We start from the raw sequence: 230,686 nt of genomic DNA on the forward strand, positions 1-230,686 counted from the left end.
CGAAAGCATTTTGTGATACAATAAAATAACTTGTGGAACGGCACCAACAGCCTTCTAAGCTGTAGGTCGTAGGTTCGAATCCTACTTGGGACGCTTAATTAAACGCTGAATCCTTTGTCAGACAAGGGGGTCAGCGTTTTTTAATAATGGGATCTTTCTAGGAATAGAAGATTGTGCGTTTTTCTCAATTCGAAATAGATGTTTGATATAATGAAAAACGGGCATACTTAAATAAATATGAACGCTTGGGAAGGGTGTAATATGGAAAACAACAAAGGAGAAGTCGTGCTGTTTCCGAAATTGAAGGAAAAATTGAGACACGAAGGACTGGAAGCTGTCAGGCATCACAAGTATGAAGAAGCGATCCAGTCGCTCGAGACACTGCTTCAGCATGAAGAAGCCGATGATGAAGTGACGACCGGCCTTCTCATTGCCTGGGTCGGTGTAGGCGAGTATCAGAAAGCCGAAGAGGTTTGTCTCGATCGGATGAAGTTTTCCGAGGGGAATTATTTTCAGTATCTACATATATACATAACGATTTTGTTCCATGATGGAAAGTATAAGGAATTGATGAGTCTCGTTGAAGAAGTGCTGGACCGTGAGGATGTACCGCATGATGTAAGGACGCAACTGTGGCAGATGTATAAAGTGAGCAAGGATATCGAAGACAATCATAAGAAGGAAGAAGAACGTTCTCTTTTTCAGGAATTACAGGAGGCTCTCGAGCAGGGGAACTTACATAGCCAGTGGAATCTCATAAAGAAACTGGAGTCTCATGCTTTAGACGGAAAGCAGGATTTCCTCGAAGATCAGCTGACTAACGAAGAACTTCATCCCGTCATCAAGACGGCGGTGCTGGAATGGTTCCGGCATCAGGAAGTGAAAGGGGAGCTTAAAGTACATAAATTCGGCAAAACGATGACTTTCAAGCCGGAAGAGAATAATGCGCCGGGGAACCACTACATTCTGAAACATATAGAATTCCGTTTATCTTCCATAGAACAGAACCATCCGTCTATGTATGAGTTGATTGCGGTTATGCTTTATCGTTACATATATGTCCGTTACCCATTTCTTCCGACAGAGAAAGAAGTGCCACTGATCATCCAGGCACTCAAAGCGATCGGTTATGAGTATTTGCAATTGGAGCAGGCACCTAATAAAATAGAAGCGGAAATCGAGTCATACAAACAGGACATTGAAGTCGCAAATCAGCAATACCGGGCGATTACAGGCGAATGAGAGATTTGTGGCCGCTATTGTTGAAACGCGGTAACTTTATGTTATAATGTAATGGTTGTAAATTAGATTCGTATACATGTATATCCAAGAATCATGTAAATAATGAAAACAAGACGTTGGAGGGACTTTCTATGTCAGCGAAATGGGAAAAGAAAGAAGGCAATCAGGGGACTCTTACAGTAGAAGTATCTGCTGAAGAATTCGATAAGGCGCTAGATCAAGCGTTCAAAAAAGTGGTAAAGCAGGTGCAGGTACCTGGTTTCCGTAAAGGGAAAGTACCACGTAAAATCTTCGAAGGCCGCTTCGGTGTAGAAGCACTTTATCAGGATGCTCTTGATATCATCCTTCCGGAAAAATACACAGAAGCTGTCCAGGAAACAGGCATCGAACCTGTAGATCAGCCTGATGTAGACGTGGATCAGATCGAAAAAGGCCAGCCACTTATCTTCACAGCGGACGTTACAGTCAAGCCGGAAGTAGAGCTTGGCGAGTACAAAGGTCTTGAAGTAGAAGACGCGGACACGAACGTTACAGACGAAGATGTCGAAGAAGAGCTTAAGCGTCAGCAGGAGAACCAGGCGGAGCTTGTCGTCAAAGAAGAAGGCGAAATCGAAAATGGCGATACAGTCGTCATGGATTTCGAAGGCTTCGTTGATGGAGAAGCGTTCGAAGGTGGACAAGCAGATAACTATTCTCTGGAAATCGGATCCGGTACATTCATTCCAGGTTTCGAAGAACAGCTTCTAGGCAAAAAAGCCGGTGACGAAACGCAGGTGACGGTAACATTCCCTGAAGATTATCATGCAGAAGAGCTTGCCGGTAAAGAAGCGACATTCGAAGTGAAGATCCATGAAGTGAAAGGAAAAGAACTTCCTGAGCTTGATGATGAATTCGCGAAAGATGTCGACGAAGAAGTGGAATCTCTTGATGAACTCAAGAAGAAGACACGCGAGAACCTCGAGCAGCAGAAGCAACAGGAAGCTGAAAACCAGAAGCGTGAAACACTTGTAAACAAAGCGAGCGATAACGCATCTGTAGAAATCCCTGACGCAATGGTAGATTCCGAGCTTGATCGTATGATCAGCGAATTCGAACAGCGTCTGCAAATGCAGGGGATGACAAAAGAGATGTACTTCCAGTTCACAGGGCAGGACGATAACCAGCTTCGCGAGCAAATGAAGGAAGATGCACAGAAGCGAGTGAAAACGAACATGACGCTTGAAGCGATCGCCCAAGCGGAAAATGTCGAAATCACGGAAGAAGATGTCGACAAAGAACTTGAGAACATGGCTTCCATGTATCAGACAGACATTGCCAACCTGAAACAGATGCTTGGTGGAAACACAGACATGGTCAAAGATGATCTGAAAATCCAAAAAGCGATTGACGTTCTGGAGCAGAACAGCAAAACGGTATAACTTATAATAAACAAGGTGGGGGCTCTCCCACCTTGTTTTCTCATATCGTTTGCAATTTCAGAAAGAAACGTCATACTATAAATACAGTGCGCTACCCGAACATACATATAAGATATACAGCTTAGCGTTTGACTTATTTTCCTGCTCTCTACATAATAATAAGTGATGCAAGGTAAGAAATAATTGCCTATTACTTTTTTATTCTCGAGTTATTTGGTATGATAAGCGAAAGAAAGTGCGGATAGCCTTGGCATCATTTCGGAAAGGGTGACAGTAATGTTTAAATTTAATGAAGAGAAAGGCCAGCTTAAGTGCTCGTTTTGTGGCAAGAGCCAGGATCAGGTACGTAAGCTTGTAGCCGGACCTGGTGTATATATTTGTGACGAGTGTATTGAACTTTGTACAGAAATCGTAGAAGAGGAACTCGGAAACGAAGAGGAAACGGAATTCAAAGAAGTTCCTAAGCCTCAGGAAATCCGTACGATTCTCAATGATTACGTAATTGGTCAGGAGCAGGCGAAGAAGAACTTGTCGGTTGCTGTATATAACCATTATAAACGTATCAATACGACAACTTCGAAGAATGATGAAGTGGAACTCGCGAAGAGTAACATCCTTATGCTCGGACCGACCGGTAGCGGTAAGACGCTTCTTGCACAGACTCTGGCAAGAATACTGAACGTTCCTTTCGCTATCGCTGATGCTACTTCCCTTACGGAAGCCGGTTATGTCGGTGAAGACGTAGAGAATATCATCCTTAAGCTTATTCAAGCTGCGGATTATGATGTAGAAAAAGCGGAGAAAGGTATCATTTATATCGATGAGATCGATAAAGTGGCCCGTAAATCCGAGAACCCGTCCATTACCCGGGACGTCTCCGGAGAAGGTGTCCAGCAGGCGCTTCTCAAGATTCTTGAAGGAACTCAGGCTAGCGTACCTCCACAAGGTGGACGTAAGCATCCTCATCAAGAATTCATCCAGATCGATACGACGAACATCCTGTTCATCGTAGGTGGAGCGTTTGATGGTATCGATCAGATCATCAAACGTCGTCTGGGACGTAAAGTCATCGGTTTCGGCTCGGAACAGTCCAAGTCTGATGCGGAGAAGCAGGAACTTCTTACAAAAGTGCTTCCTGAAGACTTGCTCAGCTACGGGTTGATTCCTGAATTCATCGGACGTCTTCCGGTCATCGGAAGTCTCGAGCAGCTGGATGAAGATGCGCTCGTAGATATCCTTACACAGCCGAAGAACGCGCTTGTGAAGCAATATCAGAAGCTTCTTGATATCGATAATGTGGAGCTTGAATTCGAAGATGAGGCGCTACGTGAAATTTCCCGTCTCGCTATCGAACGTAAGACCGGTGCCCGTGGTCTTCGTTCCATCATCGAAGGCATCATGCTCGATGTCATGTTCGATCTTCCTTCAAGAGATGATATCGAGAAATGTGTCATAACAAAAGAAACGGTACAGATGGAAGGCGGCCGTCCTCGTCTCATCTTGACGGATGGTACGGTGGAAGAACCGAAAAGTCCAAAAAGTGCCTGAGTCCTCAGGTGATAAAGAGCTTAGCCGCGCTAGAGTAAGCGCGGCTTCTCTTTTACCTTTTTTTCTGGAAATAGCTACATCACGGATACATAATCTTAGAAACGATTAATAACAATAGGAAGAGAAAGTCGGAGGTGCACGTAATGGCAGATAAACAGTTGATAACCTATCCTCTTTTGCCGCTCAGAGGATTGCTTGTCTATCCTTCCATGGTCCTTCACCTGGATGTGGGACGGGAGAAATCCGTAAGAGCTCTTGAAGAAGCGATGCTTGACGATAATCATGTTATGTTAATTGCACAAAAAGAAACGAATATTGATGAACCCCAAAGTGAAGATTTGTTCGACATCGGTACCATAGCTCTTGTAAAACAAATGGTCAAACTTCCGAATGGTACCCACCGCGTGCTCGTGGAAGGTGTAGACAGAGCAGAAGTGGAAGGTATCAAAGAAAATGACGAGTTCTTCGAAGCGGTCGTTGCCAAGTTGGAGGACGTACATGGGGATCAGAATGAAGAAGAGGCACTTATGCGTACGCTATTGGAACAATTCGAGAAGTACGTGAAAATCTCGAAGAAAGTGACTCAGGAAACGTATAACACCCTTTCAGATATCGATGATCCTTCCCATCTTGCTGACATGGTCGCTTCCCATCTGCCCATCAAAGTAAAAGAGAAGCAGGAAATCCTCGAGATCTATGAAGTGAAGCAGCGTCTTCAGCGGATTATCGACATCATCGGTAATGAAAGAGAAGTATTGCAGATCGAACAGAAAATCGGCCAGCGAGTGAAGAAGTCGATGGAACGGACCCAGAAGGAATACTATCTTCGTGAACAGATGAAGGCTATTCAGAATGAGCTCGGAGATAAAGACGGAAAATCCGGGGAAGTGGCTGAACTCAAAGAAAAGATCGAGAATGCGAATATGCCGGAAAGAGTGGAGCTCGTCGCTCTCAAAGAACTGAGAAGGTACGAAAAGATACCTCAAAGCTCAGCCGAGAGCTCCGTCATCCGTAACTACATCGAATGGCTCGTCGTACTGCCGTGGACGACGGAAACGGAAGATAACCTGGACGTCCCTCATGCGGAAAAGATTCTGGATGAAGACCACTACGGTCTTGAACAGGTGAAGGAACGCGTCCTTGAATACCTGGCTGTGCAGCAGTTGACTCAGTCCATCAAGGGGCCGATTCTTTGTCTGGTCGGCCCACCAGGGGTCGGGAAAACGTCTCTGGCGAAATCCATTGCTAGAGCAGTCAACCGGAACTTCGTGCGTATTTCTTTGGGTGGTGTACGGGATGAAGCGGAAATCCGCGGTCATAGACGTACATACATCGGAGCGATGCCGGGACGGATCATTCAGGGAATGAAGCGTGGGGAGACGATCAATCCCGTATTTCTTCTGGATGAAATAGATAAGATGGCAAGCGACTTCAGAGGAGACCCTTCCTCTGCGATGCTTGAAGTCCTCGATCCTGAACAGAACTCTACGTTCAGCGACCATTTCATCGAAGAAACGTATGACCTGTCCAATGTGCTATTCATAGCGACGGCCAATACCATGTCGACGATACCCGGGCCGCTGATGGACCGTATGGAAGTCATACAGATTGCAGGATATACCGAGGTCGAGAAGCTGCATATCGCGAAGGAGCACCTCCTGAACAAACAGATCAAGGAGAACGGACTGAAGAAGAGTCAGATCCAGGTCCGCGATGATGCGCTGTTGAAACTGATCCGCCGTTATACGAAAGAAGCAGGTGTGCGTGGCCTGGAGAGAGAGATCGCTAATATCTGTCGTAAGGCTGCTAAAGTCATCGTTTCCGGAGAGAAGAAGCGGGTGATTGTAACCGAGAAGATGGTGGAAGAACTGATCGGTCGTCCTAAGTTCCGCTATGGTCAGGCAGAGCTTGAAGATCAGGTCGGAGCCGCTACAGGTCTCGCTTATACAGCCGCCGGCGGTGACACCCTATCCATCGAAGTTTCCATTTCCCCTGGTAAAGGGAATCTGACGCTTACCGGGAAACTTGGAGACGTGATGAAAGAGTCGGCTCAGGCAGCATTCAGTTACATCCGCTCTCGGGCAGATGAGCTGAAGATCGATCATGATTTCGTCGAGAAGAACGATATCCATATCCACGTTCCGGCAGGGGCTACGCCGAAAGATGGACCTTCCGCAGGTATTACGATGGCGACGGCTCTCGTTTCTGCGTTGACAGGCAGAGCTGTATCCCGGGAAGTGGGGATGACGGGAGAAATCACGCTTCGTGGACGTGTGTTGCCGATCGGTGGCCTGAAGCAGAAAGCATTGAGTGCCCACCGTGCCGGATTGACTAAGATCATCATCCCTGCAGAAAACAACAAAGACCTTGAGGATATTCCTGATAGTGTAAGGGAAGGGCTGACCTTCATTCCTGTCAAACACTTGGATGAAGTCCTGGAGGTAGCATTGATAGGTGAGACGAATGAGAGTTCATAGTGCAGATATCGTGATAAGTGCCGTAAGTAAAAAGCAGTATCCGACGGATCAGATTCCTGAGATCGCTCTAGCGGGGCGATCCAATGTCGGAAAATCGTCGTTCATCAATAATATGATTCAGCGTAAGAATCTGGCTCGTACCTCCCAGAAGCCTGGAAAAACGCAGACGCTCAACTTCTATATCATCAATGATGCGTTTCATTTCGTGGACGTTCCTGGTTACGGCTATGCGAAAGTATCCAAGAAGGAGCGTGCCAAGTGGGGGAAGATGATGGATGAGTACTTCGGGGAGCGGGAGCAGCTTGTTTCCGCTGTGCTCGTCGTAGATCTGAGACATGAACCGACAGACGAAGACTGTATGATGTACGATTACTTCAAATATTACGATCTGCCGGTGACCATCATCGCGACGAAGATGGACAAGGTGAAAAAAGGGAAACGACCGGCTCAGGAAAAGCTGATCCGGGAAGTGCTCGAAGTGGAAGAGGAAGATCCGCTCATCCTTTTCTCTGCGGAAACCGGAGAAGGTAAAGATGAAGCTTGGAAGTCCCTACGCTCGCATTTGAAAATGTAGCAGAAACTCCTCTCTCTACGGGAGGGGTTTTCTCTTTATTTGGAAAGGAGAGGAAAGCGTGTCACAAATCATCAACGTCGAAAAGTTGAACAAGTCGTTCGGAGACTTACACGTATTGAAAGACATCGACTTCGAAGTCCAGGAAGGGGAAGTGGTCGTTCTGATCGGCGCCAGCGGGTCAGGGAAGAGTACGCTACTGCGCTGCCTGAACTTCCTCGAGATGAAAGACAGTGGGGATATTTCTCTCCATGGAAGCCTGGTGGATAGCAGAAAAGATAAATTGAATGAAGTAAGACAGAATATAGGGATGGTGTTTCAGCATTTTCATCTGTTTCCGCATAAAACGGTGCTGGAGAACATCATGGAAGCGCCTGTGCAGGTAAAGAAGCTGAATAAAAAGCAGGCGAAAGAAACGGCGGAAGATCTCTTGAATAAAGTGGGACTTGAAGACAAAGGGAATGTCTTCCCGAGTCGTTTGTCAGGAGGACAGAAGCAGCGCGTGGCTATCGCAAGAGCACTGGCGATGAATCCTTCCATCATGCTCTTTGACGAACCGACATCAGCGCTTGACCCTGAACTCGTAGGTGAAGTGCTTCATACAATGAAGACGCTCGCGAAGGAGGGGATGACGATGGTCGTCGTCACCCATGAGATGCGTTTCGCAAAAGAAGTGGCAGATCGTGTCGTTTACATGCATGACGGCAGAGTCGTGGAAGAGGGAACTCCAGAGGAAATATTCGAGAACCCGAAAGAAGAACGCACGAAACAATTCCTGCAATCCATGTACGTTTAGACAGCCGACTCACGGCTGTCTTATTTTTGTTGATAGAAGTAGTAGCCTGCTAGCAGCAGGAATAGAATGCTGTAATAGGTTTCTATGTACCGGATGATCGTGGGAACGAAAAAGAACAACGATTCAATCGCAGGAATGAATAGAATGCCCAGGCCGATCGCTATAGGAATGATTGCGATCTTCTGTTTTCTTGCAAGAGCCAGAGCAACCCCGATGTAGATGATATACACCCCCCAGTGCGTGGGCCATATCCCTATGTTTGCTTCCGTATAGTTCTGCCATAAAACGAGAAGAAGGAAAGAGGAGAAAAATGCCAGGATTTCATCTCTTGCCCGTCTCGCGTGAATGAATAATCCAATAAAAAGAAAGAGTAGCAAAGACCCGTTGATTCCCCAATTCTGTATGACCGGAATGGGGATCTGCTCCAGGAAAAAATGGAGCCCGACTGCAGATAATATGATGGCCAGTAGAAAATAATACCGTTTCATGAGAAGAACCTCTCTTCCTGAAGTGTAATTTTCTTGTGAAATGGGAATGCTTTTGATATATTACATACAGAGCTTATTTAAATTAATTCTAATCTGATAGTGAATTTTTTGAATCTTCCCTACCATCGTATCATAACACCTTCATATTCTGTTCAAAAAATTGGTCTAACAACGACGAATATTCGTGTTATAATAGTAGGGATGAACTTGTGATAAGGTACGGGAAACATGATGGGGGTATATGTTATGCATATGTTAGCTGTAAGTATAAACTACCGCACCGCCCCTCTTGCTGTCCGGGAAAAATTAACGTTTTCTGAAGCGGATCATGCTGAAGCGATGAAAGCTTTGAATAACCAGAAAAGCATTCTGGAAAACGTCATATTATCCACCTGTAACCGCACAGAAATCTATGTAGTGGCGGACCAGTTACATACGGGACGTTATTACATCAAAGACTTTCTGGAGCAGTGGTTCGGGCTAGAGAAGCAGGAGTTCTCGCCGCATCTGATTGTATATGAAGCAGACGGCGCAATGGAACATTTGATGAGGGTTACGGCAGGCCTGGATTCTATGGTTTTGGGGGAAACCCAGATTCTCGGGCAAGTGAAGCAGGCTTTTCAATCATCTCAAGACTCCGGGACAACCGGTACAGTCTTCAATCAATTGTTCAAGCAGGCGATCACTATGGCCAAGAGAGGTCATAAGGACACGGGAATCGGGGAAAATGCCGTTTCCGTAAGTTATGCAGCGGTTGAACTATCGAAGAAAATCTTCGGTGAATTAAAAGATAAGCACGTAGCGATCATCGGTGCTGGGAAAATGGGTGAACTGGCTGCGAAGAACCTTCACGGTTTCGGCGTAGGTGAGGTTACGGTACTGAACCGCACGCTTGAAAAAGCAGAGACAGTAGCCGAACAGTTTTCCGGCAAAGCAGGGACGATGGCTTCTCTCGATGAGCTTCTTCAGCGCGCGGATATCGTGATCAGTTCTACAGGTTCTGATCAGTACGTCGTCACCAAAGAGATGGTGGACAGAGCGCATAAGAGAAGAAAGGGGAAACCTTTATTCTTTGTGGATATTGCTGTGCCGCGCGATCTGGATCCTGCCATTGCAGATCTTGAAAGCATGTTTCTTTATGATATCGATGACCTGCAGGGAATCGTGGATGAGAACCTCGCCGAAAGGAAAAAGGCTGCTGAAGCGATCGAACTGATCATCGAACAGGAAATCGTCGAATTCAAAGAATGGTTGCAGACCCTCGGCGTTGTTCCGGTAATTTCCGCTCTTCGCCAAAAAGCACTCGGCATTCAGGCAGAAACGATGGAAAGCATCGAACGCAAGCTTCCTGAATTGACTGACCGTGAAAAAAAAGTTTTGAACAAACACACGAAGAGTATCGTGAACCAGCTTCTCAAAGAACCGATTACGCAGGCGAAAGAGCTTGCCAATGAACCTGGAGCAGAAGAATCTCTCCAATTGCTCACACAAATCTTCGGTATCGAGGAAGAAGTGGAACAGCAAATAAAAAAGCAGGAAGAGAAAAATAACCACGCCGCAAAGGTCGATGAGGAAGGGACGTTGTCCTTTCCCGCGTTACAACAGATGACACAGGCATAAAAGGTGGACAACCTATGACACTGGACCTTAAGTGGATTTATGAACTTATCATTTTACTGTATGGCCTGAGTCTGACCGGCTATTTCATAGATTTTATCCAGGGAGACCGGAGAGCGAATAGAATCGCTTTCTGGTTGCTTGGAATCGTCTGGATTTTACAGACATTCTTTTTGTTATCGCAGATTTTTATCAGGGATGATTTTCCTGTCATGACCGTTTATGACGGTCTTTATTTTTATGCCTGGATTCTTGTCACCTTTTCTCTCGTACTTAACAAACTGTTCCGTATCGATTTCATCATATTCTTCACGAATGTGATCGGATTTTCGGTCATGATCATCCATCTGATGAGCAGGGCGTCGAATAGTATGGGACGCGGAGGGGTCGAACTCGTCAATGAAATGCTGGTCGTACACATTTCGCTTGCTATCATTTCATACGGATTCTTCACCCTTTCTTTTATTTTCTCTGTTCTTTATCTATTGCAGTACCGCTGGTTGAAAAGCAAGAAATGGCGGAATCGCTTAGTGCGCTTAGGGGATTTGGCGAAGCTTGAAAAGTTATCGTACTTATTCATCGTGCTCGCGGTCCCGCTTCTGCTGATCGCTATTGTACTGGGCGTCGTCTGGGGATACGTCTCCGAAGATGTCTTTTACTGGATGGATTTCAAAACAGTCGGCTCGATAATCGTCTTCATCGTTTATATGATCTGGCTGTTTCTGAAAGTGGTGCAGGGATACCAGGGAAGACTTATTTCCATTTTCAACGTAGGAGCGTTCATGCTTCTATTGATCAACTTTTTTCTATTCAGTTCGTTATCGAACTTTCATTTTTAACTTTTTAGGAGGACTATTATGCGTAAAATCGTTATCGGATCAAGAAAGAGTCAATTAGCTATCAAACAGACGGAATGGGTGATTGATCAACTCAAGCGTATAGATCCTTCTTATGAATTCGAAATCAAACGTATCTCTACGAGAGGCGATGAAATTCTGAACGTGACGCTATCGAAAGTCGGCGGCAAAGGGCTTTTCATCAAAGAGATCGAAAATGCTATGTTCGATAAGGATATCGATATGGCGGTTCATAGTATGAAGGATATGCCCGCTGTCGTGACAGAAGGGTTGTCGCTTGCATCTGTGCCGCTCCGTGAAGATCATAGAGATGCGTTCGTTTCGAATGATCACGTCACCTTGAAAGATCTGCCGGAGGGTGCCATCGTCGGTACCAGCAGTTTGAGACGTTCCGCGCAGATCAAAGCCGTACGCCCGGACGTTGAGGTGAAATGGATTCGCGGAAACATCGATACCCGCTCGCGCAAACTGAGAGAAGAGGACTTCGACGCGATCGTTCTCGCTGCTGCCGGCTTGAAACGTATGGGCTGGACCGAAGAAGTCGTTACTGAATTCCTCGAACCGGATGTATGCGTGCCGGCTGTAGGCCAGGGAGCGCTCGCTATCCAGTGTCGTGATGAGGATGAAGAACTGAGAAACCTAGTGGCTCAGCTGAATCATGAGTATACAGAAGCGACCGTTGCTGCTGAACGTAAGTTTCTTCATGACCTGAACGGTGGGTGTCAGGTACCGATCGGAGGCTATGCGTACCGTGAAGGGGACGAATTTACTCTCTCGGCACTCGTCGGAACGCCGGACGGGGAAACCATTCTGCATGAAATCGTTTCAGGCAAGGATGCGATCGAGGTCGGTAAAGTTGCAGCGGATCTTCTGAGAGAGCGGGGAGCTGCGAAAATCATCGAAGATGCGAAAGAGGAGTATGACCAGTAATGTCCATGCTGCTCGGCAAAAGAGTGCTGATTACCCGGGCGGAGGAACAGTCGGGTAGCTTGAAGGAACGACTGGAAAGCAGAGGGGCAAAGACGCTGGTCGTCCCTCTGCTTACTTTTGTTAAAAGAAGAGATGCTCGCAATGCTCAAATTTTGAGCCAGCTTGATCAGTATGATTGGGTGATCATCACCAGTACAAACGGCGTGAGGTTCTATAAAGAATTAGTTGAGGAGTACATAGGCTACTTTCCGCCTCATTTAACCTATGCCGCAGTCGGGAAGAAAACGGAACATGCGTTGAAGAAGGAAGGGCTCCATGTAGCGTTTGTGCCTTCTGAATTTACAGCGGAGGCACTGGTGGAAGAATGGTTGCCGAAACTGCATGAGGGCGAAAGGGTGCTGCACATCCGGGGAAATCGCTCAAGAGTTACCTTGCCTGAAGGAATGAAGAAGCAGCGTATTTCTTTCGATTCCATGACTGCGTATGATACGTTAATAGTTGAAGAGAATGGAAGCCGTTTGAGAGAAGTGTTCGAACATGGGGGAGTTGATGCTCTTACCTTTTTCAGTCCATCTCAAGTAGAAGCTTTCCTTGAACTGATCGGAAATCATTTCGAAGAAGCACTTCGAATCCCTTGTTTCTGTATCGGACCGACGACAGAAAAACGTGCATCAGAAGCGGGGTTCCAAGAAGTCTACACCCCTTCGATTTATACAGCAGAAGCTCTTGTCGACAAAATGGAAGAGCATTTCAAAGAGAGAGGATGACCCTGACATGACCAATGATTTCAAGAGACACAGAAGGCTCAGACAGACGCCTTCGATACGTTCTATGATAAGAGAGACCCATCTGAATCCTGAAGATTTCATTTTCCCTCTATTCGTCATAGAGGGGGCGAAAGACAACAATGACGTCCGGTCGATGCCAGGCGTGTACCAGGTGGCCTACGACAATCTGAAAGAAGAGATTGATGAAATCGTTGGACTCGGACTTACCTCGGTTATCGTATTCGGTGTACCGGAAGAGAAAGACCCATACGGAAAAGAAGCGTACCATGATCACGGCATCGTCCAGGAGTCGATCCGTTTCATCAAAGAGTACGCTCCGGAATTGACGGTCGTCGCGGACACCTGTCTTTGTCAATACACAGACCATGGTCACTGCGGCGTGATAAGAGATGGCGTCATCGAAAATGATATGTCTCTGGAACTTCTCGCTAAGACGGCCGTCACTCAGGCAAAAGCTGGTGCAGACATCATCGCACCATCGAACATGATGGATGGCTTCGTCGCGTACATCAGAAAAGCACTCGATGAAGAAGGATATCCGAACATTCCTATCATGTCTTATGCCGTCAAATATGCCTCTGCGTTTTACGGACCATTCCGGGATGCTGCTCACAGTGCCCCGCAATTCGGAGATCGCAAAGCGTATCAGATGGATCCTGCGAATCGTCTTGAGGCGAAAAGAGAAGTCGCATCGGACCTTGAGGAGGGTGCGGACTTCCTTATCGTGAAGCCGGCGCTCAGTTACCTTGATATCATGCGGGAGACGAGAGATAATTCAAACGTTCCGATCGTCGCTTATAACGTAAGCGGAGAATATTCGATGATCAAAGCGGCGGCCAAGGAAGGTTGGGTGGATGAGAAAGCGATCGTGACAGAGAAACTTCTCTCCATGAAGCGTGCCGGTGCAGATTTGATCGTAACGTATCATGCCAAAGATATGGCAAGATGGCTGAAAGAATCCTGATGAAGGTGGTGGCACAATGAAGAATTTCGATAAATCCATTGAACAATTCAAAACAGCAGAACAAGTGATGCCGGGCGGGGTGAATTCTCCGGTCCGTGCTTTCAATTCCGTGAAGATGGATCCGATTTTCATGGAAAAGGGAAAAGGATCGAAAATTACGGATATCGATGGCAATGAATATGTCGATTACGTCCTGAGCTGGGGGCCGCTCATCTTGGGGCATGCGAATGAACAGGTTGTCCAGTCATTGCAGGAAACGACGGCGAACGGGACAAGCTTCGGCACACCTACCGTGATGGAAAACAAACTTGCAGAGCTCGTCATCGACCGCGTCCCATCGATTGAAATGGTGCGCATGGTGAACTCCGGGACGGAAGCTACGATGAGTGCATTGCGTGCGGCACGTGGCTATACCGGAAGAAACAAAATCCTTAAATTCGTAGGGAACTACCACGGTCACGGTGATTCTCTATTGATCAAAGCCGGTTCCGGCGTTGCGACCCTAGGTCTGCCTGACTCTCCAGGCGTACCGGCATCTACGGCTGAAACGACGATCACCGTTCCTTATAACGACATGGAAAGCGTACGTTACGCATTTGAACAGTACGGAGACGATCTGGCTGCCGTCATCGTAGAGCCTGTTTCCGGGAACATGGGTGTCGTACCTCCGAGAAATGAATTTCTTCAGGAACTCAGAAATATCACATCCGAGCATGGCACCGTCCTCATTTTCGACGAAGTGATGACCGGCTTCCGCGTCGGCTACAACAGTGCGCAAGGCCATTTCGGTGTGACCCCTGATATGACTTGCCTAGGAAAAGTCATCGGTGGTGGTCTTCCGGTAGGCGCTTACGGCGGCAAACGTGAAATCATGGAAACTGTCGCTCCGACCGGCGATGTGTATCAAGCCGGTACTCTATCCGGAAACCCGCTTGCTATGACAGCCGGGTATGAAACGTTGAAGCAGATGACCGAAGAAGAATACATTGCGATCGAGAAGAAGGTCGACCGCCTAATTGAAGGATATAAGGAAGCGGCAGAAGAGAACGACATCCCGCTTGCCGTCAATCGTGCAGGATCGATGGTCGGTGTCTTCTTCAACGAAAACGACGTCATCGATTTCGAAACGGCTTCGAACTCTGATACGGACCGCTTCGCTGCTTACTATCAGGGAATGATCGAGGAAGGGATTTTCTTGCCTCCATCCCAATTCGAAGGGTTGTTCCTATCTACAGCTCATACCGATGAAGATATCGAGAAGACGATCGAAGCTGCGAAAAAAGTATTCGCCAAACTGAAATAAAGTGTCAGCCGGGGTTCCTTAGATAAGGAATCCCGGCTTTTTTCGTGGCGAGCTCCTTTATGTTTCATATCTTCCTTTTTACTTTCATAGAATATAAAGACTATGAATGTTCTATCCGGTATGTGATGGAACGAAAACAGGGAGGAAAAAACTTGGCTAACAACTATCACATTTTTATCGATGAATCTTTGGCATTTCCATCAGGTACAGGAGCAGAAGAGCTGGTGGCCATCTCTATTCAGCCGGAAGTGAGCGTGGACTATAGTGAAGAGCGTTGTAAGATTGAGGGAAAAGTAGTGTTGCAGGGGGAGTTCGTTCCTGTTTCTTTGGAAGAAGACTACGAGAGGCGAGCGCTTCCGGAGTTATCCTTCGTCGAAGGCAGTCACTTCGAACACCATATTCCTTTGGAGATTGATATACCTATGGAGAAAGTGGAAGAACGTGAAGAAGTGAATGTAGATATCCACGCGTTCGACTATGAATTGCCGGAGCCAGGCAGAATCGTTTTCCATTCCGATTTCGAAGTGAGCGGCGTCAAAGCAGAAGAGAAACAGGAACCGCCACAAGAGACGATAGAAAACTGGAGTACTCCTACTTACTACGAGCGTAGTCTTCAAAAGGAAGAAGTTTTGGACGAGGAAGTGGAAGAGGAAACGGAAGAAGAGATTCCCTGGGAAGAGACGACCATTCTTGAAGCGGATGAACCTGAAGAGAAAGCTATGCCTGTCCGGGTAGAAAAGAAAGAACCCGTAGAGGAACTGGAACCTGAACCGGAGGATGTAGAAGTGAATGCACCACCCCGGGATGAAAACGCAATGGAGATGGAAGAGGGCGAGGTCCCGGTAATGGAAGAGACTGATGAAAAGGATGAAAATGAAGAAAAAGAAGGGAAGTGGCAGGATATTTTCACGACGGTTTTTCAGAAGCGGGAAACAAGTTATTCGAAAATGAAGTTATATATTGTACAGGGCGAGGAAACACTGGAAACCATTGCCGAAGATTACGAAGTACCTGTCAAAGATCTGAAAAAGTGGAACAAGCAAAAAGAAACGCTTGAAGCAGGAGATATCATCTATATTTTTTCGTGACTTAGATCCATTTGAAATAAAAAGCGAGATAGAGACAGACGAATACACCCGTCAGGAAAACATCAAGGGTAGTAGGGACGATGAGCGTGCGGATGATCTGATAGATCGTGATCGGCAAGAGGGCTTTTTCCAACTTGAATAAGCCGTGGCGGCACCAGGGAGGAAGACGGTACCTATACATTCTGCTCATAATTAGGCTCCTTTCAACTTTTCGTTGACTAGACCTGCCATGTTTCTATACAATATGTAATATAACGTGAATATGTGAACTGCAAAGATGGAGAAGAGTATGTCTATATGTTTCTTAGAGAGGAAAACGGATGCTGGAAGTTTTCTAAACCCCTGTAGACAGAAGGTAGCTCTATTAGCAGCTTTTCTGAACGAGTAGTAGGAAAAGCCGGCCCCGGACCGTTATGACCGAATGAAGTGTACAGAGTCATTCTGTAAATTAAGGTGGTACCACGGAATCGAACCCTTTCGTCCTTAGCTGGAGGAAAGGGTTTTTTGTATGGAAAAAGAGGAGGGTGTCTGAATGAAAGATATAGAAATGTCTACGAAATACGATCCGAATGAAGTCGAGAAGGATCGTTATCAGTTCTGGATCGACGGAAAATACTTCGAAGCAGAAGGCGCAGGCGAGAAGGAGCCGTATACGGTTGTCATCCCGCCGCCGAACGTAACAGGGAAGCTCCACCTGGGGCATGCCTGGGATACGACACTTCAGGATATCATTACGCGCGTGAAGCGTATGCAGGGCTATGATGTGCTGTGGCTTCCGGGTATGGACCACGCCGGAATCGCTACGCAGGCGAAAGTGGAAGCGAAATTGAAGGAGCAGGGCACGTCCCGCTACGACCTCGGCCGGGAACAGTTCCTCGAGAAGTCGTGGGAATGGAAAGAGGAGTATGCCGACTTCATCCGTTCCCAGTGGGAAAAGCTCGGACTCGGTCTTGATTACTCCAGAGAACGGTTCACGCTCGATAGCGGCTTGTCGGATGCAGTGAAAGAAGTGTTCGTCCGCCTTTATGAAAAGGATCTCATTTACAGAGGCCAATATATCATCAACTGGGACCCTGATACGCAGACGGCTCTGTCTGATATCGAAGTGGAATATAAAGACGTGCAGGGTGCTTTCTATCATATGAAATATCCGTTGAAGGATGAGGAAGGTACGATTGCGATTGCAACGACCCGACCGGAAACGATGCTAGGAGATACGGCAATCGCTGTGCATCCGGAAGATGAGCGCTACAAGCATTTGATCGGTAAAAAAGCCGTCCTTCCGGTCATCGGCAGAGAACTCGACATCGTCGCTGATGACTATGTGGATCAGGAGTTCGGTTCCGGTGCTGTGAAGATCACACCGGCTCACGATCCGAATGACTTCGAAATCGGAAACCGTCATGATCTGGAGCGTGTCCTCGTCATGAACGAAGATGGCACGATGAATGAGAATGCCGGTAAGTATCAGGGCATGGATCGTTTCGCTTGCCGTAAGCAGCTCGTGAAAGATCTTCAGGAAGAAGGCGTGCTGTTCGAGATCGAAGAACATATGCATTCCGTCGGTCACTCAGAACGCAGCGGTGCTGTCGTGGAGCCGTACTTGTCTACACAGTGGTTCGTCAACATGGAGCCGCTCGCAAAGACGGCGGTCGACCAGCAGAAAACAGACGACAAGGTGAATTTCGTTCCTGACCGTTTCGAGAAGACATACTTGAACTGGATGGAGAATATCCGTGACTGGTGTATTTCGAGACAGCTATGGTGGGGACATCGTATTCCTGCCTGGTATCACAAAGAGACCGGCGAAGTATATGTCGGAAAAGAGGCGCCGGAAGACGTAGAGAACTGGAAACAGGATGAAGATGTGCTCGATACGTGGTTCTCTTCCGCGCTGTGGCCTTTCTCCACAATGGGATGGCCCGACGAGGACAATGAAGATTTCAAACGTTACTTCCCGACCAACGCTCTTGTTACGGGATATGACATCATCTTCTTCTGGGTCAGCCGCATGATTTTCCAATCGATCGAATTCACCGACCGCCGTCCGTTTGAGGATGTATTGATCCATGGACTCGTTCGTGACGGTGAAGGTCGGAAGATGAGTAAATCCCTCGGTAACGGTGTGGATCCGATGGATGTCATCGATAAATACGGAGCAGATTCTCTTCGTTACCTGCTTTCTACAAGCTCCGCTCCAGGTCAGGATATGCGTTTTACCTGGGAGAAAGTAGAGGCTACGTGGAACTTCGCCAATAAAATCTGGAACGCTTCCCGTTTCGCATTGATGAATATGGGAGAGCTCCGTTATGAAGATATCGATATAACGAAGAATAGATCGGTCGCCGATGACTGGATTCTGACCAGATTGAACGAAACCATCGAGAAAGTGACGAAGAACGTCGATCATTATGACTTCGGGGAAGCAGGACGTCACCTTTATAACTTCATCTGGGATGACTTCTGTGATTGGTATATCGAAATGGCGAAGCTTCCTTTATACAGCGAAGATGAAGAGCGGATCCATACGACGCGTTCGGTTCTAGCTTACACGCTCGACCGTACGATGCGCATGCTACATCCGTTCATGCCGTTCCTTACAGAAGAAATCTGGCAGCACCTTCCTCATAAGGGAGAGTCGATTACGGTAAGCGAATGGCCGGTAGCTGATGCCACGCTCGACAATAAGCAGGCGGTTACAGAGATGGAGCGTCTTGTATCCATCATCCGCTCTGTACGTAACATTCGAGCTGAAGTGGATACGCCGATGTCCAAGCAGATCAAGCTGATTATCCAGGCAGAAAGCGAAGATGTCGTGAAAGAACTCGAAGGGAACCGCAACTACCTCGAGAAGTTCTGTAACCCGAGTGAACTTACGATCGCTACTGAGGTCGATGTTCCAGATAAAGCGATGTCCTCTGTGGTCACTGGTGCGTCCCTCTACTTGCCTCTGGAAGGGTTGATGAACCTTGAGGATGAAATCGCACGCCTGGAGAAAGAGCGCGAGAAATGGGACAAAGAAGTGAAGCTTGTCCAGGGCAAACTGTCGAATGAAAGGTTCGTCGAAAAAGCTCCTGCCCATATTGTCGATGCCGAGAAAGAAAAAGAAGCGGATTATCTAGACAAACGGGCGAAAGTGGAAGCACGAATCGAAGAACTGAAGGCGTAAGGAAAGTAGTATAGATGTTAGTCAAAAAGGGCACCGGCTTTAGAGGTGCTCTTTTTAATAGGAAGGGGTAGACGATGAATAAGACGGATGCGCTCGACTGGATTCACAGCCGGAGCAAATTCAAGATCAAACCGGGACTGGAACGGATGGAGTGGATGGCCGACAAACTGGGGCATCCGGAAAAGAAAGTACCGGCTATACACGTGGCAGGCACGAATGGGAAAGGGTCGACTACATCTTTTTTGCGGAACCTGCTCCAAAAGCAAGGCTACGTGACAGGGACCTTCACTTCCCCTTATATTACGCATTTCAATGAGCGGATCAGTATAAACGGGGGTCCGATTTCTGATGAAGACCTTATACATATGGTCGAGAAAGTGAAACCGCTGGTGGAAGAAGCGACAGAACTTCCGATCGGAGAACCGACGGAATTCGAAGTAATCACGATGATGAGCTTTCTGTACTTTGAGGAGCAAGCGGTGGACGTCATGGTGATTGAAACAGGCCTCGGAGGGCTGTACGATTCGACGAACATCATTACTCCCGCTCTTTCAATCATTACGAATATAGGACTCGACCATCAGGATATTCTCGGGGAAAGTTACTCTGAGATTGCCACGCAGAAAGCCGGAATCATTAAAGAGGGTGTGCCTGTCGTAAGCGGAGTGGAACAACCAGAAGCTAGAGCGGTGATAGTAGAGACAGCAGAAAAATTTTTGGCATCCCTTTATCAATTAAATGAAGACTTTTTTGTGAAGAGTGAAGAAGCTGCTACTTTTGTGTATCAGTTTCAAACAGAGGAGCACTATGAGCTCACGATGATCGGGGAGCATCAAAAGAAGAACGCTTCTCTTGCTGTTACAGCCATCGAGCTTCTGAAAAAGCAAGGATGGAACATGGATCGGACGCTTTACGCCCAAGCACTCTTTGAAACGAAATGGCCGGGGAGGATGGAAGTGATCCGGGAAGAACCACTTACGCTGCTCGATGGGGCGCATAACTTTGAAGGTACGATCGCTCTTGTGGAAACGTTGAAAAAACAATACGCAGACAAGCGGATCCTTGTCATTTATGGTGCCATTCACGGAAAACCGGTCAAGGAAATGATCGGATTGATACGTGAAGTGGCAGAAGAAATTGCTGTCGTTTCTTTCGAATTTCCGAAAGCACTTCAGAAACAAGATTATCATTTCATAGATGCTTCTCTCACGTATTATACGAGGGGAAAAGACGCTTATGAGGCGTTTCGACAATCGTATAGGAAAAACGACATCATCCTATGTACCGGGTCTCTTTATTTTATTTCCGAAATAAGGAAATATATTGAACCCTATGATGGATTATGATAGATTATAATTATCTGACAAATTCAAAAATGAGAGAGGGAGCGTTGAACGATGGAACGGAAAAAGCAGATCTTCATCTGGATCACCTGGGTAGTCGTTTGGCCTGCCTCTTTTTTGTTTATTTATAACTACACAGATCCCGTATTTAATCCTGATGTGATATGGTTTGCGGTTCTTGCTTCAGCGGTAGCTTTTTTTCCGATTATCATCGGGGATAGACCCATCTTTTTTACATACGGTATATCTTTTGCGGTTTTCTTAAGTGAAGGGTTGTTCTATGAGATCATCCTGACACAGCTCGGACTGTTCATGCTGATGTGGAAGATACGTGTGCCGAAAGAACAATTGTACCGTCTGCCGTTGAATATGCTGATGTTCCTGTTCGTGTCTACCGGAGCCGCTTTCGTCTATTATCAGCTTGGCGGTGTCCATGGAGCGGCAGTGCTCGAAACGCCTCAGGCAGTCGGTGCGGTTCTTGGATATGCCTTAGTGCAGATTGGATTGAACCAGGGATCTATAAAAATGATAAGCAAGTGGCTGTACGGTAAAAGAGAGCCGTGGGTGACCCTCGGCGACATTTGGGAGTATTTCACAAGCCTGGCGATTCTCCCGCTCGGCTTCCTGCTTTTTGTACTATACGTTGATATCGGGGTCCAGGCTTTAGGACTTCTCGGTGTACCGCTTCTGATCGTATCTGCCATATTGAGATATCTGCACCATAGCCGTCTCATGAATGGGTATTTGAGGAAATCCGGTGAAATCGGACAGGAACTTGCCTCTTTTCAAAGAGTCGAAGAGGTGCTCGATATATTCACAGAGCGGGTGAAACCGCTATTTGATGCGGATCAGGTGTACATATTGGATATACCTGAAAAAGGAAAGATGACTCTTATCCGGGAAGTCGGTAACACAGGAATTACGAACAAATCCAGTCGTGACGTTACAGGTATACCGAGCATCAGCAGGGAAACGTGGCGAAGCCGGAAAGGGACCATTTTCCCTGATCACCGCTCCTGGAAGAACTACGCTGATATTTATAAAAAGTCTGAAATGGAGAGCGTCATGACTGTACCGATGTTCCGTTTCGGTCAGATTGTCGGCGTGATTACGTTATTCTCTTCAAGGAAACGGAAGTACAGCCAGGCGCAATTCCAACTTTTGAAAATCCTCAGCAATTTTCTTGCGGTAGCCATTGAGAATGCACGTGTCTATGAACGTCTCAAAAATAAGGAAGAACGATGTGGTCTGACGGGTGCGTTCAATTATCGCTACCTGGAAAAATTGATGAACAGTTATCAGGAGTCTTCGGTATTTTCGTTCATTATGATAGACATCGATTATTTCAAATGGGTGAATGATACGTATGGGCATGAAAGTGGCAATGAAATCCTGGTGCAGTTCGCCAGGCGCCTCGAAGACTCTCTTGATAAATCTTCGACCGTCGCAAGGTATGGCGGGGAAGAGTTCGTCGTCGTTTTGGAGAACATCTCCAAAGAAGAAGCGGAAGAAAAAGCAGAGTTCATTCGAAGAGTTATCACGGACGAACCTTTCGTCGTGTACAAACATATAAAAGCTGAGAAAGAACCGCTGGAAGTGGATCTCACGGCAAGCATCGGAGTAGCGACGTATCCAATTCACGGAGATCATCCTGCAGATGTTATGCAGAAAGCGGATCAGGCTATGTATACAGGAGCGAAGCAGCAGGGCCGGGATAGGGTGGCTGTTGTGGAAGCATAAAAGACTCGTGCAAAATTTGCGCGAGCCTTTTATTTATTCGCCAACTTATAACTAAGTGTGTTACTTACAGCCATTAAAGTTGTTTCGATTATCTTTAATTTTAACCTGTTGACCAACAGCTCCTATAGTAGAAATATTACCAGTGGCGCATATAGTTCCACTTCCGCTTACAGATCCATAAATAGAAATGTCACCTTCAGAAGTGATTGTTCCGTCTACTAAAAAGGATCCATCCAAGTCGATGCTATCCTCTGCGTAGAGTGTGGAATTCGAACGAAGAGTCATAGATCCACTTCCATTCATCACACCACCACTTGTAAGGGAAGCATTATTCTGTAATGTGAATCCTCCGTCCAGGTTCATAGTACCCCCGGATTGAATTGATGCCCCATTCAAGGTGCCTCCACTGTTCAAATAAATATCTTCTACAGCCTCAATCCGGTTCGTATTATTGCTTAAATTCACACTCCCGTTGGCGAAGAAGTAGCCGTTTGTCTTTAACTTTGCCTGAGATCTTAATATTGTTTTTCCATCAACTCGTATGCTACCTCTTGTATCAATGATTCCGGAGTTCGGAACACTTATATTTCCCCGGAAATAAGTGTTGAAAGCATCGAAAGAAGACTGGGTTCTAATGGTGACATCATCTCTGAATAGAGCATTCCCGCCTGCTTTTACTGAGTTATTATTGTTCCATATTGATTCGTGGTTAACATACATACTTTCTTCAATCGTTACGTTGTGGTTGTTCAAATACATATTATCGTACTTTGCCCAGAAATTTTCTTCGAAAGTATTTTGTCCTTGATAGTTCCTGGGGAAACGGGAATCGAGAATTGTATTTTCAGTAAGTGTGTATTCGTTGTTGCTGTCAGGATGTCCTTCTACCCATCCATTAATATTTGCAGGATCAAGAGCTTCAAATTCCTCCTGTGTTGTGAATATTTCATAAGCAGGTGGCTCAGGAGAAGGGTCTTCGTCATCTCCACCACTCCCTGGGCTATTGGGGTCATCTTCCTCAGGGGTTTCTATCGTATAATTTCTATTTGGGTCTGCGAGCCCCGGAATTACGCTAGAAATTTCATAAATAGATGTTCCTTCTTTTGTTGTGATAGACATAGAAACAACCAACGTTTCAGAAACTTCTGAGGTGAAACTCGAACCACTATTTGAAGGGAATAACGATTTTTCGACAGTTTCCTCACTATCAGAACGGTTTTCTGCATGAAATTCAGTTATAATAATATCATCTTTTGTTAGAACGTCCTTCCCGTTTACAAGTAGGGATTCTTCCTCAGGAACCTGTAACTCCACGTCTTCCACTTGTGCCTTTTCTCTTATAGAGGTTAAGATGATATTAGCTTCCTGTTTTAAAGAAATGTCATTTTCAGCTATGAGATTCGCACTGAACATTCCAGTCAAAAGCCGGAAAGAGATGACGCCGATAATACCTATTAGTGCAATGGCGGCGAGTAACTCGACCAGAGTAATGCCTTTATCGTTAGATAATCGATACATATATATAAATCTCCTCTATAGCAAAGGTAGTGATGCGATGTGAAAAATGACAAAGGACTGACATTGATTGAAATATTGGCAGCTATCACGCTTTTTGGGGTGATCATTTCTGTATTTCTCTCTTTATTCAGTGATCAACTCGTTCTTTCCAATCGAGTGGAAAATGAATTGGATGCTATACACGTAGCAGAGCTTGCTTCTGATACAGTGTTGGCTAACTCTGATATAAGGCAGGATATTAGAAATAATGCTGAGTCCTGTAAAGTGAGGGAAGAAGCTGGAATAGTTCCATTAGATGCTATAACGGTTGATTCCCCTGATTACGAAACAGGACCTGAGTCTTACGTGAATTATACCACGTCTGGGGGACAGGCGTATAATCTTCTACTGAAATCTCATTGTTTAGAGGATCATGAGTCTGAACTATACCCTGTATCTATTGAGGTGTATCGTTTATCCGGTGACAACTATCAATTTTTGACTGAAACCTACCGATATATTAAGGGGGAGAGTGCTTATGAATAATGAGAAAGGAATAGCACTCGTCACGGTATTATTGACTATTGTAGTAACCATGTTGCTACTAGGTACTCTTGCGTCAATTATCCTATCTACTGGAGCACAGACCCAACGTTCCCAAGAAAGTATTCAGGCAGATAGTCTTGCAATGATGGGGCAGGAATATATCACATCAAGCTTCGAATCTGTGAAAGATGAAGCTTCTTCTCAGATTAATGAAAATCAAACAGTCAGTACGATTATCCAGCAGTGGGCTGGCAACCATTCGATTACCGAGAGAAGTCTCGGTGAAGGAGAATACATTGTTACTCTCGAGAATACTTCAGGAGCCCCTTTGACTTATCAATATGAAGCTAAGGGAATCGTAGATGGCCAGGAAGAGATAATTGCGGGAGTCCTTTCCATTTCTGAAAAAATAGTAGAAAGTAATTGGGAAGATAACATAATAGACGAAAAAGAAAATCTTGAAAATGTATTGAATTCTGAAGATGCAACAAACATTTGTGAAAAGCGAGGGAAAGGACGAGGGAATGGTAATTCGAATGGTGGTAAAATCGAAACCTTCGAACCCGGGGATTACAGAATTAAAGCAGAATCATGTAATGGGAGCTCCAGTATAAAAGACCCTATATTCGAAGAGAGAAGTAGAGTTTGGTTAGAAGATACCTTTATTATGAATGGAAGTAATACAATAACTATTAATGGATTTGCGTTTTTCGATCTAACGAGTTTGTCCATGAATGGTGGAAACATCATAAAAGTAAACGGAGACGTGTTTGTTGGCACAGATAAATTCATTGTCGATAAAAAGACGGCTAAAGCAACGATAGCCATTGACGGGAACGCATATTTTGATAACCCGGAGGCATCTGTTATCGGAGATCTGAATATATGTGTGACTGGTAATACAAACGCAGATAATATACCAAGTTGTCAGGGGGGATAGGTCAATGGGCAGTCTAATCGGATTCATAATCGGAGCTATGATCGTGACCGTACTTTTATTTTTCATTGATTTCGGGTTCACTATTATGAACAAAATTATATTGCTGGTTGCGGCTGTCGCGATTACCGGTTTCACCCTTTTGGCATCTGTAACCTTTCCTGTGCTGATTGCTTTATTATTTGCAGCCGTCATGATATTTGCTGTTTACACATTGGTCCTCAGAAAAATGATGGAGGGTGACTATCAGGAGCAGGAAGATATACACTTTCCATCAGAGAAACCAGTGGATTACGAAAACGACGCTTCCCTGGTTAAAGTAGAAGAACCGGAGGAAGTTGTCGATGTACCTCCCGCACCTGAACCCTTCGAAAAACCATTGAAAGAAGATACTTATGAGGAACCTGAGGAAGTAATTCTCGATGAACTTGAATACGAAATGGAAGATATCCAGTTTGAAAAGCACGAACCGGAAACTCCTCCAACTATCGAAGACATAGATTTGGAAGAAGAACTTTTGGCCGCCAGAGGGAAACAGAAACAAGACCGAGAATTTTCCTCACAGGAAGAAGAACCGGAAAGCAGCTCGAGAAATATAGAAGACGCGTTCGAACTTGAAGATATCAAGCCGGTAGAGGAGCAGGAGGTGGATCGATGAGTAATGAAAAAATCCTTGGATTGTTCAGTGGCATGGTTGCTATCTTACTGGTTTTCAGCTATGGGGGAAATCTCGCCTGGTCAGCTGCCGTTGAAAACACTGGTGAGTTGCCGTCTTCTGTATCAGTAGGAGGGACGGATGTCAGTGGTATGAACTCGGAAAAAGCTTCAGAGCTTCTTGAAGCGGAAGTAGCCGGTTGGTCGGATCGTTCTTATATCCGGCTGAACACAGGGAGTGGATCTTTGGAGATTCCTATTTCGATGATTGATTTTCAGATCGAAGAAACGGTAGAACAAATCTCTTCAAGTGGCCAATATGAGTGGAAAGTTGCTCTTAGCAACGACTTCGAAAGCAGTATACAAGAAAAGCTTCCGGAAACATTGACCCCTCACTTCCAGATGGAGCAATTTAAAGATCAGGTGAAATTCGAGGCGTCCCGTTTGCCGGAAGAAGCTCTTGAATATAATGCTTATTCTTTTGTTCCGGAGAACACAGAGGAGCTTTTTGAAGAGGTGGCGTCCTACTCGATTTCCCTGAGTGAAACAGAAGATGTGGAAAGTCTCATCAATCGTATCGGGGATTGGCGGGTCCCTGGAAAATCGACCGTATCTCTACTGGAACAGGTAGGGGATATCGCGGAATCCATGGAAGAGAAAGCTTTAAGTCAGACAGCCACAGCCATTTATGGATCCTTACTTGAGACGCCGTTTCTTACAGAAGAAAGGCATATCAGTTTGCGTCTCCCGGACTATGCAGAGCTTGGAAAAGAAGCTGCGGTCGACTGGAAAGGAAAAGAGGATCTACAGTTTACGAATACGACTTCCATGGGATATTACGTTCATCTAGAGCTTGATGGGGCAAACCTTCAAGCAGTATGGACAGGCTATCCATTCACGGAAAATATAAGGACAGTAGTATCTCAGGCAGGAGAAGTCGAACCGAGGAAGACGATCCGCTACTCGACCTCTGTCACTCCAGGAGATGAAGTTCTTATCGAAGAAGGAAAAGACGGAAGAGTCGTCGAGGTTTATAAGGAACAGGCAGGAGAAGAGGAACGACAATTGCTAACGGAGGACTATTACCCTCCGGTAGATACGGTTGTCGAAAGATATCCTGTTTCGTTGCTGAGTTCCGATGAAAACTCGAGCGGAACTGGTGTAGACGGAGGAGAGGGAGATGTAGGTTCTTCAACACCAGCGATCAATGATGAGGATAGTGAAGATCAGGGGCAAGATGAATCAGAAGCTGATTCGCAAAATGGACAAGGTAGCAATAACGATTCGGGAGAAAGTGAGGAGAATGAAGAAGAAGGCCCCGACACTGATGGTAATGATGGGTCTTCCCCTCCATCTCTTTGGGAACCAGGCAATGATAAAAAATAACCAGTAATTAACGAGCGGGCGTGTTTTTGAAGGAAGAGGTGATTGGGTGGTAGAACGAAGAAGACTCGGGGATATACTGAAACAATCGGGGCTGATCACGGAAGAGCAGATCAAGGAAGCACTGGAGTTGAAAAGGCAGGATCAGAAACTCGGAGACGTTCTTCTTGAGCGTGGACTGATCACCGAGCAGCAGCTGATTCAGGTGTTGGAAATCCAGCTCGGGGTACCTAGAATTTCTTTGTATCAGTATCCGATTGATGATTCCCTGCTTAACCTGGTATCGAAAGAGTTTGCGATCAGAAACCTTGTGATGCCGCTGAAACAACAGGGTGAGAAGCTGATCCTCGCTATGAATGATCCGATGGACTATTATACAATTGAAGATTTGCAGATGGCTACAGGCTTCCAGATCGATCCGGTCATCGCAACGAGAGATGAAATTGTTCAGACCATCAACAAACAGTACAACCTGAAAGAGTCAGAGGAAGAACCGGAAGCGGATCCCGACAGTGCTCCTGCGATCAAGACGGTGGACCAGCTTCTGCAGGCCGGGGTACAGTTGAAGGCCAGTGACATTCACGTAGATCCTCAGGAAGGGAAAGTGCTGGTACGCTACCGGATCGATGGAATGCTGCGTACGGAACGGTCGCTTCCGAAACGTATCCAGAATTCCCTGATTGCCAGGGTGAAAATCATGGCCAACTTGAACATAACGGAGAATCGTCTTCCTCAGGATGGTCGTATCAAAACGAGTGTGGGATCGACACCTGTCGATTTGCGTATATCCATTATGCCTACTGTGTACGGGGAGAAAATCGTTATCCGTATTCTTGACCTGGGTAGCGTATTGAATCGTCTGACAGAACTCGGGTTCAATAAAATCAACTACCGTCGTTATCTGGATTTAGTGGAAAGAAGTTCCGGGTTGATTTTGCTGACGGGTCCTACCGGCTCAGGTAAATCGTCTACGTTATATGCTTCCTTGAATCATCTGAACACGGATGAGAAGAATATCGTTACGATTGAAGACCCGGTCGAATATCAGCTCGAAGGGATCAACCAGGTCCAGGTGAACAATCGTGTCGGATTGACGTTTTCCCATGGATTGAGGTCGATTCTGCGTCAGGACCCTGATATTGTCATGGTCGGGGAAATCCGTGATTCCGAAACGGCAGAAATAGCGGTACGTGCGTCTTTGACCGGTCACCTTGTATTTTCAACCCTGCATACGAATAGTGCGATCGATTCCATCCCCCGTTTGATCGACATGGATATCGAACCGTATCTCGTTGTATCCTCTCTTGCCGGAATCGTTGCCCAACGGCTTGTGCGCAGAATCTGCAACGACTGTAAAGAGAAGCAGGCACCGACGGAAATGGAAGCGGAACAATTTGAGAAGCGCGGCCTTAGCATCGATCACGTTTATCGTGGAAAAGGTTGCGAAACGTGTCACTACAGTGGATATCGCGGGCGAATGGCGATCCAGGAAGTTCTCGTGGTGGATGATGAAATACGCACGCTTATGATGAACAACCGTTCCACAACAGAGATAAGGAAATATGCCTGGGACCGGGACATGATTTTCCTCCTTGATGATGGGTTACTTAAAGTAAAGCAGGGTGCGACGACGATCGAAGAAATATTAAGAGTAGCGTTGAGTGAATAGGAGGGATGACCTTGAAGGAAAAAATAGAACAGTTGATGAAGGCGGCCCACCAGTTAGAAGCCTCTGACATCCACCTAACTGTGGGTGTTCCTCCCATTTTCCGGTTGCACGGAAAGCTGAAGCAATATGGAAAAGAGTCGTTGAAACCGGAAGATACGGAAGGCATGGTGCGTGCGATTCTTCCTGAGGGGCTTCAGGAAAAGATGGACAGAGAAGGCGAAATCGATTTTTCATACGGCATCCCCGGAGTATCTAGATTCCGTGTGAATGCTTATAAGCAGCGAGGCTGTATTTCTATGGCCGTTCGTATCATCCCGACGCGTATCCCTTCGATCGATGAATTGAACATGCCTTCGATCCTGAAAGATATTGCGGAAAAAGATCAGGGGCTGGTGCTGGTCACAGGACCGACCGGAAGCGGGAAAAGCACGACGCTCGCAAGCATGATCGATTATATGAATCAACAGTTTCCGAGACATATCATCACCCTGGAAGACCCGATAGAATATTTACATAAACATCGCTATTCCATTATCGATCAGCGCGAGGTAGGCTTTGATACGAGCAATTTCGCGAATGGTCTCAGGGCCTGTTTGCGTCAGGACCCCGACGTCATTCTCGTAGGGGAAATGCGGGACCTCGAAACGATTTCCACAGCGATCACCGCTGCGGAGACCGGTCACTTAGTGCTGGGGACGCTTCATACGAGAGATGCGGCACAGACGATCGATCGTATTATTGATGTATTCCCCCCTTCCCAGCAGTCCCAGATCAGAGTGCAGGTTGCAGGGATACTCGAAGCGGTAATATCTCAGCGACTGTTCGTTACGAAAGATGGAAAGGGACGAAGAGCGGCTACGGAAATCCTGAATAACACTTCAGCGGTCAAGAACCTAATTCGTAATGATAAGATCCATCAGCTGCAGAACGTGATGCAGACGTCGAAAAAAGACGGGATGCACACCCTTCAGATGTCGATTCAGGACCTCGTTCAAGAAGGGGTCATCGACGAATCGAAGATGAGCGAAGAAAGCCAGGAATCTTAGATGGCCTACTTCAAATATCAGGGACGAAATAGAACAGGGAAGATTGTCCGGGGAAGAAAGAAAGCGGAGAGTGAGCGGGAAGTCCGCGAGAAATTAGGGAACGAAGGTATCTATATCAGGCAACTCGAGAAACTCGATAGCCTTCTATACAAAGAGATCAATCTCGGGAAACGGGTGAAGAATCAGCATTTCGTGCTTTACTTACGTCAGTTTTCCACCCTGATCCAGGCTGGAGTCTCTCTGGTAGAAGCTACAGAGATCCTGATCGAACAGACTTCCAACCGTACATTGAAAGACACGTTGCAGATGATTCAGCGGGATATCGAAGGTGGTATGCCATTCTCAGATGCAGCTGCAAAACATGATAAGGTCTTCCCGCCGATGTTCATTCAAATGATGAGAGCCGGGGAATTGAGCGGTAACCTGGATGAAGCGCTGGAACGGATGGCCAATTATTACGAGAAGCAGTATGAGTTGAGGCAGAAAATCTATTCAGCCCTTACGTACCCTGCCGTAGTCGGAGTGATTGCGTTTGCAATTGTCGTGTTCATGCTGACGTTCATCGTGCCAAGATTCGCATCAATGTTTCAGTCGTTCGGCAGTGAGGTTCCTCCGCTCACACAGTTCATTCTCTCGGTCGGTGATCTATTCGGCTCCATCTGGTGGCTGATCATCTTTCTTCCGCTTCTGGTGATGCTCGCTCTGAAGCTGTTGGAGAGGAATGTGACAGCTGCCTATTACATGGATTATGCGAAAATGAAAATGCCGATTTTCGGCCCGATTGTCCAGAAAGCGGTTCATGCCCGGATGGCGCGGACCCTCAGTTCTCTGTTCCAAAGTTCTGTACCGGTGCTCCAGTCTGTGGAAATGGTGCAGCGTGTCGTACAGAATAAAGTGATCGAGGAGAAATTGAAAGAGGTGTATACGTCCCTGGAACGGGGAGAATCTATGGCGACGCCACTAAAGAATCACTGGGCATTTCCGGTACTTGTGACTCAGATGATAACCGTAGGGGAGAAAACAGGGACCCTGGATCAAATGTTCGAGAAAGTAGCCATTTTTTATGAAAATGAAATCGATCACGTGACCGATCGGATCAAGACGTTGATCGAACCAGTGATGATTGTGGTACTCTCCGTCATCGTCGGGGTCATCATTCTCGCGATTGCTGTGCCGATGTTCAGCCTTTTCGAGGAGATACAGTAGTAGACACAGGTGAAATTGTTCATTATAATGGGTTTAGGACTAAAGGAATCGTGGAAACTTCTCTCTAGGAGGCAGCGATGGGACTTCCGTACGTGGGCACTTGGAAGTTCAGGAGCCAGTAGTGCAACCGGCCAGGGAACCTTGACTGGTTTTCTGGTTTTTTTAGTGACAATGATCGGATATGGACATTGTCAAAATAAAGGAGAAAAGGGGATAGCAACATGAAGAAGTTCAGAAAGATTTTGAAGGACGCTAAAGGATTTACGCTGGTAGAATTGCTTGCCGTTATCGTTATTTTGGGAATTATAGCAGCGATTGCTGTACCGAGTATCACAGGACTGATTGATAGATCGGAAAGAGATGCTACCGTAGCTAATGCTGAACAGATGATTGAAGCTGCTAGACTAATGGTCACACAAGAGAATGTACCTGCTGGAACTACCATTAACTTGAGTGGTACTCACGACCCTGAGAATGGTGACTATGCATTAATAGAAGGCGGTTTTATTGAAGAGGGTTTAGAAGACACTGAAGGGAACTCTTACAATGAAGGGGCAGTAAGATACGCTCCAAATGCATCAGGCTCTTCTCCTTATTATGTGTATTTGGATGGAACATCATTCTCTATAGGCTCTAGTAGTAGTACTGCTGATATGGTGAATGCTGCCAATTTAGATAGGTCATCAGTAAATGAATAAAGTAGATCGTCCCTCTTATCTTGGAGGGGCTTTTCTATACATAACGAAAAGACGGTGAACACATGACGGCAATCTTCTTTCTATTCGGATTAATCTTCGGATCTTTTTTCAACGTAGTAGGCTTACGGGTTCCTGATCGTTCCCTCTTCTCAGAAGAACGATCCTATTGCCCCAACTGCCACAAAAAACTTCAATGGTACGAGCTCATTCCGGTGCTTTCCTGGCTGTTTCTTCGAGGTCGATGTTCCGGGTGCAAAGCTGCCATTTCCCCGATGTATCCACTGATGGAGCTGTTTTCCGGTGGTTTTTTCGCTTTCTCTTTCTGGTACCACGGCTGGTCGCTACCTCTTATCTATGCTCTTTTGCTCGGATCCCTCACACATATCCTCATCGTCTCCGATATAAAATACATGGTACTTCCTACACCTATCATTCTTTTCTTCCTTGCTTTGTTTGCCGTTTATTTTCTGTTCGACTATCCGGAACCTTTATGGTCACCACTTGTCGGCGGGCTACTCGGAGCAGGGATGACGGCGCTTGTCATTCTGATCAGTAAGGGCGGCATGGGCGGAGGAGATATGAAGTTATTCGGGCTGCTGGGATTCGTGATGGGTGTGAAAGCGTTGTTGCTGACGTTTTTCCTGTCCGCCTTTTTCGGTGCGATTGTCGGGGGAGGGCTGCTGGTGACGAAAGTGATTTCCCGGAAGCAGCCGATTCCGTTTGGACCTTTTATTTTAATCAGTGCCTGTATCACTCATTTTTCTGGTACGATGATAATAGATTGGTATCTTGGAAGCTTTTGAGGAGAGAGACCTATGTTCCGAAATAAAAAAGTATTATATCTCAGTATCAAAAACCATGTGATCCGCTACGGTACGGGCGGAGAAGGGACAATCGACCATTACGGGGAAGTTCGTCTTCCATCGTCCGTCTTAGAAGAGGGAGTCGTTTATGACCCGAGGCGCCTCCAGTTATTCTTCGAAGACATCATCGACGAGCATGGGCTTAAGCGAGCGACGACGATTGTCCAGCTGCTTGATCAGCATGTGCTTGTCCGCACGGTAGACATCCCGGATTTTGTGCCTGCCGAAGAGACAAAGGGATACATATACAGCCAGCTTGGCGAGACGATTCATTTGCCCTACGAAGATCCGGTCATTGATGTTGCTCCCATCGAGGGGACTTCCTCCGTTCTTCTGTTCGCTTACCCTTCACCCAACGTCAATCAGTTGGAAGAAGTGCTGAAAAAAGCGAAACTGAAAGTAGCAGCGGCGGATGTCTCTTTCCTTTCCCTTTATCGGTGTTATGAGCATACCAGGGTGCCGGAAAAAGAAGAGCATCTTCTCTTTGTGGACTGGAACGTGGATGGTGTTTCTGTGACCGCCTATCATCAGGATACTCCGAGGTTCTCCCGATTCATGAAATCCGATTTACCTACTTCTCTCTGGGAGGTGCACGAGCGGAAGGGGCAAGTAGTGTTTGAGCCCAAACATGACGAGCGGGTATTCGTAGATGATTACATCCAGACGCAGATCGCCGAGCTGAACAAACTGATGAACTTTTACAGATATTCCGTCAGTAAGAATCAGCAACCAGTAACAGGGGTTGTACTGAGTGGAGACTTTCCCGAACTCGGGAACGTGCGGGAGGAAGCGGACAAACAGCTGGCCGTCCCCGTCGAGTACTTGTCCGGTGACGTGCTCGAGAATGGTGCTCCTTTCAAATACGCGGATGTGACAGGACTTTCTTACAGATATAGAAGATAAGGGGGGAGACGATGGCAGCTGTTCAGATCAATCTATTAGAAGAGAGAGAACAAAAAAACGGAACCCCCTACCTTCTGGTTGTGGGCGCTGTAGTGCTCGTTCTCCTTTTATGTCTGGTTTTCTGGTGGCAAGCACAGGGAGTGCAGGAAGAAACGAGTCAGTTAGAGGCGGAACTCGCCGAGCTTTCGGAAACGGAAACAGAACTTTCCACTTCGACCGATCAGATCGGTACAGAGAGACAACAGCTCCAGGAAGCCGTGAATCAACTTCAAGGGGAGTACTCCTCCGTAACAGAATTGGTGCGGGAAATGGTCGCTTTACTGCCGGAGAGAGGGTACATAGAATACTTTGCGCTTGAAGAAAGCAATGTCATCACCATGGACGTAAGACTTGATAACCTTCAGGAGACAGCTGCCTATCTCGATCTTCTCGATGAATATGAGAGAACCTCGGAAGTTCAGCTGCTTGGAGTAACGGGGGAAGAGGCTGACGCGGCGGTCGATCCTTTCGACTACCGAGCCCCGTATCTAGCTTCCTATAGTATTGAACTGCCTGGAGCAGTGGATGTCGATGCGGAAGAGGAGGAAGTCCAGGATGACATTTTATTGGAACCGTAATCAGTCGATGCTGCTCGGAGTACTGGTGGCAGTGGTTGTTGTGGTAGGCTTTCTTCTTTATACGATGTGGCTTTCTCCCTTGACTGAAGAAAAAGAATCCCTGGATAATCAGGTCGCTACCAAAGAGAATGCCGTCGAGATTTTACGGGAAGATTCCGGTAGCGATGCCATTTCGGAGCTGGAATCGAAACAGTTGCAGAATATCCTTCCCGTGGAGAAACAAGAGGATCAGTTCCTCTTGATGCTTGAGAGAGCGGAAGCTGCTTCGCGGACGTCTATACAGTCGATCGCCCGTGTGGATGGATCCGCTCCTGCGGAAGAGACGGAAGATCCTGGTGTGCAGCCGTTGACCTACGAACTGGAGATGGTATCAGAGACGTTCGGAGATCTTATGCAGTTCTTATCCAATCTTGAGGGTATGGAACGTTATTCATTGATCCAATCGATCACTTTTGACAGTTCCGCTGTAGAAGAGGGGAGCGGGGAAGTTCTGTATTATTTTGTGCGTGTTTCCACCTACCATTACCCGACGCTTGAAGCACTGGAACCGGAAGCTCCGAGTTATAACTACGGAGATCCCTCAGGAAAAGTGACACCTTTTGAAACAGAATGATTTGTCGAAACTCTCTATCATAATTCGATCTATTTTTTTCTCGCCCTGTGCTAGTTTTATAGCATGGGGTGATTTCATATGAAGAAAAAGCATAAGATTTTCTCGAAGAAAAGATCGCGTCCCTTCTCCTGGAAATCCACGCTCGTCTCCGTCGGTGCGGCGTTTCTTCTCAGTCTCGGTATGGGGCTTTTATTGATGAGGTTGTTCGTAAGCGTCGACCCATCTTCATCGGGGGTTGAGAATGATGATAAGGAAGTGTCGATGGCTCAAGAGAAAAAGGCAGAAACGGTGAAGGTGGAGGCGGACGTATTTGTCATACAAACTGGCGCTTTCAGTACGGAAGAAGAAGCGAACGGATGGAAAGACAAACTTGTATCAGCCGGTACTCCTGCTCTTGTGTGGAATCGCGGGGAGTATTATTACCTGTTCATCGGACAGGCTCCATCCAAAGAGGAAGCCCAGGCGATAGCTGCCGGAATTGATAAGGAGACGTATGTGAAAGAATGGAACGTAACCGGGGAAATGAAGACGGATCAGCCGGAGAAAGCGAAAGAACTGGTCAGGCAAGTGGAAAACGGAAAAATCCCGGGTAGCGAAGATGCAGAAGCTGTATGGGGAGAGGACTATGATATTCCGCAGCCAGCAGACGAACTTGGGATTTTAGCATGGCTGCATTTTTTTGAAAAACAGCTCTTTTCCTGAGTTCATGAAAGGGAAACTCGTGAAAAATACAAACATGTACAGTAAGGGTTCAAAAATCAGGCGAAGAAAGAGAAGAAATTCTCTATTTTCGGCATTTGGAGAAAGGGAAGAGCTCGGGTACAATGACGGTACTTCGACGTGCACGGAGGAGAATAGGAATAAAGGAGAACGGTCTTGAATAAAGTTACTCATATAAGAGGAGAAGGTCCGAGAGAAAAGCTGGTGACGTACGGAGCAGACCGATTGACGATGAATGAACTGCTGGCGGTGCTTTTATCCAAAGGAACGAAAGGGATGCCCATCGACCGCCTCTCGCATGAGATTCTCGTATACTTGCAGGGGACCGAAGGGTTGAGAGAAGCGACGGTTGATGATCTGACGACGATAGAGGGGGTAGGCCCGGCGAAAGCAGTCCAACTCATAGCGGCTATGGAGCTTGGCAGACGGGTCCATTATGAAAAACGGGAGGAAGGGTTCCTCATCCGGAGTCCTGAAGACGGGGCGGAATACGTCATGGAAGAAATGAGGCACCTGAAGCAGGAGCATTTCGTAGCTTTGTTCCTGGACGTCAAAAATAGAGTGATCTCGAAACGTACCGTTTTTGTAGGTAGTTTGAATAGCTCAATAGTACATCCCAGGGAATTATTTAAAGAAGCGGTGAAACGTTCAGCAGCTTCTATCGTATGTGTGCATAACCACCCTTCCGGAGATCCTTCTCCTTCCCAGGAAGACATACAAGTTACGAAACGGTTGTCCGAATGCGGAAAGTTGCTTGGTATTGAATTATTGGACCATTTGGTCATCGGAGACAGTACGTTCATTTCACTGAAAGAAAAAGGATATCTCTGAACTTGTACCACTATCTATTTTAATTATTTTCTCGTATAATTAAATAAGCGTGATTTCAAGCGCCATATTATAAGGGTTTCCTTATGATTGGCGCTTGTTCTTATCGAGTCGTTTTACAGAAAGGGAGATATGAATTGGGTTTGTTTGGATTATCACAAGATCTCGGGATTGATCTGGGAACAGCGAATACATTGGTTTTCATGAAAAATAAAGGCGTCATCGTACGTGAACCATCTGTGGTTGCGAGAAATGCAAATAACGGGAACATTGAAGCGGTAGGGCAGGATGCCTATCATATGATCGGCAGAACACCTGGGAATATCCGGGTCGTACGTCCTATGAAAGACGGAGTCATCGCTGATTATGAAACGACAGCTGAAATGATCAAATACTATATGCAGAAGGCTTTGAAGACCGGTTCTTCCTTCAGCAGTAAGCCGAATGTGATCGTATGCGTTCCGTCCGGTATTACGATGGTGGAAGAAAGAGCGGTCATCGATGCTACGAAGCAGGCTGGAGCGAAAGAAGCGTATCCGATTGCAGAACCTTTCGCAGCAGCGGTAGGAGCCGGTCTTCCAGTATGGGAGCCGACCGGAAGTATGATCGTCGATGTCGGTGGCGGAACGACAGAGGTCGCTATCATCTCGCTTGGCGGGATTGTTACCAGCCAGTCGATCCGGGTAGCCGGAGATGAAATGGATGAATCGATTTCGAACCATATCCGTAAGAAATATAATTTGATGATCGGGGAAAGAACAGCGGAAGAAATCAAGTTTACGATCGGCAGAGCCCAACCTTTAGAGAAGGTGGATGAGATGGAAATACGGGGAAGGGACCTGTTGACCGGGTTGCCGAAGACGATCACCATCTATTCTGATGAGATCATCGAAGCCCTTTCCGATACGGTGGAATCGATCGTGGAGACGGTGAAACTTACGCTTGAGACGACACCTCCGGAATTATCTGCGGATATCATGGAGCGGGGAATCGTCCTTGCCGGCGGTGGAGCGTTGCTGAAAGATTTGGATAAAGTCATCAGTGAAGAGACGAACATGCCCGTCTTCATAGCCGATGAGCCGCTTGATTGTGTCGCCAACGGTACCGGCAAGTCTCTTGAGTACATGAATCATTTCAAATCCCAGCCGAACGTAGCCAGCCGAAGTCAAAGGGAATAGGGAAAAGAAACCATGCCTTCTTTTTTCAGAAGAAAAATACTTATATCTATACTCGTAGCATTCATCGTTATCGTGACACTGATCGGTTTTTCCATGCGGGACAGGGAAGAAGTGACAGTGCCGGAACAATTCATACTGGATACGGCAGGCTGGGTACAAACGATTTTCAATACACCGATCCAGTGGGTGAATGATTCGATCGAAACGTTCCAGGATGTGTTTCGGGTGTATGAACAGAATGAAGTACTGAAAGGAAGATTGGCTGAGTATGAAGGGCTGATCGTAGAGAATCAGGAACTGGAGAAAGAGAATGAAGAGCTCAGAGGTACGATCGGGAAGTCCGAGGGGCTGTCCGAATATTCTCCTGTGCAGGCGACGGTGATAGCCAGGAGTTCGGAGCGGTGGTTCGAACAGGTGACGGTGAACCGCGGTGCAGAGCATGGCGTGGAGAAAGATATGGCCGTTATTACGAAAGACGGTCTGATCGGGAAAGTCCAGTCCACGGCCGCTTTCCATTCGACGGTGAAGCTTCTGAGCGGCTTTGATATATCCAATAAGATTTCATCATGGGTCGTACGGGAAGAAGGGGACAACGTCTTCGGTCTTATCGAAGGATATGATGAAGAATCGGGACGTCTCGTTCTCGGAGGGATCAACCTTGAAGCACAGCTCAATGAAGGAGATCAGGTGATTTCTTCCGGGCTCGGAGGCGTTTTCCCGAGTCGACTTCAGATCGGAAGTGTGGATGAAGTGCGGAATGACGAATACGGGCTGACGAAGACGGCTCTGATTGAACCTGCAGCAAACCTTTATGAAATCAATCATGTCATTATCGCCCGCCGTAGTGAACAGACGGTCGATACAGGGAGAGCGGGAGACGAAGAATCATGAAACACGTATGGCTCTGTCTCCTCGCTTTGTTATTGATTGCACTTGAAGGAATGGCGATGAATCTGCTTCCGTCTTCGTTATTGTACGGGGAATGGCAGATTGTTCCGCACTGGACGCTTCTTTTCGTGCTGCTGTTGTCCATTTATTATGACTCGAATGAAACCTATCAATCTTTGTGGTATGCCCTCGGTACCGGTTTGTTCGTGGATATTGTATATACGGATGTCATCGGCATCCATATGATGGTGTATGTGTTGGTGGTCTATATCGTACATGGGCTGAATAAGCTGCTTCAGTCCAATGTCCTTGTCGTGACGCTCCTCGTCTTATTCGGGGTCGTAACAGGAGATACGCTTCTATATATAATCTATTCATTTTTGAATATAGCGGAAATGGACTGGGGTACTTATGCGATGCAACGATTGCTACCCACTATGATCGGGAATGTCGTATTTTTCCTCTTCACTTTTGTATTCCTGAAATACTTGATGCAGAAGTTGGCTGATGACAACTAGTATACGGGGTAAGGAGAGAATCATCATGGACCATAAACAAAAAGTAATGATTAAAGGGACCCGGGATGGTCTGACTTTACAACTCGATGATCAGTGCACCTTCGAAGATCTCATCGAAGAATTGGAGGGGAAACTCTCTGAAAATCTCGTTTCTGAAGAAGAGCCGCTCATTCGCGTGTCCATCCAGCTCGGATATCGGTATATAACTCCCGACCAGGAAGAGGTGCTGAAGGAAATGATCCGGGAGAAACAGCACCTCGTCGTCGAAGAAATAGATTCGAAAGTCATGACGAAAGAGGCGGCGATGGAGTGGGAACAGGACCGTTCGGTGAATCCTGTGAGCCAGACGATTCGTTCCGGTCAGGTCATCGACGTCAAAGGGGATCTGTTACTTATAGGAGACGTGAACCCTGGAGGTACTGTCCGCGCCACTGGCAATATATTTATTCTGGGTAAATTGTTCGGGGTGGCTCATGCCGGATCGAGCGGGTGGAAAGGCGCTGTCATTGCAGCTTCTTATATGGAGCCCACCCAACTCCGCATTTCCGATAAAATCAGCCGCTCTCCGGATCAGGAGGAAGTTGAAGGCGTTTATATGGAATGTGGATTTATCGATGAAAAAGAGGAAAATATCCGAATAGATCGAATACAGAAAGTAGTGAAGTGGCGTCCGGAACTCGTAAGTTTGGAAAGGAGAATGAATCATGGGTGAAGCAATTGTCATTACTTCCGGTAAGGGAGGCGTAGGTAAAACGACGACGACCGCCAATCTTGGAACGGCTCTTGCTCTTCAGGGGAAGAATGTCTGTCTGGTGGACACGGACATCGGACTTAGAAACCTCGATGTGGTGATGGGCCTTGAGAACAGAATCATTTACGACATAGTCGATGTGATTCAGGAAAGGTGTCGGACAAAGCAGGCGCTGATCACAGATAAACGCTTTGATTGTCTACACGTGTTGCCGGCAGCACAGACATCCGACAAGTCAGAAGTCACTCAGGAAGGCATGAAGCAGATCGTTTCAGAATTGAAACAGGATTACGATTACATACTGATTGATTGTCCCGCCGGGATCGAGCAAGGATATAAGAATGCTGTGGCCGGAGCGGACCGTGCCATCGTGGTGACTACTCCTGAGAAGTCAAGCGTACGCGATGCAGATAGAATCATCGGGCTTCTTGAAAAAGAAGAAATCGAACCGCCGTCCCTCATTATTAACAGGATCCGCTCCCACATGATGGAGAACGGGGATATGATGGACGTAGAGGACATCATTTCGATTCTGGCCATCGACCTTCTCGGCATCGTCGTGGATGATGAAGCGGTGATCACCGGGTCAAACCGTGGGGAACCGGTAGCATTGAAACCTGACACGAAAGCGGCAATCGGATACCGGAACATCGCCAGAAGGATACTCGGGGAATCGGTACCGCTTATGAATTTAGAAGAAGAGAAAGTGACGTTTATGACCAAAATCAAGCGTTTGTTAGGAATGGGGAGCTGACCGTTATCTTTAAGATAGCGGTCTTTTTTATGGAAAAATCAGGGGTGGAACTGCATTTGTTCTACTTCCTGCGGCCCGTACATAAAATGAAAAAAACGGTTCTGTGATCTGCCCACTTCAGGAAAAGTCATGGAACTCGGAATGCGGGTGGTGAAGTAATGAAGGATCTCGAAAGAATCAGGAATAATATAAGAAGAAGAAAAGGAAAGAACACGGGGAAAATCCAATCTCCTGAACCGCTGCCGGATGAAGAACGATATGGTCTGCCCGGACAACCTCCTGTACGGAATATACAGGAAGGGGAGCAGGCTCCATTGAAGCGGTGGGTACTGCAAATAACGGTTTCCGCTGTCATTTTTTCCGGTGTCACCTTCATGTATCATGGTCCCCTGGAACCTCCAAAAACGATGGAGGCCTTTATGACGAAGCAGTTAAAGGACGAGTTCCCTTTTGCGAAAGTTACAGCCGTCTATCAGAATCGACTCGGTAAGGTTTTCCCTTCCGTCGAAGAAGAGGAAGTTACTTCTTCCCCTTTCCCTCTTAATGGAAGTGTCGAGGTAAGCGGGAATGGAGTGGAAATCACCCCGCAACAAGGAGGAAGCGTGACTGCCGTGAAGGAAGGGACGGTAGTGTTTGCCGGAAAGAAACCGGAGACGGGGCCGACGGTGATCGTTCAGCACGCAGACGGAACGAACAGCGTTTATGGGAACCTCGAGAAGGTTCAGGCTCATCTTTACCAATATGTAGAACAGGGAGAAGCGATTGCTGAAGTGGAGGAGGGGCTGTTTTTCGCCAGGAAAAGAGGAGAGGTTTTCCTGAATCCCTACGAAGTCATAGAAGTCAATGAAGACTATTAAAGGAAAAGTGGCGCTGCATCCGCTTTTTTTCCTTCTCACTTTCACGGCGTTTGTCACCGGTCATTTTCTCTTTTTCATTTCTGTTCTTCTCATCATTATTATTCATGAGCTGGGTCATGTAGCGGTAGCCCGGCTTTTTGAGTGGAAGATCGAGAAAGTGGAGTTGTGGTTGTTCGGGGCTACGATGGTAAGTGATGATTTCTTTTTCCGGCCGTGGCATGAGAAGGTGCTGGTCACTATTGCCGGTCCCCTTCAGCACCTCTGGATCGGCATGCTTATCCCCCATCTTGGTCTTGGGGGAGCATGGGAAGAGACGCTTCTCTTTTATAACACGTGGCTAGCTGTGTTCAATCTGCTTCCGATCTGGCCTCTCGACGGTGGAAAACTTATGTGGATTCTCCTCAGCAGTCTGCTCTCTTTCTGGACAAGTTTTCGCACGGTTCTCCTTGGGACGGGGGTGGTGATGGTGCTATTCCTCATCTGTTTTCCATTCTTCTTCACCATCGCTTTGTTCTTCGTTTTTCTCGGGAAAGAAATCTATGAGCAGTGGAAACACCAGTATTATCTGCACGTGAGGTTTCTTTTCTATTGTTTGAAACGAGAGACGGCCAAAGAGAAATGGATGGATATCCCCCCTGATACAAAAGTGAAGGAAGGACTCAAGAAGCTGAGACTGGGAAGAGGGATGGTATTCAAGAGCGGTTCGGAAGTTATTCGGGAGAAAGAATGCATACGAAGCTATTTCGATCATCCTACGTTACGTTTTCTCGATTTACACAATCGGTGATTTTTTATTGCTTTTTATTATGCAATTTAGTAGAATTTTCAACGGGCTTGAAAAGAGGTCTCAAGCGGTCTTACCGTCGTTCAGTTGTTTATTGACAACATGTTTCTGGTTATGATAACATTAGTTTGTTATTCTTGTAGCACTCCACTGCTACAACCGCTCAGGACAGGTCATAAACCATGTAAATGGTACCTGGATGGCGAGTCTTAGTTTAATGAGGAGGTGCACGTATGTACGCAATTATCGAAACTGGTGGAAAACAGGTCAAAGTAGAGCAAGGCCAAGAAGTTTACGTTGAAAAACTTGACGCGGCTGATGGCGAAACAGTAACTTTCGACAAAGTATTGTTCGTCGGCGGAGACGACACGAAAGTGGGCGCTCCTTACGTTGATGGTGCTTCTGTAACGGCAAAAGTTGACAAACATGGTCGTCAGAAGAAGATCACTGTTTTCAAATACAAGCCGAAGAAGAACTACAAGCGTAAGCAAGGTCATCGTCAACCTTATACAAAAGTCGTCATTGATAAAATCGACGCGTAAGGTGTTGACCTATGATTACAGCTAATTTCTTTTCCTCGGGAGAGCGAATCCTTGGGTATGAAATTTCCGGACATGCTGAGAGTGGCCCTTATGGCCAGGATCTAGTATGCGCAGCGGTCTCAGGTGTTACCTTCGGTGCAACGAATGCGCTGATGGAAGTGGCGGACTGTGATCCGGAAATCGAACAAGGAGGAGAGGGAGGCTATTTGAAAGTCACCCTGACCGGGGAAGACAGAACAAAGGAACAAGCACAAACTCTTCTGGAGGGACTGCTGATATCCTTACGAACCATTGAACAGGATAATTCCCAATATATAACAATCAAAACTTGAAGGAGGTGGAAGCCATGCTACGTCTAGATCTACAGTTTTTCTCTCAGAAAAAAGGTCAAGGAAGCTCTAAAAACGGACGTGACTCTGAGTCTAAGCGTCTGGGAGCGAAGCGTGCTGATGGTCAATCAGTAACTAGCGGTTCCATTCTTTACCGTCAACGCGGCACTAAGATTTACCCAGGTACAAACGTGGGAATCGGTGGCGATGACACACTTTTCGCGAAAGCTGATGGGGTTGTTAAATTCGAACGTTACGGTCGTAACCGTAAAAAAGTCAGTGTTTACCCTGCAGCACAAGAAGCGTAAACGATAATAGAAAGATAAAGCCACGCCGTGCTTGCCGCATGGACGTGGCTTTTCTTCATATTGAAGCAAAAAAAGCTTCCTTCTTTTTTCCTGAATTAGAACCACTGTCCATTTTTTGCTATACTTTTCTTATCACAGGAAAAGGGTGGATGTGTTGTGAGAGATGAAGAATGGATAGAACTATTGAGTGGGAGGCGCCATGATTGGATGAATCAAGTTCAACTTCTGAAAGGGTACGTGGCGATGGGGAAGACGGATAAACTGAAAGCGGTCTTGAAGAACGTGGAGACGACGGCGATAGAGGAACGCAAGCTTTTCGCCAGTGGAGCGCAGGCTTTCGCTTTCTGGCTTTTGTCTTTCAATTCGACCTACGACTCTTTTCGTTTGCAGTACCGTTTGGAAGCTGAGGTTGATTTATCGAATGATGACGAGTGGTTAGTCTCGCATGCGCATGATATAATGGACTATCTGTCAGTAAGAACAGAAGAGTGGGAACTATATGAGGGAGAGCTCCTCATAAAGGAAAATAGCCTGAGGTGGACATGGAAAGGCGTGTTCAAGCCCGGGAGAACAGAAGAAGACATCGGTACCGTATCCGAGTCAGAGAATGAAGTAACGATTACGAAGGATTGGAATAAATGAGGTGAAGATATGTTCGTAGATCAGGTAACGATATACGTAAAAGCGGGCGACGGAGGAAATGGTCTTGTCGCTTATCGCAGAGAGAAATATGTCCCGAGAGGCGGACCTGCCGGAGGAGACGGTGGAAAAGGCGGAGACGTCGTTTTTGAAGTCGACGAAGGACTGAATACGTTGATGGATTTCCGTTATCAGCGTCATTTCAAGGCTAAGCGCGGGGAAAACGGAATGAACCAGAAGAAACACGGAAAGAATTCGGAAGACCTGGTCGTACCGGTACCTCCTGGAACGACCGTTCGGAACGCGGAAACCGGAGATTTGATTGCAGACTTGCTGGAACATAAACAGCGGGCTGTCATAGCTGCCGGTGGCCGAGGCGGTCGTGGAAACGCCAAATTTGCGACGGCGAGAAACCGGGCTCCGGAGATTTCCGAAAATGGAACGCTAGGCGAGGAGCTGGACGTTCAGCTTGAGCTGAAACTTCTTGCTGATGTCGGCCTTGTAGGGTTTCCTAGTGTCGGAAAGTCGACGTTCTTGTCCACGGTGACTGCTGCGAAACCGAAAGTGGCGGATTACCATTTTACGACGCTTAATCCGAATTTGGGTGTCGTGGAAACGAAAGATGGGCGTAGCTTTGTCATGGCGGATCTTCCCGGTCTGATTGAAGGAGCGCATGAAGGTGTAGGTCTGGGCCACCAGTTCCTGCGTCACGTAGAGAGGACACGGGTGCTGTTGCACGTCATCGATATGTCCGGTATGGAAGGCCGTGATCCTTACGAAGATTACGTAGCCATCAATCATGAGCTGGCTTCTTATGACGAGCGTTTGCAGCACAAGCCCCAGATTATCGTAGCGAATAAAATGGACTTGCCGGGAGCCGAAGAGAATCTCGAGTCATTCCGAGAGAAGACGGAAGAAGAGGATCTTGTGATTTATCCGCTCTCTACCATAACGAGAGCGGGAATCGACGAAATCCTTTATGCCGTGGCGGACGAATTGGACCGCATTCCGAAACAGGTGGAAGACGAAGAGCCGACAGAGGACCGTGTCCTTTACAAGTATGAAAAAGAAGCACCTGCGTTCCATATAACAAGAGCAGACGACGGAGCCTATGTGCTATACGGAGAGAAGATCGAATCCGTGTTCCGTCGGACGAATTTCGATCACGACCAGGCTGTGAACCGCTTCGCTCAACAAATGCGTAGCATGGGTGTCGACGATGCTCTCCGGAAGCGGGGAGCAGAGAACGGAGATACGATCCGCCTGCTCGATTTCGAGTTTGAATTCGTAGACGGGTAAGAGGGGGCAGACAGCATGGCAGACTATAGTGAAAAATTTTATCTAGTACGCAGTGATATTCTCCCGGAAGCGATGAAGAAGACTCTGGACGCCAAACGAATGCTCGACCGGGGGAAAGCTGCCTCTGTCTACGAAGCCGTTAACCAGGTCGGTTTGTCACGAAGTGCTTTTTATAAATACAAAGATGCCGTGTACCCGTTCCAGCAAATGGTGAAAGAGCAGATCGTCACGCTCTTTTTCCATCTGGAGGATCAGAAGGGGAGTCTCTCGCAACTTCTTTCCGTCGCTGCAGAATTCGGGTGTAATGTTCTGACCATTCACCAGACGATTCCGATCCAGGGAAAGGCGAACGTAACCCTGTCGCTGAACACTACGGGAATGAACGCGGGAATGAACCGTTTACTGCAACAATTGCAGGATCTTGAATTTTTTGATAATGTAGAAGTATTAAGTTCTGGTGCGTAAGACGGAGGGATCAATGATGACAACACAAAGAATAGGCTATTTAGGACCCAAAGGTACATTCACGAAGATGGCGGTGGATTCATTATTCGAAGGCGGGGAATTCGTCAGTTACGAGACCATTCCCGCTTGTCTGGACGCTGTCGAGAATGGAGAAATCGATACGGGCGTCGTTCCGCTAGAGAATGCGATCGAAGGCTCGGTCCACTTGACCATCGATTATCTGATTCACCAGGTCAATCAGGCGATTATCGCGGAACTGACCGTGCCGATCCGCCAGCACCTGCTGACGCATCCGGATTACCACGGAGAAGAGATCACCGAAATCCATTCGCATAGCCACGCGATTGCACAGTGCCATCAGTTTCTGCATAAGCATTATCCGAACGCGGAAATTTTTTATACGGCTTCTACAGGGCGTGCTGCGGAAGTTGTGAAAGAGAAAGGCCCTCACGCAGCGGCCATCGGGAATCACCTGGCTGCTGAGATGAACGGTCTTGATATCAAGGAAAGCAACATCCATGATTACGATAACAACCATACGCGGTTCGCCGTTGTACAGAAAGAGCCGAAAACTCTTCAAGTAAAGGATCATCCGGTCGAGAAGCACAAAACGACTGTCATGGTGACCTTGCCTCAGGACTACGTAGGGGCTTTGCATCAGGTGTTGGCGGCTTTCGCCTGGAGAAAGATGAACCTTTCGAAAATCGAATCGAGACCGATGAAAACCGGACTCGGGAATTATTTCTTCCTCGTGGATGTGGACCAGCCCTATGATCAGATATTGTTCCCCGGGGTACAGCAGGAGCTTGAAGCTCTTGGCTGTAAGCTCAAGGTGCTCGGGACGTATCCTAGTTATGAAATAGATGTTCCGGCCCCGGTCACGAAGTAACGCAGGCGCACCTTGAACGGGTGCGTCTTTTCTGTGCGTTTTCATCAATTTTTCTTTCTTCGGTGCATACAGTAGTAATGTATGTTAGGAAGAGAGGAGCTGTTTTAGTGAGGATCCACATCGTCCAGAAGGGTGATACGTTGTGGCAGATCGCGAACAAATACAACGTAGACCTCGAAGTGCTGAAGCAGATGAACGCACATTTGTCTGATCCGGATGTACTCATGCCGGGAATGAAGATTCAGTTGCCGGCAGAAATGCAGAAGAAAGAACAGTGGAAACAGGCCCCGAAAGAACACATGAAGAAAGATATGGACTATCCTGAGATGGGGAAAAAGAAAGAAGATATCCCGCCACCTCCCGAGATGCCCATGCCGACCATCGATCAGCAGATGCAGGACTATTATAAAAAACACCACTGTCCTCCACCGGTGAAAGGGGAGCCACAAGCATTCATTTGTTATCCTATCCCTCTCCCGAAAGAACATAAACATTATCCTGATAAACCACCCTGTTACCCATACCCGCGCCCGAGAAGATAATGGCTCTGGTCTCCGGATCGCTACAAAAGCGGTTCGGACTTTTTTTGTGCTGCTTCCTGCCGTTCTGACTTTTCGAATGGTTCCGGGGTATGCTAATATTAATTACTATATGAATGGAGGGAAGAGTATGAAGCAAGAAATAGAAAAACTGACGACTTGGCTCCAGCAGAAAGTGGAGGAAGCAGGAGCGGGCGGATTACTTGTCGGACTCAGTGGTGGCATTGATTCTGCAGTAGTCGCCAACCTTATCAAAAGGGCATGCCCGGATGATTCCCTCGGAGTGATCATGCCTTGCAAAAGTGAAGGGGAAGATGAACGTCATGCGAAGGAGGCGGCTGAGGCCTGTGGATTGAAAACGGTCAAGATCGACCTTACAGAGACGCATGAAACTCTGTTCCCTACTATCCAAAACCAGTTGCAGGAAGCCGGGTTGTATGAAGAGGAGGCTCAGCAGCTTGCTGATGCAAACTTGCGGGCGCGTCTCAGAATGAGTACTCTTTATACTGTCGGAACCAATCAGAAATATCTGGTTACCGGGACGGATAACGCTGCTGAATGGCATACAGGTTATTTCACGAAGCACGGCGATGGCGGAGTCGATCTCGTTCCTCTCGTCCATTACACAAAAGGGGAAGTGCGTGAAATGGCTGAATACCTCGGCGTTCCTGATTCCATCATCAACAAACAGCCGAGTGCCGGGCTCTGGCAAGGTCAGACGGATGAAAATGAGATGGGCACCTCGTATGAAATGATCGATCGTTATCTGAAAGGGGAAACGATTCCGGAGAAGGATAAGAACATTATCGATTCTCTACATAATCGTTCGCATCACAAACGTCAGATGCCCGCGTCTCCTCCTGAAGAATAATCGAATAGAAAGGCCTTCTTTTTCAAAAACTTAGGAAAAGGAGGTCTTTCTTTATGAAAAAATATTTTACGATACTGGTGCTCCTCATTATCGCTGGGTGCGGGGCCGAGGACGGGGCTAATCCTCAAGATATCGATGTTTCTCCTACGAAGCAGAAGACTATAGAGGAAAGAAAGAAAAATCATACGGAGAAAAGCAGCGACAATCGATTCCAGAACAAGGAAGCATTAGCGATCGCTGAAGAAGTGAACCGGATGAAAGAGGTTGCCACTGCCCAGGTATTTTTCAGTGATGATTTCGTACATGTCGCTGTAGCGTTGAATGTAAGGGACGTACGCGACCAGGATGTAGCAGATAAAGTGAGAGCGGTCGTAGAACCATCCACCACCCTGCCTGTGAAAGTGTACACCAATCGCAGCTATAAAGAACGAATGGATAACTTAGCGGAACGTCAGAGACCTGGGCAAATCGGACACGCAATCGAACAATTTTTCCGGTCCCTCGGGGAGTGAACGATTTTGACACAGATTCGAACTTTGGTATAGTGATAAAAGGAAAAACTTGCTTTGGAGAGGAGAATGTCCGATGGCAGGCCATTCAAAATGGAGTAACATCAAACACCGTAAGGGCGCACAGGATGCCAAGCGTGGAAAACTGTTCCAAAAACTGGCGCGTCAGATTTTCGTTGCTGCAAAACAAGGGGATCCGGATCCTGAAATGAACCCGGACCTGCGTCTTGCTATTGAGAAAGCCAGATCCAACAACATGCCGAAAGATAATATCGATCGCGCTGTGAAAAAAGCGACCGGGGATCTCGAAGGCGAAAGCTATGAAGAGATCGTTTATGAAGGTTATGGACCTGGCGGCGTTGCCGTAATGGTGAACGTTCTTACCGATAACAAAAACAGAACGGCTCCTGAGGTTCGCCATGCTTTCAGTAAACACGGAGGAAACCTTGGGGAGAACGGATGCGTTTCCTTCATGTTCGATAGAAAAGGATTTATTACGATTGACCGCTCTCAGACAGAGGTAGAAGAAGATGATATCATGCTTGAAGCGATCGAAGCAGGAGCGGATGAACTGGAGACGACCGATGATTTCTTTGAAATCTATACAGAGCCTGAGAACTTCCAGGACGTAAAGAAAGCATTGGGGGAGTATCCGCTTCAGACTGCTGAAGTGACGATGATTCCACAGACGTATACGCCTCTTGATGAGGAAGGTGTCGAAAAGATGTTGAAGTTGATCGATATGCTCGAAGACAACGACGACGTGCAGGATATTTATCACAATCTCGATGCTGATCAAGAAGTGTTGGAAAAGTTATCCTGATTGAGAAGCCCGCAGAGATGCGGGTTTTTTTATGGCTTTGGCTTGTTTGATCGGTTTTGAACCGTACAGGACACGTTTCGCTTGATGAGTGTACCGCAATTAACCGTTTAGGTACGTTCAGAACTGTTAGCACGTTGTGAACGGTTCGTTTTGTCATTAATGAACCGTTCAGAGAAAAGTTTAACGGACGAATGTACCGGAAAAGTCTGAAGACGCATTTTTTCGATTGGTCTTTCTAACGGGCTTCTCCGCATTTCACCGTGATCCAGTTGCACCTCGTAGCCCTTAGCGACATAAGCAAAAACCATCTGAAAGAAGAAAGGGCACTTCTTTAAGGTGGTTTTTGCTTACGCGAGAAGGGCTGAACACGAGGCTCCACATTTCACTCCGATCTAGCTGTGAAGCCCAGAAGTCCATAATATAAGTAGCCAACCCTGTTTCGGGTAAGATCGCCCGAAGCCAGGCTCGTCTACTTATATTAGAACTTCTGAACGGGCTTCTCCGCTTTTCACTAATACGAACAGGTGTATGTATGTTACAATAACTTAGAGTAAGATAGGAATGGAGAGAAGTGAATGATTGCTTATATAAACGGATTGTTGACATCGATCGAAGAAGAATCCATTATTGTAGAGGTTCAAGGTATTGGCTATGAAATTTTCTGTGCCAACCCTTTTTATTTTGAGCCCAGCATGAATAAAGAATTAAAAGTTCATACATACCATCACGTGAGAGAAGATGCCCAGATTCTTTTCGGATTCGCTAAGAAAGAAGACAAGTACTTGTTCTCGAAGCTCTTGAATGTCTCGGGTATTGGTCCGAAAGGGGCGCTCGCCATTCTAGCGGGTGTCAGTGTGGCCGATTTCGTTGGAGCCATCGAACGCGAAGATGATAAGTACTTGACGAAGTTCCCGGGTGTCGGGAAGAAGACAGCCAGACAGATGATTCTCGATCTGAAAGGGAAACTGGTCGACTGGATTCCGGATGAAGAGAATGAAGCTACGATTTTCTATACAGAAGCGAGAGCGGATCAATCCCTTGTCGCAGAAGCGTTAGAGGCGCTAGAAGCTCTTGGCTATTCAGACAAAGAGCTGCAAGTTATCAAACCGGAGCTGCACAAAGTAGAGGCGGATAAAGTCGATGACTACGTCCGGCATGGGCTTCAGCTACTTTTGAAAGCATAGAAAGGAGGGATAAGGATGGAAGAGAGGATCATCTCAGGAGAACAACAGGGAAGAGAAGAGGATATGGAACAGAGTCTCAGGCCGGAGTTTATATCCCAGTACATCGGACAGGAAAAGACGAAGCAGAACCTGAGGATTTTCATCGAGGCTGCAAAGATGCGCGAAGAGCCGCTTGACCATACGTTGTTATACGGGCCTCCGGGGCTCGGAAAGACGACGCTTGCCTCGATCATCGCTAATGAAATGGGCGTGCAATTCCGGACGACTTCAGGTCCTGCCGTGGAGAGAGCCGGTGATCTTGCGGCTATCCTATCTTCCCTCGAAGCAGGAGATGTGCTTTTCATTGATGAGATTCATCGTCTGCCGCGTTCGGTGGAAGAAGTGCTGTATCCGGCAATGGAAGACTTCTGTCTGGACATTGTGGTAGGGTCGGGTCCAAGTGCCCGGTCGGTACGTCTTGATCTCCCTCCGTTCACGCTTGTCGGTGCGACGACAAGAGCCGGGTTGCTATCTGCTCCGCTAAGAGACAGGTTCGGAGTCCATGGACGTCTCGAATTCTACGAAACAGAGGCGCTCGCGGAAATCATCAGAAGGACCGCAGAGATCTTCGGGGTCTCCATCGATCAGGAAGCTTCCGAAGAAGTGGCCAGTCGTTCCCGAGGGACACCGCGTATCGCCAACCGTCTCTTGAAAAGGGTGAGGGATATCGCCCAGGTGAAGGGAGAAGCCGAAATCTCTCTTGCTACCACGCAGGAAGCCCTCGGAATGCTCCAGGTCGATGAAGACGGTCTGGACCATATCGACCATAAGCTGCTGCTTGCCTTGATCGACTCATTCCGGGGAGGCCCGGTCGGAGTGGATACGATGGCAGCGACGATCGGGGAGGAATCCCAGACCATTGAAGATGTGTATGAACCTTTCCTGTTACAAAAAGGGTTCATTCAGCGTACGCCAAGAGGTCGTGTAGCCACTCCGAAAACATATAGTCATTTTGACCGGGAGGTACCGGGACTGTGACTGAATTCAGTAAACTTTTTATCGTAATCGGCATCATTTTCCTGCTGATCGGACTGATAGGGACGTTCATCGGCAAACTTCCTGGAGATATCAGCTTCAAGAAGGGGAATGTAAGCTTTTACTTTCCGATTATGACCTCGATTGTTGTAAGTATTGTGTTATCCCTGATTTTTTATATAGTAAGCAGATTGAAGTGAGGATGAAGAATAATGACGATGGATATCAATCACTACGATTTTGACCTGCCGGAAGAACTGATTGCCCAGACTCCATTGAAAAACCGGGATGCTTCCAGGCTGATGGTCATGGATACGAAAAAGAGAGAAATCGAACATCGGGTGTTCTCGGATATCAGAGAATACATCCACCCCGGTGACTGCCTCGTGTTGAATGACACGAAAGTTCTCCCTGCACGTCTGTATGGAGTCAAAGAAGAGACGGGCGGTAAGGTGGAAGTTCTACTTCTCCATCAGCATGAAGGAGATACATGGGAAGTGCTGATGAAGCCGGCGAAAAAAGTGAAAGAGGGAACGGTTCTGACATTCGGCGACGGACGTCTGAAAGCCGTTTGTACAAAAGAGCTGGAGCACGGAGGTAGACTCGTCGAATTCTCGTATGAAGGCATTTTTCTCGAGGTGTTGGAGTCTTTAGGAGAGATGCCACTTCCTCCGTACATCACAGAGCAGTTGGAAGACCGCGACCGGTATCAGACGGTGTATGCAAAAGAAGAGGGTTCTGCAGCTGCTCCCACCGCAGGTCTCCACTTTACGGAAGACCTTATGCAAGAACTGCAGGATAATGGTGTCGAGCTGATTTATTTGACGCTTCATGTCGGGCTTGGGACATTCCGTCCGGTAAGTGTGGATAACGTTGAAGACCATGATATGCATGCGGAATTCTACACCCTGAGTGAAGAGTCTGCGGACCGATTGAATAAGGTGAAGGAAAAAGGAGGCAGAATCATATCTGTCGGAACTACTTCCACACGTACGCTTGAGACGATTTACCGTGGTAATGATCGATTCGTCGCAGAGAGAGGATGGACCGATATTTTCATTTATCCTCCTCAAGAGGTGGAATCGATTGATGGGCTGATTACTAATTTTCATCTGCCGAAATCTACGCTGATCATGCTGGTCAGCGCCATAGCCGGCAGAGACTTTATCCTCGAAGCGTACAATCGTGCCGTGACGGAACGGTACCGCTTTTTCAGCTTCGGAGATGCAATGTTAATTTTAAAGTAGGAGTGGAAGATATAAATGGCAATTACGTATGAACATATAAAAACTTGTAGACAGACAGGAGCGAGGCTCGGGAAGGTCCATACTCCTCACGGGACGTTCGATACTCCTGCCTTTATGCCGGTCGGAACGCTGGCAACGGTGAAAACGATGAGCCCGGAAGAACTGGAGTCGATGGGCGCCGGTATGATCCTTTCGAATACGTATCACCTCTGGTTACGTCCGGGATCCGATATCGTGGAAGAAGCCGGTGGACTGCATAAATTCATGAACTGGAACGGTTCGATTCTGACGGATTCCGGAGGTTTTCAGGTATTCAGCCTGAGTGATCTTCGTAAGATTAAAGAAGAAGGGGTCCATTTCCGTAACCATATCAGTGGAGAGAAGTTATTTCTTTCTCCGGAGAAAGCGATGCACATTCAGAACCAGCTTGGTGCCGATATTATGATGGCTTTTGATGAGTGTCCTCCATACCCTGCTGAACACAAGTATATGAAGGATTCGGTGGAACGGACGAGCCGCTGGGCGGAGCGTTGCCTCACCGCACATAAACGGCCCCATGATCAGGGTCTTTTCGGTATTGTGCAGGGCGGAGAATACGAAGACCTTCGAAAGCAAAGTGCCAGAGATCTTACATCCCTCGATTTCCCCGGTTATGCAATCGGTGGACTTTCCGTAGGGGAGCCGAAAGACGTCATGAACCGCGTTCTTGAATACACGACGCCTCTACTTCCGACGGACAAACCTCGCTACCTTATGGGAGTCGGATCGCCTGACTCACTGGTTGACGGTGCCCTGCGGGGAGTAGACATGTTTGATTGTGTGTTGCCGACACGAATCGCCAGGAATGGCACGTGTATGACTTCGAATGGCCGTCTCGTTGTCAGAAATGCAAAATTTGCCCGTGATTTCCGACCACTCGATGAAAATTGTGATTGTCACACGTGCCGGAATTACTCCAGGGCCTACATTCGTCACCTCGTGAAGGCGAATGAAACGTTCGGGATCAGACTTACTACTTATCATAATCTTTATTTTCTGTTAAACTTGATGGGGCAAGTGCGAGAAGCCATTAAAGAGGACAGGCTCGGAGATTTCCGGGAAGAATTCTTTGAACAATATGGTTTCAACAAGCCAGACGCGAAAAACTTTTAGAGGGGGAAGATTCGAGGATGGAAACACTAGTAGGGCTTTTACCTATCATCCTGATGTTTGTCATCTTTTACTTCTTGCTGATTCGTCCACAACAGAAGAAGCAGAAGCAGGTACAACAGATGCAATCAGAACTGCAGAAAGGTGATGAAATCATCACTATCGGTGGGATGCATGGTACGATTCATGCCATCGACGAAGGAACTGTCGTAATCACGGTGAACGACGGAACGAGCATGAAATTCGACCGTTCTTCCGTACGCGAAAAAAAGAATGACTAAGTAATAAATGACAGTAGAAGTCTGTAGAAAAACGGTATGTTTTTCTGCAGGCTTTTTCTATTGCATTAGGAAAACTGCGCAAGGTCTGTATGAAAGGCTGAACGGTTGAATATAGTGAAGCAAAAGGACAAACAGGGGGATAACCATGGAATCACTATTTACCATCCTAATATTTGCTGCCGTTTATGCTTTTGTAATTATGGAAATGTGGAACCGTGCGGCTGTCGCTTTGACAGGTGCACTTCTTCTGATCATCGTTCAGATCATGAGTTGGGAAGAAGCCATGGACATGGTGGAGTGGGAAACGATCATATTATTATTCTCCATGATGGTCCTTGTCGGTGTGGTGAAGCATACGGGGGTTTTCGACTACTTCGCTGTCCGCCTTGCGGAACTTGTAGGAGGCAAGGCTATCCCTCTTTTGATGGTGTCAGGGTTATTTACAGCTGTAGGTTCTGCCTTCCTCGATAATGTGACTACTGTCCTTTTGTACACCCCGATTTTACTGACGTTGACCAGACGCCTCGATCTTCCCGCATTCCCTTTCCTTGTTACGACGATCTTATCTGCGAATATCGGAGGAGCTGCGACGCTTGTCGGAGATCCACCCAATATCATGATCGGGCAGGCAGTGGAGCGATTTTCCTTCATTAGCTTCCTTTCGCATCTTGCTCCAGTTGTAATTGTCATTCTATTGATTGTCTTTTTCCTTTTGTATATGATGTTCCGTTCTTCGCTCAGTGGCAAAGAATCGGAGAAATTATACCGATCCATGGACTCTCCCGGAGAGTATTTGGCAGACCATGCCTTTGTAGTAAAGGCGTCCGGCACCCTGCTTCTTACTATATGTTCCTTTCTTCTTCATCCTTTTCTCCCCATCGACCTGACCTCCCTTGCTATGGCCGGCGCTCTGCTTATGCTTCTCGTCTCTCATCCATATATGGAGACAGGAAAGGTGTTCGAGAAAATAGAATGGGAAACGCTGTTCTTCTTCCTCGGTCTATTCGTGCTGGTCGGAGGACTTGAAAAAACGGGGCTCCTCGATCGACTGGCGCTGACAGTCATGGAAACCTCGAAGGAAGATGTAGCTCTTACGTCCATGGCGGTATTATGGTCCTCCGGAATCCTCTCCGGGTTGATCGATAATATCCCTTTCGTGGCAGCAATGATTCCGGTGGTTCAGGAAATGGCCGATCTCGGGTTTGACCAGATCGATGTTGTGTGGTGGTCTCTGGCGCTCGGTGCCTGTCTTGGAGGTAATGCAACGCTTATCGGTTCTTCCTGTAATATGGTCGTGGCAGGAATCGCGGCCAATTACCGGACGCCGTTACCATTTCTCCGTTATATGAAGTATGGGATGCTTTTTACGCTTCTTTCGCTCATTATAGCGACCGTTTACGTATTTTTCCGCTATCTCCAGGGGTAATTTTACCGGTTCAGGAAAAGAATAAGCGTAACGTCGTTGATGGAGGAGAGCGTGTATGATTATACAACTGGTGAGCGCCACTTTTTTGACATATGTATTCGTCCTTCTGGTCTTTCGTCTGATGGGAAAGAGAGAGATAGGGGAGCTCAGTGTAATGGACCTCGTAGTATTCATTATGATTGCAGAAATCGCTATTATTCTTATTGAAGAACCTGCGGAGTCGATGGTGAAGGCCATCGTACCAATGATCACTTTACTGCTTATCCAAAGAGGGAGCGCTCTTCTGTCTCTGAAAAGCGAGAAATTCCGTCAGTGGTTTGACGGGAAGCCGGCGTTCATTATCGAAGACGGTAAAGTGAACGAGAAGGTCATGAGAGAGCAGCGCTACAATTTCAACGATTTGTTCGTTCAATTAAGAGAAAAAGGAGTCCAGCACCTGGCGGATGTTTCCTTCGCCGTGCTGGAACCTTCAGGGAAGCTTTCTGTTTTCGAAAAAGATGAACAAGGGAATTCGGGTTTTGCTTATCTATTGATATGTGACGGGAAGATCCTTAAAGATGGATTGAAAAAAGCAAGCGTCACAAAAGAGTGGCTGATGAACCAACTAAGAGATCGCGGTATAATGAGCGAAGAGGACGTATCGATTTGTACAATCGCGGAAGACAAGGAGTTGTATATCGACAGGAAGTGAAGGGTCACTTTTTGACAAAGAGACGCCATTCATCTTTCTTTACTAATCCAAGCATTACAGAAAGAGGGATGTAAATAAGACTCACGGTTGCAATGGACAGGAAAAGAGCAATGGGAGAACCAGGGAGAGCATTCGTTGTGACGTACCCGACCGCAAAAGAAAGGGACAGGAGGACAAGGAATGCCCCTGCTTGTTTGCCTGTCATGATGTGATAACGGTGCCTGTACATAGTGAGCATGTGGAGACCGGTGACCAGCACGACGCCGAGTACCATCGCAATAACGACACCTGAAAAGCCGATGGACGTAGTAAGGAGTAGAAGGATGCTGTACTTCAAGAGATTCCCGAATAATGAGTTCATCATCGCTTCCTTAGCAAAATCGAGTGCCTGGAGAGCTGCCTGTAGTGGACTCTGCATGTAATGCAGCAGAAAGAAAGGAGCCATCAACTTAAGCATCTCATCTCCTGAAGTCGTGTTATAAAGAAGAGATAGAATAGATGTCGGGTGAATGAGGAGAAGGATCGTCGCAAATCCTCCGGATAGCAGAGACAGACGGATCGCTTGTTGAACCCGATGATTGACAAGCCCCCGGTCCCCTGATGCATGAGCCTCACTCAAAGCCGGTATGAGAGCGGTGGACAGCCCGTGTGTAAAGAAGGCCGGCATCATGAGAAGAGGCAGAATGAATCCTGTCAGCTGTCCGTATAACTGTGAGACTTCGATAGTCGTGTATCCGAAAAGCGTCAGGCCTTGAGCTACGACAATCGGTTCCAAAAAGTAAGTGGAAGAACCGATCGCCCGGTTCCCGGAAGCGGGAAGAGCTATATTCAACAAAGGCCTTGCAATACTTTGAGTTTTCTCGTCTGCCACAGCGGGATTATAATCTTTTCGGAAATAATAGATCATACATACTAATGAGACGATTTCTCCGATCACTGCCCCGATCATGACACCTGCTGCTGCTGTAACAAGCCCGTAAGCAAGAAGGGGGGGAGTAAAGATGAAAATGAAACCGATACGAACAACCTGCTCGAGTACTTGGGTGTAGGCTTGCGGTTTCATATTCTGTCTTCCCTGGAAATATCCTTTGATGACAGAACTTACCGCAATTACAGGGATAGCTGGAATAATGGCGCGGAGAACCATAGTCACCCGCCCGTCCTGAAGCAGGACATCTGCGATGAACGGCGAAATAAACCATAACCCTACTCCTGTCACAATGCTCATGACTCCTGTCACCCACAGGGAGAATACCAGCGTAGGTTTGATGAGTTCCTCTTTTCCCGAGGTTTCCAGTTCGGATATTCGTTTCGCTATAGCGATCGGGAGTCCGACCTGGGTGATGGTAAAGACGAGCACCAGGGTAGGAAGAGCCATCATATAGATGCCTACCCCTTCTTCACCGAGGATGCGCGCAGTGACAATTCTGTTAACAAAGCCGAAAATCCGGGTAATAAGCCCCGCTATGATAAGGAGGAGTGCCCCTTTCAGGAAAGTTTGTTTTGACATTATCGTCCATTCACCTTCTCAAAGAAATAAAATTCCGCTACAATGGATTATATGCTTGTACATAAATAAACAATGACTCTTCATTAGAAAAGGAGTTCGGTTTTTATGGAAGAAAAGCACGTGCAGGAATGGAGGAGTTATATCGATCCTGCTTTAGAGAGTAAAAAGCAGGAATTTTTACTGCTTGGTTATTCCACTGCCACGAAAGAAGAGATATGGAATTGCCTGAACAAAAAAGTATGGAAGAAAAATAAACAGAAACGTCTTCATGCTGTCGTCCAGGACGTGTTCCGGCTCCAGCCACATACGTATCTAAGTTACGTAGCCAACCAGATTTATCAGAATGATGACTTGAAAGCGAGCCTTGAGGCAGTGACGAAAGGTTTCTAGGCGCAGGTACAACAAGGGGGAACGAACGGAATGAAAAAAAGAGGTCGAATAGTCGCCTTTTTTCTAATAGTAGCGCTTCTGGCTTCTATGATTGGGACGACCGTCACAGGAATTGCGAAAGATATCAAACTCGGATTGGATCTGCAGGGAGGATTCGAGATCCTCTATGAAGTGGATCCGATCAATGAAGAACAGGAAGTGAACAGACAGGTACTCGAGGCTACGGTCCAGTCTCTGACCCAGCGTGTAGACTCGCTAGGTATCAGTGAGGCGAACATCAATATCGAAGAGCCGGACCGGATCAGAGTGCAACTCGCTGGTGTCGAGAATCAGCAGGAAGCAAGGGAACTGCTGTCGACGACGGCTGAATTGTCGTTCCGCGACGTAGAGGGGGAAGAGTATCTCGATGGTAGTGATATTGTCGAAGGTAGCGCTCAACAGTCCTTTGATGCGAACACGAACCAGCCTGTCGTCACTGTGAAGATGGAAAGTGCACAGGAATTCTATGAGGTTTCGGATACGATTACAAGCATGGAACAGGATCCGAACACCCCTTACAATGATCGGATGATGGTCATCTGGCTCGACTATGCAGAGCTTGATACGACGTTCCCGGAGGAATACGGGAAAGAAGATCCCGCTTATATTTCTGCTCTCGGGTTCAATAATGACGAACCGATCCGAAGTACAGACGTACAGATTGACGGGAACTTCACCGTCGAGTCTGCGAAACAACTAGCAGATATGCTTAACTCCGGTTCTTTGCCGGTGAACCTTGAAGAAATGTATTCGACATCCGTCGGAGCCCAGTTCGGGGAGCAGGCGATGAACAAAACGATCATCGCCGGAGCTATCGGTATAGCACTCATCTTCCTTTATATGATTGCGTATTACCGCTTCCCGGGAATCATCGCAACCGTCACATTGACGGTGTACATTTATCTCATCCTTCTTGTGTTCGAATTGTTGAATGGTGTGCTTACCCTTCCGGGGATCGCTGCCCTTATTCTGGGTGTGGGTATGGCGGTGGACGCCAATATCATCACCTATGAACGGATCAAAGAAGAACTGAAGGCTGGAAAGACGGTCATGTCCGCCTTCAAAGCCGGTAATAAAAGGTCTCTCGCAACGATTCTGGATGCGAACATCACTACGATGATCGCGGCCGCTGTTCTGTTCATATTCGGAACGAGTTCAGTCAAAGGGTTTGCGACGATGCTGATCATAAGTATTCTCGTCAGCTTCATCACGGCCGTATTCGGTTCGCGTTTATTCTTGAGTCTTTGGGTGAAGAGCCGTTTCCTTAATAAGCGACCGAAGTGGTTCGGTGTGAAACCGGAAGATATCCAGGACATCGATGATACGACGCCTGTCAACACGACGTGGAAGGGAAGAACTTTCAATTTTGCAGCGATGCGTAAACGTTTCTTCGCCGTTTCCATCGTACTGATCGGTGCCGGGGCCATCGCTCTGATGATTTTCAAGTTGAATCTAGGTATCGACTTTACGAGTGGTTCGAGAGTATCTATTCTCTCCGATGGGAACATCCAGGCGTCACAGGTAGAAGAAACGCTCGAAGAAGATTTCGGTGTAACCGCCAAACAGGTGGTCATATCCGGAGATAATGATGAGATTGCCGTCGCCCGATTCGAGACGGTACTATCGAAGGACAAGGTCGCTGAAATCCAGAACTATTACGAAGAAGAGTATGGGAACACGCCTAACGTCAGTACGGTTTCGCCGATCGTCGGTCAGGAGCTTGCGAAAAACGCGGCGCTTGCTGTGTTGTATGCGTCGATCGGAATCATCATTTATGTGACGATCCGCTTCGAGTTCTATTTTGCACTTACGGCGATCCTTGCACTGCTGCACGATGCGTTCTTCATCATTGCATTGTTCAGCATTACAAGACTTGAGTTCGATATCACAATCATTGCCGCTATACTGACGATTGTCGGGTATTCGGTCAATGATACGATCGTAACCTTTGACCGGATCCGTGAGAACCTGCGTCTGAAACGGAAGGTCAAATCGTTCGGTGAACTCGCAGAAGTCGTCAACTCCAGTCTGATGCAGACACTCGCCCGAAGTTTCAATACAGTCATAACGGTTGTGTTTGCGGCATTGATGCTTTTCTTATTCGGTGCCTCCTCGATAACGAACTTCGGTTTCGCACTTGTCGTAGGGCTTGCTGCAGGTACGTATTCGTCCCTGTTCATCGCTTCCCAGATATGGCTTGTCATGAGAGGGCGCTCCATCAATGAAAAACCGATTGAGTATTCTACGAAGAAGAAAACCGGAGGCCCGCAAGTATAATTCAACAGTCGCTCTCTTTCAGGGGGCGGCTTTTATTTTTGCTTCCTTTCGTTCCGGATGGCAAAAACTGTGTTCATAGATTGAAGGGCACGTTGGTCGGGTATATATAAGTAAAAGGAGGCTGTGCAGATGAAAGGGCAATCTTATATTATTTTAGCGATCGTCTTTGCATTACTTGTGGCAATCTTTGCAGTTATTAACGTAGATCCGGTGCAGGTCAATTATCTATTCGGCTCCGGAGAAGCGCCTCTGATTCTTGTCATACTCATTTCTGTTCTGATGGGCGGAGTCATCACTGCTTCTGTTGGAGCACTTCGATATTTTCGTCTGAAGCGGGATTATAAGAATCTGGAGAAGAAACAGGACACGAACCAGTCTGCTGTGGCAGAAGGGAAACAGAACGAAGAGGAAAACTCTGCAGAACGACAAACAGTGGAATAAGGTTGTTTGCACCCCATGGCCTTTAGTATAATAAATAGGTCAGGGGTGTCGTTTATGTTAAAAAGTAAAATGAAATGGGACTTTACATATAGTTCTGGTCATACAGATGATGACCTTATCCATGAGTTGCTCCGTCAGCGGGGGATCCACACGGAGGAAGAGCAGGAGAAATTTTTGAACCCTTCTCTCTCTGAGCTTCATGATCCTTTCCTGATCAATGGAATGCGGAAAGCTGTGAACCGGGTGAAGGAAGCCATTCATCTGGGCGAATCGATCCTCGTTTTCGGCGACTATGATGCGGACGGGGTCAGTTCTACCGCGCTGATGATGGAATGTCTTACATCCATGGGAGCAAACTGTGACTTTTATATACCGAATCGTTTCACGGAAGGGTATGGGCCGAATGAACAAGCGTTTCGCCTGGCTCATCAGCAGGGGTATTCGATCATAATTACGGTGGATACCGGAATCGCTGCTGTTCACGAAGCGGAAGTGGCAAGAGAACTTGGGATCGATCTGATCATCACCGATCACCATGAAATACAGAAGGAACTGCCGGATGCTTATACGATTCTTCATCCGAAGACGTCGGTGCAGTATCCGTTTCATGAACTGGCGGGAGTCGGGGTGGCTTTCAAATTCGCTCATGCTCTTCAAGGCGAATATCCGGAACATTTGCTCGATCTCGTAGCACTCGGTACCGTAGCCGATCTCGTTCCCTTGCAGGAAGAGAACCGGGTTCTCGTCACCTATGGACTGGAAGCTTTGTCCAGGACGAAACGACCGGGCCTTCAGGCAATGAAAAAGCTGAATAATATCGAAGGATACGTGGACGAAGAAGCTGTAGGTTTTATGATCGGGCCGCGTATGAATGCCGTCGGTCGCCTTCAGGATGCATCGCCTGCGGTGGATCTCCTGATTACCGAAGACCAGACAGAAGCGGAAGAACTTGCTGAATTTGTGCAGGAATTGAATAAAGAACGTCAGAAAATCGTACAGGATATCGCTGCAGAAGCTGAATCTATGTTGGATGCTTCATCCGAAGACGAAGTGATTATAGTAGCTAAAGAAGGCTGGAACCCGGGGGTCCTTGGTATTGTAGCTTCGAAGCTTGTACGGAAATTCGATAGACCTGCAATCGTCCTGGCTATTGATGAAGAGAAGCAGGAAGCGAAAGGCTCTGCAAGAAGTATCGATGCTTACGATATGTTCGAAAATTGCATGCAAGTAAGAGACCTGTTCCTGCATTTCGGTGGACACGCGCAGGCGGCCGGGATGACTCTGTCGTTAGAAAATGTGGATACGTTGAGAGAGGAATTGTGCCGCTTGGCGAGAGAGAAACTATCCGACGACGATTATCAGCAGTCGCTCGGCGTGACGATGAGTCTTTCTCTCGAAGAAGTGACCATCAAACAGATAGAATTAATCAATCAGCTGAGACCGTTCGGGATGGCCAATCCGAAACCATATTTCCACCTGAAGTCGAAAGCTAAAGAAGTACGTCTGATCGGCAGTAAGAAGAATCATCTCAAGTTCACGCTCGAAGATGAGGGGACCCGTCTTGATGCGATTGCTTTCGGTCAGGGAGAGGCGTATCCACTGATCGCCCCGCAATCTCCGATAGAATTTGTGGGACAGCTCAGTATCAATGAATGGAATGGAATGAGGAAGCCCCAGCTGATGGTCGAGGACCTGGCAGTGAATAAATGGCAAATGTTTGATATAAGAGGGTCCAAACACCTGAATAAACATTTTCAGAAGCCAGCGGATGATATTGCCTGCGTGACATTCAGCGAAGCGGTGAACGATCCGGACGGTTTGCCGGTATTTTCATTCATGGATGAAGAGGTGAAAGGTTATCCATCGCTCGTTGTGCTCGACCTGCCGGAGAGTCTGGAGCAGATGAAAGAGTTGCTATCTTCTGCAGATGTAGAACGATTGTACATGGCTTATTCATTGAAAGAGGATGCGTTCATGCAGACGCTTCCGACGAGGGATCACTTCAAATACTTCTACGGCATGCTGAAGAAGAAGGGAACGTTCGACCTTGAGAAAGATGCTGTTCTGCTTTCCAGGCATAAGGGTTGGCGGGTAGAATCGATTAAATTCATTTGTAACGTGTTTTTTGACCTCGATTTTGTTACAATGAAAGATGGTTATTTGCGCGTCAATGAGCAACCTGAGCAAAAAGATCTGACGGAATCCCGTACTTTTCAGAAGCGCCAGGAACAGATTGAAGTGGAAAAAACGCTATATTATTCGACATATAGAGAATTGAGAGAGTGGATAGAGACCCAGATGGAAAACACAGGGTCTCCAGTCAAGGAGGAAATAGGACATGGATTATAAAGAGCATATAGCAATAGTTGAAGATTGGCCGAAAGAAGGGGTGCAGTTCAAGGATATCACCCCTCTTATGGATAACGGTCCGGCATTCAAATCAGCCGTGGATGACATCGTAGAGTATGCCAAAAAACGCGATATCGATATCGTCGTCGGGCCTGAAGCCCGCGGTTTCATCGTAGGTTGCCCGGTCTCCTACGCTCTAGAAATCGGATTTGCTCCTGTGCGTAAAGAAGGGAAACTACCAAGGGAAACGATCAAAGTCGATTACGGTCTCGAGTACGGGGATGACGTTCTGACGATCCATAAAGATGCCATCAAACCAGGCCAACGAGTACTGATCATCGACGATCTTCTTGCTACGGGTGGTACTATTGAAGCCACAATCGACCTTGTGGAACAACTGGGCGGAGAAGTTGCCGGTTGTGCTTTCCTTATCGAACTGAAGTACTTGAATGGCCGGGATAAGCTAGAGGATTATGATATTCTGACACTGATGGAGTATGAATAAAAGAGTGCCCGAAAAGGGCGCTCTTTTCCTATAATATCTTTACAGCGTACGGGTTATTTGGAACAGGAAGATAGCATATAGAAATCAGGGTGATTGTTATGGCGAAAGACAATGTATTAACTGCCGAAGAAGTGATCGACGGGGCACGACATTATTTGAATGGGGACGACTTGGACTTTATCCGTAAAGCTTATGAATACGCGGCCTGGGCACACCGTGATCAATACAGGAAATCAGGCGAACCGTATATCATACATCCGGTACAGGTAGCGGGTATTCTGGTCAACCTTGAACTGGACCCGGAAACGATTGCTAGTGGGTTTCTCCATGATACGGTAGAAGATACGGATGTCACAGTTGAGGACTTGAAAAAAGCATTCAATGAAGAAGTTGCTATGCTTGTCGATGGAGTTACCAAACTCGGGAAAATCAAATATAAATCCAAAGAAGAACAGCAGGCCGAGAACCACAGGAAGATGTTTGTAGCTATGGCGAAGGACATCCGGGTCATCCTTATCAAATTGGCTGATCGTCTGCATAATATGCGAACGCTGAAACATCTCCCTGCGGAGAAGCAGCGGCGTATTTCAAATGAAACGCTTGAAATTTTCGCTCCGCTTGCTCACAGACTCGGAATCTCCACCATCAAATGGGAATTGGAGGATACTGCTCTTCGTTACTTGAACCCTCAACAATACTACCGGATCGTTCATCTGATGAAACAGAAGAGGAATGAGCGGGAGCATTACGTTGATGAGGTCATTAATGAAATACGCTCGGAGCTCGATCAGGTGAATATCGGTGCAGATCTGCACGGAAGACCGAAACACCTTTACAGCATATATAAGAAGATGGTGCTTCAGAACAAACAATTCAATGAAATATATGACTTGCTGGCTGTCCGCATTCTCGTAAATAGTATCAAAGATTGTTATGCAGTGCTTGGTATTATTCATACGTGCTGGAAGCCTATGCCGGGTCGCTTCAAAGATTATATCGCTATGCCGAAGCCGAACCTTTATCAATCCCTTCATACAACGGTCATCGGTCCGAAAGGGGATCCCCTGGAAGTGCAGATCAGAACCCATGAAATGCATGAGATCGCCGAGTACGGGATAGCTGCGCATTGGGCGTATAAAGAAGGGAAACAGGCGAGCGGTACCCAGACCTTCGAAGAGAAGCTATCCTGGTTCCGGGAGATTATGGAGTGGCAGAGCGAGACGCATGATGCAGAAGAATTCATGGAGTCTCTGAAGATGGATCTTTTCTCCGACATGGTTTATGTCTTCACTCCTAAAGGAGACGTCATTGAACTTCCGTCCGGTTCCAATCCTTTGGATTTCGCTTACCGGATCCACACGGAAATCGGAAATCAGACAATCGGAGCTAAGGTGAACGGAAAGATGGAGCCGCTCGATTACGTCATGAAGACAGGTGATATCGTCGAAGTGATGACATCGAAGCATTCATATGGCCCATCAGAGGACTGGGTGAATATCGCTCAGACCTCCCAGGCGAAGAATAAAATCAAGCAATTCTTCAAGAAACAGCGCAAAGACGAGAATGTCTCGAAAGGTAGAGAGGCCGTGGATCGCGAAATCAAAAATCTCGATCTGTCACCGAAAGAAGTGCTGACGCCTGATAACATCCAACGCGTGCTGGATAAGTTCAACTTCTCATCCGTCGAAGATATGTACGCAGCGGTCGGTTATCAGGGAATCACCGCTATTCAGGTGGCCAATCGTCTGACGGAAAAGATACGTAGACAGAAAGAGAAACAGGAAGCTCTCGAGGACACCGTCGCTAATGTGAATAAGAAAGATGTCAAGAAGCAGCCGAACGTCAAGAAGGACTCAGGTGTCGTCGTCGAAGGAATCGATAACCTGCTCGTCCGACTGGCCAAATGCTGCAGCCCTGTTCCTGGAGACGATATCATCGGGTATATCACGAAAGGGAGAGGCGTCTCCGTACACAGAACCGATTGTCCGAATGTGAACACGGAAGAGGCTCAAGACCGTCTTCTTCCGGTGAAATGGGAAACGGATGAACAGAACAGCAAGCAGTATCACGTAGACCTCGAGATATGGGGGTACGACAGAAGAGGCCTCTTGAACGAAGTGTTGCAGGCCGTGAATGAAACGAAGACAAACATTACAGCAGTTTCGGGCAAGTCCGATCGGAATAAGATGGCTACCATCCACATTACGATTCTGATCCAAAACACCGATCACTTACGAAAAATCGTCGATCGTATCAAACAGATCCAGGAAGTTTATACGGTCCGTCGAGTCATGCAGTAGGAGGGATGAGGGATGCGAGCAGTCGTACAACGTACAACCGGTGCATCAGTGACGGTAGAAAGTGGCACCACAGGAAGTGTGAAAAAGGGCCTCGTCGTTCTGCTTGGTGTGACTCATGATGACACCGAAGAAGATGCCGCTTATCTGGCAAAAAAAATTCCTCACCTGCGAATTTTTGAAGATGAAGAAGGGAAAATGAACCTTTCAGCAGTGGATGTAGGCGGAGAAGTGCTTTCTATCTCTCAATTCACGCTGTACGGAGACTGCCGGAAAGGGCGTAGACCCAATTTCATGCAGGCGGCTAAGCCTGATTACGCCAATGAGCTTTACGAAACGTTCAATGATCACGTTCGCCGTCAGGGAATTGATGTAGCTACAGGAGCTTTCGGAGAAATGATGACCGTCGATTTGATCAATGACGGGCCGGTCACGCTCATTCTTGATAGCAAAGAACGATGATTTCTTGACATAATCCGCATGCGGCTATATGATAGTAATCAATTCATTCAAGGAAAAACCTTCGAGGAAAAAAGTAGTCGATCCCCACATAGACAGAGAGGAAGTGCCATGGCTGGAAGCACTTTTGTATGATGCATCGATGAAAGACGTTTCCTAGGTGCCGTGTCGAACCTTAAGTAGTAGGCATGGACGTACGTCTGCGTTAAAGACTTGTGAGTGGAAGTGTAAACTTTAACAAGGGTGGCACCGCGGGAAATCCCGTCCCTTTTTCTGTAAGAATACGGAAAAAGAGACGGGGTTTTTTATGTCGATTTTCAAAAAGAAGCTTCATTCAACAGAAATAAAGGAGGAATTGATATGGCAATGAACGCGCCACGAGGCACGCAGGATATCCTGCCTGGTACCGTTGAAAAATGGCAATATATCGAAGAGACACTGAGAGATTTATCTCATCGTTTCCATTATAAAGAGATTCGGACGCCAATATTCGAACATACAGAACTGTTTCAGCGAGGAGTAGGGGATTCTACGGATATTGTACAAAAAGAAATGTATACATTCGAAGACCGGGGAGGACGCAGTATTACTCTGAGACCCGAGGGTACGGCTTCAGTTGTCCGGTCCTTTGTTCAAAATAAACTTTATGGCCTTGCGAATCAGCCGACGAAACTGTTTTATTTCGGACCGATGTTCCGCTATGAACGCCCGCAACAGGGAAGGTATCGTCAATTCATCCAATTCGGCATGGAAGCGCTTGGAAGTGAAGACCCTGCTGTAGATGCGGAAGTGCTTTCTTTCGCAATGAAAGCCTATGAAGAACTCGGATTGAAATCGCTCAAACTCGTATTGAATAGCCTGGGAGATCAGGTAAGTCGGGAAGCGCATCGTCAGGCTCTCGTCGATCACTTCTCTCCACATAAGGAAGAATTATGCGGAGATTGCCAATTGCGTCTCGAGCAGAACCCGCTCCGAGTACTCGACTGTAAGAAAGACAAAGATCACCCTGCGATGGAAACGGCTCCTTCGATTTTAGAGTACCTGAACGAATTTTCTGAAACGTACTTTGATCAAGTGAAGCGTTACCTCGATGCTATGGGGATTGATTATGAAGTGGATCCGAATCTCGTGCGTGGTCTTGATTATTACAACCACACCGCATTTGAAATCATGAGTGAAGCGGAAGGGTTCGGCGCTATCACTACATTAAGCGGAGGCGGTCGTTACAATGGCCTTGTCGAGGATATCGGCGGACCGGATACTCCGGGGATAGGATTCGCACTGAGTATCGAACGCCTGCTTATGGCCCTTGAAGCGGAAGGAGTGGAACTTCCTGCTGAGGATGCTCTTGATTGCTACGTAATTGCTATGGGGGAGAAAGCTGAACTCGAAGCAGTGAAACTTGTGGATCAGCTGCGCTCGAACGGCTTACAGGTGGATAAAGATTACCTGCAGAAGAAAATGAAGGCACAGTTCAAAGCTGCAGATCGTTTGAAAGCGAAGAAGGTCGTCATTCTCGGAGACCGTGAAATAGAAGAAGGTGTAGGAAACGTCAAAGATATGACTAGCGGAGAACAGAAGGAAGTCAAGCTTGAGGAAATCGTTAATGAACTGAAAGTGGAGAAGGAGGAGTAAGGAATGGAACGAACGGCTTGTGGAACATTAAGAGAGACGCATAAAGGCGAAAAAGTGTTACTGAAAGGATGGGTACAGAAACGAAGAGACCTCGGAGGATTGATCTTCATCGACTTCCGCGATCGCTCGGGGATTGTACAGGTGGTATTCAACCCGGAAGTTTCCAAAGAAGCGCTGGCTATCGCTGAATCGGTTCGAACGGAATATGTATTGGAAGTCGAAGGGGAAGTCGTTGCTCGCGAAGCAGGGACAGTCAATGAACAGCTTGCAACAGGGGAGATCGAGGTTCTGGCTTCTGACGTCCGCGTCCTTAATAAAGCGAAGACTCCCCCATTCATGATCGAGGATGAAACGGACGTAGCGGAAGATGCCCGTCTGAAACACAGGTATATCGACCTGAGAAGGAAGGAAATGCAGGATACCTTCTATATCCGTCACCAGGCGACGCAAGTGATCCGTAACTTCCTGAACCAGGACGGGTTCCTGGAAATGGAAACGCCTATCCTTACAAAGAGTACACCGGAAGGAGCAAGAGACTATCTCGTCCCGAGCCGCGTTCACGATGGAGGATTCTATGCTCTTCCGCAATCTCCTCAGCTGTTCAAGCAGTTGATCATGATGAGCGGATTTGAAAAGTACTATCAGATCGCACGCTGCTTCCGTGATGAAGACTTGCGGGCCGATCGTCAGCCGGAGTTCACCCAGGTGGATATCGAAGCATCTTTCGTTACAAAAGAAGACATCATGACGATGACCGAACGCATGATGACAGCAGTGATGAAAGAAGTGAAAGGAATCGACATCGAGACACCTTTCCCTCGCCTGTCCTATGAAGAAGCGATGGAGCGTTACGGCTCTGATAAACCGGATACCCGTTTCGGTCTGGAACTTGTAAATATTTCCTCTATTGTTGAAAATAGCGGCTTCCAGGTATTCAAAAATGCTGTAACTTCCGGCGGTCAAGTCAGTGCCATCAACGTAGAAGGCCAAGCGGAGGACTTCTCCCGTAAGGACATCGATAAGCTGACGGAAGATGTGAAAGTCTACGGAGCAAAAGGCCTTGCCTGGCTCAAAGTGAAAGACGGAGAACTCACAGGACCGATCGCGAAATTCTTCGAAGGAGAAGAAGCTTCTTCCTTGAAAGAGGCACTGAATGCGAAGGATGGCGATTTGCTATTGTTCGTGGCGGACAAGACAAGCGTTGTCCACGACAGTCTCGGAGCGTTGAGGCAAAAACTCGCAGATCGTCTCGATCTGATCGATCATTCCACATTCAATTTCCTATGGGTCATCGACTGGCCGCTTTTCGAATATAATGAAGATGACGGTCGTTACTATGCCGCGCACCATCCGTTCACAATGCCGGCTGCAGAAGATGAACAGCACCTTCTGGATCGTCCGGAAACGGTTCAGGCAGAAGCCTATGATATCGTTCTGAACGGGTATGAATTAGGTGGAGGATCTCTTCGTATCCATAAACGTGACCTGCAGGAGAAGATGTTCGAAGCGTTAGGATTCTCTAAAGAAGAAGCGGAAGAGCAGTTCGGATTTCTTATGGAGGCACTGGATTCAGGTGCACCTCCGCATGGAGGCATCGCTTTCGGTCTGGATCGTCTGATCATGATTTTGGCGAATCGAACGAATTTACGGGATACGATTTTATTCCCGAAAACGGCTTCTGCTTCCGACCTCATGACCAACGCACCGGGTGGAGTGGACGAATCACAGCTGGAAGAATTGAGCCTCAAGCTTCAGAAAAAGAAATGATTTGGCTTGATAACCTGACGTATATATGCTATGATTTGGTTACAAAATAAAAGAGATCAATCCTGATGTGTTCGTTGTAAAACTGTACGTTTTGACCGAACATTTATGAGAAGGGAGTCCGGCGTTTCTGCATGGAATGAAAGCCTCGTTGTATTTCATACTTAGAGGACTCAGGAAGTGCAGAACAGGACACCCACCTGCCAGGAGCGGGTTCAAAACTCATGACACAACGGCACAATTGGGATTGATTTTTTATTTGCTGAAACCCGACTTTTTAAGTCGGGTTTTTAGTATGGGATTATTTTTGAAATCTTTTTTTGGGCTAAGTCTGGCAATCAGTTATCACACATTTTCTTAGCGAATAAGTGGAAATAATGGGGCGTATATTTCCCTATGCGACATGTTAAGGGAGTAGTGGTGTGATAAGTATTCCATTCGTTGATTTTTCATACAGATTTCTTCACAAGTGGCTCCGTTTTTGTCTTATACCCCCTGATTTCCTTTGGGATGAAAGAGTTTCCGGATGTATTTCTATGCTGGAAGGTTCCGCCTTTTTCATTATGAATCCAGTTGCGAAGACCAGAAGTCCGTAACATAAGTGGCCGCCTCTGTTTCGGGGAAGAACACCCGAAGCCAGAGCCGGCCACTTATGTTAGAACTTCTAAACGGTCTTCTTCACTTTTTACATAATCTAGTTGCATCACCCAGAAACCCGAGCCATAAGCAAAACAGATCAGAAAAAGGAAAGAGCGTCTTTGTCTGACTGTTTTGCTTATGACTGAGGTTTCTAAACAGTGTGATTCCGCTTTTTTTCATTACATAGGCTGAGCGTTCCCTTCTTCATCTAATCGGAAGAAGGGAGGGTCTTCCTGATCCTCTTCTGTGAAGCGTTCTTTGGCCTGGTCGAGCGCTTTGACGAAGGAACGGTATTCTTCCCGCAATGCTTCCAGGTCTTTCTTCAGTTTTTTATTCTCTTCATGAAGCTTCCTTCCCTCTTCTTCTGAAAAAGTCTTCTGGTCTTTGTTCCAATTCTCTAAAGCTTCTATGATTTCTTGCAGGGAAAGTGCCTCTTTCTCCTGTGTCCTGTTTTCGGTTGGAGTGACAGGGACGAGAGAAGATGCTTTCGCTTCTTTTCTCTTTTTCTCTTTTCTCTGTTTCTTTGCGTTTTCTACCGCTTTGTCATAAAAAGGGCGTACCTCTGCATTCCAACGGAACCCGCATGCCGCAGAGGTACGGTTCAATAAATCCCCCACTTCTTCGAACGCATTCAGTTGAGTACTTCCTTCTCTGATATGTCTTAACACAGTTTCTGCAAGTAATAAATCGTCTTCATGGCTCCAGGCATCCTGTCTTACTTTAGTCATAATAAAACCCCTTTCCACGGAAATAGTTTGAAAGATTTGCTTATAGCATTTCCGTAAGAGAGGGGAACTATACTAGTTATTCTTCTGTTGATTTATTTTTTCGTAGACCTTTTGCAGGGCCTGCTCGTATTTTCCGTTCGTTTTCGGTTCGTAATAAGAACGATGTTTGATCGCATCGGGAAGATACTGTTGATCCACCCACCCCGATGGATAGTTGTGCGGATACTGGTAATCGATACCGCGACCAAGCTTTTCCGCTCCTTTGTAATGGGAGTCTTTCAGATGAGCAGGGACATCCCCACTGGTCCCTTTCTTCACATCGCTGATGGCAGCATCGAGGGCTTTGTAGGCACTGTTGGATTTCGGCGAAAGAGCCAATTCCGTTACAGCTACAGAGAGAGGAATCCGTGCTTCAGGAAAACCGAGGCGCTCTGCCGCTTCTACGGCATGAAGGGCTCGAGGTCCTGCCTGCGGATTGGCGACACCTATATCCTCGTAAGCGATGACGACGAGTCGCCTTGCGATGCTTTCCAGATCTCCTGCTTCTATCAGCCTCGCCAGGTAGTGAAGGGAGGCGTTCACATCACTGCCTCTGATCGATTTCTGAAAAGCGGAGAGGACATCGTAATGGGCATCGCCGTCTTTATCATGCGAAAAGCTTTTCTTCTGCATGCACTCTTCCGCGACTTCCAAATCGATGACAATCACACCATCTTCATTTTCTTTTGTGGAAAAGGCTGCAAGCTCAAGGCCATTCAATGCGCCGCGAAGGTCCCCGTTGGATGAATAGGCGAAGTGATCAAGGGCTTCTGGAGTGATGTCTATCGATAAATGAGCAAGTCCTTCTTCGTGATGGATAGCTCTATGAATTGCCTCTTTTACGTCATCCGGTGTCAGCTTCTCCAGCTCAAAGAGATGAACCCGGCTCCTGATAGCAGGGTTGATGGAATGATAGGGGTTACTAGTCGTACACCCGATCAATGTGAGGGTGTTTTTCTCTACGTGAGGCAGCAGGAAATCCTGTTTCGCTTTGTCTAGCCTGTGCACTTCATCCAGGATGAGTACCATCCCTCCATGCATTTTCGCTTCTTCTACGGCGATTTCCATATCTTTTTTCTTATCTGTGACGGCGTTCAATATCTTATAGGGAAGAGATAAACTTTTTGCGAGTGCTATCGCAAGGGAAGTCTTTCCCGTGCCGGGTGGGCCGAAAAGGATCATGGAAGCCAAACGGTTCGCCTCGATCATCCGATGTAAGGTCTTTCCCTCGCGTGCGAGATGAGTTTGTCCTATAATGTCATTTATGTGTGTGGGTCGCATTCGGAATGCTAACGGTTGCTGGCTCATTGAGACGGCCTCCTAGAAGTCATTTTATACGGTAATCGTAGGGTGTTTCTACAAAAAATGCAAGCACCCCCATCTTCGTGATATAATATCGTGTGGTAAAATAGGAAGAAGGTATACGTATGAAAAATAATCAACGAACAGTAAGAATACAATGGGCGTTCTTCATGATCGGTCTGGTCGTGCTCGCCTTTGGTATTTCCCTTACGATTCAAGGGAAGGCTCTCGGAATCGGACCATGGGACGTTTTCCATTATGGTCTATTCAAGCAGCTAGGTCTAACAATAGGTACATGGTCGATCATCGCCGGCATTCTGATTGTACTCATGACATCCATTTTTTATCGGCAGTGGCCTAAAATAGGGACCATCCTGAACATGGTGCTGATAGGCGTCTTTATAGATATATTCAATTTTCTGCTTGTGGAGCCGGAGACACTGATGATGCAGATCACTGTCTTCGTTACCGGAACGATTATCATGGCGCTTGGTATTGGTATCTATGTAGCGCCGGATCTCGGTGCAGGACCTAGGGACAGCCTCATGCTCATGCTCTCCGATGTACTCGGTTGGAAGGTTTCCACTTCGAGAAATGTCATGGAAGTAACGGTGGCTGTTCTCGGTTGGTTGCTGCAGGGACCTGTAGGGGTCGGAACGGTTTTCATTGCGTTCATGCTCGGAACGATGGTAGGGTACACACTGCCGTTAGCGAAACGTATGCTGAAGTTTTTCATAAAAAAGGGTGATTCAGATGAAAATATCAACCAAAGGCCGCTATGGTCTTACGATAATGATTGAACTGGCGCGGAAATACGGGGAAGGTCCCATTTCTCTGAAACAGATCGCAAGGGATAACGACCTTTCCGAGCATTATCTGGAGCAATTGATCGCTCCTCTTCGTAATGCGAGTCTCGTAAAGAGCGTCCGCGGGGCGTACGGAGGATATATGCTGAAACAGGAACCGGGAAGCATAACCGCCGGTGATGTCATAAGAGTGCTCGAAGGACCGATCACACCGGTAGAAGGAATCGAAGATGAAGAACCTGCCAAGCAGGCCCTCTGGTTACGTATAAGAGATGCAGTGAAAGACGTACTTGATACGACGACACTCGAAGATTTGAAGAACCATTCAGGTGATCAGACTCAGGACGAGTTCATGTTCTATATTTAAGAGGGGGAGGAAGTTACTATGGAAGGCATTTATTTGGATCATGCCGCCACGACGCCCGTGCATGAAGATGTAATCCAGGCGATGATTCCTGCCTACAGAGAGGTTTATGGAAACCCTTCGAGTATTCATCAGTTCGGCCGGAAAGCAAGGAAGATCCTTGATGAAGCGAGAAGGACGATAGCATCTTCCCTCGGTGCCGGTGAGAAAGAGATCATCTTTACAAGTGGTGGTACAGAGGCTGATAATCTCGCAATTTTCGGAGTGACGGAAGCTTCGGAAGGCAGGCACGTCATTACCACATCCATTGAACATCATGCTGTGTTGCATGCGGTACAATCTCTGGAGCAGAAGGGGTACGATATCACGTATATCGATCCGGAACCAGGAGGCGAGATCGATCCTGAAAAAGTGAGAGAGTCCCTGCGCGATGATACGGTGCTCGTTTCTGTGATGACGGTGAATAATGAGACGGGGGTTCGGCAGCCTGTGGAACGGATAGGAGAAATCCTTGAAGACCATGAAGCTCATTTCCACTCGGATGGAGTTCAGGTGCTTGGAATCGAAAATGTCGACGTCAAAGAGATGAATATTGATCTGATGGCCTTTTCTGGACACAAGATCAATGGACCTAAAGGAATCGGCTTCCTGTATGTAAAAGAGGGCGTGCCACTCACTTCCCGTTTATATGGAGGCGAACAGGAAAGAAAACGTCGTGCCGGAACGGAAAATGTGCAGGCGATCAAAGGGCTGGAGACAGCTGTGAAGCTTAAAGATGATACAGGAGAAGATACGGTGCGCCAGTACAGGAAGTTTAAAAGCTTGTTTCTGGATACGTTGCGGAAGGAAGAGGTTTCCTTTGACGTGAATGGGGAAAATGCAGTTCCTTCTATTGTGAACATCAGTTTCACCGGTATGAACGTTGAGACGTTACTTACGAACTTCGACCTTGAAAAAGTAGCGGCTTCGAGTGGTAGTGCCTGTACGGCGGGATCCGTGGAACCTTCTCACGTATTGAGTGCTATGTTTCCGGACGAACCGGAGCGGACGACGAACTCGATTCGCTTCAGTTTCGGTCTGCAAAATACTGAACAGAATGTAGAAGAAGCGGCGAGACGGATTGCCGCAGTCTGCAAACGACTAACGAAGTAGGAGGAAAGAACAATGAAAGAACCGAAAGATACCCGTGTCGTCGTTGGGATGAGTGGCGGTGTCGACTCCTCTGTTGCAGCTCTGCTCCTTAAAGAACAGGGATATGACGTCGTCGGTATTTTCATGAAGAACTGGGATGACACGGACGAAAATGGGGTGTGCACAGCTACGGAGGACTACGAAGATGTCATCCGCGTGTGCAATCAGCTGGACATCCCTTACTATGCGGTGAATTTCGAGAAACAATACTGGGATAAAGTTTTCACGTATTTCCTGGATGAATATAAAGCTGGTCGTACACCGAATCCGGATGTAATGTGCAATAAAGAAATCAAATTCAAAGCTTTTCTCGACCATGCGATGTCTCTCGGAGCGGATTACCTTGCGACGGGGCACTATGCTCAAGTAAGAGACAATGACGGAACTTATGAAATGCTTCGCGGAGTGGATGACAACAAGGATCAGACGTATTTCCTTAATCAATTGGACCAGGATGTCCTGTCTAAAGTCATGTTCCCGCTCGGACATCTTCCTAAGCCGAAAGTGAGAGAGATTGCTCTTGAGAACGGATTGGCGACAGCGAAGAAGAAAGATTCTACGGGGATCTGCTTCATCGGGGAGCGGAACTTCAAGGAATTCCTGAGCGAATATCTTCCCGCCCAACCGGGTGAAATGCAGACGCTTTCAGGAGAAGTGAAAGGGAAGCATGACGGTCTGATGTATTACACATTGGGACAGCGTCAAGGCCTCGGTATCGGTGGAGCCGGTGACCCATGGTTCGTCGTAGGGAAAAACGTCCGCGATAACATTCTTTACGTGGGGCAAGGATTTGAACACGAAGCACTTTATTCTGATGCTTTGGTCGCTTCCGAAGTGAATTGGACGAAAGGGGAAGCGCCGACAGAAGCGTTCTCCTGCACAGCGAAGTTCCGCTATCGCCAGAGTGATTCCAAAGTTACGGTACAGCCTCTCTCTGAAGATAAGATCAGAGTCGTATTTGATGAGCAGGAGCGTGCCGTCACGCCGGGGCAGGCCGTTGTACTATACGACGGAGAAGTGTGCCTCGGAGGAGGAACGATCGACGAAGTGGAGAAGAATGAAAAGCCGATGACCCACGTCGATTGAATCTTATGAACAAGCCATGCGCTATCTATGAGCCATGGCTTGTTTCCTACATACACAGAAATAAAGGAGAGAGAGAGCGATGGATAAGTTACAGCAGGGCATCGATCGGATGCAGGAACAGGAATTTGAAGAAGCGGCTAAATTATTTACAGAAGCGATCGAAGAACAGCCGGAAGAACCGCTCGGATATATCAATTTCGGGAACTTGCTTCTTCACATGCAGGAATATGAACGGGCGGAACGTTTCTTTGAGCGCGCTCTTTCCCTTGATGAGAAAGCAGCGACCGCCTATTACGGTCTCGGGAACGTCTATTACGATCAGGAGAAATTCACGAAAGCCCAGGAGCAGTTTCTTCATGCGATTGAGAACGGGCTGGATGAGGCGGACGTTTATTTCCTTCTTGGGATGACGTTTGTCCAGCAGGATTATCACAAACTGGCTCTTCCTTACCTGGCTCGCGCAGCGGAACTGGCTGTGGAAGATGTAGATATTCAGTTCCAATATGGTCTTTGTCTTGCTCAGAACCACCAGTTCAGAGAAGCAAAGAAAGTGTTGGAGGGTGTACTTCAATTGGCCCCCGAGCATGGAGATGCTTTGTACAACCTTGGAGTCGTAGCTATTTATGAAGAGGACCCACAAACAGCACTTGAGCATTTCAACAAAGCGCTCGAGGTACAGAGTGATCACATGCTAGCCAGTCATGCAAAAGCGGAAGTGGAAAAAGCACTGAATCAGGAATAAGGAGCAGGGCGGATGGATAACGAAAATGTAACGATGGAACCGGAAGAGAAGCCTTATGTGAAAGTGGAATTGAAGCGGATGATTTTCCACAAAGAAGAGGAATCTTTTTCTATCGCCTCCGTAAAAGTGCTTGAAACAACGGAAGATCTCAAAGAGAAAGAACTGGTCGTCAAAGGTTATTTTTCTCCTCTTGAAGAAGGGGAAGCCTATATTCTTTACGGGTATTTCGAAACGCATAAGAAATTCGGGGAACAGTATGTGGTCGAGGGGTATCGACGCGTTATGCCGGAGACCAAAGATGGACTTATAACCTATCTATCCAGCGACTTATTCGAGGGAGTAGGGAAGAAGACCGCTCGACGCATCGTAGATACACTTGGAGAAGGAGCGGTTTCCAGGATTCTGTCAGATAAAAAAGTGCTGGATGAGGTGCCGAAGATGTCCCGCACCATCAAGGATAAGTTATACCAGACACTTCAGGAACATCAAGGGTTCGAACAGGTCATGGTAGAACTTACGAAACACGGGCTCGGACTGAAAACGATTCAGAAAATCTACGGCGCCTTTGGAGATAAGACGCTTGAGATCCTTGAAGAAGACCCCTATCAGTTCGTGTTTACAGTGGAAGGATTCGGCTTCCATCGTGCGGACGAACTGGCGAAGCAGCAAGATCTTACAGATGATCACCCTACGAGGATCCGGGCGGGATGCCTGTATTCTCTGCACCAGAATCTCCAGGCCGGGCATGTCTATCTGCCGCTCGAGACGTGTATCTTAGAGATGGAACAACTATTACAGACATCCGGAAAAGAGACACTGACTTATGAGAAATTGGCAGAAGAAATCACCCATCTTGGAGAAGAAAAGTTCGTATTCATAGAAGAAGATAGAATTTATCTACCTTCGCTATATTTTGCAGAGAATGGATTCACCTCGCAGGTGGATAGAATCATATCGGAAGAAGTGGAAGTCGAATTCACTCAGGCAGACCTTTTGAAGGTTATCGGTGCTATCGAGGAAGAAGAGACGATGAGTTACGGCAAAGAGCAGTTCGAAGCTATCGAAACGGCTCTTAAGCAAAAGATGATGATTATCACCGGTGGCCCGGGCACGGGTAAGACGACAGTCATCAAAGGGCTGTTGCATGCTTATTCCAAATTGATGGATTATTCGCTCGACCCGAAAGACTACACGAAAGATTTCGCTTTTCCTTTTGTGCTTGCTGCTCCGACAGGTCGGGCGGCGAAACGTATGACAGAATCGACGGGTCTTCCGGCGAGCACGATTCACCGTCTTCTTGGGTGGGATGGTCATCAGACCTTCGAGAAAAACCATACGAACCAGCTCGAAGGGAAGTTATTGATCATCGATGAGTTTTCGATGGTGGACATGTGGCTGTCCAATCAGTTGTTCCGTGCGATTCCGTCTGATATGCAAGTGGTTGTGGTCGGAGACGAAGACCAGCTTCCATCGGTCGGTCCCGGTCAGGTGCTCGCGGATCTGTTGGCCTCCAATGTCCTTCCATCGATTCAGCTGAGCGAAGTGTACCGGCAAAAAGAGGGGTCGAAAATCATTCATTTGGCGCACGCCATCAAAAATGATACCTGTACAGCGGAGATGCTTACGAAAGAAAAAGATTTCAACTTCATCCAGGCCCCGGATATGCAACTGAAAGATGTAGTGACGGATATTGTAGCGAAAGCCCACGAGAAGTCCATCGATTTGAGGGACATCCAGGTGCTCGCTCCTATGTACCGTACGGAAACCGGTATCCATGAACTGAATAGGTCCCTCCAGAGCAGGGTCAACCCGAAAAAGAAGAACAAGCGGGAGATGGAATGGAAAGGGAATGTCTTCCGTAAAGGGGATAAGGTGATCCAACTGGTCAATCAGCCGGAAGAGAATGTCTTTAACGGAGATATAGGAGAAGTGGTGGCTATCTTCCGCGCTGAAGAGAATGTGGATCAGGTAGAACAGGTGGTCGTAGAATTCGATGGAAAAGAAGTGACCTATCCGAAGAAAGAACTAGGAAATATCATGCTCGCTTACTGTACCTCCATCCATAAATCGCAGGGTAGCGAATTCTCGATCGTCGTTCTTCCCGTGACTTATCAGTACAACCGCATGTTGAAGAAGAATCTTTTGTATACGGCCGTCACACGAGCGAAGCAGTCACTTATTCTTTGTGGAACTCCACAAGCTTTTCTGAAAGGGATCTCGACAAAGGATACCAATCAGCGTTTCACTTATCTTCAGGAAAAGCTGAGGAAAGAGACGCCGGTCACTTATGATGAGGAAGAGGAAGAAGATGCCATATCCCCGTATGATTTCATGTAAGCTTGCCTATACTGCTTCCTAAAAAGGTTTAGATACCTTTTTCGTGAAGGAGGAACGCACGTGAGCTGTCCGAACTGCATGAGCAGGGAAATCGGCAGAATCGGGGTGAACCGTTTCTATTGCTGGAATTGCTGCATCGAAATCTTTCAGGCCGGAGGAAGATGGAACGTCGCTGAGATCGACTGGGACGGGTCTCTCTGTTCTTTGAACGACTTATTCGACCCGTTGCCTGTACTCAGAAATCGTTGACATGAAGCCTGTTGTTGCTTATAATAACGCTTAGTTCATATGGAAACATGAAGATGGGAAACAGTACATGAAGATCGGCATGAAGAGAGGTGCTTCCGTCAGGCTGGAAGGAGCGCTATGCACAGAGTCATGGAAAGCTATCCCGGAATGCGGGCTAACCCCCGCCGGTCGTAAGGACGCCGTTATACGTCCGATAAGCGATGGTTTTTTCCCATAACCAGGGTGGTACCGCGGTCACGTCCGTCCCTCAGATAGTTAGCTGAGGGGCGTTTTTTATTGTCGATTATGCGGCCGCCTGTTCAATTAGTGATAAGGAGGAGAAAGGGTATGACTTTAACATCAGCAGAAGTGAGACAATTATTTCTCGATTTTTTCAAAGAAAAGAATCACGGGGTAGAGCCGAGTGCTTCCCTTATCCCGCATGAAGATCCTACGTTGCTATGGATCAACAGTGGTGTAGCTACGCTTAAGAAATATTTCGATGGACGAGTCGTCCCGGAGAACCCGAGGATTGTGAATGTCCAGAAATCGATCCGTACCAATGATATAGAGAATGTCGGTTTCACAGCGCGTCACCATACGTTTTTTGAAATGCTCGGAAACTTTTCGATCGGAGACTACTTCAAAGAGGAAGCGATTGAATGGGCCTGGGAGTTCCTTTCCGGTAAAAAATGGATCGGTTTCGATCAGGAGCGATTGTCCGTCACAGTCCACCCACAGGACGATGAAGCATTTGATATCTGGAAGAATAAGATAGGGCTTCCTGAAGAAAGAATTATCCGGATTGAAGAGAACTTCTGGGATATCGGGGAAGGTCCGAGTGGTCCGAACACAGAAATCTTCTATGACCGGGGAGAGGCATACGGTAACGATCCTAAGGATCCTGAAATGTACCCGGGAGGAGAGAACGAACGGTATCTGGAAATCTGGAACCTCGTGTTCTCCCAGTTCAACCACAACCCGGATGATACTTACACGCCTCTACCGAAGAAGAATATAGATACGGGTATGGGACTTGAAAGGATCGTCTCCGTCATTCAGGATACAAGAACGAATTTCGAAACGGATCTGTTTCTTCCCATCATTCGTCAAACGGAAGAAATCTCAGGAAAATCCTATGAAGAAAGTGCCGAGACAAGTGCCGCTTTCAAAGTTATCGCCGATCATATACGCACGGTTGCTTTCTCTATCGGAGACGGTGCACTCCCTTCGAACGAAGGAAGAGGATATGTACTCAGACGACTTCTGCGCCGAGCGGTACGTTTCGCTAAACAGCTCGGAATAGATGAGCCATTCATGTACAAGCTTGTCCCTACGGTCGGAGAGATCATGGGCGATTTCTACCCGGAAGTCGGAAAGAAAAAAGACTTCATTCAGACAGTCATCCAATCCGAAGAAGAACGCTTCCATGAAACATTGAATGATGGGCTTGAGATCCTATCTTCCATCATGAAACGTGAACGGGAGAAAGGCAGCACCGTTTTCCCTGGAGAAGATGTGTTCCGCCTTTACGACACGTACGGATTCCCGAAAGAATTGACCGTAGAATATGTAGAGCATGAAGGATTCACCGTAGACGAGGAAGGTTTCCAAAAAGAGATGCAAGCACAAAGAGAACGTGCGAGAAGTGCCCGTCAAAAGACGGATTCTATGCAAATCCAGGATAGCGTCCTTGGTGATGTTCATACAGAAAGCGAATTTGTCGGTTATGACACGCTTGAAACGAACAGCGTCATCACCGAGATGTTGAAAGAGAAAGAAATGACAGAGGCCGCCCAAAAAGGAGAAACGGTATATATTCTTATGGATCGCACACCCTTCTATGCGGAAAGCGGTGGACAGATAGCTGATAGAGGCTTCATTTCCACGGATAAGGCGACCTTGGAAGTGAGGAATGTCCAGGCTGCTCCGAATGGTCAGAATCTCCATGAAGTCCTCGTGAAAGAAGGAGAAATTGAAAAGGGAGAAGAGGTTACAGCGACGGTGGACCGTCATGCACGGTCATTTATCGTCAAAAACCACACGGCCACGCACCTTCTGCATCAGGCTCTGAAGGATGTGCTCGGGGAGCACGTAAACCAGGCCGGATCTCTTGTGGCAACGGATCGTCTGCGTTTCGACTTTTCCCATTTCGGCAGTGTGACCGAAGATGAATTGAAAGAAATCGAAAAACTTGTAAACGAGAAAGTATGGGAGGCTCTTCCTGTATCGATCGATTATAAGACGCTTGAAGAAGCGAAAGAGCAGGGGGCTATGGCTCTGTTCGGGGAAAAATACAGTGATGAAGTGCGAGTGGTAGGAATCGGCAGCTACAGCCTTGAGCTCTGTGGAGGATGTCACGTCGCGAATACATCTGAAATCGGGTTGTTTAAGGTCCAGTCGGAAACGGGAATAGGGGCAGGAACGCGTCGTATTGAAGCGGTGACTTCTAAATCGGCTTATGAGTTGATGAATGAACGTGAAGCCATTCTCAGAACTGCCGGAGATCTTGTGAAATCCCGTATGGAACAGGTTCCGGAACGTGTACAGGCCCTTCACGCGGAAATCAGAGAGTTGAAAAAAGAGAATGAGTCCCTTACATCGAAATTGTCGAATCTCGAAGCTTCTTCGATTCTTGATGAAGTGAAAGATGTTGGTGGTATATCCGTCCTGTCCAAGCAGGTCGATGCAAAGGATATGAATGCTCTCCGCGCAATGATGGACGACCTTAAGCAACAGATCTCCTCAGGCGTCATTCTTCTCGCTACACCAAACGGAGAAAAAGTTCAGCTCATTGCCGGTGTATCGAAGGATCTTGTGGAGAAAGGCTTCCACGCAGGAAATCTTGTCAAAGGAGCCGCATCCCGTTGCGGTGGCGGCGGTGGCGGACGCCCTGATATGGCACAGGCCGGTGGTAAGGATGTAAACAAGATCGGTGAAGCGCTCGAATATGCTTACGAGTATGTATCCGAGAATCTCTGATTTATTTCTTCCGGAAAGAAGTATATAATAAGAAGTGACTATTAGTGCGAGGTGATGAAGATGAGCTCAATGGATAAGACAATGAGATTCAATTTTTCTGAAGAACCCGATGATCAGAATGTACAGTCGATTTTAATGAACGTGTACGAGGCCCTTCACGAAAAAGGATATAATCCGATCAATCAGATCGTCGGTTACCTTTTATCAGGAGACCCGGCTTATATCCCTCGTCACCAGGACGCACGCAACTTGATCAGAAAGATTGAACGCGATGAACTGATCGAAGAATTAGTGAAGTCGTATCTCGATAAACAAAAAGAGGGTAAGTAATGAAAAAAATCGGCTTGGATGTCGGAGAGAAAACTATAGGTGTCGCCATCTCCGACGCTTTAGGGATGACGGCCCAGGGAATCAAAACGATCCACTGGACCGAAGATGACTATTCGATTGCCCGGGAGGCACTCACTCCCATCATCGAAAAAGAAATGATTACAGAAGCGGTTATCGGTTATCCTAAGAATATGAATGGAACGATTGGACCCAGAGCAGAGCAGAGCGAACGGTTTGCCAAGTGGCTCGAAAAGAACTTTGATCTCACGGTTCATCTATGGGATGAGCGTCTGACGACCATGGCAGCAGAAAGAGTATTGCTGGACGCGGATGTCAGCCGGAATAAGAGAAAAAAAGTCGTCGACAAGATGGCTGCCGTGATGATTCTGCAAGGGTTTCTGGATGCTTCACAATAAGGAGGAATAAACAAATGGCACTTGAAAAAGAAGAAAGAATCGTAATACCGGATGAGAATGGGGAAGAGCATCTGTTCGAGGTATTATTCACGTTTGATGTAGATAAAACCGACCAGTCTTACATTGCAGTCGTACCTGCAGAGCAGAAAGATAACGAGGAAGTAGAGGTTTTCGCTTTCCGTTATGAAGAGAAAGAAGATGACGAAGAGAATCTATCCCTTTACCAGATCGAATCGGATGAAGAATGGGAAATGGTAGAAGAGATGCTGAATACTCTTACGGACGAAGACCTTACGTAAAAGAACGACAGAGTTGCCGGGAGGACCTCCTTTTCTGAAAGGGAGGTCCTCCGGCATTTTTTTGTGGAAAATGTTTCATAATCTAAAAGATTTTCGACACAAGCCTTCAAAATATAGTATAATGTAGCCGGTGAAGGAGGATGTTACGTGTCGGATTCTAAATTTAAAGAAGAGTATGAAAACAATAAAAAAGTTCGTACCGAGGAAGCGGGGACTGTCCGGAAAATCGTTGCAACCGTACTGATTACGTTGACGGTAGTATTGATTGTCGGAGTGGTCGGAGGGTATTTCTATATCTCGAACGCCCTCGAACCGGTGGATGCAGACGACAAAGAACCGGTGAACGTAGAAATCCCTACGGGGTCTACCAATTCTGAAATAGCTTCTATTTTGGAAGAGAATGGGATCATCGCCAATGCTACGATTTTCAGGTTTTATACGAAATTCAATAATGAAACCGGATTTCAGGCAGGGAACTATCAGTTCACACCTTCGATGAAGCTTGATAATATCATTGAATCTCTGCAGAATGGTCAAATCGTCAAGGAACCAGTGAAACGGGTGACGATTCCTGAAGGGTATACCCTAGAACAGATTGCTGAAGTATATGCTGAAGAATTCTCCTTTACGAAAGAAGAGTTTATGAATCAGGTGAATGACGAAGAGTATGTGAAGCAACTGATGGAAAATCACCCTGCGTTGCTGACGGATGCCATCCTGGGTGAAGACATCCGTTATCCATTGGAAGGATATTTGTTCGCGGCTACGTATCCTTTCTATAAAGAAGAAGTGACGGTCAAGGAAATCGTCGAAAAAATGGTTGCGAAGACGGAATCTGTCGTTCTCCCACGCATGGAATCTCTGGAAGAGAAAGGTCTGAACGTCCACGAGGCCGTGACGATGGCGTCCCTTCTCGAAAACGAGGCTAGAACAGCCGAGAGCCGCAGAGAAATCGCTGGCGTGTTCTACAATCGACTTGAAGAGGAAATGCCTCTTCAAACGGATCCTACCGTAGCATATGCTCATGGAGAGCATTTGGAGCGTACGATGTATGATGATTTGGAAATCGAATCGCCATATAACACGTATCATGTAAATGGACTTCCTGTCGGTCCGATTTCGAATTTCAACGAAAACTCGATTGAGGCAGCAGCGACACCGATATCATCCGATTATCTGTATTTCCTTGCTGACAGGGAAGGGAATATACACTATTCGGAGACGTTGGAAGAACACAACAAGAAACGGGAAGAGTATATTACAAACGAATAAGAGATAAGAAAGCGGGAAATCTCTCGCTTTCTTTCTTTTTTTTATGTTAAAATAGTTAAGTTGTAAATGGACAAGAAGATTAAAAAGAGGAAGATGTCTATGAAAAAGGAAACGGATTATCTTCGGATGCTCCTTCCGGATTCGAAAGAAAATATAGGGGACATGGAACAATTCGCAGAGCTCAACCGCATACCTATTATGGAAAAAGAGTCTATGCATTTCATCAAACAGCTGATGCGGATCAAAAAGCCTGCCAGGGTTCTTGAAATCGGAACAGCTATCGGATATTCAGCTATCCAGATGGCTGATGCTCATCCTTCTTCTCATATCGTTTCTATTGAAAGAGACCGGGAGAGGTACGAGGAAGCTGTCAGGAATGCTGAAAGGTCAGGATGTGGAGACAGACTTCATTTTTATCACGGGGATGCGCTCGAAGTCCGGGACCTGGTAGCGAAAGAAGGACCTTTTGATGTATTATTCATTGATGCTGCGAAAGGGCAGTATCAGAAGTTTTTTGAAATCTATGCACCTATGCTTCATCCGGACGCACTGATCTTATCGGATAATGTACTTTTCAAGAATCTGGTGGCCGATCCGGATGAACATGATGGACGGATGAATAAAATAGCTGCAAAAATCCGGGCTTTCAATGAATGGCTCACCGGTCTTGAGGGATATGAAACTTCGATTGTGCCGATAGGAGATGGAGTAGCTATAACTGTAGCAAAGGATCAATGAAACAGAGAGGGGAACGGTTTTTCTATGAGGGATAAACCAATTGTAATCGGAGTAGCTGGAGGATCCGGGTCCGGAAAAACCAGCGTGACGAAATCAATCATTCAGCAATTCACAGAACATTCTATTCTGATGATCGAGCAGGATTATTACTACAAAGATCAGTCTCATCTTCCTTTTGAAGAAAGGCTGAATACAAACTATGACCATCCTTTAGCTTTTGACAATGACCTTCTTATTGATCATCTTAAGCAACTTTTGAACAGGGAGTCAGTGGAAAAACCCGTATACGACTACAAAATGCATACGCGTTCTGATGAAACGATCCACGTGGATGCAAAGGATGTCATCATTCTTGAGGGTATTCTGATTCTTGAGGATGAGAAACTGCGTGATCTCATGGATATCAAAGTATTTGTTGATACAGATGCCGATGTCCGGATCATCAGGAGGCTTCTGAGAGATATCAATGAGCGTGGGAGAACGCTTGATTCAGTGATCGAGCAGTATACCAATGTCGTACGACCGATGCATCTGCAATTTGTAGAACCGACGAAAAGATATGCAGATATCATTATTCCTGAAGGTGGGCAAAACCACGTAGCGATTGATATCATGGCTACGAAGATACAGACGATTCTGCGGGAAAGAGGATTGTTCTCTGAATCTTAGGAAGTGTGAGGAAATTATTTGACTGTTTGCCACATTTTGATAAAGTATAGAGAGATTGACCTGTATTTGAACATGTTACGAGGGGTGTAATGAAATGGCAGAAGAAAAAAGTTTTTATATGACAGAAGAAGGTAAAGATAACCTAGAACAAGAACTGCACGAACTGAAAACTGAGAAAAGAAAAGAAGTAGTAGAGCGTATCAAAATAGCACGTGGTTTCGGGGACCTTTCTGAGAACTCCGAATACGATGCTGCGAAAGATGAGCAGGCTTTCGTCGAAAGTCGGATCCAGCAAATTGAAAATATGCTCAGAAATGCCGTAATCATAGAAAACGATTCGGATAACCCGGATGTTGTAACACTCGGGAAAACCGTGAAGTTCCAGGAGATTCCTGAAGGGGATGAGGAAGAGTACACGATCGTGGGTAGCGCAGAAGCGGATCCATTTGAAGGAAAGATTTCCAATGATTCTCCGATGGCGAAAAGCCTCCTTGGTAAAGAAATCGGAGATAAGGTGACGGTCCAGACGCCTGCCGGAGACCTTGAAGTCAAAATTATAGCCGTATCATAAGCAGGAATTAAGTTTCCTGCTTTTTTGCTATTTCCATTAGTAAACGTCCAGTTGTATAATACAGAGTGAGGAGGGTGAACCAATGGCAGATCAGGAAAACAAATCAAGAGTAAGCAGGAGGAAAGAGAAAAGAAAGAACAAGAAGCTTCTTTCCCTGCTTTCAGGTATCGTCATTGCTCTTCTGTTATTATGGGCAGGAAACAGTGTCATCGGTAATGATGAACCACCTGTGAGCAAAGGCATAGATAAGGCCTCAGAGGAAGAATCCGAAGAAGCGGTCGATTCTGATGAGGATCTCGAACAAAAGGATGAAACTTCTCCAAAAGAAGATAGCGAGACTTCTAATGAAGATGAAACAGAGGAAGAAAAGTCCGAAGACGAAGAATATGTCATAGAAGGAAGCTCGGATGAGAACGTGAGTAGGGTCGTGAAGAAAGACTGGGATACGATTAAAACGGAACAGAACACCGAGGGGCGCCATACAGTATCGTTTGATAGAGGGTCGACAGACTGGAACGAAATCATCCAGGCTGTCTCAGTGGCTACGGAGCTGAAAGAGGATGACATGATCACCTGGAGAATCGAGAATGGTGGCGGTCCTCAACTTGCTTCTGCGGTGGTTTCAGACAGTTCTCAGGAGAACATCTACCGTGTACAAGTCGAGTGGCAGAAAAAAGAAGGCTATAAGCCGGTCCAGTTAGAGATTTTGAAAGATAACCCGTACAATTGATGGAATAAAGGAGCTTTGGGATGACTATAGGAATTATCGGAGCGATGGATCAGGAAATCGCTTATTTGAAAGAAACGATGACTATTGAAGAAGAACGTGTAGTGGCAGGGCAAACCTTCACGAAAGGTACACTCAATGGCAAAAGTGTGGTACTTTTGCTCTCAGGTATAGGAAAAGTGAATGCAGCAATGTCCACGACGATTCTGCATGAACAATTTGATATCGAGTATGTAATTAATACTGGGTCTGCCGGCGGATTTGATCAGACACTCGAAGTGGGTGATATCGTAGTGTCTGAAGCGGTCCTTCATCATGATGTGGATGTCACTGCATTCGATTACGTCCACGGACAGGTACCCGGAATGCCTGAGATGTACCCTGCAGATAAGTCCCTCAAAGAGAAAGCCTTCCAGGCACTTGAGGAGTTCGATGTGAACGGGAAGAAAGGTATCATCGCTTCCGGTGATTCCTTCATGCAGGAAGAAGAACGGATCGCTCATGTACGAAGTCTTTTCCCTGACTTATTGGCGGTGGAAATGGAAGCGGCAGCAGTCGCTCAAGTCTGTTATAAATATGGGACGCCTTTTGTCGTCATCCGTGCCCTCTCTGATATAGCGGGCAAAGAATCGTCGGTATCATTCGACGAATTCCTGGAAAAAGCAGCGTGGAATGCGACAGAATTGATCAAAGCCGTAGTATAAAAAGTAGAGCTCTACTTCCTTTATGGGAAGAAGAGCTCTACTTTTTTGTTCTCTTATAAAACTCCTGGAAAATCTTCAGAAGAGCCCGCTTTTCGATACGGGATACGTAACTTCTGGAGATATTGAGCTTGGATGCGATATCTTTTTGTGTGTGTTCCTTACTATTATTCAGGCCGTATCGATGAACGATGATTTCTTTCTCTCTGGCAGTCAGCAGAGTGAGATACTTCTGCATGTCTTCGATATCCATCATTCTTTGGATTTGTTCCGTTATATCTTCCGTATCCGCCTCGAGGATATCCATCAGCTGAAGTTCATTTCCTTCTTTGTCATGACCGATCGGGTCCTGAAGAGAAATATCCTTTCTCGTTTTCTTTTTGGAGCGAAGGTGCATCAGAATTTCGTTTTCAATACATCTTGCCGCGTAGGTCGCAAGCTTCGTGCCTTTCCCAGAGGAATAACTTTCAATTCCTTTGATAAGTCCTATCGTACCGATGGAGATCAAGTCTTCCGTATCTTCTTTCGTATTTTCGAATTTCTTGACGATATGAGCGACAAGTCGCAAGTTATGTTCAATCAGGATATCGCGTGCTTCCTTGTCGTCATTTTCGAGAAGGGCTAGATAATGTTGCTCTTTCTCCTTGGAGAGGGGGGGAGGGAACGTTTGGTTTTTGATATATGCTATAAAGAGAATGCAGTGTTTCCATATATACCATAATGTAAAAAGAGAACTCATCGGTTCGCACCTCCTCGTCTTATAGTCAGTTGCCTATGATGTAAGCTTATGAGAGGAGATCGTCAAAAGTGCCTGTACGCCCATAAATTCATTCCCTTTAATATAGAATACCTCCGAACTGGATGTTCGGAGGTATATTTTAGAAATATTCATTTCTCACTTGTTGAAGGTTTTCTTATAATCATCCCGGACCGCTTCCTTAGAAAGGGGAACGTCGCTTTTATAAGCAGCCCGTCCAATCATATGAGCAGAAACGGGAGCTGTTATAAGTACGAACAGGATACCTAGCAGGAGTTTCCCACTGATGATGCCGTGTTCTGTAAGCATGAAAAGAAAAGCACCCAGCATCAATCCTGCAACGCCGAGAGTCGAGCTTTTTGTGGCAGCGTGAAGACGTAAGTAGACATTCTTGAAACGCACGACTCCAAGTGCTCCTGACAGGACGAAGAAGGTACCTGAGAGTAAGAAAAATATAATCAGAATGTCAAACAGCAAATTAATCCATGTTCCGCTCAATGATAACACCCTTTTCTATGAATTTCGCCAGGGCGATCGTTCCGATGAATAGCAAAATACCTATCAGCAACACGACATCATTCAATCGGGTGGTTACGACGATGATCGTGACCAGACCGGCAAGAGCCATCAAGGTGATTCCCATGACATCAAGTGCTACGGCCCTGTCAGGGTTCGTAGGTCCTTTGATGACCCGGTAAAGGAGGAGGAAAATGGAGATACCGACCACGACGATAGCAATTTGGGTAGCGATGTCTATCAGCATCCTTGTAATTTCAAGTGCGCTTTCCATCAGCGGGTCACCTCCATAATCGCTTTTTCGAACGTTTCTTTGATTTCATTGATGGATGTTTCGATATCAGGAATGTCCATCGCATGAATATAAAGTGTCTGTTGATCATCACTCACGGCCAGGGAGAGCGTTCCCGGCGTAAGAGAGATGAGATTGGCAAGGATGGTTATTTCCCAGTTACCTTCCACCTCGAGAGGGAGGGCGAAGATGCCCGGGCGGTTGTCCAGGTCCTTTTTATAAACGAACTTCACAACATCGATGGAAGATACGATCAATTCCCTCAGGAAAAGCAGAACAAGCAAAAGCACCTTCCAGACTTTATGGAGATAAAATGGTTCATTGATGAACCTTCTCATAACAAAGAGGAGAAAGATACCAAGAATGTACCCGACGACAAACGTAGTGAATGAATAACTTTCACTGAGGAACATCCACATGATCGCAATAATGATGTTCAATACAATTTGAAATGGCATAGACGTTACTCCTTCAGTACAGATTCGATATAGATTTCAGGGTTCATTACGTACTGGGCGATCGATTCGATACTTGGGTAAAACCATTCCGCTCCTACTCCAAGAACAACAGAAAGTGTCAACAGTAACCCGATGGGCCAGACCATCAGAGACATGGACGGCTTCTGTTCAGGTATCTTCATTATATCAGGTTCTCCCCAGAAACCTTTGATGAAGATACGGATCATGGAAAAGAGAATTCCGAGGCTCGAGATCAGGGCTGCAAGAACGACGAGAATCTCTTCCTGTTCAAGACCTCCCTGAATCAACAGCAATTTACCTATGAATCCGCTGAAAGGAGGAATTCCTGCCAGAACCAGGGTGGAAAGGAAGAACATCCAGCCGAGAACCGGGAAGTGATGGATCATTCCACCCATCTTGTTCAGGTCAGAGGTACCGGCAGCGTATATGATCGCTCCTATAAGGAGGAAAAGAACTGCTTTGATAATCATGTCGTGTACGAGATAATAGATCGATCCTGCGATGGCTGTTTCCGTGAATATACCGATTCCCATGAGCATGAAGCCGACGGCAGGTATAATGTTGTAAGCAATGATCAGTTTGACGTTATTCGTAGATAGGGCCCCTATTACTCCGAATATCATCGTAAAGATGGCCAGGTAAATGAATAATGTATGGGTAAGTGGCACCTCGTGATTAAAGATGAGGGTGAATGTCCTTAGAATGGAATACACGCCCACTTTCGTGAGAAGCGCCCCAAATAATGCTGAAACGACCGCGTTAGGAACAGTATAGGAATTTGGCAACCAATAGTAGAGCGGAAATACAGCCGCTTTCGTAGCGAATACGAAGAACAGTAAAATCGCAATGGTAGTCAAAATGCCCTGCTGTTCCACTTCACCGACTCTTTCAGCAGCCTGCGCCATGTTCACGGTACCCACGACCGAATACAGGAATGCGATCGTTGTGACAAATAGCATAGAAGAGAATAGATTGATCAGGATATACTTCAAGGATTCCCTCAATTGAGCCTTTCCATTTCCGAGCACGATAAGTCCGTAAGAAGCCATCAGAAGGACTTCGAAGAATACGAACAGGTTGAAAAGGTCTCCTGTCAAAAATGCGCCGCTCACTCCGGAAATCAAGAGAAAGAAGAAGCTGTAGAAGTAGAACTCTTCTTGTATCTTTGAAAGGGATTTAGGAGCATAGATGACAGCTGCTACCCCTATGATCGCTGTTGTCATTACCAGAAGAGCAGATAAGGGGTCTGCTACGAGAACGATTCCATATGGTGCTTTCCAGTTACCGAGTTCCAATACGTAAGAACCGTTTCCATTTACCTGCAGTAAAATCATAATGGTGACGGCCAGGTGAATGACTGTTGCAATGAGTGCAAAAATCCTTGCGGCTACCAGTTTTTTATGAAAGAAAGCTACAATAATACCTGCCAGAAATGGCAGGGCTATAGGCAATACTGCTAAGTTACTCATAGTCGTTACCCCTCAGTTGGTCCATATTGTCTGTGTGATTGATTTTTGATGCCCGGTAAGCAAGGACGAGCAAAAGACTGGTTACCCCGAAACTGATTACTATGGATGTAAGAATCAGAGCCTGAGGAAGAGGGTCGGTATAATTTTCGACCCCTTCCGTCAGGATCGGAGGGGCACCGTCCTTCAGTTTACCCATCGTCAGAATCGTCAAGTGAGCCCCGTGTGATACGAGGGCTGTACCGATGACAATACGTAACAATTGTTTTTGGAGGAGGTTGTAGACGCCGGTCATAAAAAGGATACCGGCGAGCACGGACATGATGATTTCCATTCTTATTCCTCCTTCTTATTCTTTATTTTGATCAGACTGTAGATGGCCATAGCCGCAAGACCCAGTACTGCAATTTCAAATAATGTATCAAGGCCACGCATGTCTACAAGGATGACGTTGACGATGTTGTCACCGCCCCCTAGTTTATAAGAGTTATCCACGAAGTAACTCGAGATGACGTCGAACCATTTACTGCTGTGGGATGAAATGGCGACTGTTGTAATCAAAAGACCGAATCCGATCGATACGAGCCAATTGATGAGTTTCCCTCGCCCGGTCTCTCCTCTGTCCGTAAGGTTCGGCAAGTGATAGAACACCAGCAGGAACAGAGCGACAGTCACTGTTTCAACAATCAACTGGGTAAGCGCGAGGTCCGGGGCGCGGTAAATGATGAATAGCATCGCCAGCCCGTACCCGACCACTCCCAGAATGAGGATAGCAGCGATCCGGTTATTAGTGAAAATAGTGCCGAAGGCTGCAATAGCCATCGTCAAGGCTACAATGATTTCTATCGTCGTAACAGGAGCCAGGTTCGATAACTCAAGGGCGAATCCTCCGGTCATAAAGAACAGCGTGAAGCTGACTCCGACGATCGTGATGAGAATAAGTTTCATATAAAGAGCCAGAGAACCCGTCATATAACTTTTGTTCACTTTAGAAGAAAAGACGACGGATTTATCTACCGTGAAATCATAAACTTTGTTCATGCTCAAGACACCAGGAACGAAATTGTATACCGTTTTCCACCTTGGTATGGTAAGAGCAAGAATCGTACCGAAAGCAATCACGGTCAGAGACATGATGAATGGCAGGTTGAACCCATGCCAGAAATAGATCTCTTTCATCGCTTCACCGCCGTACACAGCACTTGCGGCATGGCTGATGAAGGGCTCATTAATGATGAATGGAAACAGCCCGATGGCGACCACAAGCAGCACGAGTACAGCAGGGGAGATCAGCATCCCTACAGGTGCTTCATGAGGCTTCTTCGGCAATTGATCGATATTCGCTTTTCCTCGGAAGGTACCGAAGAAGAAATACATCGAATAGACGAACGTGAATATACTTCCGAACACAGCGAGGTAAGGAATAGCGCTCGTCAGAAAAGCGGCGATCCCTTCGGTGGCACTCAGGTCCAGACTTGCATTGAAAAACATTTCCTTACTATAGAAACCGTTCAGGAATGGCAAAGGGAAGCCTGCCATCGAAAATACGCCGAACATAGCCAGCGTCGCCGTCATCGGAAGATAGTTCATCAAGCCTCCAAGCTTGCGTATATCTCTCGTCCCTGTTTCGTGATCGACGATACCCGCAATCATGAAGAGACTTCCTTTGAAGGTTGCATGGTTCAAGATATGGAAAACCGCCGCAAATATAGCGACTTTCGTTCCGAATCCGATCATTGCCATGATCATTCCGAGCTGACTGATCGTCGAGAAGGCAAGAATCCCTTTCAGATCTGTCTGTCTTACAGCCATATACGAACCCCAGCACAATGTGACGATACCGAAAGAAGAAACGATGATAAAGTACCAGTCAGACGCGGACATCATCGGGGAAAAGCGGGCAACGAGAAATATGCCTGCTTTGACCATGGTAGCGGAATGCAAATAAGCACTGACCGGTGTAGGTGCTTCCATGGCATCCGGCAGCCAGATGTGGAATGGAAACTGGGCTGACTTCGTAAAAGCCCCAAGCAACAACAGAGATAGAATCAGCGGGAAGAATTCATGATTCAGAATCGCTTCGTTATTCGCGATCATTTCCTGGATACTCGTCGTACCGGTGATGGTGTGCATGAATACAAGGGCACCCAATAGACTCAGACCACCGAATACAGTGATCAGCATCGATTTGAGTGCTCCATATCTCGATCCATGTTTATGGTTCCAATAGCCGATCAGCAGGAAGGAGGAAAGTGACGTGAACTCCCAGAAGCTGTACAGCACATAAATATTATCGGATAATACGACACCGAGCATAGACCCCATGAAAATCAGAAAATATACGTAGAAATGACCGAGCTTTTCTGATTTATGTAAATAATAGATGGAATAAAAAGCTACAAGTGTTCCGATTCCTGAAATGAGCATAACGAATAGAAGACTTAGTCCATCCAAATGAAAAACCATATTCATATCAAGGGAAGGAATCCAGCGGTAGCTTCTGGTTACGGGTTCGAAATCTGTGCCGAGAAATCTGGCGAAATAAGTGAATATAACAAGTGGTACAAGTGTTACCACAATGCCTGTGTGAAATTTATCTTTCCATTTACTCAGGAAAGGGATGAAAATAGCAATGATGAATGGTAATAATACAGCTAGTATCATCTAAAAGGTGCCTCCCTCAATCAATCGTCCAATTTTATAATGTCTCCTCAATTGTAATCAAAAACAGGATGATTATTCAACTAATCTTCCTCCGTCATCACTAATCCTACGGGGAATGAGCTGAATTTATATAAATAGGAAGAGACCGATGGTGAGAAGGGAGAATATTTTTATGAAAAAAATGATTATCCGGCTTCTGAGTGGAGGGAGGATAGGGCCCTTACGTAGATCTCTTCTTCCAGAAGTCTGAGGAAATCCTCCGAAAGCTGAAGTCTGCGGGCGTGGTGGTAAGTGTTTATGAGTGCCTGGTCACTAAGATGATCCATATTTGTTTCACCTCTTGTCCATTAATAGGTACATTACGTACTGTACAAGAGTTACATGTAGTGTACAATAGGGTAGTTATCTACAGAGAGTGTTAACAATTTGTGTATAAAATATAAGAAAACGAGTCCTGGACATGCCTTCTGATGTGTATAAAGATATCCACAAAAAATTACGTCGATATTTGATGAACGATTCTCAGGGGAAAAAGCACTTTGAACCTCGGAGAATTTTTGTATATGATTGAGAAGGCATATTTACTGAACGAGGAGTGAGAAGTCCGTGCTGAATGTCTTTACACCGAATCGACATGCGAATAATGTTCTCGAGATAAAACCTGAGGAACTGAAGGAAAGAAATATCAAAGGTATTATTACAGATCTTGATAATACCCTCGTAGCCTGGGATGAACCGGATGCACCGGAGGAGATCATCGAATGGTTCCGGAAAATGGGGGAAGCGGGCATCGAGATAGTGATCGCTTCGAATAATAATGAGAACCGGGTGAAATTATTTTCAGAACCACTGGATAAATCTTTTATCCATAGTGCACGAAAACCTCTAGCCCTGGCCTTCCAGAAAGCCCGCAAAGGGATGGGGCTGAAAAAAGAGGAGATTATAGTCGTAGGAGATCAACTTTTGACCGACGTACTTGGTGGAAACCTTGCGGGTTACTATACTGTGTTAGTGACTCCTATTGTGGAGACGGATGGTTTCTGGACGAGGATAAACAGAAAAATCGAAAACCTTATTAAAAAACGGTTAAAACGAAAAGGAAAGATTTAGAGAGGAGAGAATTAGTATGGATACATTGACCTGTATGGGGTGCGGAGCGGAAATACAGACAAAGGATCCCGAGGCTGCAGGGTATGCCCCGGCATCCGCCCTGGAACGGGAAACAGTCATTTGCAAACGGTGTTTTCGATTGAAGCACTACAATGAAGTTCAGGATGTTAATTACGACGATGATGATTTTCTCGAGATGCTGCACCAGATCAGTGATACAGACAGTCTGATTGTACAGCTTGTTGATATTTTCGATTTCAACGGAAGCCTGATTCCTGGTATGAACAGACTGACCGGCAATAACCCGGTGCTGCTCGTAGGGAACAAGACGGATGTGCTTCCGAAGTCGGTGAATCACAATAAATTGGAGAAATGGTTGCGAAGAGAAGCGAAGCAAGCCGGCTTGAACGTCGAGGATGTCTATTTGATTTCTGCGGCAAAGAATGAAGGGATCGACCGGTTGGCGGAGTCAATCGAATCGAATCGGAAAGGAAAGGATGTGTACGTTGTAGGTACGACCAACGTAGGAAAGTCGACGTTCATCAATGCTTTGATCGATCGATCCGCCGGTGTGAAAAATGCTATAACTACATCTTACTTCCCCGGTACTACGTTAGGGTTCATCGATATCCCGCTTGATGATTCGAGCTCTCTGTTCGATACGCCAGGTGTCATCCAGCGTCACCAGCTGGCCCATTATGTTTCGGACGAGGATCTGAAATTGATTACGCCGCAAAAGGAAATCAAACCCAAAACCTATCAATTGAACGAAGGACAGACCTTGTTCTTCGGAGGGCTGGCACGGATGGACTTTGTGAAAGGAAATCACTCTTCCTTCGTCTGTTATTTATCAAACAGAATTCCACTCCACCGCACAAAGCTGGAGAAAGCAGATGAACTTGCAGAGACGAAAATCGGAGAGATGCTCACACCTCCTGATGAAAAAACGCTCGATAAAATGCCGGAATGGGAGCGACAAACGCTGAAAATTCCGGAAGGCAAACATGACGTCGTCATATCAGGGCTTGGATGGGTCATGATACCCGAAGGTGATGTCACAATCCACATCCATGCACCGAAGAAAGTGAAGATCTCTATCAGAGAATCTCTTATTTAAGCAAAGGGGGAGGCACATGTTACACTTGGGATTGATCGGTTCTCCGCTCGGACATTCGTTATCTCCATGGCTCCATGAGAATTTCATGGAACAGACCGGAGTGGAGGGACAGTACAAATTAATGGAACTTGATCCTGAACAGTTTGATGCGGAAATCAATCAACTGAAAGGCGAAGATATAGACGGTTTCAATATAACGGTCCCGTTCAAAAGAAAGATTATCCCTTACCTGGATAGTATAGAAGAAAAGGCCAGGAAGCTTGGCGCTGTAAATACGGTAGTAGTGACGAATGGGAAGTGGAGAGGATACAACACAGATGGGGCAGGATACCTTGAGTCAGTGAATTCCATCTATCCTGATGTTCCGTCGTCCTCTTCGCGAGTGTTGATCATCGGTAGCGGAGGTGCTGCAAGAGGCGTGGCTTTTGCATTAAGCGAACTGTCTCTGACTATAGATGTTGCGAACCGTACCTCACAAAAAGCTATCGAGCTTCTTGAGGACCTTCCAGAATCGAGCAGGGGAGAGAGTGTATCCCTGAACGAAGCTTCAGAACAACTCGAAATCTATGACTGGGTCATCCAAACGACTTCTGTAGGGATGTCACCCAATGACGGGGAGATCCCTATTGAGATTCGTAACGTGAAACAGGGAGCACTATTCAGTGACATAGTGTATAAGCCGTTGAAAACACAATTCCTTATTCGGGCAGAGGAACAAGGAGCGCGGATCCATTATGGTCACTTGATGCTATTGTATCAAGCGGCCTATGCATTTGAGCTATGGACCGGAGAGAAGTTGGCACCACAGGAATTGATCCGTGGTATGGAATCGAAATTGGAAAGGTGAGAAATGATGTTAACGAGCAAACAGAAAAAGCATTTACGTAAATTATCCCATAATGTACAGCCGATTTTTCAAATCGGAAAAGGCGGCGTCAACAGCAACATGGTTGTGCAAATAAGCGAAGCTCTTGAAAAAAGAGAATTGATTAAAATAAGCATTCTTCAGAATTCCATGGAAGACCCTAAAGGCGCTGCAGAGGAAATCGTAGCGGATACCGGGGCTGAGGTTGTCCAGGTTATTGGTGGAACTATCATTCTTTATAGGGAATCGGATGAGCACAAAGAAATCGAGCTTCCCTGAAGGAGAGAAGCTGAATGAAACACATTGGTCTTTTCGGGGGTACATTCGATCCGCTTCATATCGGCCATATGGTCGTAGCGGAATGTGTAAGAGAGGCGAAGGAGCTGGATGAAATCTGGTTCGTTCCTTCTCACATCCCTCCTCATAAAAAAAATGCATCAGTAAGCAGTGAAGATCGATACCGAATGGTAAAAGAAGCAACAGCATCCAACGATTCATTCAACGTTACCGATGTAGAATTGAAGCGTGAGGGTAAATCCTATACTTTGCAAACGGTACGGGATTTGAAGAATAATCACCCTGATCACCGATTTTCGTTCATCATAGGCGGAGACATGGTAGCTTCTCTCGGGAAATGGCACCGAATCGACGAGTTGATAGAAGAGGTTTCATTTATAGGAGTGAATCGACCTGGAGATACACTTGAAACATCGTATCCTTTATCCACAGTGGAGATTCCTCTTCTTGAAATATCTTCCAGTGAAGTTCGTCACCGTCTCGAAAACGGGAAGACCGTGCGGTATATGGTTCCGGAACCGGTTTATTCTTATATTCAAAGGAAGGGATTATATGGATACTAGTAGAGAAGAACTTAAACGCTTCGTCCGACCCCATCTGACCGAAGAAAGATTCGATCACACGGTACGTGTGACGGATACGGCTCACGAGTTGGCCGAGAGATTCGGTGGAGACGCCCGCAACATTGAAGTGGCGGGGATGTTGCATGACTATGCCAAGTACCGCCCGGAAGAAGAAATGTGTCGGTGGATTGAAGGAAGCGTGGATTTGCCGAAAGATCTACTTAACTATTCACCGGTCCTCTGGCACGGTCCTGTCGGTGTGAAGATGCTTGAAAAAGAATGGGGTCCCCTAGACCGAAGTGTCCAGGCGGCTATCGCTTCTCACACAACAGGGAATGCTATCATGTCCATTTATGATAAGATCTTATTTCTTGCTGACTATATCGAGCCGGGACGGGACTTCCCCGGCGTAGAAAAGGCGAGAAGACTGTCAGAAGAAGATCTTGATAAAGCGTGCTTATATGCACTCGATAATACGATACGTTTTCTTATGAGTAAGAATCAGACTATTTATCCAGATACGTTTCATGCGTACAATTCATTACAGAAGAAACAGGAGGAAGAGAATGGATAGTAAAGAACTAGTGAAAATTGCAGCACAGGCTTGTGATAACAAACGCGCGAATGATATCGTCGTTCTCGATATGGAAGGGGTATCTCTGATCACCGATTATTTCCTCATCTGCGACGGTTCAAATGAAAGACAAGTCCAGGCCATTGCAAAAGAAGTGAAAGAACAGGCAGAAAAACAGGGAATCGAGGTTAAACGGGTGGAAGGTGAGAAATCGGCTCGTTGGATTCTTGTAGACTTGGACGATGTAGTCTGCCATATTTTCCATAAAGACGAACGTCACCACTATAACCTTGAGAAACTGTGGGGCGATGCTGACACATTGCCTTATGAAGGAATCGCAAATTCATGAGTTATGAACACTTAGCTGAGGTGTACGATCGGCTAATGAAAGATGCCCCGTACGAAGAATGGGAAACTTTTTTCCGAAAGGTCCTGGAGCGTGAGCAGACGCAAACTGTGAATGTCCTGGAACTGGGGTGTGGCACCGGTGAAATCACACACCGCCTGGCGGAGTCGGGTTACCGGATGACGGGGGTGGATTTATCACCTGAAATGCTGAGCATTGCGGCTTCGAAACGGAATACTTCGATTCAATGGATTCAGCAGGATATCACGGACCTGCAAGGTTTCTCCGGGTATGATGCGGTCATCAGTTTCTGTGACGTCGTCAATTACATTACAGATTCTGATGGCCTCGCCTCCATGTTCCGTCATACGTCACAGGCCCTAAAGGGTGAGGGACTCTTCGTTTTCGATGTCCAATCTCCGTCGTATGCCCTGGAGCACTTGGCTGGAGAGACGTTTGCTGAAGTATACGATGATCTCAGCTACATCTGGTTCTGTGACAGGGACGGAGATTTGCTGACTCATGATCTGACGTTCTTCACCGAAGACGGCCAAAGGTATCAGCGCTTTGATGAAGAACACCAGCAGCGTATTTATAGTCTTGAAGAAATCAGCAGACTGCTGGTACAAAACGGCTTTCGTATCGCTTCTGTCCATAGTGATTTCTCTTTGGAGGAAGGAACAGAGGGAGACAGAATATTTTTTGTATGTCAGAAGGTGTGAGGCTCTCACACCTTTTTTTGTATAGGGAAAAGAAGGAAAATGACGGGAGATGTCGAATATATTTATGTATCTCCATCCCCCCTTTTTTTAAATGCCTCCATCATCTTTCCTTCACTTGCCCCCCCATGACGAATCGTTTTCTTTCCGGTGAGTAACCAGACGGAGGGAAAGGTATGTACTATATAAAGAAATATTGGTTTCTCGGAATCGTTGGTCTTGTAGTCGCAATAGTCGTGTTCCAGTCGGCTTCGAACGAAGAAGGGACGGTAACGCTTCAGGAAGAGCACCCTTTGGTGAGGGAACCGAAGATGGAGACTTCTTCAACAAAAACGGAGCAGGTAGTCGTAGATATAAAGGGGGCGGTTCATCGCCCGGGTATTTATGAAGGTACTCCGAATATGAGGGTCCATGAAATCGTTTCGCTAGCTGGAGGGTTCACCGACGATGCGGATGAGACGAGTGTGAATCTTGCACAAAAAATAGAAGATGAAATGGTCGTGCTCGTGTCTTTCTTGCAAGTTACGGAAGGTGGAACTTCAGGGGAAGCCACGTCCGACAAAGTCAGGATCAACCATGCGACCCTGGAAGAGATCACTGTGATCAACGGGATAGGACCTTCAAAAGCGGAAGCGATCATCGCTTACAGGGAAGAGAACGGAATGTTCAAAGAGATGGAAGATCTTCTCGAGGTTAGCGGAATCGGGGAGAAGACGTTAGAGAATATGAGAGAGGACATTCAGATCCCCTGAAGCGGGTTGACTTTTCTTGGGTGTACTAGCTAAACTTTTTAGAAAGGATGTGATAGGTATGTCTAGAATTGCGTGGGATCAATATTTTATGGCTCAGGCTCATTTGCTTAAATCGAGAAGCACTTGTGAGCGCCTGGCCGTCGGTGCAGTTATAGTGAGAGATAAACGGATGATCGCCGGAGGTTACAATGGTAGTGTAACAGGTGGCGTCCATTGTATTGATGAGGGGTGTTATGTCGTAGACGGTCACTGTATCAGAACGATCCATGCAGAGATGAATGCACTTTTGCAATGCGCCAAGTTCGGAGTGGCGACAGAAGGTGCGGAAATATATGTGACCCACTTTCCATGCGTTCATTGCACGAAAGCCATTATTCAGGCCGGAATCCGTTCGGTCTATTACAGTGAAGACTACAAAAACCATCCTTATGCTGTGGAAATATTGAAGCAGGCAGGAGTATCTGCTGAGAAAGTACCGTCCACCGTAAGAATCAAGGAATCCGAAGAAGAACAGTCTATCATGGAAGACATGCTCGAGCGGTTGAAAACCCATGATGATCCTCAATATGAAGACTTCAAACGAAAATTGGAACAGCTGGAGAATGGCCGTATTACCTCAAGGTCATGAAGGGGAAACTCCATTTTCCTCTTCTTTCATTTCTCGCGGGGGCCATCTATGCTCATGCCCCTGATTCCTGGGCCTTATTTGCTTTGTGTTTACTTTGGTTTCTCTTCTTCACGAAACTTCGATTTCTCTTCCCCCTTTTATTACTCGGTTTCTTTTTAGGTGTATATGTCTATAGTCCTTCTGAAGTCCCTTCTGTTCCGTCCGATCCCCCTTTTTACGGAGAGATTCTCTCTCCTGCTGTCCAAAATGGAAGGGTAGCATCTTTTCCGATCCAAACATCAGAACATCTCGAATATCAGGTCATCCATTTTGTTGACTACGGGGAGGATTCCTTTTTCACTGGACTTGAAGTTGGAGCCCGTTGCAAACTGATGGCGGAGCATCAAGAATTTCCTGTAGCTACGAATGAAGGTCAATTTGATTTTGCAACCTTCATGAAGAACCAGGGAGTGGAGGGCCAATTCATAATCGAAAAGAGAGAAGATATCTTCTGTGAAGGATCTTCCTGGAAACAAACGTTTTATGAACAGAGAAGCATGCTCATCGATACAATTATGGACAAAAGCGATACTTCCCTGAATCCCTGGATCAATGCTCTGGTATTTGGAGATCAGCAAGGTCTGAAAGACGAGGTGTCGGATCTTTTTCGGGAACTGGGAATGTCGCACATCCTCGCCATATCCGGATTGCACGTAGGGTTATTTGCGGGGATGATTTACACGGTGTTTTACCGTACGGGTCTCGTAACCTCTTCCCAGGTAAGGGTGCTCGTTTTTCTCACGCTACCGCTCTTCGCTTTTGTAGCAGGGGCAGCTCCATCTGTAATGAGGGCATCTCTTATGGCGATTTTTCTGGTGGGGTTGTCCGCTTTGAAGATCAGATCTTCCATGACGGATCTGTTATCTCTCGTGGCCTTCCTGCTTCTTTTCATGAATCCGGACATACTTCATCACCCGGGTTTCCAGTTTTCGTTTGCAGTAACGTTCAGTCTGCTTCTTTCATCCCCTCTTCTCAGCAAAGATACGAATCCCTGGATCATTTCCCTCAGAGTGAGCTTTATTGCTCAATTAGCGATTCTGCCTCTGCAATTGCATTACTTTTATCAATTCAGTCCTCTATCCGTATTTTTCAATTTGATTCTTGTTCCCTATTTTACAATCGTATTCATCCCGTTTATTTTTCTGCTTCTACTTTCGGTGTTTCTTTTACCAGCTTTTGTTTATGAATGGATTTCACGACTTGGAGCAGGAATGCATACGATGGTCATGGATACAGTTGTGAATGTCGGAGGAGCTTTGAATATTCAATGGATCACAGGGATCTTTCCGTATACGTGGTTTCTTCCCTACTATATATGTTTTTTCCTTATGATGATCTTCCTGGTGAATGAAAACAAAAGGAATAGCTTTGTCTCCGGGGTTGCTCTGGTATCCGTGCTGGCGACGTATAGTGCTCTTCCATACCTGAGTGGAACAGGTACAGTCACATTCCTCGATGTAGGCCAGGGAGATAGTGCAGTCATTGAACTTCCCTTTCGTAAAGGGGTCATCATGATAGACGCAGCAGGTCCCCCGGTGTTTCAGGAGAATAAGGAAAAAATCGCGGATACGGTCATTCTTCCTTTTTTGAAATCAAGAGGGATCGCCGGGGTGGATGCTCTTTTTATTACTCATAACGATACCGATCATAATGGGAGCGTTCCCCGACTTGTTGAGAAAGATGCCTTGGATTCACTGTTCATCTCAGCATATGATGAAAGAGAATATGATGGAAAAGCGAGTCGGTTGAGTGGAGGAGATCGCTATGAAATCGGGGGCTATGCTTTCGATATTCTCGGTCCGGAGAGGGATCTGGAGGATAAGAACGATGACTCGTTGATCATTTATACAGAACTCGGTGGGAAGCGCTGGCTGTTTACGGGGGATATCTCTTCAGAAGTGGAGAAAGAAGTGGCGATAAATTACCCAGATCTGACCGTCGACTTCTTGAAAGTGGCTCATCATGGAAGCATAACGTCGACCTCGGATGCATTCATGGATGCCTTCCGCCCAGACGTCGGAGTGATTTCGGCGGGCCGGGATAATCGTTACGGCCATCCGCATGGAGAGGTGCTGGATCGACTGGCCTCTTATGGAACGGAAGTTTGGAGAACGGACCTGCATGGGGCAGTTTCCATTACCTTCTACGATGATCGACTGTTGGAAAAGAAAGGGTTCATGGGCCCCTAGCAGACGGAGTGGCAGGTGAATATTTCCTCAAAAAAAGACTGCATAAGCAGCCTTTTTTGCCATCGATTATTGCCCGAGTACGGAGAAGATGGTTCCGATAAAGAATATAACGAAGAAGAAACCGAAAGAAAAAACAAATCCGAGGCCAGAATCGATGATATCATTGGTTTTCGTCTGAATTTCTTTTTTGAATTCGTTCATGACTCACCCTCCTATATCAATACCAAGTATAAAAGAAACATACGAAAAAATCCAGACTAATGTTGAAATAAGGAAGCAGGAATTAACATCGATAAAGTCACCGGTTTAGGGTGAAGATAGGGATAAGAACATCGCCTCTTCTTTAAGAACCCGGGCTTCAAAGAATGGGGCGTTTATATAAAATCGGCGTCCTTGTTTTTGACAGGTGCAGCATTACTTCTTAAAATGAAGACTATATCTGTATGCAGATACACCACAAGGGCGCCGCCTTTCAATGAGTGAGGTTTTCAGGAAAATGGGAAAGATACATGTATTATACGGAGAAGAGAGATATCTGATCCAGCAGGAAAAGGAAAAAATAATCAGAAGTGAAACGACAGAAGAAGAGCGTGAATTCAATTACAGTACGTACAATCTCGAAGACACTCCGATCGAGGATGTAGTCGCAGATGCTGAAACGCTGCCGTTTTTGGGCGAGAACAAACTTATTGTCGCGGAGAATCCGATTTTCCTCCTCTCTAAACCACCTAAAACGGATATAGAGCATGATGTCGATAGGTTTTTATCTTACATAAATGACCCGGCTCCTTATACGACGATTATTCTGATCATTCCTTATGAGAAGGTGGATGAACGTAAGAAAGTGATGAAAGAACTGAAGAAAAAAGCGAAAGTCCAATCATTCTCTTCCGTAAAGGAATGGAATATGGAAGAGTGGGTGCAAAAGGTGGCGAGGGAACTGAAGATCGAACTTGCCCCGGGGGTAGAAGAACTTGTCATCCAGTCCGTAGGAACCAATCTTTCGGTTTTGAGAAGTGAACTAGAAAAATTAAAGCTATATGCGGAGAACGACTACATCACGAGAGACATAGCAGAAGAATTGTTGTCTTCTTCGCTCGACACTTCCGGCTTGAAACTTGTGGATGCAGTCATTGAGCGGGACCTTTCCAAGGCTATGACCATTTATAAGGAGTTGCTCCGGATGAATGAAGAGCCTATCGCCCTCATCGCTCTCCTCGCCTCCCAGTTCAGAATGATTTCGCAGGTGAAGATCCTGAAGCGTAAAGGATATACAGAGAACCACATGAAAAGTTATATCAAAGCTCATCCCTACGTATTGAAGCTTGCAGGTCAGCGGGAGAAAAAATTCTCCCAGGAAATGCTTGATCATATCATGCTCAGTTTGTCGGAGACGGATAGCCATATGAAGAGCGGTACGATGGAAAAAGAGCTTGCTTTCGAAATGATGCTTTATGAAATCATCGCAGGTTCTCCGAAAAGTGCACCATCCTAGGGGTAGGAGGTGCACTTTTTTTGCATAATAAAAACGACCCGGCAGACGGATCGTTTGTTGGTCATAAAAGAGAACCAGTTATGCGTTTTGTACAAGTTTTGTCAAACGGGATTTTTTACGGTTTCCGTTATTTTCATGGATTGCCCCACGTTTTACGGCCTTATCAATTTTCTGAACCGCTGCAGTAAGCGCTTCACCCGCGTTTTGATCATTGCTTGCTGCAAGTTTCTCTACACGTTTAATAGCTGTACGCATGTCAGATTTGAAAGCTGCGTTCAGTTCGCGAGCTTCTTCGTTGACACGTACACGCTTTTTGGATTGTTTTAGGTTAGCCATTTTTTCACCTCCTAGGTAAAAACAAGTAGCAGAATTGCTTTCGAACAAGAGACATTGTATCAGAGCACGAAGCGTATTTCAATGATATTCATACGCTTCACGCATAAAAAGAAACAACCAGTACAAAGATAGAGAAAAAAGGGTGATTTGGTGGAAGGGATTCGTACCGATTTAGCTGTAGAACAACCGGAAGTGAACCAGGAAGCGATCCGAGGAGTGACGCTCGATTCGGATCAAGTGGAAGGCATCGATAAAACGGAAATAAGGATTACTGCAGAAGCGGAAGAACGAATGAACAGGAAGCCGGGGACGTATGTAACGCTGGAATCAGAAGCCATCAGAAAGCAGGATACGGCGATGCAGCGAAAGCTTACGACTGTTACAGCTTCTGTTCTCAGGCAATTGCTCGTAGAAGAAGGTATAGGTGAAGATGCGCGTGGGTTATTGATCGGGCTTGGTAACCATATGGTAACCCCGGATGCTTTAGGTCCGTTTGTTATGGAAGAAGTACTCGTCACCAGTCATTTATTTGAACTCGAATATGAACAGGTGGCAAACGGCTACAGGTCCGTCTCCGCTTTTGCTCCGGGAGTAATGGGAGTGACCGGAATGGAGACGAGTGACATCATCCATGGAGTCGTGAAAGAAACCGACCCGGACTTCCTTATTGTCATTGATGCCCTGGCTTCCCGGTCTCTCAGCCGCGTAAACGGAGCGATCCAGTTGACGAATACAGGTATCCACCCTGGTTCCGGGGTGAATAATAAGAGGGAAGAAATCAGTAAAGAAGCCTATGGCATACCTGTTTTCTCTATAGGGGTGCCGACGGTAGTAGATGCAGTGACGATCACAAGCGACACGATCGATTATCTACTTAAACATTTCCAGAAGCACTGGGAAGAAAAGGATCGTCCTTCGAATATCCTGGATGTGGCATCGAATCCTTTCAAGAGGTCGAATCTTGAGGACGCGGCTCTGCCTGATGAATCGAAGAGGCGATCGGTCCTGGGGATGGTCGGGACCCTTTCCATGGAAGAGAAGACAAGTCTTCTGAAAGAAGTGCTCACGCCCCTTGGGCACAATTTCATCGTTTCCCCGAAAGAGGCGGATGGGTTTATCAGAGATATGTCTCTCGTACTTGCATCTTCCTTGAATGAAGCTCTTCATCCTGCGGTAGCCAGCGGAGAAGGGGAGGCATATCGTTAGTTCTACAAGCTTTTCTATCAGCATACAGTTGTGATATAAACGAAGAAAGGACTGTGCTGATGGGGAAGCGTTTTTTTTATAGAAAAGACAAATGGCAATTATCTATGCTTGTTCCTTTATTCATCGCCATTCTCATCCTTAGTGTCGCTTTATTGACCGGGGTGAAGTCTACGTATCGGGTATATTCAGATACCGTTCAGCAGATCACATCAAAAATGGAAGGGGAGTCCTTCCTTTATTTTTTGAAGCGGGAAAACGTTCTATTTGGAGAAGCCGGGCCCGAGCGCTCTTCGATGGCTAGGGCCGTGTTCGAATCGATGATGGATATACGGATTGATGATGCCAGAACGTTATTCGGAACGTCCATCCCCGGGCTCAACTATTATCATGATCGCATTATCATCGCTGGAGAGGGGACGGATTATACGAACTTACCGGTAGAATCGGAACCTCCGCTTGATGTCTCAGACGAAGAGAACGAGGGCAGTGATGACATTGCAGAACCTTCACCGTTTGATTCCGGGAACCCGGAAGTATTCATTTACCATTCTCATAATACGGAATCTTTCCTGCCGCATCTGGCTTCCGGTTCAAGTGCCTATCATCCGGATACGAATATAACGCTTGTCGGGAAGAGACTCGGAAATGAACTTCAGGGCCGCGGGATCAGCTCGAAAGTCAATACGATGGACGTAACGGCAGTATTGAAGGACAAAGGCTGGAAACATTATCAATCCTATGATGCTACGAGAGGTATGGTGGAAGAGACGCTGGCTCAAAACGAATCGATCGACTACCTATTGGATATTCACAGGGATAGCCTAGGGAAGAAAACAACGACAACAACCATTCAGGGCAAAAAAGCGGCACGCACGATGTTCGTCGTAGGGGCTGAACACTCCGGATACGAAAAGAACCTCAAACTGGCGACGGACTTACACAAGCTTCTCGAACAGAAATACCCCGGTCTGAGTAGGGGTGTCATTACGAAACAGGGGGCAGGGGTCAACGGCATTTATAACCAGGATCTTCATCCGAACGCTCTTGTCGTAGAATTCGGAGGGAAAGAGAATACGTTTGAAGAACTGTACAGGACCGCTGATATGTTTGCGGATGTGTTGAATGAATATATGACCGCGGAATGAATTATAGCTGACCGGCAGGGAGGTGATTGAATAATTTCCTGCTGGTTGCTATAATCAATCTAGTTATAGGTGCGATTTTACTAGGAGTGATATATTTGACAACGCAGATTAAAAAAGAAAATGTGCGCAATTTCTCCATCATTGCTCACATCGATCATGGAAAATCAACATTGGCCGATCGTATTCTCGAGAAGACGAAGGCCCTTACTCAAAGAGAAATGAAAGAACAGTTTCTTGATGCGATGGATTTGGAAAGAGAACGCGGGATCACCATCAAACTCAATGCTGTTCAGCTGAACTATACATCAGAGTCGAAGGAAGATTATCTATTCCATCTGATCGATACTCCGGGACACGTCGACTTTACATACGAAGTCTCCCGTAGTCTGGCGGCGTGTGAAGGTGCCATCCTTGTCGTAGATGCTGTCCAGGGGATCGAAGCTCAGACACTTGCGAACGTCTACCTTGCTCTTGAGAACGATCTCGAGATCATCCCTGTCATCAACAAGATCGATTTGCCTGGTGCTGACCCTGATAGAATCAAACAGGAAATCGAGGATGTCATCGGCATCGATGCGTCAGAAGCGATTCTCGCTTCTGCCAAAGACGGTAAGGGTATCGATGAAATCCTGGAGCGTATTGTGACGGATATTCCTGCTCCTGCCGGCGAAAAAGATAACCCTACGAAGGCGCTTATTTTCGATTCCCTTTATGATTCCTACAAAGGTGTCATTGCTTACACTTGTGTACGGGAAGGATCGATCAAAGTCGGAGATAAAATCCGCATGATGGCCAAAGGAAAAGAATTCGAGGTCAATGAAATCGGAGTATTCAGACCGGAGCCTACGCCGATGAAGGAACTTGTCGTAGGGGATGTCGGTTATCTCACCGCTTCCATCAAGAACATCGGCGACTCTCAGGTCGGAGATACGATCACCCTGGCAAACAATCCTGCAGCGGAACCGCTGCCGGGTTACAAGCGGATGAACCCGATGGTTTTCTGCGGGATGTTCCCGGTGGATTCCAATAACTATAATGACTTGAGAGATGCGCTTGAGCGCCTGCAGTTGAACGATTCCTCGCTTCAGTTCGAGGCCGAGACATCTCAGGCTCTCGGGTTCGGTTTCCGTACCGGATTTCTCGGAATGCTTCACATGGAAATCATCCAGGAACGTATCGAGAGGGAATTCGGTATTGATCTGATCACTACAGCTCCGAGCGTTATTTATAACGTGAAACTTACCGACGGCTCGGAAATCCAGGTGGACAACCCTTCTATGATGCCGGATAACCAGAAGCTTGAAGAAGTACAGGAGCCATATGTGAAAGCCACGGTCATGGTGCCTAACGATTACGTAGGTCCTGTTATGGAGCTTTGTCAGAAGAAGCGCGGAAATTTCGTGGATATGCAGTACCTCGACGACAACCGCGTAAATATCGTTTATGACATTCCTTTATCGGAAATCGTATACGATTTCTTCGATACCTTGAAGTCCCAGACGAAAGGATATGCTTCTTTTGATTATGAATTCATCGGTAACCGTACGTCTAATCTTGTGAAGATGGATATCCTGCTGAACGGCGATACGATCGATGCTCTTTCCTTTATCGTCCACCGTGATTTCGCTTATGAGCGAGGAAAGCAGATAACGGATAAGTTGAAAGATCTCATCCCGAGACAGCAGTTCGAAGTGCCTGTCCAGGCGGCTATCGGAAATAAGATCGTAGCGAGATCTACGATCAAAGCGATGAAGAAAAACGTCCTTTCGAAGTGTTACGGCGGTGACGTCTCACGGAAGAGGAAACTTCTCGAGAAACAGAAAGAGGGTAAAAAACGCATGAAGATGGTCGGGTCGGTCGAAGTCCCGCAGGAAGCGTTCATGTCTGTTCTTGAAATTAATGATGATTAATAACGGAAAACCGCAAGCAATGGACTTGCGGTTTTCTTCATGGAGGTTCAATGAAAAATGCAAATAGCTTCAGCTTATATTCATATTCCGTTCTGTCAGCAGATTTGTCACTACTGCGATTTCGTGAAATTCTTCTATGATGATAAAGCCGCTGACGATTACCTCGAAGCGCTCGAAAAAGAAATGAAGGGATATGTACCAGGGGAAAAACAGAAAATGAAAACGATATATGTAGGCGGTGGAACTCCTACCGTTCTTCAGACCCATCAGTTGCAGCGTCTACTCGAAATGATCGATACCTATTTCGATGTCTCTGTATGTGAAGAGTATACATTCGAAGCGAATCCCGGGGACCTGGATCAGGAAAAAGCGGACCTGTTAGCCGAATACGGCGTCGACCGTATTTCTCTCGGGGTTCAGACATTCGATAATCAGCTTCTTGAGGACATCGGACGAGTTCACCGAGAAGACGATGTTTACATCAACATTGAACGATTGCGACGGGCAGGGATCACCAATATAAGCATCGATCTTATGTATGGACTGCCTAACCAGTCTGTTGAACTTTTTGAAGAATCAGTCGATAAGGCGCTCAGTCTTGAGCTTCCCCACTATTCCTCTTATTCTCTTCAAATAGAACCGAAGACCGTGTTCCATCAAAGGTATAAGCGGGGAGAGCTTTCGAAACCGCCTGAAGATGAAGAGGTGGAGATGTATCATTTGTTGCAGCGTAAACTCAGGGAACAGGGGATCTATCATTATGAAATCAGTAATTTCTCGATGCCCGGTTATGAAAGTAAGCATAACCTGACTTATTGGGATAACGCTTATTACTATGGAATCGGTGCCGGAGCACATGGATACCTTCCCGGGAAAAGAACGATTAATATCAGGCCGCTCCCTGCTTATTTAAAGAAAGCGAACGAAGACGGTAAGCCGGTTTTGCATGAAGAACCAGTGGAAGTAAAAGAAATGATGGAAGAGGAGATGTTCCTCGGTTTGAGAAAGATGGAAGGCGTATCGAAGCGTCGTTTCCTGGAGAAGTACGACCGTGTCGTCGATGAAGTGTTTGATGGTGCTGTTGCCGAGTTAGCCGAAAAAGGACTTCTGTCTGATGAGAACGGTTATATCCGCCTTACAGAAAAAGGGAAATTATTCGGTAACGATGTATTCTCTTCCTTTCTTCTCGACTCCTGAATTTTTCGCTGTTTATTCGTTGACATCGTCCAGACCTTTTGATAATTTTATTATAGATTTAGCACTCGGAGGATATGAGTGCTAACAGAGGTGATCATCGATGCTAACGAATCGTCAACTGCAGATACTTAAAGTGATTATTGATGATTTCATTCTGACGGCCCAACCTGTAGGGTCCCGCTATATTTCCAAAAAGGAGTCGGTCGATTTCAGCCCGGCAACGATAAGGAATGAAATGGCGGACCTTGAAGATATGGGGTTTTTGGAGAAGACCCATTCCTCTTCCGGGCGAGTGCCGTCGGAGAAAGGGTATCGTTTTTATGTCGATCATTTGTTATCTCCTTCAGAGTTAAGCAGTAAGGAGAAAACGATTTTCGAAGAAACTTTCGGCAAGCGTGTGCTTGAATTCGAACAGGTCGTTGAAAAGTCAGCGGGAATATTGTCTGAGCTTACGAGCTATACGTCGATCATTCTCGGACCTGAGGTTTTCGAAAACAAGTTGAAACAGCTTCAGATCACTCCTCTCACTGAGGAAGCAGCTGTTGCTGTTCTCGTGACGAATACCGGGCATGTGGAACACCGGGTGTTCAGCGTACCGGTGGAAATCAAGCCTTCAGATCTCGAGAAGATGGTGAATATCCTGAATGATCGTCTCCAGGGGATCGCTCTGATTGAATTGCCGAACCGGCTGAATGAAGAGATCTTCTCCTTACTTCGTGAACACGCAGAGCACTACAATGATGCTATCAAATATCTGCGTTCGGCTCTCGTCAATGACAGACCTGCGAAGCTATATGTAGGTGGAAAGACGAACATGCTGATGCAACCGGAGTTCAGAGACATCGATAAAATCAGATCGATCATGTCCATGATCGAGGACGAGAGGGATATAGCTAAGCTGTTGAAAACGAACGACCGGGGGATTCAGACGATGATCGGTCATGAGAATCCTTTCAATGCCCTGCAAAATTGCAGTATCATCACCGCGAATTATTACTTGGGAAATCAGCAAGTCGGTACTGTTGCACTTCTGGGGCCGACACGCATGGAATACAATCGTGTCGTCGCTCTTGTTGAAGAATTGTCGAAGCACATGACAAAGACGTTCAAAGAATGGTACTGAGCGGCCGGCAGCACAACTGCCATCCGCTTTCTTTTGTGCTTTTCCCTATATATGTTATATTCAGTAACGGTGATTAAGAGCCTCAGGAGGTGGACTTCATGGCAGATGAAGAAAAAGATACAGACACAATCATCGAAGAAGAGCAAGAACAGACTTCTGATGAAGAGAATGTGTCTGAAGAACAAGAACTGACAGAACTCGAAAAAGTCGAGCAGGAAAGAGATGAAGTGAAAGAGAAGTTGCTAAGACTTCAAGCGGATTTTGAGAATTTCCGCCGCAGAGTTCAAAAAGAGAAAGAGACGGATAGAAAGTATAAATCCCAGTCTCTTGCAGAAGAATTGATCCCTGTTCTCGACAATTTTGAGCGTGCGCTTCAGACAGAAGTGAAGGAAGAATCCGCTCAAGGGTTTGTCGATGGGATTAAAATGGTATATAACCAATTGTGGAGCGCCCTTGAAAAAGAGGGTGTGGAAGAAATAAGTGCCAAAGGGGAACCTTTCGATCCTCATGTGCATCAGGCTATGATGCAAGTCGAGGAAGAAGGGGTTGAATCGAATACGGTCACGGAAGTACTCCAGACAGGATACAAGTTGCATGACCGCGTAATTCGTCCTGCTATGGTTAAAGTAAATCAATAAGTTAATGGATTGAAGGAGGATGTCACGATGAGTAAGATCATTGGAATCGATTTAGGTACAACGAACTCTTGTGTAGCAGTAATGGAAGGTGGGGAGTCCAAAGTCATCCCTAACCCGGAAGGTAACCGTACGGCTCCATCCGTCGTAGCATTCAAAAATGGAGAACGCCAGGTAGGGGAAGTCGCCAAGCGTCAGGCAATCACGAACCCTAACACGGTCCAGTCCATCAAACGTCATATGGGTACGGACTACAAAGTGGAAATCGAAGGAAAAGAATACACACCGCAGGAAATCTCTGCAATCATTCTTCAGTATCTGAAAGATTACGCAGAAGACTATCTCGGGGAGAAAGTCGAAAAAGCGGTCATTACCGTACCTGCCTACTTCAACGACTCTGAGCGTCAAGCTACGAAAGATGCCGGTAAAATCGCCGGGCTTGAAGTAGAGCGTATCATCAACGAGCCTACAGCAGCAGCGCTTGCTTATGGTATCGATAAAGAAGACCAGGATCAGACAATCCTTGTTTATGACCTTGGTGGAGGTACATTCGACGTTTCCATCCTCGATATCGGTGACGGTACATTCGAAGTTGTTTCTACAGCAGGGGATAACCGTCTCGGTGGTGACGATTTCGATGAACTACTCATGGATCACATGGTCAAAGAGTTCAAGAAAGAGAACGGAATCGACCTATCCCAGGATAAAATGGCGAAACAGCGCCTGAAAGACGCTGCTGAGAAAGCGAAGAAAGACCTTTCCGGCGTAGCTCAGACGCAAGTTTCCTTGCCATTCATCACAGCAGGAGAAGCAGGACCGCTTCACCTTGAGATGACGATCACTCGTGCGAAATTCGAAGAGCTTGCTTCTGACCTCATCGAACGTACGATGAAGCCGACACGCCAGGCACTGAAAGATGCGGACATGAGTGCATCTGACATCGACCGCGTCCTTCTTGTCGGTGGGTCTACTCGTATTCCTGCGGTTCAGGATGCCATTCAGAAAGTCGTCGGCAAAGAGCCGTCCAAAGGCGTAAACCCTGATGAAGTAGTAGCACTCGGTGCAGCTATTCAAGGTGGTGTCCTGCAAGGGGACGTAAAAGATGTCGTTCTTCTTGATGTGACTCCATTGTCTCTAGGTATCGAAACGATGGGCGGAGTAACGACGAAGCTTATTGAAAGAAACACGACGATTCCTACAAGTCATTCCCAGACATTCTCGACTGCAGCTGATAACCAAACAGCCGTTGATATCCATGTCCTGCAAGGGGAACGTGAAATGGCTCAGGACAACAAAACGCTTGGTCGTTTCCAATTAACTGATATTCCACCTGCACCACGCGGGGTACCGCAAATCGAAGTTTCCTTCGATATCGATGCGAACGGTATCGTGAACGTACGTGCGAAAGATCTCGGAACAAACAAAGAACAATCGATCACAATCAAATCTTCTTCCGGTCTTTCCGATGATGAAGTAGAGCGTATGGTGAACGAAGCTGAAGAAAACGCAGAAGCGGATAAGCAGAAGCGTGAAGAAATCGAGCTTCGCAACGAAGCGGATCAGCTGATCTTCACAACGGATAAAACGATCAAAGACCTTGGTGAACAGGTGACAGAAGAAGAGAAGCAAAAAGCGGAGGATGCTAAGAGTGAGCTTCAGACAGCCCTTGAAGGCGAAGATCTCGAAGACATCAAAGCGAAACGCGACGCTCTTCAGGAACAGGTTCAGGCCCTTTCTGTGAAAATGTATGAGCAGGCTGCCCAGCAGCAACAGGCTGAAGGAGAAGAAGGCCAGGACGATGTCGTTGATGCCGATTATGAAGAAGTGAACGAAGACGACAACGAGAACAAATAAACCTTACCAAAAAGTCAAAGTCAAGACTTTCTTGACTTTGGCTTTTTCAACAAGATCATCTGTTGCACTTTTGGAGAAGATGGCTCGCACAGGGTGCGGGTTTTCTTTCGGGTACCTGATGTTGAACCGATAAAGGGTACATGCCATAATGGGAAAGGTAACAGTGACCGGGAGAGTGATGATTTTTGAGTAAACGAGATTACTATGAGGTGCTGGGGTTATCTCAGGACGCCTCGAAACAGGATATCAAGAAAGCTTATCGTAAACTTGCCAGGCAATATCACCCTGACGTAAGTGAAGAAGAGAATGCGCAGGAGAAATTCAAAGAAGTCAAAGAAGCATATGAAACGCTGAGTGATGACCAGAAGCGTGCCCAGTACGACCAGTTCGGCCATGATGGCCCTAATATGGGTGGCGGTTTCGGTGGAGCCGAAGACTTCGGTGGCTTCAGTGATATTTTCGATATGTTCTTCGGTGGCGGTGGCCGTCGCAGAGACCCGAATGCACCTAGGCGCGGGAACGACCTTCAGTATTCGATGGTGCTCGATTTCGAAGAAGCTGTCTTCGGTAAGAGTACGGATATCGAAATACCACAGGAAGAAGAATGTGAGACGTGTGACGGTTCCGGTGCGAAACCAGGCACATCCCCTGAAACTTGTCCGCACTGTCAGGGTGCTGGGCAGATCAACCAGGAACAGAATACACCGTTCGGCAGAGTCGTTAACAGACGTGTCTGCCACCACTGTCAAGGTTCCGGGAAGATCATCAAAGACAAATGTGATACGTGTGGCGGTAATGGCCGAGTAACGAAGACCAAGACGATCCATGTGGACATTCCGGCCGGTATCGACGAAGGTCAGCAGATCCGTATCCCTGGAAAAGGGGAAGCGGGAGTGAACGGGGGTCCTGCAGGGGATCTGTACGTTGTCATTCAGGTGAAACGACACGAATTCTATGAACGCGAAGGCGATCATATCTTCTGTGAAGTACCTCTCACTTTCGCACAGGCAGCACTCGGAGATGAAATCGAAGTGCCTACCCTTCATGGCAAAGTGAAACTGAAAATACCTGCTGGTACTCAGACCGGTAAGACGTTCCGTCTGAAAGATAAAGGAGTACCGAATGTTCACGGTCGCGGTCACGGAGACCAGCACGTGAAGATCCGCGTCGTAACTCCGAAGAACCTTACCGACCGCCAGAAAGAACTTCTGAGAGAGTTCAATGAAATCAGCGGACATGAATCGGCTGAAGAACAGCACGGCGGATTTTTTGAACGCATGAAGCGCGCTTTCAAAGGGGAATAGATTTGCATAATGGAATGCTCGGTGTAGAATGGAGAGAGTATATGCTCTTTTCGTTTACACGGAGCATTTTATTTTTATCAAAATAAAAAAGTGAGTGAATTGTCATGAAATGGTCTGAAATCAGTGTACACACGACGAATGAAGCGATCGAACCGATCTCGAACATACTGCACGAATCCGGGGCGAGTGGTGTCGTCATCGAAGATCCGTCTGATCTGGAACGGATGGAAGCGAGATTCGGCGAAATTTACGACCTGGACCCTTCGAACTATCCGGATGAAGGCGTCATCGTGAAAGCGTACTTACCTCAAAACAGTTTTCTCAGTGAAACGGTGGAAGAGATCAAGGGGTCTATCTCCTCCCTTGTCCAATACGGGATCGATATCGGCAAGAACGACGTAACGCTTTCTGAAATCCATGAAGAAGACTGGGCAACGGCGTGGAAGAAATATTATAAGCCCGTGAAGATTTCCGAGAAGGTGACGATAGCCCCGACGTGGGAAGACTATCAACCTGTATCCACGGATGAGATCATTATTGAAATGGACCCGGGGATGGCATTCGGTACAGGAACACATCCTACTACCGTCCTCAGTATCCAGGCGCTCGAACGATTTGTCCGTGACGGTGATGTCGTACTTGATGTAGGGACAGGTTCCGGCATATTGAGTGTAGGTTCCATTCTTCTGGGGGCTAAGCAGGCATATGCCTATGATCTCGATGACGTCGCTGTAGTAAGCGCGAAGAATAATGCAGCATTGAACAAAGTGGAAGACAGAGTCGAAGCCAAACAGAACGATCTATTAAAGGGAGTAACCCATGAATCTGATGTGATCGTAGCGAATATTTTAGCGGAGATCATCGTCAAATTCCCGGAAGATGCCTTTTCGTTGTTGAAACCTGGAGGATACTTTATCACTTCCGGTATCATCGAAGGAAAAAAAGAACTCGTTCGGGAAAGTTTACTCGAAGCGGGATTCGAAATAATCGAAACGAACAAAATGGAAGATTGGATCTCCTTCACAGCGAGACGTCCGGAATAGGAGCTGAGCCATATGCAGAGATATTTCGTTCAGGAATCCCACTGGCAGGAGAACAAGGTAACCATAACAGAAGAAGATGCTCATCATATAAAAAAAGTGATGAGAATGACAGAAGGGGATTCTTTGATAGCCGTACATCCCGAGGGAAAAGCTTATAAGGTATCAATCGAATCTGTAGGGGAAAGTATCATCTGTGTTGTCCGGGAGGAAATTACCGATAACAAAGAGCTTCCCCAACAAGTGACAGTCGTGCAGGCTATCGGTAAAGCGGATAAGGTGGAATGGGTTATCCAAAAAGCCACAGAACTCGGGGTTTCCCGGATCATTCCATTTCAAGCCACCCGTTCGGTAGCGAAATGGGATCATAAAAAGCAGGACAAAAAGGTTGCCAGATTCGAAAAAATAGCCAAAGAAGCTGCGGAGCAGTCCGAAAGGGTGAAGGTCCCTCACGTTCATCGCGTACTTTCCCTGCAAGAGGTGATTGAAGAAACGAAGGACTACGACTTCCGTGTATTTGCTTATGAGAATGAAGTGCGAAATGGGGCGAACCGAAAACTTTCCGAACATATCAAAGAGATGACGCCAGGAACAGAAGTGTGTGTAATCATCGGCCCGGAGGGAGGCTTTTCCCCTGAAGAGGCAGACGAACTCTATCAGTCGGGCTTCACTTCAGTGAGACTCGGAAAACGTATTTTGCGTATGGAGACAGCTCCTTTGTATTTTCTGTCTGCTTTATCTTATGAATGGGAAGAATAAGAAAACGCTTTTCTTTTTATGGAATAACCTTTATGATAGAGATAGATGTACGAACAAGTAGGAAAGGGAGATGAATGATGACTGTATCAGCAAAAATGATCGACCATACGCAATTGAAACCGGAGACGACGAAAGATAAGATTACGACCGTTTGTGAAGAAGCGAAAGAGCATGGATTTGCTTCCGTGTGCGTAAATCCTCATTGGGTATCTTATTGCAATGAACTGCTGAAAGACACAGATGTGATGGTATGTACTGTAATCGGTTTTCCTCTGGGAGCTACAGCTACAGACGTAAAGGTTTATGAAACGAAGCAAGCGATCGACAACGGAGCCGAAGAAGTCGATATGGTGATCAATATCGGTGAATTGAAGAGCGGAAACCACAGTGTCGTCGAAGAAGATATCAAGGCTGTTGTCCAAGCTGCTGAAGAGAAAGCCGCTGTGAAAGTGATTATCGAAACGTCCCTTCTCGAAAAGGATGAAAAAGTGAAAGCATGTGAATTGGCTAAAAAAGCCGGTGCGGATTTCGTGAAGACATCTACCGGATTCTCCGGCGGAGGTGCTACCGTCGAAGATATCTCTTTGATGCGTGAAACTGTCGGACCGGAGATGGGCGTGAAAGCTTCCGGCGGGGTACGTGATTATGAGGGTGCCAAGGCGATGATGGATGCCGGGGCGACAAGAATCGGCGCAAGTTCCGGCATTGCCATCATTCAAGGGAAGCAAGGTTCTTCTGATTATTAAGCGAGGAACTTGTTGACCTGTTTGTTTTAGTGTAATATAATTGTCAAGGATATGGACTTGTCCCATATCTGGATCTAGTTTTGTTTGTTTCGGAGGGAGGGAAGTAGTATGTCTAAGACCACTCGCGTACGTAAGAACGAATCCTTGGAGGACGCACTGCGTCGTTTCAAGAAAGACGTATCCAAAAGCGGTACTCTAGCTGAAGCTCGTAAACGTGAATTTTACGATAAGCCAAGCGTTCGTCGTAAGAAAAAATCCGAGGCAGCCAGAAAGCGCAAGTAAGTGTTCTGTGAAGAGGGTGTAGAGATAAGATGACTATTTCTGAACGTCTTACAGAGGACATGAAAGTCGCTATGAAAGCCAAGGATAAAAAAAGACTTGGTGTCATTCGCATGGTACGTTCATCCATGCAGAATGAAGCGATCAAACTCGGTAAGAATGAGTTAACTGAAGAAGAAGAACTGACAGTTTTATCACGTGAGGTAAAACAAAGGAAAGATTCCCTCCAAGAATTTAAACAAGCTGGTCGGGATGACCTTGTAAGTGATCTTCAAGAAGAAATTACTATTCTAAATGACTATTTGCCAAAGCAGTTGACTGACCAGGAGTTGGAGGCAATCGTCTCTGAAACTATCAGCGAAGTCGGTGCTTCCGGTAAGAGTGACATGGGGAAAGTGATGTCTGCTGTTATGCCTAAAGTAAAAGGCCAAGCAGATGGTTCCGCAGTCAATAAAGAAGTTATGAAGCAATTATCATAAACGAAAAAGGCCTCTCTTTGTCTGAGGGGTCTTTTTTTATAAAATTATTGAAACGTTTTCTTTTGTACATACGTAATACAAGCAGGTGAAAAGGGAAGGAGGGAGAAGATGACGAAGAAATGGAAACGGGTGATGATGGTTCTTCCATTTCTGTGTTTATTATTATCATTACTACCTTCTACGAGTGAAGCGGCAGGGGAAGTATATGTCGTCCCGGTTGAAGAGACGGTGGAGAGAGGGATGTCTTCCTTTATAGATAGAGCGATCACGGAGGCGGAAGAGGCGGGTGCCTCTCAGCTGATTTTCGAAATCGATACCCCGGGAGGTCGTGTGGATGCTGCAAACGAGATAGGGGAATACTTGACCAATACAGATATTCCTACAGCTGCTTACGTTACGAGTCGCGCATACTCTGCCGGGTCTTACATTGCTCTGAATATGGATAAGATCTACATGAAGTCCCAGGCTACTATGGGAGCTTCCGGAGTCATAAACTCGGATGGTACGGCAGCTGACAAGAAAGCGCAGTCGGCCTGGATTTCAGCCATGACAGCAGCCGCCGAGAATAATGGAAGAGACCCTTTGTATGCCAGAGCTATGGCTGATAGCAGTGTCGACTTACCTGAATTCGGGGCCCCTGAAGGTGAGTTTCTGACGCTCACCCCTCAGGAGGCGGAAGAAGTCGGTTATTCGGACGGAACATTGGAAAACACAGAAGCTGTTGTCGAGGAGCTGGGATTCGACACGTCGGCGATTAAAAGAGTCGATCCGACATTCACGGAAAACCTTGCCAGATTCCTTACAAACCCTGCAGTCGTTCCGATTCTGCTATCACTGGCGAGCCTTGGTCTTGTGGCGGAATTGTATACGCCAGGGTTCGGATTGCCCGGTCTGACGGGGATCGTTTCCTTGCTGTTATTCTTTTATGGTCATGTTATTGCCGGATTGGCAGGCTTCGAAGCGATTATCCTTCTCGTTGTAGGAGTGGGGCTGATTATCGCCGAGTTCTTCCTGCCGGGAGGAATCGCCGGTATAGCAGGTGCAGTCGCCATTGTGGCATCTCTTCTGATGTCCGGGCAGGATGTGGGCTACATGGCTTTCAGTATCGGTATTGCTCTTCTCGTTACGATTGTAGCCTCTGTGCTCCTTTTCAAATTTGTCGGATTTCAAAATGGATTCTTCAAAAAGATCATTCTCAGTGATTCGACGAATACTTCGGAAGGGTATGTTTCCTCCAAGTCACGCCTTGACCTTATAGGGCAAGAAGGAAAGAGTATTACGCCACTTCGTCCGTCAGGCAGTGGAATATTCGGTGAGGAAAAACTGGATGTAGTCACTGAAGGAAGTTTTATACAGGTGAATGAACCTGTGAAAGTCGTGAAAGTGGAAGGGTCAAGAATTGTAGTACGTAAAGTTGAAAACCAAGAGGAGGAAGAAGTATGACATTACAGGAACTAATGCCGCTCATCATTGTCGGTATCATTATCATTGCACTCGCAGTGCTGTTCACCTTCATCCCGGTGATGCTTTGGATCAGTGCATTGGCAGCGGGTGTCAAGATCAGCATTTTCACGCTTGTAGGTATGAGGTTACGAAGAGTCATTCCGTCTCGTGTCATTAATCCACTGATCAAGGCACACAAGGCTGGACTTACAATCAACACGAATCAGTTGGAGAGCCACTACCTCGCAGGAGGGAACGTCGACAGGGTGGTCAACGCTTTGATTGCGGCACACCGGGCGAATATCGAACTCAGTTTCGAACGGTGCGCAGCGATCGATCTTGCCGGGCGTGACGTACTCGAAGCTGTACAGATGAGTGTTAACCCTAAAGTCATTGAAACACCATTTATCGCAGGTGTGGCTATGGATGGTATCGAAGTGAAAGCGAAAGCAAGAATCACGGTCCGTGCAAACATCGATCGCCTTGTAGGTGGTGCGGGAGAAGATACGATCATCGCCCGTGTAGGCGAAGGAATCGTGTCTACGATCGGTTCGAGCGAGAATCACAACAAAGTGCTTGAGAATCCCGATCTTATTTCGAAAAACGTCCTTGGTAAAGGATTGGATGCAGGTACCGCTTTCGAGATTCTGTCCATCGATATTGCAGACATCGACATCGGCAAAAACATCGGCGCTATCCTGCAGACAGATCAGGCAGAAGCCGACAAGAACATCGCACAGGCAAAAGCGGAAGAACGAAGAGCGATGGCCATTGCCCAAGAGCAGGAAATGCGCGCACGCGTTCAGGAAATGCAGGCGAAAGTTGTCGAAGCGGAAGCCGAAGTTCCTCAAGCTCTCGCGGAAGCTCTTCGCTCCGGAAAAATGGGTGTTATGGACTACATGAATTATCAGAACATCGATGCCGATACCGATATGAGAAAAACGTTAGGCACTACGGGAGATGCAGATGAGGAAGAGAACGAGAAATAGACCTCCTCTCTCTTAGAAAGGGGCGATGAAGGATGCAGGATTTCATCTCAGCGATTTTTTCGAACATTTTCGTTATCGGTGCCGTTCTTTACGGGCTCTTTGCGCTGTTCCGCAATGCCCAGGAGGGGAGTCGGGCAGAAGAAACACCACCCCCTTCTTCCTCTTCGGAAGAGACACCAAAGATGACGTCCACCCTGGAAGAACAGTATAACCGAATGAAGAATCATCAGGAGGAAGAAGTTCAGGGGGATACGATTCAAGTCGAAAAGTCTTCATCGAGAGAACATGACGCGATTCTTGACCACGGAGAACTCGTGGTCGAAAAGCGGGAAAATGAAACGATGAAAGTCCATCCATTTCTTGAGGAACAATGGACGAAGAAACGTCTCAGAGATGGTGTGATCATGAGCGAAATTTTAGGCCCGCCACGGGCTAAAAAACCTCACCGGACATTCAGGAGAAGGTAAGAGGAACCCGATTTGTAGTGATACAAATCGGGTTCTTTTCGTATACATAGAAGGAAAGGGGTGTCCGCTATATGTCACGGTTCACCTACTGGATGAAGCACACGTTTCAATTACCTGAAGAAGTCATAGGGAATGTGGAGAAAGTGGAGATGACAGGCAGCCGTTCGTTGAAAATAGAGAATTACAGGTCGTTAGAGGGGTATACCACCGATCAAATTACGTTAGGGGTGAAGAATGGGCACCTGGTCATCAAAGGAAAGGATTTGCAGATTACCATCATGCGTCAATCAGAAATTTCGGTGTCGGGACAAATAATAACTGTCTCGTATGAGTGAGGCGATACCATGTATGTAGTTGTAAAAATTACTGGTGAAGGAAAAGAACGTCTGATCAACAGCGTTCTTTCAGAAGGGCATACCATTCATTCCTTTTATGTCGAGGACGGAGAATGGTATGCATCGATGTCTTTGAAGACATTCCGGAAGATGAGGAGCAAACGAAGACGATACAAGTGCAGAATTATCGTAGAACGTCGGATACGCCCTGCTGGAGAAGAGGTCACGAACAACTATGTCCTGCTTTCCTTCATGACGATGATCGCCGTTCTTTTTCTGCTTTCGAACACGATTTGGGCGATAGATATCAAAGGATTGTCAGAGGAAGGAGAGTTCAATGTCCGGGAGGATTTGAAGAAAAGCGGATACTACGTGGGAGGAACGACTTTTCTCGATACAAGCTTCAGTGAACTTGAAAGTCGGTTGCTGAAAGAAAATCCCGAGCTGATATGGCTGACCATAGCCAAAAAAGGTACAGCCCTATATATCCAGGCCTCAGAGGCGGACCCTCCCGTCGATACGAGGGATGAGAATCCGGCCGATTTAGTCGCCGGGGAGGAAGGGACGGTGGTACGTATGATTATCCGGGAAGGTCGACCAGTTGTAGAAGCGAATCAATTCGTGAAAGAAGGACAGGTTCTCGTAAGCGGAAAAATGAATGAAGATACCTATGTGAAAGCCTCCGGGGAGGTGACGGCTGAAACCTGGTACTCGGTAGAAATGGGAGAACGACAAGAAGAATGGACACTAGCGGAGAACGATGAAGAAACGGTGAAACATTTCCTTTCCATCGGAAATTGGAGAATTCCTATCTGGGGGTTTTTTACGGAGGCAAAAGGTGAATGGGAAGAAAGAGAGCACTCTTTTCGATTATGGGGATATGAATTCCCGGTCACCTATAAAAAACGGACCTTTCTACAGACAGACGATAATAGACTGGAGATGAAGGATAAGGCTCTCACAATCGGCAAAAACCATCTTCTTTCGCAACTGGAGAAGGGAGCCGTCATTAAGGACGAAAAAGTTTTGCACCAGTATACAGACAGTGGTAAAGTAAAATTAATCCTACTATATCAAGTTCATGAAAATATCGCGAAAACGAAATACATCAACCAAGGAGATTGAGTATGCAGGAAGGTTTACAGACGATAGATGTACATTTAGATAATCCGCAGGAAGCTTTGACTTTGTTCGGGACAGAGGATAAAAATCTGAGGCAGATGGAGGAACAGTTGAATGTCACCATCGTCTCACGAGGAGAAAAAGTGAATGTATCGGGCCTCCCGGAACACGTTTCCATTGTAGAGGGTGTCATAGCCTCTCTTCTGGCCCTCATTCGACGAGGACTCTCGATAACAGAGAGGGACGTTGTGTATGCCGTAGAGCTTGCCAAGAAAGGTAAAATCAATCAGTTTGAAGCTCTATACGAAGATGAAATAACGAGGAATGCCAAAGGGAAGCCTATCCGGGTGAAGACGCTTGGTCAGAGAGATTATATCAACGCGATCAAAAGGAATGACCTTACATTCGGTATCGGTCCTGCAGGGACAGGGAAGACGTACCTTGCAGTCGTTATGGCGGTCAATGCCCTGAAAAACGGAGATGTAAAAAGGATCGTGTTGACCCGTCCGGCTGTCGAAGCGGGAGAAAGTCTCGGGTTTCTACCGGGGGATCTGAAGGAGAAAGTGGATCCTTACTTACGTCCCCTTTATGATTCACTTCACGACGTGTTCGGTACGGAGCATACAGCCAGACTTATCGAGAGAGGAACCATTGAAATCGCTCCTCTCGCTTACATGAGAGGCCGTACGCTCGATGATGCATTCGCATTGCTCGATGAGGCACAGAATACAACGCCGGAGCAGATGAAAATGTTCTTGACGAGACTCGGCTTCGGTTCCAAGATGATCATCACGGGTGATATCACTCAGGTCGATTTGCCTAAAGGAGTCACCTCCGGACTGAAAGTGGCTGAACAGAAGCTTTCGAATGTGAAAGGAAGTTCCTTTATCCACTTGGATGAGACAGATGTCGTAAGGCACCCGCTTGTACAGCGAATCATTGATGCCTATGAGCAGAACGAGTAACGGAGGGGTATGTATGCTTAAAATTGATTTTCATGATGAGACGAACTCGATTGATGAAGCTTTTGTAGATCTGATACAGCGAGTATTAGCTTTCGCAGCAGAAAAAGAGGGTGTGATCGGTGATACGGAAATTTCCGTCACGTTTGTGAATAACACGCAGATTCAGGAATTGAACAGAAATTATCGCCAAAAAGATAAACCGACGGACGTGTTATCGTTTCCTATGGAGGAGCCCGGAGAAGAAGAATTGGATATACATGATGAGGAATTGCCGCGGATGCTCGGGGATATCGTGATATCCGTCGATAAAGCAGAGGAGCAGGCCGGAGAGTATAACCACTCCCTCGAACGCGAATTTTCGTTCCTGGCTTTGCATAGCCTGTTGCATCTGCTCGGGTACGACCATATGGAAGAAAAAGAAGAAAAAGAGATGTTCCAAAGGCAAGAGGATATTTTACATGAGTTCGGCCTCGAAAGATCCTAAAGGAAAGAAGTGGATCGGCTTCCGCTTCGCTATTTCCGGGTTGATCGAGATGATCCGGAAAGAAAGAAACCTCAAAATTCATCTCGGTGCGTCCGTAATGGTAGTGCTTTCAGGGGTTTATTTTTCTGTTTCTGCTATGGAATGGGCCATCCTTTTTCTGACGATTGCCCTGGTAACTTCGCTTGAAGTGATGAATTCTGTCGTGGAGCGTGTGATGGATTTTATCCACCCTGCCTACCATGACAGGGTGAAAGTCATCAAAGATGCAGCTGCCGGAGCTGTACTGATCGCTGCCATTTTTGCAGTCCTGATCGCTATTGTCATATTTGTACCAAAATTATAACGCTGGAGGAACGTACATGTCAGAAATTTTCAAGTCCGGGTTCGCGGCTATAGTCGGGCGGCCGAACGTCGGAAAGTCAACATTCATGAACCGGGTGATCGGAGAGAAGATCGCTATCATGAGTGACAAAGCCCAAACGACGAGAAACAAAATCCAGGGGGTGTACACCGATGAAGAGAGCCAGATCGTCTTCATCGACACCCCGGGAATCCATAAGCCGAAGCACAAGCTCGGCAATTACATGGTGCATGCTGCGGAACAATCGTTCAATGAAGTGGATATCGTTCTGTTCATGATCGATGCAGAGCAAGGATACGGCAGAGGCGATCAATTCATCATCGATCGCCTGAAGCAGACGGATCAGCCGGTTTACCTGATCATCAATAAGATCGACCGTGTGCATCCGGATGACCTGATGACGCTTATAGAACAGTACAAGGAATTAATGGAATTCGCTGAGATCATTCCTATTTCCGCCCTCGAAGGGAATAACGTTACTCACCTTCTAGACGTCATCAAAGGACAACTCGAAGAAGGTCCGCAATACTATCCGGACGACCATATTACGGATCACCCTGAGCGGTTTGTCATCAGTGAATTCATCCGGGAGAAAGTGCTTCATTTGACTCGCGAAGAGATACCACATTCGATTGCTGTTGTGATCGAAGGTATGGAAGAGCAGGAGGATGGATCGATTCATGTGCAGGCTGCGATTATTGTCGAAAGGAAGTCTCAAAAAGGGATCATCATCGGCAAACAAGGGAGTATGCTGAAGGAAGTCGGCACTAGAGCCAGGAAGGATATCGAGTCGCTCTTAGGCAGCAAAGTATACTTGGAGCTATGGGTAAAAGTGCAGAAAGACTGGCGGAACCGTGCCATCGATTTGAATGACTTCGGTTATCGGGACGATGAGTATTAGATGGAAAATATTATTACTCATGAAACATCGATTTAAACAAACGCTAAGTATGTAAGCTCGTACTAATCAACTGAAGAAAAGGAGGCGGTTTTCTGTGCAGGACATCTCTTGGAATGTGTTTAGGCATACAGGAAACATTGAGACCTACTTATTGATGAAAGAGCTTGAAGAATCGACAGATGAAGAAGACCAGTAGGAAAAAAAGCAGGTGGCTGTTTTGTTAGAAAAGGTAGAGGGAGTTGTCATAAGAACAAGTGATTACGGGGAAACACACAAGATCATTACGCTTTGGACGAGGGAAAAAGGGAAAATCAGCGTTATTGCCCGCGGAGCGAAGAAACCTAAGAGCAGAATGAGCTCTGTTACTCAGCCTTTCATTTACGGTAATTATCTGATTTATATAGGCAAAGGAATGGGGTCGATGTCTCAAGGAGAAGTCATCGATTCTTTTCGTTCGGTTCGGGAAGATATCGTAAAAGCCGGCTACAGCTCTTTTGCGTGTGAACTTGCTGATAAGCTCCTCGAGGAAAGAGAACCGGATCCCTTTTTATTTGAACAATTACTTACAACGATCACTTATATCGATGAAGGTCGTGACCCCGATATTGTCACTATGATCTTCGAGTTGAAGATTTATCGGAAAGCCGGATTTGCCCCCGTATTGTCCCGGTGCATCAACTGCGGCAGAGAAGAAGGCCCTTTCGCTTTTTCCGTGAGAGAAGGCGGCTATCTATGTGGGCGTTGCAAATATCTGGATTCTTCCGCTTACCCTCTTTCAGAAAGGTTTGGTAAATTATTGCCACTCCTTGCAGAAATGGATGTGAAACGGCTGGGGAACGTCTCTATGAAGAAAGAGAACAAAGAAAAGTTACGCCAGCTGCTGGATCAGTATTATGAGCAATACGGTGGATATTTCTTGAAATCGCGTAAGTTTTTGAAGCAATTGGACCGGTTTTATTGACAAAGGAAACGGTCATTAGGTATGCTTTCATATATCAATATACGTTGCGTGGAAGGAAAGTAGTACCCGGATGAATAGAAATCCCAAGCGAGTCTGTGTTGGTGTGAGACAGATGGTTTCTCCCGGGGAAGGCACTCCTGAGCAATTCCAGGAAAGTGGTCAATGCTGAATGGTATTGGCAAGTAGGGTGGAACCGCGGAAATCCCGTCCCTATGTCATTGCGACATAGGGACGGGATTTTTTTGCTTATTGCGTCCTTTACTACGAGATAACAGGAGGGAAATCGTATGGATATACAAACGATGATTTTAACACTTCAGAAACATTGGTCGGATCAGGGCTGTATCCTCATGCAGGCATATGATACAGAAAAAGGAGCGGGGACGATGTCTCCGATGACGCTGCTCAGAAGTCTCGGACCGGAGCCCTGGAATGTGGCTTATGTAGAACCTTCACGCAGACCGGCTGACGGAAGATACGGAGAAAACCCGAACAGACTCTATCAGCACCATCAATTCCAGGTCATCATGAAGCCTTCTCCGGATAATATCCAGGAAATTTATTTAGAATCGCTGAAAGCTTTGGGGATCGATCCGAAACAGCACGATATCCGTTTTGTCGAAGACAATTGGGAGAACCCGACCCTCGGAGCTGCTGGTCTTGGATGGGAAGTGTGGCTGGACGGAATGGAAATCACCCAATTTACATACTTCCAGCAAATCGGAGGTCTGGAGGCGAAGCCTGTTTCTGCTGAGATCACGTATGGTATTGAACGTCTGGCTTCTTATATCCAGGATAAAGAAAACGTGTTCGACCTGGAATGGACGAATGGGGTGACTGTCGGAGATATCTTCTCTCAACCTGAGTATGAACATTCGGTCTATACGTTCGAAGAATCCGATGAACAGATGCTTTTTGATTTGTTCACCACTTATGAAAAAGAAGCTGAGAAACTGATGGAGAAAGACCTTGTCTTCCCGGCATACGATTATGTTCTTAAGTGTTCTCACACGTTCAATTTACTTGATGCAAAGGGTGTGATTTCTGTAACGGAACGTACCGGTTATATCGGAAGAGTGAGGAAACTCGCGAGAAAAATCGCCAAGACCTACGTAGAAAAACGGGAAGAGCTAGGTTTTCCTATGCTGGAAGAGGAGGAATCATCTCATGAATAAACAGGCACTTTTTGAAATCGGGCTGGAAGAACTGCCGGCTCGGTTCATTGATGACGCAGAAAAGCAGCTTGAAGAGAAAACGGCAGCGTGGCTTCAGAAGAACAGATTGCCGTCTGAGCAATTGACCGTGTTTTCTACCCCTCGACGACTTGCCGTATTGATTGATGGCTTACCGGAGAAGCAGCCGGATATAGAAGAAAAAGCGAAAGGTCCTGCGAAGCATATCGCCCTTACAGAAGATGGTGAATGGTCGAAAGCGGCAATCGGTTTCACCAAAGGTCAGGGAAAAAACGTCGATGATATATACTTTGAAGAGATCAAAGGGGTAGAGTATGTCCATGTCGATAAATATATAGAGGGCGTTTCCACTGAAGCGATTCTACAAGAATTCAAAGATGTGATTCTGTCGCTTACGTTTCCTAAAAACATGCGTTGGGGAAATCGATCCTTGAAGTATGTGAGACCTATCCGCTGGCTCGTGGCTCTGTTTGAAGAGGCAGTCATTCCGTTTGAAATCGAGGGAGTAGAAACGGGTGCTGGGACGAAAGGACATCGTTTCCTTGGAGAAGAAATCATCCTTAGTCATGCAGGGACGTATGAGTCAGCTCTTAAGGGCCAATATGTCATGGTAGACCGATCGAAACGTATGGAAGATATCAAGCAGCAGCTCGTGGACTTTCAGCAATCCAAAGGCTGGGACATTCACGAGGACGAAGAATTACTGATGGAAGTCACCGACCTTGTCGAGTACCCGACGGTGTTCAGCGGCTCGTTTGATGAATCTTTCCTCAAGGTGCCTGATGAAGCTTTGATTACCTCCATGAAAGAACATCAGAGGTATTTCCCTGTACATCAGGGCGATGCTCTCCTTCCTTACTTTGTCGGGGTGAGAAACGGAGACGATCAGCATCTCCGTAATGTAGCCAGAGGAAATGAAAAAGTATTGAGAGCGAGACTCTCAGACGCTCAGTTCTTCTACGAGGAAGATCAGAAGGTTTCCATCGAAGCGAGACTCGAGAAACTGCAGACTATTGTTTATCAGGAAGATCTCGGTACACTTGCGGACAAAGTGGCCAGGGTAGAGGATATCGCTTTGTTATTGAGTGATGAACTGTCCGTTTCTGCTGAGGAGAGAGAACATGTAGAAAGAGCGGCACACATCTCCAAATTCGACCTGGTGACCCAGATGGTCGATGAGTTTACGAATCTCCAGGGAATCATGGGAGAAAAGTATGCGAAAATCTTCGGAGAGAGTGATGCAGTAGCAGCTGCCATGCGTGAGCAATATATGCCTAAGCAGGCGGGCAGTGCTTCTCCTGAAACGAAAGTGGGCTCGATCTTAAGCGTTGCAGATAAACTGGACACAATCGTCGGCACCATCGCTATCGGGAACCTGCCATCTGGTTCTCAGGATCCCTATGGCCTCAGAAGACAAGCATTAGGAATCCTGCAAATCGTCGGAGAGCACGATTGGGAAATCGACGTGACGTCACTTCTCGACCTGGTGATCGATTACTATAAGCAGAAAGGTCTCGGAACCGTTTCAGAAGAACAACGGAGAGCGGATATTCACGACTTCTTCGATGCAAGAGCTGCTTATTTGTTGAGAAAAGAAGACGTAGAGAGTGATATTGTTGAAGCCGTACTCGTTTCCGGAGTGGGCCATTACCCTGTAACGAGACAAAAGGCTATCCTTTTATCCAAGAAACGTAACGACAGTGACTTTCGTGAGGTCCATGAATCCTTCGGCCGGGTACTAAACATGGCCGGGAAAGCCGAATCCTCCACCGTCGATTCTTCTCTTTTTGAAAAAGAGGAAGAGACCAGACTTCATGATGTGCACCTGGATATGGAAAAGGAATTCCGTAATTATCTGGCGACGGCACAGGTGGAAAAAGCGCTGGAAACACTTACCTTGTTAGCTGCGCCTATTCACGAATTCTTCGATAATATCATGGTAATGACAGAAGACAGTGAAGTGAGGGCGAATCGTTTAGCATTACTGAAAAGCATCGCTGATACCCTTTATGTTTTTGCTGACTTCCACGCGGTGCAGTGGAAGCAACACAACTGAGACCGCCCTTCATTTCCTTTCGGATGAAAATCATATATAATAATAAAGAATAGTATGTCATAGTTAGGGGTAAGGGTGGTGAAAGAATGGAACTGTCCAAACGACAAGAGTTTATCATTGAAATCGTTAAGGAACAGGGACCGATCACCGGTGAAAAGATAGCAGAGCAGCTCGATCTTACAAGAGCTACCCTGCGCCCGGATCTGGCAATTTTAACGATGGCCGGTTACCTTGATGCAAGACCGAGGGTCGGTTACTTCTTTACCGGAAAGACCGGCTCGGAATTACTCACCGAGAAACTGAAGAAATTCAAAGTGGGGGATTTTCAGTCTGTCCCCATAGTCGTTGATGAAAATGTATCTGCGTATGACGCGATTATAAATATGTTTTTAGAAGACGTAGGCACGATTTTTGTGACGGATCAGCATTCGAAGCTTGTTGGTCTGCTCTCCAGAAAGGATCTTCTTCGAGCAAGTATAGGAAATCAGGATCTATCATCGGTACCGGTCCACATCATTATGACCCGTATGCCGAATATCGCCTATTGTTCTGCTGATGATTTACTTCTCGATGCGGCACAGACTTTGATCGAACGTCAAATTGACGGATTGCCTGTTGTGGAAGAGAAAGAAGATGGCGTAGAGGTTGTAGGCAGACTTACGAAGACCAATATCGCCAAGGCTCTCGTTGAATTGGGACGGGATGAACATGTATAAGCAGATAAAGACGGGGAGGAGATAGCGTGGTTAAACCGTTCGTATATATTATGTCGGATTCTGTCGGGGAAACGGCTGAGTTGGTTGTGAAAGCGGCTTTGAGTCAATTCAATGATGGACCTTTCGACGTCCAGAGAATTCCGTACATCGAAGATACGGGAACGATTGAAGAAACCTTGTCACAAGCCAAGGAGAATGATGCTCTGATCGGCTTCACCTTAGTTTCTCCTGAATTGAGGAAATATTTGACGGATAGAGCCTCGGAGGAAGGTGTAGAATGTGTGGATATCATGGGGCCGATGATGGATTCGATGCAAAGGCATTTCAATACGACACCAAGGCTCGAAGCGGGGCTCGTGCATAAGTTGGATGAAGACTATTTCAAACGTGTCGAGGCTATTGAATTCGCCGTACGCTACGATGACGGTCGTGATCCGAGAGGAATCAAGAAAGCGGATATTGTTCTTATCGGTGTTTCGCGAACATCCAAAACCCCTCTTTCCCAGTATCTGGCACACAAAAGGTTGAAAGTGGCCAACGTGCCGATCGTACCTGAGGTCAAGCCGCCCAAAGAGCTTTTTGAAGTGGATAAACGGCGGTGTATCGGTTTGAAAATAACTCCTGAAAAATTGAATGACATCAGAAAAGAACGTCTGAAAGCCCTTGGTCTTGGAGATGAAGCCAGCTATGCGAATCTCGAAAGAATCAGGCAGGAGATTTCGTATTTTGAAAACATCGTCGACGAAATCGGATGTGAAGTAATCGACGTTTCTCATAAAGCGGTGGAAGAAACAGCGAATATGATCATCCAGACATTCAACAGCAAATAAGGAAGTCGCGCTCATAAAAGCGCGGCTTTTTCAGGGGGAGAAACAAAAGAATGGCGTTTTCCTCCTCAATCCTATACAATAGACTGTTGTGGAAACGTCCCTATTTATCAGAAAAATAAAACATTCGAAAGAAAGCAGGAATTCTTCAGAATCTGTAGAAATTAGAATTATGTCAAAAAATGCGACTACCATATGGGTCGATGCGGATAGCTGCCCAGTAAAAGAAGAAATCAAAAACATGACTGAAAGAAAACCTGTGAATGTCCGGTTCATCGCTAGTTATGATCACTACACTCCATTTCATGGAGAGGAATGGACATTTGTTGAAAAGGGACAGGATGCCGTCGATCTCTATATCCTGAATCGCGCATCAGAAGCTGATATAGCTATCACTCAGGACTTATCTCTTGCCTCTTTACTTTTGGAGAGAGGGGTTTATGTTCTGACACCGAGAGGTAAACTGATTAAAAGCTATGAAATAGAGTCGATCATGCATTCGAAGTATATAAGAATGAAAGAGAAAAGGCAGGGAAAGTACGGGAAAGGACCTTCTGCACTCACGAAAGAAGACCGGCAACTTTTCAAAAAGGAATTCTCGTCTCTGCTGGAAGAATCTATTTCTTAAAACAATTCAAAAGAGTGCTGGTGATGGATATGCCGGGACACATTCCGGAAGAAATCGTTGAAGAAGTCCGAAAACAATCGGACATCGTAGACGTAGTTGGTGAACACGTAGAATTGAAGAAACAGGGGAGGAACTATTTCGGTTTATGTCCATTCCACGGGGAGAGTACACCGTCTTTTTCCGTTTCACCGGAGAAGCAGATTTTCCATTGTTTCGGCTGTGGCAAAGGCGGGAATGTATTCACTTTTCTTATGGAGAAAGAAAGCTGGACATTTATTCAGGCTGTCGAAGCACTAGCTTCTAAAAATAATATCTCTCTTCCCGAAAACAATCAGTCCAGTGAGGCTGGTAATGATGACGGAACCCAACGCATGCTGGAAGCGCACCAGTGGTTATCGAAGCTTTACCATCACTTGCTGGTGAATACAGCCGAAGGTAAAGAAGCCCTTCATTATTTGACGGAAAGAGGGTTTACAAGAGAAGCGATCGACACCTTTCAATTGGGATATGCCCCTGACAGGCCGGGGGTGGTAGCTACCTTCCTTGAAAAGAAGGGGTATCACCCTCAGGAAATGGTGAAGGCAGGGTTGTTGTCGAGTACGGAGAACGGAGAATATCTCGATCGTTTCAGGGGTCGGATCATTTTTCCGCTTCGGAACCACTTAGGCAAAACAGTGGCTTTTGCCGGACGTTCTTTAGGAGATGGGCAGCCGAAATATTTAAATAGTCCCGAAACTTCCGTTTTCCACAAAGGAAAACTGTTGTATAATTTTGATTTGGCCCGTGGTTATATTCGAAAGCAGAATACGATTGTATTGCTTGAAGGGTATGCTGATGTAATCTCAGCATACGAAGGCGGAATCAAAGGCTCCATTGCCACAATGGGAACGTCAGTGACACCTGCGCAGGCTCAGCTGATGAACCGTTACGCAGAGAAGGTTATCATTTGCTATGACGGGGATGAGCCTGGCATCGAAGCGTCTGTGAAAACAGCGAAAGAGCTTCAGAAAGCAGGCATTCAAGTATATATCGCGAGGGTTCCTAACCGACAGGACCCGGATGAGTTCATAAAAGCTGAAGGTGGCGACAGGTTCAAAAAAGAGGTTCTCGACACCAGTGAACCTTTTGTAGGCTACCTGATGAGGTATTACAGAAGCCGATACAATCTTCAATCAGAAGGAGATCGCTTCGACTATATCGAAACAGTAATACGTGAGGTCGCTAAGTTAGACAGGGCTGTCGAGAGGGAATACTATTTACAGGAAATCGCAAATGAGTTTTCCTTGTCTCTCGAGACTCTGAAGGAAGAGATGGCTAAATGGCGCCCGAAGCAGAAAGACTTGGGGGATAATCAGTCTCAGCAGCGATATACTAAGAGGAGTGAATCACAGACTTCTCCAAACAAACCACTTCCTGCTTTTCATAATGCTGAGCGGAAACTGATCGCTTATATGATGAGAGAGCCATATATAGCAGACATCGTAAAAGAGAACATCTCCGCTTCTTTCAACATTGAAACTCATCAGATCATAGCTACGCATCTTTATGCTTATTATGAAGAGAACGAAACGATGGACATAAGTGAGTTCATCGAAACGTTTGAAGAGAATAGGCTTAAAGATCTGGTCGCAGATATTGCAGCTATTTCGCTGACACCGGAGGTTCCTGAGAAAGAGATCGAAGACTATATATACCAGGTGCAGACGGAGCAGTGGAAGAAGCAGAATGTGAATGAACTGAGGAAAGAAATGAAAGAAGTAGAGAAACAGGACCCTATTCGCGCAGCTGAACTAGCTATGCAGCTGTTGAAGAACAATCAGGAATGGAAAAGCAGAAACTAAATTGCAGATAAGTTGGAAGGAGGGGAACTTATGGCTGAAAACAATCAAAAGCCAGCACGTACGAAAGAAAATGAAAACGAACTGACACTGGACCAGGCGAAAGAACAAGTGTTGGAAATCGGAAAAAAACGTGGAGTTCTCGCATACGAAGAGGTAGCGGAAAAACTATCCAATTTTGAGCTCGATTCGGATCAAATGGATGAATTTTATGAAAAACTGAATGAACAGGGAGTCGAGGTCATCGGTGATTCCGAACGGGATCCGAGCATGCAGCAGTTGAATAAGGAAGAAGAATTCGACCTCAATGATTTGAGTGTACCGCCCGGAGTGAAAATCAATGACCCGGTCCGTATGTATCTGAAGGAAATCGGAAGAGTGAACCTTCTATCCGCTGATGATGAAATCAGCCTGGCTCATCGCATCGAAGAAGGGGATGAGTTTGCGAAAAGAGAGCTTGCAGAAGCGAATTTACGACTGGTTGTCAGCATTGCCAAGCGTTATGTAGGAAGAGGGATGCTATTTCTCGACCTTATTCAGGAAGGGAACATGGGTCTGATCAAAGCGGTTGAGAAATTTGATTACCGGAAAGGGTTCAAATTCAGTACGTACGCCACGTGGTGGATTCGCCAGGCGATTACGAGAGCTATTGCCGACCAGGCCAGAACGATCCGTATTCCTGTACACATGGTGGAAACCATCAACAAACTGATCCGTGTCCAGCGTCAACTTCTTCAGGATTTCGGCAGAGAGCCGACACCGGAAGAGATTGCGGAAGAAATGGAGCTTACTCCGGATAAAGTACGGGAAATTCTGAAGATTGCCCAGGAACCTGTTTCTCTTGAGACACCGATCGGGGAAGAGGACGATTCTCATCTCGGTGATTTCATCGAAGACCAGGAGGCCACTTCTCCTTCCGACCACGCCGCTTATGAATTATTGAAGGAACAGCTCGAAGACGTACTCGATACGCTCACAGATCGCGAGGAGAACGTATTACGACTGAGATTCGGGCTGGATGATGGTAGGACCCGTACACTGGAAGAAGTAGGGAAAGTTTTCGGAGTAACACGTGAAAGAATTCGTCAGATCGAAGCGAAAGCACTCCGTAAATTAAGACATCCGAGCCGCAGCAAGCGTCTCAAGGACTTCATGGAATAAAAGAGAATTTATGGTGCGGAGCGGTCGCAGTATGCCGCTTCGCATCCCATTAATCTCTTGGAGGTAGGCGCTGATGGCACAGGATCGTAAACAGATTATTGTAAAGGAAATAAATTATTGGAAAAAGAGCAAATTGTTGCCGGAAAAGTACTGTGATTTTCTTCTCGCTTTGTATACAGAAGGAGAAGAAAAAAATTCGACGTTTTCGGTGTTCAAAGGAAGAGCTGGGATTCTCGCTTATTATGTACTTAATTTCCTGATGCTTCCTTTATCTTTTGTCGTTATTTATTTTACTGAAAACGATATCATTTTGCAAACGGTGCTTTTGTCGGTATTTGTCCTGTTGTCATGTCTTCAGTTCTGGTGGATTTATAAGCAGGATGGATGGATCCATATCCCGTTAAGCGTAAGCCTGCTTCTGATCTTACTGCTCAGCATGACGGTCGGCTCTTACTATTTTGCTAACCTATATGTATTCATGATTTCTTTTGTAAACGCCTTAGCCTGGTACATGATAGGTCTGCGTTTAAAGATATTGTACTTAAGAATAATAAGTGTCGTTCTTATAGTTGGGATAATCCTTTATATGCTTTTTTAAATTTTAAGGGCATGCTCTTTTCTTAATGAATGTTTTGAAGTAAAATAAACATAGTTTGTCATTATATAATTGAGGAAGATATGTACATAAGGAGGAAGTCTTACATGAAAAGAAAGCCATTGATTCCGTTCGCTTTGATTGCTATTATCGGGATTTTGACGATGATTGTCATCAGTAGTGTAGGGATGAACCAGGAACAAGCAATCGAGAGTCAGGAAGAAGGCGGTGGGGAAGAACAGACTGCCAGTGCGAATCCTGAAGAAATGTATCAGAATTCTTGTGCCAGCTGCCACGGTGGCGATTTGGGCGGAGGAGTCGGTCCTAACCTGCAAGGGGTAGGGGATCGTCTGTCCGTAGATGAAATCGTGAGTACCATTGAAAATGGTCAGGGGCAGATGCCTGCTGGATTGTACACCGGTGAAGAAGCACAAAAAGTAGCTGAATGGTTGGTAGAACAATAAATAAGTGATAAGAAAGGCTTTCTGGTTTCCAGAGAGCTTTTCTTTTTGAGGAGGATCGATTTTGGAGTTATCTGAACGACTATCATTACTATCAAAGTTTCTGCCGGAAGATGCTCAGTTTGCAGATATCGGCTCGGATCATGCCTATCTGCCAGTGAGCTTTTGTCAAAAGCATCCCGAGGCAAGAGCGATTGCGGGAGAAGTGAATGAAGGCCCTTTGAGAAGCGCCCAGTCCGAAATTACCCGTCAGGAATTAGAGGACCGGGTCGAGGCCAGACTCGGAGACGGGCTTGAGGTACTGGAGAATGGGGAAGTAAATGCTGTTGTCATCGCCGGTATGGGCGGACCGTTGATCGCTTCTATCCTTGACAAAGGAAAGGATAAACTTGAGGGCGTACAACGGTTGCTGCTGCAGCCGAACATCCATGCTGTGGCTGTGAGAAGATGGCTCGAGGAACATGGCTTTTGTCTTGTACATGAAGAGATCCTTGAAGAAAATGGGCATGTATATGAAATTCTTATCGCGGATCGTCACGCTGATGAGAGCCTGTATTCCGAAGAGAATAAAGAAGTGGAAATGTGGCTTGGACCTTTGTTGATGAAACAGAAAGCTGCACCGTTTATGAAAAAATGGGAAAGCCATTTGAATAACAGGGAAAGAATCCTGAAACAGCTCGAATTGTCCTCTCAGAATCAAGAGGAGAAAAAGAGAGAACTGACCCGGGAGATAGGGCAATTGAAGGAGGTACTATACAATGAATACCGTAAAGGCGAATGATGTGATCAAAGTGATGGAAGAGTGGGCCCCTGAGTCCTGGTCCTTTGACTGGGATAATGTCGGATTGCAAGTCGGTTCTAAAAATAAACAGGTTTCTAAAGTGATGGTAACGCTTGATGTGCTGGAGAACGTCGTAGATGAAGCGATTCAGAAAGACATAGACCTGATCGTAGCTCACCACCCGCTATTGTTTGTCAAGCCATCCGCTATCAATACGGACCAACCGAAAGGGCGCATATTGCAGAAGCTTCTTTCTCATGATATTACCGTATATGCCTCCCATACGAATCTCGATATTGCTGAAGGTGGAGTGAACGATGTGCTGAGTGAAGCGATTGGAGTTACAAAAACCAGGCCTTTCGTTTCGAACTTCCAGGAAAACGTTTATAAAGTAGCTGTTCATATACCCGTGGAGCATGCGGAACGATTAAGAAGCGCCATTTCAGATGCAGGCGCGGGTCACCTGGGGGATTACAGCCACTGCACGTTCCAAATCGCGGGTGAAGGGACATTCAAGCCGCTGGATGGTGCGGATCCTTACATCGGTAATACAGGGGAACTGGAGAAAGTGAAGGAACTGAAAGTGGAAACGATCGTGAAAGAGAAAGAATTGAGCGCTGTCATCGACGCCATCCATTCATCCCACCCTTATGAAGAGCCCGCTTATGATGTGTATCGGATAGAAATCAACGGGGAAGACCGGGGACTCGGACGAATCGGAGAACTGGCTGAGAAAGTGACACTCGATGAGTTAGTGGAAGAAGTGAAAAGAGCTTATGATGTTCCTGCTGTGCGGGTTACAGGCGCGCGGGACAAAAAGGTGAAAACCGTCGCGGTTGTCGGGGGCAGTGGAGAAGATTTCTTCAAGGCGGCCAAGGCGAAAGGGGCGGATGTGCTTATCACCGGAGACGTCACATTTCATAAAGCGCAGGACGCCCTTGAAATGGGACTTGCAATCATCGACCCCGGTCATCACGTAGAGAAATTGATCTGTTCTACAATGAAAGAAAAGATTGAAGAAGAACACGATATTGAGGTACTCCTATCAGAATCCGACACCGAACCTTTCCGTTTTCAATGATAGAGGAGAAAGTCTGCTGAGAATCACTCGGCAGACTTTTTTTGATGATAAAAAAGCTCCCCTATGCCGAGGCATAAAGAGGAGCAGTTCGTTCTATTTCTGTTTGGACGCTTTCGGTTTTCTTTGCTTCCGACTAACCGGTGGCAGAATCTTCTTCTGTTCCACTTTGGATTCCCGGATCCATGTGTCTTCATCTTCCGGATCGAAATTCTCGATGAAGCGGATCACTTCTTTGGTGATCGGCGTAGGAGTGGAAGCACCTGCGGTTACTGCGACTGTTTCTACACCTTCTAGCCAGTCCAGGTCGATATCCGTTACATCCTTGATGCGGTAAGCTTGGGTCCCGGCTTTTTCTATAGATACCTGTGCTAAACGGTTGGAGTTGTTACTGCGAGGGTCTCCAACGACGAGTGTCAAATCAGCTTTACCTGCCTGTTCGGACACAGCTTCCTGACGCACCTGGGTCGCCATACAGATTTCCTGATGTTTCTCGAGGTGAGGATACTTTTCCTTCACCGCTTCCATCACATCATAGACGTCCCACTGACTCATAGTCGTCTGGTTGGTGATCATCAGTTTATCACTATTCACATTAAGGTCCTGTACTTCATCTTCTGTCTGGATAAGATGAACCTTGCCGGGTGCCACTCCAAGTGCGCCTTCCGGTTCAGGGTGTCCTTTTTTACCTACATAGATGATCTCGTATCCTTCTGCCACCTTGTCCCTGATAAGGTTGTGGGTGTTCGTCACATCCGGGCATGTAGCATCGAGGGTCATCAGTCCTTTTTCTTTGGCACGGTCTTTCACTTCCGGGGATACGCCGTGTGCCGTGAATACAACTGTACCTTCATTGATGCTCTCGAGGATTTCAAGACGGTTCTCTCCGTCCAGAGTGATTATTCCTTCTTCTTCAAAAGCTTCTGTTACGTGGGAGTTGTGAACAATCATTCCCAGTATATATATCGGACGCGGGAGATTCGGGTCTTTTGCTGCGTTCTGTGCAATGACCATCGCGTCTACAACGCCATAACAATAGCCACGAGGGGCGATTTTGATAACTTCCATGTACGTTTGTCCTCCTCCGTCTTCGAACTCATCCTCTATTATAAATGCTATCGGAGCTGATGTAAAAATTATTAGTGTGCATTCTTACTCATGCTCTATTATAATAGGGAAAGGATATTTACTAAAGGAGTTTGATTATGACCAGACATTCGTTCAATCAATACGATATAAATGAAAATGTTTCTGATATTATTGAAGGCTTACAATTCAGAGAGCCTACCGAAATCCAGCACAAAGTATTACCTCCCTTCCTGAGAGGAGAAAGTGTCGTTGCCAAGTCCCACACCGGGTCCGGCAAGACTCATGCGTATCTGCTTCCGATATTCAAGCATTTGACGAAAGAGAAGAAGGTACAGGCAGTCATCACCGCGCCGACGAGAGAACTGGCCATGCAGATCCATGAAGAAGTGAAGAAATCCTTGAGCCATTCCCGATTCGGAGAAGAAGTGAATGCCAAGCTCGTTGTCGGCGGCAGCGACAAGCAACGGATGATGGAACAGTTGAAGAAAAATCAACCACAGATCGTAGTGGGTACCCCGGGAAGAATTTTGGATATGACGGAAGAAGGAGCCCTCGACCTGTTTGAAGCGAAAACGTTCATCCTTGATGAAGCCGACTTGATGGTGGACCTGGGCTTCATTGATGTAGTTGATCAGATCCTTATAAGAATGAAAGAGGATCTCCAGGTAGGTGTCTTCTCGGCTACTATCCCTGAGCGGTTGCAACCGTTTCTGAAAAAATATTTGCAGTCTCCCGCTTTCATAGAAATGGACACAGAACAGTTGGCTCCAGAATCCATGGAACATAGATTGGTGGAGCTGAAGCATAAAAACCCTGCGGATGTCATCATCGACATTTCAAAAGCGATTCAGCCATACCTTGCCATCATTTTCACCAATGGAAAAGATGAAGCGGATAAGCTAGCTGCGGAACTCACGGCGAGGGGCATGGAGCCGGGTCTGATACACGGAGGATTAAGTCCAAGAGAAAGGAAAAGGGTTCTCAAAGACCTGAAGGATCTTCGATTCCAGTACATCGTCGCTACTGACCTTGCCGCACGTGGCATCGATATCCAGGGAGTCAGTCATGTCATCAACGCCCAAATGCCGAAAGAGTCTGAATTTTACCTTCACCGTGTAGGTCGTACGGCTAGAGCAGGGATGGAGGGTACCGCTATCAACCTCTACAAAGAAGAGGATCTCCCTTTGATCGAAAAACTTCGGAACAAAGGACTCACCTTCACTTTTTATGAAGTGAAAAACGGGGAGTGGAAAGAAGCGAAAGATTACGACCGTCGCAAGAACAGGGAAAAGCAAGAGAACGAAATGGAGAAAAAGGCGAAACAAATGGTCCGTAAGCCGAAAAAGGTGAAACCCGGCTATAAGAGAAAGATGAAATACAAAGCGGATAAAAATTATAAGAAGATGAAACGGGAAAGTTACCGTAAAGGCAAAAAATAGTGGAGGGTTTTCAGCATATGCTCAAATTAGGTTCACATGTCTCCATGAAGGGGAAGAAAATGCTCGAAGGAGCAAGCGAGGAATCCGTTTCTTACGGAGCAAATACATTCATGATTTATACCGGCGCTCCTCAAAACACGAGAAGGAAGCCGATTGAAGAACTTAATATTGAAAATGGTAAGGCTCATATGGCGGAGAATGGGATCGAAGAGTTCGTCGTCCATGCCCCTTATATCATTAATGTAGGAAATACAACAAAGCCTGAGACATTTGAACTCGGTGTCGACTTTCTTCGGAGCGAAATTGCACGTACAGAAGCGCTCGGCGCAAAACAGATTGTTCTTCACCCCGGTTCTCACGTCGGTCAGGGAGCGGACGTAGGCATAACCAAGATCATCGAAGGGCTGAATGAAGTATTATACAAAGAACAGCTTGTACAGATCGCACTTGAAACGATGGCCGGGAAAGGATCTGAAATCGGTCGAAGTTTTGAAGAGATTGCTGCTATCATGGACGGTGTGGAGCATGACGAACATCTTTCTGTTTGTCTTGATACGTGTCACGTCCATGATGCCGGATATGATATCGTAAATGATTTTGACGGGGTTCTTGAAGAATTCGATAGAATCATCGGACTTGATCGGTTGAAAGTCATCCACGTCAATGACAGTAAAAATGAAAGAGGGGCTTCCAAGGACCGCCATGAGAATATAGGGTTCGGTCATATAGGATTTGAAGCTCTTCACTATGTCGTCCATCATCCGAAGCTTGAAGATCTGCCGAAGATTCTGGAGACACCTTATGTCGGAGAGGATAAAAAGAATAAAAAACCTCCTTATCGATTCGAAATCGATATGTTGAAGAATGGCACATTCGACGAAACATTAAAAGAGAAAATAATGAATCAATAAGACGAGAGCTTATCCAGTGGTGAATGTCGCTTGATTAAGAAGAAATTCCCGAACATACGTACTTTGTTCGGGAATTTTTGTGTTAACGAAAATATCTCTCAGCGACGTCTTTTATTTTTGCAACTTCAGCATCGGAGAAATATTTCTCTAAATACCTATACATTTTTTTTCGGTCATTTGTGTCAAAGATGTTTAAAGACTCACGCTTAAGGTAATGAATACATTGTTGCAATTTTTCCTCATCCAGATTTATTCCCATACGTTTGCATATATTTTTTACATAAGCTGGATCCGGCAGTGAACTCAGGGGGATTACCTCCTTTCTTTTGTTTTCTTTTTTATGATATGCATCCGTGAAGGGGAATGATATGAGTAAATGAATTGCAATTACATATACTATTCGTTAGCATGTACAAATAGGTCCACAGGAAATTGGGCCTAAAGTTGTGAGAATGAGAAGGAGATGAGTCATTTGATGCAGAAAAAACACATATGGCAAAGTGTCATAGCTGTTTTGGCAATTGCAGTAACGGTTGTAGCGGTAGATCAGTGGAATGCGCGCACTCATAATAAATTATCATCCGAAAACGAAGAGCTCCAAGCTGAAATCGACCAGTTACAGTCTGAGAATGAATACGTTACTACAAAATTGAACGAGGAGCCCGCTTTCAATGCGGATAACGTGAAAGAATGGAAAGAGATGGATAAGAAAGCGGAGAAGATCGTTGAAGAAAGTGAAGGAAAGTTCAAAAAATCCTGGGCTTTGTTCCTCGTTAAAGAATCGAAAGCGAAGGAAATCGATCCGTTTCTTGTATACGAACTCTTGAAAGTGGAGACGGGTAATACGTTCGACCCTGAACTCGTTGGTCCCGAGACGAAATATGGACATGCTTATGGAATGAGTCAGTTCATGACGAACACAGCTCCATGGATTGCAGATATGGCCAATCTGGAATATAAAAAAGAAAAATTGTTCGACCCTTACTATTCGATGAAGCTTTCGGTCACGTATCTTGATTTTCTTCATCAGGAGTACGAGGGCAATTGGGACAAGGCTTTGACTGCTTATCACCGCGGCATGGGTGGTCTTAATCAGTATATGGATAACAACGGTCACGCAAAAAGCTGGTATGCTGTCGAAATCCAGTCAAAAGCACAGAATCATACGACGGTAGCAGTCGCAAACTGAAAAACGATATCATTACAGAAGAAATCCCGGACAACCATGGTCCGGGATTTTTTGTATGCCCGGCGGGGCGCATAAAGAGAAGGAGTGGTCAGATAATAAAGAATAAGGAGGTGTGAATATGTCTGAGTATGACGAAAAGAAAGATCAGGTAGAGGTGCCTCCGGAACATGGGGATCGGGAAGAGAATACGTACGATACGGAGGCGGCTCAGGAAGCTGAAATTTATAATTCGAATACCGGCGACGAACCCGGGACGAACTACGAAGTGGATTCCAGAACGGGCATGGCCTGGCTCGGTCTGACGGCCGCTGTATTGTCCTACTTCCTTGCACCGTTTCTTCTTGCCGCGGGAGGATTGATCCTTGGGGTTATCGGGTTCAGAAGAGGGGGAGCCACAGTAGGAGCCATCGCTATCGGCTTATCTATCGCTTCTTTATTGTTCAGTATCTTTTTTCCGATGATGACAGGGATGTTCCGAATGATGTAGAATCCGTGATTAGTTATTGTCCAATAAAAAAGACTGTCGGAATCTTTTCCGACAGCCTTCTTTTCGCGGAAGAGTATCATCAATTGATGATTCCTTCTTCCCGTTGTTTTTCATAATGTTCTTCTGCAAGTTTGTCCACTTCTTTTTTGAGTTCATCCACCATAATTTCTTCTGGTACCTTACGGATGATTTCTCCGTGCCTGAATAAAAGGCCTTCTCCCCGTGCTCCGGCAATACCGATATCCGCTTCTCTCGCTTCACCGGGACCATTCACCGCGCAACCGAGGACGGCCACTTTGATCGGTGCCTTAATGGTCTGGATGTATTCCTCCACTTCATTGGCGATGCTGATCAGATCGATCTCGATACGTCCGCATGTCGGACAGGAGATGAGTGTCGCTGCGTTTGAAGCAAGACCGTAAGTCTTCAATAGTTCTCTTGCCACTTTGACTTCCTCTACAGGGTCCGCACTCAAACTGATCCGTACCGTACTTCCTATTCCTTTACTTAGAATAGCTCCGAGACCTGCTGCGCTTTTGACGGTGCCGGCGAATAACGTACCCGATTCAGTGATTCCCAGGTGAAGAGGGTAAGAAATCTGTTCCGCTGCTTTTTCATATGCATCGATGGCGAGTTTCACATCAGATGCTTTCAGGGAGACGATGATGTCATGAAAGTCGAGTTCTTCAAGAATCTGAATGTGATGAAGAGCACTCTCTACCATTCCCTGGGCAGTTGGATACCCGTATTTTTCGAGAATGTGTCTTTCAAGAGAACCGGCGTTGACACCGATACGGATAGGGACTCCGTTCGCCTTGGCGGCCTTAACTACTTCTTCCACTTTTTCGCGTTTCCCGATGTTACCCGGGTTGATACGGATTTTATCTGCTCCGCCTTCGATCGCTTTCAACGCTTTGCGGTAATCGAAGTGTATGTCAACGACGAGTGGTATATTGATTCTTTTTTTGATTTCAGGAATTGCATCCGCCGCACGGTCGTCCGGGCATGCTACGCGTACAATTTGGCAGCCCGCCTCTTCCAGGCGATGGATTTCGGCAACTGTCGCTTCCACATCATGTGTTTTCGTTGTCGTCATGGACTGGACGACGACCTGATCGGAACCTCCGATTGTCAGGTTCCCGACCTTAACCGGTCGCGTGTCTTTTCTATGCGTAATCGCCATTCAAATCGCTCCTTTTACGTTTAAAAGGTTTCTCGTCTCATTATAAAGGCTATTATCCTAAATGAGAAGTCTTCCTTTTCCTTTATACTGAACAGTAATATCATATCATGTTTCTAATTTTCTACAAAGTGAGAGAAATTAATGAAACCGAATTCCTTATCATTTCGTATATAAAAGTAAAGGTGAGGTGAGAGCGATGTTAGCATATGACTGGATAGCATTTTTCGTAACGTTTTTCGGTACCATGTTTTTGATAGGGGAGCTGCTTGTAAGAATGAAAGGAGTGTTCGCCTTATTAGGCGTAGGATTCATCACTGTTTATTTTTATTCTTACCTGGAGCCGGACATGTTTTTCCTTATGGGGGCTATGTATGTGCTCGGACTTACGCTTCTGATAGTTGACGGGAAATTCGTTAATGATGGAACGCTGGGGACGATAGGAGCTGTAATTATGGTTCTATCTGTAAGTCTTAGCGCTCCTTCCTGGGGAGCCGGATTGTACAGTGCCAGTGGAGTGGTTCTTGGAGGCTTTTCTTCTCTTGTGTTTTTGAAGGTATTTCCGAAACGCCAAGTTTGGGGGAAAGTGGCTCTCAAAGATCAACTTTCTTCAGAAATGGGCTATAATAGCATGAATGAAACGTATAAATCTCTAATAGGAAGAGAAGGGACAGCTGTGACGGATATGCGTCCTACAGGAACGATTCAAGTAGATGGGGAAGAGTACAGCGCTACGACTAATGGAAAGTGGCTTGAAAAAGGTGATGCAGTGAAAGTGGAACATGCAGATGGAACAAGAATACTCGTGAAGAAAATGGGAGCCTGAGGAAGGCTTCCATTTTGTTTTGTAAAGTTAATGTTAAGATTCGCGAATATCCTTTACAATCGATCCTTCCATCGTTAATAATGAATGAGGCAAAACAGAGATAAAATGAATTTGCACTATTTGGATGATGAAAGGGTGGAGAAATTGGATATCAGTTATCAGGACATTCTATTTCAATTTTTTGGTGGCCTGGGAATATTTCTATTCGGTCTTAAATACATGGCGGACGGACTTCAGCGTACGGCCGGGGATCGTCTGAGAGATGTTCTCGACAAATTTACGAAAAACCCGTTTATGGGCGTGGTTGCCGGTGCAATCGTAACCGGATTTCTGCAAAGTAGTTCGACGACGACCGTGCTGACGGTAGGTCTTGTAAACGCAGGATTCATGACGTTCAGACAGGCGATCGGCGTCATCATGGGTGCCAATATAGGTACAACTTTGACCGCCTTTATCATAGGTATCGATATCAAAGCATACGGACTTCCGATTCTTGCAGTCGGAGCGTTCCTGATTTTCTTTTTCAAAAATCACAAAGTCACGAATTGGGGACAGACCCTGTTCGGCTTCGGTGCTCTCTTCTTTGGTCTTGAGACCATGGGTAAAGGGGTAGAGCCGCTTGAAAATGTCCAGGCTTTCACAGAGCTTACTGTAAGTATGAGTAACAACCCGATTCTCGGTGTAGTAGTGGGCACATTGTTCACAGTCATTGTTCAAAGTTCCAGTGCCACGATCGGTATTCTGCAAAGCTTGATGGGAGAAGGACTCGTCTCGCTTGATGCAGCACTGCCTGTATTGTTCGGGGATAATATAGGAACGACAGTAACAGCTGCTCTGGCAGCGATCGGGGCAAGCATCGGTGCGAAGCGGGCTGCTTTCGCCCACGTGATTTTCAACGTCCTTGGTGCCGTGGTTTTCCTATTGTTGCTCGTACCATTTGAAGCTTATGTCCGTTGGATCAGTAGCAGTCTTGATCTCGGACCTGAGATGACGATAGCTTTTGCACATGGTTCCTTCAACATTGCAAACACGATTGTTCAATTTCCATTCATTGCAGTACTCGCGTGGATTGTAGTGAAACTCGTTCCTGGTGAAGATGAGGTCATCGAGTACAAACCTCAGCACCTTGATCCGATTTTCATCGAACAGTCCCCGTCGCTTGCGCTGGATCAGGCGAAGGCGGAAGTTATCCGAATGGGTGAATATGCTTATAAAGGTTTGAATGAAACAAATAAATATCTGACGAATAACCAGCGAAAGCACTCGGAGATGGCAATGCAAGTCGAAGAGGCGCTTAATAATCTGGATAGAAAGATCACCGATTATCTGGTCGACTTGTCCCAAGCTTCATTATCTGATGAAGACAGTCATAAACACGGGGCACTCATCGACTCCGTACGTGATTTTGAACGGATCGGCGACCACTTTGAAAACCTGATAGAACTGATCGATTATAAGAATACGCATAAAGTGAACCTTACAGAACAGGCTCACGATGATCTGAACGAAATGTTCGATCTTACCTTGCAGACGGTAAGCCAGGCGACAAGATCCCTCGAAACGATGGATGAGGAAGAGGCTCGGGCCGTAGTAAGGAAAGAGAACGAACTCGACCGCATGGAACGCACGTACCGCAAGAAGCACATCATCCGTCTGAACGAAGGCATCTGCTCAGGTCAGGCCGGTATCGTGTTCGTGGACATGCTCAGCAACCTTGAACGTATCGGGGACCATGCCGTCAACATCGCAGAAGAAGTTCTCGGAGAAAAAGAAAGCCTATAGAGATAAAAGAGAGGGGCTCCCCTCTCTTTTCTATATTATATGGAAAGTAATCATAAGGAATATAAAAAAATCCCTTGAGTCATTGACAATTAATCAATTAGCGTGCTATATTAAATAGCGTCGTTAAAATACTTCCTATGGCGGTGTAGCTCAGCTGGCTAGAGCGTACGGTTCATACCCGTGAGGTCGGGGGTTCGATTCCCTCCGCCGCCACTACATATTACTACGGCGGTTGTGGCGAAGTGGTTAACGCACCGGATTGTGGCTCCGGCATTCGTGGGTTCGATCCCCATCAACCGCCCCATACGGACCCTTAGCTCAGCTGGTTAGAGCTATCGGCTCATAACCGATCGGTCGCAGGTTCGAGTCCTGCAGGGTCCATTACTATACGGGGGAGTACCCAAGTCCGGCTGAAGGGAGCGGCCTCGAAAGCCGCCAGGCGTCCTTCCGGGCGCGCGGGGGTTCGAATCCCTCCTCCTCCGCCATCCCTTATAACGGCTCGGTAGCTCAGTCGGTAGAGCAACGGACTGAAAATCCGTGTGTCGGCGGTTCGATTCCGTCCCGAGCCACTTCTACAAAGAAAGTATCCACCAAACTCCAGAGAGTTTGGTGGATTTTTTGTTTAATTTAAAAACAGTTGTGGTAAGTACATAAATGTGCAGCAAGCACTGCATTCAAATCAGTTGCATCAATACTGACCGTTTGGTAAGTTAATAGTAAGGGTTCCATCCCTTACATATCACATTAAAGGAGGATTTTATTTATGGCTAAATTTGAACTTCCAGAACTACCATATGCTTATGACGCATTGGAGCCGACAATCGATAAGGAAACGATGAACATTCACCATACGAAGCACCACAACACGTATGTTACGAAATTGAACAACGCGCTTGAAGGTCACAGTGATCTTCAGGACAAGACGCTCGAGGAGCTTCTACAGAACAACCTTGAAGCAGTACCGGAGGATATCAAGACTCCTGTACGCAGAAACGGTGGCGGTCATGCCAACCACAGTCTTTTCTGGACGATCATGTCTCCAGACGGTGGTGGAGAACCTTCAGGAGAACTCGCTGACAAAATCAAGAGCACATTCGGAAGCTTTGACGATTTCAAAGAGAAATTCGAAACGACTGCAAAAGGACGTTTCGGTTCCGGGTGGGCATGGCTCGTCGTGAACAACGGCAACCTTGAAGTCATTGATACGCTTAACCAGGATTCACCGATCATGGAAGGCAAAACGCCTATCCTGGGTCTGGATGTTTGGGAGCACGCGTACTACCTGAACTATCAGAACCGTCGCCCTGATTACGTTGCAGCATTCTGGAACGTAGTCAACTGGGATGAAGTACAGAAGCGTTACGACGCTGCTAAGTAATCAACAGATAATCTCCTGTCGTTAAAGACAGGAGATTTTTTTGGAAAAATGATGACAAGTAAACGGAAGTGGCGGGGAATCCTGTCACTTTTTTTGATATTTACATAATGTTTACGTGTGCTTTATATGAACTTCATAGTTCCCCTCTATTATTACAAGTGTAGCAAGGAATTGCTGACGACAATCATTCAAGGGGGCATACTAATGAAGAAAGTATTTGGTTTCAGTTTAATTTTGGCAATGATTCTATTTCTGGCTGCTTGCGGGTCGTCCGGAGAAGGAGATGCAAGTTCTGACGAGGGAAATGGTTCAGATGGAAGTGAAGGAGAAGAAGCACTTTCAGGTTCCGTAACTATAGATGGCTCTTCTACTGTTTATCCGATTATGGAAGGCCTGACATACCGTTTCAACCAGGAACATCCTGAAGTAGAATTGTCTCTGAACAGTTCCGGTTCCGGTGGAGGGTTCAAGAAATCCACGGTCGGAGAAATCGACTTGAGTAATGCTTCCCGTCCGATTAAAGAAGAAGAAAAACAACGGGCGGAAGAAAATGATGTGAATCTTCATGAGATCGAGCTTGCGTATGATGGTCTCAGTGTCGTTGTAAGCCAACAGAATGACTTTGTCGAAGAGCTGACGACAGATCAATTGAAGCAGATTTTCCTTGAATCTTCCGATGTGGAGAAATGGTCTGACCTTAACGAAGAATGGCCGGAAGAAGACATCAAAATCTTCTCTCCAGGACATGATTCCGGTACATTCGACTATTGGAATGAAGTGATTCTGGAAGAAGAACCTATGAAAGAAGGAGAAAACACTACACTCTCCGAGAACGATAATACGCTTGTAACTGGTATCAAGAACGATCCTTATGCGATCGGATACTTCGGCTATGCTTACTATGCTGAAAACGAAGATAGCCTGAGAGCTTTGGCTGTAGAGAACCCGGACGGAGAAATGGTGGCACCAAGTGGTGAAACGATCCAGGATGGTTCTTATGCGCCACTATCAAGACCTCTTTTCACTTATGTAAATACCGCTAAAATGAAAGAGAATGAAGAAGTATTCGAATTCGTGAAGTTCGCTCTGAATAACGCAGGTCCAGCTGCTGAAGAAGTCGGCTATGTAGCACTTAACGAAGAAGAATACCAGAGTCAGTTGGAAGAAATCAAAGGGATGACAGAATAATATATATTCGAGCCGGGGATAAACTCCCCGGCTTGAAAGCTGATATGGATGAAAGGGGTGTTAGTAATGTCTAGGGTATCGACAACGTCGTCTCAAACCGTAGATGTTCGCTCTTTACTAGAGAACAAAAGATCGAAAAAGCTGAAAATGCGTAAGCTTGAAAATATAATTCCTTATTTGCTTTTGTTGAGTGCTCTCGTGAGCATTTTGACAACGGCAGGAATCCTTTTTACTTTGCTGAGAGAAACGTTCGGGTTTTTCTCTGAGGTTTCCTTTGTTGAATTTTACACCGGAACGAACTGGTCTCCGTGGTCGGGAGAGTTTGGAGTGCTCCCCCTTATCGGCGGAACCCTTCTGATTACAGTGATTGCTACCTTAGTGGCTGTCCCGCTGGGGTTGATGTCCGCGATCTTCTTGAGTGAATACGCGAGTGAGAGGGTTCGGAAAGTGATCAAGCCGATTCTTGAGATCCTTGCGGGGATTCCTACAGTCGTTTACGGATATTTTGCTCTTACTTTCATCACTCCGATTCTGCAGGCGATCATTCCGGGGCTGAGCATATTCAATGCGCTTAGTGGTGGAATCGTCGTAGGTGTCATGATTGTACCTATGGTCGCTTCATTATCGGAAGATGCCATGAATGCTGTTCCCAACTCTTTGAGAGAAGGGGCCTACGCTCTCGGGGCGACGAGGCTCGAGGTTGCCATGAAAGTCGTTGTTCCGGCAGCTCTATCCGGCATCATTGCAGCAATTGTCCTTGCTATTTCCAGAGCTATCGGAGAAACGATGATCGTGACGATAGCAGCCGGGGCAACACCTAACCTTACAATGAATCCAGCAGAGTCTGTCCAGACGATGACGGCATTTATCGTACAGGCAGCTACGGGTGACACGACGTACGGTTCTATCATTTATTATAGCCTGTATGCCGTCGGAATCACGTTGTTTGTATTTACGATGCTTATGAATCTGTTGAGCCAATATATTTCTCGGAAGTTTAGGGAGGAGTATTGATGGAATCTAAAAATTTGAATGGTAGAGTACTGAAAAATAGAGTGATGAAGACGTTGTTCTTCAGCGCTACCGTCATTGCGCTTGTGTTCCTTGTCCTGCTTTTCTATCGTGTCCTTTCCCAGGGGTGGGGCTATCTGAATTGGAACTACATTACAAGTTTCCCGGCTCCTTATCCTGAAGAAGCAGGGATATGGCCGGGTATGATCGGGTCATTGATGCTTATGGGAGTCGTGGCAGTCGTTGCTGTGACGATAGGCATTTCTACTGCAATTTACCTGGAGGAATATTCACCGAAAAATAAACTCGCTGATTTCATCCGGGTCAATATCCAGAACTTAGCCGGTGTCCCATCTATCGTTTTCGGTCTGCTCGGATTGACGTTCTTTGTGTATCTGTTCGGAATCGGATACCGGTTATTAGCTGGTGGACTGACGATGGCCTTATTGATTCTGCCGGTGGTCGTCGTAAGTTCCCAGGAAGCACTCCGATCCGTTCCGACGGAGGTGAAGGAGGCTTCTTACGGCATGGGTGCATCCAAATGGCAGACGATTGTCCGGGTGATTCTCCCGGCTGCCCTGCCCGGCATCCTCACGGGAATTATTTTGTCCCTGTCGAGGGGGATCGGGGAGACGGCCCCGCTCATCATCGTGGGAGCGGCTACGGCTATTTACACGCTTCCGGATTCCCTCTTATCGAAGTATACGGTCATGCCGATTCAGATATATAAATGGACAGCCAGGCCTCAGGAAGAGTGGCAGTTTGTGGCAGCAGCAGGAATCATTGTATTGCTGATCATCCTTCTATTGATGAATGCTATTGCTGTATGGATCAGAAATAAGTACCAGACACGTTATTGATGAGGAGGAAAAAGAATGATTGAAATGCAGAATAAAGCGCAAACCCCTAAGAATCAATCAACTGAAAAGAAAACGGAGAAAGTTCCAAACATTTATGAAGTGGACGATCTGAATCTTTGGTATGGGAATGACCAGGCTCTGTACGAGATCAATATGGACATCCCTCAATATCAGGTAACAGCTATCATCGGACCATCCGGTTGTGGGAAGTCCACCTTTCTCAAAACGCTGAACCGAATGGTTGAGATGGTTCCGATTGTCAAAACTACAGGGGCTATCCGCTACGGGGATCAGAACATTTATGAAGATAAATACAGGGTGGAGGATCTACGGACGAAAGTCGGTATGGTTTTCCAGAAACCGAACCCTTTTCCTAAATCCGTATATGACAACGTCGCTTATGGACCGAGAATCCATGGAATCAAAGATAAGAAGACACTCGATCAGATTGTAGAAAAGAGTTTGAAAGGAGCAGCAATCTGGGATGAATTGAAAGATCGTCTTGATGAGAATGCTTTCGGTCTTTCCGGGGGGCAGCAGCAGCGCGTATGTATCGCAAGAGCTTTAGCTGTTGAGCCTGACGTTATTCTGATGGATGAACCGACTTCCGCGCTTGATCCTATTTCGACCGCCAAGGTGGAAGAATTGATTCAGGAACTGAAAAAGGATTACAGTATCGTGATCGTAACCCACAATATGCAGCAGGCGGCCAGAATATCCGATCGTACCGCTTTCTTCCTTAACGGGGAACTTGTGGAGTATCAGGAGACGGACCAATTGTTCCAGAACCCGGAAGATAAAAGAACAGAAGATTATATTACCGGACGTTTCGGTTGATGGGTAAGGGGGATTGATGATGAGACAAATGTTTGAAGATGACCTGAAAGAAATCAAGATGAATATCGAAGCATTCGCGGAAGAAGTGAAAACCGCACTCATTAGAGCGGTCGACTGTCTGTACGAGGGGAATGTGAAGGAAGCCGGAAAGATTATTGAGGATGATGCAAAACTTGACGAACGGGAAACGGAAATCAACGAAAAAGCTATTCTCCTGATAGCGAAACAACAACCAGTGGCCAAAGATCTGCGTCGATTGATCGTTGCGCTCAGAATTGCTACGGATCTCGAAAGGATGGGGGATCATGCCCGAAATGTGGCGAAGGCTACCATTCAGCTTGGAGATGACCATGGAATCCCTATCCCGGATGAAATCGATGGGATGAAAAAGATTGCGCTCGAAATGGTGGACACTTCCATGACAGCCTTCGAATACGAGGATATATCAATCGCATCAAAGCTTGCGGATGTCGATAACCGTCTGGATGATACGTTCGGTTATGTCGTCAAGGACTTGTTGAATCGTAGTGCTGTCAATACGGAGCAGATTCAGCACATCATGCAGGTTTCTTATATAGCCCGCTACATCGAACGGTTCGGAGATCACGTTACGAATATAGGGGAGAGTGTATTATACCTGAATAAAGGAAAAATGATTTCTTTGAACGATTAAGACTATGTTCACTTATTTCTATTGAAAATTGCCCGGAGGGATAGCTTCTCTTCGGGCAATTTATTATGAGTTATATCTGTTTGCTAATTGGACGTCAAAATTTCTGCGAGTTCGGGTTGACTCATATCTTGATTCACCAGAAAGTCACCAGTCTGGATCTGCTTACTGAGACCGTTTTGAATAAGGTAGTCATTGAATGCTTGCCCGTCTTCAATAATTGACGCATTCTCCAGGGTACGGCTGATATCTTTTGAACTCATGCCTTCTGATACAGTCAAAGAAAGTGATTTTATAGTCTCTGCTTGTTCCCCCTGACCGGATCCGCTTCGTAGTTCCTGTTTTTTCTTCTTCCATTCTTCTGTGGTATGGATTACGAAGCTATCATTTTCAAGTCTGTCGATCATTTCCTCTGTCGATAGTTCTGCAGGTGCGGCCTTTTGTTCTGACTTGGAGTCTGTATAATAGTAGCTGATGGCTATGATGACCGTCGCCAACAACAGCCCCGCAGAAAAAGCTTGAAGCATAGGTCTCATGAGAATACCCCTTTGCTGCTATTTTGATGTAATAGGGCATAAATGTCATGTTCATTCACTTGAGTCAGCTCGGAGATCTCGCGAACGGAATGACCCTCCTTCTGCAGTTGCGTCACTCTATCAATAAGGGAAGGTGCGACGGAAGAAGGTTCTGGAGCTGATGTATGTAATAATTCTTCTTCCAGAATACGGACTTTCTTTTTCAAAGTGTACATTTCCTGCATAGACTGCAGTTGCGTCTGTTCTATTTCATCTTCTAACTTTTTGAAAGAATTCGTCGTAAAAAACGAAACGATGAATAGAAGCAAGGCAACCGCGCCTACACTTAGTAATACGGTTTCAATCATGATGCGCCCCCTTTTTTCTTAGTTATAACACAGGTTGAACAAATTGACTATAGTTGTATAGGAAAACTACTTGAAAGGTAGCGCTGTGTCTGCTATTATAATAAAGTCTGATTACAACAGCGAATTGATAAATGCTTAATGAAATATTGGAGGGATAAGACATGCGCGTAAACATTACACTAGCTTGCACAGAAACAGGCGATCGTAACTATATCACGACAAAGAACAAGCGTAAGAACCCTGAGCGTCTGGAATTGATGAAGTACAGCCCACGCCTAGGGAAGCACACATTGCACCGCGAAACGAAATAAAGAACTTCGAACAGACTGTAGCATTCATAAGCTGCAGTCTGTTTTTTGTTTATCGGATCTTTGAGGGTAGGTGATTCAATTGGAGAAAAAAGTCATGAGAAAAAACGCGATGGAGTATTTACAGCGATTGACTGAAGCGGAACGCAACCGTATTGAAAAAAATCAGTGGAATCAGGTGTTACAGACCGGTAGATGGAAGGAGGCAGGTACTATCGCCATTACGGTTTCAAAATATCCGGAATGGTCGACTTACTCCTATTTAGAGTCCGCCTGGGCCCAAGGAAAGACAGTTGCGGTGCCCAAGGTGGATCCGCTGGATAAAGGGATGGAGTTTTACGAAGTGGGAAGTTATGACCATCTGAAAGAAGGGTACAAAGGAATCATGGAACCTGATTCGTCATTTTGTTCACCCATTCACAAAACAGACATTGATTTGCTGTTCGTTCCTGGCTTATTATTCAATTATGAGGGGTATCGTATAGGTTTCGGGGGTGGATTTTACGATCGGTATTTGACGGATTTTTTCGGAGCGACGATCTCTGTCACTTCAGAAGCGCAATTGAAACAAATCATCCCTTTGGAAGCTCACGATATCCCGGTGCAGATGGTTGTTACAGAAAATCGCACAATCCGAATCTTTTAGGAGGATGGTCTATGATGGAAGTCAGAAACAGAGTCGTAATCATCGGAACAGGAGCTGTCGGGTCGAGTTATGCTTACGGCCTGTTGAACCAGGGGGTAGCCGATGAACTGGTGCTCATTGATTTGAATGAGGAGAAAGCCGAAGGGGATGTCATGGATTTGAACCATGGACTTGCATTCGCACCTTCCTCAAAGAAGATATGGAGAGGAACCTACAGTGATTGCAAGGATGCTGATATTGTCGTCATTACCGCCGGAGCCAATCAGATGCCCGGAGAGACGAGACTCGACCTAGCCGAAAAGAATGCCGGAGTATTCAAGAAAATAGTGAATGCTGTAATGGAACACTCGTTTGATGGTATATTTATTGTAGCTACAAATCCGGTCGACGTATTGACTTATGTGACATGGAAGTACTCCGGCTTACCTAGTGAAAGGGTCATCGGGTCCGGTACGATTCTTGATACGGCCCGTTTACGCTATCAGCTGAGTGAATACTTTGATATTGATGCGAGAAACGTGCATGCTTATATCATCGGGGAACACGGAGACTCCGAGTTACCTGTATGGAGTCATGCGAACGTAGGTGGTATCAGTGTGGATCACTATATACAGCAGCATAAAGATCTTTATTCCAAAGAGGATCTCGAACCTATATTCCATAAGGTGAGAGATGCTGCTTATCATATCATCGAAAGAAAAGGAGCGACTCATTATGGAATCGCCATGGGACTCGTCCGGTTGACGAAAGCGATTCTGCATAATGAGAATGCTCTTGTGACGGTATCCGCTTACTTGAATGGACACTATAATCAAAAGGACATTTACGCAGGTGTGCCGGCTGTCGTAAGCAGAAAAGGGATCAAAGAAATCGTGGAATTGAACCTTTCTGATGGCGAACAGAAGCAGTTCAGGGATTCAGCAGCGGTGATCAGGAATACCGTAGAGTCTGTATACCCTTCATAATTCGGAGAAGGAGAGAGGTCATATGCACATAGAACAACAGTATTTTTTCTGGAAATTGGCATATGACCTGGTCTCCCGTCATGATTTCGAGATTATACATTTGCACACGCAACATAATGAAGTATGGCTCGAGAAATCCCAGGGCACAACGTCTCAAGTAGTGAGACTTCTGAAAAAAGATTTTCACTGGAGCAACCACGTGAAAGTGGACCTTGAGCATGTGAACAATCAATTGGTGAAAAATAAGAGATATTTCTCAGGTCGAAAGAAAGATATTCACGTCGTATATGTATCGGATTATCCTCCTGTCGATGACTTAGCGGATGTTTCGTTGAAACTCGAGCACAACACCCATGTCCATTTTTTGAGTGATGAGGAGAAAGAAAGTGGACTCCAGGATTTATCGAAGAAGCTGAACCTTACAGAGAATCTTCACATCAAGTTTAGAATTCCGGATGCCCCGCTGGAATATGAGTCGACAATCGAATATATGAAACAGCAGCTTCATACGTACAAGGAGAAACAGAGGCAGCGTGTAAAAGCTGTATTCGAATTCGGGAATGCCAGACTTACGTATGTGTTATTGATGGTGAATGTCATCGTTTTTTACTACTTGGAAACGGTAGGAAGCACGACCTCTATCACGACATTGATCGAATACGGAGCGAAGTATAATCCGGCGATTATGGATGGAGAGTGGTGGAGGCTTGCTACGTCGATGTTTCTGCACATCGGCGTCTTGCATATCGCAATGAACATGCTCGCCCTTTTTTATCTGGGAACCGCTGTCGAACAGATATATGGGACGTGGCGTTTTACAATCATTTATTTCCTGGCAGGTATTCTCGGCAGCGCGGCAAGCTTTTATTTCAATGACTCCGTCGCGGCAGGTGCTTCTGGAGCGATTTTCGGACTGTTCGGGGCTCTGTTGTATTTTGCATGGAGATATCCATCTTTGTTTTTCCGGACAATGGGATGGAATTTGATTCTTTTGGTCGCCTTTAATATTGCCTTCGGGATAATGGTCCCGCAGGTGGATAATAGCGGACATATGGGAGGATTGATCGGGGGCTTCATCGCTTCTCAACTTGTCGATCTGCCTCGTCTGTCTCACCGTCCTCTCCAAACGGGAGCGGCAATGGTGTACGCAGGTCTTCTCTCCCTCTTAGTTGTCAGTGGAATGCAAAAGGACGAGCAGGTGAGCGCTGCGGATATTCAATACTTGAATGATTTGAATGTAGCACAGGAGTATGAGCGCGTCATCGATACGGCGAATTCATTAGGTGAACCGGATGGGGAATGGGAGGACGAATGGCTCTTCCAACGCTCCTTTGCCTATATCCGTACCGGTGAAGAGGAGAAGGCCTTCGATGATTTGGTTCGAGCTATAGAGATCGATCCTGACTTCGCTGAAGCGCATTATAACTTAAGTCTATTGTACGAGAGACGGGGGAATGAAGAGAAAGCCGACTACCATAAACGACAGGCGGAACAATTGAAGCCCGGTATCGAGGATCAGGAGCTCGATGCCCCGTCGTAGTATTGGATGAGTTGCTGTTCTCTTTTATCTTCTCCTGTGAATAGGACAAGGAGATGGGTTTGTTTTCTGTCCAGCAGGAGGAGTGGTATGACGGAACGGAAATCATCGGAGGTAAGGGAAGGAAGAACGAACTCTTTGTATATTCCTTCCCATAAGCGTGATATGATCTCTTTTCTTGTTTGTTCCGGTAAGGGAGAAAGCCGATTCTCGAGAAGTTCGACATCCGTTAACGGCACTTCGTAATAATCTTCACTGTCTATATTGAAGTGTTCGAGAAGTCTGTCCCATTCTTTCCGTATCCGCTTTTCTGTTGCGGCTTCCCACTGCTCAGGAGAACCTTCCCCTGTATAAACGGTGTCTTCGGATAGCGTGTAAGCACTATGAATCGTATCGTTGTGAATTTCTGCATGGTGGAAGGAAATCGCCTCCCATTTCCCTTTGTCTTTTTGATGGAGCGGAAAAGAGGTGATTTTTTTGATTTCTCTATCATTGTTCTTCCATTCGTTCATCGCCCCTTTCAAAAAGCCGTTGAGAAATAAGAGAGACATATCCTGTCTCAAGTACTGCGGCGAATAGGACCTTGAGAGCAATTTCCAGCTCAGTGTCTCATCATTCCGTGAAAGGGATGTTTCTGCTGTTTGGAAAATATCTTCTTTCTCCACCAGTGGGAAATGCTTGACGACAGGGCGGGAAGATGGCTTTGTCTGGATGATTACAACTCCGAAAACAAGAGTGAGAATCAGAGGAAGCATCAATACTCTTTTCAATAGGAAACCTCCTGATCTGTTGGAATAATTCGGGTGAAAAAGGTCAGACTAACATCTAACGTCTTTTTTATGAATGAGGGAAGCACATGACAGAATCTTTCAACGATAAAGTCGAGTATCTGAAAAAAGAGTTGGGGGTAGAGGAGAGCTTTGATGTCATTCACGTGCCTCTACGTTATGCAGGACTTAAGATGGCTTTATTTACTATCGACGGGTTCAACAAGGATGAAATCCTTCACTATCTTATGCAGAACTTGTCTTACTTAGAAGAAGGAGTGCTCGATGATCATCCCCTGGACAAATTGCTGGCTACGTACGTCCCCTATATAGAAATCGATAAAGAGAAAGAGTTGGATCAGCTGGTGGAGAATGTATTAGCCGGACCGACTGTTCTGTTGGTGGAGGGGATGGACGAGGCGATAGTCATCGATGCCCGAACGTACCCTGTCCGCAGCCTTCAGGAGCCTGACCTTGAAAGGGTGGTGAGAGGAGCCAGGGACGGGTATGTGGAAACCATTGTGTTCAATACAGCTTTGACCCGAAGAAGGGTCAGAGACAGATCGCTGCGGATGAAATATTATCAGGTAGGCGAACGTTCGAAAACAGATATATGCGTCTGTTATTTGGGTAGTCTCGTAAACGATCGAACATTGAAAAATGTGGAAGATATCATCAGAAGCATCGATACAGACGGTTTGCCGATGGCGGAGAAAACGATAGAGGAATACATGTCCAAGTATTCGTGGCATCCTTATCCTCCTATCCGCTACACTGAGAGACCAGACACTGCTGCTACTCACTTGTATGAAGGGCATATCCTCGTCATGGTCGACGGGTCCCCGAGTGTCATCATTGCTCCCAGCACCTTCTGGCAGCACTTGCAGCATGCGGAGGAATATAGACAAAAGCCTCTCATAGGCTCTTATTTGAGGTTGATCCGATATATAGCTGTATTAGTGTCCCTGACGATTTTGCCGCTGTATTATCTGTTTTCCGCGTTCCCTCTTTATCTCCCGGAAAGTTTCTCTTTCATAGGTCCGAAAGAAGAGGGGACCCTTCCATTGATTATCCAATTTCTCATTGCGGAAGTCGGTATTGATATGCTTCGTATGGCAGCGATCCATACTCCTTCGGCACTTGCGACAGCTCTTGGTCTGGTCGCTGCCATCATTATCGGGCAGATGGCGATAGATGTCGGGTTTTTCACTACCGAAGTCGTTCTTTATGTTGCTATTGCCGTCATCGGAACGTATGCCACCCCCAGCTATGAAGTCAGTCTTGCCAACAGGATTGTGAGGGTGACGTGGTTAGTGGCCGTAGCACTGTTCGGGGTGAAGGGTTTCCTTGTATTCGGTACCCTGTTTGTGCTGATGCTTGCTTCCTACAAATCCTTTAACGTACCTTATCTCTGGCCGATCCTTCCATTCGCTCCGGGGGATGTGAGAGGGATGTTTCTCCGAATGCCCGCCCCCTCGGTAAAAAGGAGACCGTCTGTTCTTCAGGTGAAAGATCCTTACAAGTAGGATCTTTCATTTCTTTTATTCTGAAGGATTGGTATAATAGAAGAAGGTGATGTCAATGAAAACGATATATGATATTCAACAGTTCCTTAGAAAATTTGGAACCTTTATTTATGTTGGAGAAAGAGAAGCGGATCTCGAACTGATGGAAGATGAAGTGCAGGAATTATACAAATCACAATTTATGACGAATGAAGAATACCAGATGGCTATATTGTTGTTACGTTCTGAAATTGCACGCATGAAAGATGCCAACAAAAGGAAGGGGTAACGGGTATGGAAGAAAGAAAGTACATAGGAATTGATATCGGAGGAACAACGGTCAAATTGGCGGTTTTGACGAAAGAAGGAGAAATGGTTCATAAATGGGAGATTCCTACAGCCAAAGAAGAAGCGGGGAAAACCATCGTTTCTGACATAGCTGCTACGATAAATGATACGTTGAATTCCCTTAATGTAGACAAAACAATGGTGGAAGGAATCGGAGCAGGAGCACCTGGATTCATCGATCAGCAGACCGGATATGTTTACGAAGCTATTAATATTGGATGGAAGGAATTCGATATGGGACGGGCGCTGTCGGAGTCTACCGGTTTTCCTGTATGGGCTGATAATGATGCGAACATCGCTGCTCTCGGCGAGAAGTGGTTAGGTGCCGGAAAAGAATGCGACAGTATGCTCGCAGTCACTCTGGGAACAGGAGTGGGCGGAGGTATCATCGTCAACAAAAAAGTGATCAATGGTGCAAATGGAACCGGCGGTGAAATAGGTCATATTACTGTAAAGACAGAAGGCGGTCATTACTGCAATTGTGGACGCTATGGCTGCCTGGAAACAGAGACATCTGCTACAGCCATTGCCAGAAAAGCAGCAGAAGTAAAAGCTTCAGGAACCAGCTCCTACTTACATACAATAAATGAACCGACAGCAAAAGATGTGTTTGAGGGATATGAGAAGAATGATGAGGGATGTATAGGAATCGTTTCGGATGTCACCGATCAACTCGGTCTTGCCCTTGCGAACCTTGCCGTCTCTATCAATCCTGAGAAAATAGTGATTGGCGGAGGTGTATCGAAAGCCGGCGAATCCTTGTTGAACCCGCTGAAAAAGGCGTTTGAGAGTTATGCATTGCCACGAGTGAACGATGTTTGTGATTTCAGCATCGCCAAGTTGGGGAATGATGCAGGGGTGATCGGGGGCGCTTACCTTGTAAAAACGAAATCGGAAAAATGATATGTTTTCATTTTTTCCACAGGAAGACGTCTCTATCGAAATTCATTGAAACCTTCAGGGGTCCTTGGTCGTTATAAGGAAAGAGTCGTTTTACACCTATTGAAAATGGGGAATACTATATAGAATGATTTTTCAGTTGTGTGGATGGAGGAGGAACTTTTGTGAAAGAGTGGATAAAAAGCCCCCCCTTATTTGTTTTAGCGGCGCTTTTATTCGGCATCAAAACATATATCGTCTATAGGTTCATGTTCGGTATTACGATCGAGAGTCTTCTGCAGGAATTTATACTGTTCTTGAATCCGATTGTGAGCGCTTATGTCATCTTCGTCATAAGTGTATGGTTGAAAGAGAAGAAACAGGGGACATATTTAAAGTACACGGCTTTGATTGGGACGGTAATTCTTTACGTCAATTTATTGTTTTATAGAAATTTCACGGATTTTATAACGGTTCCGGTTTTATTCCAGGGGAATAATGCAGCGGATTTGACTTCAAGTATATTCACATTGATCCATCTTTCTGACATTATCCTGTTCATAGACGTGATCCTGATATGGACGTTAAGCAAACGGTCGTATGGATCCGTCACCTACAACAAACATCAGAGAGTAGCTGCTACAGCCGTTATGTTCCTTTTGCTGGCGACGAATGTGACTTTCGCTGAAATGGAAAGGCCGATGCTTTTTGCCAGAACCTTCGACCGGGAGTACCTTGTGAAAAACATCGGGCTGTTCAATTATCATGTATACGATGTTTCGATGCAGACGAAAACGAGAGCGCAACGTGTCATGGCGGACGGTAGCGAAATCCAGGAAATCAAGGATTATATTTCTGAAGAGAAGGACGAAGAGAATACTGCGGAAGATCTGTTCGGTATAGCCGAAGATAGAAACGTAGTGTTCATAAGTGTCGAGTCCATGCAGAACTTTGTATTGGATAAGGAAGTGAACGGGAAGGAAATCACTCCGTTTCTCAATGATTTCAAAGAGGATGAAGATACGATCTGGTTCGAAAACTTCTATCATCAGACTGCTCAGGGAAAGACATCAGATTCTGAATTTATAGTGGAGAATTCTCTATATCCGCTTGATCGTGGAGCCGTCTATTTTACTCATGCCCAAAACGAGTATCATGCGCTTCCGGAAATTCTGAATCAGGAAGGGTACACTCCTTCGGTTTTCCATGCGAATAATCGAAGCTTCTGGAACCGCGATATGATGTATGAAAATCTCGGGTATGACCATTTTTATTCTCAAAGGGAGTACGAAGTGACGGATGAGAATTCCTTCGGATGGGGACTCGAGGACAAAGCCTTTTATGAGCAGTCCCTTCCGTATCTGAAGAATCAGGAGAAACCTTTTTACAGTAAATTCATAACCCTGACGCATCACTTTCCTTTTGAACTTCCGGAAAAGAAAGCATCCATCGATAAATTGGAAACAAGTTCGAACACACTGAACCAGTACGTGCAGACAGCCAGATATACGGATGAATCGTTGGAAGGGTTTCTTACCCGCCTGAAAGAAGAAGGGCTATATGAAAATACGATGTTCGTGTTTATGGGAGATCACTACGGAATCAGTGAATTCCACAATAGTGCTATGAGTGAATTTTTGAACAAAGAAATTACTGGGTATGAACATGTACAATTGCAACGAGTTCCGATGATGATCCACATTCCCGGATACGGGGAAGGGAAGAAATACGAGAAGATCACGGGACAAATCGATATGAAGCCGACATTGCTGCATCTGCTTGGAATCGAGGAAAAAAATGAGCTGAATTTCGGTGAAAACATGTTCGATCAGAATAGAAAAGGTTTTGTAGCGCTAAGAGATGGCAGTTTCATAACAGAAGACTATATATACACAGATTCTGTCTGCTATCAAAAAGATTCAGAAGAGCCTGTAGAAGTGGAAAACGGGGAAGAATCTCCTTGTGCTCCGTGGAAAGAGAAAGTATCCAAAGAGTTGGGGTATTCGGACGATATCATCTACGGAGACCTGTTCAGGTTCTATGATTTCAAGGAGTAATAGAAAAGTCGTCCTTTCAGAGGGCGACTTTTCCTGTTGCATACCGTACGAATGGGAGGTCAACAAATGATAGAATTCAAAAATGTAAGTCATGGCCCGCTGGAAAATCTTTCGTTCAAGATTGAACAGAATGATAGAGCGATTTTGTTCGGTCCCTCTGGAGCAGGGAAGAGTACGATGCTCTTTCTGTTCAATCGACTGAAAGACCCGGAGCAGGGTGAAATATTTTATAAGGGAAAACCTATCGAAGAAGTACCTATCACGACACTGCGTCAAAAGGTCGGTCTACTTCTACAATCACCTAATCTGTTCCCGGGGACTGTTCTTGATAATTTAAAGTATGGCCCGTCATTGACAAATTCATGGGAACCCGGGGCTGAAGAGAAGTTATTGGAGTACGTACAACTTCCTCTCGATATAAAGGACCGTGATGTAGATCACTTATCCGGGGGGCAACAGCAGAGGGTTTCTTTGGCCCGCACACTTGCAAATGAACCGGAGGTGCTCCTGCTCGATGAACCGACGAGTGCTCTTGATAACAAAACGGCGGAAGATATCGAACATGTGTTGAAAGAGCTTATTGAGGCACACAACCTGACAATGGTCATGGTCACCCATCAGATGGACCAGGCGAGGCGTCTTGGAACGAAGGGCCTCTTTATGCACGAAGGAAGAATTCAGGAAACCGGAGAACTGCCGGGAATGCTGGATGATCCGAAAACGAAAGAGTTGAAAGAATATTTACAAGAATAGAGAAGAGGGATGGCATGTCTCCTGAAATTTCGAATCAATCGTTGCTGTTTTTAATTATTTTTGTAGTCGTTCCATTGTCTTTATCATATTTTTATCAATTGGGGATGAGTAAGAATATCATCGTCTCTTCCCTGAGAGGTACGATCCAGTTATTTGCGATAGGGTACATTCTTACTTTCCTGTTCGATTTGAATGCGTTTATAGGTATTCCTTTTATGATAACGGTGATGATTGTTATCGCAAGTTTTCATGCGCGAAAAAAAGGCAAAGAGTTGCCCTATGTTTTGCCTACGATCTTTTTTGGGCTAATTTTAGTAGAAGTGAGTGTGCTTTCATTGTGGCTGCTCTTTGATATGGTGGAATTCACGCCGTCTGAGGTGATACCGATGAGCGGAATGGTGATCGGAAACAGTATGGTAGCGATGGGGCTTGCTCTCGAAAGGATGAAGAGCGAGTTCACGGAGAACAGCGGGAGACTTTTAGCAGCTCTTTCTCTCGGTGCTGAGCCGAAACAGGCATCCCACCTTATCGTGCAGCGGACATTGAACGCCGCTCTGATACCGAATGTGGATCGGATAAAGACGATCGGTCTTGTGCAGTTACCCGGAATGATGACAGGTCTGATTCTGGGAGGAGTAGAGCCTATAATGGCTATCAAATACCAACTGGTCATTTCCCTGAGCATTTTTTCCTCTGTGTCCCTGAGTGCTATGTTCGTAACTCTGGTTATGTATAAGCATTTCTTTACGAAAAACAAGCAATTGCTTGATTCAGAAGAAGCGCTGAAGGAATATTCTTCACGTGGATAGGAAGAGAAAATCGATCCATGAAAAAAACCGCTGATCAATTCAGCGGTTTTTAAAAATGAAGCGACGGAGAACTGGTCGCTCGCAGCAATATAGAACCCGGTGACTTTAACCGAACAGGTTAGCGTAGATGGTCATTACAGAGAACCATCCAAATACCAATGCAGAAACCATAGCAAAAGCTACAGCGAAAAAGTTCTTCGTTTTGATCTCCCTGAACACTGCTGCTAAGCAGAGAATAGTTACGAGTAATAACAAGATAGCTGTTACCATAACCGCACCCCCTATTTCTTTATATCTGTACCGTTGTACGAGATGTTATACTTATGTAGTGAACTCATTCTTCACTTATTTTATAGGATTATCAAGCATTTGTCGAGGTATTATCAAATAAATTTAGAAACAAGGAGAGGTGCTTATGCTTAGGATTGCAAGAATACCCTTGGGACCGATAGGAACCAATGGATACGTGCTTTATAAAGAGGGTAGAGCTCTAGTCATCGACCCGGGAGGAGATTTCGATAAATTACATACATTTATGGAAGAGAAGAATCTTCAAGTCGAAGCGATCTTGTTGACTCATGCACATTTCGACCATATAGGAGCCGTTGAAGAAGTGAGGAAGCATTACAAAGCGCCGGTGTATGTACACTTGGAAGAGGCGGATTGGCTGGAGACGCCCTCGAAAAATGGATCCGAATGGTTCGGCATGGATCCGGTCGTTGCCAACGGTCCCGATTTCATTTTAGAACCGGGGACTCAAAGGATTGGTGACTTTCAGTTCGAAGTCAGGCATGTACCGGGTCATTCGCCTGGAAGTGTAGCGTTTGTGTTCCGTAATGAACGCTTTACGATTGCGGGAGACACACTGTTCCAAAGAGGTATTGGTCGAACGGATCTTCCTGGAGGGGATTACGAACAACTGATTGATGCTATCCTTGAACAACTGCTCACGTTGAGGGATGATATGAAAATATACCCGGGTCACGGTGAACCTACAACGGTAGGGGAAGAGAGAAAAGCAAATCCTTTCTTGACGTAAAAAAACTGTTCCATAAGTGGTGAACACTTGTGGAACAGCTTTTTTTAGTGGAAACCCGGTTGCAAAATGAATGACGTATAATAAGTGAATCCAATCATAAAGACTGTCAAGTAAGAGAAAAATATGTAGACATACATACGTTCAGACAGCTTAAGAAAACCAATTGCAAGGAAAAAGGCAGTTTGGGCAAGACAGATCAAGGAAGCTTCCATCATGTCACCGGTATAAAACATGACTGCAAATATTCCTGTCCAAAAGGCCAGCGTACGAAACATACGATCCATACTTCTTCCCCTCCTTCGTATTTAACTATCATTCATATTATATACGAGAATAAAGCGGTTGTAAATAAAAGTTAAGGTTCCTGTACACTCAATTCATAAGTCAGACGATGACTTTTGGATAACCCTTTGTATTCCACAGTATAATCACACACGGCTGTACTCATCACTTTCTGACATGTTACAGCGCTGGTCCCTTCTTCAAATGATCGACGGATCGTAAGTGGAAAGTTCTCTCTGGATTTGATCACCGGGCTCCATGAAGTATGAGCGGACTGGTAGTATTGTTGCAGCTGATAACTTGTTTTGAGGGATTGGTTCAGTTCCATATGTTGTTGATGAACGTGAAGTGCGGCACTGAATAGCATCAAAAAGAGGGAACAAAAAGCCAGCACCCAAGGATAGTAGAACCCGTCCTGATTATAGAGGGATGAAAAAGATCTTTTCAAAGCTTTGTCCTCCTTCGAGGGTAGAGTTCATCCTTAAGAACCCCCTGTCCAGGGAGAAAGAGATGTCTTTCACCTGGTAGAGGAGGATCTCATGGCCTTTATCGTTGACTCTTCTTCTTACCATGTTTTTGTAAGGCTCCAGCTTGACGGTTTCTCCTTCTCTATTCCTGAAAGTAAGGATACTCCCTGTAGCCGTAATAGAAGAAGAGGTATTCAATTCTCTCTGGATGGTCTGTGTGAATTGATGAATAGGCCAGTCGTTTTCCCAAGCGTCCGTAGATAAATGGTGTACCAGAGGAATCAGAATGGTGAGTGCAATCAACATAACGGTTATAGATAGCAATATTTCCGCTAAAGTGAATCCATCTCTGTTCTTAAACATGAAGACAATACTTGTGTGTTCTTCTATGGGTCCATTCCGCACAATACCGGTTCTGTTCATGGTGAACGGTCACCGGAAAAGTGTACGATAGTTGTCCATCAGTCTTTTCCAATAATACGTATTCATGCAAAAGAACCATCACCTCTCTTTCTTCTTTAAGCTCTTCAATCGAGCTTGTTATATTCATGAAAACAGGAAGTAGGAGCGTACAAAAAATACTCAGGAGAGCCATGCTCCCGATGGCCTCCATTAAGATGAATCCTTTATTGTCGATCAATGACCACTCCATTCCTTCCAAATGGAAATAATATCCTATATTCGTTATTTTTTGTTTCAATCAGCATAGTTCCAGGGTTACTGAACGTCCCGTTATTATAGAAAAGTACATGTTGTTTCAGGGACAAAAAGGTGATTTCCCAGTCAGGAGGAAACGAACCAGTGACAATCATGGGAGAGCCCCAGTCTTTGTATGCCTGGTATGAGTTGTCTGTTGCATTGATGTATAAAGTGTGGACCTCCCCGCGGTTCACGCTTAACTGCTGGACGAAATGGATATCGTCAGCGAATGTTTTCATCACCCTTTTCTCTTTAAGACTACTGAAAGCCGAGTGTTGACCCGGAAGAACTATCACTAAGGAGACGGTGATAAAGCAAAGAACAATGAGCACTTCTACAAGCGTAAACCCTCTATGGGACTGCAACGATTTCCGAAATTTCGCCAGTGGTATTATCATATCCAAGTGCTTTACCATTCGGACATGTATCCTGTTTCAGATACCCTGCATCTTTGAGAGCTTCCAGGGACTCTGGGAAAGTTTCGTTCTCCATAAAATAAGACTCGACTTGTGCTTCTGCTGTCAACGTGAAGGCTTCGCAACCTTTCGTGCGGATGGTGTTATTATTCTCGGTAATATTCGGGAGAGCGATAATCAGTAGTACGGTAATGATCAAGAGGACAACGAGCATCTCAACAAGGGTGAAACCGGAATCATTTTTCAAGAGTAATCACCTCATCATAGTTTTTAATAGACTTGGATCCAGTTATATAACGGCAGCATGATGGATAGATAAATCGAAATGATGATCAGTGCTGCAACTGATAATACGATCGGGTGGATCAGTTCGATCGTTTTCTCCGTTTTTGTCTTTAGCTGGTCCAGGAAGTGGAAGGCGAGCAAAGATAGTTCATCGGCCAGCGCCTGGTTATCATTCGCTTCATGAAAAACGGATATGATCTCTTTTCTCATCAGGGTGGATGCATTGGCTGCCATGGCAAGGGTGTTACCTTCCGACAAAGAGAGAAGCATCGTTTTTGCACTGAAAGATAGTTCTTTTTGTTTTTGTTGATCAATGAGGATATCAAGCACCTGGTTGAGTGAAAAGCCGGCTTTCAGCATGGAACTTGCGTGGATGGCGAACTGATAACTGACGATGTAGGATTTGACCATTTGAACATAAGGGATCCTTTTATAGATTTCGAGCTTTCGTTTCATGGGCAGGGAAGCTGCATAGATCTTGTAGATCAGGAAAGCTGTAAGAAAAAGAAAGCCCAGGCCCGTCACTAGAGTGATGGTATAATCCAGTCCCTGGAAAATGAAGAGAGACCATGGTTTATCTTCTTCGTGGGCATAAAGACTTTCAAAACTGGGGATGACGGATTTTTTCATAAAGTAGAAAGTGATGAATAGAAACAAAAGCAGAATCAGAGGATAGCGCAACGTTTGCCACAATTTCTTTTTTGAGTCATGGGAAATGACTAACAGTTGATAACATTGCCGGAATAAAGAAGGGAAGTCTTTTCTCACTTTGCCGAAATACAGGAAGGATATGACCATGGGGGAAAAACGGGCCTTTCTGAAAGCTTCTTCCAATGAATCCCCTTTTTTGAAATGGTAAAGGAGTTCGGAAGTCAGAGGCTTCAGATCTTCGTCCCACCCCGTGATGTCCAGGGCACGATGAACAGGGTATCCTTTTTCGAGAAGGGGGGACATTCGTTTGAAAAAATGAATCTGTACAGGAAGAGGGAGTTGTTTACGGTTGAAGATATCCATAAGCGATTGCTTTCTTTTTGATGTGGGGGAATGTTTGAGTAGAAGAGAAGAGGTGACCGTCGAAGGTGGAAGCAAGAGAATCTTCTTCCAGAATTTCCATGATCGCCGCTCGCCTTTTTATCAGGGGGGAGTTGATGAGTCGCTGGCTGGCAATCGCTCTCAGGGTTTGTTGAAGGTCCGATTCCGGGATGTTCATTTCCAGGAGTCGTCGGATGGTGCCTTGTGCATCTTTGGCGTGCAGGGTGCTGAAAACGAGATGTCCACTGAGGGCTGCTCTTACTGCGAACTGGGCAGTTTTTTCATCACGAAGTTCGCCCACCATAATTATGTCGGGATCATGCCTCAAAGCAGCCTTTAAACCTTCATCGTAGGTGAACCCATTCTTTTCGTTTATCTGCACCTGGATGATACCCGGCACATATTTCTCGACTGGATCTTCCAGGGTGATAGCTTGCAGTCCCCGTTGCTCGAGGATGGTATCCATAATCGCGTATAGGGTGGTCGATTTGCCGCATCCGGTAGGTCCTGTGAATAGGACAAGCCCAGAAGAATAATCACACCACTGAAGCACTTTATTGAGTTGGTCCCGGAATAAAAATAATCGGTGGATGGGTAACTTCCTGTGACTGGATAATAAACGTATGGCGAGACTTTCTGACTCGGAAAGGGGGAGGGTGGAAAGTCTGAGATCGACTTGATCATCATGGAAACGGTGAGAAATCCTGCCGTTTTGAGGGAACTTCATCTCACCTATATCCATCTCCGATGAAAACTTGAAATATGCGAGAAGTTTCTGGTAAACGAATGGGGTGATAGAACGATAGAATGTTCTTATTCCTGCTACACGCATAAATATATGGGTGGCACTCGAATGGGGGATGAAATGGATATCTGATGCTTCTTTTTCTATTGCGTCCCTGAGGATCTCTTCGCTTAATGTTTTGACGTTCACTACATAAATCACCTCCGTATTGGTTGTGTATATAAGTATTCGACATAATTCTGGAAACTCCTTCTCTTTCAGAGATTTTGTTTAAAAAATATACCTGATGAACAAAATAAAGGTAAGAGAAAGGAGGGGTGAGGGATGAAGACAATGGATTATATCCGGTATCTGACAGAGAATTCTTTAAAGTATCTGGAGCAACCGGAAAAACGACAGAAGAAGAGACGTCTCCGTTCTTTCAGATTCTGGTTCGGAGATCTTTGGGTCATCAGCCGATATTTCTTTCGTAAATAGCCCGTGTGGGGGGACGCCGAACGGGTGTGCTTCAGTGACTTGTCGCCATTCACTTTCGATCCATAAGATTGTTGTGTGTCGTTTCTGTCATATAGAAAATCCCCCTATTCTCTTCTTGCAAATAAACGGCCGGTTCCAGCCGTCTTTGCAGTTCTTCGTGTTGCTGAGTGTACCAATTCATATCCATTCCCTCTTTTTTATGGAACTCTTCGATGATCCGTTTCTCTGTTTCCCGTTTTTCGAGAGCTCGCTCTGCCCATTCGTGCTTCTGTTTCCCGATATGGTCTTCCATATAGCTGGTCAAACGCTTTACGGCATTCTTTTCCGGGATGATAGGCCGGATGGGGTACGTATAGTAGGATGGTTCCGATTCCCATTCATAGTTCCTGATGTGACTCAAAAAATTCCACCTGAAAGCCCCGGTCAGTAAGTGGATCCCTATATTCAGGCATTGCACGGTCCTTGTTATCCCTTTGTAAGTGATGGAGAAATGACAGAGTAACCATGGATGAAGTCCTTCTTTCCTTCGGTTATCGGTCGTCTTCTCGTAGACGGTAGTTTTCCTCCCTTTGTTCGTCGTGTACGTATAGAGCTTATGAAGGTGAGGGGAACCGGCGTGGATGAAAAGTTTCCCCTTTTGATCTGTTGTGGTATAAGTCAGTTTGGAAGGGACTCCTTCTGCATTCATCTTCTCGATGTAATGCCAATAGAACGGTCGATTCATGAGCGCTTTATCGAGTTCCTTGGTTAAGGTTACCTCCCATTCTTCGTCTGCGGTTTCTTCCCACCTGGCTCCGAATAGTTGGTAAAATTGTTTGACGAACTGAATGCTTTCCATAATTAGTCCTCCTCCTGATTCACAAGAAGCTTTTCCATCTTGCCAATGGTGTGATGGAATGTTTTCGTTTTCTGGAGCAAACGATGGAACATGACTTCTTCGATCGTTTCCTCGAGTATCGGATAAAGGATTTCCACGTCATGTTCCTGTCCATATCGATGGATTCTCCCGATGCGCTGTTCAAGCTTCATCGGGTTCCAGGGCAAGTCATAATGAATCATCCGACTGCAAAATTGCAGGTTGATCCCCTCGGCAGCTGCATCGGTGGCAATCAGCACTTGGGCTTTCTGCTCGAACAACCTTGTCATCCATTCCCGCTTGCTTTTTTTGAATTTCCCATTAAAAGGAACCGAGCTTATCCCGTACTTTTGGAAGAACCATTGTAAATAGAGTTGAGTCGCCTTGAATTCTGTGAAAAGAACGTACTTCTCTTCACTGTTTTTCAGCAGATTCTTCGTAAATATAGCCTTCGAGTGATGGAGTTCTCGGGTGAGTGTCTGGATCAGGGAAACCGCCTTGTCTCTTTCTTCCGGTTTCAGTTTCGGCAGCACTCCCTGTAATGAATAGATGAAAGCCGGCAGGGAGGAGCAGAACTCCCTTTTCAGCATGATATTCGTAAACGCGGGCTGGTCTTTGAGTAAGCCATCAATTTGACTGTAGACATGTTTCTCTTTTTCATGAAGCAGGATGGGTTCCTGTCGGATGTTTCTTTCTGAGGGAGAGAATTGGATTTCTCTCCTGTTGTGACGGACCATCACCTGCTTTAACAACTGATTGATGTGGGACGTATCTTTGGACGTTTTGTACTTCTTTTTGAACTCCTGGAGATTCCCGAGATAACCTGGTCTTAAAATCGAAGTAAGGTTGTAGACGTCCGTGATGGAATTCTGCAGGGGAGTGGCTGTCAGCAACAGACAATACGTTTTAGAAATCGATGAAACGAACCGGAAATTCTTCGTCTGTTCATTTTTCAGGCGATGAGCTTCATCGATGATCAGTAAGTCGTAGTCGATATCTTTGATGACCGAAGCATGTTTCTCCTGCTTGGCGTAATCAAGGGAAGAAATGGTGATGTCCCAGTTCTCCCAATCCGCGCTTTTCCTTGAAGGGGTGAAGGTTTGGATATAAAACGTGCCGGAAAGTTCTGACGCCCATTGATTTACGAGGGAGGCAGGCGCGAGAATCAATACTTTCTTCACCATATTCCTTAGCAGATATTCCTTAAGGATAAGACCTGCTTCCATGGTTTTTCCCAAACCGACTTCGTCAGCAAGGATCGCCCTGCCTCCCATCGTATGTATCACCTTTTTTGCAGTGGAAAGTTGATGTTCCATAGGTGTGAATGTCGGAAGGTGCTTCATGCACTGCAACTCTTCCTTATGAAGATGGGAATACTTATTCTCAATAGCAGTGCAGGCGAGGTTGAAAGTGTTCCAGTCGCTCAGGTTTTCCTCCTCGGATAATATGTCAGTGATGACTTTCATAGTGAACCCCCCGGTATCATAGTAGTGAGAAAATTTAAAATTAAATGAAATGTAAGCCCTTCGTGTGGTATAATGATATTGTTTTTAGTTTGGACTTTTTTCAAAAATACATACATGTGGCGGATGACTATGGAGGGAGAGCCTGTATTCATGGAATACAGCGCCGAAGGAGCAAGCGGACCAAGCGAATCTCTCAGGCAACAAAGACTTCCATAGGACGCAACTCTGGAGAGTGTCTGCGAGGGCAGGCCACCTACGAAGCAAGCGCCTGCAAGCGTTAAACTTTCTGGTTCAAGGACAGAGGCTTTTCTTAAAAGGGAAAAGTCTCTTTTTTTATGAAATGAATGAAAAAGCGGGGCTGCTTGAATTTCTTTATTAAGGAGGAGCAGAACATGACTAAAGGAAACAGATCACCCTTACACAGTGAATTTGTAAGAATGGGAGCAAAGCTCATCAATTTTGGCGGATGGGACATGCCGGTCCAATTCAGTGGGATCAAGGAAGAGCACAGGGCAGTAAGGGAGAAAGCCGGGTTGTTCGATGTGTCGCATATGGGAGAGATCATTGTGCGTGGTACTTCGAGCGTTTCCTTCCTCAACAAGATGCTGACCAACGATGTGGAGAAACTCACTCCCGGGAAAGCGCAGTACACGATCATGTGTCAGGAGGATGGAGGGACGGTGGACGATCTGATCGTTTACCATCTTAAAGAGAATGAATATCTGCTCGTCGTCAATGCTGCGAATAAAGAGAAAGATCTGCAATGGCTCGTCGATCATAACGAGGAAGGGGCAGAAGTAGTCGATTACTCGGAGCACTACGCCCAACTTGCCATCCAGGGACCACGGGCGGAAAAAATCCTGCAATCGATAACTGGAGAGAAGCTGGAAGATATCCGCTTCTTCCGTTTCCACCAGGAAGTCACATTTGAGGGCGTTGAAGGAAAGGCCATCGTTTCGAGAACAGGATATACCGGAGAAGACGGGTTTGAAATATACTTGCCGGCGGATGCTGCGGTTGATTTATGGAGGGCCTGCCTGGAATCCGGAAAAGAAGATGGCTTAGAGCCAGTCGGGCTCGGTGCGAGAGACACGCTGCGGTTCGAAGCTGCATTGCCTTTATATTCCCAGGAACTATCAGCATCCATATCTCCGATCGAAGCAGGTCTAGGATTCGCCGTTAAAGTGAAAAAGGAAACGGACTTTATGGGGAAAGAAGTGCTTCAGCGTCAGAAGGAAAATGGTGTAGATAGGAAGCTTGTAGGAATTGAAATGATAGAGAAAGGAATCCCCCGTCATGGTTACACGGTCTATGACGACAAGGACAGGGAAATAGGTTTCGTTACCAGTGGTACGCAATCCCCGAGTCTGCAAAAGAACCTCGGTTTGGCGCTTCTGGATCAGGCTTATACGGACGAAGGTCAGCATGTATATGTACAGGTGAGGAAAAAGCGGCTGGAGGCGAAAGTCGTGCCTAAGCCATTTTTTAAACGATAGGAGGAGAATGGGATGGAATTCAGGTATTTGCCGATGACAGAAGAAGATAAAACGGACATGCTTAAAACGATTGGCGTGGAGTCCACAGATGAGTTGTTTTCAGATATTCCGCCAGAAGTGAAGCTTGACCGGGAAATGAAATTGAAGCCTCCGGAAAATGAATATTCTTTGACGGAAGAAATGAGACGATTATCTTCAAAAAACAGTGACATACGTCAGTATGTTTCTTTTCTTGGAGCAGGGGTGTACGACCACCATATACCTTCTGTAGTCGATCACGTCATTTCCAGATCTGAATTTTATACAGCGTATACGCCTTATCAGCCAGAGATTTCTCAGGGAGAGCTGCAGGCCATTTTTGAATTTCAGACGATGATCGCTGAATTGACAGCCATGGATCTGGCCAACTCCTCCATGTATGACGGGGGAACGGCTCTTGCGGAAGCGATCACTCTGGCGGCTTCCCAGACGAAAAAGAAAAAGATCCTTTTATCGGAAAGTATACATCCTGATTCCAAGGAAGTGATTGGCACGTACGCCAAAGCTCATAACCTTGAGCTGGTGATGATCGGGGAGAATAATGGGACCGTGTCGATCGATGAGCTTGACGAGCATCTCAGCGATGATGTGGCTGCCGTGGCTGTTCAATATCCGAACTTTTACGGTCAGGTCGAACCGCTCGGAGAGGTGAAAAGCAAAATAGAGGAAAAAGCGAAGAAAGCGATGTTCGTCGTATCGGCCAATCCGCTCGCGCTTGGATACCTTACGCCTCCCGGGGCATTCGGAGCTGATATTGTCGTGGGGGATACTCAGGTATTCGGCATACCGGCCCAATTCGGAGGTCCTCATTGTGGGTATTTCGCCGTTACGAAAAAACTGATGAGGAAAGTGCCGGGACGTCTCGTAGGAGAAACGGTAGATGAAAACGGAGAGCGTGGATTCGTCCTGACTTTACAGGCTCGTGAACAGCATATAAGAAGAGAAAAAGCGACATCGAATATATGCTCCAACCAGGCTTTGAACGCGTTGGCATCGAGTGTGGCCATGACCTCCCTCGGCAAAGAAGGATTGTACCAGATGGCGAAGATGAACATCCAAAAAGCGATGTACATGAAGAACCGCCTGGAATCGGAGGGGTTGACGGTTATGTTCGATGGTCCATTTTTCAACGAGCTTGTGGTGCAGTTACCTCAGTCTGTGAAGGTAGTGAACGAACGGCTTCATGAAGAAGGGATCATCGGTGGATTCGATATGAGGCGTGTGAATGAGAAATATGAAGATTGCATGCTTGTTGCGGTGACGGAAGTGAGATCCAGACAGGAAATCGAGAACTTTGCGAAGATAGTGGGAGGGATTTCATGAATAACGGAGCGTATCCTTTGATATTCGAACGCAGCAGGAGCGGACGGACGGGTTTCAGTTTGCCTCAAAATGATGTAGAAGAGATGGATGTGGATGGTTTATTCGATGAGGACTATAAAAGGAAGGAAAAAGCTGACTTGCCGGAAGTGAGTGAACTTCAGCTTATAAGGCATTATACTGGCCTCTCCTCGAGGAACCATGGAGTGGACACAGGCTTCTATCCTCTGGGGTCCTGCACGATGAAATATAATCCGAAAATAAATGAAGACGTAGCACGGCTCCCGGGCTTCAGTCATATTCACCCCTTTCAGGAGGAAAGTACCGTCCAGGGGGCGTTACACTGGATGTATGACCTGCAGGAATCCTTATCCGAGATCACCGGAATGCATACCGTCACTCTTCAGCCGGCTGCCGGGGCTCAGGGAGAGTGGACAGGACTGATGATGATCAGGGCGTATCATGAGGAACGCGGAGACACAGGGAGGACCAAAGTGATTGTACCGGATTCGGCACATGGGACGAATCCTGCTTCAGCTACGGTGGCGGGATTTGAAGCTGTTACGGTAAAAACGGATGAGCGTGGGCTGGTGGATATCGAAGATTTGAAACGCCTCGTGGATGAACATACAGCAGCGTTGATGCTCACGAACCCGAATACCCTGGGGCTTTTCGAGGAAGATATTGTCGAGATGGCTACGATTGTTCACGATGCCGGCGGGAAACTTTATTACGACGGCGCGAACCTGAATGCGATTCTGGGATACACAAGGCCGGGAGACATGGGCTTTGATGTCGTCCACCTCAACCTTCACAAAACGTTTACCGGTCCTCACGGGGGAGGGGGCCCTGGATCAGGGCCTGTAGGAGTGACGGAAGAGCTGGAACCTTATCTTCCGAAGCCTTTACTCGTAAAACAAGAAGATGGATACGGGTTCGAGTACGAACGGCCTCAATCGATAGGTCGTGTGAAACCTTACTATGGAAATTTCGGCATCAATCTTCGTGCGTACACGTATATACGTACGATGGGCGCCGAAGGACTGAAGCGTGTCAGTGAATATGCGGTCCTGAACGCCAATTATATGATGAGAAGACTGGAGAAATCCTTTGAACTTCCTTACAGCCAGCACTGTAAGCACGAATTCGTCCTATCGGGGAGTATCCAGAAGAAATTGGGGGTACGTACGCTTGATATGGCGAAACGTCTCCTCGATTTCGGTTACCATCCTCCTACGATCTATTTTCCGATCAACGTAGAAGAAGCTATGATGATAGAGCCTACAGAGACAGAGGCGAAAGAAACGTTGGATGATTTCATAGACACGATGGAACGGATTGCAGAAGAAGCAGAGCACGATCCTGAAAAAGTACAGGAAGCTCCCTTCACGACAGTCGTGGGAAGATTGGACGAAACGACAGCTGCAAGAAAACCCGTGTTGAAATATCAGCCTGAAGAATGAAATGAAAAAACGCATGGAATCCAAATGTTGATTCCATGCGTTTTCTTAGGTTATTTTTTTGCTTTAATTTTCCCTGACCATTTCTTGAAGCCGCCCTGAAGGTGATTCAAATCTTCATACCCTTTCTTGTTCAACAACATAGCTGCTCTCGTCGATCTTGCACCGCTTTGACAATAGAGATAGACGGGCTTGTCCTTTCTTATTTCGGCAGTACGGTTGCGCATCTGGGATAACGGAATATTGCGTGCTCCCAGAATGTGACCACCGTCAAATTCTTTCGGTTCACGGACATCGATCAGTTGTGCTTTACGATATCCCTGCTTGAACTCATCTTCAGTCAATGTCGTCAGGATCTTTTTCGATTTGATATATCGGTAAATGGAAAAGGCAATAAAAGCTACGATAATAGCCAAAAGTATCCACCAACTCATAAGTCGAACCCCCTCGATAAAAATTGTTCCTCGTCTATTATAAGGAGTTCCCTCGGCAATTTCAAAGATTTCTTTCCGGGCATGCCAGCATTTGTTATGCAAGGCACAAATTCTTTTAAAAAAATGACTGATTTCGGCAATATCTTCGGATACCTCTCTCAAAAGAAAAAAAATAAACGATTACGTAGTTGACAAATTTCCACTTATTCGTTCAACAACACAATATATTGTGCTTTTTTTAAATAAAAACACAATATATTGATTAAGTTTTTGTGTGTGTGGTATGTTACTAATTAGGCAGAAAGATTTCGTAAAGGAGAGGGTAGTATGACCACAAGTTCCTCTATAACAGTGCAGACAAAGATAAACGTAAGTCAGTTGAATGAGGATATCGGATTGTTTCCTCAGGTTCATGAAATTACAGAAGATATGAAGATTACGCATGAAGGAGTATCCAGGCTTGTGATGCTTGATCGTTATGCGTTCAAGGATACCGAGCGTATTACGTTGAAAGAAGGGGACTTCGTCGTATTAACCGTAAAAGCGGATCCTAAATTTCCTGCAAGAGGCTATGGCTTCATTACCGGTATCGACTGGGACAAGCGGGAAGCGACCGTCAAAGTCGAGGACGAATTCGCTCATGTGCTTGAAGAGCATGAACAGGACGGTATTGTAAGAAGAGGTCTCGATACGATAGATAAACCTCTTGAGGTTTATTATGAGCAGATCGCAAAAAGAAATGCGACCGGTCTTTCCATGGTGGAGACGACGGAAGAAAAGCGTGAGGAAAGCTTTCAGTCCTTTTATGAAGAGTTGGCCAATATGAACTTTGTACCGGCCGGGAGAGTTCTTTACGGTGCAGGATCCGAGAAAGAAGTTACTTACTTCAATTGTTACGTCATGCCTTTCATTCAGGATTCCAGGGAAGGGATTTCCGATCACCGGAAACAAGTGATGGAAATCATGTCGAGAGGCGGAGGAGTAGGAACGAACGGTTCGACCCTTAGGCCACGTAATACGCTGGCACGCGGAGTGAACGGGAAATCCTCCGGTTCCGTATCCTGGCTCGATGATATAGCGAAACTGACGCATCTTGTCGAACAGGGAGGTTCCCGCAGGGGCGCTCAGATGATCATGTTATCCGATTGGCACCCGGATATCGTAGAGTTCATTATATCCAAAATGCAGAATCCACGAATTCTCAGGTATCTGATTGAGAATACAAATGATGAACAGATTCAACAACTTGCTCAGGATAAATTGAAATTCACTCCTCTCACAGAAAAGGAGAGAGATCTTTATCAGAGTGTCGTCAATTTCAAAGCGGTGGAAGGTCAGGGCGGTTTCACCAATCAATCGATCAGAGAAGCTGAAGAAAAACTTCGCGATGGTGGAACGTATGCTGTCCATCATTCGGATTTCTTAAGTGGAGCTAACATTTCTGTGTGTATCACGGATGAATTCATGGAAGCTGTCGAGAAGAACGAAATGTACGGGCTCAAGTTCCCTGATGTGGAGTCTTATACCGAGGAAGAAATGGACTACTATAATGAACATTGGCAAGCGGTAGGAGATGTCCGTGAATGGGAGAAAGAAGGAATGGGAGTACGTACGTACAGATCCATGCCTGCCCAGGAGCTTTGGAATCTCATTAACATATGTGCCACGTATTCGGCGGAGCCGGGCATATTCTTCATTGATAATGCGAATGAGAAGACGAATGCTACAGCATACGGTCAAAAAGTGGTCGCAACCAATCCATGCGGAGAACAGCCTCTTGCTCCATGGAGTGTCTGCAATCTTGCAGCTGTCAATTTAGCGGAAATGGCTGATAAAGAGGCAAGCGAAGTCGATTATGAGAAACTGAAGCAGACAGTCAGAACGGGTGTACGTATGCAGGATAACGTGATTGATTCGACGCCTTACTTCCTAGATGAGAATAAGAAACAGGCGCTCGGTGAACGACGCGTTGGATTAGGGGTGATGGGTCTTCACGACCTGCTCATCTATTGTGAAACGGAATATGGTTCAGACGAGGGCAATGAACTGGTGGATCGCATCTTTGAAACGATTGCGGTTACGGCTTATGAAACATCTGTAGAGCTCGCAAAAGAAAAAGGGAGCTTTCCTTTCCTTAACGGAACAACAGATGCAGAAACGGATGAAAACCGCGAACGCTTCATCAACAGCGGGTATATGAAAGATATGCCTGAGCATGTAAGAGAAGCGGTCAAATCGTATGGGATCAGGAACTCTCATCTACTGACGGTAGCTCCGACGGGGTCGACCGGAACTATGGCGGGAGTCAGTACCGGTCTGGAGCCTTACTTCTCCTTTTCCTATTATCGCAGCGGACGCCTCGGTAAGTTCATCGAAGTGAAAGCGGATATCGTACAGGAATATGTGGAACGAACCCCTGGTGCTGATGAGGACGAACTCCCTCATTGGTTCGTTACGGCTATGTCGATGAGCCCTGAAGCTCACGCTGATACACAATGTGTGATTCAACGATGGGTGGATAGTTCAATCTCGAAGACCGTCAATGCGCCGAAAGGGTATTCCGTTGAGCAGGTGCAGTCTGTTTATGAAAGACTATACCGTGGTGGCGCCAAGGGCGGTACGGTATATGTCGATGGAAGTCGGGATTCACAAGTGCTTACTTTAAAAGCCGAGCAGAGTGAATTTGACGGGGAACAGGAATCCTTCGGGTTCGATGAAGAAGAAAGACAAGTGGTATTGATGGATACGGTACAAGAACTACAGTCGACGAACGTTTCCATCGGTTCGGAAGTGGGAGATACGTGTCCTGTATGCAGACAGGGGACGATTGAAGACATCGGTGGTTGCAATACTTGTACGAACTGTAATGCGCAGTTGAAGTGTGGCCTATAAGATTCAGAAGGAGCATCCGCTCAAATAGCGGATGCTTTTTCAGTGAAGTGATATACGGTGTCAATTGTAGTCTGATACAGGACCTCAGTTGTTTACATGAAGAAACTAGTGTATGATTTTTAGTGAATGACCTGATTGATAACGGAGGTAAATTATGCCCACACCGAGTATGGAAGATTATATCGAACAAATTTATTTATTGATTGAAAACAAAGGATATGCCAGGGTTTCCGATATAGCAGAAAACCTCAGTGTCCATCCCTCCTCTGTAACCAAAATGGTACAGAAGCTTGATAAAGATGAATATCTGACTTATGAGAAGTACCGGGGACTAATGTTGACTTCCAAAGGTAAGAAGATCGGGAAACGGCTGGTTTTCCGACATGAATTGTTAGAGAATTTTCTGGAAATTATCGGGGTGGAGAAGGATAAAATATACGAAGAAGTGGAAGGGATCGAGCACCACCTCAGCTGGGACTCGATTGACCGTATTGGCGACCTGGTCCAATACTTTGAAGAAGAGCCTTCCCGCCGAGAAACTTTGTTACAGGTTCATAAACGTAGTGAAGAAGATGCGTAATCCGCATCTTCTTTTTTATGTTTTCAGCTAAGTAAAGTCGGCCAGTCCTCCTCGTTTAGTTTAATAGAAGTGGAATTGGCGTCATAAATTTAAAAGAAGGGGGGAGGGGCGTGAAAAAAATTGACGGTGTTTTCTCAGGTGGAGGAGTGAAGGCGATTGCTTTTGCAGGAGCTTTAGAGACATTGGAACAACAGGGATATTCATTTCAACGGACGGCCGGGACTTCTGCCGGAGCTATTTTTGCAAGCCTTCTCGCAGCCGATTATAAAGCGGGAGACATGGAGAAACTCATGACCAACTTGACACTCGAAACCATCACCACCAGTAAACATAAGCGGAAACCACTCCTGCCTTTCACGAGATGGATGCGACTATATTTTCAATTAGGGCTATATAAAGGCGAAGAGATTGAAGAACAAATGGAGAAACTGTTAGCTAGAAAGGGGATATACACTTTTGGTGACTTGGCACCCGGGAGACTGAAAATTGTATGTTCAGATATCTCCCTGGGGAGGATGGTGGTGTTGCCGGACGATTTAGAGCGGATCTACGGCATTGAAGCGAAAACCTTTTCTGTAGCTAAAGCGGTACGTATGAGTGCAGGGATTCCGTTCTTCTTTACTCCCGTAAGACTTGAAGGAAAGCAGGGGAAATCATTGATTGTAGATGGTGGGGTTCTGAGCAATTTCCCGCTTTGGATCTGGGAGAAACCCTACGGCAACAAAAAAAGGCCGGTACTCGGCCTTCAACTGGCAGATCCTCCGAATCAGCTTCCGCCTCAACGAATAGAAAATGGGATCGAGATGTTTCAGGCACTGTTTCGTACCATGAAGAAAGCCCATGATGCGAGGTATATTTCCCATTCTAAATCGAAAAATATTATGTTTTTGCCTGTGAATGAATTCGAAACGACGGATTTTCAAATTTCAACAGCCGAGAAGGAGGAGTTAGTCAAGCTGGGAAAAGAAAAAGCAAAAGAATTTCTGGAAGGATGGCGACAATGATGGAGCTTTTAAAAAGTAGCTCGATTGTTGTCTTTGTCTTTTCCTTTTGTGCCGTTGATTACTCGTAAATGGGAAGGGGCGGCTTTTCTTTTTTTGGCAGGTTTTTTTGCTGTCTTCGTCATTTTAGTGGTGTCCGGAGTAGAAGTTCCGTATTTTTGTTTGGATTGCTTAACTGCCTGTTTGTATTTTTTCATTTCGTTCGTGTTCCCTCCGCTGACACGTTTTCGGATGAACACAAAGTAGATCAGACCGTAAATGGCTGCTGCAACTCCGATCATTACAATAATAGAAGTAAGGAATCCTGCCGTGTTTGTGAACAGTTGGGAAACGACATAGAAAGCGGCTAAGCCGATCAGCGCGTATATAAGCCATGTAAACCATCGACGTGGCATGAGAGTCCTCCTTTCATAGCTCTTATACTATATTTATACCACTTTTGGGGTTATTTTTATCATGATTCCTGAAATTTTTTTAAAAAAATTTGGCATGAAATACGGAGCATACGCCGAGACTGAGTATAGGAGGTGTATACATGAACGAAAGAAAAGAAAACGGGATGCTTGGAAAAGTTACGGCCATCGGTGCAGTGGCTGGATTGTTTTTGGCGTTTTCGTGGATGGGGTCTTCCTATTTCAGCTTTACGAAATTATCTATGACCGATCTCCTGAACAGACCTTTCATCTTCGGAGATGTGGATGATGTATTGTTTTTGAAGGTTACGAACGTATTGATTATTATAACCATCTCTCTTTTTCTGGCTTTTCTCTATTACGTTCTGCTGAAAAAATATCAGGGGTTGCTTCCAGGAGTCGGGGTCGGTGTGCTTTGTTTCGGCGTCGTTATATTGTTGGGTGTTTATATCGTACCGGATTTCAGCTGGGATAGTGATTCCCTGGTGAGTTTGTTCTGTCTGTTTTTGCTGTACGGGGTGTTTCTCGGTTATTCCATTTCTTTCAATTGGGCGGAAGAGGAGCAAAAACGGCGAGAGTAGTGAATAGATGGCAGCATGTGGTACACTGAAACAGAAGCGGAGAAAGAAAATTATGAAGGAGGGACTCCATAGATGCTCCATGTGGAAAGAATCAGGGAATCTATGAAAAACAAAAACATTGATGCACTGCTTGTAGTAAGCGATAAGAATAGAAGGTACATAACAGGGTTTACAGGCACGTCCGGTGCTGTCCTTATCACCGCGACAAGTGCAAAGCTCGTAACTGATTTTCGATATATTGAGCAGGCGGAAGACCAGGTCGAAGATTTTGAAATCGTCGAGCACAAAGGCCCTATGTCAAAAGAAATCGCCACTCAATTAAAAAAGGACGAAGTGAAAAGGATCGGTTTCGAGAAAGATCATATGACATACGGTGTATATGAAACGTTCCAGGCAGCGATAGATGGGGAAATGATACCTGTGTCCGGTATGGTAGAGGAGTTGCGGTTGGTGAAGACCGACGAGGAAATCTCCATTTTGCGTGATGCTGCTAAGATTGCAGATGAAGCTTTTGATCATATCTTATCTTTCATCAAACCGGGCGTACGGGAAATCGATGTATCCAACGAGCTGGAATTTTTCATGAGGAAAAAAGGGGCTACTTCTTCGAGTTTCGATATCATCGTTGCCTCAGGCTATCGTTCCGCTCTTCCACACGGAGTGGCATCAGAGAAAAAAATTGAATCCGGGGAACTCGTCACCCTTGATTTCGGTGCACTCTATAAAGGATACTGTTCTGATATAACAAGAACGATCGCTGTCGGAGAAATTTCTGAAAAGCAAAAAGAGATCTACTCTACTGTATTGGAAGCGCAGAAAGCAGGAATGAACGGATTGAGAGCAGGGCTTACAGGGAAAGAAGCCGATGCGCTGACGAGAGATGTGATCAATGCGAAAGGCTATGGCCAGTATTTCGGCCACTCAACGGGACACGGCATCGGCCTCGACGTTCATGAAGGACCTGGTTTATCTCATCGATCTGATGTAGAATTGAAGCCGGGTATGGTCGTAACTGTCGAGCCGGGAATCTACGTTCAGGGAATAGGTGGTTGCAGAATCGAGGATGATACAGTGATCACAGAAAGCGGTAATGAACCGTTGAATGATTCTCCTAAGGAATTAATCATATTATAAGTTTGGAGGAATACGAATGATTTCAGTGAATGATTTGAAAACAGGGCTTACTATCGAGGTGGATGGTGGTATCTGGAGCGTCATGGATTTCCAGCACGTGAAGCCTGGAAAAGGAGCGGCGTTCGTACGTACGAAGCTCCGTAACCTTAGAAACGGAAATATCCAGGAGAAGACGTTCAGAGGCGGAGAGAAAGTGAACCGCGCTCATATTGAAAATAGAAAGATGCAATATTTGTACGCTTCCGGTGACATGCATACCTTCATGGATACACAGACGTATGATCAGGTTGCGATAAGTGAAGAGCATATCGGAGATAAACTGAACTATCTGAAAGAGAACATGGAAGTTTCCATTCAGTCTTATGAAGAAGAGACGATCGGAATCGATCTTCCGAAAAACGTAGAACTTGAAGTTACTGAAACTGAGCCTGGAGTCAAAGGAGACACGGCCAGTGGCGGTACGAAGCCTGCAACGCTTGAAACAGGCTTGATTGTGCAAGTACCATTTTTTGTTAACACCGGAGATGTGCTCCTTATCAGCACAGATGAAGGCAAATATGTGTCACGTGCGTAATAGAACCCTCGAGGAGTAAAATCCTCGAGGGTTTTTTTCATAGGAACAGAGTATTCGCATAAGATGAAAGTAGAAAGGGGGAGAAAGTGATAGAGGAGTTGCTTGAAATGCTACCACCTTCTTACAAGGAAGAAATCGAATCCCTTGAGAACATCGACGAGATACAGGAGATCAGAATAAGAATCGGGAGACCTCTCGAAGTAGTGCGACGACACGTTCCTTTATTCTTACCTCCGGTCGGGACCAGAGAAGCAATCGATCAGATTGTGGGGAGGGCTACCCATTTCTCCGTCTACCGCTTCCAGGATGATATTAAAAAAGGATTTTTGACCGTGAAAGGCGGGCATCGTATCGGTCTTAGCGGAGAAGCGGTAGCTACCGGGGAAAAAATAAGCAACATCGAGCCTGTTTCTTTTTTGAATATAAGAGTTGCCAGGGAGGCCAGGGTCCGGCAACAAGCCTGGATGGAAACGCTTCTGAGTAAGAGAAGATTGTTGAATACGGTTATCGTGGGCCCTCCGTATTCAGGGAAAACGACGATATTGAGACAACTGACCAAGTGGCTTTCGGACGATCGGTCCGCAGGGTTCAAAGTTTCGATGATTGATGAGAGGTCGGAGCTTGCTGCGTGTTATCAAGGCCTCCCGCAATTGGATGTAGGGAAAAGGACTGATGTATTGGATCGGTGTCCGAAAAGCGAAGGGATCTCCCTTATGATCCGCTCGATGTCACCTGAAGTCATCGTAGTAGATGAAGTGGACGGAGAAGAAGATACCATGGCTTTGAAACGTGCTATAGGTGCCGGTGTGAGTGTCTTATGTACCACACACGCCGATGATTGGGAGGGGCTCGAGTATCGATTAGGGTCGTTGTTCCCCTACATGGAAAGGTTCGTTTTTCTGCCACGGCTGAATCAGAACCACAGGTCCCTTGTGATCTATCAGAATACGTACGAAGAAGTGAAGAGGGTTGATCTTCTATGATGTCGAGTATCGGTTCTTTGCTCATCTTATCTGTGACGACATTCTTCGGTTTCGGAATAGCGAATAATTATGAGAAGCGGCCGAAATATCTGAGGGAATGGAAATATGTATTGAGTGTGATGGAAACGGAAATCATTCACGGGCACTCTTCCATAGAACACGTATGTGCAAAAATCTCCACACAAAAAATCAGGCTGAGCAGCTTCTTTGCCTCAATCAAAGAGACATTACTCGGAGAACGCAATTTTTCCCTTGTTTGGGAGAAGGCTCTATCGACACATGAGACTTCCTTCTATTTGCAAGAGGAGGATCTGGAAATACTTAAGCAGTTGGGACAGGTTCTCGGGAAATATTCCATAAGGGAGCACCAGAAACATTTTTCCCTCACGCAGCATCATCTTGAAGAACAGTACCAGCAGGCGGTGAAGGAAACGGAGCAGTACAGGAAAATGGCGAGAGGCTTGGGGGTATTGAGCGGATGTCTTATCGTTCTCTTGCTTATATGAAGGAGGAGATGCCTTTGTGATCGAGGAAACGGCTATTCTGTTTCAAATAGCGGGGATCGGGGTCGTCGTGGCAATGATCCACAGTATTCTGAAACAAATGGGGAAAGAAGAGATCGCGCAGGCTGTTACATTGACGGGTTTCATCATCGTTTTGTTTATTGTGCTGCAACGGCTGGCCATGTTATTTCAGGAAATAAGGTCCGTATTCTTATACCAGGGTTAATCACATGGATATTTTTCAGACGGCCTCCTTCGCTTTTATAGCTGCCTGTCTCGTGTTGTTGTTGAAAGAGCAACACCCTACCTTGGCGTTCTTGTTACTATTTGTAAGTGTTCTGCTCATTTTTTTCGTCATCCTTGATCAGGTAAGGCATATCTTCCGTTTGCTTTATACGATGGCCGAATACGCAAACATAAATCAGAGCTATATAGAAACGATCATAAAAATCATCGGAATCGCTTACGTCACTGAATTCAGCAGTCAACTTATCAAAGATGCAGGGCTTGATTCTCTGGCACTCAAGGTGGAAATGGCCGGGAAGGTCTTCATCCTATTGGTCGCAATCCCTATATTGACGACAATTGTAGAAATGACCCTGCAACTGTTACCGAACTAGGAGGAAGAGGATGGAGGATAACTCTTTTGAAATGAATGGCAGGGGGGCGCTGGCGGACAAGCTGGAGAGTGACCAGTTGAACCGGACATTTGAATTCATTAAAACGAATTATGGAGAGTATTTGCCTTTCGGGGATACGAATGGCTGGAGAGGATGGCTCGAGACAGGTCCGAACATGAAAATGGATCATTGGTTGGAAGGGATACTCTCTTTTGTGCTGGATGAGATGGTGACGAATGTGTATCTCTTATCATCCTTATTGTTCTTGACTCTCCTCAGCACCCTTCTTCACACATTGACGCATGCGTTCAAAGATAAAGGCGTTCATCAGACCGGGAATCTGATCCTGGCCGTATTGCTCGTGACTCTGATCATCCAGAGTTTTGAAACCGTTCTTGAGTATACGTACGAGACGATCGATCAGATGAGCGCGTTCATGATCGGGATTTTACCTTTGTTGCTAGGTTTGATGGCTTCTTTGACTCATTCGGTCTCCGTAGCATTTTTTCACCCTTTCACCATAGTTATGATCCAATTCAGCAGCTTCTTTGTAAAGTTCGTCATTCTGCCTCTTTTTTTATCTTCGCTACTCTTGTCACTCGTGAGCACTCTTCATACAGAATACAAATTGGACAGGCTCGCCGATCTCTTCAAGAAATTGGCGATCGCTCTCCTCGGGATTTATATAACCATATTTGTAGGTGTTCTGTCAGTCCAGGGCACGTTCACAGCTGTTCAGGACGGGGTGACTCTTCGTACCGCACGTTTTGTCACCGGGAATTTCATACCGGTGTTCGGCCGGTTGTTCACCGATGCAGCTGATACGATCTTGCATGCGTCGCTCCTGTTGAAGAATACGCTGGGGGTTATTGGTCTTATCCTGTTGATGAGTATCGCTTTATTTCCGACCATCAAGGTTGCTATCATCGCTCTCATGTACCGGCTTGCCGCGGGTTTGCTGCAACCCCTGGGGGATACGCCAAGTGTGATGGCCATGGACGTTGTAGGGAAACATATCATTTTTGTATGTATCTCCTTATTCACCGTTTCCTTCATGTTCTTTCTTATGATTGTCATTCTGGTCGCTTCTAGTAACCTTACTGTTCTGTTCAGATGAAAGAAGGGGTATATGTGAGTTTCTGGTTCGATTGGTTGGGTAAAATCATCATTCTTATTTTCATCATCCTTATCGTCGACTCCCTCTTGCCCCAGGGGGAAACGAAAAGATACGTCAAATTCTCTGTTTCTTTGGTTTTTCTATTATTGATTCTCGAACCGGTGTTCAAATTGTTTTCTTTGGACCCGGAGCGGCTTCTCCGGGAACGATGGTGGGATGTGAATCAGACGGTCATCGAAGAGACAGGAGAAGATATTGAATTTCAAAAACAAGCATTAACGGAGGGACAAGAAGCATATACATTACAACAAACCAATGAAAAGATCCATTCGATGCTGGGTCCTGTACTTATGGAAGAGGGAGTCGTATTAGAAGGGGTAGAGATCAATGAAGAGGCAGAAGTGCTTATCCTGTCGGTTGATATGGAAGAAGGTTCCTTGAGTGTAGAGGAGATCGCCCGGATATCTTCTACAGTTTCAGAAGTACCGGAAACAGCAATCCAGGTGGAACGGGAGGAAGGGGGATGAAATGGGAAAAATGGAGAGACAAGGTGGAGGAATGGACGAGTGTACTGAACAGGCCGAAGTATCTTCTATTGATAGGAGGAGTAGGAGTGCTGCTGCTTCTGATAGGCAATGCTCTCTCCTTATCCGGAGACGAAGAGGAGACAGCAGAAGAAAAGATCCATAGGAAAGAAGGGGCTCTGGATAAAATAAAAGCTTATGAAACCTACTACGAGGAAGAATTGAAAACGATCCTTGAATCCATCAGTTTTGTGAGTGATGTTCAGGTGATGGTCAATGTCGATGCTACGGAAAAAATGATTTATGAAATGAATGAATCGACCCAAACTCAGGTGACGAAAGAAACAGACGAAGACAAACAGAGAAGGGTGGAAGATGAAGCGGTAGATAAGGAGCTCGCTGTCATCAATGAATCCGGCGAGAGTGGTCCCGTTGCCACGACGACGAAAAAACCGAATGTTAGTGGAGTTTCAGTGACGGCATCGGGTGTGGAGAATATCAAAGTGAAAGAGTGGGTGGTGGAAGCGGTCACGAGAGCACTTGACGTTCCGAGCCACCGTGTATCAGTGATTCCGAAGTAGGAGGGAAACCATGATAAAAAAACAGACAGTTTGGCTTTTGACGATGGTGAGTCTACTCGTTGTTCTGAGTGTTTATTACATGACCTCCCCAGATGGTGGGGAAATGACATTTCTTGAGGAAAACAATTGGAACAGTGCAGAAGGGGAAGACCCGGTAGTATCGAAGTTGACCGGAGACGAGCTTTTCTCTTCCATCAGGCTTGAGAAGGAAGCTACCCGTGACGAAAGGATGGAAGAGCTCTCAGCGGTAATTTCTTCTAGTAGTGCAACTCCCGAAGAAAAGGATGAGGCATTAGCGGCTCTTGAGAGAGAGAAAGAATTACAGGCGAAAGAAACGACGATGGAAGACAGCATCGCTTCCACTTTCGACTATGAAGATGTGCTGATCCAGTCCGGGGAAGAAGCGGTCGAAGTCAGCGTCATCACCGATCAGCTTCCTAAATCAGAAACCCGGGAAATGATGCAGATGGTAGCGGAAGAATTCGGAGAAGAAGATGTTTCGGTAAAATATCAACCGTCGAAATAACGCCTGAAGCCTTCGGCTGCCGAAGGCTTTTTTTATGTAATCGCTTTCCATTAAGTTGCAGGGTGAAAGTTTCTGTCGTAAAATAAGATAGAAATCATTGTGAACAGATTTTTTACATAAAGGAGTGCCCATTCATGTTAAAGGTACAGGAAATCAGAGAAATCATTAAATTGATCGATGAGTCGAGTATCCAGGAATTCGAATACGAATCCGGAGAAAGTAAAGTAACATTGAAAAAACAGGGAGGAGTAGCACCTGCCCCTGCCGCACCTGCGGTAGCAAATACAGAGGTCCAGCAGACGCCGGCCCCTGCTCCTGCCGCACCTCAGAAAGAAGAAGCACCGGTGACGGAAGAGAAATCCACGTCTCCGGAAGCGGCAGCAGAGGCATCCGAAGAGAAGGCCGTCGATTATGACTATGAGATCACATCACCGATGGTAGGAACGATTTATCATGCGCCGTCCCCGGAAGATGATCCTTACGTACAGGCAGGGGATAAAGTGAGTGACGATTCGGTCGTTTGTATCGTAGAAGCGATGAAATTATTTAACGAAATCGAAGCGGAAGTTTCAGGGGAAATCGTTGAAGTTCTAGTAAGCGATGGAGAATTGGTCGAATATAATCAACCGCTCTTCCGTGTGAAACGCTAAGGAGAGGTGGGAGATTTTGATTAAAAAAATATTAGTTGCCAACAGAGGAGAAATAGCTGTAAGAATCATTCGGGCATGCAGGGAGATGGACATAGAGACGGTTGCTGTCTACTCAGAGCCCGATCGTGAAGCCCTTCACGTACAAATTGCTGATGAAGCTTATTGCGTAGGACCTAAGCTGAGCAAAGATAGTTACTTGAACTATACCAACATTCTGAGCGCGGCCACGATGACCGGTGCAGACGCTATCCATCCGGGGTACGGATTCCTTTCGGAGAATGCTGAGTTCGCGGAGATGTGTGAAGAGTGCAATGTCACCTTCATCGGCCCGTCCGCTTATGCTATTCAGAAGATGGGTACCAAAGACGTAGCAAGGCAGACGATGGAGAATGCCGGAGTACCGGTCGTTCCAGGGTCTGACGGAATCATCGAGGATACGGAGGACGGAAAACGGGTAGCGGAAGAGATCGGTTATCCTGTCATCATTAAGGCTACTGCCGGCGGTGGCGGTAAAGGGATTCGCGTCGCCCGTGATGAGAAAGAACTGGTGGAAGGTATCCGGATGACCCAGCAGGAAGCGGAAACCTCTTTCGGAAACCCGGGAGTATATCTTGAGAAATATATCGAAGACTTCCGCCACGTGGAAATCCAGGTACTTGCGGATAACCATGGGAATGCCATTCATCTCGGAGAAAGAGACTGCTCGGTGCAGAGACGTCTTCAGAAGCTGATTGAAGAAACTCCTTCTCCGGCAATAACGGAAGATATCCGTCAAGAGATGGGAGACGCTGCTGTACAGGCTGCTCTGGCGGTCAACTATTCCGGGGCAGGAACCATCGAATTCATTTTCGATCACGTAGAAAAGAAATTCTATTTCATGGAAATGAATACGAGAATCCAGGTTGAACATCCGGTGACGGAAATGGTGACCGGTGTTGATCTTATCAAAGAACAGATCAAGGTCGCTTCAGACGAACCGTTATCTTATAAGCAGGAAGATATCACGTTTGAAGGTTGGGCCATTGAATGCCGAATCAATGCTGAGGACCCGTTCCGTAATTTCATGCCTTCCGCAGGTCGTATCGACATGTACCTGCCACCTGGAGGTTTCGGGGTAAGAGTGGATTCTGCAGCTTACCCTGGCTATATGATCCCTCCGTATTATGATTCCATGGTGGCTAAACTCATCACGTATGGAAAAGATAGAAAAGAAGCGATTGCCAAAATGAATCGCGCCTTAAGTGAATTTATCGTCGAAGGTGTTCATACAACGATTCCGTTCCATCAGCGCATGATGAACCACGAGGTTTTCGTAGGCGGAGATTTCAACACTAAATTTCTGGAGACTTATGCTGTTATGGATAGAGGAGAGGAGAAATCCTAATGGAAGATCAGCTTTTGAATGTAACAGAAAATTCAACACTCGGTTCCATTGAAATAGCGCCTGAGGTCATTGAAGTGATTGCCGGCATAGCTGTCTCTGAAGTTCCGGGCGTGGCGGAGATGAGAGGTAACTTCGCCTCCGGTGTCGCGGAGAAGCTCGGTAAGAAATCTCGTGGCAAAGGTGTGAAAGTGGACCTTCTTGAAGAAGGAGTTGTGATCGAGGCATACGTCGTCATGGACTATGGTATTTCGATTCCTGACGCAGCCGGAAAGATTCAGGAAAATACACAACAGGCACTGGAAAACATGACGTCTCTTACCGTTAAAGAAGTGAATGTGCACGTAGTCGGAGTGCAGATGGAAGGAAAAGAGACAGAAGCAGCAGAGTGAAAAGATCGGGGCCCAGGCTCCGATCTTTTTATTTTAGATATTGAATATACCTTTCATACTTCGATACAATTTTTCCTGTTGCAATCTTATTCGCATTTCCGGTGTGTAAATGATATGATTTTAACCGGATAGAGTTCGAAAGGGGAAAGATGATGAAAAGAAGGTTAGCAAGAGAAAAAGCGTTCCAAACGCTATTTCAGATGATTACAACGGATTTGAACCAACAGGCCGCAATGGATTATGTGCTGGAAGAAGAGGAGAACGATCCATTTCTGATTCAGCTCGTCGAGGGAGTCACTACCCATCAAAAAGAGTTGGATGAATGGGTTGCAGAGCATCTGGAGAACTGGTCGCTCGAACGCCTCCCTAAAGTAGAGAAAACGGTATTACGTATAGCAGTTTTTGAATTGAAGTATGAAGAAGATACGCCGACTCAAGTCGCTATAAACGAAGCGGTGGAATTAGCGAAAACATTCGGAGATGAGGCATCAGGGAAGTTCGTCAACGGTGTCTTGTCGAAAATGAACGAGTAACGAACAGGGGGGTCCATTGTGACAGCAGAAATCATTTACGGAAGTGAACTGGCTCAGGAAATCAGAGGGGAATTGAAAGAGGAAGTAGAACGGTTGCATCAGACAGGAGTACGTCCGAAACTTTCCGTGATCATCATTGGAGACGACCCTGCTTCCAAATCATATGTAAGAGGGAAACAGAAGGCTTCGAACAAAATCGGCATGGATGCCGACTTATGGGAGTACGACAGTTCTTTCACTGAACAGGAGCTATTGGATAAAATCTCGGAACTGAATGAAGATAAAGAAGTACACGGGATTCTTGTGCAGTTGCCTCTTCCTGAACATATCGATGAACAGAAAGTGATTGAAGCCATCGATCCCGCGAAAGATGTAGACGGCTTCCACCCTATTAGTGTCGGAAAGATGATGACAGGCCAGGACACATTCCTGCCATGCACACCTCATGGAATTATCGTTATGCTGGAGCGTGCCGGAATCCAGGTCGAAGGCAAACATGCAGTGATACTCGGCAGAAGTAATCTCGTAGGGAAGCCGGTCGGTCAGTTGCTTCTGAATAAAAATGCGACGGTTACGTACTGTCACTCGAGAACAGAGAACCTCCAGGAAATGACCAGACAGGCGGATATCCTTATCGTAGCCGTCGGAAGGCCTTCCATCATATCAAGCGAAGATATCAAAGAAGGAGCTGCAGTCATAGACGTTGGAGTGAACCGGGTGGACGGAAAGCTCACCGGAGATGTGGATTTCGAATCTGCCAAAGAAGTGGCTTCCTATTTGACTCCCGTACCTAAAGGAGTAGGACCGATGACCATCACGATGCTTTTGTATAACACGATCGAATCGGCGAAGAAATTCAATCGGTAAAGCTTGGAGGAGAGTAACGTGGAAGATCGTTATCTGACAGTAACGGCGTTGACGAAATATATCAAGCAGAAAATCAGCCGGGACTCACATCTGAAAGAAGTATGGCTCCGGGGGGAGATTTCTAATTTCAAACATCATAGTCGTGGCCACATGTATTTTTCAATGAAGGATGATCGTGCGCGCATTCAGACAGTGATGTTTGCAGGAAACAATAGGAATCTGACTTTCACCCCTGAAAACGGGATGAATGTGCTTATCCGTGGAGAAGTGAATGTATATGAACCGATGGGACAGTATCAGCTCTATGCTAAAGAAATGATACCGGATGGTGTGGGAGACTTGCACATCGCTTTTGAGCAGTTGAAAGAGAAACTGATGAAAGCCGGTGTTTTCTCTTCAGAGCATAAACGTCCCCTCCCTTCCATGCCTGTACATATCGGCATTGTCACTTCCCCTACAGGGGCGGCGATCCGTGACATCATGACTACGATAGAACGCAGGTTTCCTGTCGTGAGACTCTCGGTGCTTCCTGTTACGGTTCAGGGAAAGCAGGCGGCCTCTTCCGTTTCCCGTGCGATCGCTTATGCCAATGAGCGGCTGGACTGTGATGTTCTCATCGTCGGTCGCGGCGGAGGTTCAATCGAAGACTTATGGGGCTTCAATGAAGAAGAAGTGGCGATGGCTGTTTTCCGTTCTAAGATACCAATCATCTCAGCTGTCGGTCATGAAACGGATACGACGATCATTGATTTCGTTTCGGATTATCGTGCACCAACACCCACCGGGGCCGCGGAAATAGCCGTACCTGACTGGCGTGAGTTGAATCAACGGTTGATGGAACAGAACCGCAGATTGCAACAGACCCTTGATCAAAAATTGGAAAACGCAAGGACCCGTCTTTCGAATATGGAGAAATCGTACGCTTTCAAATATCCGAAACAGCTGACCAGACAGAAGGAGCAGGACCTCGACCGGGTGATGGATCGGTTCCATACTTCCGGAGAAAGACTTTTCAAAGATAAAAGAGAGGAAGTGAACCGAATCACTTCCCGACTGTTTCAGGTAAGACCGGATAAACAAGTGGAAAGAGAAGAAACGAGGCGTCGTCAGCTTGATGAGCGTTTGAAGAAACAAATGTCACAGATCGTGAAGGACAAAACGAATCACTGGCGTTCGACGGTTCAGCAATTGTCTCTTCTTAACCCGCTCGAGATCATGGATCGTGGCTATGCGCTCCCTTTTAACGAAAAAAAAGAGCTTGTAAAATCCGTAAAGGACGTAACGAACGGTGATACAATGTCTGTACAAGTGAAGGACGGTTTTATCTACAGCGAAGTCATTGGACGGGAGGAAGAGGAATATGAGTGAGAACAAAGAACAATCATTTGAAGAGAATATGAAACAACTGGAAGAAATCGTGGAGAAACTGGAATCCGGCGATGTCCCACTTGAAAAAGCGATCCAGTATTATCATGAAGGTATGAAGTTATCGAAAGTGTGCAATGATAAATTGACGAATGTGGAAGGTCAAATGAAGCAAATACTTAACGAACATGGAGAATTTGAGTCGTTCGATGTGCAGGAGGATGAATAGTGGATCAACAATACATCCTGGAACAAAAGGCGTGGATCGATAAGGAGATATATAAGGGGATAGAACAAGCTACATCGGAGGGGAGACTCCGCGATTCGATTTTGTATTCGATGAGAGCCGGCGGAAAGCGACTCAGACCGTTGTTGATGAAAAATACCTTTGATTCTTTCACTAAAAAGAACGCTTCTTATATCTCCGCAGCGATTGCCCTGGAAATGATTCATACGTATTCCCTGATCCATGACGATTTGCCTGCGATGGATGACGATGATACCAGAAGAGGCATGAAAACGAACCACCGGGAATTTGATGAAGCAACCGCTATCCTTGCCGGGGATTCCCTGTTGACGATGAGTTTCGAAACCATCAGTTCTGATGAAAACCTCTCCTCCGAAGAGAAGGTATTTCTGATAAAAGAGCTATCACGGGCCGCGGGGCCGAGAGGCATGGTTTCCGGTCAGATGTGGGATATGGAATACGAGAATCAGGAGACGGATGTTGATACACTGAAAACGATCCATCTGAACAAGACGGGCAGACTGATCGCATTCTCCATGGTGGCTGGAGGTTATTTGGCTGGAGTCGGTGCAAAGAAAATCGAGAAATTGAGAAGAGCCGGCGAAGCTGTAGGTCTCATTTTCCAGATTCAGGATGACATACTCGATGTCACCGGAGACAAGGATAAGCTCGGCAAACCTGTCGGGAGTGACGAAACAAATGAAAAGAGTACGTATCCGAAGCTTATGGGTCTTGAAGGTGCTAAACAGGAAAAGCGTAAGTATGAAGAAGAAGTGGATTCTCTGCTAAAAGACTTACAAGCTGAAAATACGCCGCTTGCAGAGCTCATAGCTTATATGAGTCAACGGGAATACTGATGTAATTTCTTTGAGACATAATCCGGAATGTGATATATTAAAATTAACCAAGGAATGGTGCAGTATTCTAGTCAGTCCTCCGTTCCTGAAGGCGGGCCTAAAAATCCGCCAAAGGGCATATCGATGAAGTTCCTTGTGCCGGCTTGAGGCGCCCAGCCTTGGGTCGGTGCTGGGAGTTAAGGTTGAGGGGCGATCCACAAAGGCATGTGGGCGTTGACCCCGCTTCCGCGGAGGCCCATCTTTGTAAGGAAAGCTGAGCCAGTTTTCTTTATGAAATGGGGTATGAACCTGCGTCATATGGAGTAATATCTGTATGCGCAGCGTAGCCTGCCTTGAGTGGCTGCGAGGGGATTACAGTATTTCAGAATTCATATTTAGATGGCCATTAAAATATGGATTCGTTCCCGCTGTATGAAATCGAAGCTGCAAAAGAGGCTAAGGAACGGCCGAAGGCTGCCGGAGAAATTCCCTAGACTGTTCGAATGGACGGAAAACAGCGATTATAGTGTGGACTGAGTGGTAATCCAGTCCGAGTGACGGAAACGCACTCGATCCGGTTTTAAAGGGGAACCGCCAGAATGGTGACATTCGGTAACCGGATGGGAAAACCTACTGGACCTAAGCCGCAATTTTTACCTGTTTTCCGACCATTCCTTTGTACATAACTATGTCACCCGAAAATCGAGGTAATCCATGAAACCAAAATTGAAACGTTCTTTAAGATTTAGTTTGACTATTGCCGTTATCACATTTGTGTTAGCGGCTATTTTTTCCGTCATTTCTTCATCCCTGTTAAATGGCATGCCATGGATGATAGGACTCATCCTTGTGTTCATCATCGTGCTGACCGGGGTGACTTTCGATATGCTTGGGATTGCGGCCACAGCGGGACAGGAGGCCCCTTTCCATTCGATGGCATCAGAAAAGGTTTCCGGAGCGAAAGAGGCGGTTATAATAGTAAGAAACGCCGATCGGTTTGCGACTTTCTGTAACGACGTAATCGGCGATATTGCAGGGATTATCAGTGGAACGGCCTCTGCGGTCGTGGTGCTTCAGCTTGCTATCGCTTTTGGCAATGGAGACGGCTCTACCTTACAGCTGGTCCTTTCTGTTATAATGACAAGTATCATAGCTGCATTAACAGTTGGAGGTAAAGCGATCGGGAAGTATCTTGCGATCAACTATTCGACGAATATCATCTTTTTTGCCGCAAGAATCATCGCTAAGATAGAAAAGTATACAAAATGGAAAGTACTATCAAAATAGTATACGGTAATCATTGTTCTAAATGAAGGAGGTCCACGGATGGATCTGAATAATATCAAAGACCCTTCTGTTGTTAAGGATTTATCACCAGAAGAATTAACTCACTTAGCCCAGGAAGTAAGGGAATTTTTAATCAACAATTTATCCTCGACAGGAGGTCATCTCGGAGCGAACCTTGGAGTCGTTGAGCTTACACTGGCACTTCATCGTATCTTCGAGAGCCCACGGGACAGATTTCTGTTCGATGTCGGACACCAGTCTTACATCCATAAAATTCTGACAGGACGTGGCAAAGAGTTCGATTCTCTTCGTCAATACCAGGGATTATGCGGCTTTCCGAAACGGAATGAGAGTGAGCATGATGTGTGGGAAACCGGACATAGCTCAACGTCGCTATCAGCAGCTATGGGGATGGCTATTGCGAGAGACCTGAAAAATGAAAACCATTCGGTAGTTCCTATCATAGGAGACGGGGCGCTCACGGGTGGTATGGCTCTAGAAGCCCTCAACCATATCGGGCATGAGAAGAAAAATGTAACCGTTATCCTTAATGACAATGAAATGTCCATTGCTAAAAACGTCGGAGCTCTCCATGGAGCGTTAGGACGGATGAGAAGTGCAGGTCGCTATAATCGTGCGAAAGACGACCTCGAATGGATTTTGAAGAAGATTCCTGCGATCGGAGGCAAGGTAGCGTCTACGGCTGAACGTCTGAAGGACTCCATGAAGTACTTCGTAGTACCTGGAATGTTTTTCGAAGAGCTCGGTTTCACTTACTACGGTCCAGTAGATGGTCATGATTTCGATGATCTGGAAGAAAACCTGGAATACGCCAGAAAAACAGAAGGACCTGTGATTGTCCATGTAATGACCCAAAAAGGGAAGGGATACCAGCCTGCTGAATCGGATGTGAAGGATAAATGGCACGGGGTCGGCCCTTATAAGATCGATTCAGGGGAGAAGATCAAGCCCGCGGATGCCCCTCCTGCGTGGAGTGAAGTGATCAGTGAGGCTTTACGCAGAGAAGCTCGTACGGATGATAGAATTGTAGCGGTGACGCCGGCGATGATTCTCGGTTCTAAGCTTGAAAAATTCGGGGATGAGTTCCCTGATCGTCTCTTTGACGTAGGGATCGCGGAACAGCATGCTACGACGATGTCCGCTGGTCTGGCTACGCAAGGAATGAAGCCGTTTCTTGCTATCTATTCAACATTCCTGCAGCGCGGCTATGATCAGGTCATCCATGATGTCGCGCGTCAGAACCTGAATGTCATTTTCGGAATTGACCGTGCCGGATTGGTAGGAGCCGACGGCGAGACCCACCAGGGTGTGTTCGATATCGCTTTCTTACGCTCCGTTCCGAACATCACCCTTATGATGCCGAAAGATGAAAATGAAGCCCAACACATGGTGCACACTGCAGCGCAGTATGACGATGGTCCGATTGCCATCAGGTATCCGAGAGGAAATGCGTTAGGTGTGGATGTCGATGCGGATCCGAAACCGATAGAGATCGGCTCGTGGGAGACGCTCGAAAAAGGGACGGACGCTGTTATTTTGACTTTCGGTACAACGATCCCGCTTGCTTTGGAAGCAAGGGAACAACTGGAGTCCCGAGGAGTACAAGTCGAGGTTGTGAATGCCAGGTTCATGAAACCGATGGACGAAGCGAAGCTCCACGAGATTTTTGAACGGGACATTCCTGTAATAACTATGGAGGAAGCAGTATTGCAGGGCGGCTTCGGTTCCGCTGTGCTGGAATTCCAGAGCGACCACGGTTATGTAAATCAGCGCGTCCATCGTATAGGGTTGCCCGATCGCTTTATTGAACATGGCAGCGTCAAAGATCTATGGAAGGAAGTCGGTCTGACAGTTGAGAAAGTTGTAGAAAGCGTTCAGGAATCGTTACCGACCACCGAAAAAAGGGCTTAGACTATGGCGAAAAAAGTGAGATTAGATACGCTACTGGTAGAAAAAGGCTTAGCGGAAACGCGGGAAAAAGCGAAAAGAACAATCATGGCAGGACTCGTGTTTTCTGAGCAGCAGCGGCTCGATAAGCCAGGCCAAAAGGTAGAAGAAACCATCGATCTTACGGTGAAAGGAAAAGCGATACCTTATGTGAGCAGGGGCGGGTTGAAGTTAGAGAAAGCCCTCTCCTGCTTTTCTCTTGAGCTGAAGGACAAAATAATGATGGATATCGGTTCTTCGACCGGAGGTTTTACGGACTGTGGCCTTCAAAACGGAGTGAAATTAAGTTATGCCATCGATGTCGGCTACAATCAATTGGACTGGCGTTTAAGGAATCATGAGCAGGTCGTGGTGATGGAGCGGACCAATTTCCGCTATGTGACAAGCGATGACTTGCCTTATGGGTTACCTGAAATTGCCACGATCGATGTTTCGTTCATTTCGTTGAAACTCATTCTCCCTGTACTCGCTCAACTATTGAAACAGGGCGGGGATGTAGCTGCGCTGATCAAACCTCAATTTGAGGCAGGTAGAGAGCAAGTAGGTAAGAAAGGGATCATCCGAGACGCTGATATTCATGAACAAGTGCTTATGGAGATTCTTACATTTGCGGCAGGTCTCGGGTTCGAAACGAGAGGTCTGACATTTTCGCCGATTACGGGCGGAGACGGAAATATCGAATTTCTTGCTCATTGGAACTATACGGGTAGCGGCAGTGCAGTAGGAAAAGGGATCGATGAGTCGTGGGTGAAAGAAATCGTAGCAGAAGCTCATGACCAATTGAAGAAAATGTAAGTGGCGGAGATGGGAGGTCACAACTTATGACGCTGAGTAAAGGTCAAAGGCATATTAAGATTCGTGAACTAATTACTGGTGAAAACATAGAAACACAGGATGATCTTGTGAATCGATTGAAAGAACTCGGCTATAACGTCACGCAGGCAACTGTGTCCAGGGATATCAAAGAATTACACCTGGTGAAAGTTCCTGTCGTTGACGGGAAGTATAAATATAGCCTTCCGGCGGATCAACGTTTCAATCCGTTAGAGAAATTAAAACGTATGATGATGGATTCGTTTGTGAGTATCGACCGCTCCGGCCATTTCATTGTGCTGAAGACGCTCCCGGGGAATGCCCATGCTGTAGGAGCACTTATCGATAATCTCGACTGGGAAGAGATCATGGGGACGATTTGCGGAGACGATACGTGTCTTATTATCTGCAGAGCAGAGAATCAAACGGAAGAAGTCAGTGACCAGCTATTGAATATGTTGTAAGTGAAGGGGTTTAGGTCATGCTAACTGAATTGACGATCAGAGATTTTGCTATTATAGATCATGTTTCTCTTACGCTGAAGGACGGGCTTACCGTCCTTACCGGAGAAACAGGGGCTGGAAAGTCGATCATTATTGACTCCATCCAGCTTTTGACCGGTGCCAGGGGATCTGTGGAGTTCGTGCGTCATGGCGCGAAACGTGCGGAGATTGAAGGATTGTTCATCGTAGGGGATGACCATTCTGTGTATGCAAAAGGTGAAGAGTTCGGCGTCGATATCGAAGAAGACGGAATGGTCGTTTTGCAACGCTCCATCACTCATCAGGGGAAAAGCATCTGCAGAGTGAATGGAAAGCTTGTGACCCTGGGAATTCTAAAGGAGTTCGGTAAAGCACTGATCGATATCCACAGTCAGCATGAAACGCAATCGTTGATGGATCCTGAACGCCACATCGAATTGCTTGATACGTATGCCGAAGATGAACTGAAACAGCCGAAGCAGGAATATAAGAAGCATTATGAAACATACCGGTCGTTGAAAAAGAGATACAAGGAACTGAGCGATAATGAACAGGAGATGGCTCAGCGTCTTGATCTGTTGCAGTTTCAATGGAATGAACTCGAAGAAGCGAAACTGGAGCCGAAAGAGGACGAGGAACTTTCAGAAGAAAGGAACAAGCTCTCTAATTTCGAGAAGATCTACTCCGGATTGAATGATGCGTATGAGGCGTTATATGGAGAACAGAAAGGCATGGATTGGTTATCGCATGCGATGATGTCTCTGGATGCGACAGCGGATTACGATGAGACGTACCAGCGTATGTCTGAAGAACTGTCCAATTCGTATTATCTGGTGGAAGAGCTTACCTTCCGACTGAGTACGGAAATGGAAGGGCTGGAATTCGATCCGGAACGTCTCGACGAAATCGAGGAGCGTCTGAATGAAATCAACCGGCTGAAAAGGAAATACGGGCAATCAGTGGAAGAGATCCTCGAGTATAAGGATAAAGTGGAAGAAGAAATTGATGAGATCAACAACAAAGACTCTTTCCTCTCCAAGCTCGAAACGGAAATCGAGGATGTTACGGAGGACCTTCTTCTGGAAGCTCGCCATATCCATGATATCCGTACAGAAGCATCGAAGCAGCTTACAGAAGCCGTCCATGAGGAATTGAAGGATTTATATCTGGAGAAAGCGGTATTTGATGTGAAAGTGGAGAAGAAGCAAGGGAAACAGGATGATCCTTTATTGAAGAATCAGCAAGTATCCCTTTCCTCTTCCGGTTTTGATGAAGTGAAGTTTCTGATTACGACAAATCCCGGAGAACCGATGAAGCCGCTTCATAAAATAGCTTCAGGCGGAGAAATGTCGAGAATCATGCTTGCGTTGAAACAGATATTTTCGAGACATCAGGGTATCACGAGTGTCATTTTTGATGAGGTGGATACGGGAGTTAGTGGTCGAGTCGCTCAAGCAATCGCTGAGAAGATTTTCAAAATATCTGTCGACTCTCAGGTGCTTTGTATATCTCATCTCCCCCAAGTAGCTGCTATGGCTGATACCCATGTTCGAATTATGAAGAATGTCAGGGATAACAAAACGAAAACGAAAGCGAAAGAACTGAATACGAATGAAAAAGTGGAAGAAGTGGCAAGAATGATCAGCGGTACGGAATTGACGGAAACCACGTTACAAAATGGACGGGAGCTTCTCAATCTTGCCGAATCCTTCAAGGCCGACACCTAAGAAAAGTACCTTCGGGGTGCTTTTCTTTTTTTGATGAAACAATCCAGGTGATTATCGTAAGCCTTTTGACAATCTCTGCTTATGTTTCATTGATTAGGCTTGTTTAAGAGTGGCGCAAAACGACCATAGTAAGCATAATTCCTTCGCGAAATAAGCGAACGGAGAAGGAGTGTGAAAAATGTGTCGTTAAAGCGTTTCATGTTAGTAATAATTATAAGTTGTCTCGCGATTGCTGTTCCGGGACTTGCCACTCCGTTACCGACTTCAGCGGAAGAAGTGAAGATGGAGAACTTGTCTCTGATACCCGGAGGAGACTCTGTCGGAATCGAACTGAATACGAATGGAGTAGTTATCATGGGCAAAAATCCGGAAGCTCCGGCGGGCTTCCTGAAAAAGGTGAAAGAAGGAGACATCATCAAGAAAGCGGATGGGCATTCTTTATCTAATGTGCAACAACTTTCCTCCATTATACAAAAAGCGGGAAAGAAGGAGCGTCCTTTATCCCTGGAAATGACTCGTGGATCGGATTCTTTTGAAGCGAGTGTACGTCCGTATCAGAATGAATCATCGGACTATGCAATAGGTCTATATGTAAAGGATAAAATTTCAGGTATAGGTACGTTGACTTTCACGAATCCAAAAGATGACTCTTTCGGAGCTCTCGGTCACGTGATCCGACAACCCGGGATTGCGAATTCAAAAGAAGTGGATGAAGGGACGATTGCGCGTTCGAATGTCACATCCATTCGCAGAGGGGAAGAGGGAATGCCAGGAGAGAAACATGCGGAATTCGATGTGAGTTCCGATAAAATGGGGGTTGTGTCGATAAATTCCTCCTTCGGTGTATTCGGGAAATTGAACAAAAAAGATGCGAAATTGGAGGAACGCTCGGCCTTACCGGTGAAACGTGCGGCTGACGTAAAAAAAGGTCCTGCGAAAATCAGAACGGTAGTCGAAGGGGATAAAATCGAGGAATATGACATCGAAATCGTAGAAAATAACCCTGACTCCAAACCGTCGACAAAAGGATTAGTAATCAAAATAACTGATGAACGATTATTGGAACAGACGGGTGGAATTGTGCAAGGAATGAGTGGCAGTCCGATCATTCAGGATGATCATATCGTTGGTGCAGTCACTCACGTATTCGTCAACGACTCCACATCCGGATATGGGGTTCATATCGAATGGATGATCGAAGAATCGATGAATAAATAATTGAGGAAGAAATCCCCGGTCGTGCGGGGATTTCCTTTTTGTGGATGTTTTTTTGTCGAAAAAAGTCGAAATGGGTAGAAATATAAAGAAAATGAAAGATATTGAAAGGAAAACAGAGTTATTTTAAAAAATTCATCTTTCTTAGAAGGAATAGTCCCCCAACCTGTCGAATAAGTTACAATGAGAAAAATTGACAGGAGGAGTTTTAAATGGAAGCAATTCGCGTATGTTTCGCTGATGATAATCAGGAATTGATGGATATGATGGTGGAGTATGTAGGGGACGAGCATGATTTGGAAGTGGCAGGTACGGCATATAATGGAAGAGATTGTCTGGAGATGGTGGAAGAAAAGAAACCGGATGTGCTAGTACTTGATATCATTATGCCTCATCTGGATGGGATTGCTGTGCTTCAGGAATTGAGAAAAGAGAACTCGAAGATGGATGTTATCGTACTTACAGCTTTCGGACAGGAAGAAGTGACGAAAAAAGCCGGGAACTTAGGCGCCTCTTACTTTATGATGAAACCGTTCGATCTGGATCAGCTTGTCGAACAGATCAGACAGATGAAACGTAACAAAGACCCTATCCAAAGAGCGGTAGGAGTCAGCTATCAGGAGTCGAAAAAGCCTGATCTTGATACGAGTATCACGCATATCATCCACGAAGTCGGAGTTCCTGCGCATATCAAAGGCTATATGTACTTAAGAGAAGCGATCACAATGGTGTACCAGGACATCGAGCTGCTCGGATCGATCACGAAAATTCTGTATCCGGAGATTGCGAAAAAGTTCAATACGACTGCGTCTCGCGTGGAGAGAGCCATCCGACATGCCATCGAAGTGGCCTGGAACAGGGGAAGCATCGAAGCGATTTCGTCGCTGTTCGGGTACACGATTTCCTCTTCGAAAGCAAAACCTACAAACAGTGAATTCATCGCCATGGTCGCAGACCGGCTTCGTTTGGAGCATAGGGCATCATAATTGGATTTGGGAAGGCCTCTTCTACTCTCATGAAGGTAGAAGAGGTTTTTTTCTTTCTTATACGAGTATTTCCGGTTCAATTTTTGTATAGTTATGTGATAAAATTTTAAATTGTCTAATTCTTTTACTAAACAAACAAGGAGATGTACATATGAAGGTAGTAAAATTCGGAGGAAGTTCTGTAGCAAGTGCGACTCAACTGCAACAAGTGACCAGCATTCTCGAAGGAGATGCGGATAGAAAGATCGTCGTCGTATCCGCACCCGGGAAGCGCGGCAGTGACGATGAAAAAGTAACGGATCTTCTGATCAAAATCGGCGAATCCTTCGAAGTCGGAAAAAAAGATGAGAAAGCATATGAGCAGGTGATCGACCGGTTCAGGGAAATCGTCGAGGAATTGGGGCTTCCGGAAGAGACTCTTGCCACCATCCAGGGTCGTATTGATGAAGGAATTGCGATGATTGAAAGAGGAGCGTCCAACGGAATGGACGCATTGAAAGCATGCGGGGAGGACGGTACGGCTCTGATGCTGAGTGCTTATCTTCAAAACCGTGACCATAAAGCTTCTTATGTGCATCCTCAGGAAGCGGGAATCCTCCTGAAGGATGAACCGGGCGGAGCGTTAGTACTCGAAGAAAGCTTCGATAAGCTTTATGAGCTGCGTCAGAAAGAAGGGATCCTCGTCATTCCTGGATTTTTCGGTTATACGAAGGAAGGCAAGCTCATCACTTTCTCCCGCGGTGGATCCGATATTACCGGGTCTATTGTCGCCGCTGGTGTGCAGGCGGATCTGTACGAAAACTTCACAGACGTGGACTCTGTCTACTGTGTGAACCCGGCTATCGTGGATAATCCGAAAGAGATGAAATACCTGACTTACCGGGAAATGCGTGAGCTATCTTACGCAGGATTCTCGGTCTTCCACGATGAAGCGTTGATTCCAGCCTTCAAGAAACGGATTCCGGTGTGTATCAAGAATACGAATAATCCGGAAGCACCGGGGACGATGATCGTTGCCGATCGTGAAGATACCGACGGTGATGTCGTTGGAATTGCCAGTGATGATGGATTCATCACGATTTATGTAAGCAAGTATCTGATGAACCGTGAAATCGGGTTCGGACGTCGTCTGCTTCAGATCCTTGAAGATGAAGGCGTTTCTTTTGAGCATGCTCCTTCCGGAATCGATGATATGTCCGTCATTCTGCGTGAGACGGCTCTTCCGAAAGAAAAAGAAGAGATCGTCATCCGCCGGATCAAAGAGGAACTGGAAGTGGACATGGTGGAAGTGGAACGGGACATGGCTATGATCATGATTGTCGGAGAAGGCATGAACCAGCGTGTAGGAGTCGCAAGCAAAGCGACGCAGGCCTTCAAGAATGCGAACGTCAATTTGGAGATGATCAACCAGGGATCTTCGGAGGTTTCCATGATGTTCGGTATTCACGCGGAAGGGATAGAAAGAGCGGTACGTGAATTGTATAATGTGTATTTCACCTGAGAAAAAGCAGAAGAGCTTAAGAGCTCTTCTGCTTTTTTAATTCCTGTTGCAGTCCGGAGTACGTATAGATCCCGTGTTCTTCGCAGATGATCTTCAGTAATTCCTTGAATAATTCAGCGGTCATGACAGCATCATTCAGAGCGTGGTGGCGTTCCAGGCTGTGGATGTTGAAATGACTGAGCAAGGGATCGAGCCGGTGACTCACATGTGGCACGGCCAATTTAGCCATCAGTTGGGAATCGATGCACGCCGGAGAGTACTCGGGCAACTTCCACCTTTTCACCATGGCTCTTAAAAACCGGACATCAAAGTGTGCCGGATGGGCTACCAGGGTGCTATGTTCAGAGAATGCGAGAAACCGGTGGAATCCATCAATGAAAGAAGGGGCTGCAGCCAGACTTTCCCGTGAGAGATTGGTCAGGGACAGAATATCTTTCGGTACGGGTCGGATAGGTTTGATCAGTTGATGCATCTCATCGATGATCCGTCCCTTAACATCCATGCGGACAGCACCGATCGACAGGATTTCGTGACCGATTTCCGGCAGAAATCCTGTCGTCTCAAGGTCGAACACGGTATACTCTCGTTGATTTAAGTTATTCGATAATTCTTTATCCGGTGTCTTTTCCATATATTCGCATAAATTCAGATAAGGTTCTGTCTGAAAGTAAGGTTTCATCTTGAAATAGTAGATCGGTTTTTCCATGAATATATACTTTAAAATTTGTAAGTCTATCGGTACCATTACATCACCCGGTTCCGATTATAGCTGAGTTCGAGTACCTGCTGGAGCCGTTTCGCTACATTCAATGCTTCCTTGAGAGAGCGGCGTTCCTGTTTGTTGAAGTTGTTCAAAGAAACGAGATTCGATAGGGGACGCTGTTCCTCCAGTTGTCTGAGGTTCAATTCCAGCCGGAGCATCATCAGCCGGTGCAAAGAGAGTTTTGCGTTTTCAGCATCTCTCGGATGAAAGTGGTTTTCTTCGGTCAATAGTTTTAGGCGATCGACCGTGTTATTCGTTTCGATTCCATATTTCATGCTGTAGATCCGGACAGCATTGACGATCTGCATCGTTGCTGCCTTTTTCAGATCGAGCAACCGTTTTTTCCCGGTCCCGCTGATTCGGCCCAATGGCTGCATCGGAACCCTGAAGCGAAGCGTATCTTTCATTAACAGCTGGTGAAGGCCAAGGGAATTCTGTACTTTGCCGGTTACATACTTTTTCAGGTCATAAGCCAGCGAATAGTCACCGAATACCGGCCGGAAATCCATGAATATCGTGAAGTCACGGATCTCTTCCGCATCGAGTTTCTTGAGCCATTCGTCGACACTGTCTTTCCATGCGCTTTCCTGTTTTCTCCACTTTCTTTCCTTGGCCATGATTCCGCCGGTGCAGTATGGGAACCCGCACTCATCGAGCATATCATTGATCCGCTTCGTGAAACGTGCGAAGTAGGATTCGATTTTGTCTTTATGGATGGATGCCTCGTAGTCCGCCAAAATAATACCGTTATCCTGATCCGTGGAAAACATCTGCTCTTTTCTCCCGGCACTACCCATAATGAGAAAGCAGTAGTTGATGGGGGGAGCTCCGTATCCGAGGTCCACCATTTCGTCTTCCACAATCTGGATGATCTGCTTGTGGATCCGGTCGTTATAGTTCGTAATCAATTCAGCAATATGATAAGCGAACATCTGGTCTTCAATCAGGCTGCGGATGAATCTCTGGAACCTTTTGTTATTGACGGGAGAGAGAGCCTTCAATTCCTCGATGGTTTTGGCATTGGAAATGCGGTAGGTCAAATCGAAATAGATGGACTGATCGATTTGAATGAAGGATGATTGTCTAAGAATACCGGCTACCTGATCCTTGTGCATCACTGGAATGATTGTGGCAGGGTGGTGCTTCAGATAACTGAGTGCGTCGAAAATGAACTCCTGTTCACTGACGCTGAAGTTTTCATCTTTCATGTATTTGCTGACCACCGCATAGGATTCGCCATTCATGAAGGCTTCGACGACTTCGTGGTAACTGATCATCCCTTCGAAATTCTTATTGTTATCGGAGACGATGAGCCCTTCCACTTCTTCTTTCTTCAACAGTTCGGCAGCATCAGCAATGGTTTTTGAAGAACGTATGAATGTCGGTTTTTCCATATAATGTTTGGTTCTTTCCTTGAACAGTCCCGTTTCGTTCTCGGTGTCATCATCCGATTCTTTATACTTCACTTCATCATAGAGGCTTTTTGTAAGATCACTCAGCATGTCCAGGACAAGCTGGGAGAATTTCGGGTTATTGTCCATGATCTTCATGAACTTGGAGCGATTGATTTTCAGTGTCTGTACCGGTTCGAGACACCTTACGGAAAATCGCATTTTCTCACTCGTAAGTAATACCATCAGTCCAATGAGATCTCCTGGATAGAAGTAGCGGATAGAATGCTGTTTGCCATTCGAGCGATGCATGATGCTGTCTGCGATGCCGCTCATGAGCATATGGACGTCTGATTGCTGCTGGTCTTCGTGTATAATGAATTCGTTTGTGGAGAATTCTTCGTAAGAGGAGTCCTCGAACAGTTCCCTCAGCTCCTGCTCACTCAGTAATTCAAAAGGATACTGATGTTCTAACAAAGACAGATCGACTTTCATGAATTTCTTCCTTTCCTGGATGTAGTTGAATTCCCATTAAAAAAGTAGAGCTATGTAAGCCCTACCTGCTCTCGAAACGTCCTTTCGTCTTGTTCCTCTTCCTGTCCCGGTGGAGAATGAATCCTCCGATGAAACCCATTCCTCCGACAACGAGGAAAACACCCGAAAGTCCCTGTATGAATAAATTCAGAAATAGTGGTTGCAGTTCTCCGAACAGTGCATCTCTGATCAACTTTATTCCGTATACAGCGAGAATTCCAGGGGTCACCAATATGAGTAAAGCGATTAAGCGCATGATTTAACTCCTTTGCCGTACAACATTACTTCAAGTATAGCAAAATTTCTGCGCGTTGGAAACGTTCTTCTATTGCTAAATGATGCAGAATAATTTATGATTTAAGTATGCAAAAAGTTGCAGGGTGTGATAAGGATGAAACGAGTAATTATTGTAGGGGCCGGGAAGGGTGGCAGCGCTCTGCTTGATCTGCTGTCCGAAATAGAACAAATAGAATTGGTCGCGATCACTGATGTGGATCCTCAGGCAGAGGGTTTGCAAAAAGCTGCAGAGATCGGGGTTTCTTTTAGTGATGATTGGCAAACATGGCTTGACCCATCTGTCGACATCATTTTCGAAGCTACCGGCAGTGATGAGGTATTCAAAGAACTGAAGACACATACGCCTGAGGATACTGTCGTCGTACCCGGGACGATCGCCTATGTGATCTCAACGTTACTTGAAGAGAAAGATACACTGTTAGCTGAAAAGACAGAGCAGGCTCATAACCAGGACCTGATTCTGAATAGTATCCATGACGGGATGATCGTCATCAATGCGGACAACTTGGTCACCTTCATCAACCAGAGCGGAGAAGAGATATTACATACGACGAAAGACCAGGTCATCAACCGTCCGGTAAAGGAAGTGATCCCTCTTTCCCGTTTGCCGGAACTGCTATTGACGAAAGAGAAAGAAATCAATAGAGAGCTCACCCTTGCAAATGGGAAGAAGATACTTACTACAAGGATTCCTATGGTCAATACGGACGGGAAGACGATCGGTGCCTACGCTATCTTCAAGGATATAACCGAAGCTGTAGCCCTGGCTGAAGAACTGACGGATATCAAAGAAATAACGACGATGCTCGAAGCTATCATCCATTCTTCAGAGGAAGCGATTTCCGTCGTCGATGAAAATGGAATAGGATTGATGATCAACCCGGCTTATACGAAAATCACCGGTCTCACCGAACGGGAAGTGATCGGGAAACCTGCAACAGCTGACATCTCTGAAGGCGAGAGTATGCATATGCAAGTACTCCGGACGAAAAAACCGGTTCGTGGGGTGCAGATGAAAGTGGGGCCTAAGCGCAGAGACGTACTGGTGAATGTCGCGCCCGTTATCGTTGATGGAGTGCTGAAGGGGAGTGTCGGTGTCCTTCATGATGTTTCCGAGCTCTATCAGTTGAATGAAGAACTGACGAAAGCGAAGCAGTTGATCAGGAACCTGGAATCCTCCTATACGTTCACCGACCTCATCGGAAATTCAGAAGCGTTGCAGTTGGTGTTGGATCAGGCGAAAATCGCAGCTAATACTTCTGTAACCGTCCTGCTTCGAGGGGAATCCGGGACAGGGAAGGAACTATTGGCCCATGCCATCCACCACGAGAGCGAAAGACGTCATCAGAAGTTCATACGCCTGAACTGCGCTACCATGTCTCATGAACATATGGAAGAGGAACTTTTCGGAGTAATCGGAGAAGAGGACAAAAAAGGCTATTTCGAAGAAGCACATCAGGGCACACTGTTTCTTGATGAAATCGGAGAATTACCGATCGATGTCCAGGCGAAGCTCCTTAGAGTGTTGCAGGAAAAGGAAGTGAGACGGGTCGGAAGCTATGAGCCTGAGAAGATAGATGTACGGGTCATAGCTGCGACGAATATGAATTTAGAAAAGGCCATCGCCAATGAGTTTTTCCGCGAAGATCTTTATTACCGGTTGAATAAGCTGCCGATACAGATTCCTCCTCTCAGAGAGCGTAAGGAAGATTTGAGAGAACTCGTTCCATTCCTTCTCGGAAGGTTGAATGATGCTTACGGTCGCAAAGTCGAAGGGATAGAGGAGACGGCCTTCCATCGCCTCGAAGATTATGACTGGCCGGGGAATGTGCGTGAATTGGAGAATATCCTCGGACGAGCATTCATCAATATGGAGAATACGTCTTCCCTTATCCGGGACCATCACCTGCCTCCTCTGAGTAACAGCATCAGCCCGGATTGGAATGGAGATATCGAGTGGTCGGGCTTTCAACTTCAGGATACGCTGGATCAATATGAAAAGCAGCTGCTCGTTCAGGCCTTCCGCGCTCACAACTTCAATAAAACAAGAACGGCAAAAGCGCTCGGAGTATCGATAAGGAACTTATACTATAAGTTGGACAAATACGGATTAAGTAAAAATGAGAATCAGAAGTAGGAGGTGGGAGTATGGATCGACTGGACCAGTTACTCAAAAAGGAACCGGTTGAAAAACGGACGGTCGCTGTAGCCCAGGCAGCTGAGGAAGGTATTTTAGAAACGATTGCCCAGGCGGAGTCGCGGAATCTCTGTTCTTTCCTTCTGTTCGGGGAGGCAGAACAGATTCATGAAGCAGCCGGGCGTGCTGGGGTGTCTCTCGGAGAAAGCATATCCATAATAGATACGCCTGCTGAACAATCTTCAATGGCAGCAGTGAGGGCTGTGTCAGAAGGATCAGCTGATGTAGTGATGAAAGGGAACGTGGATACTGCCACCCTGATGAAACAAGTTCTTCATAAAGAGTATGGACTTACGACCGGCAAGGTATTATCCCATGTTGCGCTATTCGACTTCCCGGATTACGACAGGATTTTATTTCTTACGGATTCTGCAATGAATATCAGTCCGCAGCTGAAGGAAAAATCGCAGATCATCGAGAATGCTGTACAGGTAGCTCATCAGACGGGGATACCTGAGCCGAAGGTGGCTGTCCTTGCTGCTGTAGAGAAGGTGAATCCTTCCATGGAGGCTACCACAGATGCTGCACTGCTCGCACAGATGAACTACAGGAATCAGATAAAAGGGTGTATCGTTGACGGCCCATTGGCGTTTGACAATGCAGTGAATGAACAGGCAGCCAGACAAAAAGGGATCGAATCGAATGTCGCTGGCAAAGCGGATGTATTAGTAGCACCTGATATTGAAGTCGCGAATGTTCTGTACAAATCGTTTGTGTATTTTGGAAATGCCCGCGTAGCGGGGATGATTTCAGGGGCGAAAGCTCCGATAGTGGTAACATCCAGGTCCGATAGTCCGGAAACGAAACTATTATCTTTAGCACTTGCTGTGCAGAAGGAGGAAGAATAATGGAATTCTTCAGCTATATGGAAAAGTACGATTATGAACAACTCATCTTTTGTCAGGATAAAACCTCCGGGTTAAAAGCGGTGATCGCTATCCATGACACTACGCTCGGACCTGCTCTCGGAGGCACTAGAATGTGGACGTATGAAACGGAAGAAGCGGCAGTCGAAGATGCGCTTCGTCTTGCAAGAGGAATGACCTACAAAAACGCGGCGGCCGGGCTGAACCTCGGTGGAGGAAAGACAGTGATCATCGGTGATCCGAAGACGGAGAAGAACGAAGAAATGTTCCGTGCTTTCGGCAGATATATCCAGGGACTTCACGGTCGTTATATCACTGCAGAAGATGTCGGGACGACGGTTCAGGACATGGATACGATTTATCAGGAAACGAACTTCGTCACAGGGATTTCCCCCGCTTTCGGGTCGTCCGGAAATCCGTCACCGGTCACAGGGTACGGGGTGTACAGAGGAATGAAAGCGGCTGCGAAAGAAGGGTTCGGTACGGACAGTCTTGAAGGGAAGACGATCGCTATCCAGGGTGTAGGGAATGTTGCCTACCATTTGTGCAGTTACCTTCATGAGGAAGGAGCTTCTCTTGTGGTCACAGACATCAATAAAGAAGCTGTGAAAAGAGCAGTCGATGAATTCGGAGCGAAAGCGGTCGAACCGGATGACATTTATGATGTCGACTGTGATATCTATGCCCCTTGTGCGCTCGGAGCTACGATCAACGACGAAACGATCCCGAGATTGAAAGCAAAAGTGATCGCAGGAGCGGCGAACAACCAGTTGAAAGATGCGTCACACGGGGAGGTTCTTCATGAGAAGGGGATCGTATATACCCCCGATTACGTCATCAATGCCGGAGGAGTCATCAACGTAGCAGATGAACTGAACGGCTACAACAAAGAACGGGCGATGAAGAAGGTAGAGACGATCTACGACAATGTGTCCCAGGTATTTGAAATCTCCCGAAGAGATAATATCCCGGCGAACCTGGCTGCCGATCGACTTGCAGAGGAACGGATCGAACGCATGAGACATTCGAGAAGTCAGTTTCTGCAGGATGAAAAACATATTTTGAAACATCGTTTATAAGAGGAGACTGTTCATGGATTTTCACACGCTAGTCATCAACCCCGGATCTACATCAACGAAAATAGCCCTGTTCAGAAATGATACTTCCCTTTTTGAAGAAACGATCCGTCACCAGCAGGAGGAATTGAAACGTTTCAAAAAATTGATGGACCAGTATGATTTCCGGAAACGTGTCATCCTTGACCTTCTTAAAGAGAGGCATTTCGAAGTGAATGACCTTGATGCCGTCTGTGGTAGAGGCGGTCTTTTGAAGGCCATTCCCGGTGGAACCTATGAAGTGAATGACCAGATGCTCCAGGATCTTAAGAATGGTTATAACGGAGAGCACGCATCCAACCTCGGCGGACTGATCGCATTTGAGATAGCGGACAAAGCGAATGCGAAATCTTACATTGTGGATCCTGTCGTCGTCGATGAAATGGAAGAAGTGGCTCGTATCTCCGGTGTACCGGAACTGCCGAGGAAGAGCATCTTCCATGCTCTCAATCAGAAAGCTGTAGCCAGACGTGCCAGTGAACAACTGGATAAAGACTATGAGAAAGCGAATCTTATCGTCGCCCACATGGGTGGAGGTATTACGGTAGGAGCTCATAAAGACGGAAAAGTCATCGACGTCAACAACGGCCTTCATGGAGAGGGTCCCTTCTCTCCTGAAAGGGCGGGGACCGTGCCTGCCGGGGACCTGGTACAGCTCAGTTTATCAGGAGAGTATTACATCGATGAAATCATGAAGAAACTCATAGGGAAAGGCGGCCTTACCGCTTATCTCGGAACGAGTGATGCCCTGGAAGTGGAAGAACGCATCAAAGAAGGAGACAGCGAAGCGGAACTCATCTATCAGGCCATGGCTTATCAGATAGCGAAAGAAATAGGAAGTCTTAGTGTGGTTTTCGGCAGAGACCTCGATGCGATCGTTCTGACCGGAGGTCTTGCTTATGGGAAAGATTTCGTGGAGAACATCATAAACCAGGTGGATTGGATTGCAGAGGTCCTGGTGTACCCCGGAGAGAACGAAATGTCTGCTTTGAATGAGGGGGCATTGAGAGTATTGAAGGGTGAAGAGAAACCGAAAGTCTACGTTTGAACCTAACGGGAGGGATATAAGTGGCGAATGAATATGATTTGGTCGTTCTTGGTGGAGGTACTGGCGGTTATGTGGCTGCCATACGTGCCTCCCAGCTTGGAAAGAAAGTGGCAATCGTTGAAAAAGGTGACCTCGGCGGAACGTGTCTTCATAGAGGGTGCATTCCATCCAAAGCCCTACTGAAGAGTGCGGAAGTCTACGCGGAGACGAAACATGCCGGAGATTATGGTGTGCTAGCAGAAGGGGTATCCCTGGATTTCACCAAAGTGCAGGAAAGAAAACAATCGATCGTCGACCAGCTGCACAAAGGGGTGGAAGGATTGATGAAGAAAGGAAAGATAGACGTTTATGAAGGGTTTGGACGCATTCTCGGTCCTTCTATCTTTTCTCCTTCGGCAGGTACGATTTCCGTAGAAATGAACAACGGAGATGAAAATGTCATGCTTCTGCCGAAAAATGTGCTGGTAGCTACAGGCTCTTCTCCAAGAACATTGCCAGGGCTACATATTGACGGAGAACAGGTGATGACTTCTGATGACGCCCTTGGAATGAAAGAACTTCCAGCTTCCATCATCATCGTCGGTGGAGGAGTGATCGGAGTGGAATGGGCTTCGATGCTTTCAGACTTCGGCGTTGAGGTGACCATCGTTGAGTTCGCCTCCCGTATACTCCCTCAGGAAGATAAGGATATATCCAAAGAAATGCATCGCCAGCTTGAGCGCAAAGGTATAACTATTCATACGAGTGCGAAAGTGCTTCCTGACACATTGACTACCGGAAAGGCAGTCACAGTAAAGGCTGAGATGGAGGAGTCCTCTGTGGAAGTGAAGGCGGAGAAGCTTCTTGTCTCTGTAGGAAGGACTGCCAATGTGGAGAACATCGGGCTTGAAAATACGGATATCATCGTAGAAAACGGATTTGTACAGACTAATGAGATGTATCAGACGAAAGAGAGCCATATCTATGCCATCGGAGACGTCATCGGTGGTATGCAGCTGGCTCACGTAGCTTCTCACGAAGGAATAACGGCTGTCGAACATATGAACGACAATCAGCCTGCACCTATGAGTGATAAAGAGGTTCCTTCCTGTATCTACTCCAGCCCCGAAGCTGCCAGGGTCGGATGGACAGAAGACGAAGCGATCGAAGCAGGGTATGAAGTGAAGATAGGGAAGTTCCCGTTTCAGGCTATTGGAAAAGCATTAGTGGAAGGGAACGCTTCAGGCTTCGTGAAAATCATAGCCGACAAGGAGACCGATGACCTTCTCGGTGTCCATATGATAGGACCGGACGTAACGAATCTTATTTCTGAAGCGGGTCTTGCGAAAGTCCTGGATGCGACCCCGTGGGAAATTGCATCAAGCATCCACCCTCACCCGACACTATCTGAAGTGCTCGGAGAAGCTGCGATGGCCGTCGACGGAAAGCAGATCCATGGCTGATAAAGGAGGAAAAACGATGAGTGAAAACCGACATGAAGTTCTCGGATTAAGTGATGAACAGGTTCTTGATATGTACAGAACCATGCTGCTCGCCAGAAAGATCGATGAGAGAATGTGGCTGTTGAACCGTTCCGGTAAGATTCCTTTTGTCATTTCCTGCCAGGGGCAGGAAGCTGCTCAGGTAGGTGCTTCCTACGCTTTGAATTTAGACGAAGATTATGCTCTTCCTTACTACAGAGATATGGGAGTCGTCCTTTCATTCGGAATGACGGCGCGTGAATTAATGTTGTCTGCCTTCGCCAAAGCGGAAGACCCTAACAGTGGTGGAAGGCAAATGCCTGGTCATTTCGGACAGAAGAAAAACAGGATCGTTACCGGTTCTTCTCCGGTCACCACCCAGGTTCCGCATGCGGTCGGTATTGCACTGGCTGGAAAAATGGAGAAAAAGAATTTCGTCAGTCTCGTAACGTTCGGAGAAGGCTCTTCCAACCAGGGGGATTTCCACGAAGGGGCGAACTTCGCAGGCGTTCATAAGCTTCCCGTCATTTTCATGGTGGAGAACAATAAATACGCCATCTCGGTTCCCGTTGAGAAGCAGATTGCCTGTGAAAAGGTTTCTGATCGGGCGATCGGCTACGGGATGCCGGGCGAAACGGTAGATGGAAACGATCCGCTTGCGGTATATGAAGCGGTTAAGAAAGCTGCAGACCGTGGAAGGAATGGCGATGGCCCTTCTCTCATAGAGACGGTCTCCTACAGATTGACTCCCCACTCGAGTGACGATGATGATCGAGCTTACCGGGAGAGGGATGAAGTGGATGAAGCGAAGAAGAAAGATTCGCTTATTACTTTCGGCAACTATCTACGTGATGCTGGATTATTGACAGAAGAGAAAGAGAAGGAAATGGAGCAGGAATTGAAGGATATCGTAAACGATGCTACCGATTATGCAGAGCAGGCCCCTTACGCAGATGCGGAATCATTGATGGATCACGTTTACGAAGAGGGAGGAGGATGAGAAATGCCGGTTATTTCTTATATTCAGGCTGTTACAAAAGCGCTAAAAGAAGAAATGAGAAACGATGATAAAGTTTTCGTATTGGGAGAGGATGTAGGTGTTCGCGGGGGAGTCTTCCGTGCGACGGACGGTCTTTACGAAGAATTCGGAGAAGACAGGGTGTTGGATACCCCACTAGCTGAGTCTGCTATTGCGGGGGTAGGTATCGGGGCTGCGATGTACGGGATGCGTCCTGTAGCGGAAATGCAGTTTGCCGACTTCATCATGCCTGCTGTGAACCAGATCGTTTCAGAAGCCGCCAAAGTACGTTACCGCTCCAACAATGATTGGAATGTTCCTCTTACGATACGTGCTCCGTACGGAGGGGGAGTTCACGGCGCATTGTACCACTCCCAGTCCGTGGAAGCGTTGTTTGCAAACACTCCGGGACTTAAAATCGTCATGCCTTCAACCCCTTACGATGTGAAGGGACTGCTGAAAGCATCTATCCGAAGCAACGATCCCGTCTTATTCTTTGAACACAAGAGGGCGTACCGTCTGATCAAAGGTGAAGTGCCAGACGAGGACTACACCCTGCCTATCGGAAAGGCGGATGTGAAGCGCGAGGGATCGGATATCACGATTATCACCTACGGGTTATGCGTACACTTTGCACTTCAGGCTGCTGAGAAGTTGGAGCAGGAAGGAATTAGTGCTCATATCCTGGACTTGCGTACGGTATATCCTCTCGACAAGGAGAGTATCATCGAAGCTGCGAAGAAAACCGGTAAAGTCTTACTGATCAGTGAAGATAACAAAGAGGGCGGAATCATCTCCGAAGTATCAGCGATTATCAGTGAGAACTGTCTCTTTGATCTCGATAGCCCCATTGAACGGCTCGCAGGACCGGATGTTCCGGCGATGCCTTACGCCCCATCTATGGAAAAACATTTCATGATGAACCCTGATAAAGTGGAAAAAGCTATGCGTAAACTTGCGGAGTTTTAGAGGGAGGAATGGACATGCCTGTAGAAAAAATCAACATGCCGCAGCTCGGTGAAAGTGTCACAGAAGGAACGATCAGCTCCTGGCTTGTGAAGCCGGGAGATACGGTAGAGAAATATGATCCGATTGCTGAAGTGATGACGGACAAAGTGAATGCCGAAGTTCCTTCTTCTTTCAGCGGAACAATCACGGAACTTGAAGTGGAAGAAGGGGAAACGGTTTCGGTGGGGGATTTGATCTGCTACATCGAGATAGAAGGGAAAGAAGAAGATTCGACGGAAGAGAAAGCTTCAGCTCCGGTCGAAGAAACCCCGGTGCCGTCCGGCGAGGAAACTGCGAAAGAAAAGCCGAGATTTTCGCCGGCTGTACTTACGCTGGCTTCCAAACACGGAATCGATCTGAACGACGTCGAAGGAACAGGTCGTGGAGGCCGTATCACCCGTAAAGATGTAGAACGCTTCGTAGCTGAAGGTAGCCACAGTCAACCTTCAAAAGCTGAAAAGAAAGAAAGTGGTACAACGCAAACTGCTGAAAAGCAACCATCGCAGAAAAAATCTGAAGAGACGGTGCTTGAGTCAGGAGATAAAGAAATTCCTGTCACTGGAGTAAGAAAAGCGATCGCTTCGAATATGGTCACTTCAACGACTGAAATTCCACATGCTTGGATGATGGTGGAAGTGGATGTAACGAACCTCGTAGCCTTAAGAGAAAAGCTGAAGAACAAATTCAAGCAGGAAGAAGGATTCAGTCTTACCTATTTTGCATTTTTCGTGAAAGCCGTAGCCCAGGCCCTCAAAGAATTTCCGGAATTGAACAGTCAGTGGGCGGGAGATAAAATCATTCAGAAGAAAGATATCAATTTGAATATAGCTGTTGCGAAAGAAAATGAACTATTCGTTCCCGTTATACGTGATGCGGATGAGAAAAGTATAAAAGGAATCGCTAAAAGTGTCCATACTCTTGCCACGAAGGCGCGCCAGGGTAAACTGACCTCAGATGATATGCAGGGAGGTACCTTCACGGTGAACAACACAGGTTCTTTCGGATCCGTGCAGTCGATGGGAGTCATCAATCATCCTCAGGCTGCCATTTTGCAGGTGGAATCCATCGTCAAAAAGCCGGTGTATATGGACGGCATGTTCGGAGCAAGAGATATGGTCAATCTATGTCTATCTCTCGATCACCGTATCCTGGATGGACTTATCGCCGGTAATTTCCTTCAGAAAGTGAAAGAAAATTTGGAAGCTTACGCAGACGACACATCCGTATATTAACGGTAATTAGATTATGTAAACTAAAAGTGAATTGAAACATTCGTTTCTACTTGGTAGAATGTGTATAGCACATAATAAAGGAGCGAATTACATGGATTTCAACTTATATATGGAAGATGTCGTCACGAAAGCCAGAAACGAAATCGTTGATGCAGGTTATCAGGAACTTACTACACCTGATGAAGTGGATAGTGCCCTGAACAGGAAGGGAACGACGCTTGTCATGATTAACTCAGTATGCGGATGTGCCGGCGGAATTGCGCGTCCTGCAGCAATGCACGCCATCCATTATGACAAACGACCGGATCATCTTGTCACTGTTTTTGCCGGTCAGGACCGCGAAGCTACAGATAGAGCGAGAGAATACTTCACTGGTTATCCACCATCCTCCCCGTCTTTTGCTTTGTTGAAGGATGGCGAGATCAAAACAATGGTCGAGCGTCACGACATTGAAGGTTTCGAACCGATGGAAGTAATCAACAAGCTGCAAAAAAGCTTCGACGAGTATTGTGAAGAAGTATAATTGCATAAGCGAAAGGGTCTTTGTTCAGCAAAGACCCCTTTTTGTATGAAAGGATTTCCCGTCAATGAAAATTGGATCACGTACGATAAAGACAGCTCTAGGTACACCGATAGCCATATGGATTGCTCAATGGATAGGTCTCGATAATTTCGCTTCAGCCGGAATCGTCACGATTCTGTGTATCCAGGCGACCAGGAAGAAGTCACTCCTGTCCGCCTGGCATCGTTTTGCAGCATGTATGGTAGCGATTCTGTATTCCTATATCTTTTTCGAAGCCATGATCGGTTTCAACCCTGCAGCGATCGGAGTCATGCTGGTATTATTCATCCCTACAACGGTAAGGTTGAAGATAACTCCCGGAATCATTACGAGCTCTGTCATCATCCTGCATCTGTATACCTTCAACGAAATCACTCTTTCGATTGTGTGGAACGAATTTCTGCTTATTGTCATCGGGATAGGAATCGCTCTCTTGTTGAATATTTATATGCCCAGTCTTGAGAATAATCTTGAAGAGTACCAGATCGAAGTCGAATCGTATTTCTCGGTTATCCTGAAGGAACTCGCTGCCTACCTGAAGGAAGAGAAGTATACGTGGGCAGGAGAAGAGCTGACGAAAACGGCGGAACTGCTGGAAAAGGCGAAAGCACTCGCTTTCCGGGAAGTGGAGAACCACGTCCTGCGTGCGCACCATCCTTATTACCATTATTTCCACATGAGGACCAAACAGTTTGAACTGCTCGAACGAATGCTTCCTCTCGTCATCAGGATTTCTCAACACGACAAGTACGCGCAGAAAATCGGAGCGTTTTTCGAGGAGTTGTCGGAAGCGGTGCACCCGGGTAACACGGCAGTCATTTACCTGAAAGAACTGAAAGAACTCCGTGACTATTTCAAGGAGGAACCTTTGCCGGAATCCAGGGAAGCCTTCGAGAGTAGGGCCAGCCTATTCCAGCTGCTGAACGAAATAGAAGATTATCTGATCATCAAGCGCTCCTTCAAGAAAAGTGATGTATAATAAAAGCAGTCGTAGCTCTACGACTGCTCCCTGTACTGATTATAAGAAATAGCTTGCTCCCATTAATAGAGAAGACAATAGCATTGAAAATATCATGATATAGATCACGACTTTCATTCTTCTTTCACGTTTTGATGGCTTTCTTCCTTCTGCCAAGGGTGAAACCTCCTTCACTTTCACATGCTAATCGTATTTTACACAAGATAAGAGGAGAAGACAAGGAGAAGAATGCCAGTAAGCAACGAAAAATCGTGCAAAAGTAAGCGCTTTATTGTTACTATATTTATAGAATGAAGATTTTCGAGGAGGGACACGATGAACGAATCTTATAATGATCAGAAGAGAAAATGGGATGAAGATGTAGAAAAAACGATACAAAGATTTCCGGAACGAAAGGAATCCTTTACTACCAGTTCCGGTATTCCGGTTAAACGCCTGTACGAGCCGGATCATGGAGATGTTAAGTACATAAATGAGATAGGATTTCCCGGAACATATCCTTATACAAGAGGGATACAGCCGACGATGTACAGGAGCAGACATTGGACGATGCGACAATATGCAGGGTTCGGGTCGGCGAAAGAGACGAACGAAAGGTTCAAATACCTGCTCCAGCAGGGGCAAACAGGACTTTCCGTAGCATTCGATCTTCCGACACAGATCGGCTATGACTCCGATGATCCGATGGCCGAAGGGGAAGTCGGAAAAGTAGGTGTAGCCATTGACACCCTCGAGGACATGGAGCAGCTATTCGATCAGATTCCATTGGATCAGGTGAGTACGTCTATGACGATCAATGCACCGGCTTCCATCCTGCTGGCCATGTACATCGCTGTCGGGGAAAAGCAGGGAGTGGCGAAGGAGAAGCTGACAGGAACGATTCAGAACGATATCTTGAAAGAATACATAGCGAGAGGGACGTATATTTTTCCTCCCGAGTCTTCGATGAGAATCATCACGGATATCTTCTCTTACTGTCAGGAAAATCTTCCGAAGTTCAACACGATCAGTATTTCCGGCTATCATATCCGGGAGGCCGGTGCAACGGCTGTGCAGGAGGTCGCGTTCACGATAGCCAATGGGATGGCTTATGTAGATGCCGCTATAGAAGCAGGGCTTGAGGTCGATCAGTTTGCTCCGAGACTCGCTTTCTTCTTCAATGCGCACAATCAGTTTTTTGAAGAAGCTGCGAAATACCGAGCAGCCAGACGGATGTGGGCCAAAATCATGAAAGAAAAATACAAGGCGGAAAACCCTAAAAGCTGGAAGATGCGCTTTCACACCCAGACGGGAGGTAGTACACTCACAGCCCAGCAACCGGATAACAACATCGTCCGCGTAACGGTCCAGGCTCTGGCGGCGATCTTAGGAGGAACGCAGAGTCTCCATACGAATTCGCGAGATGAAGCGCTGGCTTTGCCTACCGAGGATTCTGCACGGATAGCACTTAGAACCCAGCAGATACTGGCACACGAAAGCGGCGTCTCCGAAACCGTCGATCCTCTGGCCGGTTCTTATTACGTGGAGTCGCTTACGGATGAGATTGAACAGCAGGCAAATGAATACCTGGATAAAATCAACGATCTCGGCGGAGCGGTGAAGGCGGTCGAGGCCGGTTTTATGCAAAGGGAAATCCACCAGACAGCCTACGATACCCAGAAAGATATTGAGAAGAAAGAAGAGATCATTGTAGGGGTGAATGAATTCACCATAGATGAAGAGGTGGAGCCTGAGCTACTCAGAGTCGACGAAGAACTCGAAAACAATCAGATTGCATCCACCCGTCAGGCGAGAGAGACCCGTGATCAAGAACGGGTGTCAGCGGTGCTTCGTGAACTGAAGCAAGCTGCCGTGACAAACGAGAAACTGATGCCTATCATTGTGAAGGCTGTGAAAGAATACGCAACCGTCGGTGAGATTGCGAACGTATTACGAGAAGAATTCGGTGAATATACAGCGATGTAGGAAGGGTGAACGATAATGGAACCAATACGTGTACTAATTGCCAAACCGGGTCTGGACGGACATGATCGCGGGGCCCTCATTATTGCGCAGGGGCTGAGAGATGCGGGGATGGAAGTGATTTATACAGGCCTCCGGCAGTCTCCTCAGCAGATAGCCCAGGCTGCCATCCAGGAAGATGTGGATGTGGTCGGTCTATCTTCTTTGTCCGGTGCTCATAAAACGTTGTTTCCGAAAGTGGTGGAGGCTCTTGAGGCGAATGATGCCAGCGATATTCCGGTGATCGGCGGTGGCGTCATACCAACGGAAGATATCCCCTTCCTTGAACAAAAGGGTGTGAAGAAAATATTCACAAGTGGTACGGCCATGTCTGAGACTGCTATGTTCATAAAGGAACTGGTAAGGGGGGAGGAAGCGACGCCTCCAAAAAAAGTTTCTCATATAGGGATTGCCGTTCAGCATCTTGAAGAAGTCCTTCCTTTTTACCAGCACACCCTCGGACTTCCGCTTGAAACCGTGGAGACCGTTGAGGAGGAGAAAGTGAAGGTCGCCTTTTTCCCCGTTGGAGATACAAGAATCGAGCTGCTGGAACCTCTGGACGCAGATTCCCCGATTCAGAAGTTCATCGACAGCAAAGGGGTAGGCATTCATCACGTAGCGCTGGATGTAGAGGATATAGATGAAAGGATTGCCCACCTGAAAGAAAAAGGAGTGCGCATGATTCATGAGACTCCGAAACAGGGAGCTCATGACAGCCGTATCGCCTTTCTCCATCCGAAATCAGGGCACGGAGTATTGTATGAACTTTGTGAAGAGAAAAAGGAGCGGTAATTGCTATGGATATGTTCGATAAAATCAATGAATTATACGATAAACGCAGAGAAACGGAACTGGGTGGTGGAGATGAGAAGATTGCCAAGCAGCATGAAAAAGGGAAGCTGACAGCACGCGAGAGAATCGATTATCTCGTCGATGATGGATCCTTCATGGAGCTCAACCCTTTTATCCAGCACCGTCACCATGATGCCGGAGTGAAGGATGCTCCCGGAGAAGGGGTGGTCACGGGTTATGCGACTATCAACGGTCGTGGGATCTATTTGTTCGCTCAGGATTTCACCGTGTATGGAGGAGCTCTTGGTGAAATGCACGGAAAGAAAATTGCTGCCGTCATGGACCTGGCCGCAAAGAACGGGGTGCCGTTCATCGGGTTGAATGACTCCGGAGGCGCGAGAATCCAGGAAGGGGTCTCGTCGCTCGATGGATATGGCCACGTCTTTTACCGGAATTCGATCTACTCAGGAGTCATTCCGCAAATTTCTGTGATTTTAGGTCCCTGTGCGGGCGGTGCTGTTTATTCCCCGGCGATTACGGATTTCGTCGTCATGGTGGAAGAGACGTCCCAGATGTTCATCACTGGTCCAAAAGTGATCGAGACTGTTACCGGAGAAAATATATCCGCAGAGGATCTCGGTGGAGCGGGGGTACATAATTCCACGAGCGGGAATGCGCATATTCAGGCTGCGACCGAAGAAGAGGCTTTGGATGCTGTGAAGGATCTATTGTCGTATCTTCCGGATAGTTACAAACAGAAAGCTCCTGCATTCACGGATGAACAGAGTGAAGATTTCCTTCCGGATATTACGGATTTCGTACCTTTTCATGCCTCCCGTCCCTATGACGTAAGGAAGTTGATCGATTACATCGTGGATGATGAGTCCTTCTTTGAAATCCATGCAAAATTTGCAAAAAACGTCGTCGTCGGATTCTCAAGAATAGGTGGCCATACTGTCGGTATCATTGCCAACCAACCGAAATACATGGCAGGAGGGCTTGATATCGATTCGAGTGATAAAGCCGCCCGTTTCATCCGCATGTGTGATTCGTTCAATATCCCACTCGTTACGTTTGAAGACGTCACCGGTTTCTTCCCGGGTGTGAAACAGGAACATGGAGGTATTATCCGACATGGGGCAAAAATCCTGTATGCGTATTCGGAAGCGACCGTGCCGAAACTGACGGTGATCACAAGGAAGGCTTATGGAGGCGCATACGTCGCGCTGAATAGTAAATCGATCGGAGCAGACCTCGTATTTGCATGGCCGAACGCAGAAATTGCGGTTATGGGGCCTGAAGGAGCGGCGAATATCATCTATGCAAAAGAGATTCGTCAAAGTGAGAACCCGGAAGTGACGAGACAGGAAAAAATCGATGAATACAGAGACCGGTTCGCGAATCCATATGTGGCAGCCGGCCTTGGTATGGTCGATGATGTAATCGATCCGAGAGAGACGAGGATGAAATTGAAACAGTCCCTCCACATGCTACAGAACAAAGAAGAGCAGCGTCCACACCGAAAGCACGGGAACATACCGCTGTAATTGACAGCGGTCCATCATTTCGGTAACGTACAGAAAGACAGGAAAAAGGGGGAGTCCTTATGGTTAATCGTCAGCGTCTGATCGACGAATTCATGGAACTGGTGAGAGTGGATTCAGAAACGAAGCACGAAGAAGAAATTGCAAAGGTACTTAAAGAAAAACTCACGGGACTAGGATTTGAAGTGGAGGAAGACGATTCGAAAAAACACACGGGTCATGGATCCGGCAATCTGATTTGTACTCTCGAAGGGACGGATCCTTCGAAAGATACCATTTATTTCACTACGCATATGGATACGGTAGTACCAGGGAAGAATATCGAGCCGCGAATCGAAGGAGATTACATTGTTTCCGGGGAAGATACGATTCTCGGTGCAGATGATAAGGCCGGTGTAGCAGCTCTATTGGAAGCGGTGCGCGTATTGAAAGAAGAACAGCATACCCATGGCACGATTCAATTCGTAATTACGGCCGGAGAAGAAAGTGGGCTTGTAGGCGCTCGTCATCTCGATCATTCGAAACTGACAGCCAAGTACGGCTATGCGGTGGATAGTGACGGAACGGTCGGTGACATTATCGTGGCAGCTCCTACCCAATCCAAAATCAAGGCCACCGTCAAAGGGAAGAAAGCTCACGCTGGTGTTGCGCCGGAAAATGGAGTTTCTGCTATTACTATTGCTTCAAGAGCAATCGCTGATATGCCGCTCGGGCGGATTGATGATGAGACGACGGCTAATATCGGCAGGTTCGAAGGTGGACAGCAGACGAATGTCGTTTGTGACCATGTCGAAATCCTGGCTGAAGCCCGGTCTCTTGAACCCGAGAAAATGAACGAGCAGGTCGAGAAAATGAAAAAGGCCTTTGAACGTGCCGCTGAAGAGATGGGTGGCGAGGTAGAGCTCGATATCGACGTCATGTATCCCGGATACAAACAGAAGGAAGGGGACAAGGTCGTCGAAACTGCTAGAAAAGCTGCGAAGAAAATCGGTCATGACAGCAGACTTCTGAAAAGTGGTGGTGGTAGTGATGCTAACCTTATCGCCAGTTACGGTGTTCCTACAGTCAATCTCGCTGTAGGTTATGAAAATATCCATACGACCGATGAGCAGATGCCGGTAGAAGATTTGATCAAGGTGTCAGAGTTCGTGCTGGCTATCATAGAAGAAGTTTGAGTCGCGCCTAAGAAGCGCGACTCTTCTTTTTTGGGGATAGAATTGATATAATTCAAGAAAACAGACGTTCGAAAGGTGGTGACCTGATGAAATCCGGGAGCTCTCGGTCGAAAATCATTTTCCATATTGATATGAACAGTTTCTATGCGTCCGTAGAAATGGCTGATCACCCGGAGCTTCGAGGAAAGCCGCTGGCCATAGCAGGCAATCCGGAAGAAAGGAAAGGCGTGATCGTCACCAGCAGTTATGAAGCGAGAAAATACGGAGTGAAGACAACGATGCTTGTCGGAGAAGCAAAGAGGCTCTGTCCTTCTCTCTTGATCAGAAGGCCCAATTTTGAACGTTATAAAGAAGTGTCCCAGGCCATGTTTTCATTATTAAGAGAAGTGACCCCTATGGTGCAACCGGTCTCTATCGATGAAGGTTATATAGACGTGACGGATGTTGCTTCCTCCCATTATCCCCCTGATTTAGCGAAAGAGATTCAGCAGAGAATCTACCAGGAACTTCAGGTCCCCTGCAGTATAGGAATAGCTCCGAATAAATTTTTGGCGAAGATGGCTTCTGATATGAAAAAACCGATGGGGATAACGATTCTGAGAAAAAGGGACCTTTCCAGGAAATTATGGCCGCTCCCTGTTCGGGACATGAACGGAGTGGGAGAGAAGACGAACGAGAAATTGAAGAAAATCGGAATAGAGACGATCGAAGACCTCGCTACCAAAGAAGAGTATGAAGTGAAAGCACTCCTCGGTATCAACGGTCAGAAGCTCCATCAAAGAGCGAATGGGTTCGATGACAGAGAGGTGGACCCCGAGGCGATCCATTCTTTCAAGAGTATCGGTACTTCGACGACACTGCCGGAAGACACCACCAGTGAAACGCATATCAATGAAACCTTCCGGAAGCTTGCAGACAAAGTGGAGAACCGTATGAAACGGAAGAATGTCGTAGGGCAGCAGATACAGATCATGATCCGCTATAATAATAGAAAGACGGTTACCAGGAGCAGGTCGCTTCAGGAGTATGTAGATAAAAGAGAAGATATTTGGAGAGAAGCCGTGGACTTATTCGAAGAACACTGGAATCAGCAGCCCATCCGTCTTCTTGGCATCACTTTATCAGAATTGGTGGAAAGGACGGAAGCGGTCGAACAGCTCAATCTGTTCAGTTATGAATGGGTAGCGGAGAAAGAACCGTTGTATAAGGCCATGGAAGAATTGAGACAAAAATATGGGGAGGGCATTTTCCATAAAGCGAAAACCCCTCCCGCAACCATTTCCACAAGCTTTCAAAAAGATTTCCTTGATGACTGATTACAGGAGACTTTTGATAATCTTCAAGCTTTTCTCGTCTCGTTTGTAACGGAAGGAAGGATCGAACTTCGTCGTCTGTTTCGTGATCGATTTTTCATGCGTGAACGTAGAGAAGCTGTACTTCCCGTGATAGCTTCCCATGCCGCTGCTTCCGACGCCGCCGAACGGAAGATGCGGGTTGATGATGTGATAGAGCGTGTCGTTGATGCATCCTCCTCCGAAAGAGAGGGTGGTAGTGACCAGTTTCTGATCTTTCTGACTCTCACCGAAGTAGTAAAGAGCCAGAGGCTTCGGTTTCCCGCTTAATGTACGTATCACATCATCCAGTTCATCATAACCGATTACAGGCAAGACAGGTCCGAATATTTCCTCCTGCATGACTTTATCGTCCCGGCTGACATCAGTAAGGACGGTAGGAGCGATCTTGTTTTCTTTTTCACTCGTTTCGCCTCCGAATGCTACGTTCCCTTCTTCGAGGTATTCTTTGATGCGATGGAAGTGATCCTTATTGACGATTTTTACGTAGTCCTCGTTCTGTAAAGGCTCAGAAGAATACAGATGAGTCACAGCTTCTTTGTATGCTTCGATGAAGGAATCCTTGACTTCCTCATGAACAAGAACATGATCAGGGGCGATACACGTCTGACCGGCATTGATCAGCTTGCCCCAGGCAATTCTTCTGGCAGCGACCTGTACATTCGCATCCTTATGCACGATGGCGGGGCTTTTTCCTCCGAGCTCCAACGTGACAGGAATGAGTTGTTCGGCAGCTTTCTGCATTACGATTTGTCCGACACGCTCGCTTCCCGTAAAGAAAATGTAGTCGAAAGGTTCCTGGAGTAATTTCTGGGTAACTTCTTTCCCTCCTTCGATCACTTTCAGGATATGCTCGGGGAAGAACTCTTCCACCATTCGCCGGATGACCCAGGAGACCATCGGAGTCATCTCGGAAGGTTTGATGACCGCCGTATTACCTGCGGCTATCGCTCCGATTGCAGGAGCTATGGCAAGTTGCAGTGGGTAGTTCCACGGCGCTATGATCAATACATTTCCGTATGGTTCTTTTATGATGTAATTGTCCGTACCGGCGTGGGTGAGGGGAGCTTTCACCTTTTCAGGTGCCATACGCGTTTTCAAATGTTTCACTTGTTCGTCTATTTCAGCTTTCAAAAAGGCGATCTCTGTTGTGTAAGCTTCGAATCCCGATTTGTTCAGGTCATAACGGAGAGCTTTCAACAGGGGAGCTTCGAATGTATCGAGCATCCGTTTCATTTTCTCCAGCTGACGTTTCCTGAATGCATATCTTCTTGTATGTCCCTGCAGGAACCAGTTTTTTTGTTGTTCGATGATCTCCACAAGTAATGCCTCCTTCATTTAATCGATTTTTCTGACGTTCCTCAGCTTTCCTTGCCGTTGTTCCTCGGAATGCTGACGTGATAGTGATCATGAGCAATGGTCGTCTCAGGGAATATTTTCTTCGCTTCTTCTGAAAGCAATTCGATATCGGGTGTCTGGTACCGTGAAGAAAGATGGTTCACAATAAGTCGACCTACCTCTGATTCTTTGGCGAGTGCAGCTGCCTGAGAGACGGTTGAATGGTAATACTCATAAGCCATCTCTCTTTCTTTACCCGAAAACGTCCCCTCATGAACCAACAAATCTGCGCCGTGGATCCATTCCGCATGGCTGCTCTTAAAACGTGTATCCCCTAAAATCGCAATCGATCTCCCGGGCTTCGGAGCTCCAAGAACTTCAGAGCGGGTGATGATGGTTCCATCTTCGAGTGTCGTTCTTTCCTGGTTCTTGATCGTCTGGTAAATAGGGCCAGGGGGGACCCCCATCGCCTCCAGCTTCTCTTTCTGTAAGGCTCCCTGCTGTGCTTTTTCTTTGATGAGAAACCCGTAGGAGTCGAGGCCGTGTTCAAGAAGGTGAGCAGTGATCTCGAATTGCGGGGAGTCCTCGGTGAAGCCGTCTTCGATTTGACGGAAGTCGATTTCATAATTCAAGTGGGTGCCGCTTATCTTTAAAGAAAGTTCAACGAAATCCTGTAACCCTTCAGGACCGTAAATGGTAAGGGGGGTAGTCCCTCCCTGGAAGGATCTGCTGCTGAGAAATCCCGGCAACCCGTATATATGATCTCCGTGCAAGTGAGTGATGAATATCTTCTCTACTCTTCTCGGTTTGATCGGAGAGTGGAGGATCTGTTGCTGCGTCCCTTCGCCGCAGTCGAACATCCACACAGCTCCGGTCTCTTCAAGGAGACGGAGGGTAAGAGAGGAAACGTTCCGCTCTTTAGAGGGGACACCGCTTCCGGTACCGAGGAAATAAAGTTCCATGTCAGGTGCTCCTTTCTTTTGCCTTTCTTATACTGATCGCTATGTCCGGTACATCCGTGAAAATACCGGCACACTGCAAATGGAAGCATTTCCTCAACAGAGCGGGTCTATTGACCGTGTAGACGCGGACAGGGACTCTGTTTTTGTTGCAGTGATGAATAAGCTTCTTAGAGAGTAAGGTATGTTTTATATGAAGATCATCTACGGGAATAGACGATAGGTAAGGAATAAGTTTACGCATTTTCGTCGGAGTCAGAAAAGCAGTTCTCATGGAAGGGTTCAAATCCTTGACGACTGAAAGCGTTTCTTCATTGAAGCTTGAGACACATGTACGATCGAGCACTTGATAATGACGAAGAAGTGCGTAGACTTTCTCTTCAATATGTTTATAGGAAATAACGTCGGTTTTCAGTTCGAGATGGAGCAATAGAGGATAATCTCTGATCCATTGAAGCAACTCCTCCAGGGAGGGGATTTGTACTCCTCTGAATTCAGAAGAAAACCAGCTTCCTGTATCCAGCATGCGCAATTCTTCGAACGTATAGTCCTGGACGAAGCCCTTACCATCCGTAGTACGGCGTACATTTTCGTCATGAATCAAAACAGGGACACCGTCTTTCGTCAGTTGCACATCCGTCTCTACCCCTTCGGCTCCCATCTCTTCTGCCAGCCGAAAAGCGGGCATCGTATTTTCGGGGGCATACCTGCTCGCTCCCCGATGAGCCAATATATGTGTACGCATAAAGACACCCCTTAGCTGTTGAATAGCTATTCAAATCTTACCATGTTCCCTCTGTTCATAAAAGAAAAAGCTGCCTTTGATGATAAGGCAGCTTCTCAGATGTTCAATTATTAGTAGAAAAATCCTGCGCCCGGTCCGATCGGCCATCCGAATGCCATCCATACGAATAGCATAATGATCCAGATGATGAAAAATCCGATAGAGTAAGGAAGCATTGTAGCAATCAATGTTCCGATTCCTACATTTTTATCATACTTTTGGGCAAAAGCTATGACGATTGCGAAATACGGCATAAGCGGCGAAATGATATTCGTCGTCGAGTCGGCGATTCTATAAGCGAGTGTCGTGAGCTCAGGGGAATAGCCGAGTTGCATCATGAGTGGTACGAATACCGGAGCCATGATCGCCCATTTCGCCGAAGAGCTTCCGATGAACAGGTTGATGATGGCTGCAACGATAATAAAGGCTATAACGAGCCCGATTCCTGTAAAACCGATGGAGTCGAGGAAATCGGCACCTGTGACGGCCAAGACTTTCCCCATATTGGTATGGTTGAAGTAAGCAACGAACTGTCCGGCGGTAAAGGCCAGGACGATGTACATCCCCATCGTGGACATCGTATCCGACAACTGATTGGCGACGTCTTTGTCGTTCTTGATGGCGCCCGTCATTTTTCCGTACACG

General features: G+C 46.3%; 244 protein-coding genes, 6 tRNA genes, 1 other RNA gene, 3 riboswitches and 3 other annotated features (1 of these 257 cut by a window edge). Of the genes, 208 read left to right on the plus strand and 43 right to left on the minus strand.

Translation table 11 applies throughout. From position 1 onward, the window contains the following. The first annotated feature begins 18 nt into the window (after positions 1 to 18). The 7 genes from BLQ44_RS00005 to BLQ44_RS00035 all read left to right on the plus strand — a co-directional run bounded on the left by BLQ44_RS00005 (position 19) and on the right by BLQ44_RS00035 (position 8,052). Positions 19 to 90, plus strand: a tRNA-OTHER gene (locus tag BLQ44_RS00005). A 171-nt stretch (positions 91 to 261) separates the two neighbouring features. Beyond that, on the plus strand, positions 262 to 1,242 hold the full coding sequence (locus BLQ44_RS00010; protein WP_093190479.1) for a hypothetical protein: 981 nt from the start codon (positions 262 to 264) through the stop codon (positions 1,240 to 1,242). Positions 1,243 to 1,373: 131 nt separating this feature from the next. Continuing rightward, positions 1,374 to 2,660, plus strand: a complete 1,287-nt coding sequence (gene tig, locus BLQ44_RS00015; RefSeq protein ID WP_093190482.1) for a trigger factor — start codon at positions 1,374 to 1,376, stop codon at positions 2,658 to 2,660. Between the two features lie 276 nt (positions 2,661 to 2,936). Then, positions 2,937 to 4,208, plus strand: a complete 1,272-nt coding sequence (gene clpX / locus BLQ44_RS00020; RefSeq protein WP_093190484.1) for an ATP-dependent protease ATP-binding subunit ClpX — start codon at positions 2,937 to 2,939, stop codon at positions 4,206 to 4,208. 143 nt (positions 4,209 to 4,351) lie between these two features. Continuing rightward, the gene (lon, locus tag BLQ44_RS00025) at positions 4,352 to 6,685 is read left to right on the plus strand and encodes an endopeptidase La (protein WP_093190487.1); all 2,334 of its coding nucleotides are present in this window, start codon (positions 4,352 to 4,354) and stop codon (positions 6,683 to 6,685) included. Next, positions 6,672 to 7,259 carry a ribosome biogenesis GTP-binding protein YihA/YsxC gene (gene yihA / locus BLQ44_RS00030; RefSeq protein ID WP_093190489.1) on the plus strand — a complete coding sequence of 196 codons (588 nt, stop codon included), beginning with the start codon at positions 6,672 to 6,674 and terminating at the stop codon, positions 7,257 to 7,259. Before lon ends, yihA begins: the two co-directional genes overlap by 14 nt. A 58-nt stretch (positions 7,260 to 7,317) precedes the next feature. Continuing rightward, entirely contained in the window at positions 7,318 to 8,052 is a 735-nt protein-coding gene (locus BLQ44_RS00035; protein ID WP_093190492.1) for an amino acid ABC transporter ATP-binding protein, read from the plus strand. A gap of 20 nt (positions 8,053 to 8,072) precedes the next feature. Here the strand turns inward: BLQ44_RS00035 and BLQ44_RS00040 are convergent, their stop codons facing one another. Then, complete coding sequence (locus tag BLQ44_RS00040) at positions 8,073 to 8,540, minus strand: hypothetical protein (protein WP_093190494.1); 468 nt, start codon at positions 8,538 to 8,540, stop codon at positions 8,073 to 8,075. A gap of 246 nt (positions 8,541 to 8,786) precedes the next feature. Here BLQ44_RS00040 and hemA point away from each other — a divergent pair, with 246 nt between their 5' ends. The 7 genes from hemA (at position 8,787) to BLQ44_RS00075 (ending at position 16,087) form a co-directional block, all read left to right on the plus strand. Then, the gene (gene hemA / locus BLQ44_RS00045; protein WP_093190497.1) at positions 8,787 to 10,160 is read left to right on the plus strand and encodes a glutamyl-tRNA reductase; all 1,374 of its coding nucleotides are present in this window, start codon (positions 8,787 to 8,789) and stop codon (positions 10,158 to 10,160) included. Between the two features lie 14 nt (positions 10,161 to 10,174). Continuing rightward, positions 10,175 to 10,996, plus strand: coding sequence for a cytochrome c biogenesis protein (locus BLQ44_RS00050; RefSeq protein WP_093190499.1), 822 nt, complete (start codon positions 10,175 to 10,177; stop codon positions 10,994 to 10,996). 18 nt (positions 10,997 to 11,014) lie between these two features. Then, on the plus strand, positions 11,015 to 11,944 hold the full coding sequence (gene hemC, locus BLQ44_RS00055) for a hydroxymethylbilane synthase (protein WP_093190502.1): 930 nt from the start codon (positions 11,015 to 11,017) through the stop codon (positions 11,942 to 11,944). Continuing rightward, positions 11,944 to 12,711 carry a uroporphyrinogen-III synthase gene (locus BLQ44_RS00060; protein ID WP_093190505.1) on the plus strand — a complete coding sequence of 256 codons (768 nt, stop codon included), beginning with the start codon at positions 11,944 to 11,946 and terminating at the stop codon, positions 12,709 to 12,711. Before hemC ends, BLQ44_RS00060 begins: the two co-directional genes overlap by 1 nt. Before the next feature lie 7 nt (positions 12,712 to 12,718). Then, entirely contained in the window at positions 12,719 to 13,696 is a 978-nt protein-coding gene (gene hemB / locus BLQ44_RS00065; protein WP_093190507.1) for a porphobilinogen synthase, read from the plus strand. Positions 13,697 to 13,712: 16 nt separating this feature from the next. Then, positions 13,713 to 14,999, plus strand: a complete 1,287-nt coding sequence (gene hemL / locus BLQ44_RS00070; RefSeq protein WP_093190510.1) for a glutamate-1-semialdehyde 2,1-aminomutase — start codon at positions 13,713 to 13,715, stop codon at positions 14,997 to 14,999. Between the two features lie 152 nt (positions 15,000 to 15,151). Continuing rightward, the gene (locus tag BLQ44_RS00075) at positions 15,152 to 16,087 is read left to right on the plus strand and encodes a LysM peptidoglycan-binding domain-containing protein (protein WP_143004670.1); all 936 of its coding nucleotides are present in this window, start codon (positions 15,152 to 15,154) and stop codon (positions 16,085 to 16,087) included. Between the two features lies 1 nt (position 16,088). Here BLQ44_RS00075 and BLQ44_RS00080 read toward each other — a convergent pair whose 3' ends face one another. Next, entirely contained in the window at positions 16,089 to 16,277 is a 189-nt protein-coding gene (locus BLQ44_RS00080) for a hypothetical protein (protein ID WP_093190515.1), read from the minus strand. 75 nt (positions 16,278 to 16,352) lie between these two features. Continuing rightward, positions 16,353 to 16,575 (plus strand) — a binding site (T-box leader). A gap of 44 nt (positions 16,576 to 16,619) precedes the next feature. On the opposite strand from BLQ44_RS00080, the gene BLQ44_RS00085 reads away from it, so the two are divergent. From BLQ44_RS00085 to BLQ44_RS00095, 3 genes are all read left to right on the plus strand, one after another. Next, a complete protein-coding gene (locus tag BLQ44_RS00085) occupies positions 16,620 to 19,256 on the plus strand; it encodes a valine--tRNA ligase (protein ID WP_093190518.1) in 2,637 nt (878 codons plus the stop codon). A 74-nt stretch (positions 19,257 to 19,330) separates the two neighbouring features. Continuing rightward, positions 19,331 to 20,602 carry a bifunctional folylpolyglutamate synthase/dihydrofolate synthase gene (locus tag BLQ44_RS00090; protein ID WP_093190520.1) on the plus strand — a complete coding sequence of 424 codons (1,272 nt, stop codon included), beginning with the start codon at positions 19,331 to 19,333 and terminating at the stop codon, positions 20,600 to 20,602. 51 nt (positions 20,603 to 20,653) lie between these two features. After that, the gene (locus BLQ44_RS00095; RefSeq protein WP_093190523.1) at positions 20,654 to 22,339 is read left to right on the plus strand and encodes a sensor domain-containing diguanylate cyclase; all 1,686 of its coding nucleotides are present in this window, start codon (positions 20,654 to 20,656) and stop codon (positions 22,337 to 22,339) included. 60 nt (positions 22,340 to 22,399) lie between these two features. On the opposite strand, the gene BLQ44_RS00100 is transcribed toward BLQ44_RS00095, so the two are convergent. Continuing rightward, entirely contained in the window at positions 22,400 to 23,857 is a 1,458-nt protein-coding gene (locus BLQ44_RS00100; protein ID WP_093190524.1) for a PulJ/GspJ family protein, read from the minus strand. Positions 23,858 to 23,896: 39 nt separating this feature from the next. Between BLQ44_RS00100 and BLQ44_RS00105 the strand changes: the two genes are divergently transcribed. From BLQ44_RS00105 to BLQ44_RS00300, 40 genes are all read left to right on the plus strand, one after another. Beyond that, a complete protein-coding gene (locus BLQ44_RS00105; RefSeq protein WP_093190527.1) occupies positions 23,897 to 24,382 on the plus strand; it encodes a type IV pilus modification PilV family protein in 486 nt (161 codons plus the stop codon). Then, positions 24,375 to 25,322, plus strand: a complete 948-nt coding sequence (locus tag BLQ44_RS00110) for a hypothetical protein (RefSeq protein ID WP_093190529.1) — start codon at positions 24,375 to 24,377, stop codon at positions 25,320 to 25,322. The genes BLQ44_RS00105 and BLQ44_RS00110 overlap by 8 nt, the downstream gene beginning before the upstream one ends. A gap of 4 nt (positions 25,323 to 25,326) precedes the next feature. Next, entirely contained in the window at positions 25,327 to 25,977 is a 651-nt protein-coding gene (locus BLQ44_RS00115; RefSeq protein WP_093190533.1) for a hypothetical protein, read from the plus strand. Then, positions 25,974 to 27,359 carry a VanW family protein gene (locus BLQ44_RS00120; RefSeq protein ID WP_093190535.1) on the plus strand — a complete coding sequence of 462 codons (1,386 nt, stop codon included), beginning with the start codon at positions 25,974 to 25,976 and terminating at the stop codon, positions 27,357 to 27,359. Before BLQ44_RS00115 ends, BLQ44_RS00120 begins: the two co-directional genes overlap by 4 nt. A gap of 46 nt (positions 27,360 to 27,405) precedes the next feature. Further along, positions 27,406 to 29,025, plus strand: a complete 1,620-nt coding sequence (locus tag BLQ44_RS00125) for a GspE/PulE family protein (protein WP_093190538.1) — start codon at positions 27,406 to 27,408, stop codon at positions 29,023 to 29,025. Between the two features lie 11 nt (positions 29,026 to 29,036). Further along, positions 29,037 to 30,071, plus strand: a complete 1,035-nt coding sequence (locus BLQ44_RS00130; protein ID WP_093190541.1) for a type IV pilus twitching motility protein PilT — start codon at positions 29,037 to 29,039, stop codon at positions 30,069 to 30,071. Then, positions 30,072 to 31,277, plus strand: coding sequence for a type II secretion system F family protein (locus BLQ44_RS00135; RefSeq protein WP_093190543.1), 1,206 nt, complete (start codon positions 30,072 to 30,074; stop codon positions 31,275 to 31,277). It abuts the gene before it with no gap. Positions 31,278 to 31,335: 58 nt separating this feature from the next. Then, positions 31,336 to 31,416: riboswitch (cyclic di-GMP riboswitch) on the plus strand. Between the two features lie 82 nt (positions 31,417 to 31,498). Then, positions 31,499 to 31,975 carry a type II secretion system protein gene (locus BLQ44_RS00140; protein ID WP_093190546.1) on the plus strand — a complete coding sequence of 159 codons (477 nt, stop codon included), beginning with the start codon at positions 31,499 to 31,501 and terminating at the stop codon, positions 31,973 to 31,975. Positions 31,976 to 32,037: 62 nt separating this feature from the next. Next, entirely contained in the window at positions 32,038 to 32,778 is a 741-nt protein-coding gene (locus tag BLQ44_RS00145; protein WP_093190548.1) for a prepilin peptidase, read from the plus strand. A 12-nt stretch (positions 32,779 to 32,790) separates the two neighbouring features. Beyond that, positions 32,791 to 33,741: a type IV pilus biogenesis protein PilM gene (pilM, locus tag BLQ44_RS00150; RefSeq protein WP_093190552.1), complete on the plus strand. Its 951-nt coding sequence runs from the start codon at positions 32,791 to 32,793 to the stop codon at positions 33,739 to 33,741. An 11-nt stretch (positions 33,742 to 33,752) separates the two neighbouring features. Then, the gene (locus BLQ44_RS00155; protein WP_093190554.1) at positions 33,753 to 34,358 is read left to right on the plus strand and encodes a hypothetical protein; all 606 of its coding nucleotides are present in this window, start codon (positions 33,753 to 33,755) and stop codon (positions 34,356 to 34,358) included. Continuing rightward, positions 34,336 to 34,971 (plus strand): hypothetical protein, encoded by a 636-nt coding sequence (locus BLQ44_RS00160; protein ID WP_093190557.1) that lies wholly within the window; start codon positions 34,336 to 34,338, stop codon positions 34,969 to 34,971. The genes BLQ44_RS00155 and BLQ44_RS00160 overlap by 23 nt, the downstream gene beginning before the upstream one ends. Positions 34,972 to 35,049: 78 nt before the next feature. Beyond that, on the plus strand, positions 35,050 to 35,673 hold the full coding sequence (locus BLQ44_RS00165) for an SPOR domain-containing protein (RefSeq protein ID WP_093190559.1): 624 nt from the start codon (positions 35,050 to 35,052) through the stop codon (positions 35,671 to 35,673). A 174-nt stretch (positions 35,674 to 35,847) separates the two neighbouring features. Further along, positions 35,848 to 36,522 carry a RadC family protein gene (radC, locus tag BLQ44_RS00170; protein WP_093190562.1) on the plus strand — a complete coding sequence of 225 codons (675 nt, stop codon included), beginning with the start codon at positions 35,848 to 35,850 and terminating at the stop codon, positions 36,520 to 36,522. A gap of 134 nt (positions 36,523 to 36,656) precedes the next feature. Next, positions 36,657 to 37,697: a rod shape-determining protein gene (locus BLQ44_RS00175; RefSeq protein WP_093190564.1), complete on the plus strand. Its 1,041-nt coding sequence runs from the start codon at positions 36,657 to 36,659 to the stop codon at positions 37,695 to 37,697. A gap of 12 nt (positions 37,698 to 37,709) precedes the next feature. Then, on the plus strand, positions 37,710 to 38,588 hold the full coding sequence (gene mreC, locus BLQ44_RS00180; RefSeq protein WP_093190567.1) for a rod shape-determining protein MreC: 879 nt from the start codon (positions 37,710 to 37,712) through the stop codon (positions 38,586 to 38,588). Continuing rightward, positions 38,585 to 39,103, plus strand: a complete 519-nt coding sequence (gene mreD, locus BLQ44_RS00185) for a rod shape-determining protein MreD (protein WP_093190569.1) — start codon at positions 38,585 to 38,587, stop codon at positions 39,101 to 39,103. Before mreC ends, mreD begins: the two co-directional genes overlap by 4 nt. Positions 39,104 to 39,128: 25 nt before the next feature. After that, positions 39,129 to 39,815 (plus strand): septum site-determining protein MinC, encoded by a 687-nt coding sequence (minC, locus tag BLQ44_RS00190; RefSeq protein WP_093190571.1) that lies wholly within the window; start codon positions 39,129 to 39,131, stop codon positions 39,813 to 39,815. Then, on the plus strand, positions 39,808 to 40,608 hold the full coding sequence (minD, locus tag BLQ44_RS00195) for a septum site-determining protein MinD (RefSeq protein WP_093190573.1): 801 nt from the start codon (positions 39,808 to 39,810) through the stop codon (positions 40,606 to 40,608). The genes minC and minD overlap by 8 nt, the downstream gene beginning before the upstream one ends. Positions 40,609 to 40,766: 158 nt before the next feature. Then, positions 40,767 to 41,465, plus strand: coding sequence for a M23 family metallopeptidase (locus tag BLQ44_RS00200; protein ID WP_093190576.1), 699 nt, complete (start codon positions 40,767 to 40,769; stop codon positions 41,463 to 41,465). Then, positions 41,452 to 42,252 (plus strand): site-2 protease family protein, encoded by an 801-nt coding sequence (locus tag BLQ44_RS00205; RefSeq protein ID WP_093190578.1) that lies wholly within the window; start codon positions 41,452 to 41,454, stop codon positions 42,250 to 42,252. The genes BLQ44_RS00200 and BLQ44_RS00205 overlap by 14 nt, the downstream gene beginning before the upstream one ends. 144 nt (positions 42,253 to 42,396) lie before the next feature. Further along, positions 42,397 to 42,469 (plus strand) — a sequence feature (ribosomal protein L21 leader region). A gap of 13 nt (positions 42,470 to 42,482) precedes the next feature. Beyond that, positions 42,483 to 42,791 carry a 50S ribosomal protein L21 gene (gene rplU / locus BLQ44_RS00210; RefSeq protein ID WP_093190581.1) on the plus strand — a complete coding sequence of 103 codons (309 nt, stop codon included), beginning with the start codon at positions 42,483 to 42,485 and terminating at the stop codon, positions 42,789 to 42,791. Positions 42,792 to 42,802: 11 nt separating this feature from the next. Further along, positions 42,803 to 43,123, plus strand: a complete 321-nt coding sequence (locus tag BLQ44_RS00215; RefSeq protein WP_093190583.1) for a ribosomal-processing cysteine protease Prp — start codon at positions 42,803 to 42,805, stop codon at positions 43,121 to 43,123. 14 nt (positions 43,124 to 43,137) lie between these two features. Then, entirely contained in the window at positions 43,138 to 43,428 is a 291-nt protein-coding gene (gene rpmA / locus BLQ44_RS00220; RefSeq protein ID WP_093190586.1) for a 50S ribosomal protein L27, read from the plus strand. Positions 43,429 to 43,584: 156 nt separating this feature from the next. Next, entirely contained in the window at positions 43,585 to 44,070 is a 486-nt protein-coding gene (locus BLQ44_RS00225) for a Spo0B domain-containing protein (RefSeq protein WP_143004671.1), read from the plus strand. Between the two features lie 9 nt (positions 44,071 to 44,079). Then, positions 44,080 to 45,366, plus strand: a complete 1,287-nt coding sequence (gene obgE, locus BLQ44_RS00230) for a GTPase ObgE (RefSeq protein WP_093190591.1) — start codon at positions 44,080 to 44,082, stop codon at positions 45,364 to 45,366. Between the two features lie 15 nt (positions 45,367 to 45,381). Next, positions 45,382 to 45,831 (plus strand): ACT domain-containing protein, encoded by a 450-nt coding sequence (locus tag BLQ44_RS00235; protein WP_093190593.1) that lies wholly within the window; start codon positions 45,382 to 45,384, stop codon positions 45,829 to 45,831. Positions 45,832 to 45,847: 16 nt separating this feature from the next. Further along, a complete protein-coding gene (pheA, locus tag BLQ44_RS00240; protein WP_093190596.1) occupies positions 45,848 to 46,720 on the plus strand; it encodes a prephenate dehydratase in 873 nt (290 codons plus the stop codon). 107 nt (positions 46,721 to 46,827) lie between these two features. Next, the gene (gene safA / locus BLQ44_RS16760; protein ID WP_093190598.1) at positions 46,828 to 47,262 is read left to right on the plus strand and encodes a SafA/ExsA family spore coat assembly protein; all 435 of its coding nucleotides are present in this window, start codon (positions 46,828 to 46,830) and stop codon (positions 47,260 to 47,262) included. Positions 47,263 to 47,389: 127 nt separating this feature from the next. After that, positions 47,390 to 48,130, plus strand: a complete 741-nt coding sequence (nadE, locus tag BLQ44_RS00250) for an NAD(+) synthase (RefSeq protein ID WP_093190601.1) — start codon at positions 47,390 to 47,392, stop codon at positions 48,128 to 48,130. A 53-nt stretch (positions 48,131 to 48,183) separates the two neighbouring features. Continuing rightward, positions 48,184 to 48,642 (plus strand): YhcN/YlaJ family sporulation lipoprotein, encoded by a 459-nt coding sequence (locus BLQ44_RS00255; RefSeq protein WP_093190603.1) that lies wholly within the window; start codon positions 48,184 to 48,186, stop codon positions 48,640 to 48,642. Positions 48,643 to 48,715: 73 nt separating this feature from the next. After that, complete coding sequence (locus tag BLQ44_RS00260; protein WP_093190606.1) at positions 48,716 to 49,462, plus strand: YebC/PmpR family DNA-binding transcriptional regulator; 747 nt, start codon at positions 48,716 to 48,718, stop codon at positions 49,460 to 49,462. A gap of 575 nt (positions 49,463 to 50,037) precedes the next feature. Further along, the gene (ruvA, locus tag BLQ44_RS00265; RefSeq protein ID WP_093190608.1) at positions 50,038 to 50,646 is read left to right on the plus strand and encodes a Holliday junction branch migration protein RuvA; all 609 of its coding nucleotides are present in this window, start codon (positions 50,038 to 50,040) and stop codon (positions 50,644 to 50,646) included. A 15-nt stretch (positions 50,647 to 50,661) separates the two neighbouring features. After that, the gene (gene ruvB / locus BLQ44_RS00270) at positions 50,662 to 51,663 is read left to right on the plus strand and encodes a Holliday junction branch migration DNA helicase RuvB (RefSeq protein ID WP_093190611.1); all 1,002 of its coding nucleotides are present in this window, start codon (positions 50,662 to 50,664) and stop codon (positions 51,661 to 51,663) included. Further along, positions 51,660 to 51,860, plus strand: coding sequence for a DUF2905 domain-containing protein (locus BLQ44_RS00275; protein WP_093190614.1), 201 nt, complete (start codon positions 51,660 to 51,662; stop codon positions 51,858 to 51,860). The genes ruvB and BLQ44_RS00275 overlap by 4 nt, the downstream gene beginning before the upstream one ends. A gap of 18 nt (positions 51,861 to 51,878) precedes the next feature. Beyond that, positions 51,879 to 52,907 (plus strand): tRNA preQ1(34) S-adenosylmethionine ribosyltransferase-isomerase QueA, encoded by a 1,029-nt coding sequence (queA, locus tag BLQ44_RS00280; protein ID WP_093191981.1) that lies wholly within the window; start codon positions 51,879 to 51,881, stop codon positions 52,905 to 52,907. Positions 52,908 to 52,922: 15 nt separating this feature from the next. Further along, positions 52,923 to 54,059 carry a tRNA guanosine(34) transglycosylase Tgt gene (gene tgt / locus BLQ44_RS00285; RefSeq protein WP_093190616.1) on the plus strand — a complete coding sequence of 379 codons (1,137 nt, stop codon included), beginning with the start codon at positions 52,923 to 52,925 and terminating at the stop codon, positions 54,057 to 54,059. A gap of 17 nt (positions 54,060 to 54,076) precedes the next feature. Then, positions 54,077 to 54,337 carry a preprotein translocase subunit YajC gene (yajC, locus tag BLQ44_RS00290; RefSeq protein WP_093190619.1) on the plus strand — a complete coding sequence of 87 codons (261 nt, stop codon included), beginning with the start codon at positions 54,077 to 54,079 and terminating at the stop codon, positions 54,335 to 54,337. Positions 54,338 to 54,482: 145 nt separating this feature from the next. After that, a complete protein-coding gene (locus tag BLQ44_RS00295; protein WP_093190621.1) occupies positions 54,483 to 55,763 on the plus strand; it encodes an ArsB/NhaD family transporter in 1,281 nt (426 codons plus the stop codon). Positions 55,764 to 55,818: 55 nt separating this feature from the next. After that, positions 55,819 to 56,454 (plus strand): YetF domain-containing protein, encoded by a 636-nt coding sequence (locus BLQ44_RS00300; RefSeq protein ID WP_176757377.1) that lies wholly within the window; start codon positions 55,819 to 55,821, stop codon positions 56,452 to 56,454. Between the two features lie 4 nt (positions 56,455 to 56,458). On the opposite strand, the gene spoVB is transcribed toward BLQ44_RS00300, so the two are convergent. Then, a complete protein-coding gene (gene spoVB, locus BLQ44_RS00305; protein WP_093190624.1) occupies positions 56,459 to 57,964 on the minus strand; it encodes a stage V sporulation protein B in 1,506 nt (501 codons plus the stop codon). A 105-nt stretch (positions 57,965 to 58,069) separates the two neighbouring features. Between spoVB and BLQ44_RS00310 the strand changes: the two genes are divergently transcribed. From BLQ44_RS00310 to ssrS, 10 genes are all read left to right on the plus strand, one after another. Continuing rightward, positions 58,070 to 58,354, plus strand: coding sequence for a post-transcriptional regulator (locus BLQ44_RS00310; protein ID WP_093190626.1), 285 nt, complete (start codon positions 58,070 to 58,072; stop codon positions 58,352 to 58,354). 30 nt (positions 58,355 to 58,384) lie between these two features. Beyond that, positions 58,385 to 60,670 carry a protein translocase subunit SecDF gene (gene secDF / locus BLQ44_RS00315; protein WP_093190629.1) on the plus strand — a complete coding sequence of 762 codons (2,286 nt, stop codon included), beginning with the start codon at positions 58,385 to 58,387 and terminating at the stop codon, positions 60,668 to 60,670. Positions 60,671 to 60,799: 129 nt separating this feature from the next. Continuing rightward, complete coding sequence (locus BLQ44_RS00320) at positions 60,800 to 61,111, plus strand: LapA family protein (RefSeq protein ID WP_093190631.1); 312 nt, start codon at positions 60,800 to 60,802, stop codon at positions 61,109 to 61,111. A 54-nt stretch (positions 61,112 to 61,165) separates the two neighbouring features. Beyond that, positions 61,166 to 63,460, plus strand: coding sequence for a single-stranded-DNA-specific exonuclease RecJ (gene recJ / locus BLQ44_RS00325; protein WP_093190634.1), 2,295 nt, complete (start codon positions 61,166 to 61,168; stop codon positions 63,458 to 63,460). Next, a complete protein-coding gene (locus BLQ44_RS00330) occupies positions 63,450 to 63,965 on the plus strand; it encodes an adenine phosphoribosyltransferase (protein ID WP_093190635.1) in 516 nt (171 codons plus the stop codon). The genes recJ and BLQ44_RS00330 overlap by 11 nt, the downstream gene beginning before the upstream one ends. Positions 63,966 to 64,063: 98 nt before the next feature. Further along, entirely contained in the window at positions 64,064 to 66,265 is a 2,202-nt protein-coding gene (locus BLQ44_RS00335) for a RelA/SpoT family protein (RefSeq protein WP_093190638.1), read from the plus strand. A 12-nt stretch (positions 66,266 to 66,277) separates the two neighbouring features. Next, on the plus strand, positions 66,278 to 66,724 hold the full coding sequence (dtd, locus tag BLQ44_RS00340; RefSeq protein WP_093190640.1) for a D-aminoacyl-tRNA deacylase: 447 nt from the start codon (positions 66,278 to 66,280) through the stop codon (positions 66,722 to 66,724). 52 nt (positions 66,725 to 66,776) lie between these two features. Beyond that, positions 66,777 to 66,993: a binding site (T-box leader), on the plus strand. Between the two features lie 88 nt (positions 66,994 to 67,081). Further along, complete coding sequence (gene hisS / locus BLQ44_RS00345; protein WP_093190643.1) at positions 67,082 to 68,356, plus strand: histidine--tRNA ligase; 1,275 nt, start codon at positions 67,082 to 67,084, stop codon at positions 68,354 to 68,356. A gap of 3 nt (positions 68,357 to 68,359) precedes the next feature. Next, positions 68,360 to 70,123: an aspartate--tRNA ligase gene (aspS, locus tag BLQ44_RS00350; RefSeq protein WP_093190645.1), complete on the plus strand. Its 1,764-nt coding sequence runs from the start codon at positions 68,360 to 68,362 to the stop codon at positions 70,121 to 70,123. Positions 70,124 to 70,179: 56 nt separating this feature from the next. Continuing rightward, positions 70,180 to 70,372, plus strand: a non-coding RNA gene (gene ssrS, locus BLQ44_RS00355) — 6S RNA. 566 nt (positions 70,373 to 70,938) lie between these two features. Here the strand turns inward: ssrS and BLQ44_RS00360 are convergent. After that, entirely contained in the window at positions 70,939 to 71,487 is a 549-nt protein-coding gene (locus BLQ44_RS00360) for an RsfA family transcriptional regulator (RefSeq protein WP_093190648.1), read from the minus strand. A gap of 72 nt (positions 71,488 to 71,559) precedes the next feature. Beyond that, positions 71,560 to 72,834, minus strand: coding sequence for a replication-associated recombination protein A (locus tag BLQ44_RS00365; protein ID WP_093190651.1), 1,275 nt, complete (start codon positions 72,832 to 72,834; stop codon positions 71,560 to 71,562). Positions 72,835 to 72,953: 119 nt separating this feature from the next. On the opposite strand from BLQ44_RS00365, the gene BLQ44_RS00370 reads away from it, so the two are divergent. The 17 genes from BLQ44_RS00370 to mtnN all read left to right on the plus strand — a co-directional run bounded on the left by BLQ44_RS00370 (position 72,954) and on the right by mtnN (position 88,290). Further along, positions 72,954 to 73,628, plus strand: a complete 675-nt coding sequence (locus tag BLQ44_RS00370) for a YczE/YyaS/YitT family protein (protein WP_093190653.1) — start codon at positions 72,954 to 72,956, stop codon at positions 73,626 to 73,628. After that, the gene (gene cymR / locus BLQ44_RS00375) at positions 73,582 to 74,001 is read left to right on the plus strand and encodes a cysteine metabolism transcriptional regulator CymR (RefSeq protein ID WP_093190656.1); all 420 of its coding nucleotides are present in this window, start codon (positions 73,582 to 73,584) and stop codon (positions 73,999 to 74,001) included. The genes BLQ44_RS00370 and cymR overlap by 47 nt, the downstream gene beginning before the upstream one ends. 18 nt (positions 74,002 to 74,019) lie before the next feature. Beyond that, positions 74,020 to 75,150, plus strand: coding sequence for a cysteine desulfurase family protein (locus BLQ44_RS00380; RefSeq protein ID WP_093190659.1), 1,131 nt, complete (start codon positions 74,020 to 74,022; stop codon positions 75,148 to 75,150). A gap of 12 nt (positions 75,151 to 75,162) precedes the next feature. Continuing rightward, positions 75,163 to 76,275 (plus strand): tRNA 2-thiouridine(34) synthase MnmA, encoded by a 1,113-nt coding sequence (mnmA, locus tag BLQ44_RS00385; protein ID WP_093190661.1) that lies wholly within the window; start codon positions 75,163 to 75,165, stop codon positions 76,273 to 76,275. A gap of 79 nt (positions 76,276 to 76,354) precedes the next feature. Beyond that, the gene (locus BLQ44_RS00390; protein ID WP_093190664.1) at positions 76,355 to 77,017 is read left to right on the plus strand and encodes a tetratricopeptide repeat protein; all 663 of its coding nucleotides are present in this window, start codon (positions 76,355 to 76,357) and stop codon (positions 77,015 to 77,017) included. 12 nt (positions 77,018 to 77,029) lie between these two features. Beyond that, entirely contained in the window at positions 77,030 to 79,354 is a 2,325-nt protein-coding gene (gene recD2, locus BLQ44_RS00395) for an SF1B family DNA helicase RecD2 (protein WP_093190666.1), read from the plus strand. A gap of 60 nt (positions 79,355 to 79,414) precedes the next feature. Continuing rightward, complete coding sequence (locus tag BLQ44_RS00400; RefSeq protein WP_093190669.1) at positions 79,415 to 79,603, plus strand: hypothetical protein; 189 nt, start codon at positions 79,415 to 79,417, stop codon at positions 79,601 to 79,603. Positions 79,604 to 79,930: 327 nt separating this feature from the next. Then, entirely contained in the window at positions 79,931 to 82,564 is a 2,634-nt protein-coding gene (alaS, locus tag BLQ44_RS00405) for an alanine--tRNA ligase (RefSeq protein WP_093190672.1), read from the plus strand. Between the two features lie 60 nt (positions 82,565 to 82,624). Continuing rightward, positions 82,625 to 82,894, plus strand: a complete 270-nt coding sequence (locus BLQ44_RS00410; RefSeq protein ID WP_093190674.1) for an IreB family regulatory phosphoprotein — start codon at positions 82,625 to 82,627, stop codon at positions 82,892 to 82,894. Continuing rightward, positions 82,894 to 83,310 carry a Holliday junction resolvase RuvX gene (gene ruvX / locus BLQ44_RS00415; RefSeq protein WP_093190677.1) on the plus strand — a complete coding sequence of 139 codons (417 nt, stop codon included), beginning with the start codon at positions 82,894 to 82,896 and terminating at the stop codon, positions 83,308 to 83,310. The genes BLQ44_RS00410 and ruvX overlap by 1 nt, the downstream gene beginning before the upstream one ends. Positions 83,311 to 83,324: 14 nt before the next feature. Beyond that, on the plus strand, positions 83,325 to 83,609 hold the full coding sequence (locus tag BLQ44_RS00420; RefSeq protein WP_093190679.1) for a DUF1292 domain-containing protein: 285 nt from the start codon (positions 83,325 to 83,327) through the stop codon (positions 83,607 to 83,609). Between the two features lie 147 nt (positions 83,610 to 83,756). Continuing rightward, on the plus strand, positions 83,757 to 84,881 hold the full coding sequence (gene mltG / locus BLQ44_RS00425) for an endolytic transglycosylase MltG (protein ID WP_093190681.1): 1,125 nt from the start codon (positions 83,757 to 83,759) through the stop codon (positions 84,879 to 84,881). Positions 84,882 to 84,980: 99 nt separating this feature from the next. Next, positions 84,981 to 85,619 (plus strand): O-methyltransferase, encoded by a 639-nt coding sequence (locus BLQ44_RS00430; RefSeq protein WP_093190683.1) that lies wholly within the window; start codon positions 84,981 to 84,983, stop codon positions 85,617 to 85,619. A 24-nt stretch (positions 85,620 to 85,643) separates the two neighbouring features. Further along, on the plus strand, positions 85,644 to 86,288 hold the full coding sequence (gene udk, locus BLQ44_RS00435) for a uridine kinase (protein WP_093190686.1): 645 nt from the start codon (positions 85,644 to 85,646) through the stop codon (positions 86,286 to 86,288). A 94-nt stretch (positions 86,289 to 86,382) separates the two neighbouring features. Beyond that, entirely contained in the window at positions 86,383 to 86,859 is a 477-nt protein-coding gene (gene greA, locus BLQ44_RS00440) for a transcription elongation factor GreA (protein WP_093190688.1), read from the plus strand. Positions 86,860 to 86,941: 82 nt separating this feature from the next. Beyond that, on the plus strand, positions 86,942 to 87,589 hold the full coding sequence (locus BLQ44_RS00445) for a YrrS family protein (protein ID WP_093190691.1): 648 nt from the start codon (positions 86,942 to 86,944) through the stop codon (positions 87,587 to 87,589). 20 nt (positions 87,590 to 87,609) lie between these two features. Further along, complete coding sequence (gene mtnN / locus BLQ44_RS00450) at positions 87,610 to 88,290, plus strand: 5'-methylthioadenosine/S-adenosylhomocysteine nucleosidase (protein WP_093190693.1); 681 nt, start codon at positions 87,610 to 87,612, stop codon at positions 88,288 to 88,290. A gap of 37 nt (positions 88,291 to 88,327) precedes the next feature. On the opposite strand, the gene sigK is transcribed toward mtnN, so the two are convergent. The 8 genes from sigK to BLQ44_RS00490 all read right to left on the minus strand — a co-directional run bounded on the left by sigK (position 88,328) and on the right by BLQ44_RS00490 (position 94,787). After that, positions 88,328 to 89,026, minus strand: coding sequence for an RNA polymerase sporulation sigma factor SigK (sigK, locus tag BLQ44_RS00455; protein ID WP_093190696.1), 699 nt, complete (start codon positions 89,024 to 89,026; stop codon positions 88,328 to 88,330). 156 nt (positions 89,027 to 89,182) lie between these two features. Next, entirely contained in the window at positions 89,183 to 89,542 is a 360-nt protein-coding gene (gene mnhG, locus BLQ44_RS00460; protein ID WP_093190699.1) for a monovalent cation/H(+) antiporter subunit G, read from the minus strand. After that, positions 89,523 to 89,834 (minus strand): Na(+)/H(+) antiporter subunit F1, encoded by a 312-nt coding sequence (locus BLQ44_RS00465; protein ID WP_093190702.1) that lies wholly within the window; start codon positions 89,832 to 89,834, stop codon positions 89,523 to 89,525. Before BLQ44_RS00465 ends, mnhG begins: the two co-directional genes overlap by 20 nt. Continuing rightward, positions 89,834 to 90,310 carry a Na+/H+ antiporter subunit E gene (locus tag BLQ44_RS00470; protein ID WP_093190704.1) on the minus strand — a complete coding sequence of 159 codons (477 nt, stop codon included), beginning with the start codon at positions 90,308 to 90,310 and terminating at the stop codon, positions 89,834 to 89,836. Before BLQ44_RS00470 ends, BLQ44_RS00465 begins: the two co-directional genes overlap by 1 nt. A 5-nt stretch (positions 90,311 to 90,315) precedes the next feature. Next, the gene (locus tag BLQ44_RS00475) at positions 90,316 to 91,800 is read right to left on the minus strand and encodes a Na+/H+ antiporter subunit D (RefSeq protein ID WP_093190707.1); all 1,485 of its coding nucleotides are present in this window, start codon (positions 91,798 to 91,800) and stop codon (positions 90,316 to 90,318) included. After that, on the minus strand, positions 91,793 to 92,131 hold the full coding sequence (locus tag BLQ44_RS00480) for a Na(+)/H(+) antiporter subunit C (RefSeq protein ID WP_093190709.1): 339 nt from the start codon (positions 92,129 to 92,131) through the stop codon (positions 91,793 to 91,795). The genes BLQ44_RS00475 and BLQ44_RS00480 overlap by 8 nt, the downstream gene beginning before the upstream one ends. A 2-nt stretch (positions 92,132 to 92,133) precedes the next feature. Continuing rightward, on the minus strand, positions 92,134 to 94,461 hold the full coding sequence (gene mbhE, locus BLQ44_RS00485) for a hydrogen gas-evolving membrane-bound hydrogenase subunit E (RefSeq protein WP_093190712.1): 2,328 nt from the start codon (positions 94,459 to 94,461) through the stop codon (positions 92,134 to 92,136). Positions 94,462 to 94,646: 185 nt separating this feature from the next. Beyond that, complete coding sequence (locus tag BLQ44_RS00490; RefSeq protein ID WP_093190714.1) at positions 94,647 to 94,787, minus strand: sporulation histidine kinase inhibitor Sda; 141 nt, start codon at positions 94,785 to 94,787, stop codon at positions 94,647 to 94,649. A gap of 280 nt (positions 94,788 to 95,067) precedes the next feature. Here BLQ44_RS00490 and BLQ44_RS00495 point away from each other — a divergent pair, with 280 nt between their 5' ends. From BLQ44_RS00495 to BLQ44_RS00545, 11 genes are all read left to right on the plus strand, one after another. Further along, complete coding sequence (locus tag BLQ44_RS00495) at positions 95,068 to 95,571, plus strand: YqeG family HAD IIIA-type phosphatase (protein WP_093190717.1); 504 nt, start codon at positions 95,068 to 95,070, stop codon at positions 95,569 to 95,571. Between the two features lie 16 nt (positions 95,572 to 95,587). After that, entirely contained in the window at positions 95,588 to 96,688 is a 1,101-nt protein-coding gene (yqeH, locus tag BLQ44_RS00500) for a ribosome biogenesis GTPase YqeH (protein WP_176757378.1), read from the plus strand. A gap of 16 nt (positions 96,689 to 96,704) precedes the next feature. Next, complete coding sequence (aroE, locus tag BLQ44_RS00505; protein ID WP_093190722.1) at positions 96,705 to 97,535, plus strand: shikimate dehydrogenase; 831 nt, start codon at positions 96,705 to 96,707, stop codon at positions 97,533 to 97,535. A gap of 6 nt (positions 97,536 to 97,541) precedes the next feature. Continuing rightward, positions 97,542 to 97,832 (plus strand): ribosome assembly RNA-binding protein YhbY, encoded by a 291-nt coding sequence (yhbY, locus tag BLQ44_RS00510; protein ID WP_093190724.1) that lies wholly within the window; start codon positions 97,542 to 97,544, stop codon positions 97,830 to 97,832. Positions 97,833 to 97,846: 14 nt separating this feature from the next. Next, positions 97,847 to 98,413 (plus strand): nicotinate-nucleotide adenylyltransferase, encoded by a 567-nt coding sequence (locus BLQ44_RS00515; RefSeq protein ID WP_093190727.1) that lies wholly within the window; start codon positions 97,847 to 97,849, stop codon positions 98,411 to 98,413. Then, complete coding sequence (yqeK, locus tag BLQ44_RS00520; RefSeq protein WP_093190729.1) at positions 98,403 to 98,987, plus strand: bis(5'-nucleosyl)-tetraphosphatase (symmetrical) YqeK; 585 nt, start codon at positions 98,403 to 98,405, stop codon at positions 98,985 to 98,987. The genes BLQ44_RS00515 and yqeK overlap by 11 nt, the downstream gene beginning before the upstream one ends. After that, the gene (gene rsfS / locus BLQ44_RS00525; RefSeq protein WP_093190732.1) at positions 98,980 to 99,336 is read left to right on the plus strand and encodes a ribosome silencing factor; all 357 of its coding nucleotides are present in this window, start codon (positions 98,980 to 98,982) and stop codon (positions 99,334 to 99,336) included. Before yqeK ends, rsfS begins: the two co-directional genes overlap by 8 nt. After that, the gene (locus BLQ44_RS00530; RefSeq protein ID WP_093190734.1) at positions 99,333 to 100,055 is read left to right on the plus strand and encodes a class I SAM-dependent DNA methyltransferase; all 723 of its coding nucleotides are present in this window, start codon (positions 99,333 to 99,335) and stop codon (positions 100,053 to 100,055) included. Before rsfS ends, BLQ44_RS00530 begins: the two co-directional genes overlap by 4 nt. Positions 100,056 to 100,228: 173 nt before the next feature. Further along, positions 100,229 to 100,804, plus strand: a complete 576-nt coding sequence (locus BLQ44_RS00535) for a helix-hairpin-helix domain-containing protein (RefSeq protein WP_093190737.1) — start codon at positions 100,229 to 100,231, stop codon at positions 100,802 to 100,804. Between the two features lie 58 nt (positions 100,805 to 100,862). After that, the gene (locus BLQ44_RS00540) at positions 100,863 to 101,432 is read left to right on the plus strand and encodes a ComE operon protein 2 (protein WP_093190740.1); all 570 of its coding nucleotides are present in this window, start codon (positions 100,863 to 100,865) and stop codon (positions 101,430 to 101,432) included. Next, on the plus strand, positions 101,429 to 103,660 hold the full coding sequence (locus BLQ44_RS00545; RefSeq protein WP_093190742.1) for a DNA internalization-related competence protein ComEC/Rec2: 2,232 nt from the start codon (positions 101,429 to 101,431) through the stop codon (positions 103,658 to 103,660). Before BLQ44_RS00540 ends, BLQ44_RS00545 begins: the two co-directional genes overlap by 4 nt. A gap of 66 nt (positions 103,661 to 103,726) precedes the next feature. On the opposite strand, the gene BLQ44_RS00550 is transcribed toward BLQ44_RS00545, so the two are convergent. Next, entirely contained in the window at positions 103,727 to 103,861 is a 135-nt protein-coding gene (locus BLQ44_RS00550; protein ID WP_093190745.1) for a YqzM family protein, read from the minus strand. A 295-nt stretch (positions 103,862 to 104,156) separates the two neighbouring features. On the opposite strand from BLQ44_RS00550, the gene holA reads away from it, so the two are divergent. Further along, positions 104,157 to 105,155 carry a DNA polymerase III subunit delta gene (gene holA, locus BLQ44_RS00555; protein ID WP_093191985.1) on the plus strand — a complete coding sequence of 333 codons (999 nt, stop codon included), beginning with the start codon at positions 104,157 to 104,159 and terminating at the stop codon, positions 105,153 to 105,155. 78 nt (positions 105,156 to 105,233) lie between these two features. Here holA and rpsT read toward each other — a convergent pair whose 3' ends face one another. Continuing rightward, positions 105,234 to 105,491 carry a 30S ribosomal protein S20 gene (gene rpsT, locus BLQ44_RS00560; protein ID WP_093190747.1) on the minus strand — a complete coding sequence of 86 codons (258 nt, stop codon included), beginning with the start codon at positions 105,489 to 105,491 and terminating at the stop codon, positions 105,234 to 105,236. A gap of 150 nt (positions 105,492 to 105,641) precedes the next feature. Between rpsT and gpr the strand changes: the two genes are divergently transcribed. The 35 genes from gpr to BLQ44_RS00735 all read left to right on the plus strand — a co-directional run bounded on the left by gpr (position 105,642) and on the right by BLQ44_RS00735 (position 138,533). After that, entirely contained in the window at positions 105,642 to 106,697 is a 1,056-nt protein-coding gene (gene gpr / locus BLQ44_RS00565; RefSeq protein ID WP_245688067.1) for a GPR endopeptidase, read from the plus strand. A gap of 59 nt (positions 106,698 to 106,756) precedes the next feature. Then, entirely contained in the window at positions 106,757 to 107,842 is a 1,086-nt protein-coding gene (gene spoIIP, locus BLQ44_RS00570; RefSeq protein WP_093190754.1) for a stage II sporulation protein P, read from the plus strand. A 95-nt stretch (positions 107,843 to 107,937) separates the two neighbouring features. Further along, complete coding sequence (gene lepA, locus BLQ44_RS00575) at positions 107,938 to 109,752, plus strand: translation elongation factor 4 (protein WP_093190757.1); 1,815 nt, start codon at positions 107,938 to 107,940, stop codon at positions 109,750 to 109,752. Positions 109,753 to 109,809: 57 nt separating this feature from the next. Next, the gene (hemW, locus tag BLQ44_RS00580; RefSeq protein WP_093190759.1) at positions 109,810 to 110,949 is read left to right on the plus strand and encodes a radical SAM family heme chaperone HemW; all 1,140 of its coding nucleotides are present in this window, start codon (positions 109,810 to 109,812) and stop codon (positions 110,947 to 110,949) included. Between the two features lie 100 nt (positions 110,950 to 111,049). Beyond that, complete coding sequence (gene hrcA, locus BLQ44_RS00585) at positions 111,050 to 112,072, plus strand: heat-inducible transcriptional repressor HrcA (protein ID WP_093190762.1); 1,023 nt, start codon at positions 111,050 to 111,052, stop codon at positions 112,070 to 112,072. Positions 112,073 to 112,170: 98 nt separating this feature from the next. Next, positions 112,171 to 112,710 (plus strand): nucleotide exchange factor GrpE, encoded by a 540-nt coding sequence (gene grpE / locus BLQ44_RS00590; protein WP_093190765.1) that lies wholly within the window; start codon positions 112,171 to 112,173, stop codon positions 112,708 to 112,710. A gap of 27 nt (positions 112,711 to 112,737) precedes the next feature. Then, positions 112,738 to 114,561 (plus strand): molecular chaperone DnaK, encoded by a 1,824-nt coding sequence (gene dnaK, locus BLQ44_RS00595; RefSeq protein WP_093190767.1) that lies wholly within the window; start codon positions 112,738 to 112,740, stop codon positions 114,559 to 114,561. 185 nt (positions 114,562 to 114,746) lie between these two features. Next, positions 114,747 to 115,865, plus strand: a complete 1,119-nt coding sequence (gene dnaJ, locus BLQ44_RS00600) for a molecular chaperone DnaJ (protein ID WP_093190770.1) — start codon at positions 114,747 to 114,749, stop codon at positions 115,863 to 115,865. Between the two features lie 104 nt (positions 115,866 to 115,969). Further along, entirely contained in the window at positions 115,970 to 116,908 is a 939-nt protein-coding gene (prmA, locus tag BLQ44_RS00605) for a 50S ribosomal protein L11 methyltransferase (RefSeq protein ID WP_093190772.1), read from the plus strand. 12 nt (positions 116,909 to 116,920) lie between these two features. Continuing rightward, positions 116,921 to 117,664 carry a 16S rRNA (uracil(1498)-N(3))-methyltransferase gene (locus BLQ44_RS00610; protein ID WP_093190775.1) on the plus strand — a complete coding sequence of 248 codons (744 nt, stop codon included), beginning with the start codon at positions 116,921 to 116,923 and terminating at the stop codon, positions 117,662 to 117,664. A gap of 77 nt (positions 117,665 to 117,741) precedes the next feature. Continuing rightward, positions 117,742 to 118,410 carry a deoxyribose-phosphate aldolase gene (deoC, locus tag BLQ44_RS00615; protein ID WP_093191987.1) on the plus strand — a complete coding sequence of 223 codons (669 nt, stop codon included), beginning with the start codon at positions 117,742 to 117,744 and terminating at the stop codon, positions 118,408 to 118,410. Positions 118,411 to 118,518: 108 nt separating this feature from the next. Further along, positions 118,519 to 118,692, plus strand: a complete 174-nt coding sequence (gene rpsU / locus BLQ44_RS00620) for a 30S ribosomal protein S21 (RefSeq protein ID WP_093190777.1) — start codon at positions 118,519 to 118,521, stop codon at positions 118,690 to 118,692. A gap of 29 nt (positions 118,693 to 118,721) precedes the next feature. Continuing rightward, the gene (locus BLQ44_RS00625) at positions 118,722 to 119,168 is read left to right on the plus strand and encodes a GatB/YqeY domain-containing protein (protein WP_093190780.1); all 447 of its coding nucleotides are present in this window, start codon (positions 118,722 to 118,724) and stop codon (positions 119,166 to 119,168) included. Positions 119,169 to 119,276: 108 nt separating this feature from the next. Then, a complete protein-coding gene (locus BLQ44_RS00630; protein ID WP_093190782.1) occupies positions 119,277 to 120,611 on the plus strand; it encodes an NfeD family protein in 1,335 nt (444 codons plus the stop codon). After that, positions 120,608 to 121,600 (plus strand): flotillin-like protein FloA, encoded by a 993-nt coding sequence (gene floA, locus BLQ44_RS00635; protein ID WP_093190785.1) that lies wholly within the window; start codon positions 120,608 to 120,610, stop codon positions 121,598 to 121,600. Before BLQ44_RS00630 ends, floA begins: the two co-directional genes overlap by 4 nt. A 32-nt stretch (positions 121,601 to 121,632) precedes the next feature. Beyond that, positions 121,633 to 122,067, plus strand: a complete 435-nt coding sequence (locus tag BLQ44_RS00640; RefSeq protein ID WP_093190788.1) for a hypothetical protein — start codon at positions 121,633 to 121,635, stop codon at positions 122,065 to 122,067. Positions 122,068 to 122,138: 71 nt separating this feature from the next. After that, a complete protein-coding gene (locus BLQ44_RS00645; protein ID WP_093190790.1) occupies positions 122,139 to 122,402 on the plus strand; it encodes a YabP/YqfC family sporulation protein in 264 nt (87 codons plus the stop codon). Between the two features lie 9 nt (positions 122,403 to 122,411). Further along, positions 122,412 to 123,527, plus strand: coding sequence for a sporulation protein YqfD (locus BLQ44_RS00650; protein WP_093190793.1), 1,116 nt, complete (start codon positions 122,412 to 122,414; stop codon positions 123,525 to 123,527). A 2-nt stretch (positions 123,528 to 123,529) separates the two neighbouring features. Next, the gene (locus tag BLQ44_RS00655; RefSeq protein WP_093190797.1) at positions 123,530 to 124,489 is read left to right on the plus strand and encodes a PhoH family protein; all 960 of its coding nucleotides are present in this window, start codon (positions 123,530 to 123,532) and stop codon (positions 124,487 to 124,489) included. A gap of 13 nt (positions 124,490 to 124,502) precedes the next feature. Then, positions 124,503 to 124,973 carry an rRNA maturation RNase YbeY gene (gene ybeY, locus BLQ44_RS00660; protein WP_093190800.1) on the plus strand — a complete coding sequence of 157 codons (471 nt, stop codon included), beginning with the start codon at positions 124,503 to 124,505 and terminating at the stop codon, positions 124,971 to 124,973. Then, entirely contained in the window at positions 124,948 to 125,316 is a 369-nt protein-coding gene (locus BLQ44_RS00665; protein WP_093190802.1) for a diacylglycerol kinase family protein, read from the plus strand. Before ybeY ends, BLQ44_RS00665 begins: the two co-directional genes overlap by 26 nt. Positions 125,317 to 125,332: 16 nt before the next feature. Beyond that, a complete protein-coding gene (era, locus tag BLQ44_RS00670; RefSeq protein WP_093190805.1) occupies positions 125,333 to 126,235 on the plus strand; it encodes a GTPase Era in 903 nt (300 codons plus the stop codon). Positions 126,236 to 126,329: 94 nt separating this feature from the next. Further along, positions 126,330 to 126,431: a YqzL family protein gene (locus BLQ44_RS00675; protein WP_143004672.1), complete on the plus strand. Its 102-nt coding sequence runs from the start codon at positions 126,330 to 126,332 to the stop codon at positions 126,429 to 126,431. A 21-nt stretch (positions 126,432 to 126,452) separates the two neighbouring features. After that, positions 126,453 to 127,196 carry a DNA repair protein RecO gene (gene recO / locus BLQ44_RS00680; RefSeq protein ID WP_093191989.1) on the plus strand — a complete coding sequence of 248 codons (744 nt, stop codon included), beginning with the start codon at positions 126,453 to 126,455 and terminating at the stop codon, positions 127,194 to 127,196. Positions 127,197 to 127,483: 287 nt separating this feature from the next. Further along, positions 127,484 to 128,371 carry a glycine--tRNA ligase subunit alpha gene (glyQ, locus tag BLQ44_RS00685; protein WP_093190810.1) on the plus strand — a complete coding sequence of 296 codons (888 nt, stop codon included), beginning with the start codon at positions 127,484 to 127,486 and terminating at the stop codon, positions 128,369 to 128,371. Next, positions 128,364 to 130,445, plus strand: coding sequence for a glycine--tRNA ligase subunit beta (glyS, locus tag BLQ44_RS00690; RefSeq protein WP_093190813.1), 2,082 nt, complete (start codon positions 128,364 to 128,366; stop codon positions 130,443 to 130,445). The genes glyQ and glyS overlap by 8 nt, the downstream gene beginning before the upstream one ends. Positions 130,446 to 130,531: 86 nt before the next feature. Further along, complete coding sequence (locus tag BLQ44_RS00695; RefSeq protein WP_093190815.1) at positions 130,532 to 131,161, plus strand: helix-turn-helix transcriptional regulator; 630 nt, start codon at positions 130,532 to 130,534, stop codon at positions 131,159 to 131,161. Between the two features lie 26 nt (positions 131,162 to 131,187). After that, positions 131,188 to 131,991, plus strand: a complete 804-nt coding sequence (locus tag BLQ44_RS00700) for a pyruvate, water dikinase regulatory protein (protein WP_093190818.1) — start codon at positions 131,188 to 131,190, stop codon at positions 131,989 to 131,991. A 238-nt stretch (positions 131,992 to 132,229) separates the two neighbouring features. Next, complete coding sequence (locus BLQ44_RS00705) at positions 132,230 to 132,616, plus strand: DUF188 domain-containing protein (protein WP_245688068.1); 387 nt, start codon at positions 132,230 to 132,232, stop codon at positions 132,614 to 132,616. A 23-nt stretch (positions 132,617 to 132,639) separates the two neighbouring features. Then, positions 132,640 to 134,457, plus strand: coding sequence for a DNA primase (gene dnaG / locus BLQ44_RS00710; RefSeq protein ID WP_322787509.1), 1,818 nt, complete (start codon positions 132,640 to 132,642; stop codon positions 134,455 to 134,457). A 30-nt stretch (positions 134,458 to 134,487) separates the two neighbouring features. Further along, positions 134,488 to 135,615, plus strand: a complete 1,128-nt coding sequence (rpoD, locus tag BLQ44_RS00715) for an RNA polymerase sigma factor RpoD (protein WP_093190823.1) — start codon at positions 134,488 to 134,490, stop codon at positions 135,613 to 135,615. A gap of 73 nt (positions 135,616 to 135,688) precedes the next feature. Next, positions 135,689 to 136,213: a hypothetical protein gene (locus BLQ44_RS00720; RefSeq protein ID WP_093190826.1), complete on the plus strand. Its 525-nt coding sequence runs from the start codon at positions 135,689 to 135,691 to the stop codon at positions 136,211 to 136,213. A gap of 104 nt (positions 136,214 to 136,317) precedes the next feature. Then, positions 136,318 to 136,674, plus strand: coding sequence for a cytochrome c550 (gene cccA / locus BLQ44_RS00725; RefSeq protein WP_093190828.1), 357 nt, complete (start codon positions 136,318 to 136,320; stop codon positions 136,672 to 136,674). 61 nt (positions 136,675 to 136,735) lie between these two features. Beyond that, on the plus strand, positions 136,736 to 137,452 hold the full coding sequence (locus BLQ44_RS00730) for a tRNA (adenine(22)-N(1))-methyltransferase (RefSeq protein WP_245688069.1): 717 nt from the start codon (positions 136,736 to 136,738) through the stop codon (positions 137,450 to 137,452). Next, positions 137,430 to 138,533, plus strand: a complete 1,104-nt coding sequence (locus BLQ44_RS00735; RefSeq protein WP_093190834.1) for a Nif3-like dinuclear metal center hexameric protein — start codon at positions 137,430 to 137,432, stop codon at positions 138,531 to 138,533. The genes BLQ44_RS00730 and BLQ44_RS00735 overlap by 23 nt, the downstream gene beginning before the upstream one ends. Before the next feature lie 93 nt (positions 138,534 to 138,626). Here BLQ44_RS00735 and BLQ44_RS00740 read toward each other — a convergent pair whose 3' ends face one another. After that, positions 138,627 to 139,598 (minus strand): 4-hydroxy-3-methylbut-2-enyl diphosphate reductase, encoded by a 972-nt coding sequence (locus tag BLQ44_RS00740; protein WP_093190835.1) that lies wholly within the window; start codon positions 139,596 to 139,598, stop codon positions 138,627 to 138,629. A gap of 137 nt (positions 139,599 to 139,735) precedes the next feature. Here BLQ44_RS00740 and BLQ44_RS00745 point away from each other — a divergent pair, with 137 nt between their 5' ends. Beyond that, positions 139,736 to 141,058, plus strand: coding sequence for a DEAD/DEAH box helicase (locus tag BLQ44_RS00745; protein WP_093190838.1), 1,323 nt, complete (start codon positions 139,736 to 139,738; stop codon positions 141,056 to 141,058). 17 nt (positions 141,059 to 141,075) lie between these two features. Next, a complete protein-coding gene (locus BLQ44_RS00750) occupies positions 141,076 to 141,969 on the plus strand; it encodes a deoxyribonuclease IV (protein ID WP_093190839.1) in 894 nt (297 codons plus the stop codon). Between the two features lie 82 nt (positions 141,970 to 142,051). Here BLQ44_RS00750 and BLQ44_RS16845 read toward each other — a convergent pair whose 3' ends face one another. Then, entirely contained in the window at positions 142,052 to 142,228 is a 177-nt protein-coding gene (locus BLQ44_RS16845) for a DUF2624 family protein (protein ID WP_093190842.1), read from the minus strand. Between the two features lie 216 nt (positions 142,229 to 142,444). Here BLQ44_RS16845 and BLQ44_RS00760 point away from each other — a divergent pair, with 216 nt between their 5' ends. Together BLQ44_RS00760 and BLQ44_RS00765 are read left to right on the plus strand one after the other, a co-directional pair. Continuing rightward, a complete protein-coding gene (locus BLQ44_RS00760; RefSeq protein WP_093190844.1) occupies positions 142,445 to 143,158 on the plus strand; it encodes a transglycosylase SLT domain-containing protein in 714 nt (237 codons plus the stop codon). 118 nt (positions 143,159 to 143,276) lie between these two features. Then, positions 143,277 to 143,645, plus strand: a complete 369-nt coding sequence (locus tag BLQ44_RS00765) for a hypothetical protein (RefSeq protein WP_093190847.1) — start codon at positions 143,277 to 143,279, stop codon at positions 143,643 to 143,645. A gap of 79 nt (positions 143,646 to 143,724) precedes the next feature. Here the strand turns inward: BLQ44_RS00765 and ispG are convergent, their stop codons facing one another. Further along, on the minus strand, positions 143,725 to 144,828 hold the full coding sequence (gene ispG, locus BLQ44_RS00770; RefSeq protein ID WP_093190849.1) for a flavodoxin-dependent (E)-4-hydroxy-3-methylbut-2-enyl-diphosphate synthase: 1,104 nt from the start codon (positions 144,826 to 144,828) through the stop codon (positions 143,725 to 143,727). Positions 144,829 to 145,024: 196 nt separating this feature from the next. Between ispG and BLQ44_RS00775 the strand changes: the two genes are divergently transcribed. The 13 genes from BLQ44_RS00775 (at position 145,025) to phoU (ending at position 153,380) form a co-directional block, all read left to right on the plus strand. Further along, positions 145,025 to 145,651, plus strand: a complete 627-nt coding sequence (locus BLQ44_RS00775) for an NfeD family protein (RefSeq protein ID WP_093190852.1) — start codon at positions 145,025 to 145,027, stop codon at positions 145,649 to 145,651. 144 nt (positions 145,652 to 145,795) lie between these two features. Beyond that, positions 145,796 to 147,433, plus strand: coding sequence for a Na/Pi cotransporter family protein (locus BLQ44_RS00780; RefSeq protein ID WP_093191993.1), 1,638 nt, complete (start codon positions 145,796 to 145,798; stop codon positions 147,431 to 147,433). A gap of 139 nt (positions 147,434 to 147,572) precedes the next feature. Then, a tRNA-Met gene (locus tag BLQ44_RS00785) sits at positions 147,573 to 147,646 on the plus strand. 15 nt (positions 147,647 to 147,661) lie between these two features. After that, positions 147,662 to 147,737: transfer RNA gene (locus BLQ44_RS00790), tRNA-His, on the plus strand. A 3-nt stretch (positions 147,738 to 147,740) separates the two neighbouring features. Further along, positions 147,741 to 147,814: transfer RNA gene (locus tag BLQ44_RS00795), tRNA-Ile, on the plus strand. Between the two features lie 9 nt (positions 147,815 to 147,823). After that, a tRNA-Ser gene (locus BLQ44_RS00800) sits at positions 147,824 to 147,918 on the plus strand. An 11-nt stretch (positions 147,919 to 147,929) separates the two neighbouring features. Then, positions 147,930 to 148,002 (plus strand) — tRNA-Phe (locus tag BLQ44_RS00805). Between the two features lie 194 nt (positions 148,003 to 148,196). Continuing rightward, complete coding sequence (locus BLQ44_RS00810) at positions 148,197 to 148,811, plus strand: superoxide dismutase (RefSeq protein WP_093190855.1); 615 nt, start codon at positions 148,197 to 148,199, stop codon at positions 148,809 to 148,811. Between the two features lie 204 nt (positions 148,812 to 149,015). Further along, the gene (locus tag BLQ44_RS00815) at positions 149,016 to 149,999 is read left to right on the plus strand and encodes a PstS family phosphate ABC transporter substrate-binding protein (protein ID WP_093190857.1); all 984 of its coding nucleotides are present in this window, start codon (positions 149,016 to 149,018) and stop codon (positions 149,997 to 149,999) included. A gap of 147 nt (positions 150,000 to 150,146) precedes the next feature. Next, positions 150,147 to 151,013: a phosphate ABC transporter permease subunit PstC gene (pstC, locus tag BLQ44_RS00820; RefSeq protein ID WP_407690358.1), complete on the plus strand. Its 867-nt coding sequence runs from the start codon at positions 150,147 to 150,149 to the stop codon at positions 151,011 to 151,013. After that, the gene (pstA, locus tag BLQ44_RS00825) at positions 151,013 to 151,870 is read left to right on the plus strand and encodes a phosphate ABC transporter permease PstA (RefSeq protein WP_093190863.1); all 858 of its coding nucleotides are present in this window, start codon (positions 151,013 to 151,015) and stop codon (positions 151,868 to 151,870) included. The genes pstC and pstA overlap by 1 nt, the downstream gene beginning before the upstream one ends. A 15-nt stretch (positions 151,871 to 151,885) precedes the next feature. Next, entirely contained in the window at positions 151,886 to 152,707 is an 822-nt protein-coding gene (gene pstB / locus BLQ44_RS00830) for a phosphate ABC transporter ATP-binding protein PstB (protein ID WP_093190866.1), read from the plus strand. Positions 152,708 to 152,726: 19 nt separating this feature from the next. After that, complete coding sequence (gene phoU, locus BLQ44_RS00835) at positions 152,727 to 153,380, plus strand: phosphate signaling complex protein PhoU (protein WP_245688070.1); 654 nt, start codon at positions 152,727 to 152,729, stop codon at positions 153,378 to 153,380. Positions 153,381 to 153,463: 83 nt separating this feature from the next. Here the strand turns inward: phoU and BLQ44_RS00840 are convergent, their stop codons facing one another. Next, a complete protein-coding gene (locus BLQ44_RS00840; RefSeq protein WP_093190872.1) occupies positions 153,464 to 153,913 on the minus strand; it encodes an endolytic transglycosylase MltG in 450 nt (149 codons plus the stop codon). Next, positions 153,910 to 154,260 (minus strand): hypothetical protein, encoded by a 351-nt coding sequence (locus BLQ44_RS00845; RefSeq protein WP_093190875.1) that lies wholly within the window; start codon positions 154,258 to 154,260, stop codon positions 153,910 to 153,912. The genes BLQ44_RS00840 and BLQ44_RS00845 overlap by 4 nt, the downstream gene beginning before the upstream one ends. A 161-nt stretch (positions 154,261 to 154,421) precedes the next feature. Here BLQ44_RS00845 and rpmG point away from each other — a divergent pair, with 161 nt between their 5' ends. From rpmG to BLQ44_RS00865, 4 genes are all read left to right on the plus strand, one after another. Then, entirely contained in the window at positions 154,422 to 154,571 is a 150-nt protein-coding gene (gene rpmG / locus BLQ44_RS00850; protein ID WP_093190878.1) for a 50S ribosomal protein L33, read from the plus strand. A 94-nt stretch (positions 154,572 to 154,665) separates the two neighbouring features. Further along, positions 154,666 to 155,214, plus strand: a complete 549-nt coding sequence (locus tag BLQ44_RS00855; RefSeq protein WP_143004673.1) for a 5-formyltetrahydrofolate cyclo-ligase — start codon at positions 154,666 to 154,668, stop codon at positions 155,212 to 155,214. Between the two features lie 11 nt (positions 155,215 to 155,225). After that, positions 155,226 to 156,179, plus strand: a complete 954-nt coding sequence (locus BLQ44_RS00860; RefSeq protein WP_093190884.1) for an L-lactate dehydrogenase — start codon at positions 155,226 to 155,228, stop codon at positions 156,177 to 156,179. 22 nt (positions 156,180 to 156,201) lie between these two features. Further along, a complete protein-coding gene (locus BLQ44_RS00865) occupies positions 156,202 to 157,719 on the plus strand; it encodes a rhomboid family protein (protein WP_093190886.1) in 1,518 nt (505 codons plus the stop codon). Here BLQ44_RS00865 and BLQ44_RS00870 read toward each other — a convergent pair. Beyond that, entirely contained in the window at positions 157,695 to 158,486 is a 792-nt protein-coding gene (locus BLQ44_RS00870; protein ID WP_093190889.1) for a hypothetical protein, read from the minus strand. The genes BLQ44_RS00865 and BLQ44_RS00870 overlap by 25 nt on opposite strands. An 86-nt stretch (positions 158,487 to 158,572) precedes the next feature. Here BLQ44_RS00870 and BLQ44_RS00875 point away from each other — a divergent pair, with 86 nt between their 5' ends. The 6 genes from BLQ44_RS00875 (at position 158,573) to BLQ44_RS00900 (ending at position 164,834) form a co-directional block, all read left to right on the plus strand. Beyond that, positions 158,573 to 160,009 carry a spore germination protein gene (locus BLQ44_RS00875; protein WP_093190892.1) on the plus strand — a complete coding sequence of 479 codons (1,437 nt, stop codon included), beginning with the start codon at positions 158,573 to 158,575 and terminating at the stop codon, positions 160,007 to 160,009. A gap of 55 nt (positions 160,010 to 160,064) precedes the next feature. Continuing rightward, on the plus strand, positions 160,065 to 160,277 hold the full coding sequence (locus BLQ44_RS00880; protein ID WP_093190894.1) for a YqgQ family protein: 213 nt from the start codon (positions 160,065 to 160,067) through the stop codon (positions 160,275 to 160,277). Positions 160,278 to 160,282: 5 nt separating this feature from the next. After that, positions 160,283 to 161,239, plus strand: a complete 957-nt coding sequence (locus BLQ44_RS00885) for an ROK family glucokinase (protein ID WP_093190897.1) — start codon at positions 160,283 to 160,285, stop codon at positions 161,237 to 161,239. A 161-nt stretch (positions 161,240 to 161,400) separates the two neighbouring features. After that, entirely contained in the window at positions 161,401 to 163,272 is a 1,872-nt protein-coding gene (locus BLQ44_RS00890) for an LTA synthase family protein (RefSeq protein ID WP_245688071.1), read from the plus strand. A gap of 66 nt (positions 163,273 to 163,338) precedes the next feature. Further along, on the plus strand, positions 163,339 to 164,025 hold the full coding sequence (locus BLQ44_RS00895; RefSeq protein WP_093190899.1) for an ABC transporter ATP-binding protein: 687 nt from the start codon (positions 163,339 to 163,341) through the stop codon (positions 164,023 to 164,025). Positions 164,026 to 164,039: 14 nt separating this feature from the next. After that, positions 164,040 to 164,834, plus strand: a complete 795-nt coding sequence (locus tag BLQ44_RS00900; RefSeq protein WP_093190902.1) for an ABC transporter permease — start codon at positions 164,040 to 164,042, stop codon at positions 164,832 to 164,834. Between the two features lie 105 nt (positions 164,835 to 164,939). On the opposite strand, the gene BLQ44_RS00905 is transcribed toward BLQ44_RS00900, so the two are convergent. Then, positions 164,940 to 165,104, minus strand: a complete 165-nt coding sequence (locus tag BLQ44_RS00905; protein WP_093190904.1) for a DUF2759 family protein — start codon at positions 165,102 to 165,104, stop codon at positions 164,940 to 164,942. A 145-nt stretch (positions 165,105 to 165,249) separates the two neighbouring features. On the opposite strand from BLQ44_RS00905, the gene BLQ44_RS00910 reads away from it, so the two are divergent. After that, positions 165,250 to 165,873 carry an MBL fold metallo-hydrolase gene (locus BLQ44_RS00910; RefSeq protein ID WP_093190907.1) on the plus strand — a complete coding sequence of 208 codons (624 nt, stop codon included), beginning with the start codon at positions 165,250 to 165,252 and terminating at the stop codon, positions 165,871 to 165,873. Between the two features lie 44 nt (positions 165,874 to 165,917). Here BLQ44_RS00910 and BLQ44_RS00915 read toward each other — a convergent pair whose 3' ends face one another. From BLQ44_RS00915 to comGA, 8 genes are all read right to left on the minus strand, one after another. Next, positions 165,918 to 166,157, minus strand: coding sequence for a DUF2626 domain-containing protein (locus BLQ44_RS00915; RefSeq protein ID WP_093190909.1), 240 nt, complete (start codon positions 166,155 to 166,157; stop codon positions 165,918 to 165,920). 71 nt (positions 166,158 to 166,228) lie between these two features. Continuing rightward, positions 166,229 to 166,603 carry a hypothetical protein gene (locus BLQ44_RS00920; RefSeq protein WP_093190912.1) on the minus strand — a complete coding sequence of 125 codons (375 nt, stop codon included), beginning with the start codon at positions 166,601 to 166,603 and terminating at the stop codon, positions 166,229 to 166,231. Then, positions 166,575 to 167,045: a competence type IV pilus minor pilin ComGF gene (comGF, locus tag BLQ44_RS00925; RefSeq protein ID WP_093190915.1), complete on the minus strand. Its 471-nt coding sequence runs from the start codon at positions 167,043 to 167,045 to the stop codon at positions 166,575 to 166,577. The genes BLQ44_RS00920 and comGF overlap by 29 nt, the downstream gene beginning before the upstream one ends. After that, entirely contained in the window at positions 166,978 to 167,274 is a 297-nt protein-coding gene (gene comGE / locus BLQ44_RS16850) for a competence type IV pilus minor pilin ComGE (RefSeq protein ID WP_407690359.1), read from the minus strand. Before comGE ends, comGF begins: the two co-directional genes overlap by 68 nt. Then, complete coding sequence (locus BLQ44_RS00930) at positions 167,249 to 167,560, minus strand: hypothetical protein (protein WP_093190918.1); 312 nt, start codon at positions 167,558 to 167,560, stop codon at positions 167,249 to 167,251. The genes comGE and BLQ44_RS00930 overlap by 26 nt, the downstream gene beginning before the upstream one ends. A gap of 112 nt (positions 167,561 to 167,672) precedes the next feature. Next, positions 167,673 to 167,984, minus strand: coding sequence for a competence type IV pilus major pilin ComGC (comGC, locus tag BLQ44_RS00935; RefSeq protein ID WP_093190920.1), 312 nt, complete (start codon positions 167,982 to 167,984; stop codon positions 167,673 to 167,675). Between the two features lie 23 nt (positions 167,985 to 168,007). Continuing rightward, a complete protein-coding gene (locus BLQ44_RS00940) occupies positions 168,008 to 169,036 on the minus strand; it encodes a type II secretion system F family protein (RefSeq protein WP_093190923.1) in 1,029 nt (342 codons plus the stop codon). Continuing rightward, a complete protein-coding gene (gene comGA, locus BLQ44_RS00945) occupies positions 169,017 to 169,988 on the minus strand; it encodes a competence type IV pilus ATPase ComGA (protein ID WP_093190924.1) in 972 nt (323 codons plus the stop codon). The genes BLQ44_RS00940 and comGA overlap by 20 nt, the downstream gene beginning before the upstream one ends. Before the next feature lie 135 nt (positions 169,989 to 170,123). On the opposite strand from comGA, the gene BLQ44_RS16430 reads away from it, so the two are divergent. Then, positions 170,124 to 170,276, plus strand: coding sequence for a hypothetical protein (locus BLQ44_RS16430; protein ID WP_176757382.1), 153 nt, complete (start codon positions 170,124 to 170,126; stop codon positions 170,274 to 170,276). 49 nt (positions 170,277 to 170,325) lie between these two features. On the opposite strand, the gene BLQ44_RS00950 is transcribed toward BLQ44_RS16430, so the two are convergent. Both BLQ44_RS00950 and BLQ44_RS00955 read right to left on the minus strand, forming a co-directional pair. Next, a complete protein-coding gene (locus BLQ44_RS00950; protein ID WP_093190927.1) occupies positions 170,326 to 171,114 on the minus strand; it encodes a YqhG family protein in 789 nt (262 codons plus the stop codon). 2 nt (positions 171,115 to 171,116) lie between these two features. After that, complete coding sequence (locus BLQ44_RS00955) at positions 171,117 to 172,598, minus strand: DEAD/DEAH box helicase (protein ID WP_093190929.1); 1,482 nt, start codon at positions 172,596 to 172,598, stop codon at positions 171,117 to 171,119. A 123-nt stretch (positions 172,599 to 172,721) separates the two neighbouring features. Continuing rightward, positions 172,722 to 172,818: riboswitch (glycine riboswitch) on the plus strand. A 3-nt stretch (positions 172,819 to 172,821) separates the two neighbouring features. Continuing rightward, a riboswitch (glycine riboswitch) is annotated at positions 172,822 to 172,901 on the plus strand. A gap of 89 nt (positions 172,902 to 172,990) precedes the next feature. Between BLQ44_RS00955 and gcvT the strand changes: the two genes are divergently transcribed. Genes gcvT through gcvPB form a run of 3 tightly spaced genes read left to right on the plus strand, consistent with a single transcriptional unit; the run spans position 172,991 to position 176,916 of the window. After that, complete coding sequence (gene gcvT / locus BLQ44_RS00960) at positions 172,991 to 174,094, plus strand: glycine cleavage system aminomethyltransferase GcvT (RefSeq protein WP_093190932.1); 1,104 nt, start codon at positions 172,991 to 172,993, stop codon at positions 174,092 to 174,094. 12 nt (positions 174,095 to 174,106) lie between these two features. Then, positions 174,107 to 175,456 carry an aminomethyl-transferring glycine dehydrogenase subunit GcvPA gene (gene gcvPA, locus BLQ44_RS00965; RefSeq protein ID WP_093190935.1) on the plus strand — a complete coding sequence of 450 codons (1,350 nt, stop codon included), beginning with the start codon at positions 174,107 to 174,109 and terminating at the stop codon, positions 175,454 to 175,456. Beyond that, on the plus strand, positions 175,453 to 176,916 hold the full coding sequence (gcvPB, locus tag BLQ44_RS00970; protein ID WP_093190937.1) for an aminomethyl-transferring glycine dehydrogenase subunit GcvPB: 1,464 nt from the start codon (positions 175,453 to 175,455) through the stop codon (positions 176,914 to 176,916). The genes gcvPA and gcvPB overlap by 4 nt, the downstream gene beginning before the upstream one ends. 50 nt (positions 176,917 to 176,966) lie before the next feature. Here gcvPB and BLQ44_RS00975 read toward each other — a convergent pair whose 3' ends face one another. After that, the gene (locus BLQ44_RS00975) at positions 176,967 to 177,347 is read right to left on the minus strand and encodes a rhodanese-like domain-containing protein (RefSeq protein WP_093190939.1); all 381 of its coding nucleotides are present in this window, start codon (positions 177,345 to 177,347) and stop codon (positions 176,967 to 176,969) included. 327 nt (positions 177,348 to 177,674) lie between these two features. Here BLQ44_RS00975 and BLQ44_RS00980 point away from each other — a divergent pair, with 327 nt between their 5' ends. From BLQ44_RS00980 to BLQ44_RS00990, 3 genes are all read left to right on the plus strand, one after another. Next, on the plus strand, positions 177,675 to 180,239 hold the full coding sequence (locus tag BLQ44_RS00980; RefSeq protein ID WP_093190941.1) for a vitamin B12-dependent ribonucleotide reductase: 2,565 nt from the start codon (positions 177,675 to 177,677) through the stop codon (positions 180,237 to 180,239). A 154-nt stretch (positions 180,240 to 180,393) separates the two neighbouring features. Continuing rightward, positions 180,394 to 180,819 carry a transcriptional regulator MntR gene (gene mntR, locus BLQ44_RS00985; protein WP_093190944.1) on the plus strand — a complete coding sequence of 142 codons (426 nt, stop codon included), beginning with the start codon at positions 180,394 to 180,396 and terminating at the stop codon, positions 180,817 to 180,819. Positions 180,820 to 180,929: 110 nt separating this feature from the next. Continuing rightward, complete coding sequence (locus BLQ44_RS00990; protein WP_093190946.1) at positions 180,930 to 181,823, plus strand: patatin-like phospholipase family protein; 894 nt, start codon at positions 180,930 to 180,932, stop codon at positions 181,821 to 181,823. Positions 181,824 to 181,831: 8 nt separating this feature from the next. Here BLQ44_RS00990 and BLQ44_RS00995 read toward each other — a convergent pair whose 3' ends face one another. Next, the gene (locus BLQ44_RS00995) at positions 181,832 to 182,215 is read right to left on the minus strand and encodes an SA1362 family protein (RefSeq protein ID WP_093190948.1); all 384 of its coding nucleotides are present in this window, start codon (positions 182,213 to 182,215) and stop codon (positions 181,832 to 181,834) included. Between the two features lie 140 nt (positions 182,216 to 182,355). Here BLQ44_RS00995 and BLQ44_RS01000 point away from each other — a divergent pair, with 140 nt between their 5' ends. The 27 genes from BLQ44_RS01000 to BLQ44_RS01130 all read left to right on the plus strand — a co-directional run bounded on the left by BLQ44_RS01000 (position 182,356) and on the right by BLQ44_RS01130 (position 205,626). Continuing rightward, the gene (locus tag BLQ44_RS01000) at positions 182,356 to 182,814 is read left to right on the plus strand and encodes a YqhR family membrane protein (RefSeq protein ID WP_093190950.1); all 459 of its coding nucleotides are present in this window, start codon (positions 182,356 to 182,358) and stop codon (positions 182,812 to 182,814) included. 72 nt (positions 182,815 to 182,886) lie between these two features. After that, on the plus strand, positions 182,887 to 183,948 hold the full coding sequence (locus BLQ44_RS01005; RefSeq protein WP_093190953.1) for a M24 family metallopeptidase: 1,062 nt from the start codon (positions 182,887 to 182,889) through the stop codon (positions 183,946 to 183,948). 16 nt (positions 183,949 to 183,964) lie between these two features. Further along, a complete protein-coding gene (efp, locus tag BLQ44_RS01010) occupies positions 183,965 to 184,522 on the plus strand; it encodes an elongation factor P (RefSeq protein WP_093190956.1) in 558 nt (185 codons plus the stop codon). Positions 184,523 to 184,608: 86 nt separating this feature from the next. Next, entirely contained in the window at positions 184,609 to 185,505 is an 897-nt protein-coding gene (locus tag BLQ44_RS01015) for an ATPase, T2SS/T4P/T4SS family (RefSeq protein WP_143004674.1), read from the plus strand. Further along, the gene (locus BLQ44_RS01020) at positions 185,502 to 186,011 is read left to right on the plus strand and encodes a stage III sporulation protein AB (RefSeq protein WP_093190961.1); all 510 of its coding nucleotides are present in this window, start codon (positions 185,502 to 185,504) and stop codon (positions 186,009 to 186,011) included. Before BLQ44_RS01015 ends, BLQ44_RS01020 begins: the two co-directional genes overlap by 4 nt. Before the next feature lie 16 nt (positions 186,012 to 186,027). Beyond that, positions 186,028 to 186,234 carry a stage III sporulation protein AC gene (spoIIIAC, locus tag BLQ44_RS01025; protein WP_093190963.1) on the plus strand — a complete coding sequence of 69 codons (207 nt, stop codon included), beginning with the start codon at positions 186,028 to 186,030 and terminating at the stop codon, positions 186,232 to 186,234. A 4-nt stretch (positions 186,235 to 186,238) separates the two neighbouring features. Further along, entirely contained in the window at positions 186,239 to 186,628 is a 390-nt protein-coding gene (gene spoIIIAD / locus BLQ44_RS01030; protein ID WP_093190965.1) for a stage III sporulation protein AD, read from the plus strand. 10 nt (positions 186,629 to 186,638) lie between these two features. After that, positions 186,639 to 187,745 carry a stage III sporulation protein AE gene (gene spoIIIAE, locus BLQ44_RS01035; RefSeq protein WP_093190967.1) on the plus strand — a complete coding sequence of 369 codons (1,107 nt, stop codon included), beginning with the start codon at positions 186,639 to 186,641 and terminating at the stop codon, positions 187,743 to 187,745. Positions 187,746 to 187,759: 14 nt separating this feature from the next. Then, the gene (gene spoIIIAF, locus BLQ44_RS01040) at positions 187,760 to 188,272 is read left to right on the plus strand and encodes a stage III sporulation protein AF (protein ID WP_176757383.1); all 513 of its coding nucleotides are present in this window, start codon (positions 187,760 to 187,762) and stop codon (positions 188,270 to 188,272) included. After that, complete coding sequence (gene spoIIIAG, locus BLQ44_RS01045) at positions 188,269 to 188,850, plus strand: stage III sporulation protein AG (RefSeq protein ID WP_093190972.1); 582 nt, start codon at positions 188,269 to 188,271, stop codon at positions 188,848 to 188,850. The genes spoIIIAF and spoIIIAG overlap by 4 nt, the downstream gene beginning before the upstream one ends. Before the next feature lie 10 nt (positions 188,851 to 188,860). Continuing rightward, the gene (locus BLQ44_RS01050) at positions 188,861 to 189,376 is read left to right on the plus strand and encodes a SpoIIIAH-like family protein (protein WP_093190975.1); all 516 of its coding nucleotides are present in this window, start codon (positions 188,861 to 188,863) and stop codon (positions 189,374 to 189,376) included. Positions 189,377 to 189,510: 134 nt separating this feature from the next. Continuing rightward, positions 189,511 to 190,026 carry an acetyl-CoA carboxylase biotin carboxyl carrier protein gene (accB, locus tag BLQ44_RS01055; RefSeq protein WP_093190977.1) on the plus strand — a complete coding sequence of 172 codons (516 nt, stop codon included), beginning with the start codon at positions 189,511 to 189,513 and terminating at the stop codon, positions 190,024 to 190,026. A 16-nt stretch (positions 190,027 to 190,042) separates the two neighbouring features. Continuing rightward, a complete protein-coding gene (accC, locus tag BLQ44_RS01060; RefSeq protein ID WP_093190980.1) occupies positions 190,043 to 191,410 on the plus strand; it encodes an acetyl-CoA carboxylase biotin carboxylase subunit in 1,368 nt (455 codons plus the stop codon). Next, positions 191,410 to 191,799 (plus strand): Asp23/Gls24 family envelope stress response protein, encoded by a 390-nt coding sequence (locus tag BLQ44_RS01065; protein ID WP_093190982.1) that lies wholly within the window; start codon positions 191,410 to 191,412, stop codon positions 191,797 to 191,799. Before accC ends, BLQ44_RS01065 begins: the two co-directional genes overlap by 1 nt. 152 nt (positions 191,800 to 191,951) lie before the next feature. Next, the gene (nusB, locus tag BLQ44_RS01070; RefSeq protein ID WP_093190985.1) at positions 191,952 to 192,332 is read left to right on the plus strand and encodes a transcription antitermination factor NusB; all 381 of its coding nucleotides are present in this window, start codon (positions 191,952 to 191,954) and stop codon (positions 192,330 to 192,332) included. 18 nt (positions 192,333 to 192,350) lie between these two features. Further along, positions 192,351 to 193,199, plus strand: coding sequence for a bifunctional methylenetetrahydrofolate dehydrogenase/methenyltetrahydrofolate cyclohydrolase FolD (gene folD, locus BLQ44_RS01075; protein WP_093190988.1), 849 nt, complete (start codon positions 192,351 to 192,353; stop codon positions 193,197 to 193,199). An 18-nt stretch (positions 193,200 to 193,217) separates the two neighbouring features. Further along, complete coding sequence (gene xseA / locus BLQ44_RS01080) at positions 193,218 to 194,567, plus strand: exodeoxyribonuclease VII large subunit (protein WP_093190990.1); 1,350 nt, start codon at positions 193,218 to 193,220, stop codon at positions 194,565 to 194,567. Continuing rightward, on the plus strand, positions 194,560 to 194,793 hold the full coding sequence (locus BLQ44_RS01085) for an exodeoxyribonuclease VII small subunit (RefSeq protein ID WP_093190993.1): 234 nt from the start codon (positions 194,560 to 194,562) through the stop codon (positions 194,791 to 194,793). The genes xseA and BLQ44_RS01085 overlap by 8 nt, the downstream gene beginning before the upstream one ends. Further along, positions 194,793 to 195,668, plus strand: a complete 876-nt coding sequence (locus BLQ44_RS01090) for a polyprenyl synthetase family protein (protein WP_093190995.1) — start codon at positions 194,793 to 194,795, stop codon at positions 195,666 to 195,668. Before BLQ44_RS01085 ends, BLQ44_RS01090 begins: the two co-directional genes overlap by 1 nt. Before the next feature lie 693 nt (positions 195,669 to 196,361). Further along, positions 196,362 to 196,934, plus strand: a complete 573-nt coding sequence (locus BLQ44_RS01095) for a hypothetical protein (RefSeq protein WP_093190998.1) — start codon at positions 196,362 to 196,364, stop codon at positions 196,932 to 196,934. A 39-nt stretch (positions 196,935 to 196,973) separates the two neighbouring features. After that, positions 196,974 to 198,866, plus strand: a complete 1,893-nt coding sequence (gene dxs / locus BLQ44_RS01100) for a 1-deoxy-D-xylulose-5-phosphate synthase (RefSeq protein ID WP_093191000.1) — start codon at positions 196,974 to 196,976, stop codon at positions 198,864 to 198,866. Positions 198,867 to 198,869: 3 nt separating this feature from the next. Further along, complete coding sequence (locus BLQ44_RS01105) at positions 198,870 to 199,697, plus strand: TlyA family RNA methyltransferase (protein ID WP_093191003.1); 828 nt, start codon at positions 198,870 to 198,872, stop codon at positions 199,695 to 199,697. A 32-nt stretch (positions 199,698 to 199,729) separates the two neighbouring features. After that, positions 199,730 to 200,179: a transcriptional regulator AhrC/ArgR gene (gene ahrC, locus BLQ44_RS01110; RefSeq protein ID WP_093191997.1), complete on the plus strand. Its 450-nt coding sequence runs from the start codon at positions 199,730 to 199,732 to the stop codon at positions 200,177 to 200,179. Positions 200,180 to 200,196: 17 nt separating this feature from the next. Next, a complete protein-coding gene (gene recN, locus BLQ44_RS01115; protein ID WP_093191005.1) occupies positions 200,197 to 201,924 on the plus strand; it encodes a DNA repair protein RecN in 1,728 nt (575 codons plus the stop codon). A gap of 180 nt (positions 201,925 to 202,104) precedes the next feature. Further along, positions 202,105 to 203,142, plus strand: coding sequence for a SpoIVB peptidase (spoIVB, locus tag BLQ44_RS01120; protein WP_093191008.1), 1,038 nt, complete (start codon positions 202,105 to 202,107; stop codon positions 203,140 to 203,142). Between the two features lie 209 nt (positions 203,143 to 203,351). Further along, complete coding sequence (gene spo0A, locus BLQ44_RS01125) at positions 203,352 to 204,125, plus strand: sporulation transcription factor Spo0A (protein WP_093191010.1); 774 nt, start codon at positions 203,352 to 203,354, stop codon at positions 204,123 to 204,125. 151 nt (positions 204,126 to 204,276) lie between these two features. Further along, positions 204,277 to 205,626, plus strand: a complete 1,350-nt coding sequence (locus BLQ44_RS01130) for an aspartate kinase (RefSeq protein ID WP_093191013.1) — start codon at positions 204,277 to 204,279, stop codon at positions 205,624 to 205,626. Between the two features lie 16 nt (positions 205,627 to 205,642). Here BLQ44_RS01130 and BLQ44_RS01135 read toward each other — a convergent pair whose 3' ends face one another. The 3 genes from BLQ44_RS01135 to BLQ44_RS01145 form a co-directional block, all read right to left on the minus strand. Next, entirely contained in the window at positions 205,643 to 206,332 is a 690-nt protein-coding gene (locus BLQ44_RS01135; protein ID WP_245688072.1) for a 3'-5' exonuclease, read from the minus strand. A gap of 38 nt (positions 206,333 to 206,370) precedes the next feature. Then, positions 206,371 to 208,275, minus strand: a complete 1,905-nt coding sequence (locus BLQ44_RS01140; protein WP_093191018.1) for a DUF294 nucleotidyltransferase-like domain-containing protein — start codon at positions 208,273 to 208,275, stop codon at positions 206,371 to 206,373. 61 nt (positions 208,276 to 208,336) lie between these two features. Continuing rightward, positions 208,337 to 208,570 carry a DUF2627 domain-containing protein gene (locus tag BLQ44_RS01145; RefSeq protein ID WP_176757384.1) on the minus strand — a complete coding sequence of 78 codons (234 nt, stop codon included), beginning with the start codon at positions 208,568 to 208,570 and terminating at the stop codon, positions 208,337 to 208,339. Positions 208,571 to 208,705: 135 nt separating this feature from the next. On the opposite strand from BLQ44_RS01145, the gene BLQ44_RS01150 reads away from it, so the two are divergent. The 10 genes from BLQ44_RS01150 (at position 208,706) to BLQ44_RS01195 (ending at position 220,096) form a co-directional block, all read left to right on the plus strand. After that, entirely contained in the window at positions 208,706 to 210,748 is a 2,043-nt protein-coding gene (locus BLQ44_RS01150) for a sigma 54-interacting transcriptional regulator (RefSeq protein WP_093191023.1), read from the plus strand. A gap of 11 nt (positions 210,749 to 210,759) precedes the next feature. Next, complete coding sequence (locus tag BLQ44_RS01155) at positions 210,760 to 211,656, plus strand: bifunctional enoyl-CoA hydratase/phosphate acetyltransferase (protein ID WP_093191026.1); 897 nt, start codon at positions 210,760 to 210,762, stop codon at positions 211,654 to 211,656. Further along, on the plus strand, positions 211,656 to 212,753 hold the full coding sequence (gene bcd / locus BLQ44_RS01160) for a branched-chain amino acid dehydrogenase (protein ID WP_093191029.1): 1,098 nt from the start codon (positions 211,656 to 211,658) through the stop codon (positions 212,751 to 212,753). The genes BLQ44_RS01155 and bcd overlap by 1 nt, the downstream gene beginning before the upstream one ends. Positions 212,754 to 212,766: 13 nt before the next feature. Next, positions 212,767 to 213,837 (plus strand): butyrate kinase, encoded by a 1,071-nt coding sequence (buk, locus tag BLQ44_RS01165; RefSeq protein ID WP_093191032.1) that lies wholly within the window; start codon positions 212,767 to 212,769, stop codon positions 213,835 to 213,837. Between the two features lie 20 nt (positions 213,838 to 213,857). Continuing rightward, positions 213,858 to 215,279 (plus strand): dihydrolipoyl dehydrogenase, encoded by a 1,422-nt coding sequence (gene lpdA / locus BLQ44_RS01170; RefSeq protein WP_093191034.1) that lies wholly within the window; start codon positions 213,858 to 213,860, stop codon positions 215,277 to 215,279. 16 nt (positions 215,280 to 215,295) lie between these two features. Continuing rightward, positions 215,296 to 216,297, plus strand: coding sequence for a thiamine pyrophosphate-dependent dehydrogenase E1 component subunit alpha (locus tag BLQ44_RS01175; RefSeq protein ID WP_407690355.1), 1,002 nt, complete (start codon positions 215,296 to 215,298; stop codon positions 216,295 to 216,297). A gap of 3 nt (positions 216,298 to 216,300) precedes the next feature. Beyond that, on the plus strand, positions 216,301 to 217,284 hold the full coding sequence (locus BLQ44_RS01180) for an alpha-ketoacid dehydrogenase subunit beta (protein WP_093191040.1): 984 nt from the start codon (positions 216,301 to 216,303) through the stop codon (positions 217,282 to 217,284). Between the two features lie 14 nt (positions 217,285 to 217,298). Next, entirely contained in the window at positions 217,299 to 218,555 is a 1,257-nt protein-coding gene (locus BLQ44_RS01185; protein WP_093191043.1) for a dihydrolipoamide acetyltransferase family protein, read from the plus strand. A 91-nt stretch (positions 218,556 to 218,646) separates the two neighbouring features. Further along, positions 218,647 to 219,078, plus strand: a complete 432-nt coding sequence (locus BLQ44_RS01190; protein WP_093191045.1) for a BrxA/BrxB family bacilliredoxin — start codon at positions 218,647 to 218,649, stop codon at positions 219,076 to 219,078. Positions 219,079 to 219,142: 64 nt separating this feature from the next. After that, entirely contained in the window at positions 219,143 to 220,096 is a 954-nt protein-coding gene (locus BLQ44_RS01195) for an aromatic acid exporter family protein (protein ID WP_093191048.1), read from the plus strand. A 39-nt stretch (positions 220,097 to 220,135) separates the two neighbouring features. Here the strand turns inward: BLQ44_RS01195 and prli42 are convergent, their stop codons facing one another. Continuing rightward, positions 220,136 to 220,213, minus strand: coding sequence for a stressosome-associated protein Prli42 (gene prli42 / locus BLQ44_RS16855; protein WP_176757405.1), 78 nt, complete (start codon positions 220,211 to 220,213; stop codon positions 220,136 to 220,138). Positions 220,214 to 220,411: 198 nt separating this feature from the next. On the opposite strand from prli42, the gene BLQ44_RS01200 reads away from it, so the two are divergent. The 5 genes from BLQ44_RS01200 to BLQ44_RS01220 all read left to right on the plus strand — a co-directional run bounded on the left by BLQ44_RS01200 (position 220,412) and on the right by BLQ44_RS01220 (position 226,924). Continuing rightward, positions 220,412 to 222,061, plus strand: coding sequence for an acyl-CoA mutase large subunit family protein (locus tag BLQ44_RS01200; RefSeq protein WP_093191051.1), 1,650 nt, complete (start codon positions 220,412 to 220,414; stop codon positions 222,059 to 222,061). A gap of 15 nt (positions 222,062 to 222,076) precedes the next feature. Then, positions 222,077 to 222,889 carry a methylmalonyl-CoA epimerase gene (gene mce / locus BLQ44_RS01205; protein WP_093191053.1) on the plus strand — a complete coding sequence of 271 codons (813 nt, stop codon included), beginning with the start codon at positions 222,077 to 222,079 and terminating at the stop codon, positions 222,887 to 222,889. A gap of 5 nt (positions 222,890 to 222,894) precedes the next feature. Continuing rightward, complete coding sequence (locus tag BLQ44_RS01210) at positions 222,895 to 224,436, plus strand: acyl-CoA carboxylase subunit beta (protein WP_093191056.1); 1,542 nt, start codon at positions 222,895 to 222,897, stop codon at positions 224,434 to 224,436. A 59-nt stretch (positions 224,437 to 224,495) separates the two neighbouring features. Beyond that, positions 224,496 to 225,608, plus strand: a complete 1,113-nt coding sequence (locus BLQ44_RS01215; protein ID WP_093191059.1) for a M20/M25/M40 family metallo-hydrolase — start codon at positions 224,496 to 224,498, stop codon at positions 225,606 to 225,608. A gap of 83 nt (positions 225,609 to 225,691) precedes the next feature. Next, a complete protein-coding gene (locus tag BLQ44_RS01220; protein WP_407690360.1) occupies positions 225,692 to 226,924 on the plus strand; it encodes a DNA polymerase IV in 1,233 nt (410 codons plus the stop codon). Here the strand turns inward: BLQ44_RS01220 and BLQ44_RS01225 are convergent, their stop codons facing one another. The 4 genes from BLQ44_RS01225 to BLQ44_RS01240 all read right to left on the minus strand — a co-directional run. Further along, a complete protein-coding gene (locus BLQ44_RS01225) occupies positions 226,925 to 228,298 on the minus strand; it encodes an aldehyde dehydrogenase family protein (RefSeq protein ID WP_143004675.1) in 1,374 nt (457 codons plus the stop codon). Between the two features lie 23 nt (positions 228,299 to 228,321). Further along, entirely contained in the window at positions 228,322 to 229,260 is a 939-nt protein-coding gene (gene rnz, locus BLQ44_RS01230) for a ribonuclease Z (RefSeq protein ID WP_093191067.1), read from the minus strand. A 1-nt stretch (position 229,261) separates the two neighbouring features. Further along, entirely contained in the window at positions 229,262 to 230,002 is a 741-nt protein-coding gene (locus BLQ44_RS01235; protein WP_093191070.1) for a glycerophosphodiester phosphodiesterase, read from the minus strand. Between the two features lie 110 nt (positions 230,003 to 230,112). Next, a protein-coding gene (locus tag BLQ44_RS01240) for an AbgT family transporter (RefSeq protein ID WP_093191073.1) crosses the window boundary here: on the minus strand, positions 230,113 to 230,686 show its end. It continues 947 nt past the right edge of the window; only the last 574 of its 1,521 coding nucleotides appear in the window; its start codon lies off the right edge, out of view; it ends in the stop codon at positions 230,113 to 230,115.

It is taken from the genome of Salimicrobium halophilum (genome assembly GCF_900100295.1).
Taxonomy (GTDB): domain Bacteria; phylum Bacillota; class Bacilli; order Bacillales; family Halobacillaceae; genus Salimicrobium; species Salimicrobium halophilum.

Coding starts and splice junctions, on each gene's coding strand:
- BLQ44_RS00865 (WP_093190886.1), top strand. CDS start 156,202: ATGCACATAGAACAACAGTATTTTTTCTGGAAATTGGCATATGACCTG.
- greA (WP_093190688.1), top strand. CDS start 86,383: ATGGCAGAAGAAAAAAGTTTTTATATGACAGAAGAAGGTAAAGATAAC.
- BLQ44_RS00875 (WP_093190892.1), top strand. CDS start 158,573: ATGACAGAATCTTTCAACGATAAAGTCGAGTATCTGAAAAAAGAGTTG.
- BLQ44_RS00625 (WP_093190780.1), top strand. CDS start 118,722: ATGACTATTTCTGAACGTCTTACAGAGGACATGAAAGTCGCTATGAAA.
- BLQ44_RS00955 (WP_093190929.1), bottom strand. CDS start 172,598: ATGAAAGTCATCACTGACATATTATCCGAGGAGGAAAACCTGAGCGAC.
- nadE (WP_093190601.1), top strand. CDS start 47,390: ATGAAGCAAGAAATAGAAAAACTGACGACTTGGCTCCAGCAGAAAGTG.
- BLQ44_RS00720 (WP_093190826.1), top strand. CDS start 135,689: ATGGCACAGGATCGTAAACAGATTATTGTAAAGGAAATAAATTATTGG.
- BLQ44_RS00940 (WP_093190923.1), bottom strand. CDS start 169,036: ATGGATATCTTCAACCGTAAACAACTCCCTCTTCCTGTACAGATTCAT.
- BLQ44_RS00535 (WP_093190737.1), top strand. CDS start 100,229: ATGTACTATATAAAGAAATATTGGTTTCTCGGAATCGTTGGTCTTGTA.
- spoIIP (WP_093190754.1), top strand. CDS start 106,757: ATGGGGAAGCGTTTTTTTTATAGAAAAGACAAATGGCAATTATCTATG.
- BLQ44_RS01190 (WP_093191045.1), top strand. CDS start 218,647: ATGGATTTCAACTTATATATGGAAGATGTCGTCACGAAAGCCAGAAAC.
- BLQ44_RS01105 (WP_093191003.1), top strand. CDS start 198,870: ATGGCGAAAAAAGTGAGATTAGATACGCTACTGGTAGAAAAAGGCTTA.
- BLQ44_RS00655 (WP_093190797.1), top strand. CDS start 123,530: ATGCAGGAAGGTTTACAGACGATAGATGTACATTTAGATAATCCGCAG.
- BLQ44_RS00090 (WP_093190520.1), top strand. CDS start 19,331: ATGAATAAGACGGATGCGCTCGACTGGATTCACAGCCGGAGCAAATTC.
- queA (WP_093191981.1), top strand. CDS start 51,879: ATGGATATCAATCACTACGATTTTGACCTGCCGGAAGAACTGATTGCC.
- BLQ44_RS00995 (WP_093190948.1), bottom strand. CDS start 182,215: ATGCCACGTCGATGGTTTACATGGCTTATATACGCGCTGATCGGCTTA.
- yihA (WP_093190489.1), top strand. CDS start 6,672: ATGAGAGTTCATAGTGCAGATATCGTGATAAGTGCCGTAAGTAAAAAG.
- BLQ44_RS01000 (WP_093190950.1), top strand. CDS start 182,356: ATGAACGAAAGAAAAGAAAACGGGATGCTTGGAAAAGTTACGGCCATC.
- BLQ44_RS00910 (WP_093190907.1), top strand. CDS start 165,250: ATGCTTAGGATTGCAAGAATACCCTTGGGACCGATAGGAACCAATGGA.
- tig (WP_093190482.1), top strand. CDS start 1,374: ATGTCAGCGAAATGGGAAAAGAAAGAAGGCAATCAGGGGACTCTTACA.
- BLQ44_RS01135 (WP_245688072.1), bottom strand. CDS start 206,332: ATGGAAAAACCGATCTACTATTTCAAGATGAAACCTTACTTTCAGACA.
- BLQ44_RS01095 (WP_093190998.1), top strand. CDS start 196,362: ATGAAACCAAAATTGAAACGTTCTTTAAGATTTAGTTTGACTATTGCC.
- aspS (WP_093190645.1), top strand. CDS start 68,360: ATGGAACGAACGGCTTGTGGAACATTAAGAGAGACGCATAAAGGCGAA.
- BLQ44_RS00915 (WP_093190909.1), bottom strand. CDS start 166,157: ATGGATCGTATGTTTCGTACGCTGGCCTTTTGGACAGGAATATTTGCA.
- BLQ44_RS00010 (WP_093190479.1), top strand. CDS start 262: ATGGAAAACAACAAAGGAGAAGTCGTGCTGTTTCCGAAATTGAAGGAA.
- ybeY (WP_093190800.1), top strand. CDS start 124,503: ATGCTTAAAATTGATTTTCATGATGAGACGAACTCGATTGATGAAGCT.
- BLQ44_RS01180 (WP_093191040.1), top strand. CDS start 216,301: ATGCCGGTTATTTCTTATATTCAGGCTGTTACAAAAGCGCTAAAAGAA.
- hemA (WP_093190497.1), top strand. CDS start 8,787: ATGCATATGTTAGCTGTAAGTATAAACTACCGCACCGCCCCTCTTGCT.
- BLQ44_RS00445 (WP_093190691.1), top strand. CDS start 86,942: ATGGCAGATCAGGAAAACAAATCAAGAGTAAGCAGGAGGAAAGAGAAA.
- mtnN (WP_093190693.1), top strand. CDS start 87,610: ATGACTATAGGAATTATCGGAGCGATGGATCAGGAAATCGCTTATTTG.
- BLQ44_RS00810 (WP_093190855.1), top strand. CDS start 148,197: ATGGCTAAATTTGAACTTCCAGAACTACCATATGCTTATGACGCATTG.
- BLQ44_RS00475 (WP_093190707.1), bottom strand. CDS start 91,800: ATGAGTAACTTAGCAGTATTGCCTATAGCCCTGCCATTTCTGGCAGGT.
- recD2 (WP_093190666.1), top strand. CDS start 77,030: ATGGATAACGAAAATGTAACGATGGAACCGGAAGAGAAGCCTTATGTG.
- floA (WP_093190785.1), top strand. CDS start 120,608: ATGACATTACAGGAACTAATGCCGCTCATCATTGTCGGTATCATTATC.
- BLQ44_RS00255 (WP_093190603.1), top strand. CDS start 48,184: ATGAAAAAATATTTTACGATACTGGTGCTCCTCATTATCGCTGGGTGC.
- hemB (WP_093190507.1), top strand. CDS start 12,719: ATGACCAATGATTTCAAGAGACACAGAAGGCTCAGACAGACGCCTTCG.
- BLQ44_RS00860 (WP_093190884.1), top strand. CDS start 155,226: ATGATGGAAGTCAGAAACAGAGTCGTAATCATCGGAACAGGAGCTGTC.
- BLQ44_RS00430 (WP_093190683.1), top strand. CDS start 84,981: ATGAAAAAGGAAACGGATTATCTTCGGATGCTCCTTCCGGATTCGAAA.
- BLQ44_RS00335 (WP_093190638.1), top strand. CDS start 64,064: ATGGCGAAAGACAATGTATTAACTGCCGAAGAAGTGATCGACGGGGCA.
- phoU (WP_245688070.1), top strand. CDS start 152,727: ATGAGACAAATGTTTGAAGATGACCTGAAAGAAATCAAGATGAATATC.
- cymR (WP_093190656.1), top strand. CDS start 73,582: ATGAAAATATCAACCAAAGGCCGCTATGGTCTTACGATAATGATTGAA.
- BLQ44_RS00515 (WP_093190727.1), top strand. CDS start 97,847: ATGAAACACATTGGTCTTTTCGGGGGTACATTCGATCCGCTTCATATC.
- BLQ44_RS00745 (WP_093190838.1), top strand. CDS start 139,736: ATGACCAGACATTCGTTCAATCAATACGATATAAATGAAAATGTTTCT.
- BLQ44_RS00895 (WP_093190899.1), top strand. CDS start 163,339: ATGATAGAATTCAAAAATGTAAGTCATGGCCCGCTGGAAAATCTTTCG.
- hemL (WP_093190510.1), top strand. CDS start 13,713: ATGAAGAATTTCGATAAATCCATTGAACAATTCAAAACAGCAGAACAA.
- BLQ44_RS00905 (WP_093190904.1), bottom strand. CDS start 165,104: ATGGTAACAGCTATCTTGTTATTACTCGTAACTATTCTCTGCTTAGCA.
- BLQ44_RS00410 (WP_093190674.1), top strand. CDS start 82,625: ATGAGCTCAATGGATAAGACAATGAGATTCAATTTTTCTGAAGAACCC.
- aroE (WP_093190722.1), top strand. CDS start 96,705: ATGTTACACTTGGGATTGATCGGTTCTCCGCTCGGACATTCGTTATCT.
- secDF (WP_093190629.1), top strand. CDS start 58,385: ATGAAAAAAAGAGGTCGAATAGTCGCCTTTTTTCTAATAGTAGCGCTT.
- BLQ44_RS00300 (WP_176757377.1), top strand. CDS start 55,819: ATGATTATACAACTGGTGAGCGCCACTTTTTTGACATATGTATTCGTC.
- efp (WP_093190956.1), top strand. CDS start 183,965: ATGATTTCAGTGAATGATTTGAAAACAGGGCTTACTATCGAGGTGGAT.
- BLQ44_RS00040 (WP_093190494.1), bottom strand. CDS start 8,540: ATGAAACGGTATTATTTTCTACTGGCCATCATATTATCTGCAGTCGGG.
- spoVB (WP_093190624.1), bottom strand. CDS start 57,964: ATGTCAAAACAAACTTTCCTGAAAGGGGCACTCCTCCTTATCATAGCG.
- BLQ44_RS00815 (WP_093190857.1), top strand. CDS start 149,016: ATGAAGAAAGTATTTGGTTTCAGTTTAATTTTGGCAATGATTCTATTT.
- BLQ44_RS00050 (WP_093190499.1), top strand. CDS start 10,175: ATGACACTGGACCTTAAGTGGATTTATGAACTTATCATTTTACTGTAT.
- spoIIIAD (WP_093190965.1), top strand. CDS start 186,239: ATGGATATTTTTCAGACGGCCTCCTTCGCTTTTATAGCTGCCTGTCTC.
- mntR (WP_093190944.1), top strand. CDS start 180,394: ATGCCCACACCGAGTATGGAAGATTATATCGAACAAATTTATTTATTG.
- BLQ44_RS00420 (WP_093190679.1), top strand. CDS start 83,325: ATGGCACTTGAAAAAGAAGAAAGAATCGTAATACCGGATGAGAATGGG.
- grpE (WP_093190765.1), top strand. CDS start 112,171: ATGGCAGATGAAGAAAAAGATACAGACACAATCATCGAAGAAGAGCAA.
- rnz (WP_093191067.1), bottom strand. CDS start 229,260: ATGGAACTTTATTTCCTCGGTACCGGAAGCGGTGTCCCCTCTAAAGAG.
- BLQ44_RS00640 (WP_093190788.1), top strand. CDS start 121,633: ATGCAGGATTTCATCTCAGCGATTTTTTCGAACATTTTCGTTATCGGT.
- gcvT (WP_093190932.1), top strand. CDS start 172,991: ATGACTAAAGGAAACAGATCACCCTTACACAGTGAATTTGTAAGAATG.
- hrcA (WP_093190762.1), top strand. CDS start 111,050: ATGCTAACGAATCGTCAACTGCAGATACTTAAAGTGATTATTGATGAT.
- pstB (WP_093190866.1), top strand. CDS start 151,886: ATGATTGAAATGCAGAATAAAGCGCAAACCCCTAAGAATCAATCAACT.
- pilM (WP_093190552.1), top strand. CDS start 32,791: ATGTTCCGAAATAAAAAAGTATTATATCTCAGTATCAAAAACCATGTG.
- BLQ44_RS01195 (WP_093191048.1), top strand. CDS start 219,143: ATGAAAATTGGATCACGTACGATAAAGACAGCTCTAGGTACACCGATA.
- BLQ44_RS00160 (WP_093190557.1), top strand. CDS start 34,336: ATGACATTTTATTGGAACCGTAATCAGTCGATGCTGCTCGGAGTACTG.
- BLQ44_RS00200 (WP_093190576.1), top strand. CDS start 40,767: ATGAAGGATCTCGAAAGAATCAGGAATAATATAAGAAGAAGAAAAGGA.
- BLQ44_RS00775 (WP_093190852.1), top strand. CDS start 145,025: ATGTTAGCATATGACTGGATAGCATTTTTCGTAACGTTTTTCGGTACC.
- BLQ44_RS00295 (WP_093190621.1), top strand. CDS start 54,483: ATGGAATCACTATTTACCATCCTAATATTTGCTGCCGTTTATGCTTTT.
- prli42 (WP_176757405.1), bottom strand. CDS start 220,213: ATGAAAGTCGTGATCTATATCATGATATTTTCAATGCTATTGTCTTCT.
- yqeH (WP_176757378.1), top strand. CDS start 95,588: ATGGATACATTGACCTGTATGGGGTGCGGAGCGGAAATACAGACAAAG.
- BLQ44_RS00650 (WP_093190793.1), top strand. CDS start 122,412: ATGTATGTAGTTGTAAAAATTACTGGTGAAGGAAAAGAACGTCTGATC.
- BLQ44_RS00950 (WP_093190927.1), bottom strand. CDS start 171,114: ATGGAAAGCATTCAGTTCGTCAAACAATTTTACCAACTATTCGGAGCC.
- bcd (WP_093191029.1), top strand. CDS start 211,656: ATGGAATTCTTCAGCTATATGGAAAAGTACGATTATGAACAACTCATC.
- BLQ44_RS01065 (WP_093190982.1), top strand. CDS start 191,410: ATGGAAGATCAGCTTTTGAATGTAACAGAAAATTCAACACTCGGTTCC.
- BLQ44_RS00165 (WP_093190559.1), top strand. CDS start 35,050: ATGAAGAAAAAGCATAAGATTTTCTCGAAGAAAAGATCGCGTCCCTTC.
- BLQ44_RS00155 (WP_093190554.1), top strand. CDS start 33,753: ATGGCAGCTGTTCAGATCAATCTATTAGAAGAGAGAGAACAAAAAAAC.
- nusB (WP_093190985.1), top strand. CDS start 191,952: ATGAAAAGAAGGTTAGCAAGAGAAAAAGCGTTCCAAACGCTATTTCAG.
- BLQ44_RS00630 (WP_093190782.1), top strand. CDS start 119,277: ATGACGAAGAAATGGAAACGGGTGATGATGGTTCTTCCATTTCTGTGT.
- hemC (WP_093190502.1), top strand. CDS start 11,015: ATGCGTAAAATCGTTATCGGATCAAGAAAGAGTCAATTAGCTATCAAA.
- gcvPB (WP_093190937.1), top strand. CDS start 175,453: ATGAATAACGGAGCGTATCCTTTGATATTCGAACGCAGCAGGAGCGGA.
- BLQ44_RS00855 (WP_143004673.1), top strand. CDS start 154,666: ATGAGAAAAAACGCGATGGAGTATTTACAGCGATTGACTGAAGCGGAA.
- BLQ44_RS00060 (WP_093190505.1), top strand. CDS start 11,944: ATGTCCATGCTGCTCGGCAAAAGAGTGCTGATTACCCGGGCGGAGGAA.
- BLQ44_RS00980 (WP_093190941.1), top strand. CDS start 177,675: ATGACCACAAGTTCCTCTATAACAGTGCAGACAAAGATAAACGTAAGT.
- BLQ44_RS00215 (WP_093190583.1), top strand. CDS start 42,803: ATGATTACAGCTAATTTCTTTTCCTCGGGAGAGCGAATCCTTGGGTAT.
- BLQ44_RS16845 (WP_093190842.1), bottom strand. CDS start 142,228: ATGGGAATAAATCTGGATGAGGAAAAATTGCAACAATGTATTCATTAC.
- BLQ44_RS00695 (WP_093190815.1), top strand. CDS start 130,532: ATGGAACTGTCCAAACGACAAGAGTTTATCATTGAAATCGTTAAGGAA.
- rpsT (WP_093190747.1), bottom strand. CDS start 105,491: ATGGCTAACCTAAAACAATCCAAAAAGCGTGTACGTGTCAACGAAGAA.
- BLQ44_RS00085 (WP_093190518.1), top strand. CDS start 16,620: ATGAAAGATATAGAAATGTCTACGAAATACGATCCGAATGAAGTCGAG.
- mbhE (WP_093190712.1), bottom strand. CDS start 94,461: ATGATACTAGCTGTATTATTACCATTCATCATTGCTATTTTCATCCCT.
- spoIIIAE (WP_093190967.1), top strand. CDS start 186,639: ATGGAGGATAACTCTTTTGAAATGAATGGCAGGGGGGCGCTGGCGGAC.
- buk (WP_093191032.1), top strand. CDS start 212,767: ATGGATTTTCACACGCTAGTCATCAACCCCGGATCTACATCAACGAAA.
- udk (WP_093190686.1), top strand. CDS start 85,644: ATGAGGGATAAACCAATTGTAATCGGAGTAGCTGGAGGATCCGGGTCC.
- dnaK (WP_093190767.1), top strand. CDS start 112,738: ATGAGTAAGATCATTGGAATCGATTTAGGTACAACGAACTCTTGTGTA.
- BLQ44_RS01210 (WP_093191056.1), top strand. CDS start 222,895: ATGGATATGTTCGATAAAATCAATGAATTATACGATAAACGCAGAGAA.
- BLQ44_RS00740 (WP_093190835.1), bottom strand. CDS start 139,598: ATGGAAGTTATCAAAATCGCCCCTCGTGGCTATTGTTATGGCGTTGTA.
- BLQ44_RS00975 (WP_093190939.1), bottom strand. CDS start 177,347: ATGAGTTGGTGGATACTTTTGGCTATTATCGTAGCTTTTATTGCCTTT.
- mce (WP_093191053.1), top strand. CDS start 222,077: ATGGAACCAATACGTGTACTAATTGCCAAACCGGGTCTGGACGGACAT.
- pstA (WP_093190863.1), top strand. CDS start 151,013: ATGGAATCTAAAAATTTGAATGGTAGAGTACTGAAAAATAGAGTGATG.
- BLQ44_RS00530 (WP_093190734.1), top strand. CDS start 99,333: ATGAGTTATGAACACTTAGCTGAGGTGTACGATCGGCTAATGAAAGAT.
- sigK (WP_093190696.1), bottom strand. CDS start 89,026: ATGAGTTCTCTTTTTACATTATGGTATATATGGAAACACTGCATTCTC.
- BLQ44_RS00480 (WP_093190709.1), bottom strand. CDS start 92,131: ATGGAAATCATCATGTCCGTGCTCGCCGGTATCCTTTTTATGACCGGC.
- yqeK (WP_093190729.1), top strand. CDS start 98,403: ATGGATACTAGTAGAGAAGAACTTAAACGCTTCGTCCGACCCCATCTG.
- rplU (WP_093190581.1), top strand. CDS start 42,483: ATGTACGCAATTATCGAAACTGGTGGAAAACAGGTCAAAGTAGAGCAA.
- BLQ44_RS00205 (WP_093190578.1), top strand. CDS start 41,452: ATGAAGACTATTAAAGGAAAAGTGGCGCTGCATCCGCTTTTTTTCCTT.
- BLQ44_RS00470 (WP_093190704.1), bottom strand. CDS start 90,310: ATGCCATTTCAAATTGTATTGAACATCATTATTGCGATCATGTGGATG.
- mreD (WP_093190569.1), top strand. CDS start 38,585: ATGAAACACGTATGGCTCTGTCTCCTCGCTTTGTTATTGATTGCACTT.
- BLQ44_RS01175 (WP_407690355.1), top strand. CDS start 215,296: ATGAGTGAAAACCGACATGAAGTTCTCGGATTAAGTGATGAACAGGTT.
- alaS (WP_093190672.1), top strand. CDS start 79,931: ATGACTTTAACATCAGCAGAAGTGAGACAATTATTTCTCGATTTTTTC.
- cccA (WP_093190828.1), top strand. CDS start 136,318: ATGAAAAGAAAGCCATTGATTCCGTTCGCTTTGATTGCTATTATCGGG.
- BLQ44_RS00610 (WP_093190775.1), top strand. CDS start 116,921: ATGCAGAGATATTTCGTTCAGGAATCCCACTGGCAGGAGAACAAGGTA.
- comGF (WP_093190915.1), bottom strand. CDS start 167,045: ATGAACAGAACCGGTATTGTGCGGAATGGACCCATAGAAGAACACACA.
- BLQ44_RS00360 (WP_093190648.1), bottom strand. CDS start 71,487: ATGACTAAAGTAAGACAGGATGCCTGGAGCCATGAAGACGATTTATTA.
- rpmA (WP_093190586.1), top strand. CDS start 43,138: ATGCTACGTCTAGATCTACAGTTTTTCTCTCAGAAAAAAGGTCAAGGA.
- pheA (WP_093190596.1), top strand. CDS start 45,848: ATGACAACACAAAGAATAGGCTATTTAGGACCCAAAGGTACATTCACG.
- tgt (WP_093190616.1), top strand. CDS start 52,923: ATGGCAATTACGTATGAACATATAAAAACTTGTAGACAGACAGGAGCG.
- BLQ44_RS01150 (WP_093191023.1), top strand. CDS start 208,706: ATGAAACGAGTAATTATTGTAGGGGCCGGGAAGGGTGGCAGCGCTCTG.
- BLQ44_RS00100 (WP_093190524.1), bottom strand. CDS start 23,857: ATGTATCGATTATCTAACGATAAAGGCATTACTCTGGTCGAGTTACTC.
- mnmA (WP_093190661.1), top strand. CDS start 75,163: ATGAAAGAACCGAAAGATACCCGTGTCGTCGTTGGGATGAGTGGCGGT.
- gcvPA (WP_093190935.1), top strand. CDS start 174,107: ATGGAATTCAGGTATTTGCCGATGACAGAAGAAGATAAAACGGACATG.
- rpsU (WP_093190777.1), top strand. CDS start 118,519: ATGTCTAAGACCACTCGCGTACGTAAGAACGAATCCTTGGAGGACGCA.
- BLQ44_RS00380 (WP_093190659.1), top strand. CDS start 74,020: ATGGAAGGCATTTATTTGGATCATGCCGCCACGACGCCCGTGCATGAA.
- rsfS (WP_093190732.1), top strand. CDS start 98,980: ATGGATAGTAAAGAACTAGTGAAAATTGCAGCACAGGCTTGTGATAAC.
- BLQ44_RS01050 (WP_093190975.1), top strand. CDS start 188,861: ATGATAAAAAAACAGACAGTTTGGCTTTTGACGATGGTGAGTCTACTC.
- ruvB (WP_093190611.1), top strand. CDS start 50,662: ATGGAAGAGAGGATCATCTCAGGAGAACAACAGGGAAGAGAAGAGGAT.
- BLQ44_RS00750 (WP_093190839.1), top strand. CDS start 141,076: ATGCTCAAATTAGGTTCACATGTCTCCATGAAGGGGAAGAAAATGCTC.
- holA (WP_093191985.1), top strand. CDS start 104,157: ATGGGAAAGATACATGTATTATACGGAGAAGAGAGATATCTGATCCAG.
- rpoD (WP_093190823.1), top strand. CDS start 134,488: ATGGCTGAAAACAATCAAAAGCCAGCACGTACGAAAGAAAATGAAAAC.
- BLQ44_RS00845 (WP_093190875.1), bottom strand. CDS start 154,260: ATGATTGAAACCGTATTACTAAGTGTAGGCGCGGTTGCCTTGCTTCTA.
- BLQ44_RS16430 (WP_176757382.1), top strand. CDS start 170,124: ATGAAGACAATGGATTATATCCGGTATCTGACAGAGAATTCTTTAAAG.
- dnaG (WP_322787509.1), top strand. CDS start 132,640: ATGGATATGCCGGGACACATTCCGGAAGAAATCGTTGAAGAAGTCCGA.
- ispG (WP_093190849.1), bottom strand. CDS start 144,828: ATGGCGATTACGCATAGAAAAGACACGCGACCGGTTAAGGTCGGGAAC.
- minC (WP_093190571.1), top strand. CDS start 39,129: ATGGACCATAAACAAAAAGTAATGATTAAAGGGACCCGGGATGGTCTG.
- obgE (WP_093190591.1), top strand. CDS start 44,080: ATGTTCGTAGATCAGGTAACGATATACGTAAAAGCGGGCGACGGAGGA.
- ruvA (WP_093190608.1), top strand. CDS start 50,038: ATGATTGCTTATATAAACGGATTGTTGACATCGATCGAAGAAGAATCC.
- BLQ44_RS00310 (WP_093190626.1), top strand. CDS start 58,070: ATGGAAGAAAAGCACGTGCAGGAATGGAGGAGTTATATCGATCCTGCT.
- hisS (WP_093190643.1), top strand. CDS start 67,082: ATGGCAATGAACGCGCCACGAGGCACGCAGGATATCCTGCCTGGTACC.
- BLQ44_RS00545 (WP_093190742.1), top strand. CDS start 101,429: ATGAAGGGGAAACTCCATTTTCCTCTTCTTTCATTTCTCGCGGGGGCC.
- BLQ44_RS00930 (WP_093190918.1), bottom strand. CDS start 167,560: ATGAAAACATTCGCTGACGATATCCATTTCGTCCAGCAGTTAAGCGTG.
- BLQ44_RS00235 (WP_093190593.1), top strand. CDS start 45,382: ATGGCAGACTATAGTGAAAAATTTTATCTAGTACGCAGTGATATTCTC.
- spo0A (WP_093191010.1), top strand. CDS start 203,352: ATGGAAGCAATTCGCGTATGTTTCGCTGATGATAATCAGGAATTGATG.
- BLQ44_RS00550 (WP_093190745.1), bottom strand. CDS start 103,861: ATGAACGAATTCAAAAAAGAAATTCAGACGAAAACCAATGATATCATC.
- BLQ44_RS01235 (WP_093191070.1), bottom strand. CDS start 230,002: ATGCGTACACATATATTGGCTCATCGGGGAGCGAGCAGGTATGCCCCC.
- BLQ44_RS00880 (WP_093190894.1), top strand. CDS start 160,065: ATGAAAACGATATATGATATTCAACAGTTCCTTAGAAAATTTGGAACC.
- BLQ44_RS00370 (WP_093190653.1), top strand. CDS start 72,954: ATGAAAAATAATCAACGAACAGTAAGAATACAATGGGCGTTCTTCATG.
- glyS (WP_093190813.1), top strand. CDS start 128,364: ATGAATAAACAGGCACTTTTTGAAATCGGGCTGGAAGAACTGCCGGCT.
- BLQ44_RS00095 (WP_093190523.1), top strand. CDS start 20,654: ATGGAACGGAAAAAGCAGATCTTCATCTGGATCACCTGGGTAGTCGTT.
- BLQ44_RS01020 (WP_093190961.1), top strand. CDS start 185,502: ATGATGTCGAGTATCGGTTCTTTGCTCATCTTATCTGTGACGACATTC.
- BLQ44_RS00080 (WP_093190515.1), bottom strand. CDS start 16,277: ATGAGCAGAATGTATAGGTACCGTCTTCCTCCCTGGTGCCGCCACGGC.
- deoC (WP_093191987.1), top strand. CDS start 117,742: ATGACTGTATCAGCAAAAATGATCGACCATACGCAATTGAAACCGGAG.
- prmA (WP_093190772.1), top strand. CDS start 115,970: ATGAAATGGTCTGAAATCAGTGTACACACGACGAATGAAGCGATCGAA.
- yhbY (WP_093190724.1), top strand. CDS start 97,542: ATGTTAACGAGCAAACAGAAAAAGCATTTACGTAAATTATCCCATAAT.
- BLQ44_RS01215 (WP_093191059.1), top strand. CDS start 224,496: ATGGTTAATCGTCAGCGTCTGATCGACGAATTCATGGAACTGGTGAGA.
- BLQ44_RS00260 (WP_093190606.1), top strand. CDS start 48,716: ATGGCAGGCCATTCAAAATGGAGTAACATCAAACACCGTAAGGGCGCA.
- BLQ44_RS00760 (WP_093190844.1), top strand. CDS start 142,445: ATGCAGAAAAAACACATATGGCAAAGTGTCATAGCTGTTTTGGCAATT.
- BLQ44_RS00115 (WP_093190533.1), top strand. CDS start 25,327: ATGGGCAGTCTAATCGGATTCATAATCGGAGCTATGATCGTGACCGTA.
- BLQ44_RS00320 (WP_093190631.1), top strand. CDS start 60,800: ATGAAAGGGCAATCTTATATTATTTTAGCGATCGTCTTTGCATTACTT.
- BLQ44_RS01185 (WP_093191043.1), top strand. CDS start 217,299: ATGCCTGTAGAAAAAATCAACATGCCGCAGCTCGGTGAAAGTGTCACA.
- BLQ44_RS00135 (WP_093190543.1), top strand. CDS start 30,072: ATGGCCTACTTCAAATATCAGGGACGAAATAGAACAGGGAAGATTGTC.
- era (WP_093190805.1), top strand. CDS start 125,333: ATGTCAGAAATTTTCAAGTCCGGGTTCGCGGCTATAGTCGGGCGGCCG.
- BLQ44_RS01140 (WP_093191018.1), bottom strand. CDS start 208,275: ATGAAAGTCGATCTGTCTTTGTTAGAACATCAGTATCCTTTTGAATTA.
- BLQ44_RS01200 (WP_093191051.1), top strand. CDS start 220,412: ATGAACGAATCTTATAATGATCAGAAGAGAAAATGGGATGAAGATGTA.
- BLQ44_RS01225 (WP_143004675.1), bottom strand. CDS start 228,298: ATGAAGGAGGCATTACTTGTGGAGATCATCGAACAACAAAAAAACTGG.
- BLQ44_RS00735 (WP_093190834.1), top strand. CDS start 137,430: ATGAATACCGTAAAGGCGAATGATGTGATCAAAGTGATGGAAGAGTGG.
- ruvX (WP_093190677.1), top strand. CDS start 82,894: ATGAAAAAAATCGGCTTGGATGTCGGAGAGAAAACTATAGGTGTCGCC.
- BLQ44_RS00110 (WP_093190529.1), top strand. CDS start 24,375: ATGAATAATGAGAAAGGAATAGCACTCGTCACGGTATTATTGACTATT.
- spoIIIAG (WP_093190972.1), top strand. CDS start 188,269: ATGAAATGGGAAAAATGGAGAGACAAGGTGGAGGAATGGACGAGTGTA.
- BLQ44_RS00900 (WP_093190902.1), top strand. CDS start 164,040: ATGTCTCCTGAAATTTCGAATCAATCGTTGCTGTTTTTAATTATTTTT.
- BLQ44_RS00465 (WP_093190702.1), bottom strand. CDS start 89,834: ATGGAAAGCGCACTTGAAATTACAAGGATGCTGATAGACATCGCTACC.
- dxs (WP_093191000.1), top strand. CDS start 196,974: ATGGATCTGAATAATATCAAAGACCCTTCTGTTGTTAAGGATTTATCA.
- BLQ44_RS00140 (WP_093190546.1), top strand. CDS start 31,499: ATGAAGAAGTTCAGAAAGATTTTGAAGGACGCTAAAGGATTTACGCTG.
- BLQ44_RS01005 (WP_093190953.1), top strand. CDS start 182,887: ATGCTCCATGTGGAAAGAATCAGGGAATCTATGAAAAACAAAAACATT.
- BLQ44_RS00705 (WP_245688068.1), top strand. CDS start 132,230: ATGACTGAAAGAAAACCTGTGAATGTCCGGTTCATCGCTAGTTATGAT.
- dtd (WP_093190640.1), top strand. CDS start 66,278: ATGCGAGCAGTCGTACAACGTACAACCGGTGCATCAGTGACGGTAGAA.
- BLQ44_RS00885 (WP_093190897.1), top strand. CDS start 160,283: ATGGAAGAAAGAAAGTACATAGGAATTGATATCGGAGGAACAACGGTC.
- BLQ44_RS00665 (WP_093190802.1), top strand. CDS start 124,948: ATGAGTTCGGCCTCGAAAGATCCTAAAGGAAAGAAGTGGATCGGCTTC.
- BLQ44_RS00645 (WP_093190790.1), top strand. CDS start 122,139: ATGTCACGGTTCACCTACTGGATGAAGCACACGTTTCAATTACCTGAA.
- BLQ44_RS01085 (WP_093190993.1), top strand. CDS start 194,560: ATGAGTGAGAACAAAGAACAATCATTTGAAGAGAATATGAAACAACTG.
- recN (WP_093191005.1), top strand. CDS start 200,197: ATGCTAACTGAATTGACGATCAGAGATTTTGCTATTATAGATCATGTT.
- hemW (WP_093190759.1), top strand. CDS start 109,810: ATGCAAATAGCTTCAGCTTATATTCATATTCCGTTCTGTCAGCAGATT.
- comGE (WP_407690359.1), bottom strand. CDS start 167,274: ATGGAGTGGTCATTGATCGACAATAAAGGATTCATCTTAATGGAGGCC.
- BLQ44_RS00390 (WP_093190664.1), top strand. CDS start 76,355: ATGGATAAGTTACAGCAGGGCATCGATCGGATGCAGGAACAGGAATTT.
- glyQ (WP_093190810.1), top strand. CDS start 127,484: ATGGATATACAAACGATGATTTTAACACTTCAGAAACATTGGTCGGAT.
- clpX (WP_093190484.1), top strand. CDS start 2,937: ATGTTTAAATTTAATGAAGAGAAAGGCCAGCTTAAGTGCTCGTTTTGT.
- BLQ44_RS00840 (WP_093190872.1), bottom strand. CDS start 153,913: ATGAGACCTATGCTTCAAGCTTTTTCTGCGGGGCTGTTGTTGGCGACG.
- rpmG (WP_093190878.1), top strand. CDS start 154,422: ATGCGCGTAAACATTACACTAGCTTGCACAGAAACAGGCGATCGTAAC.
- accB (WP_093190977.1), top strand. CDS start 189,511: ATGTTAAAGGTACAGGAAATCAGAGAAATCATTAAATTGATCGATGAG.
- pstC (WP_407690358.1), top strand. CDS start 150,147: ATGCGTAAGCTTGAAAATATAATTCCTTATTTGCTTTTGTTGAGTGCT.
- BLQ44_RS00145 (WP_093190548.1), top strand. CDS start 32,038: ATGACGGCAATCTTCTTTCTATTCGGATTAATCTTCGGATCTTTTTTC.
- BLQ44_RS00365 (WP_093190651.1), bottom strand. CDS start 72,834: ATGAGCCAGCAACCGTTAGCATTCCGAATGCGACCCACACACATAAAT.
- BLQ44_RS00490 (WP_093190714.1), bottom strand. CDS start 94,787: ATGGATCATCTTAGTGACCAGGCACTCATAAACACTTACCACCACGCC.
- BLQ44_RS00120 (WP_093190535.1), top strand. CDS start 25,974: ATGAGTAATGAAAAAATCCTTGGATTGTTCAGTGGCATGGTTGCTATC.
- BLQ44_RS01130 (WP_093191013.1), top strand. CDS start 204,277: ATGAAGGTAGTAAAATTCGGAGGAAGTTCTGTAGCAAGTGCGACTCAA.
- mreC (WP_093190567.1), top strand. CDS start 37,710: ATGCCTTCTTTTTTCAGAAGAAAAATACTTATATCTATACTCGTAGCA.
- BLQ44_RS00540 (WP_093190740.1), top strand. CDS start 100,863: ATGTCTAGAATTGCGTGGGATCAATATTTTATGGCTCAGGCTCATTTG.
- BLQ44_RS01155 (WP_093191026.1), top strand. CDS start 210,760: ATGGATCGACTGGACCAGTTACTCAAAAAGGAACCGGTTGAAAAACGG.
- BLQ44_RS00330 (WP_093190635.1), top strand. CDS start 63,450: ATGGATTATAAAGAGCATATAGCAATAGTTGAAGATTGGCCGAAAGAA.
- minD (WP_093190573.1), top strand. CDS start 39,808: ATGGGTGAAGCAATTGTCATTACTTCCGGTAAGGGAGGCGTAGGTAAA.
- lon (WP_093190487.1), top strand. CDS start 4,352: ATGGCAGATAAACAGTTGATAACCTATCCTCTTTTGCCGCTCAGAGGA.
- BLQ44_RS00765 (WP_093190847.1), top strand. CDS start 143,277: ATGTCTGAGTATGACGAAAAGAAAGATCAGGTAGAGGTGCCTCCGGAA.
- recJ (WP_093190634.1), top strand. CDS start 61,166: ATGTTAAAAAGTAAAATGAAATGGGACTTTACATATAGTTCTGGTCAT.
- yajC (WP_093190619.1), top strand. CDS start 54,077: ATGGAAACACTAGTAGGGCTTTTACCTATCATCCTGATGTTTGTCATC.
- BLQ44_RS01145 (WP_176757384.1), bottom strand. CDS start 208,570: ATGCGCTTAATCGCTTTACTCATATTGGTGACCCCTGGAATTCTCGCT.